Consider the following 230,686-nt stretch of genomic DNA (forward strand, 5'->3'; position numbering starts at 1 on the left):
GATCAGAGCGGTAGGTTCTTCTGCAAACTGTGCAGAGTCTATGACTGTAATGAACACGATTGCAGCTAAACAGCTTAATGATTTCAAGAAAGAAGTGGATGCTTTAATTGAAACCGGTCTTAAGAAAGACGAAGCGATCTTTAATGTATTGAGAGAATACATCAAGCAGTGTAAAAACATTATGTTTGAAGGTGACGGATATTCTGATGACTGGGCGAAAGAGGCTAAGAAAAGAGGATTGAACAACCTTAAGACGACTCCTGAAGCTTTAAAACAGGAAATGGACAAGAAATTCTTAGACCTTTATGAAGAGATGGGAATTTTCAACCACAGAGAAGTTGAAGCGAGAAACGAGATTAAATTAGAGAAATACTCTACTGTAATTGATATTGAGGCAAGAGTGTTAAGTGATATCGCCAGAAACCACATCATTCCATCTGCATTAAATTATCAGAACAGATTAATTGAAAACGTAAAAGGTCTTAAAGATATCTTTGGTGATAAAGAATTCAAAACGCTGGCAAAAGAGCAGATGAGTTTAATCACAAGCATTTCTGAAAATGTTTCTAAAATCAAGCTTGGTGTTGAAGATCTTATCAAAGCCAGAGAGGCTGCAAAAACTATATCTGACAGCCAAAAACAGGCAGAAAACTATTGTAACAAAGTAAAACCATTATTTGATCCTATCAGAGAAGCTTCTGATGCTTTGGAAATGATGGTGGATGACGAGCTTTGGCCAATGACAAAATACAGAGAAATGTTGTTTACCAAATAACACCTGTAAAGTTCCATATTAGTTTAAATTCCCCGGAAAACCGGGGAATTTTTTTGTTTTTTTAACAGCACTGAAAATTAAGATTTGAATCACAAAACATGATATATAGAAGAAAATCGAAGAAGTTTGTTAAAGAATCTTAATAAAAAAAACCGCACACTTACCAAAAACAGGCTGTTGCGGTTTATTTTTCTTTAACATATGTAAATTATATGTTAAAATGTGTTAAAATAAGATCCTGACAATTATCATATCAGGGGTCTTTTGCTTGGAATCTCTACTTTTGTAATGCTTTTGAAAATAAATATTCCTTTTTAACACGGATAATCAAATATATATGAAGAAAAGAGTTTTGTTTTATTTAGTTGCTTTAGTCTCTACAGTTTCATTGCAATCGTGTGCTACAAATTATGTGGTTTCAAAACCAGCAACTTACACAAAAGAATACAAAACAGATGCCAAACTAGCTTCTATAGATAACAAAAAAATGGAGCAGGATAAGCAAAAACTTATCGACTCATTCCTTGCAGAAAAGGCGGCATCTATCGCTAGTGCTAAAAAAGCAGTTAAGAATTCTGAGATTGCAAAAGCAATCAAACATAATAAAACCATTGACGGTATCCTTGAAGAAGCTGAAACATACCTTGGAACTCCTTACAGATATGGAGGAACAACCAGAAACGGTATAGATTGTTCAGCTTTTGTTCTTTCTGTATTCGGAGCAGCAGCAGGTCTTAGCTTACCAAGAGTAGCGGCGTCTCAGGCTCAGGAAGGTGAAAGAGTAGAAAGAGGAGAACTACAGAAGGGAGATTTGATTTTCTTTTCTCATGGAAGAAGAATTTCTCACGTTGGTATTGTAGAAAGTGTTTCTGAAGATGGTGAGATTAAATTTATCCACGCAGCAACATCAAAAGGAGTAATGATTTCTTCACTGAATGATTCCTATTGGGGACCTAAATTCAGATTCGCAAAAAGAGTGATCAACGAAGAAGGAGAAGCTTACAACAACTTAGCAGCAGCTACTCTTCCTACACCCGCAAATTTTTAATTTTATAAATAATTGATTTAAATAATGAAGCCATCAGAATCCTGATGGCTTTTTTATATACGCTATTTCGGCTAAATTCCGGCTAAGCCAGGTTAAATATTTCGAGAAGGAGAAAAACGGGCTAAAACCCACTCCTATTATTTTAATATTGATAATTTATAAGCAAACAGAACTTAACCAAAGATATCAGCTGTTCTTATCAATTTCAATATCCAGTTTATATAACAGTCCATGGATCTCAGAAATCGAAAATCTGGTCTTTTTAAGCCTGTTTAAAGCCGGATCTATCGAATAGTTAACAGAAGTCCTGAAATCTGCTTTTTCCAGGTTTGTGCCGTCAAAAACAGCGCCTGACAGATCGCAGTTACTGAAGACTGCATTGGACAGATTACACTCACTGAAATCTACCTCAATTAGTTTTGAATTTTTGAAAACAGTTTTTTTAACGGATGTCTGATAAAAAACGGAATTGTTCAATGAACTTCCATCAAAAGTAAAGGATAATCCGAATGCATTGCAGTCATCAAACTGAAGCCCGAACATTTTACATTCTTTAAAGACAACCCGGTGAAAAGCTGTTTTGATCAGTTTTACCATACTGAGATTGCATCCGATAAATTCACAGTCTGTAAAGCTGAAACCGGATAGATTTCCGTATTCAAAATTACAGTTTCTGAACGTACAGTTTTCGTACTCACTTTTTTCTAAAGGAAGTTGCGTGAAATCTTTGCTCTCGAAATCTTCGTCTGAGAAATAGCATTGTTTCATAAAAATTGTTGATGAAGTTAATTTTGAAGACGAATGATCAGCAGAACAATGATAAACTTCCATCATCCAGCTCCAACCTCCCTCTTTTAGACCAAACTGTTCTTATCAGAGTAATTAAGTTTAAAGAAAATAAAAGTCATCATAGAGAATGCCAGTAAAGAACTTCCTCCATAACTGAAATAAGGAAGCGGAATCCCAACTGTCGGGAAAAGCCCCATCACCATTCCCAGATTGATCGAAAAGTGCATCAACAGAATCGAGGCAAAGCAATATCCGAATACACGGTTAAAAGTTGATTTTTGCTGTTCAGAAAGATAATAGATCCTTCCTATGTACACCACATAAGCAAGCACCAGAATAGCACTTCCGATAAATCCCCACTCTTCCCCTACCGCGCAGAAAATATAGTCTGTCTGCTGCTCTGGTACAAATTTCCCCTGGGTTACAGATCCTTCACGGTACCCTTTTCCCCAAAGCCCGCCGGATCCGATCGCTGTTTTGGAATACAAAAGATTGTATCCGGAAGTATCTCTGAATGCTTTTTCACCTTTGTAAAGAACCTCAATTCTTTCTCTCTGGTGCTTAGGCAGTTTTTCTAAAATATAAGGAGACCCGAAAGCCAGCCCGCACAATAAAAGAACAGAGCCCGCAATTCCTGAAATAGAAATTACATCCCATGACATCCTATGATAATTCATTGCTATCAGAACACCGGCAATCACTAAAACAGCAATCACAACATAAACAGGAGGAATAGCCAGTGAGATCAGGAAAACTCCGGCAAAAATAAATCCTATACCGAATAAAAGCCCGCTTAGTCCCTCTCTATATAAAGCAATGAAAAATGCAATAAATACAAGCATGGAACCCACATCCGGAATAGCAAGAACCACTACTGCCGGAATACCAACGATGGCTAAAGTAGTCCATAAAGACTTTTTGTTTTTAAGATTAAAATCAGGTCCTGAAACATAATTAGCCAGCATTAAAGCGGTTCCGATCTTAGCAAACTCCACGGGCTGCATGGTAAAACTTCCGAATTTATACCAGTTCTTCTGGCCAAGGATTTCTTTACCAAACGGAAAAAGCCCTATCAGCAGCAGCACACCGCCAATGTAAATAATTCCTGCCATATTCTCGAAGAATTTACTTCTGCTGACAAAGATGATAAGCCCCACAAATAATGAGATACAGAAAAAGATCAACTGTTTCTCACCCAGTTTCTGGTCCACACTGTAAATATTTGCAATCGCGAAAATGCAAAGCAGGAAATACAGCCCAAGGCCAAGTTTATCTATTCCTTCTGTCCATTTCATTGCTTCGCAGTTTTTTTAGCAGTGTTATTTTTTTTAGTCTCTTCGTTTATTTTCTTTTGCAGCTTAGCCTTTTGCTGTTTTACCTGTTCCAGGCTATCTTTTATTCTTTTCTGTCTGATTGAGTCAGGTTTAGGATCAATATATAAACCTTTACGTTTCAAATCAGCAATCCACTGCCTTTTGTATTCAGGCATGAAACTCGAGGTAATCATTTTTTTGTAAAGATGTTCTCTTTTCAGATCACCTGTAATATATTTTTCAGCAATCACGGTACAGGCTGGTCCTGCCCATGTAGCTCCAAATCCTGCATGTTCCATTACCGCTACTACTACAATTTTAGGCTTATCAGCAGGAGCAATCAATACAAAGATGGAATTATCTTTTCCTTGCGGAACCTGTGCGGTACCTGTTTTTGCCAGTTGGGTAAAATCATTGGATTTCAGTCCTCTTGCAGTTCCTCTTAAAACTACAGCTTCCATTCCTTTTAAAACAGGCTCAAAATGTTTTGGATCAACCAGAGTTTTGTGTTTCACTTTAAATCTTGGGTCAGGATTTGGCTTTCCATCAATTGCTTTTACGATATGAGGAGTATAATACCATCCTCTGTTAGCAATCGCCGCTACATAATTGGCCAGCTGAATAGGAGTTACCAGAACATCTCCCTGTCCCATTCCGTTATAAATGGCACCCGTAGACATTTCATCCCAGTTTTTAAAATCAGTTCTCTGGGAACCGCTTGCCTTCATGATCGCTTTAAATCTTCTCTCGTAAAAATCTCCTGAAGGTATTCTCCCCTTTGCCCCAACAGCAAAGTCATTATTCAAGAATTCTCCAACTCCGAAACTGCTCATGATTTTTTTCCACTCATCAACACCTTTTGAAGGGTTTCCCGGATATTTTTTGATAATGGCAATAAATGCATAGGTGAAAAAACAGTTACTCGAAACCTGAATGGAAGGGATAAGCGGATCTGCTCCACCATGGCCTTTAATTCTTTTTCCTTTGTAGAAAAATCCGCCGCCACAAGGGAAGATCGTTTTCTCATCCATCACGCCCATCTGCATGGCCGCTAAAGCAGTCAGCAGTTTGAAAGTTGATCCCGGAGGATATCCTGCTTGTAACGCACGGTCAAAAGTAGGTTTATTTTCATAAAGCGTATCTTTTGATAGGGCATATAGGTTTTTTGATTTATTAGGGCCTGTAAAAAGGTTCGGGTCAATGTCCGGTCCGGTTGCAGCGACTAAAACTTCTCCGTTATTAGGATCTAACGCTACAATTGCACCATGTTTGTTGACCAGCATTTCTTCAGCTGTTCTCTGAAGATCATAATCAATGGTTAACGTAATATCTTTACCGGTAATCACATCTTTATCTAAAGAACCGTTCTTATAGGAACCAATATTTCGAAGCTTGATATCTTTCTGGATATATTTCACACCTTTTACTCCGCGAAGTTCTTTTTCGTAGGATTTTTCAACCCCTGTTTTTCCAATGAAATCTCCCGGTAAATAGTAGAGTGAATCTTTTTTAATATCTCTTTCATTTACCTCACTGGTATACCCCAGAAGGTTCCCGGATGTGGAAACTTCGTACTGACGCTGAGGTCTGGATACAATGTTGAATGCTGGATACTTAAAAATAATTTCCTGAACTCTGGCAATATCTTCTCTACTGAGGTCCTTAATGAAAGTCATCGGGGTCAGCTTTGAGTAATATTTTTCTTTTTTGATCACATTGATTTTATTGATAAAATCCTGTTTTGTAATTTTCATTAAACTACAAAACGCCAGTGTATCAAAGTCAGGTTTCATCAAAGCCTGGGTAAACGAAATTTCATAAGCAGGCTGATTACCCACCATGATTTTACCATTTCTGTCAAAAATTACCCCACGCTGTGGAATTACATATTCTGTTTTGATGGAGGTGTTAGCCGCATTCAGCGCATAACGGTCTGTAAACAGCTGTAAATAAGCAAGTCTCGCCACAAAAATAAGGGCGATGACAACAAGAATGGAAAAAATTTTTAAATAACGTGTGTTCAAACTTTTTGTTTGATTTTAAATATTAATGCGTAGATGACTATAAAGATAAATGAAATTACACTTGTTACCAACACATTAAATAATATTTCAAAAAACCTGCTGAACTTAAAGAACTCGATATATTGTACTAAAAGCTGATGCAGGAAAATACTTGAAAATAAAAACAGCAAAAACTGCGCCCATTGAAGGGACTGAAATGAGAAAAAGTCTGTAGACGTATCTGTGGAAGTCCTGAAGATCAACGTTCTGAAATAGGCAATTAACGTTGTTGCAAATGCATTGATTCCCCACGAATAAAGAAAACCGTCAATAGACAATCCTATTAAAAAGCTCAATGCCAGGAATTGAAATTTGTTTCTGAAAAACGGATAGAACATGACAAATACAGGATATAATACCGGAGTATATTTCCCGAAAAGAGTAATCCTGTTCAATACAAATATCTGTAATGCAACAAGAAAGATCATGATCAATATATCGGTAAATAAAGTCCTGCTAATCATTTTCCTTTTTTATTACAGCCTGCATAGTGTCCTGAATCTTCTGCACTTCTGCTTTCTTAAGATTCTTCACTACATACACTTTATTCAACGCTCCCATTTTTTCACTCAGCTCTACGGAAATATCCCAGAAGCCGGTTTTATTATCTACAGAGTATCCTGCAATGGTACCAATGGTAACTCCCTTAGGGAAAATAGCAGATTTACCGTCTGTAACAACAGTATCGCCTACTTTCAGGGCCACATATTTTGGAATATCCGCCAGGTGCATTACCCTTGAGTTATCTCCATTCCATGTTAAAGTACCAAAATACCCCGAGTTTTTAAGTGCTGCATTAATTCTGATCTTGTTAACACTTAACACGGATTGAACCAATGCATAACTATCTGTAGAATTGATTACAATTCCCGCGATACCTCTCGGCGCCATTACTCCCATTTGAGGAAAGACCCCGTCTCTGCGTCCACGGTTGATTGTAAAATAGTTGTTTCTTCTGTTGATACTGTTGAAAACAATCTCTCCATCAACAAAGGTATAGATCTGCCCTCCACCAATGGTATCATGAACTCTTTTGAAAACCGGATTCTTTGACCCGTCTTTTCCATAGAGCTCAGTCATAAGGGCTTTATTCTGAACCACAAGATCTTCATTGATCTGTTTTAGCTTCAGATAAGAAACTCCTTCGTCAATATATCCGGACACCCATGAGTTGAACGCAGCCGTCTGGCCCGCAATCCAGGATCTCTGCATGGCATTTCTTGAGAATATCAAAACCAGAGCAATAATTTGCAGGAATATAAAGAAGACGAAAAGAGTATTCTTCGAAAATAATCTCAGCAAAAATCCCATTCAGATATAAAGTCGTAAAAAGTTAAAATTATTTAATTAAGAAATTGAACTTATCCATATTCTTAAGGGCAATACCTGTTCCGCGAACTACAGCTCTCAACGGATCTTCAGCTACAAATACAGGAAGACCTGTTTTCTTGTGAATTCTGTCCGCAAGACCTCTTAATAACGCTCCTCCTCCTGCAAGATAAATACCTGTTTTGTAAATATCTGCAGCCAATTCCGGTGGAGTAAGAGATAATGTTTCCATTACAGCATCTTCGATTCTGATGATCGATTTGTCTAATGCTCGTGCAATCTCTTTGTATCCAACCATAATTTCTTTAGGCTTACCTGTAATAAGGTCTCTACCCTGTACCGGGATGTCTTCGATGTCTACATCAAGATCTTCTACTGCAGAACCTACTTCAATTTTGATTCTTTCAGCTGTTCTTTCCCCGATATAAAGGTTATGGTGAGTTCTTAAATAATAAGCAATATCATTGGTAAATACGTCTCCTGCAATCTTCACAGATTTATCACATACGATACCTCCTAAAGCAACAACCGCAATTTCCGTAGTACCACCACCTATATCGATAATCATGTTACCTTCAGGTTTCTGTACGTCGATCCCAACCCCAATTGCAGCAGCCATTGGTTCATAGATCAATCTTACTTCTTTTGCATTTACTTTCTGAGCAGAGTCTCTTACCGCTCTTTTTTCAACTTCAGTAATACCAGAAGGGATACAGATTACAATTCGTAATGCCGGTTGAATGAATTTACCTTTGATTCCAGGAATTTTCTTGATGAATTCCTTGATCATGTGTTCAGAAGCGTGGAAATCAGCAATAACCCCGTCTTTCAAAGGACGGATGGTTTTGATATCCTCATGAGTTTTACCCTGCATATGCTTGGCCTGCTCTCCGACGGCAATCGGCTTACCCGATGAACGTTCAATTGCAACAATTGAAGGTTGATCAATAACAATTTTATTATTATGGATGATTAGGGTATTAGCAGTTCCAAGGTCTATCGCAATTTCTTGCGTAAACATATCAAATAAACTCATATTTTTCTTCTGATTTTAAGATTACAAAGATATAAATTTAACACTAGTAAAGAAATTTCCCACCAACTTAATTTGGTTAAAATTTTATTAAAATTTATAATTCTTTATTAAGTTTTAGTTTAGACATTTACAGAGTTTGATTTCAACTAAAATTCATGGGATGTTAAAAGGGCTGAAAAGCGAATTAGCAAAAGGGTAAAAAGCCTGAGAAGGCACCACAAAAAAGGCATCAATAAAACTTAAAAAGTGTAACAGCTTTTATACAACATGCCATTTTTGACTTTTTTACAGTTTCGCCTTTTGCAGCATTCCCTTTTATAGTTTTTTACGATAATTATCATATACACTATCTGAGAAAGGTTAATGAAAAAAATCGTAAATTTGCCACTGCTTATGTTACAGTATTCCAACATTCATCGAACGTCAAATTTTGCCGTGCTTTCAATAAGCTACGAGAAAGCCGACGTAGAAACGAGAGGAAAGTTTGCATTCTTTGATGAGAACATCAAAAACTTTGTTTCCAGAGTCCATCAGGAAGATCTGGGTGATGCATTTGTGGTTTCCACTTGTAACAGGACCGAAATTTATACCACTTCTCCCAATTATCTTTTAGTAGCGGAAGAGTATTGCAAAACGATTGGAGTACAACTTACCGATTTTCTTCAGTTTGCGAATATTCTTACCAAAGAGGAAGCTTTGATTCATCTTTTCAGAGTAGCGGCAGGCCTTGAAAGCCAGATTATCGGAGATTTTGAAATTATCGGGCAGATTAAAAAAGCATACAGCCGTTTCAAAAAAGAAAGACAAAATTCGAATCCTTATCTGGAAAGAGCCATCAATGCTGCGATTCAGATTTCGAAAAGAATAAAAAATGAAACCGGCATTTCGAATGGTGCAGCTTCGGTTTCTTATGCTGCCGTTCATTATATTTTAAACAACCAGAAAAGGATTACTGAAAAAAACATCCTTCTTTTGGGGGTAGGTGAAATAGGACAGAATACAGTTGAAAACCTGGTAAAGCATGTCTACCAGCCGAAAATTAAAATTGCCAACAGAACTCAGGAGAAAGCCGAAAAGATTTCCCAGAAATATAATATTCCTCACGTTGATTATTCTGATTTTGACCAGGAATTAAAAAATACAGATATTCTTATTGTGGCAACAGGAGCCAAACATCCTATTGTCAACCGGTCTCATTTCCCTAATGGAAAAGAAACACTGATCATTGACCTTTCCATTCCTCATAACGTTGAAAAGAATGTTACTGAAAATAAAAACGTAACTCTGATTGATGTGGATGAGCTTTCAAAACAGATTCAGGAAACGATTCAACAGCGCGAAAGAGAAATCCCGAAAGCTGAAAAAATCATTAAGGAACTGATGAAAGACTTTATTGAATGGGAGAAAAAGAGAAAGCTTGCCCCTAATATTCATCATTTCAAAGCCGTTCTAAAGAACATGGAACGTAATGAAATGCATAATTTCTACAAAAAAAATAAATACATAAACATCACGGACATGGAACTTTCTGATAAAATGATCCAGAAAATCACCAACCGTTTTGCAAAATATATCATCGATAATCCTTTAAAAGCCGAAGAAATTAGTAAATTAATGCACGAAATATTAGTTGAACAACCAAACAACGAATTCAATGAAAAGCATTAAAATCGGAACGAGAAATTCCGCACTTGCACTTTGGCAGGCTAGAGAGGTTGCGAGGCACCTTCAGAACAACAATTATTTAACGGAAATTGTTCCTATCGTTTCTTCTGGCGATAAGAACCTTAATCAGCCGCTTTATTCTTTAGGAATTACCGGGGTTTTCACAAGAGACCTTGATATTGCCCTGTTGAATGATGAAATTGATATTGCCGTACATTCTTTAAAAGATGTTCCCACTCAATTGCCTCAAAATATTGAGATGATCGCTTATCTTGAAAGAGATTATCCACAGGATATCCTGATCAGAAAAGAATCTTCAAGGAATAAAGAATTCCATGAGCTTAAACTTGCCACCAGCAGTTTGAGAAGAAGAGCTTTCTGGCTGAGAAATTATCCTACCGCTGAGTTTTCGGATATCAGGGGAAATATTCAAACCAGACTTCAAAAACTGGAAGAAGGAGATTTCGATGCTACGATTTTATCTTTGGCAGGCATCAAAAGAATGAAAATGGAAATTGATTATGAAATGCTTCCATTAATGATCTCTGCCCCATCACAAGGCGTAATCTCTGTAGCCGGACATACTGACAAGCCGGAGGTCAATGAAATTGTGCGCCAGATCAATCACCAACAGACACAAATCTGTGTGGAGATTGAAAGAAACTTCCTGAGCACTTTAGAAGGAGGCTGTACTGCTCCTATCGGGGCATTTGCAGAAATTATCGGCGACCAGATCCGCTTCAAAGCAGCACTTTGCTCTCTGGACGGTAAAAACTGTATTGCTGTAGATGAAAACTTTGTCCATACTCCAAATGAGAATTTTGGAGAAAAGTTTGCAAAAGTTGTTCTTGAGAACGGAGGAAAAGAATTAATGGCAGAAATCAAAAGCCAGATCTGATAGTTCAGATTTACATACATTCCTTTAGCCACACTTTTTCATTTTCTTAATTTTACAGACATGAAAATCTTATTTACCAAAAATATAGACCCATCTATTATATCCAAAGAATTAGGAGAGGATATTTTGGTTGACTGTGTTGAGGTAATTAAGACCAGCCCTATTATGATCAATCCTTTTGATCTGAAAAACTACTCTCTGATTTTTACCAGCGTCAATGGAGTGGCTTCTTTTTTTAAAAACAGATTCAAACCCAATGAAGATTTTACCGCAAAAAACTACAACAAAATCTATTGTGTAGGTGAAAAGACTAAAAGAGAGCTGAGAAAGCATGGTTTTGGAACATTTAAGGTACTGAAAAATGCTGAAACTCTTTCGCGATTCATTATCGGAAAATGCCAGCACGAGCAGTTCCTGCACTTCTGTGGCAATCTTGCCATCAATGTTCTGGACAAAGACCTTCCGTTACAAAACATTAAGTACAAAAAAGTTACAATTTATAATACTGAGGAAACTCATCCTGTAATAACTGAAAAATATCATGCTGCAGTATTTTTTAGTCCGAGCGGAGTTCGTAGTTTTGCAAGGCGAAATTCTCTGGAAGGCATGAAGCTTTTTTCAATTGGCGAAACCACTTCCGGTGAACTGAGAAATTATACGCAGGAAGAAATTTTTACTTCGGAAGAAAATACTCTGACATCGATATTTGCATTGATCAGAAAAGAAATCGGAAGTAGGATTTAGAATCTGTTACCGGATGCCGGTAATATTAGTTACAATAGATTATGATAAAAAACGACCTATATTTAAAAGCACTTCGCGGAGAAACCGTTGAAAGACCTCCTGTCTGGATGATGAGGCAGGCTGGAAGATATCTGCCGGAATTCATTGCTTTAAGAGATCAGTATGATTTCTTTACAAGATGTCAGACTCCTGAACTTGCCGCTGAGATTACTCTGCAGCCTATCCGCAGATTTCCTCTGGATGCCGCGATTCTGTTTTCTGATATCCTGGTAGTTCCTCAGGCAATGGGAATTGATTTCAAAATGAAAGAATCTGTTGGCCCTTGGCTGGATACTCCCATCAGAACGATGGAACAGGTTCAGAATATTGAAATTCCGGATGTGAATGACACTTTAGGTTACGTTTTTGATGCTATTGAACTTACCCTTCAGAAGTTGGACAATGATATTCCATTGATCGGTTTTGCCGGTTCTCCATGGACTATTCTTTGCTACTGTGTAGAAGGAAAAGGAAGCAAAGCTTTTGATATTGCAAAATCTTTCTGTTTCCAACAGCCTGAAGCAGCACATTTATTATTACAGAAAATCACAGATACTACAATCGCTTATTTAAAGAGAAAAGTAGAAAAAGGAGTTTCTGCCGTACAGGTTTTCGATTCCTGGGGAGGAATGCTTTCTCCTACGGATTATCAGGAGTTCTCATGGCAGTACATCAATCAGATTGTTGAAGCATTAAGCCCGCTTACTCACGTTGTCGTATTTGGGAAAGGATGCTGGTTCGCACTGGAAGATATGACAATGTCTAAGGCTTCGGCTCTTGGTGTAGACTGGACTATTAAGCCGGAATTCGCAAGAACTTTAACAAACCATACGATGACTCTACAGGGAAATTTTGATCCTGCAAGACTTCACTCAACACCTGAAACGATTAAGAAGATGGTGAATGAGATGATCAACCGTTTTGGAAAAGACAGATACATCGCCAATTTAGGTCACGGAATTCTACCGAATGTTCCTGTGGAAAATGCGGAAGCATTCATCAGAGCAGTGGTTGACTGGAAACCGAATGTATAAGATTATTTCTTTTGAAAATATACAAAACCCTTATAGGCATTCTATAAGGGTTTTTTGTTAGAATTACTTTTTTAATGACTATTCCTTCATCACTTTCTTTTTAACAACTTTTCCATCAGGACTACTGATCATTATAATATAGACTCCTTTTGGCAGATCTGATAAGTCATAGGAATCAGATGCTTTATTAAATGTTTTCACAAGTTTTCCTGACTCGTCAATCACAGAAATCTTTTCAAACTTACTTTGAGAGCTTTGTTTAATATAAAAATCCCCCTTAACCGGATTCGGATAGACATCTATATGATCTGTATACGAAACTTCTGACGTTGCTAGGAGGCCGCTTGTAATCTTTACATTATCTATTACAACACCGTAAGAATAATCTCCGGCATCATCATAAACAAATCTTAATTTAAAAGCTGCGTTAGCATAGGGTGTCAGATCTATATTGACGGCAGTATCATAACTGGTTACTACAAATGTAAAGGTATTAAAATCAAGGTCCCATATTCCTGCGTCACCTGAAAAAGTAAAAACCTGAATCCAGGAAGTTCCATTGAAAACCTCAACTTTTAAAGTAGAATCAAGATTATCAATCATATTGGCATAATTAAACGAGAGCTTTGGATTTACTACTCCGGTCAGATTAATTACAGGAGAAATCAGTCTGGCATTCGTATTAACTACGGATGGTCCTGCATCATCATCATCAAAAAAAGCTGCTCCATCGGGAAAGCCAGCGAAACCATTCTGGGCACCCACATTCCAGTTAAATGAATTATCTGGATTCTCTACCGTCCACCCGGCCGGCAAAGCATTTCCGTTGAAATTTTCAGAAAAGACTTGTGCATCACACAGACCACAAATCGACAATAATAGAATAAAGAATTTTTTCATAATAAAATATTTGATGTTTATATAAAATTAGCGAAATATTTTTCATAAAACATTAATAATTATATATAAAATCAATACATTACATAAAATTATTAGAAAATATCAGAATTTTATGTTTAACCATTAAATCACATCATATGAAAAAACTAAACAAAGAAAAGATGAAAAGCATCATGGCAGGAGGAGAAATCTGCCTTGAGTGCGCAATCGGTTATTACCAGGTTATTATTGATGGCAGATGCTATTGTGTTCCAATAGACTAATAAAAAAAGCAGCTCAACAGCTGCTTTTAATTTTATATGATTGACATCCAATATTGATTAGCTCAACATTCTCTGTGCTTTTTTAACGCCTTCTACCAGAGCATCAATTTCTTCGAAAGTATTATAAACAGCAAAACTTGCTCTCACTGTTCCGGCAATATTAAAGAAGTTCATAATAGGCTGTGTACAGTGGTGTCCTGTCCTTACAGCGATCCCCATTTTATCAAGAATCATTCCTACATCGGAGGCAATTCCTACTCCTTCCAGATTAAAAGAAACAACCCCGGTTCTCTTCGCTTTTTCACCATAAATTTTAATACCATCAATTTCCAAAAGCTGCCTTTGCGCATATTCCAATAAAGCATTTTCATGATTCTGAATATGGGTATGACCTACTCTATTCATGAAATCAACAGCAGCACCTAAAGCAATATTCCCGCCTACATTCGGTGTTCCCGCTTCATATTTGAATGGAAGACCTGCATAGGTGGTACCATCGAAAGAACAGGTTGCAATCATCTCTCCTCCTCCATGAAAAGGTGGTAAAGCTTCTAATATTTCTTGTTTTCCATATAAAATACCTGTTCCCATCGGAGCATACATTTTATGACCTGAGAATACAAAGAAATCACAATCCAGCTTCTGCACATCAATATTGAAGTGCGGAGCAGACTGAGCTCCGTCTATCACAACATAGGCATCCGTATTTTTTCTTGTTTTGGCAATAATTTCTTCAATCGGATTCACAATACCTAATGCATTGGAAACCTGGTTTACAGAAACAACCTTCGTTTTTTCACTCAAAAACTGATCAAAATAATCCATCTGAAGGATTCCGTTTTCATCAATAGGAATCACGCGTAGTTTCGCTCCGGTTCTTTCACACAGCATCTGCCATGGAACAATATTGGAATGGTGCTCCAGATATGAAATAATGATTTCATCATCTTTCTGCAGTTTCTGTGTTAAAATATAAGCGATGAGGTTCAACCCTTCTGTTGTTCCCTTGGTAAAAATCACCTCAAAGTCATGTTCAGCATTGATGAATTTCTGAATTTTTCTTCTTGAAAGCTCCATTTCTTCTGTTGCCAGCTGGCTCAATGTATGAATCCCTCTGTGAACATTAGCATTAAGTTCTGTATAATATGCGTGACAGACTTCCAAAACTGAATTTGGTTTTTGGGATGTAGCTGCATTATCCAGATAAACCAAAGGCTTACCGTTCACTTCTCTGTCCAATATAGAAAACTGGTTTCTTATTTCCTGAATGTCAAACATTTATTTATTTTTTAAATTAAAACGTCCTTATTTAGAACTCTTCAAATTTACGGCTTTTTTTCCGAAAGGAAGCATGGGGTTGGGTACTGATCGCTATCTGTTGATAGAAATATTCAATAGGGTAAGGTGAAGAAAGCCAATAAAACAAAAGATGAAATTACTAAAGGGCAAAAAGACAAAATTGAAAGCAGCCTACCAGATTGTTCAGGTATCCTGCTTACTCGTTATCAAATAAAAAACCCGCCATAACTGACGGGTTCTTATATTGTTTAAATAAGCAATTCTTATTCTGCTGCAGTTTCAGCTGCTGCTTCAGGAGCTGCACCTTCTTCAGTTGCAACTTCTTCATCCTCATCATCATCCTGCATTGCTGCACCTCCTTTCATTGCATTTCTAGACATCTTAACAGCAACTACTACTGCATTGTCAGGGTGCATGAAAGAATATCCTTCTGTTTTGATACCACCGATGTAAAGTTTGTTACCAATTCTTAATGGAGTAACATCAACTACTACTTCGTCAGGTAGGTTAGCAGGGATAGCTTTTACTTTTAGTTTTCTGAAAGACTGACGTAAAACACCACCAGCTACAACACCTTTTGAACGTCCTGTAATTCTTACCGGAACTTCCATGATCACTGGCTTATCATCAGATAACTGATAGAAGTCAACGTGAAGAATTTTGTCAGTAATCGGGTGGAACTGAATATCCTGAAGAACAGCTGGAATTGTTTTTCCGTCAACCTCAATAGATACCGTGTGTGCTTCAGGAGTGTATACTAATCCTTTGAAAGCTCTCTCTTCAGCAGAGAAGTTCAAAGGTGCTTCACCTCCATAAACAACACAAGGAACTAATTCAGCATCACGTAAAGCTTTTGTAGACTTTTTGCCCACGCTTTCTCTTTTTGTACCTTGAATTGTAATAGATTTCATTTATAAAAAATTTAAAAAATTGTTCTAATTTTAATTTGCAATTTATTTAAAATCAATTAAATAACAAATTTACTACTAATTGATTTATGTTCATGAACCATTGTCATAACGTCTGCAAATAACGGGGCGCAAGATAGCACTTTTATTTTAGATGACAAATTATTTTTAACAGGAATTGAGTCAGTTACAATAACTTCCAGCAATTTTGAGTTCTCAATATTCTCGTAAGCCTTTCCAGAAAGCACTCCGTGAGTAGCCATAGCTCTTACTGTTTTTGCTCCTTTTTCAATTAAGATATCTGCAGCTTTGCAAAGTGTACCTGCAGTATCAATCATATCATCAATAAGGATTACGTTTTTACCTGTAACATCACCAATAAGGAACATTTCTTCTACAACGTTTGCTTTTTTTCTTTCCTTATAAGCAATTACTACTTCAGCACCCAGGTGACCGGCATAGTTTTTCGCTCTTTTCGCACCTCCCATATCCGGAGAAGCAATGGTAAGATTATCAAGATTCAAAGACCTGATATGGTCTACGAAAATAGTAGAGGCATACAGGTGATCTACCGGAATTTCGAAGAATCCCTGGATTTGATCTGCATGAAGGTCCATTGTCATGATTCTTGTTGCTCCTGCTGCAGTAAGAAGGTTGGCAACTAATTTTGCACCGATCGGCGCTCTTGGTTTGTCTTTTCTGTCCTGTCTGGCAAGACCAAAGTAAGGAATTACTACGGTGATGCTCTTTGCAGAAGCTCTTTTTGCTGCATCAATCATTAGAAGAAGTTCCAAAAGATTGTCTGCAGGAGGGAATGTAGATCCAATCAGGAAAACTCTTCCTCCTCTTACAGATTCGTCCAAAACAGGCTCAAATTCCCCATCGCTGAACTCCTGAAAGTTGATTTTTCCTAATTCTTTCCCATAATTCTGGGCAATTTTCTCTGCCAAGTCCCTGCTGGTTCTTGTACAAAATAGATAACTTAACTGATCGGCCATTTTTACTTTTTAAAAGATTTTGCAAATTTAAAAAAAAACCACAAGATTTACTCCTGTGGTTTCTAAGTTTTTATTTTATCAATTATTAAGGGAATTTAACTCCTGAATATTTGTTCGGATCTACCTGTGGAAGTGTAGAATTGTATTTAGCATTGATAGATTTAATAAATTCATTAGCAACAATACCATATCCGCGTCCTGTCAGGTGAACTCCGTCTAAAGAGAACGCTCCGCCAGTTACAAATGTCGCCGTATATTTTACTCCATCCCAAATAATTCCTGATTTAGAATTCAATTCCATCATTTTTGCATCCATATCCACATAGGCAAGACCTTTGTCCGTTGCGGCTTTTTTTATCGCTGTGTTATACCCTGCAGTAGCAGCAAGAACTTTTGCAGTCTCAGCTTCAGTAAGGACAAGCTTATCTTCTAATGGTACTGAAGTACCTCCTCCAGCCTGTGGAGTTAGCACTTTACTAGCTGGTAAAAGAATTAAATCCTTGGCTGTTGTTTGTCTGTATTTTGGAAGTCCTGGAACAGTTGACAGATCTTTATCTACAATTACAGCTCCGTTGACTGCTGCTCCGGCAGTAAATTTAATTAACCTTCTCTGATATTCCGCATCGCTGATCGCTCCTAAGGTTTTAGCCTGAAGCAATCCTGCGTTATACTGAGCATATCCTGTATTCAGCTGAGTCACCTGAGCATCTGTCAAACCCGTAAGAGGCATAGCAGGAATTCTCGTAAAGTAAGGGACATTGGTAACTGTAGGAATATTAGCAATAACACCTTTTCTTTTTGTACCGGCAGGGAATAGTTTATCTACTAAATAAGCATAGGTATTACTGAACCCTACCCCTACAGCACCATCTACTGGCGTAATCGGAACATTTGGATCAGCTCCTCCTGAAGTTGCATATAATAAAACATCATTATTTCCTATCCATAAAGAAATGAAGGTTGGGTCTTGTTTTAGGGCATCTTCTACTACTGAAGTTGTTGTTGATGACGCAAACCTTACGAAATATGGATTTGCAGTAGCAGGCGTAGAGATTAATCCGGCTGGATTCCCATATCCCGGAGCCAGTAAATGCGCTACTCTTGCTCCCGGAACTCCCATATTCTGGTAAGGACCACCAGCAGAAACATTATCTAATGCTGCTCCTGGAGCTGTTGGACCGGGAGTTAATGCTCCGTTTACCACACTTAACACATATTTACCTGCAAAATCTCCTGTTGCTGGGTTAAATAAATTGGTAAACCCTCCTGTGTCATTAGGCATCATTGGCTGTTTAAAAGCTCCTCCACCTGCTAATTGCATTTGCGCTGCAATCATGCTTGGATAAGATTCATTCTGTCCACTGCTGTAAAGTGCTCCATCTCTATAACCAGCAGTTAATGAGTTTCCTAACGATATATATTTTGAAAAGTCTGCGTCTCCTTTTGTTACCGGGATATCTTTCACATCCGTATCGAAATCCGTATTACAGCTTACTGTAAAAAGAAGTGCAGAAACTGCCATTGTCGATATTATAATTTTTTTCATAGTTCTTCTAAAATTAAAATGGATTATAAGAGAAACCTAGACCAAAGTAGAAAGCAGTTGCTTTTGACTGTCCGTTAAGCCCTATATTAACATTATTCACCTTTCTGTACTGAGGCATTGCATATCCTCCGGCAACATCAATTCCGAACTGCTTCAGCTTGAAGCCTACCCCACCTGTAACCACATAGGTATCGTATGAAGGAGTTTCCGGGATAAAGTTATCCGTAGTATAAGGTGCTTCATCATAATAAGCTCCCAAACGTCCGTAGATCATATTGGTGAATGCATACTGGGTTCCCAGTCTGAAAGTTTTGGAGTTTTTGAAGTTCTTAGGATTGGTAAGAATCGTTGGGTCTGACGGATTGTTTCCGATAGGCGCATTCTCGAAATCCAATGTAAGTTTGCTGTATCTTTCCCATCCGTGATAGTTAAAGTCTGCAGAAACCTGCCACTTCGGTGTTATCTTATAAGTCAGACCAATGGTATATTCTTCAACCAATGGCAACGTTGCTGAGAAACCATCTTGTCCTGCAGCATTCAGTTTTAGCTGATTATAAACAGATTGAGAAGGGAACTGGAATGTAGCAGTTCCTGATTTAGCTTTCATATCGATTGCTGAACGGTATGCAATACTCACATCTAATTTCGGGTCAGGCCTGAAATAGAAACCGAATCCATATCCGTGGCCGGTTGCATTATCGTCATTAATATTAACCTTTCCGTCAAATTGAGTCACAGCCTTGTCCCAATCTACTTTTCCTCTTGCGTAGATATAGCTGGCACCAAAAGATACCCATGGAGCCAATTTTACAGAGACCATTGGCTGGAAATAGAAACTTTTCAGCTCCATTTTCTGTACCAATTCCTTACCTTCCCAGTTATCAGGCCATTTGATTGTACTTCCAAAAGGCGTTGAAAAACTGAACCCTACGGTAAGTTTCTCTATGGGTCTATAAGTAATTGCAGCATATATAGGTGTTCCTATAGGGTTATCTGTTTCTGCACTTTGTAAAGTATTGAAGTTTTGAAAAGTAACTTTATTACTTGCACCAAACCCTCCTGCCACTACACTCAGCTTGGAAGGGATAAATGACATACCCGCCGGGTTAAAGAATGTCACACTCGCGTCTTCGGCATGAGCACTAGTATGCGCCATTGCCAATTGTTTTACCCCCTGCAGGGAAACTCTGAAGCCTCCTGCATAAGATAGAACTCCCGCCAATAAAGCAGTTGATACTAATATTTTTTTCATAGACTATTATTATATATATAAGCCAAATATAAAATTATTTTGAATACGTCTGTTAATATTTCCTAATATTTTAAACAATATTGCAAAAGAAAACTATGTTTAAAATAACACCTCGAAGAAAATAAAATACAAAATAATCATTATTAACTATTTAAAGCAGTTGATAAACCAAGTCATATTCATTGTTTAGTTTTAAACGGTTGTTTAAAACTAAACAATAATGCTATAAAAAAGCAATACAGAAAAGTAAAAAGATAATAAATGTTAAAGGAAACAAAATAGAATAAATATTAGCATCTGGTTAAGTCTACAGTCATCATTCTTAGTCAAAATGTGAAAATGTTTTATGCCGAATTCAGCTTATTTAAGTATTTTAGAATCGCATAAAGATAAAAATACATAAATTTGCAGATTATAAATAATAGAAAATATGAGTTGTGGATGTAAAACATCCGGCGATTCTGCACATTCTTGCGGCCCTAAAAAAACCGCAAATGGCTGTGAAAATGTAAATACCTGCGGGAATAGTTATAAATTAAGTGTTTTTGACTGGCTTTCTAACATCAACAATCCGGCACCGAACAGGTGTGATTTTGTAGAAGTTAGGTTTAAAAATGACAGAAAATCGTTTTATAAAAATGTAAATAATATTCCTTTACATATAGGTAGCGTAATTACAGTAGAATCAAGTCCGGGACACGATGTAGGCGTAGTAAGCCTTACGGGAGAATTAGTAAAGATTCAGATGAAAAAGAAAAAGTTTTCTGAAGAATCGGCACTCAAAATATACAGACAGGCCAACCAAAAAGACCTTGAGGTATGGCAGGAAGCAAGAAAAAAAGAAGATGGCGTAAAGCTTGAAGCAAGAAAAATTGCACAAAGATTAGGCCTTGAAATGAAAGTTACTGATGTGGAATATCAGGGGGATGCTTCAAAAATCACCTTTTATTACACCGCTGATAACCGAGTGGATTTCAGACAATTAATCAAAGATTACGCCGGAGCTTTCCGTACCAAGATCGATATGAAACAAATCGGTTTTAGACAGGAAGCCGCCAAAGTGGGCGGAATCGGGTCTTGCGGACGTGAACTTTGCTGCTCAACATGGCTTACAGATTTCAGGTCTGTAAACACCAATGTTGCAAGATATCAACAGCTGAGCATCAACCCTCAGAAACTTGCAGGACAGTGCGGTAAGCTTAAGTGCTGTCTTAACTATGAGCTTGACAGCTATCTGGATGCGTTAAGCAATTTCCCTTCTTCTTCAACTACTTTGGAAACAGAGAAAGGAAAAGCATTCTGTATCAAAATTGATGTTTTCAAAAAGAAAATGTGGTTTGCTTACGTGGATAGTTCAATCGCATGGTATGATTTCGATATTGATCTTGTTAAAAAACTGATTTCAAAAAACAAAAGAGGTGAAAAAACGCTTCCTCTTGAAGATTTGAAACAGCCGGAAGCCTCTACTCATACTATTGACCTGATCCAGGAAAATAATGTGGACAGATTTGAGAAGAAAAACAGAGGAAACAGAAACAGGAATAAGCAGAATAACGGACAACAGGGATCACAAAACCAAGGTCAGGGACAAGGACAAAAAAGAAACAGACCGGAGAAAAACGACAGGCCGGAAAGATCTGAAAAAACCGAAAACCCAAATGCCCAGTCTGCCAATCAGCCAAAACCTCAAAAGCAGCACCCACAGCAAAAAGCACCTGTGGAAAAAGCAGTGAATAATTCTGATGCTGATAAGAAGCCACAGAGCAATCCAAACAAGAAGAAGTTCAAAAAGAGATATCCTCCAAAAAAAGATAATAATGCATAAAATTTTAGGATTACTGTCACTTATCCTTTTCTTTAGCTGTAACTCTTCCTCAGGAGGAGACATCATCATGAATTCCGTTGATAACAAATGGAATAAGAAAAGTGAACAAAAATTTAATCTTGAAATTTCAGATCCGCAGAATCCTAAAAATATTATATTTGTTGTAAGAAATAACAACAATTATCCTTACAGCAATATAAGGTTTATAGTGAATTTCACCAATCTCCAGAACAAAAAAAAGGAAACAGACACCTTGAATTATGTTCTGGCAAAACCCAACGGAGAATGGCTTGGTACAGGGTTTGGTGATACGAAGGAAACTTTATTTCAGTATAAAGTAAATTACCAGTTTCCGGGAAAAGGAAAATATGAAATCGGCCTTACCCAGGCGATGAGAAACGACAACCTTCCGGGAATTGAGGACATTGGGGTAAAAATAGAAACGGCTAAACCGTAACCATAAATGGAAGAAAACAAAAAAAATGCAGGAAATAAGGGGAAAACATTTCCTCTGCCTCCCAAGAAAAAGAAAGATACCTCCTGGAGAAAATGGGTTTCATTTATTTGGATAGGACTCATTGCGGTAGTTCTTGGAATTTCAGGACTTTTCTTTTCGGTTTCCCAGGGATTCCTTGGTGAAATGCCTGATGTAAAAGAACTTGAAAACCCGGACATCTTTGTTGCTTCTGAGATCATTTCTTCAGACGGAGTAACCTTGGGTAAATTCGAAAAAGAAAAAACTCAGCCAATTGTTTATAAGGACCTTCCTCCTTATCTTATTTATGCTCTACAGGCTAAAGAAGATGAGCGTTTCAAAGAACACTCAGGAATCGATTTATATTCCGTTGCCAGAGCCGTAGCTTATGGTGGTGGACGTGGTGGAGGTTCTACCATCACCCAGCAGCTTGCCAAACTTCTTTTCACAGGAAATGCTTCTCAGAATAAAGTTCAAAGAGCATTCCAGAAGCTGAAAGAATGGGTTGTAGCAGTAAGCCTTGAAAAAAGATACACCAAAGAAGAGATCATCACTCTTTATTTCAATAAATTCGATTTTCTTTTCAATGCCAATGGTATTGAAATGGCTTCCAGAGTTTACTTTAACAAGAAAACTTCCGAGCTTACATTACCTGAAGCTGCAACCTTTGTAGCCATGCTTGAGAACCCAAGAAAAAATAACCCTTACAGGTATCCTGAAAAGGCTAAAGAAAGAAGGAATGTAGTATTGGATCAAATGCAGAAGACCGGATATATTGATGCGGCAACCTATGAAAAAGCAGCCAATACACCAATAGAAGTGGATTTCCACCCTATTAAAAGTATCACTGACGGATATTCTGCTTATTACAAATTTTATCTGAGAAAAGAGATTGATAAATATCTTGAGGCTCATGAAAAAGAAACCGGTAAAAAACTTAACCTTTATAAAGACGGTTTAAAAATATATGTAACCCTTGATTCTAAAATGCAGAAATACGCAGAAGAATCAATTAAGGAACATTTAACAGATCTTCAAAAAAGATTTGATGCAGAACAGCGAGGAAGAAAGAACAGACCTTTCTACTATCTGAACGACAAACAAATCAATGATGTGATGGTTCAGGCTATGAAAAGAACCGGCCGTTACAAATTGCTGAAAGCTGACGGAATGCCTGAAGATTCTATTATGATGGAGTTCAAGAAACCAATCAAAACTTCACGATTCACATGGGCCGGAGAAGAAGAGGTTGAAATGTCTCCATGGGATTCTATCAGATATCACAAACAAATTGCACAGGCAGGTTTGATGTCTATGGTTCCGGGAACCGGGGAGATCAAAGCCTGGGTAGGAGGTATAGACTGGCAGCACTTCCAATATGACCACATCAAGCAAGGTAAAAGACAGGTGGGATCTACATTCAAGCCTTTCGTATATGCCACTGCGATTATGAAACTGGGAATGACCCCTTGTTCGGCTGTTTCTAACGGAACTTACGATCATAACGGATGGCATGTACCGGGAAGAGGCGGAATGCTAACTTTAAAAGATGCATTGGCACATTCTCAAAACCCTGTTGCCGCAAGACTTATTGAAATGACAGGAGTAGATGCTGTAATCCAGACGGCAAGAGATCTGGGAGTAACAGAAGATATTCCGAGAAACAATACCATCGCCTTAGGTTCATCAGACATTACAATTTATGAAATGCTTGGTGCTTACAGTACTTTTGCCAACTATGGTAACTATAACAAACCAGAAATGATCTGGAGAATTGAAGATGCCAATGGTAGAGTTATCAAGGAAGTAAACGTGGAGCCTAAGGAAGTAATGAACCCAATGTATGCTTACACCATGATTGAACTGATGAAAGGTGTTGCACAATACGGAACCGCTTCCGGAGAGCTGGGAAGAAGAGGAATCTCAAAAGCAGTAGAAATTGCTGCCAAAACAGGAACAACTCAGAACAACTCTGATGGATGGTTTATGGGAATTACTCCAAAACTGGCAACCGGAGCATGGGTTGGATGGGAAGACAGAGCAACCCACTTCTTTGGAACAGGAGAAGGTCAGGGGGCAAGAATGGCATTACCGATCTGGGCAATTTTCATGAAGAAAGTATGGGCAGATAAGAGCCTGGGAGTTACTCCTGATGACAAGTTCGTAAAACCTTCAGACTGGAAAGACGGATGTTCAAACCTTAAAGGATTAAGCGGAGGATATGGAGATGAAGGAAGCCTTCAAACCATTGATGAGATCAAAAATCCAAGGCCAGTAGATCCAACGCCTAAAAAACCAACAGAAAAGAAAGAGGATAATATCAATGAAAACCTTCATTCTAATGATGAAGTAGATTTCAATAAATAATTTCTCTTTTAGAAATATACAAGACCTTTCAATAATCTGGAAGGTCTTTTCTTTTATAATTAATACCTTTGAAGCATGAATATCGAACGCATCAGACAGCCATTTATTGAAACTTTTCCCGGTGATTTTTCCAACAACCCTATGCAGAGAAACACTCCAAAGGTTTTATTTGCCACCATTAAACCTGCAGGCTTTGATAAACCTGAACTGATAGCTTTTAACGAAGCACTATCAGAGGAAATAGGCTTGGGAAAATATGAAGATAAAGACCTGGACTTTCTGGTGGGAAATAACCTTCCGGAAAACGTTCGAACCTATGCCACGGCTTATGCAGGACATCAGTTCGGAAACTGGGCAGGACAGCTTGGAGACGGAAGAGCCATTCTTGCCGGTGAAATTATCAATGAGGCAGGAAAAAAGACCGAGATTCAATGGAAAGGAGCCGGAGCAACACCCTACTCCAGACATGCCGATGGAAGAGCCGTATTAAGATCGTCTGTACGTGAATACCTGATGAGTGAAGCCATGTATCATATGGGTATTCCTACAACCAGAGCGCTTAGCCTGGCTTTCACAGGTGAAGATGTAATGCGTGACATCATGTATAACGGAAATCCAAAACTGGAAAAAGGTGCAGTGGTTATCAGAACTGCTGAAAGCTTTTTACGTTTCGGGCATTTTGAACTCATGTCTGCCCAAAGAGAATACAACAATCTTCAGGAGCTTGCCGACTTTACCATTGAAAACTATTATCCGGAAATTACATCAACTGACAACAAAAAATACAGAGACTTCTTTGAAAATATATGTACCCGGACTGCCGACTTGTTGGTTGAATGGTTCAGAGTAGGCTTTGTACACGGAGTGATGAATACAGACAACATGTCTGTTCTCGGATTAACGATTGATTACGGCCCCTATTCCATGATGGATGAATATGATTTGAATTTTACTCCCAACACTACAGATCTTCCAGGAAGAAGATATGCTTTCGGAAAACAGGGACAGATCGCTCAGTGGAATCTTTGGCAGCTGGCCAATGCTATTCATCCATTAATCAAAGATGAAAAGTTTTTGGAAGATACTTTAAATAATTTTGGCACCTATTTTTGGGAAGCCCACGACCAGATGCTTTGCAGAAAGTTCGGATTTGATCAGCTGCGAAAAGAAGATGAGGATTTCTTCACCAACTGGCAAGGTCTTATGCAAGAGCTTCAGCTGGATTATACCCTGTTTTTCAATCAACTGGTAAAAACAACACAAGAAACCAATATATCAGAGCATTTTAAAGAGGTCTCTTATATTATTTTGGACGAAGGAAAGGTGGCAAAACTTAATAATTTCATCAAAAGTTACAGATCAAGATTAGAATTAAACTCTATTTCGAAAGAAGAATCTTTAGCCATGATGGAAAAATCAAATCCAAAATTCATCCTTCGAAATTATCTTCTTTACGAATGTATTGAAGAGATCAGCAACGGTAAAAAAGAAATGCTGGAAAAGCTTACCAAAGCTCTTGAAAATCCATATCAGGAAATCTACCCTGAATTCTCCGTCAAAAGACCGTCGGGATATGATGATACAGCGGGATGTTCCACACTTTCATGTAGTTCATAATTGATTATTATTCATAAAAAATTAAAAAACATGTAATTATTTTCATTTTTTTATTACTTTTACTGTCAACTTTAAACGTAAACCAAATGAAAACAAAATTACTATTCATCTTCTTAGTCTCTTCTATATTGGGAAATGCGCAGATTCTCTCAGAGACTTTTCAGGGCACGACATTTCCTCCAACAGGATGGACAACGGGAACAAATGTGGCTTCAAGACCTTGGGGATTCACTACCACAATCTTCAACGCAACCGGACAAGCAACATTTAATATCACAGGTGGAAAATCTGCAGGTATTGGATGGATTGCCCAGGCACAGGATGCTCACTTAACAAGTCCTTCTTTCAGTTTAGTGGGAACAACAAACCCGGTCCTGAAGTTTAACGCAAAAATAGGATACGAATACATGGTTGATCCTAATCCTAACGGAGATTTAAAAGTAGAAGTGTCCACTGACGGAGGAACCACATGGAACCAGGTATGGGTTGAAGAAAACTATGGATTATTTATCGATTATGAAACACTCGCGATTACGGTGAGCTTAGCTTCCTATGCAGGACAGGCCAATGTTAAATTCAGATTCCATTATGTAGCTAATGACGCAGATAGCCTTTCAATAGATGATGTACAGGTATTGGCAAATGGCACATTATCTACTCAGGAAACCAATGCCAAAGTAAAAGACATTACTAATATCTATCCGAATCCGACAAAAGGAGAAATCAACATCAGAGCAGATAAAAAAATAAAATCTGCCACAGTGATTGATGCGAGCGGAAAATCCGTGCTTAACAATTCTTCTGACAAATTAGATATTTCGTCACTTCCAAAAGGAACTTACTTACTAAAAGTAGACTTCTCTGATGGAACATCCAAAACCGAGAAAGTAATCAAACAGTAAGAACGTTTATACAAACTTTTACAACCACCAATTTTGGTGGTTTTTTTATTTTACTTTTGCAAAAAATTTGACACGTGTCTTATATCAAAACAAAATTTATCCATTTTTTAAAACTGGTTTTCCCATCCACCTATACCGAACTGGCAGTATTTCTGTTTTTCATGATCTGTTATGGAATATTAGGATCTTATATAGCCCTGCATTACAGAATTATTTTTGACAGCAGAATTCCATGGGACGCTTATTTCAGTTTTGATAATAAATCGATCCTTATGACAGGAGGCAGTTTTGAAAGACATCCTCTGTCCTACTATTTTTTTAACTGGGTAAGAGAATTTTCATTATTTGTTTCAGGAGGAAAAATGGATGCCAGCTTCAGACTCACGCTGGCATGGTTCAGCAATATCATCATCACATTGAATATTGTTCAGGTATTTAAATATGTAAAGAACATCATTTGCCTTCCTTTATGGTTAAGCCTTTTAATCATATTATTCTTTGGAGTTTTTTCCACTAATATCATCTTGTCATTCACTCCGGAAAATTTCACCTACACGTTATTTTTACTCTCATTATACAACCACTATGCAGCAATAAAACTAAAGAAGGAAGAGAAAATACCTGCAACCGCCTTATCACTGGCTGGGATTACTATCGGAGGGCTTACCATTACAAACATTGTAAAAGTTTTCATCCCACTTTTATTTGAAAAAGGACTTTTCAGAAACTGGAAAAAATTCGGAAATGCAGCGCTTAGAGTGACAGTCTCTATGATCTGTTTTGTACTTCTTTATTTGAACAGAATTGATTTTAAATATCAGACTATTTTTTCAAAAACCAATCAGCAATATGAAAAGTTCTCCAATGTAAAGTCGATGCCGACATGGGATATGATTCTTTCGTTCTTTTTCGGAGGTAATATTCTTTTCCCCGGATTTATTATGTCAGACAAGCATAATATGAAAGGCTTTAATTTCAAGGGCCTTTACATGGACCTTTATTCATCAGTGTTTCCTTACTTTTTTGTAATCCTGCTGTTGATTCTGATCATTTGGAGTTATTGTAAAAATTTCAAAAATAAATGGGTTCAGGTGATTGCCATTTCATTTTTCATTGACATTGCGATCCATTGTGTGATGAGGTTTGGTCTTCATACTTCCTACATTTACGGAGGACATTTTGTTTTTGTATATCCTTTGCTTTTAGGATGGCTCTTTTTTGCTTACAGATCATCACCTAAAATCATGTCATTGCTAACATTAACGGTTGTAGTGTTATTCACTTATCTGCTCGCCACTAATATTTTCAGAATGACAGAATTTTTCTGGTTTATGGAACATTATTACCAATAAAAAAGCTGAGAAACATTCTCAGCTTTTTGTTTTTTTATGTTGAAATAAATTCTTCTTATTTTGCTTCGGCACAGAAAATTCTATACTGTACTGCTACTGCAGATTTAAAGTATTCTCTGATTCTGGAAAGATCACTGGCAGCACTTTGTTTTGTGAAATAACTTCCGGCCAAAATCTTATAATTGGGTCTTAAAGATGCATCTGTTTCCACTTTCAGGTTGGGAAATCGTTTTCTGAAATAAGACTTCACCTCATTGGCTTCTTCATTACTTTTCACTGTTGTAATCTGAATTTTAAACCCTAAAATTCTAGGATTTTTCTTACAGATTTCAGCATTGGTAAGTTCTCTGCTTGGCACAAAGATCTTAGGTGGTTTTGTAGTTATTCCTGTAGAAATTCCACTATCATTATTACTGAAATCTCTGGAAGAATTTGTTGGCGCAGCTTTAGCACATTTCCCTTCAATTCCTTCCAAAGCAGCATTTATTTTGGAATCCATTGTCATTACAAGCTCTGTTCCTGACAGGGTATCCTTTTTAACAACTTGCTGTGCTTCAATATTATAAAATCCGAATAATGATAATATCGAAAATATTTTGATTAGATTTCTCATTTAAACTTGTTTCCGCAAATTTATACAAATTAAAAAACTATACCAAACTGGTTATTTAGAATCAATACAAATTAAACGTAAATGATATTTTCCCTTTTCGATATACCGTTAAATTCCTGTTAAAAATATTATTTTTGCGGAATTGATTGAATGTTCAATAATTTACTAACATAAGATAATTTAAATGATTAGTTGGAGAAAGCATTATAAAAAAACGTTGATCGCGATAGGCTTATTGCTATCAACCAGTGCTTCATTTTACGGGCAAGACGGCGATCCTAAAAACGGAGAGAAACTTTTCAAAGCGAATTGTACTGCATGTCACGCGCTGGACAAACAAGTTGTAGGACCACCATTAAAAGGGGTTGTAGAACGAGTAAAGACAGAAGGTGGTGTAGACAAAGATTGGCTTCACAAGTGGATCAAAGACAACAAAGCTCTGAGAGCTTCTGGGGATAAATACGCTAATGAGATTTTTGAAAAGTTTAATAAGACTGAAATGCAGGTCTTTCCGAATCTTACAGATAAGGATATTGACGACATTTTAGCTTTCACAACTAACCCTCCTGCTCCGGAGGAGAAAAAGCCGGAAGCAACTCCTGCAACTGACGCTACTGCGGCAGCACCTGCAGACAAAACTACAACAAACGTTGTCATCATTTCACTTTTAGCGATCGCAGGTTTACTGGTTTGGATCTTGGTAAAACTAAGACAATTGGTAAAACTAGGTCAGTCTGAAGATTTAGCCGGACTTAATGAAACAAGAGTTCGTTCTTTCAGTGAAATGTATGAGAAGTTCCACTTCATTGGTAAAGGTTTATTGGCAATCCTTGCTATTTTGGCCGCTTACGGAGTATGGAACTGGCTAATGTGGATCGGGGTTTACAAAGGGTACAAACCTGAACAGCCTATCTACTTCTCTCACAAAATCCACGCCGGAGAACAGAAAATTGACTGTCAGTTATGTCACTCCAGTGCTAAATACGGAAAAGTATCTGAAATTCCTTCTATGAACGTTTGTATGAACTGTCACAGAACAATTTCTGAATACAACGCAGATCACTACATGGAGCCTGGAAAAGACAAGGCATTCTATGACGGTGAAATCCAGAAGATCTACGCAGCAACAGGTTGGGATCCTGCAAAACAACAGTACACAGGAAAAACACAGCCGGTTGAATGGACAAGAATCCACAACATGCCAGACTTCGTTTACTTCAACCACTCTCAGCACGTAATTGCTGGAGAACAGGCGATCATCAATTCTTTCAACAAAAAGAATCCTAACAACAAAATTGATGTTGTATGTAAAGCTTGTCACGGTAAAATTGATACAATGAATGTTGTTCAGATGGCTAACGACTTTACTATGGGATGGTGTATCGAGTGCCACAGAACGACTGAAGTTGATATGAACAACGGTTATAATAAAGAGTACTTCAAAAATCTACATGACAAGTTGAAAAAACAATATCCACAAGATGGAGGTAAGATCACTGTAGATGCAATTGGAGGTCTTGAGTGTGGTAAATGTCATTATTAATAACTAAAAAATTAGAAGTATAAATGGCTTCAAACAAAATACAATTCAGAAGTATTCATGAACTTAAAGATCCGGCTTTGAATAATAAGCTGGCTCAGAAAGAGTTTCAGGAAGAAATTCCGGTAGAAGATTTCCTTGGAGATGCTGAGAAAAACGGATCAAGTACTTCAAGAAGAGATTTCCTTAAATTACTAGGATTCTCTACAGCAGCAGTTACCTTAGCTGCCTGCGAAGCTCCGGTAATCAAAACGATTCCTTACGTGGTAAAACCGCATGATATTATTCCGGGAATCCCTAATTATTACGCTTCAACCTATTTTGACGGTTTCGACTTTGCTAGTGTTTTAGTAAAAACCCGTGAAGGTAGACCTATCAAAATTGAACCAAACCCAGCTGGCGGCGATTTAGGTAAAACTAACGCAAGAGCTCAGGCAAGTGTACTTTCTCTTTATGATAATGATAAAGTAAAGCAGCCTAAACTGGATGGTAAAGATGAAACTTTCGATAAAGTAGACAGTTTTGTTATTAAAGGTTTGGAAGAAGCTAAAGCGTCTGGCAAAAAGATTGTGGTTTTATCACACTCTTTTGCTTCACCAACTTTCAAAAAGTTATTCGCTGAATTCAAAGCTAAATATCCTACAGCTGAATTAGTAACATATGATGCTTTCCCTTACTCTGCAGGATTAGATGCAGCTCAGGAAGTATTCGGACAAAGAGCATTACCTGTTTATGACCTTAAAGGTTCTGAATTGGTAGTTTCTTTCCAGGCTGATTTCTTAGGAGACTATAACGCTTCAAGCTTAGAAACTTCTTATGCAGCAGCTAGAAAGCCAGGACCAAACATGTTGAGACACATTCAGGTGGAATCTAACATGTCTTTAACCGGTGCTAATGCTGACTCAAGATACAGATTAAAACCAAGTGCTGTAAACAAAACTTTAGTTGAAGTTTACAACGCAATCGTAGGTGGCGGTACTTCTGATAAGACTGCAACTGAAATTGCTAACGAATTGAAAGCAAAAGGCAGCAAAGCTGTTGTTTTTGCTGACGGTTCTAAAGGAGCTCAGGTTTTAGCACACTTAATCAACCAGAAATTAGGTTCAGTAGCTTTCACAGGTAAAGCAAACTTCCTTAAAGAATTTGACGGAGCAAGATACCAGGAATTCCTAGGATGGGTAAACGGTGGACAAGTTGGTGTATTGGTTACCAACAACGTAGACCCTATTTATTCTCATCCAAAAGGAGAAGATTTCAAAAAATCTTTATCTAAAGTTCCTTACGTAATTGCTGTAGCAGATAAGAAAAATGAAATGTACAAAGCAGCGAAAGCTGTAATTCCTGTAGCTAACTGGCTGGAGTCTTGGGGAGATATCGAACCACAGACAGGAGTATATTCATTAATGCAGCCTACAATCCAGAAAATCTACAAATCAAGACAGATCGAAGAATCTCTATTGGTATGGAAGAATGGAAAAAACAATGCAGCAAACAATTACTACGATTATTTAAAAGCAAACTCTGCTTCTCTTCTAGGTGGTACTTCTTTCAACAAAGCATTGTATAACGGTATCAACGCTTCTACCAACGCAACTACTTTAGCTTATGCAGGTGGAAACGCTGCTCAGGCTGTTGCTGAACTTGGAAACTTTAAAGCTTCTGAATTAGAATTAGTATTATACACTAAGACTTCAATGGGAGATGGTACTCAGGCAAACAACCCTTGGTTACAAGAATTACCTGATCCAATCACAAGAATGTCTTGGGATAACTATCTGACAATTTCTCCAAAAGACGCAGAAAAGTTCGGAATTGATAACGATCTTAACGCTAGAATGCAGCTGGATGGTTCTATCGTAAACCTTACTGTAAACGGAGTTACAATAAAAGATGTTCCTGTATTCGTACAACCTGGACAAGCTGAAGGATCTGTAGGTCTTGCACTTGGTTATGGTAAGAAAAACTCAGGAGCAACTGCTGATACCGGTGTAAATGCTTATCCTTTATTTGACGGTTCTAACCTTGTGCTTTCAGGTGTTAAAATTGAGAAAACAGGAGAAGATCACGAATTCGCAGGTATCCAGCTTCAAAATACATTGATGGGTCGTTATGAAATCGCGAAGGAAGTTCCTTTGGCAGATTTCATCAACGTAGCTTTCGATGATGAACACAAAGGATGGAACAAACCTTTGGAATACCACACGATCAGCGGAGCACTTCCAGCGAGAAAAATCGACCTTTGGGATGCTTTTGATGATACAGATGGTCCTCACTTCAACTTATCTATCGACCTGAATTCTTGTACTGGTTGTGGAGCATGTATCATTGCTTGCCAGGCAGAAAACAACGTTCCTGTAGTAGGGAAAGAAGAAGTAAGAATGTCCAGAGATATGTACTGGTTAAGAATTGACCGTTACTATTCTTCAAGACAAACGGTAGAAGTATACGAAGGATTGAAAGAAGGAATGGCTGTACCAGAATTATACGGTACTGCATTCAACAAAGAAGGAGGTGCATTGAACCACCCTGCTGATAATCCGGATGTGATCTTCCAGCCTGTAATGTGTCAGCACTGTAACCACGCTCCATGTGAAACTGTATGTCCGGTAGCGGCTACTTCACACGGTAAGCAAGGTCAAAACCATATGGCTTACAACAGATGTATCGGTACAAGATATTGTGCAAACAACTGTCCATACAAAGTAAGACGTTTCAACTGGTTTACTTATAACCTAAATGACAAGTTCGATTTCAACATGAACAATGATTTAGGAAGAATGGTACTTAACCCGGACGTAGTTGTAAGAACTAGAGGGGTAATGGAGAAATGTTCAATGTGTATCCAAATGACTCAGAATACAATTCTTGAGGCTAAGAAAGAAGGAAGAAGAGTGAAGGATGGAGAATTCCAGACTGCTTGTTCTAAAGCTTGTTCTACTGGAGCAATGACATTTGGAGACATGAATGATAAAGATTCTTCGATCAGAGAGCAATATGCATCTAACAGAAGATATTATTTACTAGAGGAGATCGGAACAAAACCAAACGTGTTCTATCACACTAAAGTAAGAAACAGAGTAGAAAAATAAAGTTTAAATAATAAATAGGTAAAAAATGTCAGGACATTACGAAGCTCCGATAAGGGAACCTCTAATTATTGGTCACAAAACTTATCACGATATTACAGAAGATATCGCACGACCTATCGAAGAAAGAGCAGGTAAATTATGGTGGATCTCATTATATGCTGCGCTAGTTCTATTCCTCTATGGATTCGGCTGTATCGCTTACACTATCGGGACAGGTATTGGAGCATGGGGGCTTAACAGAACTATTAACTGGGGTTGGGATATTACCAACTTCGTATGGTGGGTAGGTATCGGTCACGCCGGGACCCTAATCTCCGCAGTATTATTATTATTTAGACAGAGATGGAGAATGTCTGTAAACAGATCTGCAGAGGCGATGACGATCTTTGCGGTTGTACAGGCAGCAATCTTCCCTGTAATCCACATGGGTAGAGTTTGGGTTGGATACTGGGTATTCCCTTTACCAAACCAATTCGGTTCTCTTTGGGGGAACTTCAACTCTCCTCTACTTTGGGACGTATTTGCGATCTCTACGTATTTCTCAGTATCAACTGTATTCTGGTTCATGGGACTAATCCCTGACTTTGCAATGATCAGAGATAGAGCGAAAACTCCTTGGACTAAGAAAATTTATACATTCCTTGCATTCGGTTGGGGTGGTAAAGCAAAACACTGGCAAAGATTCGAAGAGCTTTCTTTGGTTCTTGCAGGTTTGGCAACTCCACTTGTATTCTCAGTACACACTACCGTATCTTTTGACTTCGCAACTTCGGTAATTAAAGGATGGCACTCAACAATCTATCCTCCTTATTTCGTTGCCGGTGCGATCTTCTCAGGATTTGCAATGGTACAGACCCTATTGTTGGTTGCAAGAAAAGTATGTCACTTAGAAGAATATATTACAATGTATCATATCGAAATTATGAACATCGTAATCATCTTAACAGGTGGTATGGTAACTGTAGCTTACGCAACTGAATATTTCATCGGATGGTACTCAGGATCCAGATTTGAAGATTTCACATATCTTTCTCCGGGTGCTGCTGTGGGACCTTACTGGTGGGCATTCTGGTCATTGATCATCTGTAACCTTGTTATTCCTGCTTCTTTCTGGTTCAAGAGACTAAGAACGAACATTATCTGGACATTCATTGTTGCATTGATCATCAACATCGGTATGTGGTTCGAGCGTTTTGATATCATCGTTATCAACCTTTCAAGAGACTACTTACCAGGATCATGGACTATGTTTAAACCAACGATCATTGATGTGGGTGTATACTTAGGAACAATCGGATTCTTCTCTGTATTATTCTTATTATACGCAAGAACATTCCCTGTAATTGCACAGGCTGAATTAAAATCGATTTTGAAAATCTCAGGTGAAACTTATAAAGCAAAAGAAGGAGATGAGCACCACTAAAATTGTATACGGACTTTATGCTGACGACGACGATTTAATGAACGGCGTTAAAGCATTCAACGATAAAGGAATCGCAATCAACGAAGTTTATACTCCGTTTCCGGTTCACGGACTAGACAAAGCTTTAGGTCTAAAGAAAACCAGAATTTCTGATGCTGCTTTCATCTATGCTTGTTATGGTGTAACGATCGGTGCTACTCTTACCTGGTATGTGATGAATCACGACTGGCCTCAGAATATCGGTGGTAAACCAGCTTTTGACTGGGGGCACAACATGCCTGCATTCGTAGTTCCAATGTTCGAATTAATGGTATTCTGTGCAGCTCACATGATGTCTTTAACTTTCCTGGTTAGAAACAAAATGTATCCAGGAGCTCCTGCTCAGAACCCGGACCCAAGAACTACTGATGATAAATTCATGATGGAATTCGTAACTGAAGATGTAGAATCTGTAAAACAGTTGCTTATTGAAACTGGAGTTGAAGAAATAACTGTTAAAGACGCTTAAAATGAAAAAGAATGTATTAAAAATTACAGCGGTTTTAGGTTTAACAACAGTTTTACTTAACTCTTGCGGACCAAAGGAGAATACTCCGTTGGTATATTTCCCGGACATGTATTTTCCGGTAGCTTATGATCCGTTGATGAAAGCTCAGGATGCTTATTCAGATCATGAAAATGAAATTCCTGCTTTTGTTAAAAATAATGGTGCAACAGGTCTTTCTCCGGTAGAAGGATCAGTTGCTCAGAATAAAGATGGAGTTTTTGAAGAAAGCTTATTACCTAAAAATGTTGACGAGTACAACGCAGGGTATGAAGCCTCTAAAAAACTTACAGTATCTCCTTTGAACCCAGCTAATGCAGCGAAGGATCTTGAAAGAGGTAAAATATTGTTTGATCACACTTGTGCTGCATGCCACGGAACAGGAGGTGACGGACAAGGACCTATCGTACAAAGTGGAGCATTCTCCGGAGTGCCAAACTATGCTGACAGAGAACTTACTGTAGGATCTGTTCATTATGTATTAACAAACGGTAGAAATGCCATGGGATCTTATGCGGGACAATTGAACGCAGGAGACAGATGGAGAGTAGCAATGTATGTGATGAGTGCTTTCAAAAAAGGAGCAGCAGCACCGGCAGCAGCTACAGCGGCGGCACCAGCAACAACTGAAACGACTACCGAAACTAAAAAATAAGAAAAGAAATGTATAGTTTTTCACCAAAATTAAAATCAACTTCTATAATACTTCTTGTTGTAGGTTTAGTTCTTTTCGGTATTGGTTTCTTTTTGAACAAAGGAATTTCTACTGAGAAAATAGAACAAATGATGGAAGCTGTTCATGCTTCAGGTCATACTGCTCCTACACACTCAAGTGAAATGGTTGGACCTCAGGATCACGCGGCTCACCTTGAGCATGCTACATTGCAGGTACACAACCAGCCTTTAGCAGCAATACATTTTGTAGCTGTATTTTTCTTTGGAGTAAGCTGCTGCGTATTATTCTTCTATTCTATTCAGCACGCTGCACACGCAGGATGGCCGATCATCATTACAAGAGTAATGGAAGCTATTGCTTCTTATATCCCTTACGGTGGTGCAATCCTGGTAATCCTTATGATCTTAAACATCACTCATAATGGTCATTTATTCCACTGGATGGACCCTGAATTGACAAACCCGGATTCTCCGCATTTTGATGTGATCTTATTCGAAAAGAAAAAATTCTTAAATATTCCTTTCTACGCAGTAAGAACTTTAATCTATGTGATTGGTGCTTCTTTCTTCGCTTGGAAATTAAAAGCTCAGTCTAAGAAAGTAGATGAAACGAAGTCTAAAGTAGAGTACCAAATGCTTTACAGATGGGCCGTAGGATATATCGCATTCTTCGGATTTGCTTCTGCAGCTTGGGCTTGGGACTGGTTGATGTCTATTGACCCTCACTGGTATTCTACAATGTATATCTGGTATTCAATGGTTAGCTGCCTTTCAAGTGGTATCGCTGTAATCATTCTATTAAGTGTTTATCTTAAGAAAAATGGTTTCTTACCACAGTTCAATGACAACCACTTACACGATTTAGGAGTTTTCCTTTTCGCTACAAGTATGCTTTGGACATATACATGGTTTGCTCAGTTCATGTTGTACTGGTACGCCAACGTTCCGGAAGAGGTTAACTATTTCTTCGGTAGATTCCAGCACTACTCTCCTACTTTCTTACCGATGTTGATCATCAACTTCTTATTACCATTATTGGTATTAGTAAGCAGCAGCATCAAGAGAAACTACAAAGTAGTTACTACAATGGCAGTAGTTGTGATCTTAGGACACATCTTAGATTACTTCAACATGGTAATGCCTGGAACAGTAGGACCATACTGGAACACTCCTGAAGTATTCCTGTTAATCCTTGGAGCAATCTTATTCGTAGCCGGATTATTTATGTTTACTGTACTTTCAGCTTTATCTAAACTGAAGTTGATTCCTACAGGAAACCCATTCTTACACGAATCTGAAATTTATGAGTATCCTTTCTAAGGACTTGTAACAAAATAAAATGATAAAAGACTGATTGTTAAAACGATCAGTCTTTTTTTATGCACATCAATCAACAAACTTACTATGAAAACAAAACTTTGCCTTTACACATTCTTCCTTTTGCTATGTAATTTTATTCAGGCTCAGACCATCACCTTTGTTTCTGAAAAAAATAACAACCCTCTTCCAAGAGTTTCTGTATTTGGAAAAGACGGAACTATTGTAGCCTATTCTGATATTGAAGGTAAGATAGACAAACAATCCCTCTCGCCTTCCCAGGAGAAATTTCAGCTTGTTTACAACAATTTTCCGGTGGCCACATTATCTTACTCAGACTTTGATCAATCCGTTATAAAAATCAATGATCAGGTAAAGGAAATTGAAACGGTGGTTATCAGAAATAACAAACCGGCAAAGTATATTTCCATTAAGGGAAATTTTAATGCTTATGTTACGGTAAACAATAAGCTTAACAGCTATGCCGATGGAATTATAACTTACATTTTTGACAATAAAACAAAAAAACTGAAAAGCTCCAATGTAGAACAATACAGAGTTTTCAGACTGGCAGACTCTAAAAACGAGAAAAAAGAAACTTCATCATGGGATTATGGGAACTCTCTGCAAATCCCCAAACTTAAAAATGTAGGAAATCCTGAAGAGTATAAAACCAAAAGAAATATCATCAGAGAATTGAAAGGCGACCGTAAAGATCAGATTGAAGTGACAGGCGGCGCACTTCAGGAAAAAGAATTTTCATTCTTCGGATACAGATTTTATGATATCAGAACCATTTTGAATATGTCCTTTGAAAAGGGATCAGAAAAAACACTAAAAGATTTTCTGGAATATAACGAGCTGGTTTTTATTAAACTTAAACATAAAAGTGAACCCGAATACAATCAGATTGCACTTTACACTAATTTCTATCCTGCGGAACTTAGCTTTACTAATGACAACGATATTGAAAAGGTAAAATTCAATAAAGATAACAGCAGTTATCAAGCGTCTTACTGGCAGGATCCTTCATTCCCGAATATGCAGACCATCTTCAGTAATTTTTTTAAAGGAGACTTAAAAGAACAACCCAATAAAAAGTAAAAATAAAAGATTATGGCTCCTGTGATAAAGAAATAAAATAAGTCATAAAACATAAAGTGAAAATAAAATCCAGTATTAATAAAGGTTTTATTAAATTTGCAACAAACCAAATAAAAATGAAAAAGTTTTCTTTTCTACTTGTTTTCAGTCTGTTGCTTTTTACAGCATGCAAGAAAGATCATGTAGATGCTACGAATACTAAAACACTGCAGTCAAGTATCAATGATATGACTTCCAGTTTACCAACCATTAAACAGATTAAGTTTAATGAAGCTCTTTACATCCTTAAAACATTTGGAGTAGAAGCTGATGGTGATATCAATGAGCTAAAAGCCCTTGGAAAACTGATCAACGGGAAGAAAGTTCCTGAAATCATGTCCCTGGCTGACGAAGTTGCACAGAAAAACGGAATTGAATGGGCCAGTACTGCCCCACCATCACTGGGAGAAATGAATATCTTCGGGGATGATAAAGCAAAAGAAAGTGATCCTAATGACGTAAAAGCAGGATCATTAAGCCTTGTGACAAGGCCTACAGGAGATGACGGAACCGGAGCGCCTACGGCCATTCAGATTGTTCCAAGACTTGTAGATGCAGCCGGAAACCCGGTATCTTTCACAGGAGCCGGCCTGGAAGCCACTCTTGAAGTGTTCAGCAATGGTGTAAGACTGGCTACAGCTAAAAACCTGATGCAGGATAATAACTTCAAAGGATTCAACTTAAAGTTCTCATCTATTCCTGCTTCAAAAGTGGTAGATAATAAAATTGACATCACAGTTTCCGTAAAAACTACGGCAAAAACTTTCAAAATGTCAAAAATCGGACTTGATGTGAATGCTGCAGCCTTAAAAGTGCCTGCCATTCCAAAAACCGATTCTACAGCGGTGACAGAACAGCCAAGTGCAGTGGTGGATCCAAACAACCCTACAGCTCCTTCCGGAACAACTACAGATCCGTCAACAGCGGCTCCAACGACACCAGCAGCTCCAAAGCAGCCCACAACAGATCCTAAGAATACGGTAAGCAAGTTTCTGAACAATGTAAGTTCCCAGAATTTAAAAGCAGCTTACGAAACGGCAAGCAATCCAAGCTGGGGAAGCTATGAGTCCTTCTCAAATCCTACTTCAGGTTTTGGATCGGTGAAGAATGTAAGTGTAAAAAATATTACAACTAACGGTACCACTGCCAACAGTGCAAGTGTAAACGCCACTTATGATGTGACGGATAAAAGCGGGAAGACAACTTCTTTAAAAGTAACTTTCGGGCTTAAAAATGTAAACGGTGACTGGAAAATTTCCAGCTATAAAATCAATTAATAAATGGCTTCAGCAGAACTGATCAAGAAATTAGAAGAAACAATTGAAAACATTCCTGATTTTCCGATTCCGGGAATACAGTTTAAGGATATTTCACCCATCTTTTTAAATCCAAAACTTTATGAAGACGTTATTGCAGATCTTGTAGCCTTCAGTAAAGGGAAAATCGATGCAGTCTGCGGAATTGAAAGCCGCGGTTACCTTTTTGGAATCGCTATCGCTGTGGCATTGGAAGTTCCATTCATCTTAATCAGAAAAGCGGGAAAACTTCCTCCTCCTGTCATTTCAGAAACATATGACCTGGAATATGGAAGCGCTATTATAGAAACCCGTGAAGGGCAGATAAAACCCGGACAAAGAGTTTTGATTCATGATGATCTTCTGGCAACCGGAGGAACTACTGAAGCTGCGGCCAAATTAGTAGAAAAGCAAGGCGCAACAGTTTCACAGTTCAGTTTCCTTATCGGTTTACAAGGTCTGAATGGTGATGAAAAATTGAAGAAATTCGGTGCAGAGATCTACCATATTTTAAGTTATTAAGATTGATCCTAACAAGATAAATGCTTCGGCTCCGCTCAGCATGACAATGGCTAATAATTTACTGTGAGATTAAAACAGATAGTATTAGAAGTGTCATGCCGGGCAAGGTCGAAGCATCTTTTTTTAATAAATTCACCATCCACGATTAACAATTCACAAAATTTCATTAATAATACCAACAAAGTATTTTGTAAATCTCTCAGAAACAATTAAATTTGCATTTCAATTTTTAAAAACTTATGGCAAAATTGGGAAAGAGTGCTCAGAACGAGCAAGAAGGTAAAGAAACGGTTGAGTTCTTTAAAGACCTTGACAGAGAGGCTTTAAACACTGAAAGATTTGTTGAAAAATATTCAAAACCTCTGGGTTTTGTATTCGGAGCATTGATTTTGGGAGTTTTAGGATTCTTTGCTTATAAGCAATTTGTGATTGCTCCAAAGAACACTGAAGCTGTAAAAAGTTTCCTTGCTGCTCAAAAAAATCTTACGGAAGGTAAAGATAAAGATGCCTTAGGTGGAAAATCTGCAGCTAATCCTGGTTTTATAGGTACAGCTAATGAATATTCTTCTACTGAAATTGGTAAACTTTCTGCTTACAATGCTGGTTTATTAAAATTCAAAGAAGGAAAATTCCAGGAAGCATATGATCTTTTGGATAAATTCTCTTCCAAAAACAAAACCTTGATGGCAATGAAGTACGGAGCTATGGCTGATGCAAAATCAGGTCTTAACAAAAACGATGAAGCTCTCTCTTTATTAGATCAGGCTGCTACAGCATCTGATGATCCTTATACAACGTATTATTTTACAAGAAAAGCAGGTATTGTTGCTTTAGGATTAAAGAAAAATGCAGAAGCTAAAAAATACTTCTCTGCAATTGACGAGAAATATCAGGACTACGACAACGGAATGTCTGATTCTTATATCGAAATGACTAAATATTATTAAAAAATGGCAACAGTTAATCTATCCGATTACAAGCCACTTCATATAACTAATGCCGAAGATTTTTCTATCGGCATTGTTTTTTCTGAGTGGAATGATTTTGTAACTTACAATCTTCGTGATGCAGCTTTGGAAATCCTTGAAAAAGAAGGGGTAAAACCTGAAAATATCAAACTTTTCCCTGTACCAGGAGCTTTCGAATTAAGCTATGCTAGCATGCAGCTTTGCAAAGAGAGAAAATATGATGCAGTAATTTCTATCGGATGTGTAATCCGTGGAGAAACGCCTCACTTCGACTATGTGTGTTCTGCAGTAGCACAGGGAATCAAAGACTGTAATATCATGACGGATACTCCTACAATCTTCTGTGTATTAACAGATGATACCAAAGAACAATCTATCGCAAGAAGCGGCGGTGACCTTGGAAACAAAGGGGTGGAAGCAGCAGTTACAGCGCTAAGAATGATTGATTTCAAAAAGAAATTATCTGATAAAAAGGGGAATATAGGTTTCGGACACTCTTAACTTTTTATTCACTTTAATAATATAAAGGGACTATTTTTTAATAGTCCCTTTTTTATTAGTATATAAATAATTCATAAATCTTATTAATAAAAAGGATGTTTTTCTTTTTTTCCGTCAAAAGTTCCCTACAAAAACTATCTTTGTGAAAATTAATAAAGACAGTCAATACATGTTTTTAAAGAAAATAAAACCTTTCCTGTATTTAGGAATTTTCTATCTTATTATTTCGTTGATAATAAGGACAGTATTCTTTTTCCATCCCATTACTACCGCTAGTTTCGGATTTTTTGAAGTCGTAAAAGTTTTGTTGATCGGTCTGGTGAATGACATTTTTGTGTTCATATTGGCCAGCTCCATTCTCGCCCTTTACTTCCTCTTTCTTTCCAATTCAAAATATAAAAAGCCTTACGGTTATAGTATTTTGGGAGCATTAGTTCTGTTCTTCCTCTATATCTGGCTTGTTCCCGACAATATTTTCAAGCAGTACGGAGGCTCTATTATGGAGATTGCTCTTGTTTTCGTAGGAATTAAGACCCTTTTCTTCGGATTGATGCTGTTCCTTCCCGCACAGAGAATCAAGATCCGTAATATATTATATTTCATCACATTACTATTATATGTTCTTCTGATCATTTTCAACGGGGTAAGTGAATATTTCTTCTATAATGAATTTGGAGTTCGTTATAATTTTATTGCAGTAGATTATCTTATCTATACCAATGAGGTGATTGGGAATATCATGGAAAGTTATCCGGTTGTGCCGCTATTTTCAGCCATCATGATCGTTACCCTGTCCATCACATGGTTTATTTATAAGAAAACAAAAGATGAACTGCTGGAACTTCCTGATTTTAAACAAAAAATGGTGCTGCTGGGCAGTTTTATGGTACTTTGTGCGTTGAGTGCACTGGCCATACCTTCTTTGATGCAAATCAGATCAGACAATGTTTTCGCAGACGAAATTGAAGCCAACGGAATTCCTAAGTTCTACTGGGCGTTTACCCATAATGAACTGGATTATTTCCAGTTTTATTCACAGATTAACCAACAGCAGGCCGAAAAGAATTTTTTGAGCCAGTACCCACAGCATACGTTATCAAGAGCTGTCGTTGCGGAGCAGCCTGAAGTGAAGAAAAACGTAGTATTGATCTCCATTGAAAGCCTTTCTGCAGATTTCATGGAACATTATGGCAATACCCAAAAAATTACTCCTTTTCTGGACAGTCTTGCTGATAAATCACTCATGTTTACCAATCTGTATGCAACCGGAAACAGAACGGTACGCGGACTGGAAGCTTTAACATTGTGTATTCCCCCAACTGCAGGGGAAAGTGTCATCAAGAGAGATGATAATAAAAATAAATTCACAACCGGAAGTGTTTTTAAATCCAAAGGATATGATGTTAAATTTTTATACGGCGGATACAGCTATTTTGATAATATGCAGGATTTCTTCGGAGGAAACGGCTATGGTATCGTAGACAGAAATAACTTTAAACCTGAAGAAATTACTTTTGCCAATGTTTGGGGCGTTGCTGATGAAGATATGGCCAGAAAAGCTATTCAGGTAATGAATGCTGAAGCCAAGTCAGGAAAACCGTTTTTCAATCACTGGATGACGGTTTCCAACCACAGACCTTTTACTTATCCTGACGGAAGAATTGATATTCCGGGAACGGCAAAATCCCGTGAAGGCGGTGTAAAATATACGGATTACTCTCTTAAGCTGTTCTTTGATATGGCTAAGAAACAGGATTGGTATAAAAATACAGTTTTTGTGATCATCGCAGACCACTGTGCATCCAGTGCGGGAAAAACGGAACTTCCGATGGATAAATACAGAATTCCTGCGATGGTATTTTCTGAAGGATTTATTCAGCCTCAGAAATTTGATGCGCTGATGTCGCAGATCGATATAATGCCGACCGTTTTGGGCTTATTAAATTTCAGCTATCACTCTAAATTCCTGGGTCAGGATGTTTTCAAACCGGAATTCCAGCCTAAAGCGTATGTGGCAACCTATCAGGATCTTGGATTTATCAAAGGTGAACGTTTGACCATTATTTCGCCGGTAAAAAAGGTAAAACAATATTCTTTGGAACTGGAAAAAAGCGATTTGAAACCGGAATTTAAACTGTATTACAACGAGAAATTATTAAAAAATCCAGATCAGAAACTGGTGGATGATGCTGTATCAGCTTATCAGTCTACCTCTTACTGGCTAAAAACAAAACAACTCAACAGATAAATATCTAAATATTTTCGCTTATAATCTGGCGTAAAATATTTAAATTAACCCATAAATTTATTAGTATGAAATGGACAGACGACAGAGGCGGAAACGTTGATGACCGCCGTGGTTCAGGAGGCGGAAGTGGCGGTATGATTGTAGGAGGCGGACTCGGAACTTTAATTATAGCAGCCATCGTATTCTTTTTGGGAGGTGACCCATCCGGTATCTTGAATTCCGGAGGCATGCAGCCTTCAGGAAATTCCGGGGAACAGAGAGAGCTTACTGCCGATGAAAAACAAGTTGGAGAAATGGTTGATATGATGGCCAAATGGAATATTCTTACCTGGGATCAGATTTTTAAGGAAAATGGAATGACTTACAGTGCTCCTCAGGTAGTTCTTTTCGAAAATACAACATCTTCAGCATGTGGTACTGCTCAATCTGCCATGGGACCATTCTATTGCCCGGCAGATCAGAAAGTCTATATGGATATGAGTTTTTTTGGTGAACTTCAGCAAAAATTCGGAGCTAAAGTAACAGAATTTACGGTAGCTTATGTTCTTGCGCATGAAGTAGGACACCATGTTCAGACTCTTTTAGGAACTACGCAGAAAGTGGATGCGCTAAGAAGAAGCGGAAGATATTCCGAAGAACAGATGAACAGAGTATCCGTTGCTACAGAATTACAGGCTGATTTCTATGCCGGAGTATGGGCAAAAAGAACCAATGACAGCAAACATATTCTGGAACCGGGAGATATTGAGTCTGCCATAGATGCTGCCGAAGCGGTTGGCGATGATAATATTCAGAAAAGAGCACAGGGATATGTGAATCAGGAAAGTTTTACCCATGGATCTTCTGCTCAGCGTAAAGAATGGTTTATGAAAGGGTACAACACCGGAGATATCAGACAGGGTGATACTTTCAACCAGTTGTTGAAATAGTTTTATCAAAATTAAATGATACAAAAAGCGGTCTTAAGTCAAGACCGCTTTTTTATTTATTGCAATTCGATCGGATTTGAATTTTTCTTAGCCTCTTCTTTCACCCTTTCTTCCATTCTTTTTCTCATATCAGCAGGATTTTGGTTTCCGCCGCCAGAGCCTCTTCCACCGCCACCTACTCTCATCGGAGCACTGATACCTCCTGTACCCTGACTCATGAATGACATCGGATCAGCTTTAAATTTTTGCTGCTGTTTGATATAATCTGTTCTTTTTACTTTCAAAGTATTTCCAAACTGATTCAAAGTTGGAAACTCAGCAATTTTATAGTTTTTCATGAGATCAAAAGAATAATCTCCTTTATCATCTTCCACTTTTACAATCAACCCCGGAAGTCCTCCGAATTTATAAGGTCCGTCCTGATAAGGAAGATCTGTTGTAAACCATGCTGTCCATTTTCTTCCTCCAAAATCGGTTTCAGCTTTCTGAACTTTATACTCGCCGATTTTTCTCGTTTCTGGCTCTATTTTCCAGTTCAGAGGTCTGTCTTCTTCGTACGAATAGATATCACGCCCAATTCTGTCTTTGAAATAGGTCTTTTGATTGGTTTTATCTTTTTCAATGGAATAGCTGATATTCGTTCTCAATCCTTCCATCTGATCTCTGTTGATGCTTACTCTTCCGCCTCCGCTCTGAAATGCTTTTTGCATAATAGAATCTCTTTTGATTCTGTTTTCAGAATAAAACACAGATTTTTCCGGAGAAATATCCAGATAAGCATTTTCAGTCTTGATATCTGCTTTATTTTCAGCATCAGGCTTCATCGTCACCTGATATACAAATCTGTTGGTTTGTGCAGAAACATTTTGTATGAAGAGCGCCAATGCGATAATACCTATTTTTTTCATTTATATTTTTATTTATTGAGCATTATTAAAAGAAAGATTTATTGTACCTTATTTTTGACAAGTTTTCTCCCTTATTGCTTGATTATATGTCTTCCTTATAGATTTAAAATACGATTCAAGGTTAAAATTATGAATAAAACCTTAACAGAAAACGGCTCAATTTATCTTTTTTTAACATCATTTATCCTTTGATAAATTGCTATTAATATCATAATCATTAAAATAGACATCTTCGATTTGAGATTGCGGAAATTAGTTTGTATTTTTGCATCATTAAATCATTCTAAATAAATACAATGATAAAAGTATCAGACCATGCAAAGGAGAAAGCCATCCAGTTAATGACGGAAGATGGTTTTAACCCTGCTGAAGATTATATAAGAGTAGGGGTAAAAAGCGGCGGATGCTCTGGTTTAGAGTATGTTTTAAAGTTTGACAACGAAAAAACAGACACAGATCAGATTTTTGAAGATAATAACATTAAAATTATTATAGATAAAAAATCCATCCTTTATTTAGCAGGAACAACTCTTGAGTATTCAGGAGGATTGAACGGAAAAGGGTTTGTTTTTAACAACCCGAATGCATCCAGAACATGTGGATGCGGGGAATCATTTAGTCTTTAGAGAAAAGACATTAGATCCTAGATTTCAGACCTCAGAGTTATTCTGACTTCTGAAATCTAATCTGAAACCTAAAAAAAAATAATGAGTAAATATACAGAAGACGATTTAAGAGTCGATCTAGAAAATAAAAAATATGAATTCGGCTGGGAGACGAAGATTGATTATGAAGACTTCCCGACTGGTTTAAACGAGGATATCATCCGTGCCATCTCTGCTAAAAAAGAAGAGCCGGAATGGATGACTGAATGGCGATTGGAATCTTTCAAAATCTGGCAGAAAATGGTAGAGCCTGAGTGGGCTAATATCAAATATGAAAAACCAGATTTTCAGGCAATCCGTTACTATGCTGCTCCAAAAGTAAAGCCTGAACTGGCAAGCCTTGACGAAGTAGATCCTGAACTATTGAAAACATTCGAAAAGCTAGGGATTAATATCGAAGAGCAAAAAAGACTTTCAGGAGTTGCTGTAGATATCGTAATGGACTCAGTTTCTGTGAAAACCACTTTCCAAGATACACTGGCAGAAAAAGGAATTATTTTCTGCTCGATCTCTGAGGCTATTAAAAACCACCCTGATCTGGTAAGAAAATATCTTGGAAAAGTAGTTCCGAGAGGAGATAACTTCTATGCAGCATTGAATTCCGCAGTATTTTCTGACGGAAGTTTCTGTTATATTCCTAAAGGAGTAAAATGCCCGATGGAACTTTCTACTTATTTCCGTATCAATCAGGCAGGAACAGGACAGTTTGAAAGAACGCTTCTTGTAGCTGATGAAGGAAGTTATGTTTCTTATCTTGAGGGATGTACAGCACCGTCAAGAGATGAAAACCAGCTTCACGCAGCGGTTGTAGAGCTTATCGCTTTAGACAATGCTGAAATTAAATATTCAACAGTACAGAACTGGTATCCTGGTAATGAAGAAGGAAAAGGAGGTGTATTCAACTTTGTAACGAAGAGAGGACTTTGCGAAAGAAATGCAAAAATCTCCTGGACACAGGTTGAAACAGGTTCAGCTGTAACATGGAAATATCCTTCTTGTATCTTAAAAGGAGACAATTCTATCGGAGAGTTCTACTCTATTGCGGTAACCAACAACCACCAATATGCAGATACAGGAACAAAAATGATCCACATTGGTAAAAACACCAAATCAACGATTATTTCCAAAGGTATTTCTGCAGGAAAATCCCAGAACTCGTACAGAGGACAGGTGAAAGTAATGCCTTCTGCAAAAGGAGCCAGAAACTTTTCACAATGTGACTCTTTGCTGATGGGTAATGAATGTGGAGCCCACACTTTCCCTTATATTGAAATTAAAGATCCTACGGCACAGTTAGAACACGAGGCTACGACTTCAAAAATCGGGGAAGACCAGATTTTCTACTGTAACCAGAGAGGTATTGACACAGAAAGAGCTATTGCTCTGATTGTAAATGGTTTCAGTAAAGAAGTTTTAAATAAGCTTCCAATGGAATTTGCTATTGAAGCACAGAAACTACTTGAAATTTCATTAGAAGGTTCGGTAGGTTAATCTTTTAAAAGGATTTTCAGATAAAAACCAACTGATTTAAAGGCAAGGTTTTCAGAGTTTTTATCAGATGACCAACCGTTATCAACGGGAAATAAATTATAATCTTCTCAGAAGATTACTAGTAAAATAAAATATAAAAAGCTTCTATCTGTCCGCTGAGGAAATACTTCAGTTAAAGACAATGTGAATACACAATGAGAAGCTCACACAATTATAAAGCAAAAGTTAGCAAGAATGTTACAAATTAAAGACCTTCACGCCAAAATTGAAGATGGCGCAGAAATATTAAAAGGGATTAATCTTGAAATAAAGCCGGGCGAAGTTCACGCTATCATGGGGCCGAACGGAGCCGGTAAATCTACCCTTTCCTCTGTAATTGCGGGAAAAGAAGATTACGAAGTGACTGGTGGAGAGATCCTTTTTGACGGACAAGACATCAGCGAAGATGCTCCTGAAGACAGAGCTCACAAAGGAATTTTCCTTTCTTTCCAGTATCCTGTAGAAATTCCGGGAGTTTCTGTAACGAACTTTATCAAAGCCGCTTTAAACGAAACAAGAAAAGCAAACGGACTGGAAGAAATGCCGGCAAAAGAAATGCTTGCACTAATCCGTGAAAAATCTGAAAAACTGGGAATCAAAAAAGATTTTCTTTCAAGATCATTGAACGAAGGATTCTCCGGAGGTGAAAAGAAAAGAAACGAGATCTTCCAGATGATGATGCTTAATCCGAAATTGGCTATTCTTGATGAAACCGATTCAGGACTTGACATTGATGCTTTAAGAATCGTTGCAGATGGAGTAAACTACTTTAAAAATGAAGGAAATGCAGTTCTTCTGATTACCCACTATCAAAGATTGCTTAATTATATTCAGCCTGACTTCGTTCACGTGTTAGCAGACGGGAAAATCATCAAAACCGGTGATAAATCTTTAGCATTGGAGCTTGAAGAAAAAGGTTACGACTGGCTTTTAAATTAATTTGAAATTTACTATTTGAGATTTGAATTTATTGCAACATTCATGAAGTGCAGCAAACATGAATCTCTAAAGTAAAAATTGGATTCCTATTCCTCGGAATAACAATATTTTAGTTCAAAAAAAAGAAAAAATGGTGCGAACCACAGATATACCAGTAATGGCATTAAAAGAACAAATTATAGAGAACCATAGTGAATTTTTGGAGAGTCTTCGTCACAGATTTCTGGATGAGGAAAGAAAAACAGCGCTTCAGAAATTTACAAACCTTGGTTTTCCTACTAAAAAAGACGAAGAATATAAATATACCAATCTAAAGGAGATCACGGAAAAAAGCTACAACTTCTTCCCGAAAGAGCACCACAATATCACTAAAGAGCAGTTTGATGAACTGCATCTTGGTGAAGAGAATTTTGATTGGATTGTTTTTGTAAACGGTAAACTTCACAAAGAACTTTCTAAAGTTTCTATTGAAAATGTGGAGTTCCTTTCATTCAATTATGCATTGAATGATGAGAAACATAAGGAGGTTTTTGAAAAATATTTCAATACCATTGCTTCTAAAGAACAGGCTTTTACGAACCTGAACCTTGCTTACTGCAAATATGGCTTCTTCCTTAAAGTTCCTAAAAATGTAGTGATTGAAAAGCCAATCCACGTTTTTTATATTTCTCAGAATCAGGAAGAAAACACATTCTACAATACCAGAAACCTTTTGATCGTAGAAGAAGGAGCAAAAGTAGAAGTGATTGAAAGCCACCATAATTTTGACAGTACTTATGTATTGACCAACTCTGTAACAGAGATCTTTACATACCCGAATGCGAAAGCTGACTGGCACAAACTTCAGAACGATAACAACACAACCTATCTTATCGATAATACTTTCGCAAAACAGGAGAAGGACAGCTTAACTACGGTAAACACATTCTCTTTCGGAGGTAAACTGGTAAGAAACAACCTTGATTTTATTCATAACGGATCCAATATCAATTCATTCATGAACGGGATCACCATCATCGGAAAAGATCAGCTGGTAGATCACCATACAGCGGTTCACCATAACTTCCCGAACTGTGAAAGTTATCAGAACTACAAAGGAATCTTTGATGGGAATGCTCACGGAGTGTTCAACGGAAAAGTTTTTGTGGACAAAATTGCTCAGAAGACAAATGCTTATCAACAAAACAACAATGTATTGCTAAGCGAAGGAGCAAGTATTGATACAAAACCTCAGTTAGAAATTTTTGCAGACGATGTTAAATGTTCTCACGGATGTACAGTAGGACAATTGAATGAAGATGCTTTATTCTATCTGAGAGCCAGAGGAATTTCGAAAAAAGAAGCTCAGGCATTACTTTTATATGCTTTTGCTAATGATGCTATGCAGAATATTGATATTGAGCCTCTAAAAGAGAAAATTTCAAAGCTGCTGGCTGAGAAATTAGAAGTTGATATAGAATTTTAAAACTTATATATATTGATAAAAAAGCACTTCAAATGAAGTGCTTTTTTATTGTATTTACAGATTGTGTGTCTCTTATTTTTTCAACCAGCTTTGGTTATCTTTATTTTCTGAACGTTTCTTACCGTTATCAAAATTATAAGCCAATCCTACGCCTAATGTCTGCTTCAGCTGGGTCTTCCATATCTGATTATGGTCATACAAAAGGTCAAGGGTAACGTTGGTAGAAATATATTTATTGATTTTCATGCTCAAAACTCCGCTATATCCAAGGACAAGCCTGTCCGGGTGATCAAGGTAGTTTGAGAATACAGAAGCCGTATTCAGTAAGGTTATATTCTCCATAATCTTCAGTTTGTACATTGCCGTTCCCAGAAAACCGAATTGGAAAAGAGAAGAATCTCCATCGTTTTTAAGACCGTAAGTTCCTGCTTTCTGAAGATCTTCGTCTAAAACAAAAGTCCATCTGGCATTCGCAGGCCGTAAAGTAACTGTAAGATTATCATTGGGACGGTATGTAACCCCTGCTCCTACACTCAGATATCCGGGAGCCATAAAATTGGAAATCTTTTTTGCATCAGGATTATTTCCATCTTCATAACCCGGAGCAAACTGAGTCTGAAGCCCCGCCCCTGCAGATAAATACCAATGTTTTGCAAATTCTCTACCATAGTTTGTAGAAAGATTAATGACATCCTGCGTTTTTCTAACTCCTGTTCCTTGTGTGTTATTTTGTCCGTACCCCAGAATAATAATATTTTCCCAAAGATCTTTCCCTTTTTCATAGGTCAGGTTGTAATTAACGCCGGCAAGCCAACCTACGTTGTTGGCTCCTCCACCTACCCAGTTTGAAAAGGCAGCCTGATTAAGCATTAATGTATTTTGTCCCTGAATAGACCATGCTTTAGCTGTGTCTGATACCGGAGCTTCCGTCTTAGCCTCCTGAGCGAGTGCTGCAGCCCCAAAAGAGATAGAACTGATCAATAAAAGTTTTTTCATAATGTTGATTTATTACAAATGTATAAATAATAATTTATGCCGACATAAAATTCACTTTAAAATGAATTTAACATAATTAAAAAATACATCATTATCAACTGAAAACAAACGACTTAAAAAACAAAATTACGACTCACAAACTTAAGTCAACTTAAAATTCAGGCATTTAAAAAACAATAAAACACCTCATTTCTGAAGTGTTTTAATTAAAATATAAATATTCTGACTATTTTTTGATCCACCACTGGCTGTCTTTGCGATCAGAACGTTTTACACCATTTGCCAGCGTATAGGCAAATCCGATTCCAAGAGTTTGTTTCAGCTGTGTTTTCTCTATCTGATTATGATCGTATAGCAAATCTACGGTCACATTGGAGGATATGTATTTATTTACCTTTAAATTCAGCAAAGCTCCATAGGCAAGAACTAATCTGTCCGGGTGGTCAAGGTAATTCGAGAAGACAGACGCTGTATTGGTTAAATAAATATCTTCCATTATTTTCAATTTATACATTGCTGTACCCAGAAAACCGAATTGTAATAAAGAAGTATCTCCATCATTTTTTAGACCATAGCTCCCTGCTGTCTGAAGGTCTTTATCCAGTACAAATGTCCATCTGGCGTTGGTAGGACGTAACGTTACCGTGAGATCATCATTGGGCCTGTATGTGATACCCATCCCGACGTTCAGGTAGCCTGGCGCCATAAAATTGGATATCTTTTTTGCGTCAGGATTATTTCCATCTTCATATCCTGCAGCAAACTGTGATTGAAATCCTGCACCCATAGAGAAATACCAGCTTTTTGAAAATTTTCGCCCATAATTGGTAGAAACATTAATAACGTCCTGTGTTTTTCTGATTCCCTGGCCTTTTGTATCATTCTGCCCATATCCAAGAATAATGATATTTTCCCAAAGGTCTTTATCTTTTTCATACGTCAGATTATAATTCATTCCGGCAAGCCATCCCACGTTATTGGCCCCACCTCCTACCCAGTTTGAAAAGGCAGCCTGATTAATCATTAATGTGTTTTTTCCTAAAACCGACCAGTATTTTATGGTGTCTACCACTGCGGAATCTTTTTTCAATTCTTCTTGTGCACTTGCATACATTCCCATAAAACAGGAAAGAATCAATAAAAACTTCTTCATTACTCTAAATAATTTTCAATGCAAAAATATTAATATAATTTTTTTAAAAGCTAAATTCAGCTTTAAAAGAACCAATTTCTATAAAGTTTAATTACCTCATAACAAGATATTTCTATAAAATCAATGCCAAATAATGAGTTCAAAAGTTAAATTTAATACCTTTTGTCTTAAAATCAGGCCGGTAGAAACTTATTCATCGACAAATTTTCCGAAATTTATCATTGGCTTTTGATTTGACGTAAAATCCACATGTTCAAAAATGTAATTTCCAAAAGAGCGGTTATCTATCCATTGCTGATGCTTTCAGCAATGTGGTTCGGGTACTTTTTACAAATGCAGGGCTTCTTTCAAAGCTGTTTTGGAGCCATTATTCCCCTCTTACCCGAGGGATTGCTTGGCATTATTACCTCTCCCCTTTTACATGGAAATATCGATCATATTATAGGAAACTCTATTCCGATAGCAGCCCTTATGTTTTTGCTGTATCAGTTTTATCCGGTAGTCGCCAACAAAGTCTTTATCATCGGCTGGCTGGCAACAGGACTATTAGTGTGGCTTCTTCCTCCTATTGATATTCTTACCGGTGAATATATGTACACCTGCACCATTGGGGCCAGCGGTGTGGTATATGTGCTTGCCTTTTTCCTTTTCTTCAGCGGCGTTTTTAAATGGAATACAAAACTTCTTACGATTTCAATGCTTGTTGTGCTTTATTATGGCAGTCTGGTTTGGGGAATGCTTCCTGAGGAACTGTTCTACAACATGCAGGAACCGAGTAAAATTTCATGGCAGGCCCACCTTTCCGGAGCTGTGGTAGGCAGTATCATTGCATTTGCTTTTAAAAATGTGGGAGAAAAGAAGAAAAAATTTATCTGGGAGTTTCCGAATTATTACAGCGAAAAGGATGATAAATTATGGCAGGAATACAGGGAAAACCATCCTGAAGATTTTATGGAGCTTCCCTACAAGAAAAAAGATGACATCTGGGATCATTTGGATGAATTAAGAAAAAGATAAAACTTATTTCATTACATTTGAAAAAAAACACACATGAATTCCGAAGAATACTTCTATGCCATCGCCCTCCGCGAGTGCAGCCAGATTGGTGATATCCATTTTCATAAGCTTGTCCATACTTTCGGAAGCGCCCAGGAGGTCTGGAAAAGAGCAAAAAAAGAGTATAAACAACTTGATGGAATAGGACAGAAAACAGTTTCAGATATTGGAAATACATCTCATTTGGAATTTGCAGAAGATGAATTAAATTTTTGCAAAAAAAATAATATTCAAATCAGGCTGAAACACCTTAAAGAAACGCCCTCCCTGCTTAACGAATGTAATGACGCACCGGCTATCCTTTATCAAAAAGGGAATATTGAAAATATACAACCTAAGGTAAGTATTGTAGGAACCCGGAATATGACAGCGTATGGGAAACAATTCCTTGACGATTTTTTCGAAGCGACACAATCTTCAAAATATGTAACGGTGAGCGGCCTCGCTTTGGGAATCGACAAAGAGGTTCACGAACAGTCTATTCGTCATCAAAAACCTACGGTGGCTGTTCTTGCCCATGGTTTTAAATATTTATATCCTGCCAAAAACAGAAAACTATCTGAAAAAATTTTACTGGAAGGTGGTGCATTAATCACGGAGTTTAGTTCATCCAGAAAACCGGATCGGGAAAACTTCATCCAGAGAAACAGAATTGTGGCAGGAATATCTCCGGCAACGATTGTAGTGGAAACCGGTTTTGGAGGAGGTTCTGTAAGCACCGCAGCTTTTGCTAATGATTATAACCGTGATGTTTTTGCCCTGCCCGGAAAAATTACGGACAGCTCCAGCCAGGGTTGTAATCAGCTGATTTTCCATAATAAAGCGACAGCCATTTCGACCCTGAAAGATCTTATCGGACTCCTTGGATTAAATGAACCCAAAGAAAAAATGGAAGAGTTATTTCCTTATAGCGAGACTATTCCCCAATTATCTGACAATCAGAATTTAATATATCAATCTATTAAAGACCAGCCTCAGATTTCTTTAGATGATCTGGCACAGAAAATTGATCTTCCTACCCACAAAATCTTACCAATAATTTTGGAATTGGAACTTTTAGGGAAAGTAAAATCATTTTCCGGGAGGCAATTCATCGCAATTTAAGATTTAACGATTTCTTAATACTGCATTATTTCACACATAACATTTCATTTTTAATAAAATTTGAACATAAATTATTAATTTAATAATATTACGAAACATTATTATTTAATTTTTAACAATGTTAAAATATAGTGTTGTGAATCTTGAAAAAAAAATTAAATTTGTTGACAATAATATTCAACCTTAATATATGGAACAATATAATATTGACCAGAAAATCCAAGAGTTTATTGCAAAAATTGAAGCAAAAAATCCTAACGAACCGGAATTTTTACAGGCTGTAAAAGAAGTTGCCGTAACCGTAATTCCATTCATTGCTACTAAAAAAGAATATACCGGAATGAAGCTGCTTGAAAGAATGGCTGAAGCTGAAAGAATTATTATTTTCAGAGTTCCATGGGTTGATGATAAAGGAGAAATTCAGGTTAACAGAGGTTTCAGAATTCAAATGAACTCTGCTATTGGACCATACAAAGGAGGAATCCGTTTCCACCCTACTGTAAACCTATCCGTTCTTAAATTCCTAGCTTTCGAGCAGGTATTCAAAAACTCTTTGACAACTCTTCCAATGGGAGGTGGAAAAGGAGGTTCTGATTTTGATCCACAAGGAAAATCTGATATGGAAGTAATGCGTTTCTGCCAGGCTTTCATGACAGAATTATGCAAGCACATCGGTCCTGAAACAGACGTACCTGCAGGAGATATCGGTGTTGGAGCAAGAGAAATCGGATATTTATTCGGACAATACAAGAAAATCAGAAACGAGTTTACAGGAGTCCTTACAGGAAAAGGCCTTGCTTATGGAGGTTCATTAATCCGTCCTGAAGCTACAGGATACGGTGTAGTATACTTTGCTGAGCAGATGCTTAAAACAATCGGACAGGATTTCAAAGATAAAATCGTAACGGTATCAGGTTTCGGAAACGTAGCGTGGGGAGTTATCAAAAAAGCAACAGAATTAGGTGCTAAAGTTGTAACAATCTCTGGTCCTGACGGATATATCTACGATAAAGATGGTATCAGCGGAGAAAAGATCGATTATTTATTGGAACTTAGATCTTCAGGAAACAACAGAGCTGAAGACTATGCTAAAAAATATCCATCTGCTGAGTTCCATGCCGGAAAACGTCCTTGGGATGTGAAGTGTGATGTTGCCTTCCCTTCTGCAACTCAAAACGAATTAGATTTAGATGATGCAAGAAAATTAGTTGAAAACGGATGTATCTGTGTAACTGAAGCAGCTAACATGCCTTCTACACTAGATGCAATCAACTATTTCTTAGACAATAAAGTATTATTCTCTCCTGGTAAGGCTTCCAATGCCGGAGGTGTTGCGACTTCAGGATTAGAAATGACTCAGAACTCTATCCGTCTTAACTGGACTTCTGAAGAAGTTGATGCAAGATTAAAGGAAATCATGATCGGTATCCACAAAGCTTGCAGAGACTACGGAAAAGACGAAGACGGTTATGTGAACTACGTAAAAGGTGCAAATATTGCAGGCTTCGTAAAAGTAGCAGAAGCAATGTTGGCTCAAGGAGTTGTGTAACAAAAAAACAAAGGTTGGGAAAAAATCCCGACCTTTTTTGATATAGCCTGTTCCCGGGATAATGGGAAAAAAGTAAAAAGTGAAAGGAGAAAGCGCTGCTATATGCAGTGCTTTTTTTATTTTTATATTATGCAAAACACCTTTACCAATATTGATGAATATATTCTTCTGTTTCCGGTAGAAGTACAGAAGAAACTTCAAGAACTTAGAAAAGTTATTCATGTACAGGTTCCGGATATTGAAGAATATATTGGGTATCAGATGCCCGCCTTCCGGTACGAAGGAAAACCTTTGATTTATTTTGCCGGATATAAAAAACATATCGGATTCTATCCGGGAGCTGAAGGCATCCGTACTTTTGAGACAGATTTTAAAGATAGAAAATATAAATTCTCTAAAGGAGCCGTACAGTTTCCAATTCATGAAAGTCTTCCGCTCGATCTGATCATTAAGATCATCCTGTTCAGAGCACAAGAAATTGAACAAAAAAAATCCTGAAATACAAGATTTCAGGATTCCGACTAGTGTTTGCTAAAGTGCTTACTTTTTCTTCTTTTTGTCTTTCTTTTCCTCTTTAGGAGTATCTGCAGGCTTAGTGGCATCAGTAGGTGTTGTACTTACTGACGGGTCAGTTGCCGGTGCAGTTTCCATTGTAGTGGCAGGTGATTTGTCCTGTTGATTCTTTGGATCCGCAGGACTTGTAGTCTGCGTATTCGGTTGTTGGGTTTGAGTTGTCGTAGGGTTATTAGTAGAAGTATCGGCTGGCTTTTGTGGTGTTGACTGTGCTGATACTGCGATTACTCCGACTAATGTAAACGCTGCCGTTAAAAATAACTTTTTCATAATGTAATATTTAAATGATTGTTTAACTTAAACGAAGCATCATTTAGAAAATTATGTGTAAAAAGTTTATTTAACGTACTTTATAATTATTTAAGAGGAATTTGCAAAAACGAGCCCGGTTGAATTGGCTGGAAGAGGGATGTTGGAAGTTGGAAGTTTATTAGAGTAGAAATAACAGGTTTTATGATCAACGATAAGAGCTTCCTGCTTCCATCATCCGGCTCCCCGCCTTAGGCTTACTTTGTCACATTCTTCATCATTTTTTCTACAAATTCAAATGCCGCCGGGCAGATTACCGTATTTTTCAGCATCAGGTTATTGATCTGATAAATCTTCTTACGGTCCGTATGAGGATATTCACGACAGGCTTTCGGTCTTACGTCGTAGATAGAGCATGTATTATCGCTGTTCAGAAAAGAGCAGGGAAGATTTTGCAGAACTTTGTCATTATCTTCATCCACCCTTAAAAACTTTGCTTCAAAGTCTGCAGACTTCATTCGGAGATGCTTGGCAATTCGCTCAATATCTTTTTCGGTATAAAGCGGGCCTGTTGTTTTGCAGCAATTGGCACACTGCAGGCAGTCAATTTCCTCAAAAACTTCATCATGGGTCTCCTGCACTATATAATCGAGATTTTTGGGAGGTTTCTTTTTTAGCCCGTCCAGAAATTTCTTGTGCTCTTTCTGCTTTTGTATCGCCTGTTTTTTATAAAAATCTAAATCCATTATTCTTTATTTCTCACTGATTCCGGAAGCTCCTCTTTCCTATATTCATTGATTTTATCCAGATCCAGTACTGTTGAAAGGTTTTCCTTATTTGGATAGTACATCGGAACAAATTTGGCTCCATACACAATTTCTCCCGTAGTATATGAAGATCTTTGAACCACAGTGTTTGAAAACACTTCATCAAATGCGCGAACCTGCACAATAAGCTCAATATCCGTATTTTTAAAATCCTCTTCAGAAAAGCCATAAAACGGAGAGTTTTCATCAATTTTATGCACTACAGTCCAGTTGAGGGCCAGTGTATTGATCTTGCTCATCTGTGTTGTAAGCCGGTAAAAATTGCTTTTGGCAACTCCGTTTTCCACAACTTCGATAGCCACTGATACAATTACATCTGCATCCGTCAATGCATTGTTTTTATAGGGAGCAAGCCTGAACATTAATGCTGAAGATTCCTGAAAAGGAGCAATAACTGCTATATCAGAAAATCTAAGATATGCCCGGGGTCTTGAAAATCTTCCGTAGAAAAGCCCTGTTGCAATGGCAAAGGTAAGCAATCCCAGAAAAGCTTCAAATGTGGCTACAAGACTTGCCAAAAAGCCTACAGGAGCTATTCTTCCATATCCAACCGTAGTAAATGTCTGGGAACTGAAGAAAAAGACATCGATAAATTCATTGAGCGGATCACTCTTATCAATTCCGGTAAGATGCTCTACCCCAATCAGATAATAGATCATTGCAAACAAAAGATTAATGATAATATAAGCAATAACCAGATAAGATATAAAACGGAATGAGGAGAGATTCAGCATGGTGTGGTACCAGCTTAGCCTGTTAAAAACATTCACTCCCCTTCTCTGAACATTCGGGAGGCCGTCTTTATTGATAAATCTTCCGGATGCATTGGTTCCGAAACCACTGTTTTCCGCATTTTTCTGACGGATTTTTTTTCTGAATCCTCCTGTCATTTTTTAATCATTTTGACTTTGTTATATTATGATTTTTCCTCTACAATAAGCCAGTTGATGATTAGCTCTTTCTTTCAGCATACAGATATTTTAAAAGGCAAAGTTAAGCATAGAACGCATTATGATGCTTAATTTTTTAAGTAATCATTTTTTTAAATTACTCCCTTCAGATGATAGATAATCTTACCACGGATTTTCTATAAAGCTGTTTACTCAAAATGAATAAAAAAACAGCAGAAATTCAAAGTTTTCTGCTGTTTATATCATTTATTAAACCCCATTTACACAATAGCGTTTTATGCGGGGACAATTGGGTAATCTCAAATTCCGGCAAATTAATTACCTATATTATTCTTTAATAATCTTAGATTGATATTTATTGGTTCCATTATTTATGGAAATAACATAAATTCCAGCTTTAAAATCTTTTATTTTATCGTTAATTTCCTTATTGATATCACTTAAAGAGCCTTTTGCTGAAATCAATAATGTCCCAGCCATATCATATAATTCTGTGTTCAGATTTTCTCGTGAATTTTTAATATGAATAATCAGTTTTTGTCCATTTTTTAAAGGATTCGGATAAACAATAAAGTCATTATTATTTGTCTTGCTATCCTTAACAGCTAAAGTATTTGCCGGATAAACAAGAATTTTTTGCCCGTTATATCCTACCGCATACACTTTCAAAGCATTGGAAGGGAAATCAACATAGGTATTAGCCAATGTCGTATCTCCTGTTCCTACAATAGAAACGCTGATGAGCTGATCACCTGCATCATAAGTTTCAAATGCAACAGCATTATTCCACTTAGAATTATTTACCAATAAAAATTGACCTTGTGCATTGTTCACAATCTGGGCCCCAATTCCTGTAATCCCTGAAACAGGCAGAAGATTTTTAAATGCATTCACACTATTTGCCGAAAGATAATTAATTACAGGAGATACTGGTTTTGCATATCCCTTCATTAAGACATAGGCTTTCACATCATCAATCATACTTTGTGTAATCGTAAGCTGACCGTTTGAGTAATCTGAAATTGTAGCATTAATAGGTTTTAAAAAACCTGTATTGGTAAAGAAATCTGTAAGGTCTTCCTGCACAGCGTCACAGGTATTTTTCACAAAATTCATGACCATTTGTCCCTGGGTAAGCTGGGTTTCGTTTGTATTTCTTACTTTCTCAGCTACTGTAGCAAACCAATGTGCATAATCTATTCCCGGAACAGCAGGTACAACCGGAGGTGTATCTTCATCTGACATATCCGAATCAAATGCAAGCGTAGAAGCACTTTTTGAAGCACCCGCCAATTGATAATACAATTCTAATTGCCAAAACGGAATAAGGCTTCTGAAATTTGCATCTGCAGGATTCACATAATCTGTTCTGAACTGATCCATAATACTCTTCCCGTTAATTTGGGTTTGAATAATAATTTCTCCAAATCTGTTTCCTGCCACTTTAGGGAAAGCCGTTTTATCAGCAATTTCACCTTCCAGTCTTGTAAATCTGTTAGCTCCTGTTGGTGAATACAAATTGTAATATGCCCAAAGCGAGTACATATTATTTGTAATTTCTGTCGTTCCGGTCCATCTTAGTCCAGGCCTAATCTGATTGACATGCCCTAATTCATGAGCTACTCCCCAAAAGTCCAGGCCAGTTGCTGAAGCAGAATTTGAAAGCCCCCAAGTGAGATCTAGATGAGCACCCAGGCCTCCTGCATACCAGCCTCCAGAAGATTCTGTGTAAACAAGCTGTCTGTTTTTAAGATTTTTATTAAACTTAAAAAAGCCCATCATTTCTCTTTCAGATTTAACAATTGCATCGTATTTATCAATTAAAGGCTGAGCGGTGGTGAAATGGAAATTGCTTACGGCAGACTTATCAATCAGCAGTTTTGTGTAATACCCTTCAATATCAATTTTTGGATATACATCATTAGTTAGCATTTCAATCCATTCTGCAGGCGTTGTACCCTTTTTATATATACCATTTACAATCCCTGCTGTGATATTTACTGATATAGGTAGTGCATTTACATCATCAGTGTAATATGAAATATATCCAAGTCCGCCATTTGTAATATTAAGAATATTCAGTCCATTTTTCAATTCATAAGATTTTTCAGGAGAAGCACCTTCAGTAGCAAAATCTCGTACTTTTAAATACACTTTGTTTGCCGCCGTAATATCTTTGGCAAAAACAATAGCAGTAGTATTAGCCTGAAATGCTAACCCTGTCGGATTTTCATAGCCATTATAATTCCCTACCTTATACTGGTTGTTTATGGACTCAATTGTTTTATATGCAGTAAAAGTCTGAACTCTGTATTTTCTATTGTAGGTATTATTAAATAAACACTGCGCTAACCCTTTAATGAAAGGTGAGGAAATTGCATCAATATCCTGCTGGGTTACTGTTGGTTTTAAAGTACTGAAAGTAGTATCATTAAAAATATTTGAATAAGCTGAAGGATTAAAACTATTAGGGCTGTTCTGAAAAAATTCCATTTCAGCACAGCTGGCAAAATTATTTTTACCATCAAGAACCTCTATTTTTATATTTAAAGGAGTAATAGCAGAAGGAAAAACTACCGTTTTAATAGTACTCGTTTGTCCAAAATTTTGAGTAGCAATATCAACATAAGCAGGGTTAGAAATGGTATTATAGCTTATTTTTATATTTCCGAAAAGACCATTTGGCCCACCATCTTGTCTTGGGGTGTACCTTAAATAATTCATAGATGTCTGCCCGTCAAACTTATAAATCAGAGAAATGGGAAAAGTGGCTGCCGTTGCATTCCAGCTGCAATGATAAAGTGTATTGACGTCACCATCAAAGGATTTTTCTATATTTTCTCCTGATTGGAAACTTGTAGCCGAAGATCCTGCCACCTGGGGCAACACAGGAATATCCGCATAAGCTGAAAACTCATTGGTGGGAAGTATACATTCTGTCTGTACAGGATCCATCTGTTCTTCAGAATAAAACTCCATCTCTGCACAACTTGAAAAATTATTTTGAGCAGTTAGAACATCAACCCTAATAACATCGGGATGAACAATTGCTATTGGCAAATCTATTGTTTTTGCCGTATTGTCTGATGCCCAGGAAATAATTCCGGTTGCTGTAATAAAAACAGAAGGATCGGATTGCGTAGAATAGGAAACCTTCACACTGGTCCAGATTCCATTAGGACCCGTTGTTCTGGGCTTGTATACCAACCTTTTTACACTTTTTACCCGACTGGAAAATTTGAAATTTAACTGATCCGGAAGTGCTGTACTTAAATTATACCGGGAATGATAAAGTGTATTCACATTATTATCATTACACATTCCTGCTTCCTGTCCGGGTTGTGGTGGTTGTAACGAACTTGCATAAGCTACAGGCATTTTATACTGCTGAGCAAAAACTATCTGTAAAAAGAACAGAAATAAAAGAATAAAATAATTTTTTTTCATCTTGTTGTAATTTTTGATTAATAAAATTTATTCAGAGCTATTGCTATAAAAGCGATATAATTGAAAGATTTTCAGCTAAAAACTGTTTTGCCAAAAAATGATTAATAAAGAAGAAAAGCTTTCAAATTATGTAATTTCCTTTCTAAATTAAGAATTAAAAATAACTGAAAGAATCAATACCTACCTGTTTTCAAAAATACACTACCAGTTGAATTATCTTATCTGATATATCCTACATTAAACTGTTGAAAATGACAAAAATCAAGGCCAATATCATGCGGAACTATTGCTATTGAATTATTACATCTATTTCTGAAATTTGGAATCACCCATTTATAATTGGGTGATTCCAAATTTCAGCATCGCACTTGAACTTTTATGGTAAGTGCAGCTTATATCTTTTGTGCGGGCGACTCCATTACCGTAACACTTACATTGCTGACAGATTTTACGATCCCTGACTCTCCGTGTATATTGGTCAGAAAATCAGGGAAGTTTTCAATGGGAAAAGCCCAATAGTAATGTCCATCTACGGGAGAAGGAAAGTTCGCCTGTAATCTTCCTTTTAATTTCATCGGTACAAAGTATTCAACGGATGATCCTTTCAATTTTGTCAGGACAGAAATTGTTTTTTTAGAATGAGCAGGTACAATGGTCTTGTAGCTGCTGGTTTCGGTAATTTCTTCAGAATTTTCCGTACCTTCCGTTGTATCTCCACCCACCACGACTTTTGTGCTTGCTGAAGCTTTTGCAACCAGCGGAATATCAACAGAAACCGATGCGGCCACCTCAAATGACCCCGATACAGTACGTTTCCAGGACGTAGAGTATCCCTTTTTATAAGAATAGGTTACCGTAATTTCACTTTCTCTGTCTCCATTGTTAATTGCCTCCGTAGTATAGGCATTGTCCGGTAGATCTGCACCGTCTGTTTTTATGGTTACCTCAGGAGTTCCCAAAACAATGGAAACATTAGGGTTTGGAGCTGTATTCCGGGCATCTCCATCTACAGAAAGGTCTGGATTAAATATAATTCCATCCGGAACCTGGCCGGAATAAGCAAAAACGTTTTTCAACCGTGTTCTTTCTCCGGAATAACTTACATCATATCCCATATCCTTCAGGTGATTTGCCTTGAAAGGGATTTCGCGTTCTTCATCAGGCGAAGTAGAGTTCGCACCCAAACTATTGCTACCTGGCAATTTAAACTCGTCTACAATTTTCCAGCCTTGCTGAAGCATCTCTGCCTCCGTCATTTGTGATTTGTTTACTTGAGAATAGTTTACTTTTTCTGAATCATCATTAATAGCACTCACTTCATCCCTTGAACATGATACCGAAAACATCAATAAGAGAATACAGATAGAATTGATTTTTTTGATCATTTTAATAATTTTTTTAGTGTTTAATAATTAAATTTACAAAAAACGAATTCTTTTAAAGTCTTTTTTTGAGAATTAATCAAATTTTAATCTTTCCTAATTTTTCTTCTTATCGTTTCTTGTTTTACTCTAAAACACTGTTAATATGAAATTTATCAATTTCGGGAATGGAATTTTTAATACGAATTATACTAAATTTGAACTATGAAAAAGCTTGAATCAAGAGAAGACATTGAGCACCTTGTCAATTCATTTTACAACAAAGTTGTTAAAGATGAAACCATCGGTTTCTTTTTTAACGATATCGCTAAGGTAGACTGGGATCAGCATCTTCCTAAAATGTATTCTTTCTGGGAGTCTATCCTTTTCGGACAGATGACTTATAAAGGAAACCCAATGGGCGTACACTTCCCGATTAACGAGATACAGGCTATGGAACAGAAACATTTTGACCGATGGCTGCTGCTTTGGCGTACTACTATTGAAGAAAATTTCGTAGGAGAAAATGCAGATATGGCGGTCTATAAATCCGAGAATATAGCCAAACTCATGGCCTTTAAGATGGAGCTGGCGAGAAGGTTATAGTGATACGGGATTCGGGGTACGGGATATAGATATCAAGGTAAAATTCCTGGATTGATTTCACAGATAGACAGATATGTAATTTTGTACTTTTTCTTTTTATGGAACAATCACTGTAAAGATATAGGCTGCCAGATTCACCAGCAGAACAGTTCCGTAAAGGATGTTTGTCTTACCCCGGCTCAATGAAAGCATTACAATAAATACGGATAAAGAAAGCAGAATAATGTCTTTTTTGTCCAATCCCAATACAAGTGGAATATTGTACATGATGCACACTACTGAAACCGCAGGAATAGTAAGACCGATACTTGCCAGTGCAGAACCCAATGCCAGATTTAAGCTGGACTGGATTTGATTGGCTCTTGCCGCACGGATCGCTGCCACCCCTTCTGGAAGAAGAACCACGGCAGCAATAATGACTCCCACCAGAGATTTCGGAGCTCCAAGGCTTTGTACCATTGCTTCTATGGTATCGGATAACCCTTTCGCCATCAGCACGACAATAACAAGACAAATTACCAGAAAAATAAAGCTGATAAGAGTTTTTGATAACGAAGGTATATAATGTTCTTCAGGATGCTCATCAGGAACAATAAAATAGCTTCTGTGGCGAACGGTCTGTACCATCAGGAAAACCCCGTAAATGGCAAGACATGCTATGGATATAAAAATAAGCTGTGCTTCGTTATAGAATGGTCCGTTGACACTTGATGTAAAATTGGGAAGAACAAGGGTAAGTACCAGAATAGAAACAATACTCACCAGATAAGTGGTTGCTGAAGTTCTTGCAAAGAACTGTTCATGATATTTAACGCCACCTACCAAAATACATATTCCAAGAATTCCGTTGAGAATAAGCATTACGGCAGCAAAAACGGTATCTCTGGCCAGCGTGATCGCTTGATCTCCGCCGGCAACCATCAGCGAGATGATAAGCGCGACTTCAATAATGGTGATACAAAGAGCCAGAATGATGGTTCCGAAAGGCTCCCCTACTTTATGAGCTACCACTTCAGCATGATGCACTGCAGATAAAACACTTCCGATTAATAAAATGCCGGCAAGCACATCATAAAGAACACCACTTCCCATCAAACCGGAAAAGTAGTATCCTGCTGCCAGAATAGGAAAAATATAGGTATAATGTAAAAGTTCTTTTAGTCTCATATCGTGACTACAAAATACAAAAAATCTATAATAATTTCAATATTAAAAGAAAATATTAATAATATTTTAATGAGGCCAGAAGTTAAAATCCTGATAATCTGTTAACATATGAAACAGAAGCCCGATTCCTATTATCCTGATATTTCCTTTAAAGAACAACAGCAAAAAATACACCGCAATGGCATAATAAGAATGTAAGAAATGAAAACCTATGCTTCCTCTTGAAGGATCAAAAATTGGATTGGCAAAAAGATGGTCAAGATCTACCAGCATGGTAGCAAGAAGAATAAAATATGCCCTTTTCCAGTTTTTACGATAAAAAATCAATGCAATAAAGACCGGAAAAACAAGATGCAAAAAATAATGGGTAAAAGTTTTGAGCAGTGCGATATCTGATGGAGCCATTTAAGAAAGTTTTATTCGGGTTCTGTGCTTACCACCGTAAAAGTAAGGGTAATTCTCCTTTCTTCGCTTTTATTTTTACCCAATAATTCTGAGCCTTGTTCCCATACAATACGTAATCAATGTCAGAAATGATCTTTTTTTCACTGTCACTCAGCATTTTCAAAGAAGAATACAGCAAAGCATTATTTCTGATCATAATATAGTTTTGCTTTAACCGGCTGGATAATGATATCGGATTCCGGGTTGATTTTATCGTAACACCTTTATTATTTTGCGTGATTTTATTAGGTTGAAAGGGAATTGCAGTAAATTGATTTTCGTTGTTGATCCATTTTTCAGACTGGAAATATTGCCAGGTTTTCTCAGGATCATTACTCAGAATATCGATCATATAGCTGGGCTGGGTGATCTTTTGAACCGTCTTTTTTTCAACTTCATTAAAATTATCATCATATTCATACGTGACGATGGTATCATTGATCTGTTTAAGATCTGCAGCAGCCTTTAAAGATGTTATCTGTGAAGAATCTGCTATACTTTTTTTGAAAAAACGGGTAAAATTCCTGATGTTTTCTCTGTCTAATTCAAGTTCCAGAAAATGATTTCCTTTCTCAAATTTTGAAGCAATTGTATTAAAAATCTCCGGATTTGAATTATTCTTGATTTCAATTTCGTCCTCATTTAGCTCAATGGAAAAGTTTCGGATTTTCTGCCCTGAAATGAATGAAATGCTTCCCACTGTATTTTGAATAAAACGGCCTGCCTCCCAAACAGAATGTCCGGATTGGTGGAGAAGTTTTTTCTGAATGGTTCCAAAAGCAAGGTCAGAAGTTCCTGCAATGCAATGGTTCCCGTTGATCATAAAGAAAAACTGATCTTTCTGAAAAACGTTATTTCCTTTGGCCACAAAGTCTTGTTTCTTTAAACAGGTAATGAATTTTTGCGAATCTTTAAGCTCTAAAACACTGTACCATTCTGAAAATTTAGTGTCTTTAATATGAAATATCTGTAGAAAATCCGGAATTCTGATTCCTGAATCTTTCAGTGAACCGGAGGTTTTACTGTTTGCTTTGCTTCCGGACCATTTTGAAGGATGGGTTACTAAACTGAAGAGGTATTGTCCCGTTAATTTCTTCGTGTCGATTAAGACGACTGCATCTGCGTTATCAGGAATATATTGAAGGCTTTTATCTTTGTAAAAAGCTATAAAATATACTGCAACAGCCAGCAATAAAAATAACGGGACAATAATCTTCTTTTTGTTCATCTATAAAATTTGAGGCTTCTTTTCTGTTTCTTTTGTTTTAAAAACCTGATCGAATATATCAAAGAAATACATTAAGCTGTTTTCTGAAGAATCTTTGATGTTATAATTCATCTCAGTCTGGATGCTTTCTCCTTTTACTTCTGTTTTATAATACAGCTCACCCACATTTTTTTTGATCGCCTCTAATGTTTTTCTTTCTTTCGGAGTTTTGAATTCTTTGTCTAATCCTGTTAAAAGCTTCTGGATATCCAGTCTGCCGGACAATGGATATTTAGCGGAGTCTTTTGCCCATTTTCTGGAAATATCAGATTGGCTTACCGGTAAATTATTATCTGCTGAACTCATAAGATACACTACTCCATCTTTCACAGTAAAGAATAACTGATCAACATAGCCGCCGTTTTTTTCTTCCTTAAAGGTGTATACATTTCCTTTTTTAGAGAATCTTTCAGACAACTTTTTATTGGTGGTCAGCATATCAAAAATACGATTCCAATAGCCTTCATTCTCTGTTGCAAAAGCGAAAGTGAAATTAGGAACAGCAATTTCTTTGGTTTTCTTTACTTCTTTTTCATTGAAATCTGCATCATATTCATAATCGGTATATTCTACTTTTTTGGATTTCAGCTCGTTTAAAACAAAGATTCCGTTTCCAGGTGCAATTTTGGCAATGGCTTCTTCATCCAGCACTATCTTCATAGTTTCCATGATCAGTTCCATTTCTTTTTTGTACTCATTTTCCCCGGAGTTCTGAAGAAGGCTGTACATCATGTCAAAGCATTTTGCTCCATTCACATTCATGGCATAGTAACCGACACTTTTTTCATTGATCAGCTCCAGCAGTTTTTTGTTTTTCTTCCCTTTATAAATGGCAGAAATATTCTTTTGAATCTCAGCATTTTTGTGCTGATAATTATTGACAAGTCTTACTTTATCTTTATCGAAATACAGATTGTATACATAATTGGAGTTGTACATGTTTTTGAAAAACTGTCCGTAGCCATAATACTTCGTCATTTTTCCATAAATTCCTTCATTTACAATTCTTCCATAGTCTGTATACACAAAAACATCAGAATTGGCATCTCTGAAAGCCAGCATTTCTTTTGGAACGTCAATCTCTAAGTTTGAACTGAAATATTGGTCGAAACGATCTTCAGCGTTCTTTTTAACAACCTTGAAGTTTTCTCTCCTGATAGAGTCCTGCTCTTTCTGATAGGCTTTATCTTCTTCCTCATCATATTCCGCATCAGGCATTTCCTCTCCATTTTCAGAATTCTCAGCACTTTCTTTCTCTGCAGGATATTTATGATGTTTTTCCAGGTATTTGATATCTTTCTGGATTCTTGCAATCTCGTTGTTGTTTTCTTTAATACTTTCTTTCAGGTATTTGATATCTTCCTTCAGGTTTTTAATTTCTTCTTTATAATCGAAAGGTTTTTCCGGTTCTTCGGTATACACTGTATCTCCCGGTTCTGCGTAAGCGGAGTCTACCACTGCAACAGCAGTACTGTCTGTAACTGCTTCCTCTGCCCAAAGGTCCTTATAAGGTTTTGTATAGCTGATCATACTGAGAACAGCACGGCTCCCGTTCCACGCTACAAAAATATCATCATTGATATCTACATAAGAATAATTCTTTCTGCCGGAAACTTCCTGTCCTTTTTTCTTTACAGAATTAATGAATTCCTGAAACTTTTCCTTATTATCAATGATAAAATGAGTATTGTAGGTCTTAATAGAATCATTAAAACTTGCGTAATGGTATTGAACAGCGTCATATTTAATTCCTGTTTTGGAATAATCTGTCCACGAAAGCTTTTCTTTACTCTTTTTGCTGAGCTCATGCAGCAAAGGATTTAGTTTATTCCAGTTGATTTTATTATTAAGCTGCTTTCCGTTGACTTCCATATAAAATACAGCATCGGAAGGGATTTTCATACTGTTTTGGCCGAAAACCAATGTAAAGCCAAAGAGAACGAAAATAATGGTTTGCGTTTTTAATAAGATAGATTTCATGACTATAGTTTAGAAATTTATTGAAAAAGAATGGTATTTTGAATTTGCTTTTTTTGAAGGATGAGGTCCAGAATATCAGCTTCCAGTTTAAGAGCTTTTTTGTTGGGAGAAAGCACATAAGTAGTATTCGATTGTGATTTCACTGGAGTTTCAAACTGCATGATGGAAGTATATTTCGCATCAGTAAAAACCTCTTTGTCTGCCTTACTCATCTCGTCATAATCAGCCTTGAAAGTATTGACTTTATTCCTTATCAATGTCTTTTTTTCAAGATTCTGACTGTAAACCTGAGTCGGAACCATTTTACCCAATATTTTCTGGGCTTTCAGTTTTTCCAGACCTGCATTAATGTTTTCAATCTTTTTGAAATTACAGCTCAGCTTGATGATGTAATTATCAAAATCCATGGAGGTTTTCACATTGCTGATTCCGGGAGTTCCTTTAAAAATTCTGGCAGCCTCATTGATTTTAGTTTCAATTTCTGACTTTTTAGGAACTTTTTTTCCGTTGATGGTCTCCATTTTAGAAATTGAAGCAAGTCTTGTTTTGCTCTTGCTTGCGTTAAGAATAATGGTATATTCTCCTGTACCATCAGCTTTTAAGTTCACCTTATCCAGGATATCGAAGCAGCTTGTTAAAAAAAACAGGGGAAGCAGAAGAAGAAATAGTTTTAATATTTTTTTCATGATCAGGTTAAAAGCACAAAATTACTTAATTCTGGCCTTACATCCTTATAATCTTTGATTTTTTGGGCATAAATAGCTGTTTCCCGGTACTTTTTCAGGGGAAAATACGGTATTGCTTCCGTATATTATTTTTTAAACACGCCCTTTAAGATAATCCTGGCGAAGATCTTCATCCAGCTTTTCAATAGCATACCGAAGGCAGGTTCTGGGCATTTCTTTGTAGTACAGATTCAGATAGCTGATCAGTTCTCCTTCATTTTTATTTCCCATTTCTCTTAGCAGCCATCCGTTTGCTTTGTGCATCAGGTCATGGGAGTGTTTAAGATTTCTGGTAACAAATTCTTTGGTCAGATCAAATGAACCTTTTTTTATATAATGCATTGTTCCGACAACAGCAATCCTTTTATGCCACATCTCATCAGATTCCGAGAGTTGCTTAAGAAGGCTTTCTTTCTGATTTTCAAAAGCATATCTGCCTAAAATTTTATAGCAGGTAGAATCTACAAGATCCCAGTTGTTCACATAAGGAAGATGATCCAGATAAAAAGCGACCACTTCTTCTTTTACTGCCTTATCTTTTGTTTTCTCAAATTTTAAAATAAGCATAAAAAGAGCTGTCAGCCTATGTTCATGATATGTTGAAGAAAGTAATGTGCTGAGTTCTTTTAAGCTTATTTTTGAGTAATATTCTTTTGCAACAGAGCGCTGATCCGGAACTTTTACGCCCAGAAACAAATCACCTTCGCCATATTCTCCTTTTCCTGTTTTGAAAAATCTCGGAAAGAATTCAGCCTTTTCAGGAATGGATAAAACAGCAAGCGCTTCCTGTATTTCTTTAACAATGCTCATATGATTTTAAGCGTTTTCTTCTACAGCAATATTTTCCTGCTCCTCTTCTTCTTTGGCAATCTTATTCGGATTGGCCACTTTAGCAATGGTAAGTCCCTGAACAATGATTGAGAATACGACAACACAGTAGGTAATACTTAAAATAATTTCACTGTATTCACTTTTAGGGATAGACATCGCCAATGCAATGGAAACTCCGCCACGAATTCCTCCCCAAACAAGCACTTTCACCGTTTGTGGGCTGAAACTTCTTCTCAGGGAAGTAAATTTTGTAGGTCCCCAGATCGAAATAAATCTTGCCAGCAAAACCACCACAATGGCCACTAAGCCCGGAATCATAAAATGTCTCAGATCTTTAATCATCAAAAGTTCAAAGCCGATGAACAGAAATAGTACCGCGTTCAGAATTTCATCAATCAATTCCCAGAATTTGATCAGATAATCCTGAGTAACGGACTTCATTTTGAAACTTCTGTTGAAATTTCCCATAAACAATCCTGCTGCAACCATCGTCAATGGTCCGGAAATATGCATCTGACGGGCAATCAGATACCCTCCCATTACAACAGAAAGTGTTACTAATACGGAAATAATATAATCATCCACTTCACGCATCAACCTTGAAGTAACCCATCCTAAAAGCACCCCGAGTAAAAGACCTCCGCCCGCTTCCTTAAGGAGAAGCAATCCTATCGTTTCAACACTCAGATCCACTTCTTTTCCGATCGCCAGCTGCAAAATCACTGTAAAGACCACAACTGCCATACCGTCATTGAAAAGAGACTCTCCGGCCACTTTTGTTTCCAGTGATTTGGATACATTGGCTTGCTTAAGGACACTCAGAACCGCTACCGGATCGGTAGGAGAAATCAAGGCACCGAAAACAAGACAGTAGATAAAAGGAAGTTTAACACCCACATAAGGAAGCAGATAAAACATTCCAAATCCTACTACAAAAGTAGAAATCACAACCCCTACTGTGGAAAATATTACTACAGGTCTGAACTGTTCTTTCAGGTCATTAATATTAATATGAATTCCTCCTGCAAAGAGCAGAAAATTAAGCATGGCACCCATCAGAACTTCTGTAAAATCTATTCCGTTCATCAGGTTATGAAGATGTCCGAAAGTTCTGGGAAGAACCGTTTCTCCGAACAGGACCAGAAAAATAGAAACCACAATGGCAATGACCATAATTCCGATGGTACTCGGAAGTTTTAAAAACCTATAGTTAAGATAGGCAAATATTGATGCTAATACGATTAATGCTGAAAATGAATAATATAATTCCACTAAGTGTTTTTATTTTAAGATTAATTGGTGAGTTCCAAATAGAGTATTTTGATATAAATCTGCTTCGCGTCCTTTTCCCATATATCAAACATCGCATCTTTAGAAGCTTTTGAACTCCTGGTATAATCCTGTCCTATATTCAGAATGTTGAGCAGAATATACTCATCTCCTACCGAATTGACGATATAGGCTGTTTTCTCGGATTTTCCGTCTCCGGAACTTCTTATTCCTTCGGTAAGGGTACGGAACTGATTCAGATGGTGTACAAAGTTATTTCCATCTTTTACCGAGTCGTAAGCCCTAAGAAGGATCAACAGAATATCCAGATTGGTAGGATCTTTACCATACAAAGCTTTTCCCTGCTTGATACAGTCTGCAAAATTATTTTGCTTAAAGGCTTCTACAAGACTTTTAAAGCTGTCTCCCGATGTGTTTATTTTATCGCTCCTAAAATTTCTTCCGTAATACAGATATTGAGCTTCTATACTATCCAGAGACTTTGGGTATCCTTTAAATTTGAAAATAAGCTTCTCGTAATTGTACGGCGAATCGGAAGTCCTGAGACTTTTCTCAATAGCTTTTAAATCAATTTTTGATTTCTGGCTGAACCCAAAAACCGAAAACATGATGAATAAAAGGAAAAAGTGATACTTCATTAATTGTTGCTTTCTTCTTCGTCGTTGTCGAAATATTCGAAAAGAAAATCGTTGTATGGGAATCTGGAAATATGAATCTTCATGACCTCATCATAGATCATTTTCTTCATTTCCGGGAAGTTTTCTTTCGTTAATGCAGAGATGAAAACCGTCGGATATTTTGACTTTGCCATCCACGTCTTTTTCCATTCCTCAAGAGAAATATTTTTACGGGTTGAAGGCGTAAGATCATCTTCATCCTTTTTCTCATAGCTGAAATCGTCAATTTTATTGAAAACCATGATCATTGGCTTCTGATGAGCGTTGATTTCCATCAGGATATGATTAACAGATTCTATATGATCTTCAAAGCTTTCGTGAGAAATATCCACCACATGGATCAAAAGATCGGCTTCACGAACCTCGTCCAATGTAGATTTAAAAGATTCTACCAGCTGAGTAGGAAGTTTTCTGATAAACCCTACGGTGTCTGTCAACAGAAACGGTAAATTTCCAATTACCACTTTTCTTACCGTGGTATCCAGCGTAGCGAATAATTTATTTTCAGCAAAAACTTCAGATTTTGAAATGGAATTCATCAGGGTAGATTTCCCTACGTTGGTATATCCTACCAAAGCTGCACGAACCACTTTCCCACGGTTGTTACGCTGGGTAGCCATCTGCTTGTCTATCGTTTTCAGTTTCTCTTTCAGCAATGTAATTCTGTCACGGATAATACGACGGTCAGTTTCAATCTCCGTTTCTCCGGGACCTCTCATCCCGATTCCCCCTTTCTGACGCTCAAGGTGGGTCCACATTCTTGTCAGTCGTGGTAAAAGATACTGGTATTGTGCCAGTTCAACCTGAGTTCTCGCATATGAAGTCTGTGCTCTCTGGGCAAAAATATCAAGGATAAGATTGGTACGGTCCAGGATTTTAACCTCCATTTCCCTTTCCAGGTTTTTAAGCTGTGAAGGAGAGAGTTCATCATCGAAAATTACGGTTCCGATCTCGTTTTCTTTTACATATTCTTTTATCTCGATGGCTTTTCCGCTACCGATAAAGGTTTTGGAATCAGGCTGAGTTAATTTTTGGGTAAAGCGCTTTTGTACGGTTGCTCCTGCTGTGAAAGCTAAAAACTCAAGTTCATCCAAATACTCCGTCAGTTTTTCTTCATCCTGATTCTGGGTAATAACACCCACCAGGACAGCTTTCTCATAGTTATGTTCTTTCTTTTCTAACATTAAGTTCTGTCTATGTTTATGATTTTTACAAGTTAATATTTTTCAGAAAAAAAACAAAATCAATTTTTATTTAATAACATATTTTAATATAAATTTAAGTTTACTGATGAATGATTTATAAAAAATCAATAACTTTATATAATAAATTTCTGATTTTTAATTATTTAAATCAAAAACTAATCTCCGGAATATCATGGTTACCCATATCAAATGTATGATTATTGATGATGATGAACTGGACAGGCTGGTTCTTCAGCATTATATCAGGCAATATCAAAACATTGAAATTGTTGCCACTTTCGATACTGCAGAAAAAGCAGTTCCCTATCTTGACATTCCTGTTGATCTCCTGATTACCGAAACCAATTTAAGGGGGATGAACGGTCTTGAGTTCAGGAAGCTGGCCCATAAGATCCCTGCCTGTATTTTCGTAAGCTCTCATCCCGAACTGGCAGCCGGAGCTTTTGAGATTAATACTTTAGATTTTATTACCAAACCTCTTACCGCAGAACGCTTTCATTATTCCATGGAAAAGCTTTTTGATTTTTTTGAAGTAAAAGAAAAATGTGAATGCTATGATGCCATGGTGGGAGAAAACTGCATCAAAATAAAAGAAGGTGGACATATTTTTCAGATTAAAATGAAAGATATTCTTTACCTGGAAGCTCTGAAAGATTACACCAGAATCATCACACTTGAAAAAAATCATTGTATTTTAAATTCGCTGGGAAATCTTCTGCAAAAAAGTTTTTTTAATTCTTTTGTCAGAATACACAGAAGCTATGCTGTCCCACGTCATCTTATCCGCGGAAAAAACTGTCACGAAATAGAACTTCCGCATCGTATAAAACTTCCTATTGGCCGAACTTACAAGGACAATCTTTCCTTTTTTAATCCTTAAAAATACATCATAACAATTCACCAGTGCCATTGGTCGATTATTTCTGCCGTTGGTCTATTTTCCTGTCATTCAATGGAGATAGGTGGTAATTTAGTCTTCCCAAATTCCCCGACAAAACACATCTATTAATCACCAAAACTGTTATCCATGGAAAGAATATCTATTTACTGTATTATTCTGTCTGTCTTTTCCATCCCCATACTGCACGCACAATCTGTAGTTTTGGCAACCGGGCTGGATGCATCAGCAGCTAATGGTTTTGTTTCTTACAGTGTAGGCCAGACAACCTACCTGGAAAAAGGAACAGGACAGGTTCTCGAAGGTGTTCAACAGCCTTACGAAATCATCACACTTACCACTCTGGAAAATTCCTCTGAACTCAAAGACATTTTGCTATATCCTAACCCTTTTAAAGATTATCTGTATTTGGATTTTACTTCAAATAATTTTAAAGGGTCAGAATATCAGCTATTTGATGCTCAAGGCAAGCTAGTAAAAAAAGATAAGATTTCACAATCAAAATCTGAGCTTAATTTCTCCTCACTTCCTTCTGCTATGTACATTATCAGAATTACCCAAAATGGGGAAAATATCAAAACTTTTAAAATCATTAAAAAATAAAATGCCATGAAAAAAATATTATCACTGTTTTGGATTCTGATAGGTTTCTTTATGGGACTTTCTCAGGCTCCGGAAAAAATGAGCTACCAGGCTGTCATGAGAAACGGATCCGGACAACTATTAGTCAATCAAGCTATTGCTGTAAAAGTAAGCATACTACAGGGATCTCCTGCCGGAGCCGCAGTCTACTCTGAAAGACTCACCGGAAATACGAATGCCAACGGACTTATCAGCCTTGAAATAGGAACCGGAACTGTACTTACAGGAACATTCGCTACCATCAACTGGCCTGCAGGAAGCTATTACCTAAAAACAGAAACAGATCCTGCCGGAGGAACCAGCTATACCATAGTAGGAACCAGCCAGCTGTTAAGTGTTCCTTATGCAATGTATGCCAAATCTGCAGGCGGCGGCGGAAGCTTTGCCATTCCTTACAGCACAACTGTTAATAATGCTTCGACTCTGTTTTCATTGATCAACGATGGAGATGGTACTTCTCTTGAGGGAGTAAGTAATGCTACCACATCCAATATTTCTGCAGTAAGAGGAATTGTAAACAGTGCTTCTCCCGGTGGATTTTCCAGTGCTGTACGTGGTATTAACAATGGTACAGGAGGACTTGGAGTCGGGGTTTACGGAAGCCAGGCCGGAAGCGGCTGGGGAGTATATGGTGTTACTCCGAACGGACTGGGTGTATATGGTAATGCCAGCGCCAACGGAACCGGGGTTTACGCCAACAGTAATACAGGCACAGGTCTTACCGCTACCAGTAATAACGGGATTCCCGCAAGTATTTCAATCTTTAATAATGCGAATAATAATGTTGCCCTTAGTGCATCCAGTGTAGGAAACGGCACGGTTATCAATGTTACCACTTCAGGAAACGGAGCCGGAGTCAGAAGTTCTACAGGAGCCGGATTTGGGCTGCATGGAATAACTTCCTCACAGACTTCCGCCGGTGTTGTAGGTGATAACAACGGTGGTGGTGAAGCAATAGTGGGCAGAACCACCAGTGATATTGCCGGAGCAGTCGTAGGCCGTAATGACGGAGGCGGATATGGAGTAAGAGGATTTGTAGCGACCAATACATCCGGAACGGGTATCGGGGTTTACGGTCAGGTAGGTTTAAATAACAGTACCGGACGTGCGGGAAGATTTGAAAATTTCAACAATACAAATACTGATGCCAATACTTTTGAAGTAGCATCTAACGGAAATGGAAACATCCCTGATAATACCAAAGGCAATGCTGCTTCTTTTGTACTCAATAATACCAATAGTGTTGGAGCTGCTGTAAGAGGGGAAGTCAATACTATTTTTGGAAATTTTGGTGCTGCCGCTATTTTTGGTGTTTCATCCGGAACCGGAGGACGAGCCGGACTATTCTACGCTTCCAATCCTGCCGGAAACGGATCATCACTGATCGCTTTGACAGACGGTAACGGTAACGCCATTACAGCTAATGCGGGTAAAGACGGCAATGGGGTTGAAACCAATATTGATGGTGCCGGAAATGCGCTTTATGCATGGGTTCCTACTTTTGCTACAGGACGTGCAGGAAGATTTAATATTTTCAATGAATCAAACACCAGCGATGTTATCACTGTAACCACTGTTGGAAACGGTATTGCAGGTAATTTCAAGGTAGATAAAGTGACCGGAACCTCTCCTGCAGTAAGAGGAGAAGTCAATTCTCAGTTTGCCAACTTCGGCACAGCAGGAATTTATGGAGTATCTTCCGGTACGGGAGGATATGCCGGGTTATTTTACGCCAGTAATCCTGCAGGAAATGGCCCTGCACTGATTGCCATTGCAGAAGGAAACGGTAATGGTATCACCGCCAATGCCTCAAATTCCGGAGACGGTGTGGAAGCAACAGTAGATGGCACAGGAAATGCAATTTATGGCTGGGTTCCCAATTTCGGTACGGGAAAAGCAGGTAGATTTTCCAATTTTAATACCAGTAACAGCCAACCTGTATTGTATGTAACCAATTCAGGTACAGGATCTGCCTTGTCTGTTAACCATACTGGTTCTTCAGGGGATCTTGCGATTTTACAAAGCGGCGGAGTAAATGTTGCCAGAATCAATAAAACAGGAAAAGGATTTTTTAACGGCGGAACACAAAACAGCGGTGCTGACGTTGCTGAAGCGTTTGATGTAAACGGAAGTATTGCCCAGTATGAACCCGGGGATATTCTGGTCATCTCAACCAGCACAGACAGAACCGTTGAAAAATCATCAACACCTTATTCTGGTCTTGTGGCAGGTGTATATGCTACCAAACCTGGTGTACTTCTCACAGAAGAACATATTGACACTGATATTTCTGATAAAGTTCCAATGGGCGTCATTGGTGTTATTCCAACCAAAGTATGCCTTGAAAACGGAAAAATAAAAAGAGGAGACCTTTTGGTAACTTCATCTAAAGCAGGTGTTGCCATGAAAGCAGATATCAAAAAGGTAAAAATAGGACAGGTAATCGGAAAAGCGCTTCAGGATTATGACCAAAAAGAGATTGGAAAAATTCAAGTATTAGTCAACATAAAATAAACCGTCATGAAAATAGCATACATTATCCCGTTATTATTTTTAAGCACTATTATCTATGCTCAGGAAAATAAAAAGGTCGCTACGACAGAGGAAGATCAAACATTGGTTGTAAAACAGGCACAGGAACAGCAGGCTAAACTGATGCAGGAAGCTAAGGAAAATAATGAAAAGAAAACCGTAAACTCAGGTCTTGCCTCTGATCAAAGCCTTGAAGTAAAAAAACAGGAATCCAAAACCAAAGCAGCTGCAGACAATTCAGGCAAGCTCCTCCCCAACACAGCTAGTCTTGAAGACCTCAAAAAAACAATTCCCAACAGACAGGCATATCACAATATTACAAATTCTAGGAACACAAAAATGAATGTTACCGGGCTGCCTAACACAGCAACTCTGGAAGAAATAAAAAAAACGATTCCCAAAAACTAATAACCCTAAAGGCTAATAACCTCAAAAAGCTGATAACCAAACTAGATTTTTCAAACAAAGAAGTCCGCTGCAAGGCGGACTTTTGTATGGTAAGGGAGCATCATTAATCCCAGTCAGCAGCTACAAATTTCATTGAATTTCCATGATCATCGGATAAAGTAAGAAAATGCCCTTCAATAGAATAATGAGTCATCGTTTCTATTTTCTTCTGAAAAGACATTTCAAGATTCATATCCTGACAGGCTTTCATGGTACTCACTCCTTTTGAGATTTTCACTTTTCCTCCTGTTTTAAATTCAGTCATAAAAGACATCCGGTTACATCCCATATAAGAGCTCGCCTGAATTTTACCCTTTACCTTATTGGCTGTCAGATTGAATTCGGCTTTATTAGCTATTAATTGGTCTTTTGAAAAACCATCAAAAGAAACCAGCATCCATTGCCTTTGAAGAAAGGGATCTTTGGCGGGTACTGAAGAACAGTTCAAAACAACTCCTAAAAGTAAAACTGTAAAAAGTGGTAATAGTATCTTTTTCATGTGAATTATCATCCCATTTTCATACCATTCCAGGACAGAATCTCGTAAAAATTAGTAAATTAGCGACACAAAAATTATTTTATAAAATGAAAAGACTATTTCTACTATTCACTTTCTTACTGGGCTTTGCTCAGATGAGGGCGGATGAGGGGATGTGGCTGCTAATGCTCATCAAAAGACTTAACGGTGTTGATATGCAAAAAGAGGGTCTGCATCTTACGCCTGAAGAAATTTATTCAGTGAACAATTCAAGCTTAAAAGATGCTATCGTAAGTTTCGGTGGTTTCTGTACAGGGGAGATTGTTTCTGATAAAGGACTTATATTTACCAACCACCACTGTGGTTACGGTGCTGTTGCTGCGGCTTCTACACCAGAAAAAGATTATTTGAAGAACGGTTTCTGGGCAATGAAACAGAAAGACGAATTCAATGCAAAGGATCTTTATGTAAGATTTTTAGTAAGAATGGATGATGCTACGCAAAGAATCAATTCTAAGCTAAACAACAATATGACCGGAGCAGAGAGAAAAGCTGTTATCGATGCTGAAACTAAGGCTATCCAGACAGAAAACTCTGAAAACGGAAAATATACGGTAGTCGTAAAAGATTTCTTCAACGGAAATGAATTCTACTATTTCGTATACCAGGATTATAAAGATATCAGATTGGTAGGTGCTCCGCCTTCATCATTAGGAAAATTCGGAGGAGATACAGATAACTGGGAATGGCCAAGACACACTGCAGACTTCACCGTTTTCAGAGTGTATGCTGATGCTGCAGGAAATCCTGCTGAATATTCTCCAAGCAACACTCCGCTGAAGCCTAAGCATTTCCTTCCGGTTTCTCTTAAAGGAATTAAGCCTGGTGACTTCTCAATGATCTTAGGATACCCTGGAAGAACAAACCGTTACCTGACTTCTTACGGAATTCAGCAGATGGTAACTAAAGATTATCCGGCATGGGTTGAAGCTTCTAAACTGGCTATGGATGTTATGAAAAAATACATGGACAAGGATAAGGCGACTCAGCTTAACTATGCTTCTCAATATGCTTCTGTAGCTAACTACTGGAAAAACAGACAGGGAACTATCGATGCTGTAGAGAAAAACGGAACTATTTCTGACAAACAAAAGATTGAGGAAACTTACAATAAGTGGGCTGCAATGCCAGGAAATGATCAATACAATGGCGTTTTAGAAGATATTGGTATCTACTACAAGCAAGTATCTGATAGAAATGTTGAAAGAAACTATGCGACTCAGTTTACAAGAAATGCAAAATATATTACCCTTGCTGCTCAGCTAGGATCTGCTCTTAAAGCGTATGCTGCTCAGGATATGCAGGGAAGATTAGCGATGAAAGCTAAAACAGAAGCTGCTATCAAAGCTGCTTATGAAAACTTCAATCCAGCTTTGGAAGGAGAAATGCTTGCCGCTATGACCAGCCTTTATCAGGCAAGAGTTAAAAACCCGGAAGTTGCTTCTGCTACTATTTTAGGGTTGGATGCTAAAACGGTTTCTAATTTGGCGTATTCTTCAATCTTTGCTAATAAGACTTCTGCAACGAACTTCTTATTGAATCCGGATGCATTGAAGCTTGATGCTGACCCACTTTGGAAGGCAGCTAACGGAATTGTTGCTGATCAAAAGATAAGCACAGACAGATTTGTAAAAATAGATGACAACTTTGCAAAAAACAACCGTCTGTTCTTAGCTGGTTTAATGAAGGCTATGCCTGAGAAGAAATTCTACCCGGATGCTAACTCTACAATGAGATTAACTTACGGTACTGTAGATAAATTACCTATCAGAAATGACAGAAACTATTTCGGAATTACTGATAACTACTATACAGATATGACTGGTCTTGTTGGAAAATACAAGAAAGGGGATGAAGAATTTGATCTTCCTCAAAGAGTGATTGATCTTTACAACCTTAAAGATTTCGGTCAGTATGCTGATGCTGCAGGTTATATGCCTGTAAACTTCCTTTCAAACAACGATATTACAGGTGGTAACTCAGGTTCTCCAGTAATTGACGGAGATGGTAACCTTATCGGTATCGCTTTTGACGGAAACAGCGAAGCATTAAGCGGTGATATCGTATTCGAGCCTGAATGGCAGAAAACCATCAACGTAGACGTTCGTTTTGTTCTTTGGACAATCGATAAGTTTGCAGGGGCAAGAAGATTAGTTGACGAGCTGAAGCTTGTAAGAGATGCCAATACTCCGGCGGATACAAAAACTAAAAATTCAGGTACTACAACAATGCCTAAGAAAGTTAAAAAATAATCATCTTATCTGATATATTTTTGAAACCGTGAAATTTACTTTCACGGTTTTTTTATTTTTGATTATTAAAATATTTATCATGAATCCTGAACGTATCGAATTTACAGCCATTATTCAGCAGAACGGAGCAATGAATGCTGCGTTTGTAGAATTTCCATTCTCTACAGAGGAATTGTTTCACAAAAAAGGACAGGTAAAGATAAAAGCCCTGTTTGATGATAAAGTTGAATACCGCGGAAGTCTTGCCAAAATGAAATCCGACTGTCATATTTTAGGTTTGACTCAGGAGATCAGAAAGCAACTTGGTAAAACCTTCGGAGATGAGGTTTCCGTATCCCTTATTGAAGACAAGGAGGAAAGAGTGGTTGAAATTGCAGATGATATTGCCCTTGTTTTTAAAGAAAATCCGGGAGCAAAAGCCTTATTTGATGCCATGAGCTACACCCACAGAAAGGAATACATCCGCTGGATTGAGGAAGCCAGGAAACCTGAAACCAGAGAAAACCGAAAGATGAAAATGATCCGGATGATTCTGGAGGGGAAAAAGGGAATATAATTGATTTTATTTTTCATTCTAAAAAACTATACCTGAAAAAAAGCTGAATTAAGAAAATATTTTTTGTCAGGATCTGAAAAAGTAGCCGACTATAGTTACAGATATCAATTATAACTATAAAAATTTACTTTTATGAACAGGTTTATTTTCAGAACATCAGTTTTAGCAGCAGCTACTCTAGCTGCATTCACTCTTTCTTCATGCCGTGATTCGGATAATGCCATGATAACGGATATGGCTTTTCAAAGAACCATCACTTTTGAAAACGTTGTAACTCCCAAAGATTTTGTGCAAAGCGGAAGTTTTCAGGGAACAGGAACCCCTCCTGTGATTATGCCCGGGCAATCGGTTTCTGTTACATTCAGTGCAGGAAAAGCTCAGGCTTTAATGTTTGCCACCATGTATGGAGCTTCAAAAGACTGGTTTTTTGCTTCCCAGCAGCCAGGGATCAAACTGTTTGATGCCAATGGAAATGCTATTACCGGAGATGTTTCTTCAAGTGTCCGGTTATGGGATAACGGAACCAAAAATGATACCACCGGACAAGCTGAAAGCAAGCCTGTCATGCAGGTTCCTAATGTCAATGCTTCCCAGCTTATGAAGCTCAATCTCTCTTACAATGATGTAAGTTCGGAGTTTACGCTCACCATTACCAATACATCCGGCGGAACGGCCAACGAAACTCCTTTTTCTCCAGGTGTATGGGCGGTCTCCAACTATGATGGCTCTCAGCTGTTGAACAGCGCTCCGTTTTTTACTCCTAACGCTTTATCGAATCCTGAGATTACAGATATTGCTCAAATGGGAAATATCAGTAAAATGATGACAAAACTGAACGCCAACACAGGAATTATGACGGGGCTTTCTCCTGCCCTGGTGGTGGTTTACCGCGGGGATAAAAATCCAATTTATGAATTAGGAAAATCAGACAGCGGAATAGGTTTGAAAGACATTGCACAGTTCGGAAACGTAACCAAGCTTCAAAATAGTCTGAAATCTCTATCTGATGTGAAAGGTGTATATGTTGCGGGGAGTGCTCCTGTAGTACCGGGAAGCAAAGTAACAACAAGTTTTAATGCTGAGCCGGGCGATAAAATTGCCTACGTAACAATGTTCGGATTTTCCAATGACTGGTTCTATTCCAATGAACAAAATATTGATGCGAATACTAAAGGTGACCTTAGTTCAAAAACTTCACTATTTGATTCCGGGACGGGCATAGACCAATATCCGGGAGCTGGAAATCATCAGGCTCTGTTTGGCGGAACTCCACAAAGTGAAAACATGAGTATTTCCAAAGTAGGAACCCAATATCCTGTTCCTGCTGTACAGCATGTGATTAAAGTAGCCATCAACTAATCTTCAGATAAGAAAAGGTCAGACAATATTGTTTGACCTTTTTTATTATGCTGTTCGGAAAATAAAAGTATATCCGTTTTATTATTGTTTCAGTGCTCCTTCCAGATATTGTTTTCCTCCTCCATTGGTAACGGTTATAAAGCCTTCATAATGGCTTACCTTCACTCCCAGGTCATTATTTATTTCTTTAAAATATCCAGCATTTTCTCTGTTATAGAACGTATCTCCCTGCCAGAGAAATTGTGCAGACTGTCCTGTTTTGTTTTGAATTGTAAGAACTCCCAATGGATTTACCAATCCCCGGGATTTAATATCCACCACTGCACTTTCATTAGCAGCGAAATCTTTTGACAATACAATAACGTCATTCATCTATCCTGTTTGGTTTTCAGTTAATTAAGAAAATGAAATAAGATTTTTTCATTACTCTGATACAAATATCCTGGTCCACTGCGACAAAACCTGACGTATTTGCCGAATAAAAATTAAAAGCCCAAACATATTCTGTCTGGGCTTTTTCAATGATTTAATACTATTCAACCGGAATTCCGAGATATTTTAAGTAGGAGTCCAGCATTTTTTTATCAAATACCGGTTCCTGAATGCCTGATCCCTCCAGATACTGAATAACATTGGAACAATCCCATATATAAGTATTCTGATAAAGTTCTACAGTGGATAAGCCTTCATGAATATTGTCCCTGAAAAGACTTGTTAATGGATACAATCGGTTTTTACTGTCATCTTCCCACTGCTTTCTCCATTCTTTATAAGGAAGATTTTCTAGTGTGAAAGGATAATATTTTTTCAGAAGTTCGAAGAATTCTTCTAAAGTGAGATCGGTTTCCGGACGGGCAATCAGATTGAATTTTTTGCCTATCGCATCTTTATTTTTTGTGATATGAGCCATGGCTTTGGTCATATAATCTACGGTGATAAGACCTTCTCTAAGCTCTGTAAGTGCCGGGTAAGATTTGAACTCTATACAGTTTTTCACCAATCCGGACCACCATTGGTAAGAAGCACTTGCTCCTGTTTCGCTGTGGCACATGGCATATCCGAGACGGTAAGTAATCAATGGCAGTCCTTCTTTTGCTGCTAAATCGGCAACCGCTTCCATCACCCATTTACTTCTTACGTATCCGATATCTTTACTTACAGACATCAGGTTTTGTTCAATATCATCAGATTCAAGCACTACCTTTTTTCCGGTAAAAATGTGTCCCCAGCTGTATACGGAAATGGTTGACAGCAAGGCGAGGCATTTTGTTCTTTCTGCTCCCGCCAGTTTTATGACTTCCCTTAGTCCTTCTACATTGGGAGCTTTCATATAGGAATAGGGTTCGATAAAGTTGACGGAACTTCCGGAATGATAAATCAGATCGGTTTGCCTGGCAAGCTTTGTAAATGTTTCCTGAGACAATCCTAAGGATGGCAGGGTCAGGTCTCCGATAACAGGAATGATCCGTGATTTCTGTTCCGGATTCTGTGGAATATGGTATTGTTTAAAGCATTTGTCAATCTTTTCCATCGCATAGAACTCATCCTGAGCTCTTACAAGGCAGTAAATATCAGCATTTGTAGTATCCAGAAGTTCCTGCAGCAGGTGAATTCCTACAAATCCTGTAGCCCCCGTTAAAAATATAGCGGCAGGATTTTCCACCTGCTCAGGATCAAATCCGCCGGCAAAAACAGTTCCGGGGGCGAGATAAACATCTTTCTGAAGTTCTACATAGGGCTCCACGTCTTCCGTGGGGATGGCTTCTCGGGTTTCTCCGGATCTCTCAATAAGAACTTCCGACAGTTGCTGCAGTACCGGATACTGATAGATATCCCGAAGATACACTTTCACATCCAGCTTTCTTTGTAAAGCTACAGCAACAACTGCGACCAGCAGTGAGTTTCCTCCGATATCAAAAAAATTATCTGTAATATTAATAACAGGCCGCTCCAATGCAGAAGACCAGACTTCTGTAATAATTCTTTCTGTCTCGTTGGTTGGCGGTTCAGATGAAACCAGTTCTTTTACTTCTTTATCGGCCAGATCTATTAATACCTGAGTATCTGTTTTACCATTTGCCGTTAATGGGATTTTATCTATAAAAATAATCTGTGCAGGAACCATATACCCTGGAAGTTCATCTTTCAATGCATTCCGGATTGATGAAATATCTGTTGCGGCTCCGGGATCTAAAACAACAAAGGCAATCAGGTATTTGTTGCTTCCTTCAGTCTCTTTACCAATCACCACAGCTTCTTTAATATTTTCCTGCTGAATCAGTGAACGTTCTATCTCCCCAAGTTCCACCCTGAATCCCCGGATTTTTACCTGATTATCAATTCTTCCTAAGAATTCAATCTCACCATCCGGTTTCCATCTGGCCAGGTCTCCCGTACGGTAGATTTTCTCTGCTTCATTGAATGGATTCGTAATAAATTTAGCATCCGTAAGTTCTTTATTATTAAGGTATCCATTGGCTAAAATACTACCTCCGATGCATAATTCTCCTACAGCTCCCACCGGCAGCAATTCTTTATTTTCCCCAAGAATATAAGCTTTCGCATTGGCAATGGGTCTGCCTATTGAGGAAACATATTTTCCATTGGCATCTTTCACTTTTTTATAAGTAGCGTATACGGTACATTCTGTGGGACCATAATAATCCACCAGCTCATAGCTTAATTCTGAAGTAAGTACCGGCTTTAGCTTCTCACCTGCTGTAAAGAGATATTTGAGCTTCAGGTCATTATAATTGCGGGTAATATCCACTACAGAAGGAGCCAGAACAGTAGGCACAAAGCCATGGGTAATATGATTTTTTCTGTAGTAATCTACCAATGCCTGAGCTTCTGTTCTATCCTCATTGTCTGCAATAAAAACCGTTGCACCTGAAGTAAGAGCCGACCACGTTTCCCACACAGAAATGTCAAATGCCAATCCCGCCACAAGAGTCAGTTTTGAACTGTGATCCACATGAAAATGATGGTTGTGCCATGTTACCAGATGTTGTATGGCCTGATGGCTAACCATCACCCCTTTGGGTTTTCCGGTTGAGCCTGAAGTATAAATGGTGTATGCCAGAGCGTTCTGATGGATGTTAATCTCTGGATATTCTGAAGGTAAATCATTAAGATTTTCCCTGTTGCTCAGATCGAATATTTTTGTATTTCCGGTTTCTGATAAAAGCTCTTTAAGAATTTGATTAGTAATGATAAGATCGGCAGAAGTATCGGAAAGGATATATTCTACTCTCCTCGCAGGATAGGCAGGGTCTATTGGAACATACGCCGCACCTGTTTTGATAACTCCAAGTACAGCAATGATCCATTCTAAAGAGCGGTCCAGCCAGATGGGAACATATTTTCCTTCTTTGATACCATGGCTCAGTAATAAGTTGGCTACCTGATTGCTTCTCTGATCCAACTCTCCATACGTAATCTTCTGATTCTGATAAACCGCAGCAGTCTTATCAGGATGAAGGATTGCCTGTTTCCGGAAAAGAGATTCCAGGGTTTCTTCATGATGATAATCCCAACCGGTTTTATTAAATCCGTTGAGCAATTTTTCTCTGTCTTCAGAAGACAGTAATACCGCTGAACCTATCGATAAGGTTCCTGATGAGGGAATTGTGTTTGACATAATAATTTGATTTGGATTAAAAATTTGTAATTAGCAGCTTAGTGCTTCGATGTTCATTTTAAACTCCTTGAAATGAGAAAAAAGGATGTAAAGCATAACCACAGCTTATTTTACTCAATGTGTTTTCATAATAGTTTTAAAAACCGAATGATACAGAGTTTCACACGATCCTCTCAGTGAGCAGACCGGTAAACAGTGTTCAAACGATGTTTATTGCAGTCGGGAAGAAGAAAGAATACATTGCAGATATTCTTCAGGAATTAGAGACAAGACTCTATTCAGAATTTAAAGATTTAATTTTCATAATGTAATATTTTTAAAAATTTGGTAATCAAACTTATCATAATATTTTAAACCATGTGTTACATAATTACGATCATCTACCACATCCCGAAATAGATATTGTGGAAGAGATACTGGATTACAATACATTACGCAGCCTAAAGCAAAACTTTTCTATATCTAAATTTAACAGGATCAATGTGTGGGAATATTCTCTACATTTGTAAAACAAAATAAAATACACTTCATTCTAGTATGGATCAAAAACTGAAGAGAGACCATGGATTTATACACATTCCATGCAATGAACTGGATATTTTTATACTTTCTGACGGATATTTTGGTATTGGATATCACCAGCCTATCTTAGCACCAGGCATCCCTCAAAACCTTGTAAAAGATGAACTCCGTAATCTTTATCTATCTGAATCTTATTATGAAGCACCTATTAATGTTATGCTTATTAAAAAAGGTGACCGCAACATTTTAGTGGACACAGGAGAAGGGTTTTATGATGAAGAAAACGCGGGGAAATTAGTATACAGCCTTACTGCAGCAGGGTTTACATCAGAGTCTGTTACTGATATTCTGATTACACACGCTCACCGGGATCATATCGGAGGAATTCTTTCTAAAAACGGTGATTTCGTATTTCCGAATGCCCATTATTATATTTCCAGTCAGGAATTTGAATTCTGGACAAGTGATGAACCGGATTTTCAGAAAAGTAAAAACCCGGAAGGAGGAAAGCCAAGCATACCTTTGGTTAGAAAAGTTCTTTCTGCTATAAACAGCCGGCTTACGAAGTTTGAAATGGGCGATCAATTATTCTCATGCATTCAAACAGAAGCTGCTCCGGGGCATACTCCGGGACATATTATTTATACAGTGAATGATGGGGATTTATCAATAACCAATGTAGTAGATCTTTTTCACTCTCCCCTGCTTATTGCAAAACCGGATTGGGGAACACAATGGGATATTGACTTTGAAACCGGTGTTGATACCCGCAAGAAAGTTCTTGAAAACTGCTATCAAAACAGAACACTTATCTGCTCTGCCCATCTTCCCTGGCCGGGAATAGGATATATTAATAAAGTGAATGATCAGTTTCAATGGATTCCTAAAGTATATAACAACCCTTTTTCGATCAATCTTAAAATTGACCAGAAGGCAGGTATAGTATAAATTTTTCTAAGAAAAAGAGGTCGGATCGTTTATCCATTCCAGAATTCACGATCCAGACTTCTGTATTGTATCGCTTCAGAAATATGATGTGACAGTATATTTTCAGATCCTTCAAGATCGGCTATTGTTCTGGCAACTTTAAGAATCCTGTCATAAGCCCTTGCCGAAAGATTGAGTTTTTCCATAGCTAATTTGATAAGACCGAAAGAGGTTTCATCCAGTTCACAATACGCTTCAATTTCCTTAGGCCCTATTTGCGCATTACTGCTGATATTGAGGTTTTGATATCTTTTATTCTGAATATCTCTTGCTTTGAGTACACGGTCTCTGATATCTTTACTCTTTTCACCTTTTCTTTTTTCGGAAAGCTGTTCAAATTCTACTTTCTGAACTTCAATATGAATGTCTATTCTATCTAAAAGAGGCCCTGAGAGTTTGTTCATATACCGCTGCATTTCATAAACAGATGAGGTATTATTAGGATCATCGGGAAAAAACCCGCTTGGGCTGGGATTCATAGAAGCTACCAGCATAAAACTTGCAGGATAGTTGACCGTAAACCGGGCTCTTGAAATCGTTACTTCACGATCTTCCAGAGGCTGCCTCATTACTTCCAGCACCGTTCTTTTAAATTCAGGCATTTCGTCGAGAAATAAAACTCCGTTATGAGCAAGGGAAATTTCTCCGGGCTGAGGGTAACTTCCTCCTCCCACCAGGGCAACATCAGAAATAGTATGATGCGGAGATCTGAAGGGACGAACAGTCATCAATGAGGTTTCTGTTCCTATTTTCCCGGCTACAGAGTGAATTTTTGTTGTTTCCAGCGCTTCTTTCAATGTCAGAGGAGGTAAAATACTGGGAACTCTTTTGGCCAGCATTGTTTTCCCACTTCCCGGCGGCCCGATCAGAATAATATTATGTCCGCCTGCTGCAGCTACTTCCATCGCTCTTTTGGCTGTTTCCTGGCCTTTAACTTCAGAGAAATCGAAAGGAAAATCATTGATCTTTTCATGAAATTCTTTTCTGGTATCCAATGTCACTTTTTCAAGCGCTTTTCCTTCGTTGAAAAAATCGATAACCTCTCTGATATTTTCTACTCCGTACACATCAAGGTCATTTACAATGGCTGCTTCTCTGGCATTTTGTTTTGGAAGAATGATTCCTTTAAACCCTTCTTCCCTGGCCTGTATCGCAATGGGCAAAACACCTTTAATCGGCTGTAAACTTCCATCAAGGGAAAGTTCCCCCATAATAATAAAGTCTTTAACATTCTCTGCCAATATCTGATCTGAGGCGGTTAGGATGCCAATAGCAATACTGAGATCATAAGCAGAACCTTCTTTTCTAAGATCTGCGGGAGCCATATTAATCGTAATTTTCTTTCCGGGAATTTTAAATCCTACATTTTTCAATGCTGCAGAAATTCTGTAACTGCTTTCTTTAATAGCATTATCAGGAAGTCCCACAAGATGGTATCCTACTCCTCCGGTATCTACATTTACTTCAATAGTAATTGTCTGTGCGGCCACTCCATGAATGGCACTTCCATAAATTTTGATCAGCATGGTGTGTTTTTGAAGTAAAAGTAATGAATATACTATTTTGAAAATCCGGGTTTTATATTAACAGTATTCTAGCCAGACAGATATTTAAAAAAAGATTTTAAGAAAACAGATCCTCAGATATTTTTGTAGAAGCACGATGATGATAATAAAAAACCGGTACAAATTTCTTTGTACCGACTCAACCATTATTAAAAACTAACGAAAAAGATTATGCCATCTGAATTACTGAACACTAAGTGTAAGTCAGGAAGCGGATGCCGGAAAGAGGAAATTCCTTTTTGGGGTAATTATGATCGTCATTAGATTAACAAGGATGAAAATGTATCTATGAGCGTAAAGTATTAAAATAAATCACTTCAGTTCTTCTTCAATACAAGGAACATCCCTCCTCAGACATCCAATCTTCCTTCCCACAATCAATATTATAGCATCTTCAGATTTTATAATCCTATTATTTTTTTATAAATCTGTTTTTATATTCTGTTCCGTCTGTGCTTCTGGAAACAATGATATAATTTCCGGGTACCAGACTGCTTACATCAATCGGCTGATTATATCTGTGGTCATTTTTCTTCAGAACAAGTTTCCCGGACATATCTATAATGATAACTTCTTTATAGATTTTATCAGATTCTTTCCCGATATAAAGGTGCTGCGCGGTAGGATTAGGATAAATTCTCAGATTATTATCTTTAACTTTTGTCTCTCCAGTTCCCAGATTGCTGCAGAATTCCCAATCTCCGAAAGTCACTTCAACAAAAGCAAACGGATCTAACATCTGGCACTGATCCGGACAATATTCCGTACATGCATAAAATCCGTATTTCCCCGAGCTTGTTGCAACATAAGTATCACCTACCACGCCAGCGATGATACAAGGATCTCCTGCTACCGGCGGATTGCTCCCTGGCACACATTTGAACCAGGTATGCTTGCCATACACTAAAGGAAATATATTGTCAAACTGTACAGAAGCTCCGTTGCAGACCTTCACTGTTCCCATATTTTCTTCATAGGTGCCCGGTGTATAAGTAGTCATCATTGCCGGCAGCCCATATACAAAGCCATCTGCAAATGCTGTAGGACTTTCCGCTGTACAGTCGCCTTGGGAAACAACTACCTTAAAATAATTCAGCTGGTCATTGCCACTAATGGTTAACTGTTGTGATGTCGCTCCCGGAATGGCTACCCATGGGTTGTTATTAGGGGTTTGCCAGGTCCATTCCTGTTTATACCACTGATAACTTGCGTAAGTCTGTGTCGTGGAAAGAACTTCATCTTCCGTATCACAGAATAAAATCGTTCCCGGATATTTTTGTCCGAGTCTCGCACTGGTAATTGTAGGCGTGCACTGTGCTTTTATATCCAAAATGGAGAATAATAAAACCACAAAAAAGATTAGTTTTGTTTTCATATATCAATTATTAAGTTTGGTATTTTAAATGGGCTGCATTAATCCAGCAGCACTCTGATTCCGAATTTCATATTAAAATGAAGGGGCTTTTCTTTATAAATGGTATTCGGAGCATTCTCTTCTTTAAAATGATATCCTATACCCGGTTCTGCATAAATTCCAACCTTGTCAATGAGCTTCACCTGCAGGCCTGCTGCCGCATTAACAGAAAACTGGAAAGGTTTTGGCTCCAGACGTTCTTTTGAGGATTCCTTTATTTCATCATTCACAACATACGTTGTTGTAATATTTCCTGCTATCGGTTTTTCTACCAGGGCCCCGCCTGTAACATATCCTGTGAATCTTCCTTTTTGAATGACATTATAATTAACCTGTACCGGAATTCCCAGATAATGAACCGTCTGATCTCCTTTAATATAATTGTTGTCACTTCCGGAATGCAGTTCAGAAGACAGCTTGGTATAATTCAGTCCTGTTCCTATTCCCCATCTTTTCCCCAAATTATAGTATACAGAAAGACCAAATGTAACCGGCACTTTATGTCTGATTCTTGCTTCTACCGGCTGACTTTGATTGGCCAGTAATATAGCCGTAAGAGGATCATCATGATATTCGGAAGTCGTCCATACCTGCTCAACGTTCATCGCTTTTCCTGTGATTGAAGCATAGCCCGGAAACTGCTGTTCTGCAGAATTGGAAGCCATATTGCCTGTAAGCATACCCAGCATCCATGATTTTTTGTCTCTGGATTTTCTGATATGATGGGTTGCATTTCCTGCATATACTTCTTTTATTTTTTCCTGCTTAAAAAGAACCTCATCATTTTTATTTTCCACAACCTGCTCTTTTGCTGTATCATCAACAGGAGATAATTTCTGAGCGATCTTACTTTCCTGCTGAAAAGATTCTGAAGCCGTTGGCAGTTTAATTATATCCTTCAACTCATTTTTCCCTACGGGTTCAAAATATTTTCGGGTCTGTTCTTTCAACCAAGGTCCGGTATTCACTATATTTTCAGCTAATGGAGCTTCTGGCACCGATGTCATTTCTTCTGCTGAAGCATGTTCGGCCCGTACAGGTTTTAAAGAATTTTTCTCTTTCTGCACGTTTGTCTGTATCTGAGACAGCATTGTCTCTGTATCATTCTGTGGCCATAATTTTGTCAGCAAAAGCAGCAATGCAATAGCAGCAGCAATTCCTCCGATACGATAAAACAGGGATTTTTGCCCTCTGCCGGCTATCTTTTCTGCCTTTTCCGCTCCACCTTCATTCATTTCAGGAATAAATCCGGGAATACTGGTATTGTCTTCTCCCGAGAATAATTCATCTCTGATGTCATCCCACAACCCTTCCGGAACGTCCTCTTCATGGTCATCCATTCTGCTTCGCAGATTATTTAGCCATTCGTTATTCATATTGTGCTTTTTTTGACATTTTAAATTCTTTTATTTTCTGGACAAGCAATCCTTTTGCCCGGTGAAACTGCGATGCAGAAGAATTCTCTGCAATTCCCAGCAGCCCGGCAATTTCTTTATGGCTTTTTTTCTCAAATACAAACAGGTTAAAAACAGTCCGGTACCCATCAGGAAGAGCTCTGATCATCATCATAATATCATCGCGGGGGATTTCTTCAAAATCCGGGTCTTCTTCATTAGGGATATCCGGAAGATCATTTACTTCAATTGCTGATTTAAAGTCATCTTTCTGTTTAATATGCTTTAAAGATTCATTGACTGTGATACGGGTCATCCAGGCTTTTAAAGAACCACTACCTCTGTACTCAAAAGATTCTATCGAACGGAACATTTTGATAAAACTGTTTTGAAGCACATCATGAACATCTTCTTTTTCTGCCAGATAACGGGAGCATACATAGGACAGATTTCCGGAATAAGCTCCAAAAAGCTCTTTCCAGGCAGCCTCTTCCTTTTTCAGAAGGTGCTTTACCAAAATCTGTTCTTTACTTTCTTCCATATGATGCAACTGCCTCCGTATCCACCGGGATGTTATAAAACTGTCAGGCAAAAATAGATTGCATCTTTTTAATAAAGTGCAATCCATTGATGATACTATTTATTAATTTTTTATACAGAACGGGAAATTATAATCGATCACGTCATAAGGAGTAACCACTGTTCCGTCTACTGTAATTTTTTCTGCTGTGAGCGCATATCTAAGCGTTCTATCCATCCCTACATAATATCCTTTTTGCTTAGAAACGAATTCCACAACCGTTTTTTTGTTGACTCCGTCTACCGGAATCTGAAGCTCCATTGTTTTTGGAGTAAGAGTAAGCTCTATCACATTATTTGCGGTATTGATCACTGCTGCATATTTAATATCATAGTTCACTTTTCCAAGTGATTTTATGGCAGTTTCAGCTTTTGCAGGATCCTTTACTACAGTTTTTACGATTTCACCTATTGGAAATTCGGCAAAAGAGATCGTATCTTTCTTTACTTTGAATTCTTTTATTCCTTCTCTTTTGGTAGTTCCTTGTACAATAATCATTTTTCCTTTATAGTTTCCTGGTAATTCTTCCATTTTTACAGGCGGAATGTCCGGTCCTTCATTATCATTACATGAGAATAGGGTCAATCCTGCCAAAACCATTAAAACTGTCATAAAAAATCGGGGTACTGTCAATTTTTTCATTGCATTACATTTTCGTTAAACATTAATTATTTTCGAGTACTCATCTATATAAATCCTGTTTTCTGAAAATCTTGCATCCTTTTTTAGAAAAAAGAATAAAAAAATTTATAACCAATTGATTTTGTGCACATAAAATTTCATCTCTTCATTGCAAATTCCGTACCTGTTATATAATAGAGTTGTATTGATACGTCAAAACAGCAAAAAGGAAACTACATATATAGCTTCCTTTATTATTTTTTTAAGAAATATTCTACTGTACACCTCCGCCAAGTGCTCTGTAAAGATCAACCTCAGCATTTAATTTTTCAAGGGTAACATTGATGGTTTCCAGATCATTCTGAAGTTTATTATTCTGGGCAGTGATGACTTCCAGATAGGTTGCCATACCACTTTTATACAGCTTCAACGCATCATTGATTCCCTTGTCCAGAATTGCTGTTCTCTGTTCTAAAAGCTGTAATCTTTCTGAAGAACCTTTAGACTTTGCCATAGCATCGGAAACCTCTCCCACAGCAGTCATTACAGATTGTTTAAAATTGATGGCTGCTTTTTCCTGTTCAATCAAAGCTGTTTCATACGCTGTTTTCAATTCTTTTTTCTGAAAAACAGGCGCAGCAAGATTAGCAGCAACCGCTTTGGTAATAGATCCGGGAATATCAAACCATGAACTGAACTTATTGGAATTGACTCCTATTTGCGGGCTTAAACTGATACTCGGATACATGGCTGCTTTTGCCAGTCCGGTTTTGGAATTTAAACTGATAACGTTGAACTCTGCCATCTTCAGATCCGGTCTACGGCTCAGCAGTTGTGCCGGTAATCCTTCAGACAGTTTGTTTTCGGGAATCATTGTTTTAAGGGTTCCTTCTCTTTCTATCTTCGCCGGATATTCTCCGCAAAGGATGCTCAAAGCATTTTCCTGAATCGAAATATTCTGTTTTGCCAAAGGAATCAGCAGCTCAGCGGTTTTCTTGTGTGCTTCCGATTGCTGAACCGCCAATGAATTGATCTGTCCCGCTGTAAACTGAAGATTCATCATCCTGAGCGTGTTGTCGCTCAGCTCAATATTCTGTTCAGCAATTTTCAGCTGTTCATCAAGACTGATAAGGTTGTAATATGCCTGCGCAACCTGAACGACAATCCTGCTTTTGATGGCATTTAAATTTTCCTTTTGTCCAAAATATTCTGCTGCTGCAGATTCTTTCTGCATTTTAGCTTTTCCCCAAATGTCTACTTCCCAGGAAAGCCTCAGTGCAGCACTGAAATCATCCATGTATTTTGTACCGACAAACTGTTCGTTCAGGGAGCCGTTAAGGGTATTTTTGGAAGCCCAGCTTCTGTTTGCTCCTGCAGTGAAATCCAGTGTTGGCATCAAACTAAGCTTAGCTTGCTTGTAGATCAGATCCAACTGTTCTATATTTTTCAGGGCTACATTTACTTCATTGTTTCTTGAAAGCGCTTTATCTATTAAACCAATCAATTTTGGATCTTTGAAGAAAGTCTTCCATGGCAGGAGTACAGTATCTCCCGTTACCTGCACAGATTCTTTGTAGGTTTCAGGAATCTGAAGGTCTGTTCTTGTATATTTCTTCCCTACGGCACAAGACATCAGCAGTGATGCCATTGCGCCTGAAATAAGGAAATTCTTTATATTAAATAGTGTCATTTGTCAATTGATTTTCTATCGTATTGTACTTCTTTTTGGCAGAAAATTTCTCATCCAGATACTGAAAGAACATGTAGAGTACAGGAATGACGAAAACTCCTAAAACCACTCCGCTCAACATTCCCATGGCAGCACTTGTACTGATGGATTTGTTTCCGGAAGCCATTCCTCCTGAAGAAATCATCAGCGGAACCATTCCTACAATAAAGGCTAATGATGTCATGATAATCGGACGTAACCTCGCTTTTGCCCCTTCCAGTGCTGAATCCAGAATGGAAAGACCTGCTTTTCGCCTTTGTATGGCAAATTCTACAATAAGGATGGCATTTTTGGCCAATAAACCAATAAGCATGATGAGTCCTACCTGTACATAGATGTTGTTATCCAGTCCGATGGCTTTTATTCCTAAAAATGCGCCTACGATTCCTGTTGGAATGGAAAGCATTACCGCCAGAGGAAGGATATAACTTTCATATTGAGCGGCCAATAGCAGGTACACAAAAAGCAAGCACAATCCAAAAATAGCAATGGTTTGATTTCCTGCTGATTTTTCTTCCAAACTCAGTCCTGTCCATTCGTAGCTGTAGTCAGATGGCAGTTTGCTTAAAGTCTGTTCCAGTTTACCCATCAATTCTCCATTACTTACGCCTGGTTTTGGAGATACGTTGATATTTAATGAATTATAAAGGTTATAACGCTGAACGGATTCCGGACCGTAGACTTTTTTCAAAGTAATCAATGTATTCACCGGAACCATATCTCCTTTTTCATTCTTTACGAAAATATCGTTGAACGCCTGCTCATCCATTCTGAAAACACCATCCGCTTTAATATTCACTCTGTAAAACTTCCCGAATCTTGAAAAATTCTGAGACTGATCTCCCGAGAAATAGGTCTGAACAGTTCCCAACAGATTGGAAATGCTTACTCCCAGCTGTTTTGCTTTATCTTCGTTCACTTCCAGCTCCATCTGAGGATAATCTGCCCTGAACATCGTGTAGGCAAATGCTACTTCCGGAACCTGCATCAGCTGGCCGATAAGCTCATCTGCTTTCGCTTTAAGAACCTGAGGATCTCTTCCCATACGGTCCTGAAGTACAATTTCTGCATCATTCGTCATTCCGTATCCTTCTACAGGAGGCATTCTGAAGGTCATTACACTTCCTTCTTTGATTACTCCCAGTTTTGCATTCGCCATATCTACCACTTCCTGGATATCCTGAACTTCACCTCTTTCTTTTTTAGGCTTAAGTTTAACAAATCCCATTGCGTAAGCAGGTCCTGCACTGTTGCTGAGCAGGTTGTATCCCGTAATGGAAGTATTTTCCTGCACAGCCTCTACTCCTTTTAAGATATCATTGATCTTGTTGGAAACCTCTGTCGTTTTGGTCAATGCTGTTCCCGGAGGCATACTTAAAGTGTACATAAAGAATCCGTCGTCTTCCATTGGTACAAAACTTTTTGGTGTACTTGACATCAACCATCCTGCAACCCCGATAACGGCTATGATTAATCCTCCTGCAATCCATTTTCTTCCTATTAAAAATCTAACGCCTTTCGCATAACGATTGGTCATATTATTAAATCCTGCATTAAATGCCACAGCAAATCTTTGCCCGAATCCTTTTGGTTTACCTCCTTCTCCCGCATGGTTATTTTTCAGAAACACAGCACATAAAGCAGGAGTTAAAGTCAATGCGTTAACTGCTGAAATAATGATCGCTATGGCCAATGTATAGGCAAACTGCTTATAAAACAATCCTGCTGAACCGGACATAAATCCGATTGGGATAAATACCGCCGACATCACCAGTGTAATGGAAATAACCGCTCCTGTGATCTCACTCATCGCCTTGTGGGTAGCTTCTCTTCCTGAAAGGTCTGTTCCTTCCATATTACTGTGAACGGCTTCCACCACTACAATGGCATCATCCACCACAATACCGATGGCCAGTACAAGGGCAAAAAGCGTCAGTACATTGATGGTAAATCCCAGGACCAGAAGGAAGAAGAAGGTACCGATAATCGCCACCGGAACCGCCACTGCCGGAATAATGGTAGATCTGAAATCCTGCAGGAATATAAATACCACGATAAATACAAGGATAAAAGCTTCTATAAGTGTTGATTTTACCTGTCCTGTAGCCTCATCCAATCTTTCTTTGGTACTCATTACCTTCGTATATTTGATACCAGGAGGGAATGATTTTGATAATTGGTCAAGGGCTTTGTTCACCCCAATTTCAATCTGGTTGGCGTTGGATCCTGTAGTCTGCATAATCGCTACAGTAACCGCATTTTTTCCATTGGAAAGATTATCTCCGGTATTTGAAATCGCTCCGAATTCCACACGGGCAACATCTTTAAGCCTGATGATCTGGCTTCCGGTATTTTTAACAATAATATTTTCATATTGTTCCGGCTTGTTCTTTTTTCCTTTGTATCTGATGACATATTCTAAAGCGGCATCCGATTCTTCTCCCAGTTTACCCGGAGCTGATTCCAAACTGTGGTCTGCAATCGCTCTGGAAATATCTGCCGGCTCGAGTCCGTAAGAGGACATTTTCTGAGGATTAAGCCATATTCTCATGGAATAATCCTTAAGCCCGAAAACCATGGCCTGCCCAACCCCTTTTACTCTTTTAACCTGTGGAATAAGGTTGATATTCGCATAGTTCTGAAGGAAGGTTTCATCATATTGTTTATTATCTTCCGTATAAATATTGAAAATCAACACCATACTGTTCTGCTGCTTGGAGGTGGTCAATCCCATTCTAACGACCTCCTGCGGAAGTATCGGGGTAGCCTGCTGCACTCTGTTTTGCACGTTTACGGCTGCCTGATCAGCATTCACTCCCTGCTTGAATATAATGGAGATCGAGAATGTACCGTCATTACTCGCCGTAGATTTCATGTATTCCATATCTTCCACTCCATTGATCTGCTCTTCCAGCGGTGTTACCACAGAACGGATCACGGTTTCACTGTTTCCTCCGGGATATGATCCTGAAACGGTAATCGTGGGTGGAGAAATATCCGGGAATCTGGTCACCGCCAGCTGGTTTAATCCTATAATCCCTAAAATAACAATGATAAGGGATATTACCGTCGCCAGTACAGGACGGTCTATTATCTTTTTTAACATTTTTGAATTTTCTACGAAAGGTTATACAACTATTTCAAAGGAACAGTGTGTGCCACCACCTGTGCTCCGTCTGTAAGAGCATCAATTCTGTTAATGGCAATCTTATCTCCTGCATTCACGCCTTCTTTGATGAAGTAATCCTGGGAGGTACTTCCTGAAACGGTAATCTGTGTCATTTTCACTTTATCCTTACCATTCAGTTTATAAACAAAGAATTTGTCCTGAATATCTTTTACAGAGGTTTTCGGAAGTTTAATCACACCATTCAGGGCATTATGAATCATCACTCTGGCTGTTCCTCCGGCTCTTAATAATTTATCCGGATTCTGGAAAACAGCTTTCATCTGAATGCTTCCGGTATTTCTGTCGAAGTTTCCGCTGGCATTTTCCAGTTTTCCTTTAAGAGAATAAGTGGAACCGTCTGCCAGGATAAGTTCTACATCTTCTGCTGTATTTCCTGATGCCGCAGCCCTGCTGTGTGCAATAAAATCAGCTTCGTTCATTGAGAAGTACACATTCACGCTGTTGATGCTTGAAAGCGTGGTTAGTGGTGATGGATCAGACGGGCTGATAAGATTTCCTACTCTGTTCGGAATTCTGCCTATGTATCCGCTCACCGGTGCTTTGATATATGTAAAATTGGCGTTAATCTTTGAGGATCCCAATGATGACTGTGCCTGTGCAACTTGTGCTGATGCCGCTTTATAACTCGCCTGAGCGGTTTTCAGCTGCATATCGGAAACTACTTTTCCTTCTACAAGAGGTTTCAGCTTTTCTACTTCAAGTCTTGCGGTTTCCTGTGCCGCCAGCGCTGATTTCAAGGCTGCTTCATTGGTATTGACCTGCTCGTTGTACACCGATGGATTTATTCTGAAAAGGGTCTGCCCTTTATTTACATACTGCCCTTCTTTGATATATACTGCCTCCAGATATCCCGTTACCTGTGCTTTGATATCCACATTGTCCTGTCCTTCTATGCTTCCCGGATATCCTGTAGACACATCTGCATCTCCGGATTTTACCTGAATAAAATCTGTAGGCAATGCCTGCTGCATCTGCTGAGTATTTTCCTGGCCGCTCCCAGAACCACACGAGTACAATATGGCTGCAGCTGTAAGTGAAAGTACCAGATATCCTTTTCTGTAATTCATAACATTGGTTTTTAAATTTTACAGGAGCAAAATAACTTCATCTTATAGTGATATTCATTCAGAAGTTGGGTGAAGTGTCATTAATCGCAGATGAAACGTATGATAGGAAAAATGAAGGGAAAGCAGCTATTTTCGTTTATAAATGTGGTAAAAAAGAATATTTCGGATGAAAATATAAGTAAAATTGTCAAATACAAATTTGTGGACGATATAAGTGAAGCAAAAAAAAGACTGCTTTTATAGAAGCAGTCTTGTCTGTATTTTTCCAGGATTAATAATCCATCCAGGATTTGAAAACGGAAGCTTTCTCCCGGCTCACAATGACTTCCATATCAGGCTGTTTCCTTAGTTCGAGCTTTAGTTTTCCATTAAAATGATTTAAAATCTGCTTAACAGAATTGATATGAATGATAAATTGTCTGTTGGCACGGAAAAAGAATTTGGGATCCAATTGTTTTTCAAGTTCTTCCAGAGTTTGCGGAACATTCTCCACCACTCCGGTATTCAGCATGGCTTTGCTGATTCCCAATTCGGTATAAAAATAGAGGATATCTTCTGCCAGCACGGTCTTATATCCATCTCTATGGGCAATGAGAAAACGTTTTCTGTAATCTTTCGGCTGGATATAATTTAATAATCCTTCAATGGCTGTTCCTACTACCGGGACGGCTTCCATAAAGGTTTCATAACGTTTTAATGCAGCATCCAGCTCTTCTTCTTCAATAGGTTTCAGGAGGTAATCTACACTATTGTATTTGAATGCCTGTACAGCATATTCATCATATGCTGTTGTAAATATGACGGCACTTTTAACTTCATGCTTGTTAAATATTTCAAAGCTGAGGCCATCTGCAAGGCGCACATCCATCATAATAACATCCGGAACGACATTATTTTCCAGCCAGTGTACTGTTGAGGTGATAGAGTCTTCCACAGACAGAATTTCGATATGCGGTCTTAACTTTAACAACAGTCTTTTTAATCTGTCAGCATTCGGTCTTTCGTCTTCAACAATTAAAACTTTATTAATCTTCATATCAATGGGAGTTTTACAATAAATTTATCTTCAGTTTTTTCAATTACAGGTTTAGGATATCCTAAGATTTCATATCGTGCAACGATATTGGTAAGCCCTACTCCTGAGGAATCCGGTTTGTTGATTAAAGGCAGAAATGTGTTGGAGACTACCAGCTCTCCTTCAGGGTTTGTATAAACGTGAATTTCCAGAGGGTTTACTTTGGATGTCTGATTATGCTTGATAGCATTTTCAACCAGCAACTGTAAAGACAGCGGAAGGGTAAATCTGGATCTGTACTCTTCCTGAATATCTATTTTGAATATAACGCCTTCCCCAATTCTTTTTTCAATCAAAAAGATATAGGATTCTAAAAATTTGAGTTCCTCTTCTACGGCGATAATGTCTTTTTTGGAATTCACCAATAAGTATCTGTATACTCTCGCAAATTTCTCAGAATAATCATACCCCAACTGCTGATCTTCAAGGATAAGTTCTGACAACACACTTAAGTTATTGAAAATAAAATGCGGGTCTATCTGAAGCTTAAGTGCCTGAAGTTCTGCCGCCATTGCAGCCTGCTTGTGTTTTGATGCCCTCAGTTTGTGCTGGGCAGCTTCCACTGCTGTTTTTTTCCAGTTTTCCAATAAATAATCCACGGTATTAAAAGCACTGATAATCAATGATATGACAATATTAGTAGCGATCCATTGTCCCAGAAGTGTATATTCTTTGCGGGAATCCATTTCAGGTAATGTGACTGAAGTGCCATCCACGATTGCATTAATAATAATCACAATCAAAACACTTCCCACGATCTGAAGCAAACACTGAATAAATAATCGCTTTACGGTCCTGTTTCTCCAGGGAAGCCACTTATTGAGCGTCCTGTCTATAAATATACTTACCTCAGAAATGATGATGGAAAAAAAGACAATCCATGTGGCGTCTTCCATAATCATTTTTAAAGGAGCATCAAGGTAGCCTTTCCAAACGGGATCAAAGGGATCAATAAGATAGGAAAAAACACAGAAAGTGACCACTGCTAACGCCCAGATCACCAGCCTTCTTTTCATGGTGGAAAGAATCTTCTTATTCCGTACTATTTTTTTCCTGATGGCAGAAATCCTGTTCATATCCGGGACTTTATGAATGTAAATATAGAAATAGATTTTATATGAATATCTTCTATTTTGGACGAGACCGCCAAAACAATACCTGAAACGTAAAATAGCAGAGTTAAAATGAATGTGACGGTTCATCACCTGAAAAAGACATTTCATCATCATTTTATGCAACATCACAGTATTTTTATAATCAGGGAATAGCTGTCTATCATAGTTTTGTGGTATTAAATCCGGTACAATGAAAACAATAATTGTCTGCACAGATTTTTCCCACGAAGCTGAAAACGCTACTCATTATGCAGCATCTATGGCTAAAGAAAACAAATACAGGATTGTGCTTTTCAATCTTCAATCCGTTTCCATCCATGCCCTGAATGCCCAGGTTTCAGCTGATTTTTTCTACACTCAAACGCTTAAAAATCAGAAAAAAATGGAGGATAAGGCGGCGGAACTTAAAAGATTATATACTGTCGAAACCCAGCATCATCTGGCTTCCGGCAATTTTATTGAAGAGCTTGAAAACTGTATGCAGATTCACGATTGTGATTTTATTGTGATGGGAATGGCTGAAAAAACTCTGGAACAAAAGCTTTTGGGAAACAGGGTAACAAGAGCTATCCACAGAATTAAAAAACCGATACTCATTGTTCCCGCTCATATAGAATATACAGGAATCAGGAAAATTCTTTTTGCTTATGATACGCACAAAAGCATGACCTGGTCTGCCATGAATGATATTTACCACTTTATTAATGAATTCAATGCTGAGATTGAGGTATTCAATGTAAGTGAAAGATTAGAAGATTTTGCTGAGGTTATTCATGATATTGACCTGAATTCCGGGTACGATCTGGATGATATTAAGTACAGCTTTAAAATGATTCAGTCCATTGAAGTCATCAAGGCGATTGAGGAGGAAATAAAACTGACCAGTCCGGATCTTTTAACCATGATTCCTTATAAATACAATCTTGTAGAATCTCTTTTCCATCGAAGCAAAACAGCCATAATGGCCTATAAGAATAAATTACCATTACTATCAATTCCCTTAAACATAGATTAAGAATCAATAAAAATCTGTTCACATTTGAATTATCCTTTTTGCCTGTAAAGGCTGAATTTTACACTTAATCTTGTTTAACAGGACCGGGAATAGATTTCCGGTCCTGTTTTTATTTCAGAGGTTTACTATTACTTTTCCTGCAACGCGGCTGGTCTCAACCTCCAGGTGTGCCAGTGCTATGTCTTCAAACGGGAAAGTTTTATAAACAAATGGTTTCAATGCTTCCTGCTTCAATAAGCCCGCAATTGCTTCTGCAGTTTCTTTTTTAGACTGTACCATCATAAACTCAATATTCACCTTTTTCTGCTTGGCTCTCACTTCAATATCCTCAGGAATCTCAGGCGTCGGAAGTGTTATGATAATACCATTCTCTTTTACAATATCTACCGAATCCGACAAAGCTTTTCCCTGAAGGCTATCAATGATGATATCTGCATCCTGCACCTTTTCATAAAAGTTTTCCGTTGTATAATCAATATGTTCATCAGCCCCAAGCGACAAAACAAATTCTTTATTTTTACCGGATGATATGCCGATAACATACGCTCCGAAATGCTTCGCAATCTGAACAGCAAAATGGCCGACACCACCTGAAGCGGCATGGACCAGAACCTTGCTTCCTTTTTTAATTCCGGCAACATCCACCAATGCCTGATATGCCGTTGAAGCAGCCATTGAGGCCGCGGCAGCCTGCTGATGGGTAATGTTTTGAGGCTTTAATGCCAGATGAGCAGCCGGAGCAGCCACATATTCTGCATAGGCATTTCCTTTTCCAAAAAAATTGACCATTCCGAAGACTTCATCTCCAGATTTAAAATCAGTTACACTTTTCCCGGTTTCTACGACTTCTCCCGAGATATCCCATCCTAAAATAACGGGTCTTTTTTCTTCAAAAATCCAGTTCAGAACTCCTTCATATGCTCTGGACTTTACATCTACAGGATTAATGCTTACCGATACTACTTTTACCAATACTTCATCATTTCCTATGACAGGCTTATCTATTTCCATAAATTGAAGATTTTCAACGCCTCCTGCTTCGTTTACAATAACAGCTTTCATTTTTTTTGATTTTAATTATCGGACAAATGTAGTCTCATCATATCTTTGCAGCAAGTATGTACTTTTTGGTAATCTACATACTAAAAACATACTAATACTGATTATCAAACCATTGAAAAAATGTTAAAAATAAAAAAAGTTACCAATGAGCCATCCTGTCCTGTTGACTATGCCTTTAAACGGATTGGAGGAAAGTACAAAGGCCGTATTTTATGGTATCTCCATCTGAAGACAGTTATGCGGTATGGCGAACTTCGTAAAACCCTTTCTGATATTACCCCTAAAATGCTTACCCAGACTGTCCGGGAGCTGGAAGATGACGGGCTTATCCATAGGGAAGTGTATCACGAAGTTCCTCCTAAGGTAGAATATTCTCTAACGGAAACCGGCGCCGAGCTCATTCCTTTTATTGATTATCTGAGGCTATGGGGTGAAAAGCAGATTGAAAAAGAGAGAATAAAAAGGTAAACAGTTTCCTTTAAAACCATGAATGTTTATCATGGTTTTAATTTTATTACTGAAGGAATACCATTAGATATTTTTAATTAAAAGAACAAACCTCATAATTCCTATTCAACTGAATATCAAAAAGTCGTAAATTTAGTAAAGGATAAAAACAGTGTTTTCACCCTTTTTTATAGTTGTGCCGTTCGCTAATTTTGTTCCATAAAATTAAAACCATAAAAATGAAAACTTCCTTTTTTACTAAGATTTTAAGTCCCTTATGTGCAGCTCTTATTCTGGCATTTTGTCTGCTTAGCTGCACCGAACCTCCTAAAGAACCTGTAAGCAACAGTTATAAAAAGAAACTGATCAGCTACCGTGAAGGGCGAGTTCTTTTTGATGAATACACCAGAACCAATCATGAAATTCTCATGAAGTACAGAAACGGTGAACCTGATTCGAGATGGTACTGGTTTTCGCTTGAAGATATGGAAGGCTATATTAAATATGTAAAAGAAAATGCCAGAAAACAAAAATTAAAAAATCCGGGAATCAGGATCTACATGGGAAAATATCCAATGAATCATCCTAAAAACAGAATGGCAAAACCTGAATATGCAGGCTATCAAACTATATTTTTAGTACCTACTGCCCAAAAAAGAGAAAGAGAGAAGGCTATGGCCAGATCAGCCACCACCGAAGAAAACACAGACGTTACTTCAATAGAATCTATGAATATGACCAATCTGGCACCACCGCCAAAAACGTTATCGGAAACAATGCCTTAAAAAACACAGCATTATGAACTGGAATATTGAAACAGGGAAACAGATATCGATGGCCATTTCCATTGTAGTGATGATTCTAATGGTCATAAAATACAGAAAAACCGGAAAGGAGAATTTATTTTTTATCATAGGATATCTGTTGTTTTCCCTGATTGATATTTCCTGTTATTTCTATTTCAAGCTTACCAATCTGCCTACGGACATCTTCTATGTAATTGGTTTTTTAATGATTGTATTTTTTCTGTACTTACTGTATTATTACCAATTATTATATGTTCCGCTGCTCAAAAAGATACAGACCATCATCCTGATTCTTTTTGTTTTCAATATTGCTGTGATGTTTTATACAGAAGATGATCTGCTTCATCATTTTTCTTTTAATATGCTCTATGCAGATATTCTTCTGTTGCTGTTTTCAATCATTTTGTTCCTGTACCAAACCTTTAATTCTGATAAAGTATTGGAAATCAAAAATTACTTACCATTCTGGATATCAGTTGCTTTGCTAATATTCTTTATTGGAAGCATCCCCATATTCTTTTTCAGAACTACTGTATCAGAGACTATTTATTTCTTTATTTTATTTATGCTGAATCTGATCAGTAATGGTATACTCATATTGGGTTTACTCTGGAACAAACAGGAAAGAATAAGATAAAAGCTTTGCAGATATGGAAGAGAATAATCTGGTTATCATCTTTACTATTACTTTATTCATCGTTGTTTTGACAATGGTCTTCATCTATGCGGTTTTTATCAGGAAAAAAACAACCCTGCTGATTGAGCAGAAGGAAAAAGATTTACGGTTTGAAAAAGAACTGGCCTCCTCACAGGTAGAAATGAAAGAACAGACTCTCAATTATATCGGGCAGGAATTGCATGATGATCTGGGACAGAAATTATCCGTGGTCCGCTTACGTCAAAACCAGCTGATTACCAAACTCCGGAATTCAGAAAAAGAAGACCTCATCGAGCTCAATGAATTATTGGGAGAATGTATACAGGATATCAGAAACCTGTCTAAAACATTAATCACTGAACAGATCATTCATTTCGGACTGGCAGAATCCATTGAAAGAGAAGTGAAGAGAATTAAAAAACTGAAATTATTAAAAATAGAATTCATCACACAAAAGCAGGATATTGATATTTCGCCTAAACACGGACTGATCCTTTTCAGAATTATCCAGGAAAGTATCAATAATATTCTGAAACATTCCAAAGCCAAAAATGTTTCCATACACATGGAGGATGACTGTGAAAAATTACATATCAGTATCTCGGACAACGGAAGAGGCTTTGATATCAATAGTAATCAGGACGGCTCAGGATTAAAAAACATGGAACTGAGAGCCAAACTGATTCACGCTGAACTGTCTATACATTCAGAACTGAATAAAGGAACACAAACTTTGATAACCTATCATAAAAATTTATTATGAAAACTATTCCCATAGCGATCGTAGATGATCATACCTTAATCTCCAAAGCGCTGGAGAATATGATCACAGAAAACACTCAATATCGGGTCATTATGAATCATCCCAACGGAGAAGAATTTATTGCAGGCGTGGAAAAAGCTTCTGAATTACCCGCTGTAGTCCTGATGGATGTCAATATGCCTTATAAAAATGGTATAGAAACTACAGAATGGCTTACAGAGCATTATCCTGATATTAAAGTCATTGCCCTTACCATGGATGATGATGAAAGAATATTGATTAAAATGCTGAAAGCAGGCGCTAAAGGCTATCTGCTAAAAGACATGCAGCCTTCTATCCTTTTCCAGGCTATTGAAACGGTATTTGAAAAAGGCAGCTTTTATACTGATTTTGTAGCCCAAAAGTTATTGAAAGTAAAAACAGAGGAAGCGAAAAATGCCTCCCTGCTTTCTGAGCTGAGAGACCGGGAGAAAGAATTTATCAAATGGGCCTGCAGCGAACTTACTTATAAGGAGATTGCTGATAAAATGTGCCTCAGTCCTAAAACCATTGATGGCTACAGAGATTCGGTTTTTGTGAAACTGGATATAAAAAACAGAGCGGGTCTGGTACTTTTTGCTTTAAAGCATGATTTGTGCTGACTTAATTTTTAATCCTATTTATTCCCTGAAAAAATAAACATTTTTACATTCTATTGACGAATCCGGCAGCTTTTCAAGCTGCCGGATTTTTATTTCACAACTCATTCATTTGCAAACGAAAAGGTGTTTTTCCTTTTTCAAAATACGGTTTTCTCCTCTGTTTTTGCTCTTCTGAAAGATGGAATTTTGTCATAGAAAAAAACACAAAAAGGCAGCACCCGAAAAGCCGGAACAGAGTAGGGAATATTTTTAAAACTAATACAATGAAAAAAGCACTTATCGTAGGAATTAATGATTATGCACCCATCGGATACGGAGGTCCGGATCTTAACGGCTGTGTAAATGACGCGAGAGATATGGCCAATACATTGGTGATCTGTGGTTTTAGTCCGGCAAAGATTAAAATCCTGACCAATCAGAATGCTACAAGAGCGAATATATTGAACTATCTGAAATCCATGATCAGCACGAGTGTAAAAGGAGATTCTCTCGTTTTTTATTATTCAGGACACGGAACCAGAGTGGCCAATATCGGATCGGATCTGGAACTGGATGGTTTGGACGAGGCTATTTGTCCGCATGATTATGCCAATAACGGTGTCATTCGTGATGATGATTTTAAAACCGTTCTCAGCAAGCTAAAAGCCGGAGTAAATATGGAAGTCATTTTCGACTGCTGTTATTCGGGAACGGGAACCCGAAAAATGGATCTGGGGCTGGAAGCTGATCTTCTCAACGAAACAGCCCGCTATATCCCTCCAATGCTTGAGGATGAATTTTATCTCACTTACGCCAGTGAAATGGAAACCTCTAAAAATTCAAAAAAATCAACCGTTCTCACTAAAGCACTTGTACCTGTTACCGGAATGAATCATACGTTATGGGCTGCAGCAAAAGACAATCAGGTATCCATGGAAGGAAATATCAGCGGACAGATACGAGGCTATTTTACGTATCATTTCTGTAAAATATTACGTGCTACCAACGGTAATATTGTAAGAAAAACTCTTGATAAACAGGTTGCCATTGCCTTAGCGGCTATGGGAGCTGCCCAGATCAACCAGACAGAAAGCATCACTGGAGAATTTTCACAAAAAATATTCACTTAACTAATAACCATTACCGGCGGAATCCGAAAAGCCATCAAAAGAGTAGGAATATACCAGATTAAAATAATAATCATGTCAAAAACCGAAAACAACAACCCAATGACCGCTGAAGAAGTTCTAAGACTTAGAACTGTTAAAGCAAAATCAACTGAAAAACCAGAAGCAGTTGAAAAACTATTTAAGCAGGCTCCCGCTATGGAAACCATTAACGGAAGAACTTTTCCTAAAGGAATGAAAACAATAGGAATGCCTATGGACGAAAAAACAGCAGAAAACCGGGCACTGGAAACCGACCATTTCTATCCTACCCATGCTGATTTTGAGTACAATCCAAAGCTTGAACCGAAAAGAGACCGTAAACCTAAATTTATCGACAGGGATTCTTTCCTGACTCCTGAAAATGCAAGAACCATTTTTGGAGTCGATCAGAGAAAAGTATACAATTCTACAGCCTATCCGTGGAGATGTGTCGGCAGAGTAGAAAGTTCTCTGGGGTCTGGAAGCGGTGTGATGATCGGGCCTAGACACCTTCTTACCTGCTCTCACATTGTAGACTGGCAGCCTAATAATACAACAGGATGGCTGAAATTCACACCCATGTATTACAACGGAAGCGCTCCTTACGGAACTGCCTGGGGTACCTTAACGTATTACAAGTATAAAGTTGCAGGACCTTCTATTGATTCTACAGAGATACAATATGATTATGTGGTAATTGTATTGGACAGACCTATCGGAAACAGCACAGGCTGGTTAGGTTCAAAATCCTATTCAGATTCATGGGACGGTGGTGCCTACTGGACCCACGCAGGATATCCGGGAGACCTTACCGGAACGCAAAGACCTACCTACCAGACAGGTATCGCACTGGATGGAGATTTCTGGAGTGCTGATGACAACGAAAGCATGAGCCATAAAGCAGATATATGGCCTGGACAAAGCGGAGGTCCTTTCTGGGGATATTGGGACGGTTCTCCGTATGCTGTGGCTACTCAAAGCGCGCATAATCCAAGCGATAATTTTGCAAGTGGCGGCTCGGATTTAGTCAATCTGGTCATCAGAGCGAGAAATGAACATCCTTAATTTATTTTTTTAGTTTAATAACCCCGGCCGCCTTTGAAGGCGGCCGGGGTTTATTTCAGTTTAAAATGTTTCTAAAACTATTCCAAGTCATTATAAATTTGGCATTGGACTTGGCTTTGCCCCTTGATTTATTAATCGTGTTTTCATATCTCGGAAATATTTTATGTCTCCAAAAGTTCCATCTGAAAATTCTTCCTTATAATCTCCATTTCTTAATGTATCATGTAGAAACATTGGAAATACTTTATCCAAGTTTTGTTTATTTTTAGAAGAAACTCCCGGATCATTTTTATACAAACTAATACTATCTATACCTATCCAGTTATATAAAAAACGAATGTCTTCAAAATAGGGTCCGTCATCAATATATAATCGGTAGTTTGTAGGACGGTCAACTTTTCGAATAATATACATCCAATCATCCAGATTAAAATCTTTCCACAATTCGGGAATAATCGTAAAAAGACTTCTTATATCTGTATATCTAAAATCTTTTGTATCAAGCAGTTTAACAATTAAGTCTTTTGAATTATAAGTTAATAATTCATTTTTTAAAGGCTTATAAGAATCCCAGCCACTTTGTTTTATTCCATGATGTAATTTCTGTATAATCTGTTCCATTATTTTATATTTTGTATGTATATTATTTTATCCTTCCCAGTCCGCACTACCTCTCCTCTGCTATTTATACCTAAAGGAGTGATTTCATTACGTGCTCTTTTAACAGGTATTTCAAGCCCATTTAGTATTTCTCCTAATCTCTCAGCTTCTTCTGCTGTTGGTCTATAGTGACCAGACATATTATTAAATTCTACTATTTTACCATTTTTAAATCGAACACCTCCTGCAGCTAGAGCTTCATTTCGATTACCCAATAAATGATGCTTACTCCCTATTCTAAATTCACCAGATTTTGTAATTACAAAATCAAATTCTCTTGAAGGAAAAATATTTTCATTCAATTGTCTAAAAACTCCCTGAGAATCCATTTTATACCCGAGAACAAATCCATCTTTTGGCAACTCCTCTGTAGGATATTTATTTGCAATTTTCGGTATTCTTTTACAAAAAGCATTTATCCTATATTCCTCTAAAATCTTTCCGACCTTTTCAGTATCATAGCTTACTTTTCTTATATCCTGCAAAACTTTCTGATACGCTTTATCATAACGGCTTCCCTGAGCAATAATCTCACCTTTATACACCAAAGCAAATTTTCTGTTACTGCTTATTGAGCCTATAGCATCAGGATTAACACCTCCCTTTCTTCCAATACTCTCCATAATAGCAGCAGCATCAAGCTCCAGAAAGAACGCTCCATTTCGTATCAAAGCATCACATTCCGATGTTTTTGAAATGAAACCTGCGCTTGGGATTACCCATTCTGTTGGATTAAACATACGGAGATCTTTCCTTTGATAAACTCCGCTGTTCAAATCCAAAAATACGGAAATTGCACTTGCACGCAACCCCTGTCTCACATTTTCTGCCACATTCACAGATGCTTTCAATAAGCTTAAGCAACTTCTGTAAAAAGCGACAGTAAGCTGCGCTAAACCAACAGCAAGCTGCGGTACTGCTACAGCAGATCCCAATACATTATAAATAAGATCCCACTGCCTCAAAAATTCATCTCCTCCGGGAAGTTTGGCAATTTCCGCCCGGAACGCCTGTATGGTGAGATCCGGTAATGCCAAACTAAGATCTGCCGCCGCTGCTAATAAGAGATACGGGTTTCCGGATAATGCTAATGTTCCGATTCCAAAAACGACTCCTACCATATCGGCCACAATCCGGATCGTTTCATTAATATCTTCCCACTTTTCTGCATCAGCCAGCGCTTTTACATAAATAGCCGGAACCATCATGATAGTACCCCGCTGTTCCCCTTCTTCATTGGTTTCTGATGTATGCTGCTCGATGAAATAAACCATGTCGAGAGGATAAAATTCGGCTCCTTTATCCAGATCTTCTGTTACCTGCTCTGTTGCATTAGGATCTCCTTCTTTAGGTACAATGAAAACTCTTTTTGTCACTTCTTTCTGCTGCTGAAGAAAAAAAGTTTTTTCATTTGATTTTCCAAAACCCAATAGATCTCCCGCCAGCCCGAAAACTTCAGTATTAACTTTATACTCATTTCCTATCCTGAAAGTAGGAGCTGCTGCTTTTGGACGGTTATCAGAAAACAGGCAATACTCCATAAGAATAGTAGCAAAAATGATACGGTTGGATTTCATTTCTCCATTAAACTCACTTACCCCATCCAGGTTGAAATAAATCCTGTTGCAGAGTTCAGGACTTTTTTTGAACTTGTCCACTAAAAAAAAACGATCGGAAAATGCTTTTAAGACATTGACTAAAGCAGAACTTCCATCCTTCCATCCACTAAAAATTCCAGTATCATCAAGCTTTGTTAAGGCAAGCAGGTGCCCGAATAACGTTTCATTTTCAAGAGCCATTCCTCTCAAGACGAATTCAGGAGTATTGGTATAAAGAAATTTAAGTTCATCTGCGCTCTTTGCTTTAAGGAAACTTGATTTAAAGATTTCTGTGAAGTAGTTTTTGTACTCGGAATAATTTTCAAAATCATCAAATCCTACATGCATGACCAATCTCCTGAATTCCTCATAAGAAAAGGTTTCCAGTACAATTGCTTTTTTTCTCCTAAGCTCTTCCCGATCAGCATCTCTGTGATAAAAATAAATAAGCTGGCAGGAGATCTTCTCTTGTGCAGCATTAATCACAAATTTGATTTCACACTCTGGTTGTGCCAGGTCAACAATCTCAGCATTCTTATTGAGATATGTTTTTAAGTATATAATGTTCTCTTTATCATCCTTAATGTATTTTTCTTCGGCAGTTCCATCATAATCATTGATGTTATAATTCAGCATAAACCGCTGATTAAACTGATTACTGTATTTTAATTTATTACATAACAGCTGTTTTCTTATATAATCATCAGTACGCCATTCTTTACTGATAATTTCTCTAAGCTCAAGTGTTTCCATAATTTTTCTTTTTTGAAAAAGGCAGAGCTTTAAGGCCCTGCCAGTAAAATGGTTATTGAATTCATCTAAACAAACTCTTGGTATTTAAGACAGTTTATTTAGCTCATTGCTTTTCAACTCAACAAACTCCTGTAAATAACTTTTCAGAAGATCCAGAAAGCCTACTTTATTGTTCTTCACAAGCCAAAGCATATAATGATGGGTATTCACTTTGATGATAGAGGTCTTGGGATTTCCTTCCTCATCCAGTACAGGGTTCTGGGTTTCAACATCCACTACAGGGACCAATATTCTGTTAAAATTTTCATCTCTCAGGCTTGACCATTCTTCTTCCCCAATCAGCCATTCCGGGATCGGAAGGTTGGAAGGTTCAATTTCATTGGTTTCTTTATTCCTTAAAACCTGCTGATAAAAAAGATAGGTTCTTGGAAGCTCTGTGTCTACTACCATTTTATTGATCCGGATAAATCGGTTAAATGATGGAAGCATAGGATGTTCAGTGATCTGGATTTCCCCCAGGTTGAGATCTGTTGTATTGATTGCGTTTAAAAGCTGCTGTACCTGTTCAGGTATTAATAATTTTTCTTTCATTGTTTTAAAATTTTGTTGGTTACATATCAGTGTCTTCAATTCATAGACACTGATTGATGAAAAGGCAGAATTTTCAGGCTCTGCCTTTTTATAATGATTTTATCTCAAAGTTTGATAAAATTTATAGTTTATATAAATCAACGATATTGGCACTTACGCCTGTATTTCCGCCTGTATTCATGTTATACATTCCGAAGGCAACCGGACCTGTAAAGCCTGTTTTGGTATAGGTAATTGTTTTATTATTGAAATTGACAATAATAGTCCAGCTTCCTCCCCTTCTTATAAATGTTACATTAAGGGCATAAGTCGACTCCGCAGTTGTTACCATCTCTGCTGAATTGTCAGGAAACATTTTACACATAGGATACCAATAAGACTGAACCAGCCTTACATTTGCTACAGTTTGGTTTAACAGATCTACTCCATTAGCAGCATTTACTAATCCTACAAAATGGGTCATACTACCATTAGCACTATTAATTATTGCAGTTTTACCAGTAATTTCAACATTCAAGTAAAAATCTTCGTCTGCCCAAATCAGTTGATTCGTCTTTCTGGCTGCGATGAAAGTAGAATCATCGGCAGGTGCTTTTACGTTACTGTCAGAACTGTAGCTTACAGCAGTTCCTGCTTGTGTAATGGCGGGTGATACTGCATTATTGTATACTTTTTGTTCCCAAACAATATTATTCAGTGGGATACGCTGGATCTGGCTTACCACACGAATGGTAAAACTTGTCAGATACCAGGCTACCCCATTCCACAATCTGATTTTATATTCTCCTACCGGAATATTTTTGAAATTGTAGTAGAAGGTCAGATCAATTCCATTGGTATACAACTGAACCTGTGAACCAGGGATGGCCGCAACAACAGTAGCCGTATCAGCAGAAATGCTGTCCTGAGTACATAACTCGACTTTAAAGCTTGTGGAAGGAAGATTTAAGTTGGCTCCTTTCAGATTAATCCAGAACGGACGATCTGTTTTATCCACCACCGGAGGGGATATAACAGCCACACTCATTGTTCCTGTACTCCAGCCTCCATTCATTTTTGTTTTCCATGTGGCTCTCTCAGCATCTGTCATTTGACCGGGCATTTCCATCAGTAGATTTTTACTATCTACAATAGCATTTAAGCCACTGGTATTCTGAACTACAACTTTCTGAAAATTAGCCGTATCAGAATTCTTATTAGGTAATCCGGATAATATATAAGGGTTTCCTAAGGTATTGATCGAAAATGAGGCATTAAGGGTATGACTTCTTGCTGCACTGTTGGACAGATTTGCATTCATCATGTTCTTCCCCAGATCACCTGCAGGAAGTTTGGCAACACTTCCGTTATCATTCATTCCTATGATTTTAGGATAATCCTGCGCATTTCCATCTATCAGAGGAATTTCTAATTTTTTAGCTAATTTCTCTTGTGTCTTGATATTATATTGAGCCTGACTTGCCATTCCTTCTGCTAAAAAATCCGCATTTGAAATACTGACATGATTATCAGCTAATTCCAGGGGAATAGTTCCATCAACAACGGCATGCGTTTTTAAATCTCCGTTTTCATCAACAGCATAATCTGTGTAAGTGGGAGAACCTAATGCAGCTACCTGATAGATCGCATTCGCTTCCCTTTCCCCAATGGGAGGCAATTCATTGACACGTATAATTTTTCCTATAATTGGCATTTTTTTAATTTTTAAGGTTAATAATTATGTTATTTCCAGTCTCCCAAAATCACTTTCTGTCCTTCCAGCGATTCCACTCCAAGAAGATTGTCATTGGGTTCAAAATTGGTTCCGCAGATTTCTCCCAATTCATCATCAAACTTCACTCCCGGCTCACAGTTACAAGGCAAAGCTTTTTCAACTTTCAGTCCAATAGATCCTGCCTGAAGAATGGTAAGGGAAGTAGGAATTTTCTCTCTCCACGGCTCTCCTTCTTTTGTCGCTTTTGGTGAGCGTAATTCATCCACAATGGATAAGAATAAAGGATCATCAATGACAGGAACTTCACCTCCGTTCCAGATTTGTCCTGTAGCAAGGAAATGTCTCACGGCTTCCTCGAATCCTGGTCTTACCGTAACAATAACCCTTGCCATCCCTGACTGCATAAATGCTCTGAACGTAGGATCATTATCATCAAACTGATATAAATCTGCCCATGATTTTCTTTCACCCCAATAATAGGGGTAGAAATAATAACTCATGATTTCCCATTCAAACGCCTGCTCCATAAATTTGATAAATGCAGCATATTGATCCAGTTTTTCATCCACCTTAATGTCTGTATTCTGAAAAGTTTCTGTAGAAGCATTATCATTGGTATAATATCTTTTTTTACCGAAAGTGAGTAATGCATCAGGATTCTGATTCAGCATATAGGAAATACAGTTTCTTCTTAAAATGGTATTTTCAATTTTTCTGTAGAATCCCGGATTAGATCCTTTGATCTGAGCTCCTACAGCTTTTGCATCTGCCAAGGCAGCTTCATACTTGCTCAACTCCACTTTATAGGCTTCAATAATTTTATTGAATGCCTTCTGCAGCCAGCCATTTTTATATTCTTCCTGCAATACACATTTGATATTAACCGTTGCATGGAAATAATGGGCATTTGTTGTCGCAATAGTAATAGGAACCTCCCTTACAAATTTTAAGAATGCATTAGACGAACTATCTCCTCCTACCAATAAACTTACTCCACTTGCCCAGCCATTGTAGCCTGGGAATGAATTATTGCTTTTAACAACATAAGATTCAGTGATATAATGTTCCGGGATCGCAATAAGGTCAGATTTTGAAGAGGCTTGTTTTGATTCAGTGGATGAGTAATCGATGGATTTTCCTACATACACAACTGGTTCCAGTCTTTCATCAACTTCAACATTGTAATAACCCAGCCAATATTTTAGTTTTGTGGAATCTGCCAGAGCACTCCAGTCTTTGATCTGCATCCCGGCAGATTCTCTCGGATCAATAGGCTTTACCAATTGATTTTCAACAACATTACTTACCTTCATTCCTAATGAATGTAATTTGGCAGGTTCCGGAATCATAAACTCAAACATCATTCTCTTTCCATAGTTAAAGATCTGGTTTTTGACTACTTTATCCACCCAGCGATATACCCCTACGACATGGTTGCTGCCTTTGGTGTTATCAAAACCATGTTTGTTGTTTTCCTCATATTCCTCAAGGATTTTATCAATTCGTTCTTCTTTCACCTTGGTAACAATCCTTTCCAGGGCTCTGGCGGTAACATCTTTAGCCTCGGTAACGGCCTGTCTGTTACTTTCTTCTTTGGAACTATGAGTAGCATAGTTAGCAGCGGTATTTAACATATATCTTGGAGAAGCACTTCCTCCCCATGATGCATTAAACCCTGCCTGTGCTGCAAAATCCTTAGATTCCTGAAGGACTTTAGAAATTTCGCTTTGCATCTCATTTCTTTCCGTGGAAGTAGTATCCGTCAATTTTTCTTTTTCAGATTCTGTAGATTTGGTAGTTTGGGATTCACTTCTTTTTAATCTTCGCGAAGATTTTTCTCTATATTCCCTTGCCATAATATTTTCGATGTGTGAAACATCTCCTTCTACATAACAGTAAGTACTTTGTTCTACCTTTCGGTAATCCGCAATACCAATATTTTTCATTCCAAACCCTGATGGGATGAATGGCTGATCATCCTCAGGTGTAGTCGGGGTATCTTTACTTTTCAGACAAACGCTTCCTTCACCTGTCAGATTATAGGTTTTTGTTACCGAATCTATTCCTCCTGCGGTATATATTGTCATAGGAATTTTGCAAGCATATACTTTTCCGTCGTCAAGGGTAAGCTCCGCTTCAAGCTGGCAGCCATTCTTTATAGCATCTGTAATTTGTAATTGAGGCAAAATTCCATCGCTAAACAGGGATAAGTAATCTCCCCCACCGGCAACCTGTAATTGATTTGAGGATTGAACTACATTCCCATTATTATCCAATATTTTGATGGTTCCTGAAGCTGATGAAAATAACGATGTAGTCTCTTTAGGTGTCATACTTAGCAACCATCTGTCCGAATAGTTCTGAAAAGATCTGGTTCTTAACAAAACAGGCAGACAGTTACTTGTTCCTCCATCACCTCCGGTACTTTTATTTTTTAATCTAAATGTTCCTGGTCCTTCAAATCTGTACATTCTGTTTGCCGTCCACAATAACTTCGCTTTCATCGTATAGGCAAGTCCATCATTAAGAGTAACTTCTCCTTCCAATAGTAAAACTTCATTTTTATCTATAATAGCAGCGGGAATTTTTTCCGGAGTATTGAATAAAGATGTTACATTGGGAGCATCAAATGTATAAGCCAGGGTTCCACCTGCTAAAAGTTGATCATCATATGACTTTATATTGTAATTTCCACTTACAATGTGCTTAGGAGCATTGATATCAGTTGTTAGAATCATGGTATGATCCCCCAATCCCATATTACCACTCATTGTTCTTGCAAAAAAAGGAATCTCCTGAGTATTTACAGATTGCGTTACAGGAATAACAACACCTCCTACTGTTGTAGAAACCTGTGGAGTAAGATTTGTATTATTTAATATCGTTTGCTGCAGCTGCTGGCTGTTTTGTTCAATGGTCTGAAAAAGCTCTGTAAAGGTTGAAACATCATTTAATGAGTTTGATGTCCCAAAAATTCGTTGTAAAGATTCGTTATTTTCTTGGCTTAATTTTCTTTGCAGATCATCTGCCTGAATTTCAGGACGAAAGTTAAATGTAAAAGTCTTTACTTCCGGAACCGGAATATATTTTAAACTTGATAGTCCTTCACGATTATCTGCTGCCAGGAAAATTTCCTTCTGATATTCCTGTTCTTTGACAAGAGCATCATATCTGGACTGCTCAGGTCTTACCTCTTCTTGATATTGTTTGTATGCAATATCATAAGCCGCTCCGTATTCTTTTTGATAATTCTTCTCAAGCTGTTCTAAAGTTCTTTTAAGCTCCTCATTTCCTTTTAAGTTTACTGTAGCTTCTGCAAACTTCAAGGCACTATCACTCAAAGGATAACTTTGCATACTCCCCTCTCTTGAAACAGCTGTATTTGAAGAAGCAGTCTTAGCACTAAAAAGCTCCTTAGGAAGAACAACTTTGGCTTTAATAACATCTTCATACTGCGTTTGAGTAGTTCCATCATAATTGGAAAGAATATGATCCAGATGTAAAAATTGCATTAAAGTTTCCTTTGCGTAAAAATCTTTTTGAGTGACCACCTGATAAATAAGATTATCCCAAATGTTAGAGTCAATTTCAACGATAGGTTTTGGAGTTTCTTTATAAGTTTTGATTTTAGCATCAAACTCCTCTTTGGTTGCTTTTGCTTTATTCTTTGCAACCCAAACTGACAATTCATAAAATTGTACACTTTTAGCTTTTAATGATGCTTCTGTTTCTATGGTTAACCCTGTGATCTTTTCACAGACGTTTTTCAAAGATTCCCCAGCTTCTACTCGTGGATCAATTACTCCCCTTTGTCTTAGATAGTTTCTGAAAATAAATCTTTTCTCCCTATTCTTTGGATCAGACAATTCTGCGCTGCGCATCGTCGCAAATCTGAATAAAGTTTGTGAGCTATTATTTTGATTAATTGCTTCCATTTTTTAATTTTGTTTTGGTTTTTATAAAGGTTGAGATCTGAAGCTCTTTTTAGTAGAATGTCTTCAGGTTTTAGCCTTATTTTTTTAGGTGGTTTCCGGCAAAAGATGTCCACCTGGAATTTTTAAGTCAAGTTTCATATTGTGTTTTTTTCTTGAAGCAAATATCACCCCCAGAAGCGACAGAACTTGACGTATAAAAAAAATTTATTTTTCTACTCTAAACCTTTGGAACAAAAACTATTGGTATTCTCAATATTTTAATACATTTGTTTAAAACATACTTCAGATGAATTTCGAGCAGATCCACTTACACCTTGAGGCTTACAAAGAACACAACCAGATTCTGGATGCAGCAAAATATCTGATCCATTCTTTTGAGCTGGAGCATGAAAACTTTGCAGGTTTCGGGTTCAGAGATGAACTTTCTCCCACTTCGATGCTTCTTACAGCAGAAGGAGATCTGGGAGGACCTCAAACCGTAATGATCCCACGAAATTTGTTTGACTTTGACCTGAACCTTGTTCTGAATATGGTTGCCCACGAAATGCTTCATGTAAGACAAAAAGCACCCGGACAAGTTATTGAAGACAAAAATGAAAGGGAATTTCAGGCGTATTATGAAATGCTTTTTCATAAAGTGTTTCCGCAGATCCCGGAAGTTTCGGATTTTCATAAAAAATTCTTTGGAGGAAAAGCATTGGAATACTACAAAAGAATGGGTGAGGGCTCAGTATTGCAGCAAAAATATGCAGAACAGAAAACAGAAGTAGAACATCTAATTAACGAATTACCATGACAGTAAAACCAGACATCACCTGGGCAGATTTTGAAAAAATAGACATCAGATGCGGAACTATAATCTCAGTGAATGATTTTGAAAAAGCAAGAAATCCATCGTACCAGCTCGAAATAGATTTTGGAGACTTGGGAATCAGAAAATCATCAGCCCAAATTACTTCTCTTTATAAAAAAGAAGAACTTGTAGGAAAACAAATTTTAGCGGTTGTCAATTTCCCTAAAAAGCAGATTGCCAATTTCTTCAGCGAATGTCTTGTGTTAGGCTTATATGGAGAGGACAAAAAAGATGTCACTCTTTTAACGCCATCATTACCCACAAAAAACGGAATGCAGGTAGGATAACCCGCCAATAAAACATAAAAAAACCTTAGGAAGTCTTTCACTAAGGTTTTTTTATTTGATACTATTATTTATTGATGGAGGGTTTTTACCCCAAGATTGGTAACCTGACCAAAACTTACTGATACATTGGGTGTATTTTCATCCATATATCCCGTGCTGTTTCCTGCATCGTAAGAAACGGTATAACTTCCTTGCGGAAGTCCTGAAAACATGAAAAATCCATCAGGGTTAGGGATTGCTGTAGAAATCGTATCTGAAGCCATAATGGCGTGAACAACTGCCTGCGCCGCCTGAGGCTGCACATATCCTTTAATCTGTCCGTTGGTAAGTTCAGAGAACGCCCGTATCACCGGTTTTAAAATATATGATCCATTCCCTGTCGTTACAATAGATCTTCCGGCATCAAAATCAATCCACACGGTATATGCTCCGTTTGCTGATAATGTCTGATTCCAGTTGAATTTCAGTCCGCTCTGTTGAGCCGATGGGGTTTGCAGCGGATAAGTTACTCCGTTTACAACCACACTATTATTAGGCCCCAGTACCATTCTCATCTGAGAAACATTTCCCTCAGGGAGCGTAGCCTGGCCTAAAACTACATCTGTTCCATTTTTAAAATTAAGAAGATTATAAACTCCCGGATTTGGAAAGTTTAATGCTGTCCATTCTCCATTGCTGTTAATTTCAATTTTTTGAATATCAATATTAACAGCATTATATGCAGCAGGGCCGTCTGTAAGCCTTACATTCACTGTAGCAGAACCTTTTTCATCGGAATCATTACATGATGCCAAGAATAATAAGCAGATACTGCTTCCTATAATGAATAAATTCTTCATAAGCTTTAAATTTATGTATAATAAAAACGTTTTGGATAATTGGTTTATTATGTCATATATTTCGGTTATAAAAAACAAAAAATGATCCAAAACATTCCTTTAGAAAGAATTTTATTTCTTGATATTGAAACGGTTCCGCAATCCGGCTCCTGGAACGAGTTATCAGAAACAGAACAATATCTGTGGGATAAAAAAACAAAATTTCAGAGAAAAGAAGATGTTACTGCTGAAGAATTTTATGACAGAGCCGGTATTATGGCCGAGTTTGGAAAAATCATCTGTATTACCATTGGAATGGTTGAAAAGAATGAAACGTTAAAAATAAAGAGTTTTTCCGGGCATGATGAAAAGAAAATGCTGCAGGAATTTGGAGAAATCTTCAACAGCCCAAGACTTTATAATGTGATTCTCTGTGCCCACAACGGAAAAGAATTTGATTTTCCGTGGATTGCCAGACGTTATCTCATCAATGGAATGCAGCCGCCGGCACCATTTCAGATGTTTGGGAAAAAGCCCTGGGAAATTCCTCATATAGATACTATGGAACTATGGAAGTTCGGGGATTATAAAAGTTTTGTCTCTCTTGAATTACTGGCTCATGTCTTTGGTATTCCTACTCCGAAGGATGATATTGACGGCTCAATGGTTTCATCAATTTACTACATAGAAAAAGACTTGCAGAGAATTGTTGACTATTGTGAAAAAGATGTCTTAACTTTGGCAAATATTTTCCGACGCATGCGTCAGGAAGATTTGTTGAAAAGGAATATCAATCTAGATTAAAAAATGAAATTTACAGACGATCAAATTGCTGACATTGGTGAGGAAATCATTGGTGTATTAAAAACCGTATATGACCCTGAAATTCCGGTAGATATTTACGAATTAGGGCTGATTTACGATGTCCAGATCTCCGATGATGCAGACGTAAAAATTATCATGACACTTACTACTCCCAACTGTCCTGTGGCAGAAACACTTCCTCAGGAAGTAAAAGATAAAGTGGCTGAAGTAGAGCATGTAAACAGTGTAGATTTAGAGCTTACTTTCGAACCGAGCTGGAATAAGGATATGATGAGCGAAGAGGCGAAGTTTGAGCTGGGAATGCTTTAATCACTCTTAACAAATATAAAACCCCGAAGAAGTATTTTCGGGGTTTTTATTTTTAAATATCTTTTGCGATTTCTTTGCCTTCTCTCCTGCTCCATTCGCTCCATGAACCTACATACAGGTCCGGAACGGGAAATCCTGCATAATCAAGGGCTAAAATTGTATGACACGCAGTAACTCCGGACCCACAATGAATAATCAGATGATCAGGCTTATCTTGTAATAACTTGCTGTATTTTTCTTTTAAGATTTCCGGGCTCAGAAAATTCCCGTTTTCATCAAGGTTTTCAGAAAAAGGAATATTGATCGCCCCCGGAATATGCCCCGCGACCAGATCAATCGGCTCAGATTCTCCTTTATACCGGTAGGCATCTCTTACATCAATAACTGTAGAAGAATCGTTTTCCAATTCATTTTCAACTACTTCCAGACTTGAAACCGGAAGATTCCAATGATCTTTTTTAATTAAAGAAGCTTTCTCAAAGATCTCTTCTCCTGAAGCAAATTCCAAACCTGCTTTTTCCGCTGCCTGCATTCCGCCATCAAGGACCTGAACATTTTCCAATCCGAAGGATCTCAGCATCCACCATGCTCTTGCTGCTGCATTGGAAGCATTTTTGTCATCGTAGACAACAATATGAGCATCTTCTGATATTCCAAGATTTGAGAGAGTTACAGCAAACTTGTCTACCGAAGGAAGAGGATGCCTTCCACCAAAAGCTGCATTTTCTCCAATTTCAGCCAGATCTCTGTCCAGATCAATAAACCTTGCTCCTTTAATGTGCTTGTCAAGGTAGCTTTGTTTTACATCCTTTCCTGTTCTTGCATCAAGAATAACAAGACTTTCTGTCGGAATATTTTTAAATTCGGTTGCTGAGATGATTGGAGACATTTTGTTGATTTTGATTAAAATTAATATGTTTTGGCTAAAACCTGTTGTATTTTAATATAGTGAAGCGGGCTAAAGCCCGCTCCTATTGATATTCTATTCTTCATGATATTAAAAATGAAAGATATCCTTCGCCTTGTTATAAGAACTTTCAAAGTTCAGAAGGTTCAGCTTATGTTCTGCTTTTTCAACGCTCATAAAGTTGATTACCTGTTCTGTAGGCATATTTCCTACAAGATCATCCTTAGCCATTGGACAGCCTCCGATTCCTTTGATGGCACTGTCAAATCTTCGGCAGCCTTGATCGTAAGCGGCTTTTAATTTCGAGTACGAATCTTCATAGCGGTTATGAAAATGACCTCCGAAGTTGATATCCGGATATTTTGAAGGTATTTTTTCAAACAAAAGGGCAATGGTTTCAGGAGTGGCCACTCCGGTAGTATCTGATAATAAGATATCTTTTACTCCGATATCTGAGAATTTTTGTGCCCACTGGTCAACATCTTCCCATTTCCACATTTCACCGTACGGATTTCCAAAAGCCATAGAGAAATAGATATTAAGCTGTTTCCCTTCACTTTTTACCAGTTCAAGCATTTTAATGATTTCATTAAAAGCTTCCTCCTGGCTTTTATTGGTATTTCTGTGCTGAAACGTTTCAGAAATAGAGAACGGAAAGCCCAGAATATCTACAGACTCATGTTTCAATGCTTTTTCGGCACCTCTGTAATTACCTATAATGGCAGAAACTTTAGTCTTTGACCGTGATTTGTCAATATTTTTTGCCACCTCATCAGAGTCAGCCATCTGCGGAATTGCTTTTGGAGAAACAAAACTCAGACAATCCAATACATCAAAACCAACATCCATCAAGGAGTTGATATAATCTATTTTTTTATCGGTAGGGATAAATTCTCCCCATCCCTGCATAGCATCTCTAGGACATTCGGTAAGAAACATTTTTACTTTTTGATTTTCTCAAATATAATAAAACTAAACTACTTGGTATACTGTACATACAAAGCTAACACTATTTTGATTTTCAAATATTTATATCTGATTCATAATTTCAATAACTGATATTAAATCGCAAATAATGTATTCTCAGCACCAAATTTGCTAACTTTGTTAAAATTTATGATATCTGATGAGTACAATAGAATTCAACCCTTTGTGGAAAGAAAAATTACTGAACCGTTTTCTTAGCTATGTAAAAATATATTCTACCAGTGATGCAGAAAGTGAAACAACACCTTCTACTGAACGTCAGTGGGATATTGCCAACTATATTACTGAAGAACTGAAGACCATCGGCCTGGAAGATGTTTCTATAGACAGCAACGGTTATATCATGGGATATGTTCCTTCTAACCTTGAAAATGATGACAGACCTACCATAGGGTTTATTTCCCATTATGATACTTCACCGGACTTCAGCGGAGAAAATGTAAGACCCCAGGTATGGGAAAACTATGATGGAAATGATCTTCTTTTGAACCAGGCAACAGGATTCACATTGTCTCCATCAAGATTTGAAAGCTTGAAAAAATATGTTGGTCAGACATTAATTACTACTGACGGAAACACGCTTCTTGGTGCTGATGATAAAGCCGGCTGTGCAGAGATTGTAACAGCAGCTGAATATCTTATCGCACATCCTGAAATCAAACATGGAAGAATTGCTATAGGATTTACTCCGGATGAAGAGATTGGAAGAGGAGCGCATAAATTTGATGTTGCTAAATTTGGTGCAGAATGGGCTTATACAATGGATGGCGGAGAAGTTGGAGAACTTGAATATGAAAACTTTAACGCTGCCGGAGCTGTGGTGAAAATCCACGGATTAAGTGTTCACCCCGGTTATGCTTACGGAAAAATGATCAATGCTGCTCTTTTAGCTGCTGAATTTGCTCAAATGCTTCCCGCGAACGAAACACCTGCAACGACAAAAGGTTTTGACGGATTCTACCATTTAATGGACATTACAGCGGATATTTCTGAAGCTAAACTTCAATATATCATCAGAGATCATGATGCAGATAAATTTGAAGCCAGAAAGAAATTCATGGAAGAAAAAGTAGCTGAGTTCAACCAAAAACATGGGGAAGGAACTGCTGAAGTAGAGATTAAAGAGCAGTACAGAAACATGAAGCAGCAGTTTGAAGGTAAAATGCATATTGTAGACCTTGCTGCAAAAGCAATGACTGAAGCAGGCATTGAGCCTAAAATCAAGGCAATCAGAGGAGGTACAGACGGCGCTCAGCTTTCCTATATGGGACTTCCCTGCCCGAATATCTTCGCGGGAGGAATCAACTTCCACGGACCATATGAGTATGTAGCTTTGGAAAGCATGGAAAAAGCAACTGAAGTCATTATTAACATTGTAAAAGCATAACAAATCATGAAAAAGGTCTTAGCATCAGCATTCATTTTCACTTTTATTTTCAGCAGTGCCCAGATTTCTGAATTTCAGAGGGCAGACTCACGCTATGAAAGAAAGAAAACGGCTCTGTATAATAAATATCCTAAGCCTAATGATTTAAGAACCAAGAAAGAATGGCTTTTGACAGAGGATAAAATAACAGCTTACAAGACTGCTTTGGATAAAGCTTCTCTTGAGGATCAGAAAATGATCTCGGCAGATCCTCCTACGAAAACAAAAGTGAGTAAGGAAGCAGAATACGATAAAGGGAAAGCTGGTTTTCAAAAACTTTTATATGAAGCTGTAGATCTTGACTTTTTGAACTTTTCTTCGGAAACCTACAAAGCAACAATAAGTTTTGTTGTAGATTCCAAAGGGAACGCCCTCAATCCCAATGTAAAAGGAAATAATGAAGATGTAAACGCATTCATCGAAGCCGCTTTTTACCGGATTAAAGATAAAGGCAAGTGGAAACCGGCAGAAGACAAAGGGAAACCCGTCTCTTCAAATGTTTCTGTTCCCTTAACAATGTCCTTTAAAAAATAATATACAGAACCCGCTATGATGATAGCGGGTTTTTATTTTTCATATAATAAAAACATAATTAAAGATCATTATGTTGTTGATATTAATTTAACACAATTCTTTTGTAAGTTTTAAATAATTCACCTAATTTTGATTAAACCTTAAAATCACTTTATATGAAAATGAAATCCAACCCTTTCAAAATCAACAGAAATTTTTATTTCTCTTTCCTTGTATCTATTTTCTGTTTGTTTATTTTAACGTCTTGTTCTCAGGATGATCCTGCCGATCTGCCTGCTGAAAAACCTGCAGAGCCTGCCCAAATGAAAACGTTGGGAAATCTGACTTTACAGAAGAATGTTATTATTCTGAATGATGAATCAGTGAATGCAATTTCTGCTCATAATAACGGAGAAATTACATTTAGCCGTACAACTCCACAAACAGATAGCATTTCCGTAGGAACTGTTATTGTTGGGACTAAGATAGAAGGTGATCAGGTGAATACCATTCTTTCAAAAGTAAATTCTGTTTCAAAACTGAATAACCAATTCACAGTACAGACTTCCAGTGCAAAGCTTGAAGAATTTATCTACAGCGGAACCTTGAGCGGCGTATATGATCCGTCAGGGAAAGCTCCCGTTAATATTGATGGAAGAATGGTTAATTATATTCCAGTAGAAGGAATGGTTTCTGAGCAGATCAATCAAAGAATACTTTCTATTGAAGCTAAAAACCTTCAAAATCAGAAATTAATTACGTTTAACCGTTATAATTTTAATAAAACCTTTTCGTTTCCTTTGACTTCAGCAGGAACATCCAGTGTTAACGTACAAGGAGGTTTTACTCCTAAAATTGATTATAATATCACCTTCTCATGGGGACATTTGTCCAACTTCTATGTTAACCTCATCATGGATGATATTAAACTTAAAAGTTCTGTAAGTATCACAGGAAGCCTGGGCTACACAGCAAGTACAACAGACTACCTGAATATTCCTATTGTTCCTATCGTTTTAGGACCTACAGGATTGATCTTAAGCCCTACTCTTTCTGCAGGTCCTTTCCTGGGAGTACAGGCTGCAGGAAAAGTCCAGGCCCAGCTTTTGGATCTTGAAGGAAATGCCAACTTTTTAGTAAGCAAAAATCCAGAGATTAACATTAATCTTCAAAAGAAATCAGAACCTGTTATCACCGTTGCGGAGGGGAATTTATCTGCCGAAGGAGGTTTAGAAGCAAAAGGAGCTGTAGGATTAATGTTCCTTACCATTCCTATTGCTAATTCAGGTGTAAAAGGAAGAGCTTCTGCCCTTTCATCTTTAGGATTAACACTTGTTCCTCAAAGAAAAGGCGTGATTTCTGTAAAAGGAAAAATTCAGGCTGATATGTTCTATGGTTTTGGAATTGCTCCTTTACGATATGAAGGAACTATTCCTCTTTTCAAAAAAGAACGTATGCTGTATCAGAAGGAATTCAGTTTTTAAGACATCTTTACTATGCAACATAAGAAAGCCACTTTTACAGTGGCTTTTCTTTATTAAAGTTCCACATAAAATTCATTTACAACACATTAAGTCAATTTTATTATATTTACAATCAACTACAATTGTAAACAATAACATTAAAACCAATTATCATGAAAACAATGAAAAAACTTTTGAGAAAAGATTTATCTGCCATTCTGGGCAGCGGAGGAAATGAGTGCCATATGGGTGGAGATTCCTATAACTGCCAGAGTGACTGTGAGTGTGCATGGGGAAAAGCCTGTGAAATGTATGAAGACGGAACCCCGGGGCAGTGCATCGCTGTTGGCGGTGGTGGAAATCCAGGTGGTGGAGGCACTGGCGGATGCATTCCTCCTTCTATTTGTGAAGAACAGCCTTATTAAATAAAAAAACCGGAAGTAGTATTACTTCCGGTTTTATATTATTATCATTTATATTCAAAATGATACCTCTTCTGTGGAATTTTGTCATTTATCTATGCAAAAATCTCAAAAAACACTCTTTATAGTCCAAAAAAATTCGCCAGTACTTCTTTTATTTTTAAATCTAACAGTCTAAAAATCAAAATATTTTTAACAAAAAAAATCCTTTATAAGTGAATTTACATCAAATTTGAATTTACTTTAATTTTCTCTCGATTCTAATCTTTTACCTTATTATTTTTAGCAAAAAAATTACACAAATGAGAGTATTAACATCTATTTTTTCATTAATTACATTATTTTTCACGGCCAATCTTATTTTGGCTTCAGGACCGGGCATTACCTGTAACGGAAACACTTACAAAATTCCTCTTGCAGGAAATGCCTTTATAACCCGCCCGGCAAGTAATGGAACGGAGGAGATTACCGATTACGGACTGACAAACTGGACAAGTTCTCAAGCGGTAGTGAGCACCTATTTTAAGGTAAGCAACAGTGGATTGTTAAACATTAAAGTAATCGCAAAGGTATTCTTTGATAAAAGCAGCACCATTAAGGTTACCGTTAATGGAGTTTCACACAAAATCTTTATGAAGGGAACCTCTTTTAATACTTATTCTGCAGGAGGCTTTTATGTACCCGCAGGATATGTAAAAGTAGATCTTCAGGGTGTGAGCAAAAACGGACTCTATTTCGGGCGCGTATCTGATCTGCTGATTGACGGACCTGCAGCATCAGGAAATACTGTTTTCTCTAATAATCCGGATTACTATTATTGGGCAAGAAGAGGCCCTTCATGCCACTTGGGCTATGTTATTCCCACTTCTGAGAATGTTTCTTACTACTACAATGAAGTAACGGTGCCTGTTGGCCAGGATAAGGTGGGATCTTATTTTATGGTGAACGGTTTTGGAGAAGGATATTTTGGAATGCAGGTAAATACTGCCCAGGAAAGGCGTATCTTATTTTCAGTATGGAGTCCATTCGAAACAGACAACCCTGATTCAATTCCTGATGATAAAAAGATAAAATTAAACTGTAAAGGGGAGAATGTTACCATTGGAGAATTCGGTAATGAAGGCTCAGGAGGGCAAAGCTATCTGAAATTTCCATGGAAAGCGGGCCTTACCTATAAATTTCTGCTGAAGGCAAATCCGGATGGAGCAGGCAGTACAGATTACACAGCCTGGTTTTTTGACCCGACAGCCGGAAGCTGGAAACTTATCGCAAGCTGGAAAAGACCTTATACCAATACTTACTTAAAAGGATTTTACAGTTTTGTAGAAAATTTTGAGCCTGAAAATGGTTATCTGGGCAGAAGGGCTGAATTCAGCAACCAGTGGATAAGAACCGCACAGGGACAATGGATGCCGGTTTCAAAAGCGAATTTTACTGTGGATGCTACTTACTCCGCCAATCAGAGGGTGGATGCTTCCGGAGGAACTGTGAATAATAAATTTTTCTTAAGAAACGGAGGATTTACCAATGAATATACTCCGGTAAATACGTTGCTGAGCGTTACTGCACCTGCTCAGGCTCCAAATATTAATCTATCAGCTTTGCCGTACTGCAATAATACCGGCACCATACAACAGCGTTCTGCAGCGGCTCCTGAGAATACAGATCCTATCAGATTGTTCCCGAATCCTGCTCATAGCTTCATTCAGGTAAAAGGACTGGAAGGTAAGCAGGCATCGTACAGCATCATGAATGTGCAGGGCAAAATAATTAATACCGGACATACAAACGGAGAGGAAATATCAATCTCACCATTGCCGGATGGTATATACATACTCAATATATATGATGGTACTACCATCAGAAAAAGTTTAAAGTTTATTAAAAATTAAATGGAAAGCGCCCAGCCTTTCCAATCAGAAACAAACACAGATATCACGTATTTAACCACGTAAACACCTTGTAAGAAAGGCTGCGTTATTAAATAATAAAAACCGGGAGTATGACAACTTCCGGTTTTATTTTTCACCTAAAAACAGATCTTTGTCAAAGCATCTCTGCCATTCATCAAATAAAATTTAATTCCATTCGTCATAGTTGTTGTTTTGCATCAGATTTTTAACAATAATAAAATTATGAAGCAGCAATTTTTTGCTTTAAGTGCATTGCTATTATGCATTTTTTGCAGTTTGGAAACTAAAGCACAGCAGACTCCGGCTTTTCACATTGGGGTAAAGGGAGGGGCAAACTTTACAAAAACCTCCACGGAATCATCTTTAGAGGGGAAATACGGATTCGGTTATCAGGCAGGTGTAATGGCAAGAATGGATATCGGAAAACTGTATTTGCAGGGAGAAGCTCTGTTCAACAAAAGAAAAACATCATACCAATCCCAAGACGGAAGCTCTTCAAAACTTTCATGGAACGCTATTGATATTCCAGTGGTAGTAGGATATAAACTGATTAAAGCAGATGACTTTAATGTAAGGGTATTTGCCGGAGGTGTTTACAGCTACGCTTTCAATAATAAAGTGTCTGCGCCTCAGGCCCTTCAGGAGGGATTTAAAAAGTTTGACAAATCCAATATTGGCATTACGGGAGGTGTAGGATTAGATTATAAGAACTTCACGGTAGATTTGAGATATGAAACTGGCCTTACCAGCATCAGTAAAGAATTTAAGTCCAAACCCCACAGTTTCTCCCTTGGGATAGGTTATTTCCTGTTCTAAAAAACTTAAATTATCTTTACCATTAGAAACTGTTTTCCCTGCAGTTTCTAATTTTTTTATCAACCTATTTCCAATTCCATGACAAAATCTTTTGTTGTAAAAGAATACATATTTACTTTTATTTTCTGGCTTGTATTAGCGATTGTATTGTGGTTTAATTTCCAGAGTACAACAGAAAGTTATCTTGCGATGACCCAGGCTGCAATCATTGCGGCATTCTCGTTTACATTTACTCATTTTTTAACCAATAAGCTTCTTCCGAAAGCACTTCGGGAAAAGAAAATGAAACTGTTTCTGGTACAGCTGGTCATGGTGATTTTCATGCTTAGTCTGGTTTTCTCCGTTATATTCACCTATCTTGAAGTGGAACCCAAAGATGAGCTTCCGGACAACTTCAGAGATCATTTACCTTTTTTGTGGAAAGGCTTTTATATGTCCCTGCCTGCCTCTTTTCTGATCAACGGAGCAGCGTGTGGTGTAAAATTTTATAATGAACATGGAAGAATAGAGCGTGATCATATTCTCCTTCAGCAGGCTCATCTGGAAAACCAGCTCAAGCTTCTGCAGGATCAGATCAACCCTCATGTGGTATTTAATATCCTGAATCATATTCATATTCTGATGAAAACTGATACCCAGCTTGCCGATTTTTTACTGATGAAATTTTCGGATATTCTCCGGTATCAGCTGTATCATTGCAATCAGCCACTGGTTCCTTTGGATAAAGAGATTGAGTATCTCCAAAACCTTGTTGAGGTAGAAAAACTAAGGTGGGGAAACGAGCTGGACGTAAAAGCCCAATGGCAGATCAATAACAGAAAAGCTTCTATTGCTCCGCTACTTTTGGTTCCTTTCATAGAAAATGCATTTAAATACGTTTGCAGGCTTCCGGGACATAAAGGTTATGTGAAAATCTCCTGTAAAGAAAAGAATAACAGTCTGTATTTTTATGTCGAAAATTCCTATTCGGATATGGCAACCTATAAAAAGAAGGACGGAACGGGCGGAATCGGTCTTCAAAATGTAAAAAAACGTTTAAAATTACAATATCCGGACTCCCATGATCTGAATATCGAATCCGATAATCACATCTTTAGAATAACATTAATACTAACATTATCTGACAGTTATGAGCTCTAATATTCCTAAAATGAAATGCCTTATTATTGATGATGAGCCTCTGGCGAGATTCCATCTTAAAGAACTGGCCGGTCAGATTGATTTTTTATCGGTTGAAGGAACATGCGCAACAGCATTGGAAGCCGACGCGAAGGTAAAGGAGAGTGAAATAGACCTTCTTTTCCTCGATATCAATATGCCTTATCTTACGGGCCTTGAATTTCTGGAACAGCTTGAGAATCCTCCTTTATGTATTCTCACTACCGCTTATTCCGAATATGCGCTGGAAGGATTTCGGCTGCAGGTGGTTGATTATCTTTTAAAACCCATTGCCTTCAACCGGTTTTACCAGGCGGTAAATAAGGCTCAGCAGCAATTTATCATCAGTGAAAAGCTGAAAAAAAACACTTCGCTGGATGATCCTTTCCTGTATGTGAGACAGTCTGATAGTTTCATAAAAGTTTCCTGGGTTGATATTCTGTACATTGAGAGTATGCAGAATTATACCAGGCTTCATTTTAAAGATAAATCATTGATTATTCATCAGACGATGAAAGCTATTGAAGAATCACTCCCTTCGGATCATTTTTTCAGGATTCATAAATCATACCTCATCAATATTACCCATATTGATATGATTTCCGGAGGACGTCTTTTTATTAATAAAATTGAGCTTCCCATTTCCCGGACCCGCAAAGAAGAATTGCTTAACCAAGTGGTTTATAAGAAATTAATCAGTAAGTAACTGAAAGAAGCCGGAAACGGGGAATGTAATAATTCCGGTTTCCGGCTTTTTTTAAGGCAGATTCCAGCGTAATGATACTGCAGCGTAAAATGTACTTGAAAATCTTGGATCAGCTATTTTTTTGTCTCTGAAAATGCTGCTGATTTTCCGGTCATTTTCACTAAAGCTTCTCAATATCGCTGTTCCTCCCGTGAGACGTACGGTGAGCCTGTCATTGATTTTTAATTCCGGCCTGAGCCCTGCAGTGATCTGCTGATACCCTAACAACATCGATTTTCCGTTTATACTTCTCTCTGCCGTCATTCCGTTCAGTTCTACAACGGCTTTTAAAGCAAATTTATCCGAGAAAAGATATCCGGCTTCCATTCCTTCCGGGAAGTTGATCTTGAATTTAATCTTTCCGTTGGTTTTCCAGTCGAAATAAATCCATGGTAAAATCATAGGGACCCCAAAAGCAGTAGTTAGCACCGGCCCGGCTCCTAACGAAAGGTTTGGATTAAAATGCCTGATAAACAAAATTCCGCCCTGCCCCAGTACATCATCGAAATCTATTTTCTCAAGGTCTGTATATACTCCTACGGATGCCGTCATCATCATACTCCACTTTTTACCTAAAGGTCTCATATGCTGTATTCCGACCTGTGCGTTCAGCATCTGATCCGGAAATAATGCTGTTTCGTAATTTTTGTGAGTCATCTTTGCGTATGATCCGCTCAGCAGCATAGACCATGCCCTTACTTTTCCATCATTATCTTTTTTTACAGACAAAGGAATGCTTAGATTCAAATCTACTCTTTTAAAATCGCTTTTGGAATTGGTCTTTGTACTGTCTTCCGGACGGATGTAATTGGATGCAGGAATGTATTCTGTTTTAAGCTCTGCAGAGAGCCCGGACTGTGCATTTATCCAGTATCCTAATGGTAATATACAGCATAAAGCTGTCGAAAGGGTTCTTTTCATATTTTAAATTTTATGCAAAGAGAACCCTTTGACCATTTTTTACAAAAATTACTTGATTAAGTGCCCGGATTGTATGACAACAGGATCAAATACGAGGATTAATTTCCAGGTTGGGCAACCAATGCTGCAGTCACTTTTTGAGTCTTAAAGATACGATACCCGAACCATACAGCAATCAACGCCATAGCAGAACGCGTTACCACCATTGGAATAATAGAATCCGCTTCCAAAAAGCCAAGTAAAGCTGACATTAAAAATGTAACCATCAGCTGCATAAAACCAAGTAATGCAGCAGCTGTTCCTCTTCCCTCTTTGAATGGCGATAAGGCATGAGCTGATGTGATGGGAAATAATATACCAATTGCCAGCAATGACAGATACAGCATTGCAATTTCCAATGCTACAGAAAGATTTTCAGCCGCAATCAATATGTGAAGTGTACATACCACCAGCAACACAATGGTAGCAGCGAATAAAAGGGTGGAATTGCTTATTCTTTTGATCAGTTTAGGCGTAATATAAGCTGCCGTTATCAATGCTAAAGAATTAAAAGCAAAAATAAAGCTGAATGTGCTGCTCGAAAACCCATGGATCTCCATGAATAAAAACGGGGCATTGGAGATGTAAATAATCAAAGAGGCAAACGCGATACTTCCCACGATGGTACTGTTGATAAAATCCCTGTTGGAGATAATCATTTTCAACTGATCCTTTAATCCTTTTTCATCCGGTATCTCATCATCGGAAAGCTTGATTCTGGTATTGGTTTCCGGTACATACTTATAGACCATGAAAAATGTGATCAGTCCCATGATGCATAAAAAAGCAAAAGAACTATTCCAGCCCCAGAATTTAAGGAATACACTTCCCAACAGAGGGGCCACAATGGGTGCGATTCCACTGATCTGCGACTGCTGCGAAAAGATGGTGACTGCTTTATGCTTATCATAGAGATCAATAATAATAGCCCTTCCGATTACAATCCCGGCGCTTCCACCAAATGCCTGCAGAAAACGCATGGCCCACAAAACATAAATATCTGAGGTAAAATAGATGGCGGTTGCTCCTATAATAAAAAGTAAAAGCCCGCAATACAGCATTGGTTTACGCCCTTTTTTATCAGATAAAGGCCCCCACAAAAGCTGCCCGAATGCAAATCCGGCAAAGAACACCGAAATAGAGATCTGAATATGCCCGATATCCGTTTTAAAGATTTCGGCCATACTTGGGAAAGCGGGAAGATAAAGATCTATACTTAACGACTCCAGCGTGTTGAGCAGTGCAAGAATAAACACTACAATACTTAAATTCTTCTTCATAAATAACAATAAGCCTTCGCAGGCGATTTTTTCAACTGCAAAATTGCTGTAAAAAGCATCGCTTTTCAATAAAAGAACTGAAGGAAGTATAGGACAAACTGAAGATTTAAACTGAACAACAAATGAAAAATATTAGTTTATCCCCATTATTGTGGTAAATATTGAGGATTATCTTTTTTCATTATTCTTAAAATTGTCGGGATTTTGCCCCGTATGTTTCTTGAAAAACCTTGAAAAATATGAAGCATCGTTAAATCCTAGTTTAAAAGCAATTTCCTTCACCGTGAGCGCTCCGAAGCTAAGCTCTCTTTTCGCCTCGAGGACAAGACGCTGAGAAATCATCTTTTTTACAGTCGTTCCTCTCAGATGGCGCACAATATCATTAAGATGATGGGTACTTATCTTTAACTGATCGGCATAAAAACCAGTCTCTTTGTGTACGATATAATGTTTGTCAATAAGTCCCACCAGCTCCTGAATACGCTGGCGGTCATTCAATAAAGGCTCCTGAGGGATAATCTGCTCCCCGATGATGATACAAAATGCTTTCAGATAAGCCTTTAAAAGTGCTGTTCTTGATTTTGTTATATACTCCTGCTCCATCAGAGATATGATTGTACTGCAGGTTTTTTCATTTTTCGGATGTAAAAAAAAGGGAAGCTCACCTCCGTTAAGTACTGATTCTATATCACATACTTCGCTGAAAATTTCCCTGCTTATTGCCATTGCATACCCTTCCTCTCCTTCCAGCTTCATATTAAAAGCCTGTCCTGGTGCAATGATACAGATCTGATTGTTCTGAAGCTGATAGCTTTCAAAATCCAGTTCCAAGCGGCTGTTTTCATACACCTCCCTGAACCAGATGATTTCAAAAAAGTTATGCCGGTGAACATCATGAAAATTCTCCGGGCCCGCTGCGCTCAGTGTACTCATCTGAAACTCTTCAGAGGTCAGATGGTGAACGGGAATTTCTTTTTCAGGCGTAATCATTATTATGGTGTAAAATAATTAACTGGAAACAAAAACCACAGCAAAAAAAGTGCTGCGGTTTTCTTACAATATTTAAAATTAAATATAATTTTTCAATTTTATTGATATGCTTTTCCAGCCTACCTTTCGTTCAGCTGAAAACAAAATAATAAATTAAGCTCCAGATGCTCACAAAAAATAAGACAAAAACGAAAGACTCTTTCAAGTTCTGATTTCGTTTTTTTATGTAATGTTTATATAAAGTAACTATTACAAACGTTATAATTACTAAACATGGTAGTACTGTAAAAGTATACATTTTATTGGTTTAAAAAAGCATCCCATCCCTGAGCAGTAAGGGCTACCAGTTGGTTGGATCCTCTTGCCACCATAAAGTTTCCATCTTCTTTTTCTACGGCATGTCCTATAATGGTAAAATCCGGATGGTTTTTAATTTTATCAAAATCATTTGGTGAAATCGTGAACAGAAGTTCATAATCTTCACCACCGCTTAAAGCAGTCATTACAGGGTTTAAGTTCATTTCATCTGCCGTAGAAATGGTAAGATTATCCAACGGAATTTTTTCCTCATACAATCTGAAACCTACTTTGGATTGGTCTGAAAGGTGAAGGATTTCGGAAGCCAGACCATCTGAAATATCAATCATAGAAGTTGGTTTAATATCCAGTTCTTCCAGGATTGTTTTAACGTCTGTTCTTGCTTCAGGCTTCAGTTGTCTTTCCAGGATATAATCATAGCCTTCCATTTCAGGCTGCATATTCGGGTCAGCAAGGTAAACCGCATGTTCTCTTTCCAGAATCTGTAACCCCATATAGGCTCCACCTAAATCTCCTGTTACAACAAGAAGATCATTTGGTTTTGCGCCGCTTCTTTTTACGATGTTTTCTTCATTTTCAATTCCTACAGCCGTAATGCTCATCACCAGCCCTGAGTTGGAGCTTGTTGTATCACCTCCAACCAGATCAACTTTGTACCTTCCGCAAGCAGCCTGAATTCCGGAATAGATTTCTTCTAAAGCTTCCACAGGAAAACGGTTGGATACCGCAAGGGAAACCAGTATCTGTGTAGGCGTCGCATTCATCGCAGCAATATCACTTAGGTTTACGACCACCGCTTTATACCCTAAATGCTTTAAAGGAACATAGCCCAGGTTAAAATGAACTCCTTCCGCCAATACATCTGTTGTTAGAACTACTTTTTTGCTACCTGGATTAATGACCGCCGCATCATCTCCTACTCCAAGTTCTGAAGATTCATTGGATAACGGAAAATACTCTGTCAAATGTTTAATAAGACCAAATTCTCCTAATTTTGAAATGGGCGTCAGCTCCTGTGATTTATCTTCAAACATGATTTTTTGTATTAATGCTTAATGTAAAAAGTATGAATGATGTAAAAAATTGCTTCTCAAACTTTAAACATCAAACCTTGAATTTTAAACTTTGAATTATCGAGTAAGTTCTGCCGGGTCAATATTGTGCGGGTGGAAAGGAAACTTCTTGAAGTCTTCCTTTGATAGTACAACAGTGTCCGGGGTTTTATATTTATTCATTGCTTCCACTACATCATCCGGCGGAGTGGTCATTTTTCTAAGCATCATATCAATCCATACGCCTGTAGCTTCTGCCGTGGCACAGTGCATTCCATCCGGTGTATAGAATTTGTGTACGAAACGGTAGATGGAAGAATCTTCTGCACATCCGTCTATTTCCACACTTACAATTACCGTCTGATCTGCATAGATCTCTTTGAAGAAAGAATATCTTTCATGTAGGATCACCGGGCCGATTCCCCATCTGCTCAGCTGGGTAACCCCCATTTTCTCTTTAGTCATAAAAGCCATTCTGGCCTGTGCACAATATTGCACATATGATGAATTGGCCAGGTGCTTGTTGGCATCAAGATCGCTCCATCTTACTTCAAATTTATGGTAGAAAATCATATGAAAATCGTTTTTGATATAATTAAAATTATAATCTTCAAAAATACTCAAATAAGATGGTTTATAAAAATTGTACTTTTGAAAAAATAATCTTCCGCATAGGATTACCCATACATGAAACAGATCATTATTATCGGAGGCGGTGCTGCAGGCTTTTTCTGTGCATCTAATCTTGACGAAAAGAAATATACTATTACGATTTTAGAACAGAACTCAGATGTCCTTCAGAAAGTTAAAATTTCCGGAGGCGGACGCTGTAATGTGACGCACGCATGCTTTGATCCAAGAGAACTGGTTCAATTTTATCCCCGTGGAAATAAAGAATTGCTAAGTGTCTTTACTAAATTTCAGCCTGGTGATACGATGGAATGGTTTGACCAGCGTAATGTTCCGTTAAAAATTGAAAATGATAACAGAACTTTTCCGGAAAGCAATTCTTCCCAGACTATCATCAATACTTTCCTGAATGAAACTCAAAAGAAAAATGTCACTGTGCAGACAAAATGTACGGTAAAAGAGATTGAAAAGCAGGACGAAAAGTATATTGTAAAGACCAATTCTGGAGATTTTGAAGCCGATTATATCGTTTATACAACCGGAAGTTCGCCAAAATCATTGAAAATCGTTGAAAATCTGGGTCATAAGATTGTGGATCTTGTTCCTTCGCTTTTTACCTTCAATATTAAAGATGAATTGCTGAAAGACCTTCCGGGAACAAGCTTTGAAAATGCAGGAATTTCTATTCCTAAGCTGAAAACCGATGAAAGCGGACCTTTGCTTATTACGCATTGGGGGCTTTCCGGGCCTGCTGTTCTGAAAATTTCTGCATGGGAAGCGATAAGCCTGGCAAAGTTGAAATACAACTTTGAAATTGAAGTGAATTTCGTTTCTGTTGAAATAGATGAAGCGGAAGAAATGTTCCAGAATTTCAAGCAAAGCAATCCTAAAAAAACGATCGGACAATCTAAGATCTTTGATATTACCAACCGGTTCTGGCAGAAAATTTTAGAGATCTCAAAGGTCGATCTCAACAAACAGGTAGCTAATATTTCCGGAAAAGAAATCAAGAAAATACTTGAAAACCTCTGCCAAAAGAAATTTCAGGTGACCGGAAAATCTACTTTCAAAGATGAGTTCGTAACAGCTGGAGGCGTTGATTTAAAGGAAATTAACTTTAAAAACATGTCTTCCAAATTACTTCCTAATTTCTATATCGCCGGAGAGGTTTTGAATATAGATGCCGTGACCGGAGGATTCAATTTCCAAGCATGCTGGAGCGAAGGATGGCTGATTGCACAGGATCTCAACAGCTTATAAAAAATGATTACTTTTAATAAAAACTAAATACATGAAAAAAAATTTCGGTTTCTTTCTTTTACTCTGGTTCTTTTTAGGATACAGCCAGGAAAAAACAATTGTCTCTGACTGGACATCATTCACGCAAGCTGTCAATATAGAGCGTAAACAGAATTGGAACTTCCGTATAACGGCAAAAATCAGAAAAGAGAATGAGGATAATGGCTCCAATTGTGGGTTATGGTGCAGAATAAATAATAAAGATGAGTCTACCAGTTTCTTTGAAAATCAATATTATGGAATCCAGGTAACCCGTGAATGGAAAACCTACGAAATAAAAGGAACCATCAATCCATCTGCGAAGACCATGACTATCGGAGCATTTGCTCAAAATAACGGGGATTTTTATTTTGACGATTTTAAGCTGGAAGTCAATGATGGAAAGTCAAAAAAGTGGATTGAAATCCCTTTGGAAAATTCAGGTTTTGAGAAAGATATTACATCAGGTGGCTGGTTTGAAGGAATCCATTCTCAGAAAATAAAGCACGTAAAGCATTTTACCATTGAAACTTCGGATTATCAACCATTCAGTGGCAGCAAATCTTTGTTGATCAAAGGTCGTGGCATTATAGGAACAATGCCGGAAGGAAAATTTATGGATGTTAACGGCATCAAATTATATTATGAAACCTATGGAGAGGGAGAACCGGTTCTTATGCTTCATGGTAATGGACAATCTATCAGTGCCTTTATGAACCAGAAGGACACCTTTGCTAAAAAATATAAAGTGATTATTGTCGATTGCCGTGAAAGGGGAAGATCTACTTATGACAAAACAAAAGAACTTACTTTTGATATTCAGACAGAGGATATTAAGCAGTTTTTAGAGAAGCTGAACATCAAAAAAACAAAGATTCTGGGCTGGAGTGACGGAGGAATTCTCGCACTGTCTATGGCCATGAAATACCCCGAAATGGTAGACAAAATTGCCTGTTCAGGAGCCAATATTTTTCCGGAAGGAGTCAAAGATCATGATTTAAAATCCATGAAAGAAATGCTTGTAAGCCTTACTAAAGAGAACAAAGACCATAAAAATGACATCTTTATTGATCTTCTGAATCTGGATTTGAAGTATCCTCAATGGAAGTATGAAGACCTGAATAAAATTCAGTGCCCATCATTGATCATTGCTGGTGATAATGATCTTATAAAAACAGAACATACGGTAAAAATCGCAGAATCTATCCCAAAAGGACAATTAGCTATTATCCCCAATGCCAATCATTATGTTCCTGAAGAAAAACCGGAATTATTCAATGAGTTAGTGATTGATTTCTTTGAAAATAAATAACCTGAATACGATAATATTAATCATGAAAAAAACACTAGCATTCATTTTATGTCTTGGATTTGGACTCGCATTTTCTCAGGTAAAGGAAACTGAAATTCTACCGGCTAAAGATCAGTCTGAAGAGCATGTTTTGTCGAAAGACTCAAAATCTGCAGAATATCCCGGAGGATGGATGGCACTTCGAAAAGATATTGCTGACAGAATAAGGACGAAAAAAATAAATGTGGGAGGAATAGAAGGAGCAATCACAGCGAGGGCAAAGTTTATAGTTAATATCAAAGGTAAAATAGAAGATATCACAGTAACTGGTGATAATGCCGATTTCAATAAAGAAATAGAAAGAGCTATAAAATCTCTGAAAGCCAAATGGAAACCAGCAGAATCCAAGGGTCGTATTGCTCGTAGCTATTATACTTTTCCTCTTACGATAAAACTTGATTAACAGCCGATGCTCTCTGCCAAAAGAAATACTGCCTTTTTCTTTAAAATCCTTTTGGTTTTAGGATTTGGGTATTTCTTTTGGCTGATGCTTAAGATTACATTAGAATATATTCCTTTTAATCCTGAAGTCAGCTTTCTGATGATTAAACAGACAGAAGTATCAGAAAGACCGGAATATCTTTCGTTTTTCTATACTCATGTTTACACGAGCATTTTTGTGCTTCTTTCAGGTTTTCTTGCCTTGCTCAGAAAGAATTTTGGATTCAAAAATTTCCACAGGAATATGGGAAAAGTATATATTTTTCTCATTCTGATTTTTGCAGCACCTTCAGGAATTTATATGGGAGTTTTTGCCAACGGAGGCCTTCTGTCAAAAATTTCTTTTATTATTTTAGGCTTTTTATGGTGGTTTTCAACGTTGAAAGCGTATCAGCTGGCAAGAAAAAAAAGGTTTAAAGAGCACAAACAGTGGATGTGGCGGAGTTTCGCGTTTACGTTATCTGCTGTTACCCTGAGAATGTGGAAGGTAATTATTGTATATTTATTTCATCCCAACCCAATGGATGTCTATCAGATCATTGCATGGCTGGGCTGGATTCCCAACATCCTTATTATTGAATATTTAATCACAAAAAAACTTATATGAAAATTCTAAATTACACACTGATTTCCCTGCTTACAGTTTCTCTGTTAAGCTGCAAAAAAGAGGGAAAGACTACTGAATCGGGAAAAGATTCTCTGACTGCAAAGAAAGACTCTGTGATAATCCCCGAGGTTCACAAAGAATATTACGGAATTTATACCGGTGAATTTGCCGGCATGGAAAAGGTTGTTGACCCAACAGACGGCTCAGAATATGATGTCAGCAACTACAAGAGGATTTCTTTAAAGATCAACAGAATCACCCAGGATAGCGTATATGGACAAAGTATCGTAAATGGGAATCAGCGCCCGTTCAGAGGTGTTTTCAATGAATCCACGGCATCTTTTGTGCTTGATGAACCGGGCAATGACAAAACAGACGGAAGATTTGAAGTAAAATTAAAGGGAGACAGCTTAACCGGAAAGTGGAATGCTTTTGATAAAACAATGGTTAAAGCACCTTCAAAAACGCTTAAACTGACCAAAAAAGAATTTGTCTATAACCCGAATTTTATGCTGGATAAGGATTCTGACCTCGTAGACTGGTCAAACCCGAAAGAGTTTACCGAAAAATACACCGATGAAGAAACAGGAAAAACAGAAAGCTATAAAACCTCTAAAAACCGTATAGCCTCTGAAGCAATTTTCAGGCTGAATGCATCCAAACAGAAACTCACAGAAAAAGACCTTAAAAATTTAAGAAAACTGGATCTCGAGATCATCAAAAATTCTGTATTTGCAAGACATGGATATTCTTTCAAAAAAGAAACCTACAGAAATTTCTTTGAGCAGACAGATTGGTATATCCCTGTTTCTAATAATGTAGACAATGATCTTTCTCCTCTGGAAAAAGAAAATGTGGCTTTACTGAACCGATTTACCAAATATGCAGAGGATAAATATGATAGTTTTGGAAGATAGAGAATAGGTGTCAGGTTGCAGGGATTAGGGATTAGGGGTTGAGGTTAAGCCATCACTGTTTGTAATCTTTACGAAAATATATAGCAGCAGACAGCCTATGGCATAGCAAAGGTTATCAATCCAGGAAAAAGAGTTTCCTATGACAATATACATCAGGCTTCCAGGACGGAAGCCTAGTTTTTCTGCAATATGGAAATACTGTGCAAATTCTACCGAAAAGGAAAAAATAAGAATTCCCGGAATCAGCTTCTGATCATTTACTTTTACAAAACTCTTTACAAACGTGTAAAGAAGCATGACCACAATCACATCTCCAAGATATGCTCTCACAAAGAAAATATCACTGAGTTTGGTGGCAATCAATACTTCTGTCAGAAAAATAAAAATTGTAAGAAGGATATATTTCAGGCTGAATCGGAATTTCATTTCAAATTGGGATTAGGCATAAAAAATCGGTATTCAGGGAACACCGATTTATTTTTATGGGAACAAATATATTATTTCTTTACTTTGATTGTACATCCGATGGCTACAGTTTTAGATGTTTTAACCGTTTCCCCCTTGATCAGAGCATTTACTGCATCCTGTGCATAATATTCCGATACATCATCCGGGTTATCATAATTATTGTCGATAGCACCAATGTATTTTACGATATTCTTTCCGTTTTCTTTTTTCAGTACAAAGACATGGGGCGTCTTAGTTGCTCCGTACTGCGGATAAATTTTCTGTCCCTCATCGACAAGATAAGGAAAAGTAAATCCTTTCTCCCTCGCTCTTTCAATCATCTGCTCATAACCGTCTTCCGGCTGTACGTTGGGATCATTCGGATTGATGGCAATGACCGGATATCCCAGAGCTTTATACTTTTTGTCCAGCTCAATAATCCTGTCTTCATATTTCTTTGCGTACGGGCAATGATTGCAGGTGAATATAACAATGAATCCCTTTGCGCTTTTGAAGTCACTTAACGAAACCATTTTCCCGTCAATATTTTTAAGCTTAAAATCAGTGGCTTCATCCCCTATTTCGTAGCCTTTTACAGATGAAACATTCACGCTCTTATCTGTAGTCTTATGATCATCTTTCGTTGTAAAGTTCAGTAATCCCAGCCCAACGACCAATGCGGTCATTACAATTTTCAGGTTTTTCATAATCGATTATTTATTACAGGTTTTCTTTAATTGTTTTTTCGAGATCTTCTTTGCTCATTTCACCGTCATTGAAATAGATTTTTGATCCGTTTTTATAGAACAGCGTTACCGGAATATTCCCGTCCCAGTCTTTTTCAAACCTTGGAATCCAGGTATTCATTCTCTTGATATCATCCAACAGAAGTACTTCTGCAGTAAGGTTTTTATTTTTAATGAATTTAATTACTCTTTCTTTATCAGCTGACCTGTCCAATGAAACCAGAATCATCTTATACATCTGATTACCTGCATATTTAGTATTTACTTCCATAAAATGAGGCAGCTCTTTTACACATGGGCCGCAGGTTGTAGACCAGAAGTTCACAACAAGCAATTTATCATGTTCCTGCTGAATACGCTTCTCCAGGTCTTCATATTTTACGACAGAAACTTCCGTCTGCTGGGCTTTGAAAACCGAGCAGCACACAAACAAGGCTAATATTTTTACTATATTTTTCATTTTTAAAATACAAACAACTACAAATCATCAATATACAAAAATAAAATTCACCTATTGGATCAATTTCTTATAAAAGAATAATTTATTTGTCCATTGATTCATTTTTTTGATATTTTTACGGCTTAAATTAAAACCATGAAAAAAGCTTATTTACTGCTGCCAGTTTTCTTTTTGGCATCCTGCTCAAGCAGCAATGATGATACAGATTCATCCAACAACAATCAAAATAATAATGATAACAGCCCGGTTTTAGTAACAAAAATGGTTGCTGACGGAGAGACCTCAACCTATACTTACAATGGCTCAAAAATCTCCCAGATTAAAAACATTACCAATGGTGAAGTGACCTCTTTCAGCTATTCAGGAGATCTGATTACCCAGCAGGTAACAACGGGTTCAAGTACCAGCTATAAAACAACATATGTTTATGATGGAAGCAGCAGATTGAGCAAAAAAACATACAGTGAGACTTACCTTACGTCCGGAACTATTTCTACGGTAGAAACCAATTATAACTATCTTTCCGGTAATAGTGTAAAAATCACGTATACAGCAAGCTTTACCGGATCTTCAGCCGTAAGAACAGGCAGCAAAACGGCCACATTAAATGCCGACGGTTCTCTTAGCAGCTGGACAGAAACAGCATCAGTACCCAGTAATACAGGCGGTTTTCACAGTGCAACAGGTGCTTTACAACCTATTGTGTATGATACCAAAAATGTCCCTTTTAAAAATATAACAGGGTTTTTAAAAATTATTGATACGGAAGATGAAAACGGATCCGTACACAATATACTAAGTTATAATCATGTTCTTAATTATAACAACGGAGCAGGAAGTGGGGAATGGGGAATCTTTAAATGCGTTTATGAGTATAATAGCAGCGGATATCCTACAAGGAATGTCAAAACATACTATAATAAAACAGGAACTGGGGTAACAAATAGTGAAATGAACACTTACGAATACAATCATTTATAATACAAGGGAGCGCTTAAGGCGCTCTTTTTGTTTTCATTAACACATATGTTAATTTTATCACAATTGATGGAATTATATGAATGGTTTTGTATATTTGGCTTGAATCAAAAACTAAATTACCATGAAAAAACAAAACATTCAGCCCAAAAAGCTTACAAAAAGTGAATTAAAAAGAATTAACGGAGGAGCATTTTCTCCAAGGTGTCTGCGCGGATTCTGCATGCTGCCTGACTCTGTCGAACCGGTACCGGGTCTTGTAGGAAAAGACGGTTTCTGCTGTTAATGCATACAAATTAAATAAAACAATAACCCTAATCAAATCATCATGAAAAAATCAAACGCTCAGAAAAGAAAATTAACAAAAAGCGAACTGAAAGAAATTAACGGAGGTAACGGACCTGTTGTATGCCCGGAAGGACTTTGCGACAGAGGGGACGGGGAATATGTAATCGGGCCCGTAGGAAGAAACGGATACTGCTGTTAATAACAAAAGCTTTGTTAGATACTAAGATTGAGGTGCGGCCTCAATCTTTTTTTGTGAAGGAGAAATCTTTTGCAAAAAGTTAACAATTTGAATCACAATATTTTGTAGCTATTAAAATAACTTGTAAATTAGCTTTTACCAAATTAAAATTATTATGAAAAATTCAAAAAATCAGAAAAGAAAGCTTAGCAAAAATGAGCTGAAAGAGATCAGCGGAGGAGCCAACAGACCGATCTGCCCAAGAGTAATAAGCTGCACAGATCCGAATACCGGAGAAGAGCGATACGGAGTTCCCGGCATGCAGGATGGATTTTGTTGTTAACCAGGTTTATACTATTTAAACAAGGAATATGAAAAATTCAAACCTGAAAACGAGGAAACTCAACAAAGCTGAGCTCAAGAAAATCAACGGCGGGGCAGCTGCCTGCGCTGAAGGTTTATGCAAACTAAGAGGAGTCAGCCACTTCCTTATTATCGGCCCGAGGGGCAGTGACGGTTACTGTTGCTAATCAGACTTTTAGCATTTAAAAAAAATGATTGGATTACCCTCCAATCATTTTTTTTATCGCATTCAGCTTCATTAAAGCTTCAATCGGTGTTAACGTATTGATATCTATTTTCGTCAGTTCTTCACGAATATTCTCCAGAACAGGATCATCGAGCTGGAAGAATGAAAGCTGCATATTTTCTTCTGTCACTCTTTTAATGCTTTCTGAAGTACTTCCACTTCCCTGAGTTCTGCTCGCTTCAAGTGTTTTAAGAATTTCATTGGCCCTGTTTACCACTTTAGCAGGCATCCCGGCCAGTTTTGCAACGTGGATACCGAAACTGTGTTCGCTTCCGCCCGGAACAAGCTTTCTCAGGAAAATGATATTTCCTTTGTTTTCCTGAATAGAAACGTGGAAATTTTTCACCCTTTCGAAATTGACGGTCATTTCGTTCAATTCGTGATAGTGCGTAGCAAATAATGTTTTTGCCTGCGTTGGATGCTGATGAAGATATTCTGCAATCGCCCATGCAATAGAAACTCCGTCATAAGTAGAAGTTCCACGGCCGATTTCATCTAATAAGATCAGGCTTCGTTCTGAAATATTGTTCAGAATATTGGCTGCCTCGTTCATTTCTACCATGAAAGTAGATTCTCCGGCAGAAATATTATCGGTAGCTCCTACCCTTGTAAAGATTTTATCCAGCATCCCGATCTCCGCATGTTTTGCAGGGACAAAACTTCCAATCTGTGCCAAAAGACATACAATAGCGGTCTGACGCAGAATTGCCGATTTACCGGCCATGTTCGGTCCGGTTACCATAATAATCTGCTGCGAATCCTTATCTAGGAAGATATCATTCGGGATATATTTTTCTCCTAACGGAAGTGCATTTTCAATGATCGGGTGTCTTGCTTCTTTTAAATCGATAGCATAACCGTCATTCAAAACGGGCTTTGTATAACTCTCAGATACAGCAAGTTCAGACAATCCCGCTGCCACATCAAGCTGGGCAATGATATTGGAATTCCCTTGAATCTGATCAATGTAAATCATTGTTTCTCCACATACATTTCTGTACAGTGATGTTTCCAGAACGCCTATTTTTTCTTCGGCACCAAGAATCTGGTTTTCATATTCCTTTAATTCTTCGGTAATATATCTTTCAGCATTTACTAAAGTCTGCTTCCTTACCCAGTCATCAGGAACTTTATCTTTATGAGTGTTCCGAACTTCAATATAGTATCCGAACACATTATTAAAATCAATTTTAAGGCTGGTAATTCCTGTTCTTTCAATCTCTCTCTGGCACATTTCATCTAAGAAACCCCGTCCTTTGCTCTGAAGGCTTCTCAGTCTGTCCAGCTCTTCAGAAACCCCTTCCTTAATGATATTTCCTTTGGCAATACTTACCGGAAGTTCTTCATTAAGATGATTCTGCAGGAATTTAATCAATTCTTCCAGATCAAATAAAGGCTCTAACCACGCCAGCACATCTGCATGAAGATGCAATAACGCTTTGATTTTATGGATATTAATTAAACTTTGGCGTAAATACCCAAGTTCTTTAGGTGAAATTTTCTCTGCGGCCAATTTTCCCATTAATCTGTCAAGATCTGAAATTGATTTCAGAAGCTGGCAGATTTCATATTTCAGAGGATCATTTTCGTTTAAGAAATCAATCAGGGAAAGTCTCCTCATAATCTCATCCACCGATTTTAAAGGAAGAATAATTCTTCTTCTCAACAATCTTCCTCCCATGGGAGTAGATGTTTTATCAATGATATCCAGCAGAGATTTCCCCTGCGGATTGCTTGGATAAACAATTTCAAGGTTTCTCAGGGTAAAATTATCCATCATCAGATAATCTTCCTGAGGAATGATCTGCAGTTTCGTAATATGGGCCAGCAGATTATGATGGGTATCTTCTACAAGATACGCAAAAATAGCTCCTGCTGCTGTAATGGCCAGCGGAAGACCTTCCACTCCAAAACCTTTTAAAGAATTGGTTTTAAAGTGATTGGTTAATTTTTCATAGGCAAAATTATATTGGAAAGCCCAGTCTTCAAGCTTAAAAGCATTTTTATTTTTGATCTGCTCCGGAATCTGTGTGCTTCTCTGGAAAATAATCTCACTCGGATCAAAAGTATTGATAATGTGCAAAAGCTTTTCCAGGTTTCCTTCGCTTACCAGAAACTCTCCTGTGGAGATATCCACTAAAGCAATTCCGTACTTCTCTTTTTCCTTGTGTAATGAAAGAAGGAAGTTGTTCTTTTTGGAATTCAAAACCTGATCATTGAAAGTAACGCCCGGTGTAACTAATTCAGTAACACCACGTTTTACAATTCCTTTCACCATTTTAGGGTCTTCCAGCTGATCACAGATTGCAACCCTCATCCCGGCTCTTACCAGCTTGGGAAGATAAGAATCTATTGAGTGATGCGGAAATCCTGCAAGCTCTACACTGCCTTCTCCATTGTTTCTTTTGGTAAGAACAATACCCAGAATCTGGGATGTTTTCACGGCATCCTGCCCAAAAGTTTCATAAAAGTCTCCCACTCTGAAAAGTAAAAGCGCATCCGGATACTTACCCTTGATGGTATTATACTGAGTCATTAATGGAGTTTCCTTCTTCGTTTTTGCCATAGTAAAAAATGAGCCCCAAATTTAAAAAAATAAATTCAGGGTAATAGAATTGTTTAAGGGTTAATCTTCCCGACTTTTCTTTATCAGTAATTAATCGTACTTTTCGCCTGTCAAATCACATTATTTATGGAATTTCCTGTCTTAGAGACTGAAAGGCTTACTTTGCGCCAGCTTACTTTTAATGATACCCAGGACCTGTTTGAATACTTTTCTCTGGATGAAGTTATGGAATATTATGACCTGGAAACCTTCAAAACCGAAGATGATTCCCGGCGCATTATCCAGCATTTTAACAGTGAATTCGAAAAAGGAAAAGGTTTCAGATGGGCTCTGGAACTGAAATCCAATGGAAAAGTTATTGGAACCTGCGGCTATCACAACTGGTACAAAGAACATTTCCGGGCTGAAATTGGTTATGAACTCAATCCTAAATTCTGGCAGCAATCCTATATGAAAGAAGCGATTCTTCCGATTCTGACCTATGGATTTGAAACCATGAGGCTTCACCGTGTGGACGCGTTCATAGATCCTTCGAATATTTCTTCCGAAAGGCTGTTATCTTCTTTAAATTTCAGTAAAGAAGGAACGTTGAAAGATTATTTCTTTGAAAAAGGGAAATTCGTAGACGCAACCATCTTCGGCCTTATTAATAAATAAGCTGGAAGCACGAAGCTGGGAGATGGAAGTTTCAATTGGTCATTTAGGTAATCATTATCTTTTAAATAAAAATGAAATCCATTAATACTAAGCTGTAAAGAGTCTTCCAGCTTCCAGCCTCCCTCTTCCAGCCCATTTTATTTTCCTGCTTTCATATATCCCTCCAAAGCCTCCGAACTTTTCTTATAGGCCCATTTCTGCTTGTAATTCACCCATTTAGCTTTGAAAAGTTTTCGCATCAGCTTATCTGTATACCTCATAATGAAGACATGGTACAGCATACTGGCAAAGACATTGGGTTTATTGGGAAGCGCTCTTAAAGAAAGGGAAAACCCAGGTTCAAGATATCTGTTGAAGTGCCAGAATGCCCCGGGAATAAAAAGAGCATCACCATGCTCCATGAAGATTTCGTATCCTTTGGCATATTTTAATGCCGGAAACTTCTCATAATCAGGATTTTCATAGTCAACCTCGTAAATGGTATGAACGGATAAAGGAACTTTATATAAAAAGGGTGACTGCTTCTGGTCAAATAATAAAATCCTTTTCTTTCCTTCAAAATGGATATGCATAAAATCACCTAAATCCACATCGTAATGCATTAAAACATGCGCCTCACTTCCACCGAAAAATAAAGTCGGCAGTCTTTTAAAGAACTTTATTCCAAGATCAGGATAGGTGAAATTTTTCAGTAACTCGGGAAGCCTGTCTGTAATGATATAGAAAAAAATTCGCAGATCTGAAGGTTTGCTTTTGATGGTATCAATATAGTCCTTCATTTTCATCCGGGTCACCGGAGCATCAGAACTTTTTGCAGCATCAGCCGGTTTGTTATCATACAGCGGAACTTCCTGATCTCCTGCCTTTTCTTTAATATAGGCAAGATTCCATTTGTCAAAAGCCTCCCATCGGCTGGCAAAATTCTTAATTAAAAGAGGTTTCTGCTTTTTAAAATAATTTTTCTGAAAATCTTCTTTACTGATATCATCTACAATATCTACGTTTTCGAGGATCATGTACTTTGTATTTAATGCGAAATAAAAATAGTGTTTTTTTGAAACCTGAGAAAATTTAGATTAAAAGCGAGGGAAGCTGAGGATGGATGCTGGAAGTTAATATTTGTCTGTAAACGCCTATACATCATTTCATAAAAACATTTTATCAAATGACATAGACCTCTCTTCGGCTTCAATAACTTCCCTCTTCCTGCTTCACACTTCCTTACTTTATTGGCAGAGCTCATATGAAAAATTTATATTTGTAGTAATAAGTGAATTTATGAGAGTCTACAATACCAAACATTTCATTAAAATCCTTTTCAGCTTACACAAAAGTGATACTTTAAAAATTCTTTTTCCGAGTATGGTTCTTGTAGGGCTGTATTCATGGGGAATTCAGTATCTGGAAGTTGAGTATCTGCACCTTACCACAAAATCAGGAGTGAGCAATGTAGGTATGATCCATTCTCTGCTGGGTTTTGTGCTTTCACTTTTGTTGGTTTTCAGAACGAATACGGCCTATGACAGATGGTGGGAAGGTCGAAAACTTTGGGGAAAACTGGTGAATGACACGAGAAACTTTGCGATAAAAATCAATACGATTCTTGGTGACAACCGCCAGGATGCTGAGCAGATTGCCAGATATTTAAAATATTTCCCGCACTTTTTAGCCAAACATCTTTCCAAGGAATCTACAAGGCTGGCTTTGGATGAAGATTATTCTGAAATTGAAAGCTCGTTGAAAAACCATGGACCAAGTGAAATTGTTATTCTGTTAAGCCATAAACTGAATCAATTAAAAAAAGAAGGAAAAGTTTCTGAAGTTGAAATGCTGTACTTAGACACCCAGCTTTCCGGATTTCTGGATGTATGCGGAGGTTGTGAAAGAATCAAAAATACTCCGATCCCTTACTCCTATTCTTCTTTCATCAAGAAGTTTATTATTCTGTATGTTTTTGCGCTGCCTATTGCTTACGTTATTACAATAGGGCTTTTTATGATTCCGCTTACTGTTTTTGTGTATTATGTTTTGATGAGTCTGGAGCTTATTGCAGAAGAAATTGAAGACCCGTTCAATAATGATGAAAATGATATTCCTATGGAAACCTTAGCACAGAATATTGAGAAAAATGTACAGCAGATTATGATCAGAAAATAAAAAATCAAGCTTTTAAAGCTTGATTTCTTTAAGTTCGCCGTCCTGTTTTATCTCTACAAATTTGCTTTCCCTGTTGGCAGCAGAATATCCGTAGAAAAATGTGCTGTATATAGGAGTGGAATACAGATAGGCTCCATAGCCGTTATAAGCATCTGAGGTTCCTGTCTGCTGCTGGTAACTTGCCGTTGCCGTAAAGTTGACAATGGTTTCAAGATAATATTTACCGGGTTTGAGTTTTTCAAATTTAAATCTCCCATGGTCATCGGTTAAAGCTTCCACTCTGTATTTAAAAGCCTCTTCTGACATATATACGGTGGTTTTTTTATTTTCATATTTCTTTCTCATGTTATAAAATTCCTCAAAATAAGGAGTAACAGGAAAAAGCATGACAACCGTACCTTTGGGAGCATAATGCTTTTCTCCAAGTAACGGTTTGATTCCCCAGTTGTTTTTTTGTTTGGTAGAAGCCACTCCTTCAATGGTAGAGTTTCCAAATCCAAGCATGTCTCTTGCGAGCTTTTTATCAAAAAAAGCTTGAGGATAATAAGTATTTTGTGCACTCAGGTAAATAAATCCCCATATTAATATGAATAATGTGAATAATTTTTTCATAGTATATTTTTGAGTCAAATATAAGTATTTTACTATTTTTGAATTAAAAATAGCTATGAAGCACCTATTTCTATTGTTTTTTTCCACTTCTGTCCTGATCACGGCACAGAAACCTTGTGGATATAAAGACGGATTACAGGAAGGGGCCTGTAAAGAATTTTATGACAATGGCCAGGTAAAAAATACCGTGGAATGGAAAAAAGGGAAACTGGATGGCGATGCTGTTTTTTATTATGATAACGGAAAAGTGCAGTCGAAAGGAGAATATAAAAAAGGATACAAAGTAAAAGAATGGTCGTATTTTGATAAAAATGGAGTTCTCACTTCCAAAGAAGTTTTCAGAAATGGGGAGAAGAATATTTATGATAACAGTCTTACCGCCACTTTTTATTCTCCTGCAGGTAAAATAACTGAAATTTCCAATTATAAATTCAATAAATTACAGGGTGAAAGCAAGACCTTTCATGAAGATGGAAAATCAATAAAAGATATTGGCCATTATGACAACGGGCTGGCTACCGGAAAGTGGAAAGTTTTTTATCCATCTGGAAAATTACAGCGTGAAACTGAACTTGCCAACGATAAAAGAAACGGCAACAGAGTTCATTACCGTGAAGACGGAAGCATAGAAAAAACAGAGGTCTATAAAGACGGAAAATTAATCTCAACAAAATAATACAATTGGTACAGAAACTAAAACTGGAAGAACTTAACAGAATAGATGTAGAAACATTTAAGAAGGTTGAAAAAATTCCGTTGGTCATCATTTTAGATAATATCAGAAGTATGCACAATGTAGGTGCAGCTTTCAGAACGGCAGATGCGTTTTTAATTGAAAAAATAATCCTTTGCGGAATTACACCGCAGCCGCCCCATCGGGAGATTCATAAAGCGGCATTGGGAGCCACGGAAAGTGTAGACTGGTCTCATGACGCAGATACCAATAACGCGATTGCTGATCTGAAAAGCAAAGGATACGAAATCATCGGGATTGAGCAGACTACAGGAAGCCGGCTTATTACTGATTTCACGATCGACAGATCGAAAAAATATGCTTTGATCTTAGGAAACGAAGTGGAAGGAATCAGTGATGAAGTACTTCCGAATATTGATGTATTTTTAGAAATTCCTCAGCTTGGAACAAAGCATTCTCTTAATGTAAGTGTATGTGCCGGAATTGTGATGTGGGAATTTGCAAAAGCATTAAAATAAAAAAACTGCATATGTCCTTAGTAGACAGTGCAGTTTGAAATAAATCTAATAAAAAGTAAAAATGAAAGGCGACAAAGGTACTTTATTTTTTTTTACAAACAAATTTTGACGGCACTTTTTTTGTTTCATCTTAAAAAAAGTCGTGTTTTCAGAAAAAGTTTCATTTAATTTTTTATAAATTAGCACAATGTTTATCAAGGACTATATCTCAAAAGACTTTCCGTGTTTTAGCCTGTCTGACTCTATAGAGTCGGCCAGAAATATGTTGGAAGACTTTGGATATTCCCATGTTTTCATCAAAAAATCCCATCACTTCTACGGAGCTCTTGCCATGGATTTCCTGTATGAGGAAGATGGCGGAACACTGAAGGATCTGGAACACCAGATTGAACGTTTTGCCATTCTGGAGGACAATAATATTATGGACAGTATCCGTCTGTTTTATACCTTCAGCAGCAATGTGATTCCGGTGATTAATAAAAATGAGAAATATCTTGGGTATATTACCTGTGAAGATGTTTTTCAGGACCTTTCCCGTTATCCTTTATTTTCAGAAACAGGGGCTATTCTTACCGTAGAAACTCCGGCCAGAAAATATTCTATGACGGAAATTACCAACATTGTGGAAAGCAACAATTCGAAGTTTTACGGAGGGTTTATAAGCTTTATGTCTGAAGAGGTAGTTCAGGTCACCATAAAGATCAGCAATGAAAATCTGGCCTCGATAGACGCTACTTTTGACCGGTATGACTACAGAATCGTTGAAAAATATTATTCTGATGAGAAAACCGATCTGTTTAAAGACCGTTATGGTTTTTTACAAAAATTCATAGAAATATAACATGAAGGCAGCCATATACTCTCAGAAAAAGGATCTTGATACTTTTCTATATTTAAGTAAGTTTATCTCTGAACTTGAAGCAAGAGATGTAAAATCTGTTCTGTATGATGAAATGGCTGAAGCACTTCAGTTTTCAAAAATATTCGAAACATTCAATTCCAAACAGGATCTTCTGGATAAGGAAGTGGATCTGTTTTTCACTTTTGGTGGAGACGGAACGATTGTAAATTCTTTAACCTTTATTGAGGATCTTGAAATTCCGGTGGTAGGAGTGAATACAGGAAGACTTGGATTTTTAGCTTTTTTCACAAAAGAAGAAGCCTTTAAGGAACTGGATTCCATCTTAAAAGGAAATGTAAAAACAAGCCGCCGTTCTGTCATTGAAGTGGTTTCTCCAAAACTGGAGGGAGTTTTTCCTTACGCATTAAACGACGTTACCGTTTCCCGAAAAGAAACAACATCCATGATTACCGTTGACTCATATATCAATGACGAATTTTTGAATGTATTCTGGGGTGACGGCGTGATCATTTCAACACCTACAGGTTCTACCGCCTACTCTCTGAGCTGCGGAGGCCCTATCATTTCTCCCAATAATGAAAATTTTGTCATTACTCCTATTGCTCCTCACAATCTGAATGTGAGGCCGTTGGTTGTGAATGATAAAGTAGAAATAAAATTCAGGGTGGAAAGCCGTGTACCACAATACTCTCTTTCTTTAGACTCCCGACTGATACATATAGAAACCGACAAGGAAATCATCATTAAAAAGGCAAAATTCCAGCTTCTTCTGGTGCAGCCCAACAGTTTGAGTTTCTATGAAACCATCCGTCAGAAGCTCCTTTGGGGCAGAGATAAAAGAAACTAGTAATTTCTTAAAAATGATTACCTTTACACGAAATTAAAACACCTAATAAAATTTATAATAAAAAGTAAAACATGAGCAGAATTTTTCCGGCAGGAGTTGCCACAGGTCAGTTAGTTACTGATATCTTTCAGTATGCTAAAGAAAACAAATTTGCATTACCTGCAGTAAACGTAATTGGATCAAGCAACGTAAACGCTACGATGGAAACTGCAGCGAAATTAAACGCTCCTGTAATTATTCAGTTTTCAAATGGAGGAGCTGCTTTCAATGCAGGGAAAGGATTAAGCAATGACGGACAAAAGTCTGCAATCTTAGGAGCAATTGCTGGAGCAAAACATATTCACACTCTTGCAGAAGCTTACGGAGCAACGGTAATTCTACACACAGACCACTGTGCAAAGAAATTACTTCCTTGGATTGATGGATTGATGGATGCTAACGAAGAATTCTTCAAGCAGACAGGAAAATCTCTTTACTCTTCTCACATGTTGGACCTTTCTGAAGAGTCTTTAGAAGAAAATCTTGAAATTTCTGCTAAATATTTCGAAAGAATGGCTAAGCTTCAGATGACTCTTGAAGTAGAAATCGGGGTAACAGGAGGTGAAGAAGATGGTGTTGACAACTCAGACGTTGATAACTCAAAATTATATACTCAGCCTGAAGACGTAGCTTATACTTATGAAAAATTAAAAGCTATTTCTGATAACTTCACAATCGCTGCTGCTTTCGGTAACGTACACGGAGTTTACAAACCAGGTAACGTAGTTCTTACGCCGAAAATCCTTGACAATTCTCAGAAATATGTTCAGGAAAAATTCGGAACAGCTGCAAAACCTATCAACTTTGTATTCCACGGAGGTTCAGGATCTACATTAGAAGAGATCAGAGAGGCTATCGACTACGGAGTTATCAAAATGAACATCGATACTGACCTTCAGTTTGCATACACAGAAGGTATCAGAGATTATATGGTAAACAATATTGATTATTTAAGAGCTCAGATCGGAAACCCTGAAGGAGAAGAAAAACCTAACAAAAAATTCTATGACCCAAGAGTTTGGGTAAGAAAAGGTGAGGACACATTCTCTGCAAGATTGGTGAAAGCATTTGAAGATTTAAATAACGTAGATACTTTAAAATAAGAACTGTACATTTGTACCAATGTAAAAAGTATTCATAGAAATGCATTTACATTGGTACTTTTTACATTTATACATTAATACAAGCAAAAATGGCATTCGACTGGTTTAAAAGAAAAGCAAAAAACATTACCACTTCTACTGATGAGAAAAAAGACGTTCCCAAAGGCCTTTGGCATCAGACTCCATCCGGAAAAGTAGTGGAACATGATGAACTAAAGAGAAATAACTATGTTTCTCCTGAAGACGGATTTCATGTAAGAATAGGAAGTGCAGAATTTTTTGACATCCTTTTTGACGGTGGTAAATTTACCGAACTGGATGCCAATGTTGAAAGTATTGATATCTTAAACTTCAAAGATACAAAGCCTTATAAAGACCGTTTGAAAGAAGTAAAAGCTAAAACAAAGCTTACAGACTCTATCAGAAACGCTGTAGGAACTGTAAAAGGAACTGAAATGGTAGTTTCATGTATGGATTTTGCTTTCATCGGTGGATCTTTGGGTTCTGTAATGGGAGAAAAGATCAGAAGAGCAGTAGATTACTGTATTGCACACAAACTTCCGTATATGATTATCTGTCAGTCCGGAGGAGCAAGAATGCAGGAAGCCACTTACTCTTTAATGCAGCTGGCAAAAGTTCAGGCTAAATTAGCTCAGCTTTCTGAAGCAGGACTTTTATACATCGCTTACCTTTGCGACCCTACATTCGGAGGAATCACTGCTTCTTTCGCAATGACCGCTGATATCATCATGGCAGAACCGGGAGCACTGATTGGTTTCGCAGGACCAAGAGTAATCCGTGAAACGATTGGTAGAGATCTACCGGAAGGATTCCAGACATCAGAATTCTTACAGGAAAAAGGATTTGTAGATTTCATCGTAAAAAGAACTGAAATTCAGGATACTGTTGCCAAAACAGTTAATTTATTAGCTGTAAAAGCATAGTATCTGTAACAAAAACAATACAATCTCTCTCTAATTAGGGAGAGATTTTTATTTATGAGGACTTTTAAGATATTTTTCAATACCATCAGAAGCATGAGTTTTAAAAAGATTATGCGTCTTTTATCACTGATCCTTCCCCATCCTCTTTTCGCTTTACTGAGTTTTTATGCAACAGTAAAAGCGTTTTCCATTGCACAGAAAAAATTCCCTGATACAGCCTCCAACAATGGAATTGGAAACGCCTTCAGACATGCGCTTTGGTGCTGCTTCATTATGATGTACTGTTGTAAAATTTCTTCTCCGAAAAAAGCACTTGATTTCTGCAAAAGAATAACAGATATGCATGAAGAGCTTTTCCCGAATGAGCCTTTGGAAACCAAAATGGATCTCCATAACAACAAAATCGGAATGGATTATTTCATGGAAATTTTACCGGGAATTCACCGCCAGTTTTTTGAAAAAAGCTTCTTTGTAGATGCATTAATCAAAAAAATGGATGATGCTAAAATTCTGAAAAATTTGGATGATGATTTTGAAGGTCATCTTGTTTACCTGAAGGAGTAAATAAATCATTTTATTTTAAACGCTAAAGATCGCAAGGAAAATTTAAAGACTTTATGCATTTCCGTCCGCTATGGCATTTCATTCAGCTATGTTCCATGAATGAAGTTCTCTTTGCTTAGTACTAACGCCTTTGCGTGCATTGCGTTAACAATAGATTTTAAGATTAGAAGCCATCATTAGTTCTCTTTGGCACCGGAATAACAAAAGACTTTAGTTATTTTTGTGGTTTAAAGTATTTTTGATAAGTTTAAACAATTAAATCAATCAGATGGTTCTCAGCAGAATTTGGTCGGCTTTCATTATCATTGCCATTGCCATTGCCAGTATAAAATACGTTTCGTCAGGTAACTACAAAACCATTTTCAATGATATGGTGGTGGGAAAAGGAGGTGATACAGTAAAGATTGCATCACAACCTATGAGCAGCCTCTCTCCTATTGTAAGAGACAGCCTGATGAAAAAGAATGATTTTGCAGACAGCAGAATTCATTATAAAACTGATTCTTTAAAACAAAATGTAAATGTTTATCGTGTTCAGGAAGCCGATGGAGTTATTGGAACTTCAGAAACAGCCGTAAAGATCTGTCTTGGTCTTATCGGAATCATGACTTTATTTATGGGATTCATGAGCATTGCTGAAAAAGCAGGCGGCATCAATCTTCTAAGCCGTTTGATTCAGCCCTTTTTCTCCAAATTATTTCCGGAAATTCCAAAAAACCATCCTGCATTTGGACACATGCTGATGAACTTCAGCGCGAATCTCTTGGGATTAGACAATGCTGCGACTCCTTTTGGTTTAAAAGCCATGGAAAGCCTTCAGACTTTAAATCCCAATAAAGATACTGCCAGTAATTCACAGATCATGTTTCTGTGCCTTCATGCCGGAGGTATGACCTTAATTCCCGTGTCAATTATTGCCATCCGAGCTTCTATGGGATCTAAAACCCCTACAGATATTTTCCTGCCATGTATGATTGCCACTTTTGCCGCTACACTGGCTGCGATGATTATTGTTTCTTTATACCAGAAAATCAATCTTCTCCGTCCGGTAGTGATCGCTTATGTAGGCGGAATTTCGGCTATTATTGCCCTTTTGGTACTGTATCTTGTACAATTGAGTAAAGATGAGCTGGATGATTTCAGTAAAGTATTAAGCAATGGTCTGATTCTCTTTATCTTCCTTGCGATTGTATTAGGAGCCGTTTATAAAAAGATCAACGTTTTTGATGCCTTTATTGAAGGCGCAAAAGAAGGGTTCACCACCTGTGTTAAGATTATTCCTTATCTCGTTGGGATGTTAATTGCAATTTCGTTATTAAGAACTTCCGGTGTATTTGATGTGATTATTGACGGGATGAAATGGGTTGCCAACGTTGCCAATATGGATCCTAGATTTGTGGATGGACTTCCAACTGCTTTAATTAAACCTTTATCCGGGTCAGGAGCCAGAGGAATGATGGTGGATACGATGACAACATTTGGAGCTGATAGTTTCCAGGGGAAATTGGCAGCTGTACTTCAGGGAAGCTCAGATACGACGTTCTACGTGATTGCAGTATATTTTGGCGCCGTAGCCGTTAAGAATACAAGATACACGGTAATTGCCATGCTTCTGGCCGATTTAGTCGGCGTTATCACAGCTATTGCGTTGGCCTATTTATTTTTCGCATAATGAAAAGATTCTGGTTGAACAATGCTATTAACTTTAAACATTAAACTTAAAACTTTAAATCCATTATGATCACAGATAAAGAATTCACATTAAGACTCATCCGCCAATTAACCCAGGCATTGGAAAAATTGATTCTGGACAAACCTGAAGAAAGTTTAATGCAGAAAGAACTGGATTTTGATACGTTGATGAGAGATATTTTCAAAATGAACTTCACAGAGGTTGCTTCTAAAACCAAGGAAGAAATGATTGCCATCGTCAATGAAAGGCAGGAAAGAGATCATAAAGATTATTATGAAATGCTGGGAAATCTATTCTACTTTAACAGCAGACACGATCATAACAAAGATTTTCAGGATAAAGCAAAAACATTCTACGAGCTTTATCTTCAGACCAGCGGTATTTTTGCCCTTCCGGTCATCAACAGAATAAATGAATTGAAAAAAGCACTTGAATAAAGTGCTTTTGTATTGTTAGAAAGTAATTTTATAAGTTCCTGTTGAAGATGTATTGGCTTTCTCAGCCTTTACATATTTCTTAACCCAGGCCACAGATGTGGATGAAACACAAGGATCTGAAATCCCGCCGGCTCTTCTTGCAGACACTACATTTCCTGCTTTATCTACGGTGTAAGCAATGGTAATCGATCCGCTTGCTGTACAACTGTGTGATGGCTGCGCTCCGCCTCTTCCCATTGTTCCCGGAATATAACCAACCAATTTTCTGTCGATTCCTACTTTACTGTCACCATTTCCATCACCACCTAAAGGATCTCCCGCATTTCCGATACCATCACCGGTTCCCTGGCTTCCGGCTTTAGTTCCTCTTCCTTTAATCAGGTTGCCTATGGCTGCGGTTCCTTTTCCGTCCCCATTTCCTGTTTTTGAATTGGCAGTGGTCGCTCCGGATTTTTTAGTATTTTTAGAAGCACTTGTGCTGGTTGCTTCTTTTTTCTCAGCTTTTTTAGATTCCTCTTTTTTAGGAACGGTTGTTTTTGAATTGTTTCCTGTAATAACCTTCTCTTTAACCTCTGTTTTCTTTGGCTCCGGAGTTGGTACTGGCTCTGGTTTTATAACTGTTTTTGTTTCCGGAACCGGAGTTTCTGCAGGCTCGGGTGTCACTTCTTCAGTTGCAGCGGCAAGGCTTCCCGGCTGTTCGGCAGGTTCTTCAATCCCTTTTCCGTTTCTGTTATCTCCAAAGTTTACCAGCATGGTAGTAACCACTTCAGGATCTTTATCCAGTTCAGGTTTTAATTTATATAAAAAAACAAAAAGCAGAATAGCAGCCCAGATCAGAATAGAAAGCAGTGCGCTCTTTACTCTGTCTTTATTTTCTTCGTTTCTGTTTGCTGTATAGCTTTTCATCTTAAAACGTAATTCTTTCCGGAAATCCGGATATGTTATTTGTCTTTAACGGTTGCAATAGCAATATTAAATTTATGTTTCTCAGCAATTTCCATCACAAAAACAACATCTTTATGCAATGTGTTTTCATCAGCTCTGATCGTAAATGATTTATTGGTCTGGCTGGCTAATTTATCTACAATAATTTGCTCTAGTTCTCCTTTATTCGCAGGATTATCATCTACAAAAAATGAACCGTCCGGCTTGATGCTTATCGTTAAAGGGTTGGGAATATTATCATCAACTGCTCCGGCTTTCGGAAGATTCACATCGATGGCGCTTTGATTCGCCGCCGAAGAGGTAATCATAAAGAAAATCAGCATCAACAGGATAACGTCTGTCATCGCTGCTAAACTGAATTCCGGATTCGCTTTATTTCTTCTTTGAATTTTCATCGTAAGAAAGATTTATAAAGGTTTGTTGATAAGGTCTAAAAATTCTCCTGACATATTCTGGGCTTTCAGGACAAATTTATCAATTCTTGTCAGTAGAATATTATAACAGAAGTTGGCAGGAATCGCTACAGCCAAACCTACAGCGGTCTGCCCTAAAGCGGTATAAATACCTTCTGAAAGTGTTTTTGGAGAGAATGATCCTGTTGCGTGTGATAGATTAAAGAAAGCAATAATCATCCCGATAACCGTACCTAAAAGTCCCAGCATTGGTGCGATACTCGGTACGACAGCCAAAAGGTTCAGGTTTTTTTCCATATTGGCAACCTCTACCTGCGCCTGTGATTCCATAGCACTTACAATATCAGAAACGGGACGTCCTAATCTTGAAATTCCTTTTTCTAAAATTCTTCCTTCCGGAGAGTTCTGGGTTTTGCAGTAATCTGCTGCTGCCTCTATTTTTCCGGCCTTGATGAAGTCTTCGATATTGTTCATGAAGTTGGAATCTGTTTTTGATGTCAGCCTTTTGATAAAGAAAAACCTTTCAAAAAACAGGTATAGAGAAAACACTCCCAATAGTAATACAGTGACCATCACTATTTTAGCGAAAGCTCCTCCATGGAACATGATTTTCCAGAATGAGAACTCCAAGTTGTCTGCAGCAACTGCAGGGGTAGCGATTTGTGCGAATAAAATCTGAGAAAGTTCCGTTAACAGCATTAAATGTAAATTTTATTAAATTTCAACGACAAATGTAGGAGAATATTATGAATTGAACTCTTAAAAATTGCTTAAAAACAACTTAAAATTTGTTACCATTTTACAAACAGCAAATTTCTTTCCAAAAATAATTTGAAAAGAAATGTACAGTTAAAAAGGCAGAAGTTCGGTTAATCTTCTTCTACCTCAATATCATCTTGTTTAAATTCGCATTTTAATCTAAAAGGGATCGGTGTATCTGATCCGGTATAGAAATCATCAATAGTTCCTTTCCAGATAACCTGAAGCTCCCCTTCTTCATTTTTTTCAAAAAGAAGCTCATTATCATAGATATAGGCATCTTCATCATCAAAAAGGTCTACTTCTGTATAGGTTTCTTCATCAGAGTCATTGATGATGATGGTCTTCCCTTCTATTTCCGCCGATTCGATAGGAAAATCAAAAACTTCAAGTGAAAGCTGCGGAAAGTTGTACTGTAATGAATCATCGTCCACGTGATCCAAACTGTCATCCGTAATCACTTCAACCTCTAAAAAATGTTGCTGGTTGCTGTAAACGGCCTTACAATAAGTATTTCTGATATTGTATTTTAGCGTTTCGTCCGGATGGTAAATTTTTAAAATCCCTTTCATTTTTTCTTAAAAAAGAACTGTAATAATATGATTGTTAAACGTTTTAGACAAAGATAAAAAATTGATTCAAAGTTAAAAGGATTTTGAAAATAATTTTTTAAAATCAATGCATTCAATAAGCATGAATATCCCAATAATACTTACTTTTGTTTTCATAAAGATTGTGAGATGAAAAACATTTTATCAAAAAGTATTCTGGGATTAGGGTTGATGATTGGTCTTGCTTCCTGCAAAAAATCGGATTCTCCCCTTACAAAAGTGACACCCAGCAACCTGGATTCTATCGCTTCGAACTATTATGAGCAATATCTTAAGTTATATCCTTTAGATGCTACAGCACAGGGAGATACAAGATATAACGACCAGCTTCCTATCAATATTGATAAAGATTTTATCTCAGGAGAGGTAGCGTTCTACAATTCTGTACAGAAACAGCTGGAACATGTAGATTACAAAAGTCTTTCTGATGAGGATAAAGTGGTATATGATGTGTTGGATTATACTTTAAAAGATAAAATTGAGGGCTATGCCTATCATCCGGAATATATTCCTTTCACTCAGTTCGGAGGGCTGCCGCTTACTTTCCCATTGTATGGAAGCGGACAGGGCAATCAGCCTTTTAAAACCGAAAAGGACTATAGTGACTGGCTGAAAAGAATGGAAAAATTTCCGGAGTGGATGAATGCTGCTGCGGACAACTTCCGTGAGGGAATCAACAATAAAATAGTGCTTCCAAAAAAACTGGTTATCAAAATGATTCCTCAAATGAAAGCTGAGGAAATCACTACTTCCGATATGGAAAAGAATATTTTCTACGGACCTATTAAAAATTTCCCTAAAAACTTTACAGAGGCTCAGAAAGAAAAATTCTCAGCACTTTACAAAGATGCTATTACGAAAAAAATCATCCCGGCTTATACTAAAATGGGAACATTTTTAGAAAAAGAATACCTGCCAAAAGCAAGAGATACGGATGGATATAACAGCCTTCCTAACGGCAATGAGATCTACAACTATTATGTAAAAAGCTGGACTACCACGAAGAAATCACCTGAAGAGATCAATAAGATCGGGCTTCAACAGGTCGCAATGCTTCGCGCAGAAATGGAGAAAGTAAAACAGCAGGTAGGTTTTACCGGATCTCTGGAAGAATTTATCACCTTTGTTAAGACGGATCCAAAGGCAATGACTTTTAAAACATCTAAGGAAGTTTTAAATGCATTCAACGGGATCTTAACGAAAATCACTCCGAAGCTGAAAACAATGTTTAATGTAACGCCAAAAACAAAGTTTGAGATCAGACAGACTGAGAAATTCAGAGAGGCAAGTGCCAGCGCAGAATATATGCCGGGAACTCCGGATGGAAAAAGAGCAGGTATATTTTATGTTCCGCTTCCTGACCCTACCCAATTTAATGTTACTTCGGGAATGGAATCTCTTTTCCTTCATGAGGCGATTCCGGGGCATCACTATCAGGTTTCTCTTCAGCAGGAAAATACAAGGCTTCCTAAATTCATGAGATTCGGATGGTTGGGAGCATATGGTGAAGGATGGGCTCATTATTGTGAAACATTAGGCCCTGAATTCGGTTTATATACTGATCCTTACCAGAAGATGGGATATTTAAGCGATCAGATGCTGAGAGCGGTAAGACTTGTAGTAGATACGGGACTTCATACCGGAAAAATGTCAAGAGAAGAAGCGATCAGATATTTCTTAAGCAACATTTCTTATGATGAAGCATCGGCCACTGCAGAAGTGGAAAGATATATGGCGATGCCAGGTCAGGCCTTAGGCTACAAAATAGGGTCTTTAAGAATCCGTGAGCTGAGAGAAAAATATCAGAAAGAATTGGGAAACAAATTCAATCTGGCAAGCTTCCATGATGAAGTTTTAAGCCAGGGATGTCTTCCGCTGGACGTTCTGAACAGAAAAATGGAGCTTTGGGCTCAAAAACAAAAATAGTTTCTTATGAAACTATTTTTGTTTTTTTCAGGTATTTTATTGATGGCTTTGAGTTGTCAAAAAGAGCAGAATTTTGGGAATTTAACTGTTGATAGTAGCTTACCTAACCATGATAGTATTCTAGTTCTCTCAAAATATCCGGAACTGAAGCTTTATAATAGTGAAGTTGTTGAAAGCAAAACAAGAACAGCATATATTGTTCAAACTGCAAGTTATTCGGATGGCTTTCGTAAGGGAACGTTTTTATTCAATGATTATAAATGTAAAGCTCAATACCTGAATGACACTCTTACTATCAAATTGAATAACAATAATGGATATTTTGGAAATGGCATTTTGATTAAAGTTTTTAATAATCAATTTTACATCAGAAATATTGATCCTAAAACCTTAAAAAAGGAAGAAAAATTCATAAAATCTGAAGTTTGTAGTCAAAAATTAATTCTTAACAGCCATAAATTCGCAACAAATGACAGCATTTATGGCTTTATAGATTACAAATGCAATATTGACAGTTTGGTTGACAAACACTTTAAAGGATATTTTAAAACCATAATACAATAATAACTGATATGATCACGGAAAGCCTAAGATCTCTTTACAACAGAGATTTAAATAAGTTAAAAACGGAACTGGAAGCCTATCAAAGCGAAGAAAATCTTTGGAAAACGGATAAAAACATTGCCAACTCTGCGGGTAACCTCGCCCTTCATCTGGTGGGAAATCTTAATCATTTTATCGGAACACACCTTGGAAACACAGGATACGTAAGACAGCGTGACCTTGAATTTTCGTCAAAGGATATTCCCAAAGCGGAACTTATTGAAAAGGTGAAAGCCACTGCGGCAATGATAGATTCAGTACTTTCCCAATTGTCCGATGAAGACCTGAAAAAAGAATATCCATTGGTTGTTTTTGAAAGTGCCATGACAACCGATTACTTCCTGATCCATCTGCTTGCTCATCTGGACTATCATCTGGGGCAGGTTAATTATCACAGAAGGTTGTTGGATAATTAATCTGATTTTTTTATTTTTATTAAAACTAATTTATCCTGAAAACCCAATCATCATGAAGAAAATATTTGTTTTATCTTCAAATCCTGAAAAATTTTCTGGTGCCCTAGAGCATTATGCAGAGAGAAATTTTACACCTGAATTTATTGTCACGGACGAGCATTTAAGTTTCACAGAAGGAATACAAAAGGTAATAAAAGAAAGTGATGATGAAGACTATATCATTATTTCAACCTCTCAACATCGGTTTTGTTCTAGTTTTTCACAAGATCATCTTGAAAAATGTATTGAAAAGGTAAAAAGACTTGACGGTAATTTATTGCTGGGAGGTCTCCTAAGCTTTGAAAAAGTGATCGAAGTTTCTGATCATATATTCTGGGTTGATGGTTTCAAGGGATCACAGTTCATGATTATTTTCAAAAAAACATATTCTCTTTTCCTGCAAAGGAATTTCAATGCTAAGCTGCCTCTAGATGTTTTTTTATCATCACATCTGGAAGATGTCTTTGTAATGCATCCATTCATTTCTCAGTTTGAAGATGACGGAAACCTTCAATCATTCGAAAACACCACTGATTTTCAATATATATATGACAATCCGGAAGTTTTTCTTGATGAACTTTCCCAAATAAAAAAATACTACAGCTATGAGCCATAACAGCTTTTCAGAAATTATGATCCCCACTTACATTATTAATCTGAAACATAGAGAAGACAGAAGGGAAAGTGTGTTAAAAGAGTTTGAAGGCAGACCGGAATTTGGTTGCCAAATTGTAGAGGCATGTATGCATGAGAAAGGGAATGTAGGCCTCTGGGAAAGCATAAAAAAAACGGTATCTCTTGCTATTGAAAACGAAGATGATGTGATCATCATTGTAGAAGATGACCATGTTTTTACAGAACATTATGACAGAGATGCGTTTATAAATAATATTATACAATCTAATGAGCAAGGTGCTGATATCCTGGCCGGTGGCATTGGAGGAGGCTTTAGATTTGTTGTTCCTATTACAGAAAACAGGTTTTGGATCAATCATTTCTGGTGTACCCAGTTTATGGTGGTATACAGTCGTTTTTATGATCATATACTCAATGCAGACTTTGGTCCGGAAGACACTGCAGATAACTTTTTATCACAACTGTCAGCTCATAAAATGGTATTATATCCTTTTGTCTCCGTTCAGAAAGATTTCGGATATTCTGATATTACTGCAGAGAATAATATTAATGGAAATATTGAGCATTATTTTAAAACAGCAGATCTTGCCCTTGGTATCTATCAAAAAAAGTACAAACAATTGGTTTTAAATAATAAAAAAGAGAGAACAATATAAGGTTCTCTCTTTTTCTTTTCATAAAAGATTAGCAACAGATCACTCCTGAAGGTCCACAATAAGCCTCCATACTCCCATGGACTAGACACATCACTGCCTGGCAGTTACATGATGTTGGGCCCGATCCTGCTTTAATAACTCTCATTTCCTTTCTGCTCATGTTATTTTTTATAACATTCATGCTCATTTTTTGTAATTTTTTCATGGTATTTTTTTTAATTAGTAGTACAGTAATTACCAATAAATTCTAGTGGGGCTTACATTATACCTGTTTGGGATTTTTGCAGGTACTTTTTCGGGGTTGTATACTTTTTTAAGCCAAAACATATGAAACATAATTGCCTCATATTTGTTTTTATAAATAACTTTTCCATTATCAAATTTTACTCTCCCCGTATAGCCTTCCATAAGAATAAAATCAAAATGAGTTCTGAGAATTCCTTCTCTTTCAGCATTTTTCATGATATGGGTAAAACTTTCAATTTCTGTTTCAATTTCGAAAATAGGAATACCTTCTGCTAGATCGTCCCAAACAAAATTACATTCATCAAAACAGAAATGATCCGGCATAGAAAAGACCTTTTTATAATCTTTACTTCTTTTAAAGAATGTATTCAGTAATTCATTATTCCTGTACAGACCAAAGCATCCGGTGGTATAATCATCTCTTACACTGATATAATCATAGCTATCGAGAAATTCATTGGTAAAAAAAGCTCTTATATCTCCGTAAATAAGATCGAGATCACAGTGCCCCCAGAAATCATATCCTTCTATAAGTTCCGGAAACATAAAAGCATACGCAGGCTTAAAATCACATAGCTTATAAGGATAATCTATGTTGATTGGAAATCCAAGTTTATCAGATGTATCGCAGATGATATCTTCCAGATTTTTATGGACTATTTTTACATTTGCAGGTACATTTTTTACCTCTTCTGTATTATCAGTTATAATCACAAAATCTACACTTGGATTAAAAGCACAAGAATGCAGGTAATATGGCATATACCAGGGATATTTGCCGTACCAGCATGTAATTAAAACTAAACTTGGTGTATTCATAGGTTAAAAAAATTCTGTAATTGCAGAATTGCAATTACAGAAAAAATAAGTTATTTTTGATTGATTAGCAGCATTTTGCTGGCCATCCACCGCCACATATAGCTCTCATACCATTCATATAGCAGTACTGTGAGTTACAGTTACAAGTTCCTGGCTCACCTCCTGAACCCGCTTTGATTACTCTCATTTCGTTTCTGCTCATTTCGTTTTTCATAGCATTTAAGCTCAACTTTTGTAATTTTTTCATAGAAATTTGTTTTAATTTGTTTGCCTACTCTTTAGATTTTCGGCTTCCTCTTTGTATAATTATTATAATAATTTTCTTCTTTTATCTGTATTCAACCTCCAATTCCTTTACAGAATCGAGCTGTTCATTCCATTCGTCCTCAATAAGATCCGGCATAAATATTTCCATATATTTTTTATTGAGTCTCACGGGATATGCATAATCATTGATAAAGTAATGCGGTGTGAAAAACAGGTTATTCTGTAAATTTTCATAAGAAACAGAAACCAGTTTATTCAGCAGAAAGGTTCTGTTATCAAGAGTTGTACTATATTTTTTCAACCATTTCTCTGCCTGTCTGTGACTATACCAGTCATGAAGAGCTTCAATAAATTTGCTTTCGCCTTTTGTTTGATAAATGTTCAGGAGCTGGATCAACATCTCTTCTACTTCAGCCGTTACTACACCTGTCATATTAAATCTGATTTTAATGTTGACCTGATTTTTATATTGGTTGTAAATTCTCTGCAAGAAATCATGCGCTTCTCTGCAGTATCCGCACAAAGGGCTTGTAATAAAAGTAATTGTAACAGGAGCATTTGGATTTCCCAGCAGGACTGGCTCAGCTTTTAAAACAAGGGGTTCTGTGCTTGTAAGAATATTTTTAAAGTAAGGATAATGTCTTATATATCTTGAGTCAAACTCCGCATCCTTTTTCAGCACTGCATAGGTTATCAAAGCTTTTTTAATAAAAATATAGGTTCCGGAAAAAGCGATCACTACTGATGACAAAAGCAAAACTGTTAGGAGGTCAAGATGTACATTATTCAGTATCTCCGTCATGTTAAATGACAAATAGATAAGCTGTGCATAAATTACTCCTATGATACTCAAACATATTGGACACCACTTCTTTTCTACTTTCATCTGGAAATAAACAGAATATAATGTAAATGGTATACATCCCAGCAGAGAAAGAGCAATTAAAAAATAATAATTATTGATAAGCTCCTTATTAAAAACAAGCAGTGAAAAAAGCTGAATCCCAAAAAGAAAAACACTAAGATCACTCAATTTGAACCCTGCAATTTTTCCTTTTTCAGAGTTTATAATCTGGCTGCAGCTTGACTTCTCATTTCCATCACAAAACTGCGCAGAAAAACCAGACTCCAGTCCCAGCTCAGTTTTTATAGCTTCAAAGGCTAAAAGCAGCCCCATCATTGTAATCGCACCGAAACCACTTAGAAACCAGCCTCCGATAAAATACAACACTACAAATACTGCACAAAAGATGAATGCTGGCAGTAGTTTATTGTAAAAGACATTAGAGGGTCTTATGATTTCTCCGTTATTCTCAGCGGCCAGTACCGCACCAGTCCACAAACTCTCCATTTCAGGAATGGAGATAGTCTTCTGCACACCCTCATGATCTGTATATAAAACCGATTGCGCCTTTTTTTCAATATATGATAAAATCAAATGCCCGTTTCCTATATCTAATATGGTAAGAAAAGTTTCCGGTAAATGATCAAAATCCTGAAAATCAATCGTAAAGGCACCATTTGGAATACCAAAAAAACCAAGAGCATCACTGAAAGCCAGAAGACTAGGTGTCTCCGGATGCGATTCTACCTGATAGATGTAATCATTCTTATCAATTTTTACATCAATCGATTTCAGATATAAAAAAACAGCGTTAATTTCTTTTCTTAATTCCATGGTTATAGTTGAATTGTTGGTACTATCTTTCGATGGTATTATCGTTTTCCCGGTGATATTTTTTTATTGCTTCGGCCTGTTGATTCATCTTATTCATGATTTCCAGACTTTTACTAACATCTGCCATACTTTGCATCAAAACAGGCAAGGGATCATTTATGAAGTTTTCTTTATTTTTAATGTAGGCTTCTTTTGACATCAAACTCTCATCCATTACTGATTCTGTTTGCAATGCAGACCGGACATTTTTTTTACTGCCTTTCAATTTCCATAGATATTCATTATCAGCATCTTTCAGCTCTATAATCAACCCTGGAAGCCCCATAAAAACATAGGGACCATCAAAAACCGGAATCTCCTGTGTAAACCATGCAATCCAATGCCTTCCTCCATAATCAGTTTCAGCCTTCTGCACCTGTAATGTTTCAATATTCCTTTTTTCCGGTAGAAGTTTCCAATGAAAATCGGCAGTTTCCTTATAGGAAATCACTCCTATGAACAAATCATCTTTCAGAATAACAGATGAATTACCAAGATCTTTTATTACCTTAAAATTCATTGTTCCTAATGATAAAACTGGGGATTGTGTTGTGAAAAGAGAATCAGATTCCCACTTTTCTTTTCGAATGAATACAGACCTTTTATCAAGACTGTCCAGATAAAATATGTCGGTCTTTATCGTCTTATTTTTGGTAGAGGGTTTATAGGTAAGTTCATAATAAAAACGATGAACCTGCCCTATACAGGTACAGGAAAATAAAACTACAAATAAAACGAAAAGATTAATTTTTTTCATTTTGGTCTTCATGGTACTGAGTCAAATATATCTCTTTTTATGGAAATACAATACTTCTGTAACAATTTACAGTAAAGAAAATTACGAAAAAGGAAACTATTGTCTCTAAATGATATTATAAATCAAGTAGATAAAATTTTCTTTATGAAATAAAAGAATTATGATGAAATTTTACAAATATCCTTTATTGGTGAAAAAAAAATTCAAAATTTAAATTATGAGATAAAAAAAAACACCATAAAATAGTGTTCTTTTTGTTCTATTTGTAACTGAAAATAGTTCTTAAAATCCTAAATAATGTTAAATTCTATTTCTCAAATAACATTTTCGTAATAAAATCTCTCTCTCCTTTTCCTCTTGCCGGAGAATATTCTCTTCCGTAGAAAATAATCTGAAGGTGAAGTTTATTCCATACTTCTTCAGGGAATAATTTCTTGGCATCGCGCTCTGTTTCCACCACGTTTTTTCCTGAAGTAAGTTTCCACTGTGTCATCAGACGATGAATGTGGGTATCTACCGGAAAAGCAGGAAATCCGAAACCCTGACTCATCACCACTGAAGCAGTTTTATGCCCTACGCCCGGAAGGGCTTCCAATTCTTCATAAGTTTGCGGAACGATACCATTATGACGTTCCAGCAGAAGTTCTGCCATTCTTTTAAGGTTTTTGGCTTTGGTATTGGAAAGTCCGATTTCTTTGATGAGTTCTTTGATTTCAAATTCTTCCAGCTTGGCCATTCTTTGTGGAGTTCCTGCCACGGCAAAAAGATCAGGCGTTACCTGGTTAACTTTTTTATCTGTGGTCTGCGCAGAAAGTGCTACGGCCACCATTAATGTATACGGATCGGTGTGATCTAACGGAATAGGTGTAGTCGGATATAATTTATCCAGTTCTATCTGAACGAGCTCAGCTCTTTGTTTTTTTGTCATGTAACCCTTAAATTTGAACAAAATTAAATCATTATGCTGAAAGTTGGAGATAAATTACCTGAATTTGAAGGATTCAATCAAGACGGAGAAACGGTAACCTCATCAAAGTTAATAGGAAAAAAACTGGTGGTTTTCTTCTACCCGCAAGCGAATACACCAACCTGTACAGTGGAAGCCTGCAACCTGAGCGATAATTATTCCAAGCTTGAAAAAGCAGGGTATCAGTTACTGGGAATAAGTGGTGACAGTGTAAAGAAACAGAAGAATTTCCACAGTAAATTTGCATTTCCTTATGATCTTATCGCGGATGAAAACCGTGATATCATTGAAAAATTCGGGGTATGGCAGGAGAAAAAAACGTTTGGAAAAACGTATATGGGAATTGTAAGAACCACTTTTATTTTTGATGAAAATGGTATTTGTACAAGAGTGATTGAAAAAGTAACGTCAAAGACTGCTGCTGAGCAGATTCTGGAAGGATAATTTTTTTTGAAACACAAATATCACAAATGCTTTCACAAATAACACGATTTATATCACTGTGTTATTTGTGAAAATATTTTTATAATTGATCTTATTCTGTTTCGTAATAGTTGAGTTCTTCGGTTTCGCCTGGAAGTATGACGTGTTTTTTAAACCTCAACCCTAATTTTTCGATCAGTTTTTGGGAAGAAATATTATCCTTTGAAATAATGGCTGATATTTTTGTTAATCCGAAATCATCCATTCCGATCGATTTAACCTTCTGAGCTGCTTCAAAAGCATATCCCTTACCTTCAAACTCTTCCAGCAGAGAATATCCTATATCCACGATATCAAGACCTTCTCTTTCGAAGATTCCTACTGCCCCTACTTTTTCATTGCCTTCTTTGGTTATTAAAAGATAGTTTCCAAATCCAAGTCTATCAATCTGGGGAGCAAATCTGTTGAGAATATAATTTTCGGCATCTTCAACAGAATTAACATTGCGGTTGCCGATATGTTGAATAAATTTTGGCCTGTTATAAAGGTCAAAGACGAAATCTTTGTCTTCACGGGACATGGGACGAAGGATTAATCGCTCAGTCTCATAGATATTATCTGCGTTTGGGTGTTTTTTTAGACTCATCTTTCTTGGGTTCTTCTTTTTTTTCGATTTTCAACAGTCTCGGGTTATTAGCACATTTTTTATTGTAAAGCTCAATATACGTTCCATTATCTTTTACATTGCTTATGGCACCGGTTGATTTATTTACCGTTACTGTATAATGTGTTTTCTGATAAGGACATTCTTTCGAGGTGAGTTTTCCAAGATCCAGATAGTAATTCGATTGATCTTCATGGTAATTGCCGGCAAGGTCTTTGAATTCCTCATCCACCATATATCCTTCAGCAGCTAATACAACCGCAGCCTCCTGAGCATTATCAATTCTGTCAACAAACCTCTTCAATCCCACGACATCTGTTACATAATTTACTTTACCTCCTTCTGAGTAAGCAATATAATAGAAGCTGTCTTCACTAGGGAAAAGATTGAATCCTGAGAACTGAGGAGTATAATTTACCTTACCCGAAGTCTTTATTTCCTCACCTTTCCCGTAGCTGTTGTATATCAGCACCCACGAGTCTACCCTGCTTCCTGGGTTGATCTGCTGCAAAACAGAAGGTATACTTGAAAACTTTTTCTTCTCCTGAGAATATCCTAATATCCCCAAAAGTAAAAATGTAAGAATTGTAAATCGGGTTGCGGTGTTACTCATAATTTAAAAATCAGCAGAAATATACCAAATATTACATGAACTTCTCGCCTTTCTTAAAGTTTTTCAGATCAAGAACATAGTCTTTAATGAGCTGGTCATTATCACGCGGACAGATCAGAAGTGCCTTATCTGTATCTACAACAATGTAGTTTTCAAGACCATCAATGATTACAGCCTTGTTATTATTCTTTAAACGGATGATATTCCCTTTTGAATTATAAGCAAGTAAATGTTTCAGTTTTACCGCGTTTCCGTCTTTATCTTTTTCCGTATTTTCATATACAGAAGTCCATGTTCCAAGATCGCTCCATCCCAAATCTGATGGAATCACATAAACATTCTTTGCTTTTTCCAAAATTCCGTTATCAATGGAAATTTTCTGAACCTTCGGATAAATGGTTTCAATACAACTGTTTTCTTTTTCTGAGTTGTACTCACAAGCCATAAAATGCTGCATCATTTCTGGAAGATAAAGATCAAAGGCATGATGAATACTTTTCACATTCCATACAAAAATTCCAGCATTCCAAAGGAAATCACCACTTTCCAAAAAGCTTTGGGCAATTTCAAGGATAGGCTTTTCTGTGAATGTTTTCACTTTAAAATATTCCGATCCCTTTTTTTCTACAAACTGAATATATCCGTATCCGGTATCAGGCCTTGTCGGGGTAATCCCTAATGTTACCAGATAATCATTTTTTGAAGCCACCTCAAATGCCAGCTCCACTTTCTCCAAAAATACATCTTCTTTAAGGATCAGATGATCTGCCGGCAATACAATCATCGTTGCATCCGGATTAATCTCAGCAATTTTGTTGGCCATATACAGATTACAAGCGGCTGTATTCTTCATCAACGGCTCGCCCACAATATTCTCTTCAGGAATCTCCGGAAGCTGCTGATGGGAAACAGGAACATACTCTTTATTCGTAATTACGAATATCTGCTCTTTAGGAATTACCTTGCTGATTCTGTCATAGGTCTGCTGAATCATAGTGCGTCCGGTTCCTAAAATATCCTGAAACTGTTTTGGAAATTTTTGCGTACTCATCGGCCAGAACCGGCTCCCGATTCCTCCCGCCATTATAACGCAATATCTATCTGATTTTAACATTATTAGCTACATTTTTCTACCCTCGCTAAAGGCTTGAAAGAATACTTCCTTCCAGTAGCCAGGTTCTTACAAAGATAGTTTTTTTTAACCAGACCTTCTAATAAATACTTTTCGTTGCGATACATAAAAAATTCTCCCTTTTTAAGCTCCTCGATAAAATGAAGACTATCATCCTGTTTCTCAGTATGGAAATATCTTACCAGATCTGGGCTAGCCATGAAATTGGCTTTAGGCGATTTTGAAAATTTTATGATGATAGGTTTGAGTTCTTCATCATAAACCTCAAGGCTTTCCAGAAGCATATTTCTGAAAGTTTGTTTCCATTCGTTGCCATGAGGTGAGATTCTCCGTCCATATTTTTCGAAAGCAATCAGATGTGCGAGCTCGTGAGTGAGCACAAAGAAAAAAAGCTGTGGGGTAAGGGTTGAATTTACCGTAATTTCATGCGAATTGTCCGGAAGTTTTCTATAATCTCCCAGTTTTGAATTTCTGTTTCTTGTAACTTTTATATGTATATAATAATCTGCAAACCAGATTCTTAAATATTTAAGTGTATTTTGAGGTAAGTATTTTTCTAATGATTGAATTGGCATTTTACAAACTTAATGGAATTCCTGCATAGAAATTCAATAGTTTAAGACTAAAAAGATAATTATATTTTGCCTGCGCTACTGATCCCTGTGCATTTGCATAATTATTTCTCGCCACATTGACGTCGTAGATGGTGGTTCTTCCGGCAGCATAACTTTTATCGGCAAAATCAAGAGCCAGTTTTGAGCTTTTTTCAGCTTCCACTGCAGCCAGATAGGTTTCATAATTGGCATCAGCATCAAACTGAGCTTTCTGAACATTTTGTCTTACCGTCTGTTTCTGTTGTTCTAATGTATTTCTGGCTATACTCTCATTGACCTTAGACTGTTCTACCTGAAGTTTTGTTTTTCCTTTATTGAAGATAGGAATATTCAATGATAACCCAACATTTTGCCCGAACTGATCTTTATATTGTTCAAAAAAGGTTCCCTGCACAGTACCTGGCATGGGATCAAACTGTCTGTTATAGAAAGTGTTAAGACCCGCACTTGCTGTTAACGTTGGCCAGAATGCTGTTTTGGTTACTTCAGTTTGTGCTTCGGCAGATCTTATCCTGCTTTCGGCTGCTTTGATCTGCGGTTGTATCTCATAGGCCGTTGTAAGCACTTCATCTACAGTATTAAGCTGTAAATCAAGTTTTTCCGGAACATTTACATCTTCCACGTCGAAACCCTTATAATCGGAAAGCTGTAATAGCTGGGCGATGGCAAATAAAGCACGTCCAACATTTACTTCTGCCGTTTTAAGGTTTTGCTTCTCTCTTGCCAGCGCAGCTTCTGCCTCAGCTAAAACCGTCTGGGCAGTTGTTCCAACCTGAGTTGTAATTTTTGCTCTGTCATATTGTTTCTGAGCATTATCCACAGCACTCTGAGAGATTTTAACAATCTCCTTATTCAACAAGGCAGTCAGATATTGTTGAGCAATCTGAAGAGAAATATCATTTTTAATGGTTTCAATGTCATATTGGCTTGCTTCTACATCAAACTGGGCTTTTCGTACATTTTTCTCTAATCTTCCATTATTATAGAGCAAAATATCGGCACCCAGGCCAACACTGTTATTGAATCTGTCGTTTCTAAAACTTCCCGCTCCTAATGACCCTTGCCCGAAACTCACCCCATTCGTCATACTCCCCGATACAGATGGTAAATATTCTTTTTGGGCTGCTTTAAGATTATATTCCTGGTTTTGTTTGTTATACTGATTTTGGATAACCTGAAGATTATGCTCCACTGCATAGCTTACACATTCTTTTAAGGACCATTTCTTCTGAGCACTTAAACCCAGATAACCTAATCCAAAAACGATGATCCAAACTTTTTTCATATGTATATGTTTATTTGTTTTTAATGGTCATATGGAACCGTGTTATCTTCATCAGTACTGTTATCTGTGAATCACAGCGATTTCATATTAAGATTTTTCAATATTAGACGAATTAAATATAAAAAAGTTACAGATTGAAAAATTATATTTTATTTTAAAAAAACTTTTGGGAATTTTGCACCATGACAAATGAACAATATCAGGAAGCTATCGACTGGCTTTTCGTACAGATGCCCAACTATCAGATAGATGGACAGAAGGCTTATAAACCTGGACTTGATAATATAACAAAGCTTTGTGCTTTCTTTGGAAATCCTCAGGATAAAATAAAGTGTATTCATATTGGCGGTACCAATGGAAAAGGTTCTTCAAGCAATATGCTGGCATCGGTTCTTCAGGAAGCCGGGTATAAAACAGGATTATACAATTCTCCCCATCTGATTGATTTTACGGAGCGTATTAAGGTCAACGGAAAAAACTGCAGTAAAGAATTTGTCTTTGATTTTATTCAAAAATTAAAGAAACTTCCTGAAGATATCCGTCCTTCATTTTTTGAGTTTACCACCATTATGGCTTTTGAATATTTTTATCAGCAGCAGGTAGATTTTGCTATTATTGAAGTTGGATTGGGAGGAAGACTTGATTCTACCAATATTATTAATCCTTTGATTTCGGCTATTACCAATGTACAGCTGGATCATCAGAATATTCTTGGAGATACCATCGAAGAAATTGCATCAGAGAAGGCCGGAATTATTAAACACAATACGCCTATTATTTCCGGTGACGAAAATGAAGCTGTAAAAAATATTATTAAGGAGAAAGCAGCGAAAGAAAATGCTCCTTTGATAGATGCCACTCTTGTTACTACAGATCTGAAATCTGATCTGAAAGGGAATTACCAGAAGAAAAATATCAGAGTCGTGTTAGCCGCTGTAGAAGAATTAAGAAAGCTTAAAGTAAATATTTCTGATGAAGCATTGGAAAAAGGACTTCTCCATGTTCACCAGAATACAGGATTTATTGGCCGTTGGTTTGAATTTTCACAACATCCGCTTACCATTTGTGATACGGGACACAATCAGGCAGGTTTGGAGTATGTTTTTTCACAATTAAATTCAATTGACAGGCACAAACATATTATTTTGGGGTTTGTGAACGACAAAAAAATAGATGATGTGATGAAATTACTTCCCGAAAATTCTGAGTTCTATTTTGCAAAACCATCCATCAACAGGGGAAGACACCCGGAAGATTATGAAAATCTGCTTCAGGAGGCGAAAATTTTTTATAAAATTTTTGATTCTGTACAGGAAGCGTATCTCTCTGCAAAAGAACGATGTACAAATGAAGAAATGATTTTTATCGGCGGAAGCAACTTTGTAGTGGGAGATTTTTTGGAAAAAAATTTGGAGATTAAAGAATAAGTCGTATATTTGCACCACTCTAAACAAGAGAACAAGTCTAGAGGGTTCTTAGCTCAGTTGGTTCAGAGCATCTGGTTTACACCCAGAGGGTCGGGGGTTCGAATCCCTCAGGACCCACAGAAAAGGAAACGAAACCTTTCAAAAAAATTCGGGTTCTTAGCTCAGTTGGTTCAGAGCATCTGGTTTACACCCAGAGGGTCGGGGGTTCGAATCCCTCAGGACCCACAAAAAATCTCTCAGATTTCTGGGAGATTTTTTTATTTTTATCCCTAAGCATTTAAATGTGTCCTGCAGTTTTCCTGATATTTATCTACCTTTGCCTACATCGAATAGCCGAACTTGAAGCAGCTCCATCTCATATCATTCAATTATCCCTACCCTCCTTCCTATGGTGGAATTATTGATGTGTATTATAAAGTTAAAGCATTATCTGATCTGGGAATAAAAATTCACCTACATTGTTTTGTAGATCAAATCCCTCATAAGATTGATCCGGAAGTCAAAGAGATGACAGAATATGTGTTTTTTTATCAAAAGAAAAAGAATCCACTTCTCTATTTCTCCGGAACACCTTTCGCTGTTGCCATCAGAGATTCTGAAACCCTACTTAAAAATCTGGAGAAGCACAAAGCTCCTATCTTGTTCGAAGGCTTGCAAACAACCCATATTATACGGTTTTTGAAGGATAACAGACACCAACTCTACCTCCGTCATCACAATAACGAATCAGAGTATTATAAAGGCCTCTCTGTGTCTGAGAAGAACCCATTTAAAAAGATTATTTACAAAATTGAATCTGTGAAGTATTCCGGATATCAGAAAAAACTTTTAACAAAATTTGACGCTGTATTCTGCCTGTCTGAGAAAGAATATCATGAAGTTGAATCCTATTCAAAAAATGCACACATGATTCATATCTTTCACGGTAACGAATCGGTAAAGGAACTGGATCAAAAAGGAAAGTATTTTCTATTTCATGGAGATCTCACCACTGCAGACAATAAAAGAGCATTAAATGAGACTATCGGTTTATTTAAAACGCTTCCGCAATATCAACTGGTTGTTGCTTCCGATCGTGCCAATGAAGAGATTAAAAACAAAATCTCAGCAGTTGAAAATATCAGCCTCACTCCTATTCAAACCACAGAGAACCTTTATCGTCTTCTGGAAGGTGCTCATGCCAATATTTTGATTTCTTACCAGAATTCAGGAACGAAAGTGAAGTTTTTCAACACGCTTTACAACAGCCGTTTCGTGATTATTAACGGGAATATTACAGATGATCCTGTTTTAACAAAATTATGCCTGTATGGCGATGACATGAACCAAATCCGCCAGCAGATTATCGCCTCGGCTGAAAAAGACTATGATGACAATGAAAAAAGAAAGAATATTTTAGAAGCAAGTCACTCTGACAAAGCTAAAGCCGAAGAAATAGTAAAGCTAATTTTTAAAAATTAACCCTTTCCACCACTTTCTGGATATTAAATTCTTCAAGACAGGCCCAGTCACCTCTGTAACATTCCTTATCTCCAAAGACAGAACATGGTCTGCAGCTCAGGTCTTTTACCTGAACAACATCTTCCTCACTTTGTCCAAATCCCAGAAATCCGGCGTAAGGATGAGTAGCTCCCCAGATAGAAATACATCGGGTTCCCACAAGACTTGCAAGGTGCATATTGGCAGAATCCATAGATATCATCAGTTCCAGCCCAGCAATATAATTGAGTTCTTCCGTAAGATTTAACTTTCCGGCAAGGTTTTTTGTATTAGGAATCTCTGCTGCCCACTTTTCAAGAGTTTCAGTTTCTTTTTTACCTCCTCCAAAGAAATACACCGTATGTTTCTGAGCAAGAATTCTTACCAGTTCATACGATTTCGCCAAAGGAAGCATTTTCCCTTTATGCTGGGCAAAAGGGGCAAAACCAATCCCGGATTTTTGCGCCGAAACCGGTCTTAATTGATGAGAGAGTTCAACTTTGAAGCCCATTTCACGGAAAACATCTGCATAACGTTCCACTGTTTTTTTCAGCTGTACCTTTTCCAGATTCCAGATATCCGTAAGATGTTCTTTTTCTTCCTTGCCTTTATCAATTTTAAAGACCTTGAGCCCTTTCCTCCTGTATATTCTGTCTAAAACCTTGGTTCGGATTACATCATGGAGGTTGGCAATACAATCCGGATTAAATTCACGGATCAGTTCGTTACTCAGTTTTCTCAATCCAAAAAGACCTTTGTAATCATCCAGGTCAATCCCTTTAAAAGTTACATTAGGAATTCCTGCAAACAGCGCCGCAAAATTTTTCCTGGAAACCATAATAATTTCCACGCCGGGATTCTGCTCCAGAAATTCTCTGAAAACAGGCACAGTCATCGCAACATCTCCGAATGCGGAAAAACGATATGCTAAAATTCTGCTCACGATTATGATTTCAGTTGATAAGCAACTGCATAAAACTTGATCTGCTTGGTCATTGCCATCAATCCGTTGGCTCTGGAAGGTGAAAGAAATTCCTGTAGTCCTATTTCTGCAATAAAATCAAAATCAGAATCCAGGATTTCCTGCGTGGAATGCCCACTGTAAATACTTACTAAAAGAGAAACGATCCCTTTGGGTAAAATACCATCAGAATCAGCATTAAAGAAAAGTTTCCCATCTTTGAATTCAGCATCAATCCAAACTTTGCTCTGACAGCCTTTAATCAGATTTTCTTCTGTTTTCTTATCTTCCGGTAAGCCTTTCAGTTCTTTTCCAAGATCAATGATGTACTCATACTTTTGCTCCCAATCGTCAAGAAAAGCGAATTCGTCTATTATTTCCTGCTGTTTTTCTTTAATGGTCATTTTAAATCAAATTTCTTTTGCAAAGATAACCAATTTTGTAAAATTTATTTACGTGACGCTTTTTCAAAAAGCTGAAGAATTTTTGTCTCTTCATTCTCCCAGCAAAAAACATCCGCAGCCTTATTTAATTCGCTCTGATAATACTGTCTTCCATTCTGAAGAACAAGATTAATTGCTTTTTCAATGGTTTCAGGCCGGTGATCCGGAATAATTTCTCCTACATCAAACTGATTTTTTATCCTTTGCATTTCCGGAAAATTAATCATGACCAGCGGTACTCTCGACTGAATATAATCACAAACTTTATTAGGAAGTGAATAATAGTAGCTTACTCCGTTATTTTCTTCAAGGCTGAATCCTGCATCAGCCGTTTTGGTGATTTCCCTGAGATTTTCAGGTTTCAGTTTTCCCAGGAAAAATACTTTATCCTGAAGTTTCTCCTGAATCACGAGTTCTTCGTAATCTTTTTTCTTCGGGCCGTCACCTGCAATTTTCAGAACAGCATCTTTAATATGATGCATGGCCACAATCATTTTTTCAATTCCCCTGGACTGATTAATCGCTCCCTGATACAAAATAATTTTAGGATGATTTTCAGGAATTTCCGGTGCAGAAAGAATTTTTCTGGGAATATTTCTGACCACTACCGGATTGACATTATATTGTTCATGGAACCATTCAGCATAGCTTTCACTTTCTGTCATCATCAGTTCCATATGAGGAATCAGCTTTCTTTCCAGCACTCTCCAGAATTTCTGAGAAAATCTGTTTTGAACCGATGGCATTTCCGTGAAAATTTCATGGCTGTCAAACACCAAAGGGATGTTCAGTTTTCTGGCAATGAGATAATTTGGCAGAAGTGCATCAATATCATTGGCATGGAGAATCGTATCTTTGTCCGCTTTTTTCTTCAGTTCTTTGTATAATTTCCAGTTGAATTCAAAATAAGCGGTCTTCAGGCTTTTAGACTTCAATCCTATTCTGGAAAAGGGATAAGGACGTTCCATTTTTTCATTTCCTTCCCAGTCGTTACCAATCAGGTCTATGGAATATCCGTTATCAAAAAGGGTTTTGCACACCTTCTCTATCCGTTGGTCAGTATACAGATTACTAAAAGCAGAAGTAATAATTTTTTTCCTCATCAATCTTTCTTGTCTAGTATTAAATAATAGATTTGAATGAAACAAATAAGCCCGTTTGGTATGATAACCGGCCAAAGCATTCCATTAAAGATACCATAAATGACAAAACAAATACAGCCAATCATGTTAACCACTCTGATTTTTTTTACATCTTTCAGTATGAAACTCAATACGATAAAAAGAGAAGCAGAATAGCCAATGTAAGTGGTAAGTTCAGGATTCATGGGGAAAATTTAAGGTTACAAACTTAATCATTTTCAATAAGATAATAAATTTTTTTCTGCCATAAAGTCATTAATTGATTTTTGGTAAAATATTTGTAATTTAGATAATGAATAAAAGGTAATGTTGCCTTTGTTCTAATGAGATATATTATGGATTATAAGTTTTCACAAGGTTTGAGCCAGGTGTTCAAACAAAGCAAAAGCGAAGCTAAAAGGCTGAAAAGTGAATTTCTTAATACAGAACATCTACTTTTAGGTATTATAAAAACGGAAAACTCTGCAAAAGAAATCCTTCAAAACCTTAATGCGGATTTAACACAAATCAGAAGAAAAATTGAAACTCTAAATACAGCAAGTCTTAATCCTATTTCTGAGGAGGTTACCAATATTTCTTTCACTAAGATGGCAGATCATGCGATCAAACGTGCAGAGTTAGAATGCCGACAGTATAAAAGCAATGAAATTAATACCGTTCACCTGCTTTTAGGTATTCTTTATAAATATGAGGACCCTACTTCAAATATTCTGGGAGCTTATGACATCGACTACGAAGGAGTTTCAAGAGAGTACCAGACTATGCTTAAAAATTCAGGCCAGTCTCCACAGATGAGTGCTTACGATGATGATGATGAGAGAGAGGAATTTGAGCAAATGAGAAAACCTACAGGAAATCTAGGTTCTGCAAAAAGTAAAACCCCTACATTGGACAACTTTGGTAGAGACCTTACTTCTTTGGCCAGAGACGGAAAACTGGACCCTGTGATCGGTCGTGAAAAAGAAATTGAGAGAGTTTCTCAGATCTTATCGCGTAGAAAGAAGAACAACCCGCTTCTTATCGGGGAACCGGGAGTTGGTAAATCTGCGATCGCTGAAGGTTTAGCATTAAGAATTCAACAGAAAAAAGTGTCGAGAGTTCTGTACGGAAAACGTGTGATCACTTTAGACCTGGCAAGTTTAGTTGCAGGAACGAAATATCGTGGTCAGTTTGAAGAAAGAATGAAGGCCATCATGACCGAACTGGAGAAAAACAGGGATGTCATCTTATTTATCGATGAGCTTCATACCATTGTGGGAGCTGGAAGTTCTACCGGAAGTTTAGATGCTTCCAATATGTTCAAACCGGCTTTGGCAAGAGGTGAAATTCAATGCATCGGAGCAACTACTCTGGATGAGTACCGTCAGTACATTGAAAAAGACGGAGCTTTAGAAAGAAGATTCCAGAAAGTAATGGTGGAACCGACTTCTATTGATGAAACCATTCAGATTCTGAACCAGATCAAAGATAAGTATGAAGAGCATCACAATGTCATTTATACACCTGAAGCGATTGCGGCGTGTGTCAATTTGACATCAAGATATATAACAGACCGTTTCTTACCGGACAAAGCAATTGATGCAATGGACGAAGCCGGATCCCGTGTTTATATCAAGAACATGAAAGTTCCTACTGAAATCATTGATTTTGAAAAGAAAATCGAAGATATCAAGGAACTGAAACAGAAGGCTGTAAAAGCGCAGGACTACCTTGAAGCAAGAAAGCTGAAAGATGAAGAGGAACGTCTTCAGATGGAACTTAACTCGGCTCAGGAAAAATGGGATAAGGATGTAAAAGAGAAAAAAGAAACCGTAACAGAAGAAAATGTAGCGGAAGTGGTTTCTATGATGAGCGGAGTTCCTGTAACGAAAGTTGGTAAGAACGAGCTTGATAAATTGGCCCAAATGGATGAGAAGCTTAACGGAAAAGTAATCGGCCAGGAAGACGCTGTGAAGAAAGTAGTGAAAGCTATTCAGAGAAACAGAGCTGGTCTTAAAGATCCTAACCGCCCTATCGGTACCTTCATTTTCCTTGGAACAACCGGGGTTGGTAAAACCGAATTGGCGAAGGTAATGGCAAGAGAACTATTCGAATCCGATGAATCTCTGATCAGAATTGACATGAGTGAATACATGGAGAAATTCGCGGTTTCGAGATTGGTTGGTGCGCCTCCGGGATACGTTGGATACGAAGAAGGTGGTCAGCTGACAGAAGCAGTAAGAAGAAAGCCTTACGCAGTGGTTCTTTTGGATGAGATTGAAAAAGCTCACCCTGATGTATTCAATATTCTGTTGCAGATTTTGGATGAAGGACACGTTACAGACAGCTTAGGAAGAAAAATTGATTTTAGAAATACCATCATTATTCTGACTTCAAACATCGGAACAAGAGATCTTAAAGATTTCGGAGATGGTGTAGGATTCGGAACTTCTGCGAAGAAAACCACTTCAGACTCTAGAGCGAGAAGTACCATTGAAAATGCCCTTAAGAAAGCATTTGCACCGGAATTCTTAAACAGAATTGATGATATTGTGATCTTCAACTCCCTTGTACAGGATGATATCAAGAAAATCATTGATATTGAACTGAATAAGCTTTATGGCAGACTTGAAAAATTAGGATATAAAGTGGATCTTACTGAAGAAGCAAAAGACTTTATTTCTGAAAAAGGATGGGATAAAGATTTCGGAGCAAGACCATTGAAACGTGCGATCCAGAAGTATATTGAAGACTTATTGGCAGAAATGCTGGTAAACAAGCAATTGAGTGAAGGAGAAACCGTAATTCTTGATCTTAATGAAGCAAAAGACGGACTGATCGGGAAAACGCAGAAAGCGAAAAAATCGGCTGAAAAGTCTTCTCAATCTTAATTAAATAAATAATTTAATTTCAAATAAAAAATCCCCGGGAAGTTTTCCGGGGATTTTTGTTTTATAAGCTTTGGCTGAAGCCGGATGAATTTTATTTTCTGACTAAACGGGCTAAAGCCCTTTCCTATTGATAAATGAACCCTTAAAGTCCCACCACAAAACCAATAGTTGGGATCAAACCGCTGGAAAATACACTGGAATTCTGTTTCCAAAGCACGTTATACATTAAACCCAGCTGCATAAAGGAGTTATTCCCGATCCGCTGCATATATCCTCCTCCAAGGTACAATGCATTTTCTTCTGTATTGTATTTATAATCGTAGTATTTATCTTTGTAATCAACAAAATAATGCTGATAGTTGGCTCCCACATAAAATGATCTGGCAAAATAGTAATTGACAAAAGGACCTACTCCAAACATAGTAGATTTATAGTAATCAGAAGTCTGCCACGAAACACTTCCTACCACACCTCCTTCAAAATCATCTGTAAACCTGTAACCTACTCTTGGTGAAGCAGATAGATTAAAAGCGCTGTTACTTCCAAATCCTAATCCAATGCCTCCTCCAAAAGTCCACTTGCTGTTTTCCTGTACGGGTGCACCTACTGAAATTTGGGAAAATGCTGATCCTGAGCTTATCAGCATCATAGAAATAATAAACTTTTTCATATATACTATTTTTGTTTTTAAAGTTATGTTCTCGTCTGTTTCCGTCTGCAGAGAGACTGATAAAAAGGTAATCAATATGCTATCGTTTTTATCAATGTTTAAAATTATGGTTTTTTTACGAATTTTTTAATTGTATTTTTGCCGCATCAAACTAAGAACTCCCGTTAAGAGTTTCGTAAAATTGAATACAATGAAAGTAGTAGTAGGCCTCTCCGGAGGTGTAGATTCTAGTGTTACAGCGTATTTGCTGCAGCAGCAAGGCCATGACGTAGTGGCTTTATTTATGAGAAACTGGAACGATGCTTCCGTAACATTAGAAGATGAATGTCCCTGGATTGAGGACAGTAATGATGCTCTGATGGTAGCACAAAAACTTGGAATTCCTTTCCAGGTGATAGACATGAGTGAACTTTACAAAGAGCGTATCGTTGACTATATGTTTGCCGAATATGAAAAAGGCAGAACTCCCAACCCTGACGTATTGTGTAACAGAGAAGTAAAATTCGATGTTTTTATGAAGACCGCCATGTCTTTGGGTGCCGATAAGGTAGCAACAGGACATTATGCAAGGGTAAATTCTACTTTTGATGAAAACGGAAAAGAAATTTTCCATCTTCTGGCAGGAAAAGACAACAATAAAGATCAGTCTTATTTCCTTTGCCAGCTAAGTCAGGATCAGCTTTCAAAAGCGTTATTCCCAATTGGAGAACTTACAAAGCCTCAGGTAAGAGAAATTGCAAAAGAAATCGGACTGGTAACGGCAGATAAAAAAGATTCTCAGGGATTATGTTTTATCGGAAAAGTAAGTCTTCCCCAGTTTTTACAGCAGCAATTGAAACCTAATGAAGGGGAAATCGTAGAAATTTTCAAAGATTCTCCTCTATTTTCGGAAGAAAAACTTGAATTCTCATCCAAAGAAGAAGAACTTGAATTTTTATCAAGAAAAATCCATTATAAAAAATCTGACGGAAAGGTAATCGGGAAACATCAGGGTGCCCAGTTTTTCACAATCGGACAAAGTAAAGGCCTTGGTATAGGCGGCCATAAAGAAAGCTGTTTTATCGTCTCCAGAGATATGGAAAACAACATCCTTTTCGTAGGAGAAGGAAGCCATTTCCCGGGTCTTCACAAAAAAGCTTTGAAAATAGACAATTCTGAGCTGCACTGGGTTCGTGAGGATTTGAGACTTCAGAACGGAGAATCTATGGAAGTAATGGCCAGATTCAGATACAGACAGCCTTTGCAGAAAGCAACCCTGTATCAGTTTGAAAATACTTTTTATATTGAATTTGACGAACTTCAGTCTGCTATTGCTGAAGGACAGTTTGCTTCATGGTATATTGATGAGGAGCTGATCGGCAGCGGTGTGATTTCGTAAGAGTTTCGGGGTTCGGGATTTCGGGATATAAGTTCCTGAATGTAGAGGTTTTAAGTATATTGGGATTGTTTTTTTTTAAAGAAAAGATTTTTTTGAAATTTTTCTGTAACGTTTTGTAAGTTGTCATACTTACTCAGTAAATAACAATAAAAAAACTACTATGAAAACATCTACAAAAAACCAGTATGCTTATGTCAATAATATTCTGATTGCTTTTGTCTCCGCTATTTTCGGTTATAATTTTTATCAGGCCATTGTACATCCGGAAAACTCCAATATTGCGATCAGTCTTATTTTGGTAGTCCTGACTTCCGTTATGGTTCGGAAATATGGCTATAAGCCCGCAAAAGAAGAAAAGAAAGATATTTAATATCAACAACACATAATAAAGCCCGGAACATTTTTGTTTCGGGTTTGTTTTTAATAATAAGTTTTACTTTATCTTTTCATTGACATGACCTGAGATAAAAATCAATGTAACAATACATTCTGCTATTAAGATTATAACAAGAAACCCAACAGGTTTTCCCAACAAGAACCCTCTGATAAGCTTGATAATACCCAACAATAAAATAAATCCCGCAAAATAAAGTGTTGTACTCGAAATAGCTATTTTCAAAGACTTTAGAATAAAAAGCGAAGCATAAAATCCGAGGATCAGGATGAAATAGAACCTCAGAAAGTCAGGTCCTTTAAGAATAATCGGATTAAATGTCTGATGAACTGCCATAAGCCACATAAAGCCTATCACAACCGGAACTGAATAAATGATGAGTTTTTTCATAATGATTAGTTTTATTATCCTCCGCATCCTCCGCAACCACCGCAGCCGCCTCCACAACCGCCGCCTCCGCTGCAGCTTGATCCGCCACAACTTCCTCCGTCATTGTTTTGCTTATCTTTTCGGCTAGGATCAGAAACCTCCTGATCTCCTATGATTGAAACGATAGTTCCCAGAATGAAAATAATCCCAAATACAACAGCAGTAACCATTAACCCCGAAAAGTTATCTCCTTCTGTACACGAAAATAAAAGCAATAACACCAATATTGGAGCAAAGAAGGCCGTTTTTCTAAGCCAGGATTGCAAGGTTGACTTTTTCTTACGCTCTCTCCAGATTTCTTCGGGTGCTTCTTGCCGGAATATCTGCCGATAGCCTGTTAAAGTATCTTCAAACCAGTTCTGATGTCTTTCTTTTTCCGCAGAACCTCCTTTGGATGGATGATGATGAAGTGGTCTTTTTAAAATATGAGGACAGAATTCTTCCCAATAATTTTGGGTGTAGATCAGATGCATATGCCAAACCTTGTCAACAATGTTACTGGGAGAAGCTCCATGCGGAAGAATACAGCAGAGATAAACGAACTTTTTGTATTCTTCAATTGCTTTTCTGGCAAAATCAAGACTCCAGCGTTCTTCTTTTGCGAGTTTTTTTGAGAAAGGGAACTCGACACCGGGAGCATCCAGAGAAAATTCCTGTATCCTGTTCCAAAGGGACTCATCTTGTAATAGCATTTTTGTTTCCATTGTTTTGATTTTTGTTTCTATTCAAATATCCATGGATTATACAATATAAAAGTCTTTCAAAAATCTTTTTTGGTTTGATAAAAATCTTAAATTAGTCTTATAAATAAACTCCATGAAAAAGGAAGATATCCTGCATCTTGAGAAACTGATGAATTTCTTAAGCTGGCAATTTTTAAAGAAAAACCATTGGGAAGATGTTACCAAAACCGAATGGTCTTATATAAGCGCAGAATTGAACGACCTGATTATCAACGATCATTCTGAAAAAGAGATCAAAAAAGAGCCAGATCTTCTGGGAACGAATTATCTGTATGAACATCTGATCATCAATAAACTGAAAAAATTTAAACAGAATGAAAATGCTGCTTTAAGCAGACCAAACCTTGCCAAACTGAGTTTAATTGTCAAAGTTTTGGGGTATTCCAATTACATAGATTTCATAAATTCAAATACGGAGGCATTCAATTTTAATGATCTGAGGATTGATATGAATAATGCCAATATGAATACCGCACTTTTAGACCGTTTAATAGGCTGCTGGTATTCTTACAACAGAAATCTACCTGATAATCCTTTGATGGCAAAAGAAGACCGTATATGGCGCTCTGCGATGGAAATTTACAAGTCTGAAACCACCGGAGAATATTTTATTGAAAGAAGCGGTGGTGATCATCACAAATATTTCGGAAAGGTGACAGCCTATTCTGATTATGTTTTCATCATCATGAACAGCAATACGTTTATCCGTCAGAGACATTTCATTTCTAGGATAAAGGATATTAAAGAAAAACTTAAGAACCCGGACTATAAACTCCACGAAATCCATTTCATAAGCACCTGCATTAGTTTCAATCAGGAGCCGATTGCTTTGTTTGAAATCTTCAGAAAAGCGGACAGAAAAACCTTTATTTCTGATTCCATAAGTTTTCCCATTGACAGTGACGAAATACCTGAATCAATTGTTAAACAACTTGAAGATACCGAATCTAACAGAATAGATTACAGATAGTTAAAAGAGATAAAAAAATTATCGGATACAAAAAACTCAATAATAAAACATCATCATCAATCTTTATATCATGGTCAGGGAATAAGACTGTTTCGTGTCTATTGTATTTCTCTTATGCCAGGAATATATTTAAACCTTAAAAATCAATTCATTACCGCAATAATTCTCTAACTTGATGGTTCTAAATATGAACCCCTCAATCGTCTTGCTATGGAATATTATGAATTGTATGAAGTTTTGAAAAATCATTTTGATTCCGGAAATGGCAGGGTTGAAATTAAAGAATTGAATGTAAGCATTGAATCAATTCCTTTTGAATCCAAGGTTTGTGACCTGCTTTATGGCTCAGAAAATCAGCATTGCAACAAACATAAGCAAACACTCGAAATCAACAAAAATGGTTATCTCTTGTACGACCAACCCGCTGTAGATATCAAAGATTTTGATATTGAATGCAATAAAAGATTTGAATATCATATCCTGAAGCGGGCAGATATAGAAACAGCCGAAGGAGCTTTGTTTTTTTTCCATGGTCTGAACGAAAAGAAATGGGATAAATACCTGCCATGGGCGTATGAACTGGCTCAAAGAACACAAAAGGCCATCATTTTATTTCCCATTGCATTTCATATGGATCGTGCAGAACCTATCTGGAGTGACCGCCATCATATGATGGAAGTGGTTAGTTTCAGGAAGAGAAATTACCCGGAAAACATGAATTACTCTTATGTGAATGCTGCCATAAGTTCCAGACTTGAAGCTCATCCGCAAAGAATTTTCTGGTCTGGCCTCCAGACCTATTCTGATATCACAGAAGTGGTAAAGGATATTAAAAAGGGTAAAATCAAGAGTATTTCCCCGGAAGCAGATCTGGATTTATTTGGGTATTCTATAGGATCATTTCTTTCTCTGATTATCAAAATGGCAGATCCCCATCATTATTTTACCCGATCAAAAGTGTTTTGCTTTTGTGGTGGAATGACGATCGACAGGATGTTTCCGATATCCAAATACATCATGGATACTCAGGCAACAGTTAAAATGCAGTCTGTTTTTACGGAACTGCTGAGCTCGGATTTTAAGTCAGATTCACGCCTGAAACATTATCAGAACGAAGCATTGCATCCACAGGAGAGCTGGTTTAAAAAAATGCTCCGCTACAATTATTTCCAGAAGGAAAGAGAGGAAAGAATTCAGGAAATCCAATCTCAGATCAAAGCCTATGTCTTGGAAAAAGACAGTGTAGCACCTCCGATAGAAGCTTTAAACACACTGCAGGGCGGTTACAGGAATATTAAAGTCGATATTGAAATCAAAGATTTCCCGTTTGAATACTCCCATATGGTTCCCTTTCCGCTTACCCACAAGCATTCAAAAGAAGTTACCAAAGCATTTCACCAGTTTGTACAATCCGCCAGTGATTTCTATAATGCCTGATGATCTATCTTTCAGGGATAAAATAGAGAAAGAAACAGTTTAAAAATAAATAGTATAAGATCCATGGTGTTTGTTTTTTAAGTTAGTCGTTATCAACTGACCAGCCAGTCTTTGAAGTCTTTCACGCGGTCTCTGCTGACCGTTATTTCCTCTTCAGGCTGAAACTCAAGGTCCACTTTATAGTAAGGCGAAGTATGGATATTTTTGATATAATCCGAACTGATAATAAACTGCCTGTTCACCCGGAAAAACTTTTTCGTATCCAATACATCTTCCAGCTCATCAAGTGTAAAATCTGACGGATAGGTACGGTCTTCCGTCTGAAGATAAACGATTTTATTCTCACTGAAAAAGCAGCTTATTTCGTGAGTCTGAATAATCTTAAGGTTGTATCCTATTTTCACCAGCACTCTGGAAAGGGTAGATTTTTCTTTTCTGATCAGCTGTTTGATATCCTGAGAACCATTGGTATCGCTGGCAGGAATGAAGGATTTAAATTTCTCTACGGCTCCTTCCAGGTCTTCATCAAGAATGGGTTTTAAAAGATAATCAATGCTGTTCAGCTTAAAGGCTTTCAGGGTATACTGATCAAATGCTGTTGTATAGATAATGAAACCTTTGGTAGGTGCTTTTTCGAAGATATCAAAAGACAGTCCGTCACCTAAAACAATATCGGAAAAGATCAGCTGCGGATGTTCATTTTCAGAAAACCAGGCAACACCTTCTTCTACTGATTCTATTTTGGCAACGATCTCTATTTCAGGAAAGTTATTCAGCATTCTCTCTAATTTCCTTGAAGCCGGTTTTTCATCTTCTATAATGACAGTTTTGATCATTGAGTTTAAGTTTTGGTTTTCAGATTTTAGGAAATAAATTTATATAAAAGTGGACAGATTTTAATAGTGTATCGTTTTTTTCTCTTTTCTGAGTTCTTTTTCAATCATATCTTTTTCCCATTCGGAATCAAAGAGAAATAGTTTTGCCGCTTTTACCAGAATAATAAATCCCCAGATTCCAAGAATAGTATATCGGTCAAACCAATGAAAGCTGATCATTTTTTCACCAAAAATATCATCAGGAATGATCAGAACGGCAAATAAGGCAAATATAAAAAGGCTTTTATAGAATTTTCTGATGTTGCGGGTTTTTGTTTGAGCAGTTTCGTAATCCATGATGGTAAGTTTTTAAATTATAATTGTTTATAGTGTTTTAATTTTCTGTTTTTCATCCTTCTCCATCAGTTCTCTGATTTTTCTTTCTTCCCAGCTTTTACCAATCCCGAATACGCTTATGGCATGAAATGCAATTCCTACTCCCCATCCCAGTGCAGGCCATAGAAACCATAAATATCCGGGAGCAGTTACAATGTTCAGTATTGCTAAAAAAGGAATAATGATACAGTAAGAGGTAAGGTTTCCATAAAATTCTTTCAGGTCTTTCACTCTTCTTGAAGCTTTTCTGTAAGCTATTGTTTCTTTGTCTGGTAAAATTTCCATAATGATTTGTTTTAAAAGGTTGGTTTGTTTTTTCTTGAATCAAAGTTAGCTCAGGAAAGTGCTACGAATCAATTTTATGTGACCGAATGGTAGATTATGCTGTCTGAACTGTAAAAACCTGTCATTAATAAATAAATGGGATCAATTTTTTGGTGCTTTTTCTGTATTCAATATATTCATCCCCAAACTGTTCTATCAGCGTCTGTTCTTCAATCTTAATCCTGTAGGCAAAGGCTAAAAAAGGAGGAATAAAAGCAAAAATCAATGAAAGCCAGTTATTTAAATACAAACCGAGGCCAAGAGAAGTCAGCAGAGAAAAAGCATAGGAAGGATGCCTCAGATACTTATAAAATCCTTCTTTTTTGATTTTATGATCCTGTCTGATGGTTACATCTACCGTAAAATATTTTCCCAATGACCTGATGATCATGTATCTGACAATAATCCCAGCAAGAATAAAAAGCTCGCCCAGATAAAGTATCCAGACGCCATCAGCCATTGGAAAATGAGTCTGATAAGACACAAATACTGCACTTGCAATGGAAAAAGGAATGGCCAGCCATAGGATATTCAGAGTTGATTTATCCTTGTTCTTTTGATCTTTTTTGCCGGACTTCAGCATGTTCTTGTAAAGGAATTCCGTGAGAAACCAAGCAGCCATTGAAATGTAGAACAGCGTTGATAAGGTATTCATTGTAAAGAATTTTTTTAGATTAAAATTTCCTATTTAGTGATCTTTCTGTTTATCCATCAGTTCCTTGATCTTCTTATCTTCCCATTTCCTGATAAAATTAACCTGCGGCAGAAAAACGGTCACCGCGTGAGCTGCAAGCCCTATTCCCCAGAAAGTTGCCGTAAAAAAGTTTTTAAACTGAAAATAGCTTTCACCAGGCTTCAGGTGCATATAATTATAGACAACGATCAGAGCATTCACAGCGATATAAGCGAATACATGTCCGTAAAATCCACGCAGTCTTTCTACCTGCCTTCTTGCCCGTTGATATTCAATATTGTTTTCGTCAAATCTTCCCATGGTGTTATTTTTTTTGTTTGTTCATAATTTCACGAATCTTCTTTTCCTGCCATGATTCTCCTACTCCAAACACCTGAAATGCATGGGAAGCAACGCCTATTCCCCATCCCAGTACGGGAAACCAGAACCAATGATTTCTGCTGCTTGTAAAAAGATTAATAAAGATTAAAAAGGCGCTTACGGTACAGTAAGAAATAAGGTTCATATAAAAACTCTTAATCTCTTTTACTCTCTTTTGTGCCCTTTGGTAAGCGGCAGAATCATCTTCAGGTTTTGATGTAGAAATATGCGGTTTAGCCATTAGCATCGGAAGTTTTACTTTAAAATGATCTTCGGATTTTTCAATGAAGACATTTCGCTCCGTAATAAGGGAATAACGCTGTACAATATTAGCAAGACCAATGCCTGAGCTTTCTTTGATCTGCTCCCTTACCTGAAGATTATTTTCAATACAAAGGGTATTTCCGTCCGAAAAAATTCTGATGACCAAAGGTTTTGATGACGTTGCAAAATTGTGTTTGATACAATTTTCCAGCAAGAGCTGCAAAGCCAGTGGAACTACATACTTTTGATAATCCTCTTTAGCGACATCAAAAGTAAAATCTACACTGTCTTCAAACCTTGTTTTTAAAAGTTCGCAATAAGTTCTGGCAAATTCTATTTCATCTTCCACCGTTACCAGCTCTTTATCTTTTTGTTCAAGTACATACCGGTAAATCTTTGACATTGAGGCGGTAAACTTTTGTGCCTGTCGGGGATTTTCATCAATCAGAGAGCTTAAAACATTCAGGGAATTGAAAAGAAAATGCGGATCCAGCTGGTTTTTTAAACTTTCAAACTGGGCATTGGCGGATTTGGCGATAAGCTTCTGTTCCACCACTTCTTTTTTGGAAGTTTTCTTCAGTTCTTCCATAAAACCTTTCGCGTGCAGGAAAGCAGAAATCAGAAGGGCAATATTGATCATAAACCAATTGGTTACCCCATATTTAGAGGAAAAGAACTCTTGTGTGGTTGCTGTTTTCTGAATCACCACATAGTTCATATAATTACAGAAATACACCAGAATAAAGTTTCCGATAATAATGGAAATGATACTTAAAATAGCTCTCGTTCGGGTAGCTTCGGACCATGGAAATTTTCTGTTGAGGAACTCATTGATAAATCCGTTTCCAAATCCCAGAACAAAAGAGTACATGGTTGAAAGGAGCAACGTGATCAGAAAGGTCTGCAAGGTTTTTTCATCATTAAAAAACAAAAAGAAAAACAATGTAGTTCCCAATGATGTCCAAAGTAAGGTTGTCAAATATTTACGCTTCATGATCTGTTTTCTTGACTCAAAATTAGTTTTTATTAAAGGTATCAAAAATTAATTGTTACCGAAGGGCTGATTTTTCTTTCCGAATGGTATAAAAAAACCTTCATGAATGAAGGTTGATTGATTGAAATATAGAGAAAACTACTTTGTTTTTTCTGCCGGTAAGCTTAGGAAATAATCGGCTTCTCCTCTTCCCCAGTTAGGATCTAAAGCTGTTTTAGGCTTATATGCTGTAAACTTGGCCTTGGCATCTTTAAATAGTTCCAATCCTTTGGTTTTACTTCCTCCGTACTGTTCGGGAGTAAAATAGACATCTTCTGCTTTGATCAATGCAATTCTTGGATTTGAAGGATCTAATTTTTCTGCAATATTAAGTTCATCAGCGGCTCTTACCCCATCTGTCATATAACGCTGGGCAGGATTCACCATCATTCTCAGGGAATAAGACATTTTTTTCAACAGATGAATTTCCGCATTATCTGCTCCTGCAAGATTCTGGGCCAATGAAAGACTTTTCTCTGCCTGATCCGCAATAACATCCAGTTCCTGCATTTTTCCGTCCCTCATCAGGGTTCTTCCTTTTTGGATATAAGAAAATGCTGCATAGTAAGCAGGTAACCACTTTGAGCTTTCCTTGCTTCCTATTCTCTGGAAATCATTGGCAAGAGCCTGGAAATCTTCCGGGGTTTTACAGGTTTCAATTTTCGCAATTTTTTCAGACATTATTTTGTCGTAATCTGCCTGTGCAAAAGCCGTTAAGCTCACCAAAGCTAAAGCAAAACTTAAAAGGTATTTTTTCATGATATTAAATTTTAAAAGTTAGTTTATTGTGTGTTCTAAGATATGTTTTTTATAAATTATTATTGATGGCATCATCTGTTTTATCTACTCCAAAGCTTATAAATGCTCCTATGAAAACAAAAGTATTGACTGGCGGAACAATAGCAGAGCTTCTGGAACCATTGGCTGAAAAATTATAGCCATATACATTCTTTGATCCTAAAATATTGCTGATGCTCAATACAAATACAGGAAAGGCTTTCGCATCTTTTTTACCGATATTCGGAAGATAATTAATACTGAAATTCAATGCGTTGTAATCCTTAAGTCTTCCTTCATTACGAATAAAATTTACGGCTTTTCCATCTTTAAATGTGGAGGCAATGTCATAATAAGGCCGTCCTTTCGCGTAAGTATATGATAAATTGACCCCAAGCTTCCATTCCGGAATAAATCTTTTTGCAACGGCTGAAAGGGTATGTTCTGCTGCAAAACTCGGCTGCAGGCTTACCGGATAATTCAGGAAATCCCTTTTTGAATCCAGATAAGAGTAGCTAATCCAATAATCGATATTTTCAAATGTCTTTTTATTATCTCTCCAGAAAAACTCCAGTCCTTTTGCATATCCATAGCCATCATTATTTAAAGCGGTCTGAATCTGCTGATTTTGCTCTTTGTCCTGGGTAATATTGAACGTCTTAATCAACTGGTCATATTTCTTGTAAAATGCCTCAAAACGTAAAGTTCTGCCTTCTGAAGCTCTCTGAACCTGGAAAATATAATGCTGTGATTTCTGAAAACCAAGATTGGCAGGTCCATTGATGTATTTACTTTCCGGATTCTGATAAAAAATCCCGTAAGCTAATGAAGTGGTCCAGTCTTTTGCAAGACGGTAGGCAATCGCAAAACGAGGCGCAATATTATCCTTTCCTAAAAAAGAAGAATGCTCTGCTCTCACCCCTATTTTTGCTGACAATGCATTGCTGAAGCCAAGATCTGTTTCCACGAAAGCAGAAGAGACCAGGTCTTTATAATGTTTCTGCACAGCTTCAAAATTCAGGTTTTCATCCGTATTATTCAGTTCAATTCCTCCTCTTACGGCACTGATTCTGTTTATCTTTCTTTCAAGAACTGCTTTGAAGTTCACATAGTTTCCATCAGTCAGAAGCTGGCTTCTGTTGGATTCAATATCATTGGTTTCCGTCGAAAAATGAAGATCCGATCTGTTGTAGGAATAAGAACCGCCCACATTAAGCAGATATTTTCCGAATTTTTGTTTAAAAGAAAGGTTGTGAAATGTATTTTTACCGTTAAGCTTTATCAGACTGAAATCGGATCCAGGTTCAAGGCTTTCCGACTTTACTCCCATTTTATTGGAATTGAACATTCCGTAATATTTGAAAAAGCCTCCTGATTTTGTTTTAAATCTGAAATTCAGATCTCCGTTGAGACCTTGCGGAGCTTCAACAAAATCTGTATTAAAATTAAAAACTTTCTGCATCAGGCTTAGCAGAGAATATCCTGCCGTAGCTCCGTAAGAATAGTTTTTATTATCTCCTAACTTCTGAAATCCGGCATTCAGGAAAATAGGTGAAATCCCAATATTATAAGAAGTTTCATCCGGAAGATCCACACTTTCCAGCATTAAAGCTCCCGAAAGGGCCTGGCCGTACAACGCCGAATAACCACCACTTGAGAAGATATTTCCTTTAAAAAGCGAAGTATTGAACTGATCTCTTCCCGCAATTCCCGGAACTGAATTGGAAAAATAATTGTTGATAAGACTTCCGTCCATAAAGATTTTAGATTCGGTTCCTGTTCCTCCACGGATGAACAAACCTTCCGTTCCTCCTACTTTTTGAACTCCAGGAAGATAAGTCAATGCCGAAGAAATCTGTCCGTCTGCTCCTGCTGTGGTATAAATATCAATGGGAGTGAGTAATGCTGTTGCTCTTTTCTTATCGCTGGCTTCAATAGATCCTGCAGAAACCACCACTGCATCAATCTCACTGATCTGTTCTTTAAGCTCAATATTCAAAGAAATATCCTGATTTTCAATAGAAACTGATCTTTCCACATTCTCATATTTCGGGTGGGTAAAAGTAATTGTATGTGCTCCTTTTTCTGAAGTTTCAAAGGTAAAACTACCTTGGGCATCTGTTGTAGTCCCATCATAGGTATCTTTCAGTGTTACATTTATTTCGGCGACTCCTTTGTTTTTGAAGGATACTTTCCCCGATATTTTCACCTGGGAATATCCCATAATGGAAGTGAGAAGAAGAATCAGAAACAGTATGTTTTGTCCTTGTGTTTTCATTTTTATTGTTTTCTGGAATCAAAAATAGCATGAGAAATGCCTTTCTGTAAAAAATATATTACTGAAAGGCATTCTTTTGCTCCCGAATGGTAATTAATGAACCGGAACACAAAAATCCACGATCATTTTTCCTTCCGGATGTTCTTTAAAATTGGAATGATAGATTTCATAAGGGAAGGTTCTTCTCATGGTGTAATTGTTTTCATTCATCCATAAGAACAAAGAAACCCAACATTGTTCAAAATCATCCAATGTCACCTCTCCGCTTCCTACAATGTACTTTCCGCCTTCTAACGTTTCTGAAAATACTTCTCCCTCCTGCTGCTGAAGTTTTTCATCCAAAAGCATGCAGGCGTGAATCCTGACTTTATCGGGAGGTGTGATTTTACAGCTGTCGTGATAAACAGAAATCATTTTAAGATGTTGCCGTGGAAACAGGTTTTTCTTTTTTGCCCAGTCTATCAGGACATTAAAAGAAGGTTCTACGTTGCCCATTCCAAGGCTCATAACGGAAGCCAGATTCATTTCCGGCATTTCTTTTACTTCGATTTTTAAATTCATTTTAGTCCAGTTTAACAGGTTTTCAATATTGCAAATGTATTGGCTGAAAACCGTATCAACTTGTCCGTTCTTGCTTTGTGTTTGTAAAATCCTGTGAAATTTTTCCGGTGCTGATCTGCGAAATTCTGTGGGCGCGAGACCATAATATTTTTTGAATGTTTTGCAGAAAACAGAATGATTGGAAAACCCAAGATCCCAATAGATCTCCTTGATGTCCATATTTTTATAAACCGCCAGATGAAGGGCACTTTTCTCTATTTTCTTTCTGATAATATAATTCTGAAGGGTTTCTCCCGTAACCAGCTTAAATATTCTGTGAAAATGATACGGAGAATAGGCGCTTACCTCTGAAACTTTTTCCAGAGAAAGATCTGCATCAATATGGTTATCAATATATTGAATTGTTTTTACAATCCGTTTTTTATACTCTTCCACTTCAAAATTATTAGTTTACAAAGATATTTTTCCGGAATGAAAGTCTGTTGTCTTTTATTGCTATTGTCTGGAGGTCGTTTCGCTTTTTTTGTCACGAGATATCTTCTTCGAAACGTTTAAATAAAAGAACATCTTCTTTAATTTTCTGATCTGAAGATGCAATATATCCCTGATACTCTTCATGAATAAAAATTTCTCTGGTAAAGAACTTTTCTTCTTCAATCCTGCATTCGTTATTGATCACTTCAAAAGAATCCAGCGGAAGCATCATCCCTGCTCCATGAGCCTTTATTACAGCTTCCTTTCTTGCCCAATAAGTGAAGAATTCTTCCGTTTTATCCTCAGCATCATGAATTTCCTGAAGCTCTTTGGCCGTCATCTGAAATATAAAATCCTGATAAGTGATCTTCGGATCTCTGAATTCAACATCTATTCCCAAAGGATATTCTGCAATAGCACAGACCGCAAGCTCTTTGGAATGCGATATATTAAAATGAAGATGATGGTCTTTTAAGTAAGGCTTTTTATTGGGAAGAACATCTGTTTTTACATCAGAAATATTATAATACGTTTTTAAACCATATTGTAAAAGCACCTTTCCCAGTAAAGAAAGCTGCACATCCTGCCATCTTCTGTATCGCAGGATATTCTGATTAACCTCCTGAGAAAAAGCAGGCAGGTATCGGTCTAAACGTGACTGATGTTTTTCTTCGCTAATGAATGTATACAGAATAATCATTTTTCTTTTCTTTCTCCAAGGATCAGATTATACACTGCTTCCCAGCTACTAAAATAAGCTTTTTTCTACCTCGTTTTAAATCAGTAAGCCTCAGAGCTAAGTTTCGGAATTTAAGGTTACAACAGCCTGTATTAAAGCAATCATTTAAACTAAGTTTTTCAAAAAAGAGTGAGATCATAAAGCGCTTTGGAAAATCTTTTTTAAATTTATCGTAAAATCACTATAAATCATTTAAAAAATGAAAGTACAAACATTAGCATTATTGGCGGGATTTGCAGTTTTTGCCGTTTCATGTGGAACCACAAAAACATACTCTGTAAATGCCAAAAGCGGAACACAGACAGGGGGAACGGCGAAGTTTACTCAAAATGGAAATGAAGTAACTATGAAGCTGGATATTACCAACCTTACTCCTGGAATCCATGCGGTACACATTCATGAAAAAGGAGACTGCTCTGCTGCAGACGGAACTTCTACTGGCGGCCACTGGAATCCTTCGAAGAATGATCATGGTAAATGGGGTGCTGAACATTTCCATATGGGAGATATAGGAAACCTGGTTGCTGATCAGAACGGAACAGCAACATTGACTTTCAAGACAGATAAATGGTGTCTGGGTTGTACAGATGAGTCTAAAAACATCATTGGAAAAGGTCTTATAGTACACGCTGCAGCAGATGATTTCCATACCCAGCCTACCGGAAATGCAGGAGGAAGAGTAGGATGTGTAGAAATTAAGTAATCTACTTTATTCAATAAAAAAACCGCTAACTACAAAGATTAGCGGTTTTTTATGTTTAGGATTTAGCTCCCATATCCGATACAATATTCATTGCTTCCTGCAGGTAAAGATCTTTTTTCAGATTCTTAATCCACATTTCAGATTTTTTCTTGAAAGCTTCGTCTTTTTTCTCTCTTTCAATTTCACTTGGATACATGATAAACTGAAGGCCGTTCTCAAATTTTGTCAAAGCTTTGAACTTTTCAATCTGAGATTTTCTGTTCTTCATCAGCTCATTAAACTTCGTAATATTCAAAGTAATATTTTCTTCTTTATCCAGTTTTTCTCTCCATTGAGCAGATTCTAATAACAACTGATAATTGCTGTTTTTAGCCATTCTGTCTGCACTTGCTTTTTCCAGCGCCTGAATGTTGAAATAGTTCAGTTTCTGGAATTTTGTAGGCGAAATTTTGTCCCAGGCCAATGCATAATCATCATATCGCTCTCCTACTTCAGCATAGGTAAAGAAGTCTTTCATCTGAATATCAGAAACGATACCTTTTCTCTGGGTAGATTCTCCTGTTATTCTATAGAATTTCTGGATCGTCAGTTTTAAAGATCCGAAATCATCTTCTGTGTTCAGGAATCTGTTCAGATCCACAAAAGTCTGAACGGTACCTTTTCCGAAAGACTGCGGAGATCCGATGATCATTGCTCTTCCATAATCCTGCATCACACCAGCAAGGATTTCTGAAGCGGAAGCGGAAAGTTCATTTTGCATAATGACAAGCGGACCGGTCCAGATAGGAGCTTCGTTTTTATTTTTAAGCGTCTGTATTTTTCCATTTCCATCTTTCACCTGAACATAAGGTCCGGCTTCCATGAAAAGTCCCATAATATCGCCTACTTCAGTTAACGACCCTCCTCCATTATTTCTAAGGTCTAGAATAATTCCTTCAATATTCTGGGCTTTAAGCTTAATAATCTCATTTTTGATGTCATCAGAAGCGTTTCTTCCTTTGGCATTTTCAAAGTCAGCATTAAAACTTGGCAGGTTGATGAAACCGTATTTTTTACCATTTGGAGCATTCACAACAATACTTCTTGCAAATGTATCTTCGATCGCAACTTCTTCACGGATCATGGTTACATCTTTAATGGTGCCGTCTTTTTTCTGAACCGTTAAGGTTACCGGAGTTCCTTTTTCACCTCTGATCAGTCTTACCGCTTCATCAGAAAGCATTCCTACCACATTTACAGCATCTTCTTTCGGTTTGGATCTTACTTTCAGGATTTTATCACCTTCTGAAAGCTGTTTCGACTTCCATGCCGGTGCTCCAATAGTAAGCGCTCCTAAGTAAAGGTTCCCTTTTTTCTCCTGGATCAGCGCTCCGATACCAATTACTTTTCCTGTGAACTGGGTATCAAAGTCTTCTTTATCTTTTGGAGAATAATAGTTGGTGTGCGGATCAAATACTTCTGTATACGCATTCATATACACGGTAAACCAATCCATTTTCTTTCTCTTTTTGAATCTTGTAAAGGTATCTTTTACGAGGTCTTTTACTTCATCAGTCGCTTTTTTGATCTTTTCGTCCTGAGTAAGAACCTTGAACTTGATCGTATCTTTCAGCTTATACTTCTGAACAGAGTCTTTCTTTTCTTTCTGAGCTTCCTCTTTGCTGTTCATCGACTCTACTTCCTGAAGGATATTGTATTTGATGAATTTTTTCCACTCATTATACTGTTCCTGTTTGTTGGCAGGTACTTTTTTAAGTTTTGGCTCAAGGGTAAGCGTTTCATCTTCCTGAAGATTGATCGGCTTACTGAAAATATCCTGCGTGATTTTATCAATCTCGTCTACTCTTTGGTACAGCCTGTCAATCGTAAGCTTATAAAAGGTAAGATCACCCTGGTTGATATAGTCATCAAGCTTTGTTTCATGCTTGCTGAATTCATCCATATCAGATTGCAGAAAATATCTTTTTGCCGGATCTACCAATTCGAAATAATGCTTATAAACGTCCTTCGAATAGGCATCATTGATAGATTTCGGGCTATAATGCAGATAAGAAAGTGTGTTTTTTACGCTCACCATTATCGTCTGCATCTTTTCATCGTCATTCTGTGGCGAGTTGAAACAAAACATTAGACTGGTTAATGGAATAAGGAGTAAAAATTTATTCAGTTTGAAATTTTTCCACATAAACTGTCTTTATTTATTAATTTTTTTAAAATAAGTATAATAATTAGTAGCAGTAAGTTTGGTACTGTTACAAATGATCAAATTTAATACCTTATTTACAAATATCGACAGTTTTACCCATTTTTATTTAAAGAGATTTCCAAATAATCAAAACAGTGTTAGCCATTTCCTATTAACAGGCAGTTTTACTGCAAACAATAATGATCAGCCTTTTTCAGGACATATCCGAAGTTTTATTTTTCAATCAAAAACGTCAAAAACATATACCACAAAATTAATTTTCAACCATAAAGGCATAAAATATGCAGAGAATTAAACATACAAATTCAAAATATTAAGTCATGAAAAGTTTATTATGGTTAGTAGCAGTCATCTGCATCGTTGTTTGGCTATTGGGAATGCTGGGAATAATTCCTGGAATTAGTACAGGTTATTTAATCCACATTCTATTGGTTATTGCCATTATTGTTATTCTTTATAATATCATTTCTGGCAGAAAACCTCTCGACTAGTTTATTATTTTGTAAAACTTACTAAATTAAAACAATCAGATCAAACGGGTGCTCTTCTGGCGGATGATAAGAAATTCCGTATGGAAAAGCATCTGTAATGATCCGATATGAACGATATTAAATTCAGCCTGTTAATTTCTTTCATTTCAGTTTTATTATCCTCCTGCTGCTATTTTCCCTATCCATGCTTAATTCGTGTTTCTATCGTCAGTATAGGAATTTTATTTCTTATTTCACAATAGCCAATCCCAATCTGGTATTTTATGGCGTCTGATTTTTACCTACATTTGATGTGTTGAAAATCTATTTGTTCAATTCTGAAAATGAACAAACTCACTCTATTTAAATAAAAAATTAAAGATAATTTATGGAAAGACCACTTATTCTGGTGACTAATGATGACGGAATTACAGCTCCTGGTATCAGAAATCTTGTCAGTTTTATGAATGAAATCGGAGAAGTAGTGGTTGTAGCCCCCAACTCTCCCCAAAGTGGAAAAGGCCACGCTATTACCATCAACTCTACTCTAAGTTACGAAGAAGTTACCCTGGACGGCCCACAAACTGATTTTTCCTGCAGCGGAACGCCTGTAGACTGTGTAAAAATGGCTCTTGATAAAATTCTGAAAAGAAGACCGGATATTGTGGTTTCAGGAATCAATCACGGGGCAAATTCTTCTATTAATGTAATCTATTCGGGGACCATGTCTGCTGCGGTAGAAGCTGGTGTGGAAGGAATTCCTGCCATTGGGTTCTCATTGCTGGATTTCAGCTGGGAAGCAGATTTTACCCAGGCTAAGGAATTTATTCAGAATATCGTAAGAAGAACATTGGAAAACCCAATGCCAAGAGGAATTGTACTGAATGTCAATATTCCAAAACTTCCGGCTGAAGAAATAAAAGGAGTAAAAGTCTGTAAGCAGGCTCATGCCAAATGGGAAGAAAGCTTTGATGAAAGAATAAATCCACATGGTAAAAAATACTACTGGCTGACCGGGTACTTCAATAATATGGATGATTCTGAAGATGCCGATGAAACGGCATTGGCTAACGGATATATTTCTATTGTTCCGGTAAAGTTTGATCTTACTGCGTATGAATACATGAAAACGCTGGAAGAAGTGATGACTTTTGAAGATGTAAAAGAAGTAAAATAACAAGGAAATTATAAAAGCGTGAAATTGGATTTCACGCTTTGTTTTTATATTGTTAAAATAATACTTTATCTTCTTTCCTGAGCTCTTCCAGATAAGCTTTTTTGTCATCCCTGTAAAAAAGGTTCATCGTTTCAAAAGGGATTAACTTCAGGTCTTTATTGACAATATGTACGCAAGACTTCTTCACCGCTCTTACATCAAAATCATGAGCATCCATAAAGTTCATGATAATTATTCTGAAAAGGTTATCATAGTCAAGATCCGGAGCACATACATCCGGAAGGCAGCACAGTAACTGATTGACCTTAGGCTGAACTTTATCTACGGAAATTCCGGTGCTGAAAATATCCAGCAACTGCATATGCAATCCTTTATCCTGTTCATAAACAATGGTATTCCTTGACTCATTATTCAGGAGATCTGCAGGATTGATATAGCGGGTTAAAGGAATTGTTTCTCCCTGCAGTTTCAAGATATAGCCCATAGCCAGCGCATCCGGATTACATGGAACGGGAATAATATCATCAGAATTTAATAACGGAAACTGATTGATAATTTCCTGTCTTACTTCAGTTAAGGTAATTTTTTCATGAGCAGAATCTTCCCGGTTTCTTCCGGCAATTTCAACCGGCTGGAAGGTGATTCCTCTTACGCATTTCTGTTTCAGGGCAAATTCTATAATTTTTCCTATTTCATCAATATTTTTATCTTTTTGAAGAACAACCACCAATGTCGTAGAAAGGTTAAGTTCATTGAGTTTTTCCAGTGCTTTCATTCTGACAGCGGTAAGATCTTTCCCTCTGAAATCTTCCAGGACATCAGGTTTAAATGAATCAAACTGAAGGTAAATTTCAAACTCGGGAGCATAGGTCGCCAATCGTTCAGCAAATCCCGGATCATTGGCTATTCTGATTCCGTTGGTGTTCAGCATCAGATGTTTGATCGGTTTTGATTTGGCAATATCCATAATTTTGAAAAATTCCGGATGAATGGTAGGTTCTCCTCCACTGATCTGCACCACGTCCGGTTCCCCTTCATTTTTTACAATAACATCAAACATAGCCTCAATTTCTTCCAGGCTTCTGTGACTTCCATAATGGGGTGAGGACATTGCATAGCAGGTTGGACAGGTCAGATTACAACGATCTGTAACTTCTACGATAGAAAGACAGCTATGCTGTTCATGATCTACACATAGTCCACAATCATAAGGACAGCCATATTCCACATCGGTTCCGAAATGAAGGGGCATTTCAGAGGCTTTATTATAGTTTCTTATATTTTTATAATAATGTACGTCAGAAGCTATTTTTGTTTTAAAAAATCCATGATCCGGACATCTTTTGGTCATAAAAACAGCTTCATCCTCAATAATGATTTTGGCACCTACCCTTTTAAGACATTCCGGGCAAAGACTGATTGTATAATCATAATAAGTATAATTTCTTACTGGCATAGCAAATTTTTTAAAGTCCTCCGCAAATATAACCGCTGATCAATCCACAGATCAGAAGAGATATCAGCATGGTCTGGATAAATTGTTTTCTGGTGAATTTCCTGTCTCCCTTTCTTTCGTAAATAAGTTTTGTGATAACAGTGACAATGAGGGAAAAAAACAGTGCAGCCAAAATAATTGCACCAATAATCATTATCACTACCCCAGCCAGATTGAGATTCCCTTCTAAAATAGTTAATGTTTTCATCTTGAATATTTTAAATATAAAGATCCGGTATTTTTTATTTTATAAATGTAGTAAATAATTACACAGATACACACCATTTGAATCGTACCTATATTTCCAATGATTTCTACCCTTGGTTTTATAAAATCCAAAAGGAATCTGAATGTAAAATAGCTGAGCATAAACAGCTGAAAAATAAAACCGGAGGCGTACTTCTTACGATTCTGAATATACTTTAATCCTATCCAAAGAAGAATTAAAAAGGCTATTTCATACAAGGCAACAGGATGTCTGAGATATTGGTCCCCCAAATGCATCCCAAAAACAGAATCAGTAGGAATACCATATGTCTCTTCACCAATACCTGTAAGAAAACATCCTATTCTGCCTATAATCATGGCCAATATCAGTGGGAAAACAATAAGATCTCCCGTACTTTCTTTATGATGTACAATCTTTTTTGCCAGCTCTACTCCCAATAAACCAAAAGCCAGTCCTCCTACAATAGTATTGTTTGACCAGAACTTTCTGACAGAAAAATTTTCAAATAATGCATAAGGGTTTTCAAGATTACCAATCAGTTTGGAACCTATCAAAGCACCGGCAGTGGCACCTATTAAAACTGCAGCAGAAGTATTGAAAGAAAGTTTTTCCTTAGACTTACGTTTCAGATAAAAATAATATCTCATGCCCAAAAACATTCCGGCAGCCTCAAAAAGTGGATGCGCAAGGATCGTTTTGCCGAAAATATGAAATGTTACAGGAAAATCCATTATTTCAAAAATACACTATTTCATATTATTCACTACCTTTATTCTGACAAATAATTACAAAATGCGTATAGAATATGACATAAAACTGGGGTTCAAGGATGTAATGTTCCGCCCTAAGCGTTCTACTTTGAAATCCCGTTCGGAAGTTGATTTACTGAGAGAATTTACCTTTAAACATACCAGGAAAAGATGGACAGGAGTCCCTGTAATTGCAGCCAATATGGATACAGTAGGAACTTTTGAAATGGCAGTGGAGCTGGCCAAGGAGAAAATTATTACCGCAGTTCATAAGCATTATACTCCTGAGGAATGGAGCAAGTTTCTCAACAGCCAGCCTGAAAGTATTCATCAGTATATTGCATTGAGTACCGGAACCGGAAAAGCTGATGAAGAGAAAATAAAACAGATCCTTGATAAGCACCCAAAAATTGAGTTTCTTTGTATAGATGTAGCCAATGGTTATTCTGAGCATTTCGTTGAATTTGTGAAGAAGGCAAGAGCCAATTTCCCGGATAAGATTATTATAGCAGGAAATGTGGTTACCGGAGAAATGGTGGAAGAACTTCTTCTGGTAGGTGCAGATATCATAAAAGTAGGTATTGGTCCTGGATCTGTGTGTACGACCAGAGTAAAAACAGGAGTGGGATATCCTCAACTTTCTGCGATTATAGAATGTGCAGATGCTGCGCACGGTTTGGGAGGACATATCATCGCTGACGGCGGATGTAAAGTTCCCGGTGATGTAGCAAAAGCTTTCGGCGGCGGTGCAGATTTCGTCATGCTGGGCGGAATGTTTGCCGGACATGATGAAAGTGGTGGCGAAATGATTGAAGAAAACGGTAAAAAATATCGCCTTTTCTATGGAATGAGCTCTAAAACAGCCATGGATAAGCATTCCGGAGGTGTGGCGGAATATCGTGCCTCAGAAGGAAAAACTGTGAAAGTAGCGTATAAAGGACCGGTAGCAGATACTGTAAAAGATATATTAGGAGGAGTAAGATCCACATGTACTTATGTAGGAGCCTCGAAGCTTAAAGAGCTTTCCAAAAGAACTACTTTTATAAGAGTTCAGGAGCAGGAAAATCAGGTTTTTAAAGACTAAAAATAAAATAAAAGGCTTTAGAATATTTATCTAAAGCCTTTATTCTTTTGTTCTGATGTATTTTTTATTGAAATATTTTTCAAGCTGATCATTTACATAGTTTTTTTCCTCTTTTACAGAAGCCATTTCATCCATATATAAAATTATGGGAACTTCTTTTATTTTATCTACCACAACAGAATCCTGAGACGAGTTTTTAATTATATCAACTCTCTGATTCATCTCTCTTTCATATTCCTTAAGATCTGTAGTCAGAAGCTCCATGACTATATTTTCACCATTGAAATCAATATTAAAATAAGAATACTTTTCGGGGAAAATTTTCAGTTCAGGTAGAAAAACAATGAAAAGAGAAACCCACCAGAACTTTTTAATTTTCTCAAATTTGAAAAAAACGATTAGTGAAAAACTGATTAAAAAATAAAAGATGATACTTTCAAACTGTCTTGCAATAGAGGTTAGAATATACCCTGTAAATAACAAAGGTACCAATGAAACCAACCAGAATAAAACAGCTTTTTTCAACAGTATCTGAGTAGTGATTTTCCTGAGTTCTTCTTCAAAAACTTTAATAAAAAGAGGTAATATTAAAAGTACTTTGACCGCAACATAGAGTGTATTGGCCCCAAAAAGGCCTATTCTTTTTACCCATTTTATTAATCCTGTTTCAGTCTCTCCCATTCTGTTGAAGTTACCTGGTGCAAGAAAGCTTACCCATATAAAGATACTTGCTGTTAATAGGAAAATCAGCGTTTTCTTATCGCGTTTAAGATAATAAGATACCAACAGAATTCCCCATACAATTAATGCCAGAATTTCATTGGAACCCATCAGCAGTATGATAAGCGGTAGAGAAAAATAAAACCAGATATTCTCTCCCGTATCTTTATTTTTTTTAATAAAATACAGTAAAATACCCGCTAAAATTACAGGAACGAAATAAATATTGGATCCTGTGATCCAGAAGTAATGTTCAGGCAGGCTTACCAGAAGTATGGTATAAAAGAAAAACAAAAGGAAGCCTTTTTTGAGAGATTCTTTCAGAGAATAATGGAAATATTCTTTCAGGTTTAATGTGGAAACTCCAATAAAGGAAAGCATCAAAAAGACAGGATAGATTTTCGGAACAATATTGTTACTGTCGTAAAAGACAGGATTAAACATATTGATAGAATACCCAAAATATCTTCCTCCCCATGTCGTATAGGTATTGACAAAACTTTGCAGCAGTCCCATTTTTCTGGTTGTATAGGACCAAAAATAATCATCGGTCTGATATACATTAAAGAAACTAATGTATGCCAGACCGATGAATAGTAAAACGGACAAGAATAAAACTATATTCTGTACTTTTTTCATTTTTTATGTTAACATTCCACCGTCAACGTTTAACGTCTGTCCGGTAATGTATGCAGACATTTCGCTGCCTAAGAATACACATGCATTGGCGATATCCGCAGGCTGTCCTCCTCTCTTCATTGGAATTTCTTCTCTCCATCCCTGAACGGTTTTTTCATCCAGAACAGCCGTCATTTCTGTTTCAATAAATCCGGGAGCAATCGCATTACATCTGATATTTCGTGATCCCAATTCCAGTGCAACAGATTTTGTAAACCCTATCACCCCGGCTTTAGAAGCTGCATAGTTGGCTTGTCCGGCATTACCCTTCACACCTACTACAGAAGTCATATTAATGATAGATCCTGATCTTGCCTTCATCATAGGCTTAATTACTGCCTTTGTAAGGTTGAAAACTGAATCTAAATTTACTTTGATTACTTGATCCCAATCTTCTTTGGACATTCTCAACAACAGGTTATCTTTTGTAATCCCTGCATTGTTTACCAAAATATCAATCTGCCCGAACTCTGCCATCACTTCCTCCACCAATTTCTGAGCAGCATCATAATCTGATGCGTCAGACTGATATCCTTTAATTTGGGTTACAGAACTTAAAGCTGCTTCTAATTCTTTTGCTTTGTCTACAGAGCCAGCGTAGGTAAATGCTACTTTTGCTCCCTGCTGAGCAAACATTTCAGCAATACCTTTACCGATTCCTCTTGTAGCTCCGGTAATTAGTGCTACTTTTCCTTCTAATATTTTCATATCTATTGACAATTATTTTTTTATAACTCGTTCAGCTAGTGACAGCTGCCTCTTCATGTTTCTACAATTCCTTTCTGGAATTAAACGGTTTGCAAAGATATTATAAAATGTTATTCAACCCATTTAAATTGTCAAAATACTAGCTTTTTTTTGATGAATATCAGGATTTTCATTAAAGTTGAACATAATTATTTTTAAATCTGGTGAAATAAATAAAGTCTGTTTTCTTACTTTTATCTAATCTCAATACCTCTTTCTGCCAAAAGTATTTATCATAAATAATGTCTTTCAAAGGCTCATTCTGAAAATTGGAAACCCCAAATTTTCCTTCTTTTTTAACGACAATTTCGTTTTCAGCATTTCCGAATGTGATAATATCTTCGTATACAAACGGTACAATTTCTGTTCCCTTCCCATCCAGGATTCCATAAAAGTTGTCTGTGTTTCTGCAGACCAAAGGTTTTGAATATTGATTAAGAGGATTAAAATAGTCAACATCTTCATTTTTAATCTCGCTGATATTTTTCAACTCAGATATAGAATGATCTTTTACAGAAAATCTATAATAGCGGTCCTGCTTTCCAATGATAAGATTGTCGGGATAAAACCCGAAAATCTGAACTCCGTCTCCTACAATATTTTTAAGATCTTTATCTAAGAATTGTTCTTCATTTTCTTTTTTAAGGTAAATAAAATCTTTTCCTGAAACAGTAAAACTTTTGATAAAATCGTATTCCTGAGGGAAAATGATATTACCCTGCAGGTCTATAATGCCGGATTTTTTTGCTTTATCATTATAAACACTGAATAAATTACCCAATAAAGGATTTACATATTTAAAAGTCTGTGCATACAGCTTTCCGTCTTTCTTACTGAAAACTGTTGTCCTTCCGTTTTTTGTAAGATAGATATATTCTTTTTTGCCAAAATATTCCGGGGTGATATCGTTAAAGATTTCTTCGGCAATCGTATTGTCTTCTGCATCAATCAAGCCATACTTTCCTGTACTTTTATTTTTAGTAATCAGATAAGGGTAAGCATTGATGTTTACAACCTGTTTAGAAAATTTGTGCAGGGTTTGCCCGTTATTTCCAATGATTTCACTTTCTCCATTTTCATTAACGATAAGTGCCCTGTCCCCTTCAAAGCTGTAGTCTTCTTTAAATTCCCGGGTGCTGAGCTGCTTTCCGTTAAAATCATACAGAAACCATTTTTTGTCTTTTAAAACAAAAAGCCTGTTCTTCCCTGAAAAACGGATCTTTTCCGAGTAAGGAATGATTTCCTTTCCGTTAAAATCATAAACGGCTTCTGAATTCTGTTTTGATGAAATAATACATTCTTCACTCCACCACGGAGTATTAAATTCCTGATCGCCAAGAGGAATAAGTTCTGTTCCCTTTTCGTCAATAACAGCTGATTTTCTGCCATTTCCTTCCTCAGAATAAAGAATAAACCGGTTTTTGAAAACATGAAGAATACTTCCTTTGTAAGGAGATTCAAATGTAATAGTGCCTAAAGAATCCACAATTCCCTGTTTCTTATAATCAGTATCGTAGAATGTTCCATATCCCTCAGAATAAGAACTGATTTCTTTCCCTGTCTTTTTCGACAGGATCACCTTCATATATTGGTTAGTTTGTGCTGTACAGACTACAGAACACAATACAAAAACTAATTTTTTCAAAGAAAATTAAATAGAATTATTGACAATAAGAACGATCTCTCCTTTTAAAGTTTTACTCTTGGAGAATTCAATTAATTCATTGATTGTTCCTCTTTTAGTTTCTTCAAATTTCTTAGAAATCTCACGGCTTAAGCTTACCCTGGTTTCTTCTCCGAAGAATTCTTTGATCTGTTCCAGAGTGGTATTAATCTTATGAGGACTTTCGTACAAAACGATGGTCTTTTTTTCTTCAGCAAGCTGCTTCAGTTTGGTTTGTCTTCCTTTTTTCTGTGGCAGAAATCCTGCGAAAAGAAATTCGTTATTAGGAAGACCAGAAACAACAAGTGCCGGAATGAGCGCTGTAGCTCCGGGTAGGCAGATCATATCAATATTGTTATCTGCTCCTGCTTTGGCCAGTAAATATCCGGGATCTGAAATGCCGGGAGTTCCTGCATCGGTAATAATAGCAATATTCTGCCCGTTTTTAAGGTCTGTAATCACTTTCTCCGTTGCCTGATGCTCATTATGTAAATGATAAGACTTTAATGGCTTGGAAATCTCAAAATGTTTTAAAAGTATTCCTGAAGTTCTGGTGTCTTCACATAAAATATAATCTACTTCTTTCAGAACATTTACCGCCCTGAATGTCATATCTTCCAGATTCCCAACGGGTGTGGGAACAAAATATAGGATTCCGCTCAAAATTATAAGAATTTATTTTCCACCAATATCCAAAGTCTCTGTGCATATTCATCCACCTTATTCCATTTTCTGTCATAGTACAGATCACTCAGGTATTCTTTGGCTTCTTCCAGTGTTCTGAATTGGTTCAGCTGATAAACAGTATCATTCAGATCTGCCTGGCTTCCTTCAAAAAGCATCTTCGTGAAGGCAAGTCTGTCATTCAGATCCAGCTTAAATTCAGGTTTCAGCTTATCTGCTTCCATGAATTGTGTTGGAATATTGGATTTCAGAATACTTCCTGTATCTTCTTTGGCAACAGGAGCTGTTTTTTCTTCCTTGGGAAGTTCCAGGTGGTCGTCATCAAAAAGTGACTGAACAGCCTTCATCCCTTTGATATTGGCTAATTTTATTTTTTTCTCCCGATGGTATTCTTCTAAATTTTCGAAGCTCTCATCGGAACGATGTTTATCTGTTTTTTCAGGAACAGGTTTGTCGATTTCAACAATCTTTCTGCGATCATAGACTTCAGCAAGAATGCTTTCTTCTTTTACAGGTTCTTCAGAGTGGTCATTTTTGATCTCACTCAGAATATTTTCTACATTGGAAGTTTCTGTAGCCATTTCTCCCTGTTCTATGGAAATGTTTGAAGCCACAAATTGTTCTTCGTTTTCTTCAATCAGTATTTCATCATCCAGCGTTTCTGTATCAAAAATGCTTGGAATGGTTTCTGTAACAGAAGATTTCACATCATTTGCTACCGCAGACTCAGGTTCTTTCTTCGATTCCTCTTCAGAAATCAACTCTTCCTGCTCTTCTATTTCATGAAGCTGATTATTGAAAACCGCTTCTTCTGCTGTTACTTCATTATAAAACAGATCTTCATTAAGATCTTCATCCGAATCCGGTGTAGAATCTGCAAGGATTTTATCCTCATCCACAAAGCTCAGAACAGCTCTTTGTTCTTCTGAAATTTCATTTTCATCAATTTCATTCAGCTGATTATTAAAAACTGCTTCTTCTTCCAGAGTTTCATTTCCAAAATCCTGTTCCTGATTTTCAGGTGAGTTTTCAATCTTATTTTCTTCTACAAAGCTTACGATATTTTCATGGAACTCGTTTTCAACAATTTCATTCAGCTGATTATTGAAAACAGCTTCTTCTTCAGATTCATCTGAAAAAACTTCATTTTCATCAATTTCGTTCAGTTCATTATTGAAAATAGCCTCCTCTTCCGTCACTTCATTTCCGGTATCATGATGTTCTGTTTCTCCGGAATCAAAAGAGACATAGTGATGGTCCGGATTCTGTGCCGGATTGTCTGCTACGAAGTATTCGATATTTTTTTCCAGCAGTTTCAAAAAAGAAATCCTGTTAGCAAGCTCATCCACAAGATCTTGCTTGGAAAGTAATTCGTCTATATTACTTATTTTGTCCAGATTATCAATGATATTCATGGATTCAAAAAAAATCTTTTCCTTTAAATCTTGGATATTCTGCATAATAAGATTCTTATTAAAATTGCTTACTTTTGATGTTAAAAATATACGGCTAATTTAACAAATGTTTTTAGAAAATACAATTAATCATTCCAAACAAAGTGGTTGGATGGAAGTAATTTGTGGCTCTATGTTTTCCGGTAAAACCGAGGAACTTATCCGCAGATTGCGAAGAGCGGAAATGGCAGGGCAGAATGTGGAAATTTTTAAACCAAAAATGGATGTACGGTATTCTGAAGAGGATGTAGTTTCCCATAATCAGAATAAAATCCGCAGTACAGCAGTAGAAAACCCTAATGAAATTCTTCTGCTGGCTTCCAATTGTGATGTAGTAGCTATTGATGAAGCTCAGTTTTTTGATGAAAGCATTGTTGATGTTGCCAACCAGCTCGCCAATAGCGGGATCAGAGTGGTTATTGCAGGATTGGATATGGACTTTTTAGGCCGTCCGTTCGGGCCAATGCCCAATTTGATGGCAACTGCAGAGTATGTTACAAAAGTGCATGCTATTTGTAAGAGAACCGGTAATCTTGCCAACTACTCGATGAGAACTTCACAGGGAGATAATCTTGTGGAACTGGGAGAAACAGAAAGTTATGAAGCAGTAAGCCGCCGTGTTTTTATTGACGAAGTACTTTCAAAAAGAAAATAATCGGATAAAGCAGACGACGAAATCACTAAATTGTAAAACTGTTTGCTATAAACCGTAAAATATATTCACTAATATAAAATGAAAAGCGAAAAAGCTACACTGTAAAATATTTAAAAAGGAAAAACCGGATGATGTCATAAATCTTAGCCCTTTTACTATTTTACCTTTTTGCCGTTTCGCTAAAAAAAGCAGAAAGGGTACCAATGAATTATACAGTACAACACATTGCAGGGATCACCAATTCACAGGTCATTGGTGACGGAAGTTTATTGATCAAAAATATAGCATACGACAGCAGGATTATTTATTCTATCAAGAATACGGCTTTCATTGCGATCAATACTCACAAAAATTCCGGTGAAAAATTTATTGAATCTGCAATGGACAGGGGAATCAATGTCATTATTTCTGAACATCATTATCCGGCGTTTGAAAATATAACCTGGATCATTGTTGAAAATTCTGTAGAGTTTCTTCAAAAGTTAGCAAAGTATCATTTCGAACATTCTCATCTACAATCCATCGGGATTACGGGAAGTAATGGTAAAACTATATTAAAAGAATGGCTCTATCAATGTCTGTGGAATGAATTTCCTACAGTGAAAAGCCCTAAAAGTTTTAATTCACAGATCGGTCTTCCGCTTTCTCTACTTCAAATCAACAATTCTCATCATCTGGGAATTTTTGAGGTGGGAATTTCAAAACCGGATGAAATGGAAAAACTTGAAAATATTTTCCACCCTCAGATCGGACTGCTCACGCATATCGGAACTGCTCACGCGGCCAACTTTTCTTCCGAGGAAGAATTAATTGATGAAAAAATTATTCTTTTCAAAAATTCTGAAGTCATCATTTATAATGGGGACAATGCTCTTGTTGATCAAAAAATTAAAAAATCCTATTCTGATAAAAAATTAATTGCTTACGGTTTTAAAAAAGAGAACCAGGTTTTCATCAAAAACAATATTTCCAAAGATGAAAACATCATTGTTGAATATTTGGGTGAAGAAATCAGTTTTCCGGTGCATCAGAGAGACGAAGCGACATTAACCAATGCTATGGCGCTTATCTCTGTGCTTAAGGAACTGAATATCGAAAATAAAAAGATCGTTGAAAAAATCAACCTTTTAAAAGCCGTTGAAATGAGGCTTGAAGCGATTGAAGGAATTAAAGGCAATATTATCATCAATGATTCTTTTAATCTGGACCTCGATTCTTTGAAGACTGCTCTCCAGTTTTTGAATGAATATAATAAATCTAAAAAATCTCTGGTCTTAACAGATATCGTTGGAGTGAATTCCAATGCCAAAGAATTATACGAGGAAGTTTCAGAATTGGTGAATGAACAGAATTTTGATTCTGTATTTCTGATCGGTGATGAAATTTCAAACTTCAGTGAATTATTTAAAGCTAAAACCTATACTTTTATTGATACTAAAGAGCTGATTGAAAGTAAGCATCTTAGTGACCTAGAAAATCAGATCATCTTACTCAAAGGAGCAAGGAAATTTGAGATTGAAAAACTGAAAGATATTCTTGAACTCAGAAAACATGATACAGTACTTGAAGTAAACCTTAATGCGATTCTTCACAATATCAACTATCATAAATCACTGCTGAAGCCGGGAACTAAAATGATGGCCATGGTAAAAGCCAATGCTTACGGTTTGGGAAGTTTTGAAGTATCAGAGTTCCTTCAGCACCATCATATAGATTACCTTGGAGTAGCCTATGCAGATGAAGGTGTAGAGCTCAGAAAAAAAGGGATCACTACTCCTATTATTGTGATGAATCCCGAGCAGCACAGTTATCAGACGATTATAGAATATAACCTGGAGCCGGAAATCTACAGTTTCAGAGTTCTGGAATTATTCTATGAAGCGGTTCAGAAATCCGGATATGATAAGAAATATCCAATCCATATCAAGCTGGAAACGGGAATGCACCGTCTTGGTTTTAAAGATTTTGAGCTGGATCAGTTAAGCGAAACTTTAAGCCAGAAAAATGTAAAGGTCCAAAGTATGTTCAGCCATTTATCATCTTCTGATATGCCTGAAGAAAAAGAATTTACTTTGAAACAGCTGGAGGTTTTCGAAAAAAATTCCGGCTATCTTATTGAAAAATTAGGTTACACTCCTATCCGCCACATCCTGAATTCAGCAGGAATCACGAGCTATAAAGATCATCAGCATGACATGGTAAGAATTGGTATTGGAATGCTGGGAGAATCAGCAGATGCTGAAATTCAGAAACAATTACGTTCTGTGGTAAGCTTTAAAACCGTAATTTCACAGATATCAACCGTTGAAAACGGGGAATCGGTAGGATACAGCAGAAGATATAAAGCAGATCATCCGACAAGAATTGCAACAATTCCTGTGGGATATGCGGATGGAATACCAAGACTGATCGGAAATCAGGTAGGAAATGTCGGAGTTAATAAAACACTGGCACCCATCGTTGGAAATATCTGTATGGATATGATGATGATCAATGTAGACCATATTCCCAGTGTAAAAGAAGGCGATACGGTAACTGTTTTCAACGCCCAACCAAGTTTAAAAGAATTCGCAGGCTACTGCAAAACGATAACCTATGAAGTATTAACCTCCATTTCACCTCGGGTGAAACGGATTTATATAAAAGATTAACTATGAGAAAACTCCTGATTCTGCTTTTCATATTCCCACTGTTATTGATCCATTCTCAGGTAAAAAAAAATCTGGTAATTCCGAAGAATCCAAAAATAGGCCTGTCGCTGGCCGGTGGTGGAGCCAAAGGATTTTCACATGTTGGAGTTCTTAAAGTATTGGATTCATTGGGAGTGAAAGTGGATTACATTTCCGGAACCAGTATGGGAGCCATTGTAGGCGGATTGTATGCCGCCGGCTATTCCGGAAAAGAAATAGAAAAAATAGTCATGGATACGGACTTCTATTCTCTGATTATGGATCCCAAGTCCCGGCAGGAAGCCAGCTTTTTCAACAAATCCGTAGACAAATATCTTTTATCCATTCCGCTTAAAAACGGAAAAATTACACTTCCCTCTTCCATCAGCACCGGCCAGAGAAACGTTTATCTTCTGAAAGAACTTTTCAAAAACGTTTCCAATATTGAAGACTTTTCTAAAATGCCTATTCCATTCCTATGTGTTGCTACCAATCTTGAAAGCGGAAATATGCAGATTTTTGAAAAAGGAGATCTTGTACAATCTATTATGGCAAGTTCTGCGTTTCCTTCTTTAATGGATCCAGTAAAAATTGGTGACAGCATTTATATAGACGGAGCAATGACGGTAAACTATCCGTCAAAGCCTCTAAAGGACAAAGGAATTGACATCGTCATTGGTGTGGACCTTAATCAGGATCTTTCGAAAAGAGAAGATTTAAACAATATTATAGCCATTCTGAACCAGGTCATAGATTTCGGTATCAAAAGAGATACCCGAAGACAATACAGATATACAGATATCAATATTAAACCCAATCTGAAAGGAATGTCTGCTACAAGCTACGATGATAAAAAGAAAATTCTGGACAGCGGATATGTGGAAGGGCTGAAATATTCCCAGGTATTAGACCAGTTGCCAAAGAGACCATTTGACCGTCTCAGACAACAGGTGAACCCTATATATTCCAATGTTTATAAAATAGACAGTATTTCCATTGAAGGAAGCAAAATTTATGGTAAAAACTACACGCTGGGAAAAATGGGATTACGCCTTCCCTCTTTGCAGACTTATGGAAGTATTAATAAAATGATAGATAAACTGGTTGCCACCAACAACTACAAATTTATCAATTATGATATCGTTCAGGAGAATGACGCAAACTATCTGAAGCTTTACGTGACTGAAGATGATGCCCGTCATTTTTTAAAATTCGGATTGCATTATGACGAAGTTTTTAAAACGGGACTTCTTTTGAATTATTCTGCAAAAAGGCTTTTATTCAAAAATTCAAACCTTTCAGTGGATCTCGTTGTAGGAGACCGTCTCAGATATTACCTTAATTATTTTGTAGATAACGGATACATTCCGGGAGTTGGACTCTATTCATCAGGAATGAGCTTTGATATAAAGAATGTAGATAATTATGTAGTAGACCGCTGGGAATGGATCAGAAATGAAGCTTATATACAGTCTACCTGGAAGGATAAATTTGCCATTGGCGGCGGTATCAGCCACGATTATTTTAAAGCAGAAAACAGCAATGGAGATAACAGGCGATACAGCCGTTTTCTGAACCCTTATGTTTTTATTAAGACCGACACTCAGGATGATAAGGAATTCCCTACAAAAGGGGTTTATTTTGCTGCAGAAGGAAAGGTTGTAGATCTTTTAAAGTCTGAAGTTGATAAAAGAATCATTCAGATCAAAGCGGACCTTAAACTTAATATTCCGCTTAGCAAACAATTCAGTTATCGTCTCAATCTGTTTGGAGGAGTTACTATCGGTGAAAACCTTCCTGCCTATTATCAATACAGATTAGGCGGAATTTTTGAGCAGAATCTCATCAATTTTAAAAGCTTTGGTGGATTTTATTTCGCCCAGTTGTATACAAACAATGTAATACTGGCGTCAAATGATGTTCAGTTTAAGTTTAATAAAAACTATTTTATCAGCGGAAACTTTACCTTTGCCAACTTATCAAACGATATTAAGTTTGAAGATGCAGTTAAAGTAAATTATAGCTCACTGGGAATTACAGCTGGTTACAAATCTCCTTTCGGACAGATAAAAGTAAACTTCAGCCACTCCCTAAAAAATAACCAAAAAGGTATATTCAGTGTTATTTTAGGACACTGGTTTTAAAAAAAATGATACAGTTCTTTTACGAAAACTTACCAGAGTCGGTAAGTACAGATTACAAAAAATGGCTGGAAGATCTTATTCTTTCAGAAGGAAAAAAACTAGGAGAAATCAATTACATTTTCTGTGATGACGAATATCTTCTTAAGATTAATCAGGATTATTTGCAGCATGATTATTATACAGATATCATCACTTTTGATTATGTAAAAGGTAAGACAATAAGCGCTGAGATTTTCGTATCTTTGCAGCGCATTTCTGATAACGCCTCTACCCTTTCCCGAGATTATGAAGAAGAATTAAGAAGGGTTTTAGCCCACGGTATTTTACATCTTGCAGGCTATAAAGATAAGACGGAAGAGGAAGAAAAAGAGATGCGGAGAATGGAAGATTTGTACCTGGATAAATACAGGGATTTAAAGTTTTAAAATTGAAGAATCACTTAAAGTCCCATATCTAAAGTACTCTATTCTAGTAACAATATAAGTTTACCTAGAGTGCATTCTCCAAAAATGTTTCACGTGAAACATTGGTTATAAAGATAAGGTTTAAAGCTTAAAACGAGCGAGATAAAAATGATTTCAGAAATATATGATGTAATAGTAGTAGGTGCAGGACACGCAGGTTGTGAGGCAGCAGCAGCAGCAGCTAACCTGGGTTCAAAAACACTGCTTATTACAATGAATATGCAGACCATCGGACAGATGAGTTGCAACCCGGCAATGGGCGGAATCGCAAAAGGACAGATCGTAAGAGAAATTGATGCAATGGGAGGATATTCCGGAATTGTGGCAGACAAATCTGCAATCCAATTCAAGATGCTTAATCTTTCAAAAGGTCCTGCGATGTGGTCTCCGAGAACCCAAAATGACAGAATGCTTTTTGCCGAAGAATGGCGCTTAGCATTAGAGAATACTCCCAATCTTGATTTCTTTCAGGATATGGTGAAACAACTGATTGTTGAAAATAATAAAGTAGCCGGAGTAGTTACTTCTTTAGGAATTGAGATTAAAGCAAAATCTGTAGTTCTTACAAACGGAACTTTTCTTAACGGATTAATCCACGTTGGAGATAAACAATTAGGAGGAGGAAGAATGGGTGAACCGAGAGCTTTTGGAATTACAGAACAACTGGTCACTTTAGGTTTCGAGGCAGGAAGAATGAAAACCGGTACTCCACCGAGAGTAGACGGAAGAAGTTTGGATTATTCAAAAATGGAAGAACAGAAAGGAGATGAAAATCCTCAAAAGTTCAGCTATCTTGATACACCAAAACTCACCAAACAATTAAGCTGTCATATCGTATATACTAATGAAACAGTACACGATATTTTAAGAGAAGGTTTTGACAGAAGTCCAATGTTTAATGGAACGATTCAAAGTTTAGGCCCAAGATACTGTCCAAGCATTGAAGATAAAATTAACCGTTTCGCAGAAAGAAACAGACACCAGCTTTTCGTAGAACCGGAAGGATGGAAAACTGTGGAAATCTATGTCAACGGATTCAGTTCTTCTCTCCCGGAAGATGTACAGATCAAAGCGATGAAACATATACCAGGATTTGAAAATGTAAAAGTTTTCCGTCCGGGTTACGCTATTGAATATGATTACTTCCCTCCTACCCAATTGAAACATACACTGGAAACTAAATTAATTGATAATTTATATTTCGCAGGACAGATTAACGGAACAACCGGATACGAAGAAGCAGCCGGCCAGGGATTAATTGCCGGAATCAATGCGCACAATAAAGTTCATGAGAAGGGAGATTTTATCTTAAACAGAGATGAAGCTTATATTGGAGTATTGATTGATGACCTAATTACAAAGGGAACTGAAGAACCTTACAGAATGTTTACTTCCCGTGCAGAATACAGACTTCTTTTAAGACAGGATAATGCCGATATCAGATTAACAGAGAAAGCATACCAGCTAGGCCTGGCAAAAGAAGACAGGTTAAGACGCGTCGAAACAAAAGTATCTGAAAGTCAATCACTTGAAGAGTTTCTTCGGGAAACTTCTTTAAAACCAGGCATTATCAACCCTGTCCTGGAATCTATTGAAAGCAGCCCAGTAGACCAAGCTTACAGAGCAGCTCAAATCCTAACCAGACCTAATATGACATTAGAAAAACTGGATGAAATTGATTTTATTAAAGAAGTTTCTACCCGATATAATGATGAAGTAAGAGAGCAGGCAGAGATCAATATTAAGTATAAAGGATATATTGAGAAAGAAAAAGAAAACGTTGCAAAGCTGAATCGTCTGGAAAATATTAAAATTCCTGAAGATTTCGATTATACAAAGCTTTCCAGTCTTTCTGCAGAAGCAAAACAGAAGATGTCTAATGTACGTCCGAAGACTATTGCACAAGCTGGAAGAATAAGCGGAGTTTCCCCTGCTGATATTAATGTTTTATTGGTTTACCTAGGGCGTTAAAAAAATGTTTCACGTGAAACATTAGAAAATAAAAACAAAAATTAAGGTATTTATAAGCGTAAAACACTTCTGAATATCTTAATTTTTTTATCATATAAAAGATATTTACTTCAATGAAAATAAAAGATCATTTTCTTTCACAGGAAATATTTGAAATTAAAGAAACAGAAACTAAAGGAGTTTTTAAAACTACTCCTATTCCATCCAATATTTCCAGATATTATGAAAGTGAAGATTATATTTCTCACCACCAGGATTCCGGAAGTTTAAAAGAGAAACTTTATAAATTTCTTCAGTCTTTTAATCTGCAGTATAAAAAAAATATACTGGTAGATAGAATAAAAAAAGGATCAAAAGTTTTGGACTATGGATGCGGCGCAGGAGAATTTGTAAAATATATTGAAAATGATTTTGAAACCTTTGGATTTGAACCGGATTCTGATGCCAGAAAAGCAGCACAGGGAAAAATAACCAAGGCTTCTATTTTAGATGATATTAACAAAATTGAGGAAAATACCTTAGATGCTATTACACTATGGCATGTATTTGAGCACATCGAGAATCAGGATGAAATGCTTGCTGTTTTTCATCAAAAATTAAAAGAAAAAGGAATACTTGTTATTGCAGTTCCTAACCCTACTTCCTATGATGCAAAACATTATAAAGAATATTGGGCCGCTTATGATGTTCCAAGACATATCTATCATTTTTCAAAGAAAGGTATGGAAAACCTGATTTCCAAAAATCCTGACTGGAAAATGAGAAAGATCAAACCTTTGGTTCTTGATTCATATTATATCTCTATGTTGAGCGAAAAATACAAAAAATCACCCTTATTTTGGCTAAAAGCAGTGATCTTTGGAACAATTTCCAACGTAAAGGCATTATTTTCGAACGAATTTTCAAGTTTGATATACATTATCGAAAAAAGATAGAAAATCGATTTTTGACCTATTTATGAAGGTCAATTTTCAGCAATTTTAAACTTAAAAACAAAAAACTCAGGATTTTTTCTTCTGAGTTTTATTTTTTTATATCTATTCAATTATTAATTTCTTTACCAACTTTAAATGCAATTTTTTAATCTGATTATCTTTATTAAAATTAACAGACCTATCCCCTACTCTATTTTTAAAATATTCAAAGAGAACAATCCAAAATCAATCTAAGTTGAAAATCATGTCAGAATATTATACAATCTTTCTACGGGCATTAAAAGAGAAAAAAATATAAAAAAACAAATTATGAAAATAAAATTCCCCCAAAAACAATAGTATTTCCTGCTAAAAATAAATCAGCATATAAATTCCCGAAAAAAAACAGAAAATCGATTTTAAAGGCATTTATGAAGGTCAATTTTTCAGCGTTTCAGGCAAAAATAAAAACCAGCAGTCAGACAAGACATTTATTTTTAAATTGATTCAAAAGATGTAGGAATTGAAAATAACAACTGCCCTACCCCACTCATCAAGAATAATGACAAAATATAAAAGTATCAGAAAACAATAAAGCGAGTTTGTAAAATTTTATCAGAAATTAATTCTTAAAAAATTTCAATGCTAAAAGTATTTCAAAAACTACCTAATTTTTTCTTACAATAATGTATCATACGAAAAGCGGGTAACTTGTTCATTTTATAATACTTAAGGAATAATCAAAGATAAATCAAACCATTTAAAAAACAAAATTAATAAGTTTATTTATTGAAATTCAATGAAATACAAAGTCTTCACACTTATATGAAATAAGTTAGATATAAAATATTGTTTTAAAATAACTATCAGATTGTTTTAATCAAGAAAGAAAAAGTAAATCTACCCTATTTCAAAAATAAAATCTATAAGTTCAGTAATTAGGTTATCTACACCTATGAAAAAACTACCTGGAAAAATAAATCTCAAAATAAAAAACGATCGAAACTGCTTTTAAAATAGAGATCTTCAACCAGGTAAAATTTACCAGAAAATTGATCAATAAAATTCATTAACCTTTCTACTATTTCAAAATTACAAAGCAAAAAAATGAGCCAATGATCTCCAAAAAGTCTGTTTAAAGAACAGAAAAAAACACTAAAATTACGGAGATATAAAGGAAGATTCTGATAAGAAAAAATACTTTAAAAGCTTAAACAGTTGAAAGAGAATTCAACATAATATCGTATAACTAAAAGTTATATCTAAAATACAATGGAAATACCGATCAATAAAGGATTTTCTATATATTTCAGAAATAAAAAAAGCCTGCTAATTAAATTAGCAAGCCTTACAATATCTTGTCTTTTCTATTAATTATTGATTGCTGCTACCCCTGGTAACTCAAGTCCTTCAAGACTTTCAAGCATTGCTCCACCGCCGGTAGAAACATAACTTACCTGATCAGCATATCCGAATTGCTTAACAAAAGCAACACTGTCACCTCCTCCAACTAAAGAGAAAGCACCAAGTCTTGTTGCTTCAGCAATACTCTCTCCTAAAGCAACTGTACCACCAGCAAAGTTTGACATTTCAAAAACCCCGATAGGACCGTTCCAAAGAATAGTTCTTGAATTCAACAATACATCATTAAACTGGTCTCTCGATTTGTGGCCGGCATCAAGTCCCATCCATCCTTCAGGGATTGCATAGATATCAGCCTCTTTTCTTTCCACATCATTACTAAAGCTTTCAGCAATGATAGCATCAGAAGGAAGATATACTTTTACTTTATGTTCTTTAGCTTTTCCTAAAATCTCAAGTGCTAAAGGAAGCTTATCTTCTTCTACAAGAGAATTACCAATTTTCCCTCCAAGTGCCTTAATAAAGGTAAATGCCATACCTCCACCAATGATCAGATTATCTACTGCAGGAAGTATATTTTCTATAATGGTAATTTTAGTTGAAACTTTAGAACCTCCTAAAATAGCTGTAACAGGTCTTTCACCACTTTTCAATACTTTATCGATAGCCTGAAGCTCTTTAGCCATTAGTAAACCGAAATATTTAGTTGATGGAAAATACTGAGCGATTACAGCTGTGGAAGCATGAGCTCTGTGTGCCGTACCAAATGCGTCATTTACATAAGCATCTCCTAACTTTGCAAGTTTCTCTGCAAATGCAGCATCTCCTTTTTCTTCTTCATTATGAAAACGTACATTTTCCAATAATAAGATTTCCCCCGGTTTTAGATCTGCAGCTGCCTGCTCTGCTTTCTCTCCGATACATTCATCCACAAACTTTACTTCCTGTCCTAAAACAGAAGAAACTTCGCCTACAATATGTTTAAGGGAAAATTCATCTTTAACCTCTCCCTTAGGTCTTCCAAGGTGTGTAATTAAGATGACAGAACCACCATCATTAAGGATTTTCTCCACTGTAGGTTTCACAGCAACAATTCTTGTATTGTCTGTCACTTTCAGTTGATCATCCTGCGGAACATTGAAGTCCACTCTTACCAGAGCCTTCTTATCTTTAAAATTAAGATCATTGATTGTTTTCATAAATAGATTTATTTTTTGCTAAGCCTTATGAGACCGTCCTGCAGAAATCCGTTTTAGCTTTTGGTAAAATCTCGCAAGAACAATTTCATAAATCTCATTGAATTTTTGTTTCACAAATGTAAGGTTTTAAACTTTTTCAACAGTTTGATTAAAATAAAAGTTTTCAAAAACTTTCCCCGAACCCAATCACCCATTAATCAACAATTTTTTCTCTTTTAAAAAAAGAATAATGTAGTTGTTGTTGAGTGTTGTGAATTTCGGGGATAAGTTTTATGATAATAATTGATAACATTCAACTTGTATCCAATTCATATTTAACTCACAATATAAATTCCTGTAAACCCGCTATTTCACACACTTATTAACAAATGTTGATAACTTTGAAATGAAGCCATTATTAGTTATTTTATTATGGAAAAATCTGGGGATAGCTGAAGAAAACATCTGGAAAGTTGTGGTAAAAATCTTCGGAAAGAATTTCTATTACGAAATAAATTGATCTTTAAAAATAGAAAGTTGAGAAAAGTTTTCCACAGTTATTCACATACCTTTTCACAATTAACTCAGGGTTTACTAACACGAATTGTTATTATTCTTACCTTTGTAAGGAAATAGAATCTAATAAAGCTTAATAAGAGTATTATGAAAAGAAAAATTGCGATCGCAGCGGACCATGCCGGCTATGAATATAAGGAGATTGTTAAGAACTACCTTTCAGAAAGGTTTGAAGTTCAGGATTTTGGAACGTTTTCCACAAACAGTGTGGATTATCCGGACTTTGTACACCCTGCTGCAACCTCTGTGGAAAACGGAGAAAATGAGCTGGGAATCCTGATCTGTGGAAGCGGAAACGGAGTTCAGATCACTGCGAACAAACACCAGAAAATAAGATGTGCTTTGTGCTGGATGCCGGAGATTGCAACACTGGCAAGACAGCATAATGATTCCAATATGATTTCACTGCCGGCAAGATTTATAGCTAAAGAACTGGCGCTGGAAATTGTAGATCAATTTCTTTCAACAGACTTCGAAGGTGGAAGACACCAGAACAGAGTTGACAAAATTGCATTTTGCTAAATAAATAAAATAAGGCTTGTAAATCACTTTGCAAGCCTTATTTATTTTTTATTCGTACATTTGCAGTGTCCGATAGAAATTTATACTCTATTTTTCTCCAAAGCCTTTCTTATATTTGAAATATATTAATAGAAGGTTTTTCTCTTTTCTTCTCCAGAATTGTATTAAATTTATACAAAACTAAAGCTCCCGTTGTAAGTAAACTGAAAGATAATTTCTGATGATTTACGAAAAGATTCTAATGATGAAATTGAATGACCTTATACAAAAGGAACGAATAAGGAAGATTTAGAAAATGGTCTTAGTTGAGAAAGATCAAAACAATTAAAAGAAAATTAAAATGCCAAAAAAAAGAAAATATATAAGTCATAAAAATGATTTAAAAATGATGGAGATCGGAAGAATGATCCTCCGTTTTATGAATGCAAATTCATCCAAAATTTATAATTATAAGCAGATCGCTGACGGAATAGATTACAAAAATCCAAGACAAAGAGAACTTGTGATCCAGGCACTGCACAAACTTCAGGGATCTGAAAAGATCAAAGAAGTAGAAAAAGGAAAGTATATCGTGAACCTGAAAATCGCAGGAACGCTTACCGGAACTATTGATTTCAACCAAAGTGGAAATGCTTATGTAAGTGTGGAAGGATTGGAAGATGATGTCTTCGTTCATTCCAAAAATGTGAAGGATGCGCTGCAGGGAGATAAGGTTCTTATTATAACTTATCATTATAAAGGAAAGAAGCTGGAAGGCTCTGTCCTGGAAGTTTTGGAGCGTACCAGAACGGAATTTGTAGGAACATTTCAGAAGGTTACCCACAAGGAATTTGGATTTGTGGTTTGTGATAAAAAAACAATCAACACAGATATCTTTATTCCGAAAGGAAAGTTCAACAATGCTGAAGATGGTGATAAGGTCATTGTAAAAATGACAGAATGGAGGCCGGGTGACAAAAATCCGGAAGGAGAGATCATTCAGGTGCTGGGTGCTCCGGGAGAACATGAAACAGAAATCCACTCTATTCTTGCAGAATATGGTCTTCCTTATGAGTTTCCACCGGAAGTAGAAGTAGACGCAGATAAAATCGACAGAAGCATCACAGATGAAGAAGTTGCAAAACGATGGGATATGCGTAGTATCTGTACGTTTACGATCGACCCTAAGGATGCGAAGGATTTTGATGATGCTTTATCCATAAGAAAGCTGGAAAACGGAAACTGGGAAATCGGGGTTCATATTGCAGACGTATCCCATTATGTAGTTCCGGGAACTATTCTGGATGATGAAGCTTATCAGAGAGCCACTTCGGTATATCTTGTTGACAGGGTTGTGCCGATGCTGCCGGAAGTATTGAGTAATGATGTCTGTTCACTTCGTCCACATGAAGATAAATATACTTTTTCTGCAGTTTTTGAACTGAATGATAATGCTGAAATTCAAAAGCAGTGGTTCGGAAGAACAGTAATCCACTCAGACAGAAGATTTACTTATGAGGAAGCGCAGGAGCGTATCGAAACCGGACAGGGAGATCTGGCTGAAGAGATCAATACACTTGATAAGCTGGCCAAAATAATGCGTCATGAACGTGTCAGAAAAGGAGCCATTACTTTTGACAGAAGTGAAGTAAGATTCAATCTTGATGAAAATAATGAGCCGGTTGGGGTTTACTTTAAAATCAGTAAAGATTCCAACCACCTGATCGAGGAATTCATGCTTTTAGCCAATAAAAAAGTATCAGAATTTGTATCCCTTTCAAGAAAAGGTGAGATCACCAATAATACATTTATTTACAGGGTACACGATGATCCGGATCCTGCAAAGCTGGAATCGTTGAGAGACTTCGTTGCTACTTTCGGATATAAAATGGATTTGGCCAATACCAAAAAAGTGGCTGCGTCTTTGAATAAACTTCTTCATGATGTAAAAGGAAAAGGGGAAGAAAATATGATTGAAACCCTTGCGATGAGAAGTATGAGTAAGGCGGTATACTCTACGGAACCAATCGGCCACTATGGTTTAGGTTTTGAGTATTACAGTCACTTCACCTCTCCTATCCGTCGTTATCCGGATTTGCTGGCACACCGTCTTCTTCAGCATTATCTGGACGGAGGAAAATCTCCAAACAGAGGTGAGCTTGAAGAAAAAGCAAAACACTGCAGTGCTATGGAAAGACTGGCAGCTGATGCGGAAAGAGATTCCATTAAGTACATGCAGGTGAAATTCATGGAAAAACATCTGGGAGAAACATTCAGAGGAGTGATTTCCGGAGTGGCAGAGTTTGGTTTCTGGGTTGAAATTCCTGAGAATGGTGCCGAAGGTTTGATCAAGTTAAGAGATCTTGTGGATGATTCCTATATGTATGATGCGAAAACCCATGCTGTATACGGAATAAGACATGGAAATAAATACCAGCTTGGAGATGAAGTTCAGATTAAAGTGGTGAAAGCCAATCTGATTCAGAAGCAGCTTGACTTCCAGATTGTGAAGTAATGACGAGAATAGATAAATACATTGTATTTAGTATTTTAAATGTAATATTATTGATAACAGTAATTTTTAACACTGTTATCAATTTTTATCTTTTTGTCCTTGCTATAATCGTCCTTGTATTCATATGTAATATTTTAATCAAAAGAAATATTATTAATATTGATAAACAAGGAAAAAAATACTTTTTTGCAGTTACATTTCCACAGATAGTCAATGCATTTTTTTTGATCAATTATATTACAGGAATGAATCCTACAAAAGAAACATATTGTTTCAGATGTATGGTTTCGGAGGTTGGGAGTGTACGCAGCCATCAGAAAGGTAAAACAACTTACGTTTATTTGAGTGGAAACGCCTATGAATATTCTTATATGACAAGGAGTTTTTTGATTGATTATAAAAGAATGCTGTTTAAGAATCAGATTATTTATACCTTTGAAAGAGGTATTTTTGGTCTTAAAATCAGAAAAGATTTCGAATTTGTTTTTAATGAAAACTGTTTGGAAAAATAAAAAAGATTGCTGAACACATTCAGTAAAACCGTAATATAAAAGAGGTTGTTCCAAATGGAATGACCTTTTATTTTTTTGTGATAAAATAAAATAAACAGTCCTCCCCTGCTCCGTCAAAAATTTAAGATTAAACTCTTATTAAAATCCGATTGATATATCACAACTTTATTGAATAATTAAATCATAAAGTCTAACTTTGTATTAAACGAAATGAATTTTATTCATTTTAAAACACTACTTAATGCTAGAACTTGTACTATCTGCCGTCATATTAGGATTTATGCTAAGCCTGGTTTTCATAGGACCTATTTTTTTCCTGCTTATTGAAACCAGCTTTTCCAGAGGCCCCAGACATGCCTTGTCACTGGATCTTGGCGTCATTACAGCAGATTTATTATGCATTGTAGCAGCCTATTATGCCAGTACAGATATTGTAACGTTAATAGATAAACATCCGGGATTCTACAGGATCACTTCTATTCTTATTTTTGTCTACGGGATTGTGATGCTGGTTACCAAAACCAAAATGCATATGCCCGGCGAAGAAAGGATTATTGGACAGAATTATATCAAGACATTTTTCAATGGTTTTTTCTTTAACCTTCTCAATGTGGGAGTCATTCTTTTCTGGCTGGTAACGGTAATTTCTGTAAGGAATCAATATCCGGACACCAGCAGTTTTGTTTTATACATAAGCATAGTTCTGGCCACTTACCTTTCTATAGATCTTGCCAAGATATTTCTTGCCAAGCAGTTTCATGATAAATTAACACAAAAACTGGCCAACCAGATCAGAAGAGTTGTTGGCTGTATTCTCATTATCTTCAGTTTCTTTATTTTCCTGCAGAGTTTCAAAAAATTCAATCAGTTTGAAAGACAACTGGAGGAAGCAGAAAAGAAAGAAGTAAAATATCAAAAAGCAAAATGAAAAAAATGATCTTTCCAAAGTCTCTTAAAAAAGGAGACAAAATAGCTGTTATTTCCCCTGCAGGAGCTGTAGATGCCACTCAACTGGAAAAGGGAATAGAAATGATTAAAAGCAGAGGTTTTGAACCCGTTCTCGGAGAACATCTCTACACCAAATTTTCAAACGGATATAATTATGCCGGAACAGAAAAGGAAAGAGCAAAAGATATCAACTGGGCTTTTAACGATAAGGAAATAAAAGCTGTATGGGCTTCCAGAGGAGGCTACGGTTGCCAGCATCTGATTCAGCATCTGAAGCTTAAAAATTTCTCAGAAAACCCGAAATGGTATATTGGATATTCCGATAATACAGTTATCCAAAGTTATCTGGTGAAAAAAGGTTTTGTTTCCATCCATGGACAAACCATCAAAACATCCAGCTTTGGAGTTACTGATGAAAGTTATGATCTTATTTTCGATATCCTGAAAGGGAAAAAGCCAAAATACAGCCTTAAATCTCACCCATTCAATAAAAAAGGGAATATTCAGGGAGAACTGGTTGGAGGGAATTTAGCCCTTATCTATGCCCTTCTTGGAACCAGATATTCATTTGACTTTAAAGACAAGATTCTGTTTATTGAAGATATCGGAGAAAACTTCTATGCACTGGACCGTATGATCATGAGTCTGGAGCTGGCAGGTGTTTTCAATAAAATCAAAGGATTAATCGTAGGCGGAATGACCAATATGGGTGATGAAAAGGAAAATCAAAGCTATGAAGATAGCTTTGATGAGTTCGTATATAAGCTTATTTCTGACAGAATTTCAAAGTATAAATTTCCAGTAGTATTTGCTTTCCCGAATGGACATATTAAGGACAACAGGCCCCTTTTAATCGGTGCCAACGTGAAAATGAAAGTGG

The 230,686-nt window shown here is 37.2% G+C and carries 215 protein-coding genes and 2 tRNA genes (2 of these 217 cut by a window edge); 113 read left to right on the forward strand and 104 right to left on the reverse strand.

Going from position 1 to position 230,686, the window contains the following annotated elements:
* Together LIV57_RS01815 and LIV57_RS01820 are read left to right on the forward strand one after the other, a co-directional pair.
* A protein-coding gene (locus tag LIV57_RS01815) for a glutamine synthetase III (protein ID WP_137904454.1) crosses the window boundary here: on the forward strand, positions 1-775 show its final stretch. 1,421 nt of this gene lie to the left of the window's left edge; only the last 775 of its 2,196 coding nucleotides appear in the window; the start codon falls outside the window, past its left edge; it ends in the stop codon at positions 773-775.
* Positions 776-1,112: 337 nt separating this feature from the next.
* Complete coding sequence (locus tag LIV57_RS01820; RefSeq protein WP_227941187.1) at positions 1,113-1,823, forward strand: C40 family peptidase; 711 nt, start codon at positions 1,113-1,115, stop codon at positions 1,821-1,823.
* Between the two features lie 186 nt (positions 1,824-2,009).
* On the opposite strand, the gene LIV57_RS01825 is transcribed toward LIV57_RS01820, so the two are convergent.
* The 6 genes from LIV57_RS01825 to LIV57_RS01850 all read right to left on the reverse strand — a co-directional run bounded on the left by LIV57_RS01825 (position 2,010) and on the right by LIV57_RS01850 (position 8,353).
* Complete coding sequence (locus LIV57_RS01825; protein ID WP_227941188.1) at positions 2,010-2,591, reverse strand: pentapeptide repeat-containing protein; 582 nt, start codon at positions 2,589-2,591, stop codon at positions 2,010-2,012.
* Positions 2,592-2,677: 86 nt separating this feature from the next.
* Positions 2,678-3,907: a rod shape-determining protein RodA gene (rodA, locus tag LIV57_RS01830; RefSeq protein WP_227941189.1), complete on the reverse strand. Its 1,230-nt coding sequence runs from the start codon at positions 3,905-3,907 to the stop codon at positions 2,678-2,680.
* On the reverse strand, positions 3,904-5,949 hold the full coding sequence (locus LIV57_RS01835) for a peptidoglycan D,D-transpeptidase FtsI family protein (protein WP_227941190.1): 2,046 nt from the start codon (positions 5,947-5,949) through the stop codon (positions 3,904-3,906). Before LIV57_RS01835 ends, rodA begins: the two co-directional genes overlap by 4 nt.
* Positions 5,946-6,452 carry a hypothetical protein gene (locus tag LIV57_RS01840; protein WP_002982456.1) on the reverse strand — a complete coding sequence of 169 codons (507 nt, stop codon included), beginning with the start codon at positions 6,450-6,452 and terminating at the stop codon, positions 5,946-5,948. Before LIV57_RS01840 ends, LIV57_RS01835 begins: the two co-directional genes overlap by 4 nt.
* On the reverse strand, positions 6,445-7,299 hold the full coding sequence (gene mreC / locus LIV57_RS01845) for a rod shape-determining protein MreC (RefSeq protein ID WP_202841879.1): 855 nt from the start codon (positions 7,297-7,299) through the stop codon (positions 6,445-6,447). Before mreC ends, LIV57_RS01840 begins: the two co-directional genes overlap by 8 nt.
* A gap of 28 nt (positions 7,300-7,327) precedes the next feature.
* Positions 7,328-8,353, reverse strand: coding sequence for a rod shape-determining protein (locus LIV57_RS01850; RefSeq protein ID WP_002982450.1), 1,026 nt, complete (start codon positions 8,351-8,353; stop codon positions 7,328-7,330).
* A 393-nt stretch (positions 8,354-8,746) separates the two neighbouring features.
* Between LIV57_RS01850 and hemA the strand changes: the two genes are divergently transcribed.
* From hemA to hemE, 4 genes are read left to right on the forward strand one after another with little or no spacing between them, the layout of a single operon-like run.
* Entirely contained in the window at positions 8,747-10,021 is a 1,275-nt protein-coding gene (gene hemA / locus LIV57_RS01855) for a glutamyl-tRNA reductase (protein ID WP_110009152.1), read from the forward strand.
* The gene (hemC, locus tag LIV57_RS01860) at positions 10,008-10,916 is read left to right on the forward strand and encodes a hydroxymethylbilane synthase (protein WP_227941191.1); all 909 of its coding nucleotides are present in this window, start codon (positions 10,008-10,010) and stop codon (positions 10,914-10,916) included. The genes hemA and hemC overlap by 14 nt, the downstream gene beginning before the upstream one ends.
* Positions 10,917-10,976: 60 nt before the next feature.
* Positions 10,977-11,660 carry a uroporphyrinogen-III synthase gene (locus LIV57_RS01865; RefSeq protein WP_202841884.1) on the forward strand — a complete coding sequence of 228 codons (684 nt, stop codon included), beginning with the start codon at positions 10,977-10,979 and terminating at the stop codon, positions 11,658-11,660.
* Positions 11,661-11,701: 41 nt separating this feature from the next.
* Complete coding sequence (gene hemE / locus LIV57_RS01870) at positions 11,702-12,733, forward strand: uroporphyrinogen decarboxylase (protein ID WP_227941192.1); 1,032 nt, start codon at positions 11,702-11,704, stop codon at positions 12,731-12,733.
* Positions 12,734-12,811: 78 nt separating this feature from the next.
* Here the strand turns inward: hemE and LIV57_RS01875 are convergent, their stop codons facing one another.
* Positions 12,812-13,633 (reverse strand): T9SS-dependent choice-of-anchor J family protein, encoded by an 822-nt coding sequence (locus tag LIV57_RS01875; protein WP_227941193.1) that lies wholly within the window; start codon positions 13,631-13,633, stop codon positions 12,812-12,814.
* A gap of 137 nt (positions 13,634-13,770) precedes the next feature.
* Here LIV57_RS01875 and LIV57_RS01880 point away from each other — a divergent pair, with 137 nt between their 5' ends.
* Entirely contained in the window at positions 13,771-13,896 is a 126-nt protein-coding gene (locus LIV57_RS01880) for a GNAT family acetyltransferase (protein WP_227941194.1), read from the forward strand.
* Between the two features lie 57 nt (positions 13,897-13,953).
* Here the strand turns inward: LIV57_RS01880 and LIV57_RS01885 are convergent, their stop codons facing one another.
* The 5 genes from LIV57_RS01885 to LIV57_RS01905 all read right to left on the reverse strand — a co-directional run bounded on the left by LIV57_RS01885 (position 13,954) and on the right by LIV57_RS01905 (position 19,899).
* Positions 13,954-15,174, reverse strand: a complete 1,221-nt coding sequence (locus LIV57_RS01885; protein ID WP_227941195.1) for an aminotransferase class V-fold PLP-dependent enzyme — start codon at positions 15,172-15,174, stop codon at positions 13,954-13,956.
* A 284-nt stretch (positions 15,175-15,458) separates the two neighbouring features.
* Entirely contained in the window at positions 15,459-16,106 is a 648-nt protein-coding gene (locus tag LIV57_RS01890) for a 50S ribosomal protein L25/general stress protein Ctc (RefSeq protein WP_110009121.1), read from the reverse strand.
* Between the two features lie 56 nt (positions 16,107-16,162).
* Positions 16,163-17,101, reverse strand: a complete 939-nt coding sequence (locus LIV57_RS01895; RefSeq protein ID WP_110009120.1) for a ribose-phosphate pyrophosphokinase — start codon at positions 17,099-17,101, stop codon at positions 16,163-16,165.
* Between the two features lie 85 nt (positions 17,102-17,186).
* Complete coding sequence (locus LIV57_RS01900; protein ID WP_227941196.1) at positions 17,187-18,647, reverse strand: G-D-S-L family lipolytic protein; 1,461 nt, start codon at positions 18,645-18,647, stop codon at positions 17,187-17,189.
* Positions 18,648-18,660: 13 nt separating this feature from the next.
* Positions 18,661-19,899: an OmpP1/FadL family transporter gene (locus LIV57_RS01905; RefSeq protein WP_110009118.1), complete on the reverse strand. Its 1,239-nt coding sequence runs from the start codon at positions 19,897-19,899 to the stop codon at positions 18,661-18,663.
* Positions 19,900-20,329: 430 nt separating this feature from the next.
* Here LIV57_RS01905 and LIV57_RS01910 point away from each other — a divergent pair, with 430 nt between their 5' ends.
* The 6 genes from LIV57_RS01910 (at position 20,330) to LIV57_RS01935 (ending at position 28,437) form a co-directional block, all read left to right on the forward strand.
* A complete protein-coding gene (locus tag LIV57_RS01910) occupies positions 20,330-21,724 on the forward strand; it encodes a stage 0 sporulation family protein (RefSeq protein WP_227941197.1) in 1,395 nt (464 codons plus the stop codon).
* Positions 21,717-22,181: a gliding motility lipoprotein GldH gene (locus LIV57_RS01915; RefSeq protein WP_047426948.1), complete on the forward strand. Its 465-nt coding sequence runs from the start codon at positions 21,717-21,719 to the stop codon at positions 22,179-22,181. The genes LIV57_RS01910 and LIV57_RS01915 overlap by 8 nt, the downstream gene beginning before the upstream one ends.
* 6 nt (positions 22,182-22,187) lie before the next feature.
* On the forward strand, positions 22,188-24,566 hold the full coding sequence (locus LIV57_RS01920; RefSeq protein ID WP_227941198.1) for a transglycosylase domain-containing protein: 2,379 nt from the start codon (positions 22,188-22,190) through the stop codon (positions 24,564-24,566).
* 75 nt (positions 24,567-24,641) lie between these two features.
* Positions 24,642-26,183, forward strand: coding sequence for a protein adenylyltransferase SelO (locus LIV57_RS01925; RefSeq protein WP_227941199.1), 1,542 nt, complete (start codon positions 24,642-24,644; stop codon positions 26,181-26,183).
* An 86-nt stretch (positions 26,184-26,269) separates the two neighbouring features.
* Positions 26,270-27,085 carry a T9SS-dependent choice-of-anchor J family protein gene (locus LIV57_RS01930; protein WP_227941200.1) on the forward strand — a complete coding sequence of 272 codons (816 nt, stop codon included), beginning with the start codon at positions 26,270-26,272 and terminating at the stop codon, positions 27,083-27,085.
* A 74-nt stretch (positions 27,086-27,159) separates the two neighbouring features.
* Positions 27,160-28,437, forward strand: coding sequence for a DUF6080 domain-containing protein (locus LIV57_RS01935; protein WP_227941201.1), 1,278 nt, complete (start codon positions 27,160-27,162; stop codon positions 28,435-28,437).
* Positions 28,438-28,492: 55 nt separating this feature from the next.
* On the opposite strand, the gene LIV57_RS01940 is transcribed toward LIV57_RS01935, so the two are convergent.
* Complete coding sequence (locus LIV57_RS01940) at positions 28,493-29,050, reverse strand: SPOR domain-containing protein (protein WP_227941202.1); 558 nt, start codon at positions 29,048-29,050, stop codon at positions 28,493-28,495.
* 184 nt (positions 29,051-29,234) lie between these two features.
* Here LIV57_RS01940 and LIV57_RS01945 point away from each other — a divergent pair, with 184 nt between their 5' ends.
* The 13 genes from LIV57_RS01945 (at position 29,235) to LIV57_RS02005 (ending at position 45,244) form a co-directional block, all read left to right on the forward strand.
* Complete coding sequence (locus tag LIV57_RS01945; protein WP_047426932.1) at positions 29,235-30,593, forward strand: c-type cytochrome; 1,359 nt, start codon at positions 29,235-29,237, stop codon at positions 30,591-30,593.
* Between the two features lie 23 nt (positions 30,594-30,616).
* Positions 30,617-33,679, forward strand: coding sequence for a TAT-variant-translocated molybdopterin oxidoreductase (locus LIV57_RS01950; RefSeq protein WP_137904465.1), 3,063 nt, complete (start codon positions 30,617-30,619; stop codon positions 33,677-33,679).
* A 25-nt stretch (positions 33,680-33,704) separates the two neighbouring features.
* The gene (gene nrfD / locus LIV57_RS01955) at positions 33,705-35,102 is read left to right on the forward strand and encodes an NrfD/PsrC family molybdoenzyme membrane anchor subunit (RefSeq protein WP_034691792.1); all 1,398 of its coding nucleotides are present in this window, start codon (positions 33,705-33,707) and stop codon (positions 35,100-35,102) included.
* Complete coding sequence (locus LIV57_RS01960; protein ID WP_027371993.1) at positions 35,089-35,610, forward strand: DUF3341 domain-containing protein; 522 nt, start codon at positions 35,089-35,091, stop codon at positions 35,608-35,610. The genes nrfD and LIV57_RS01960 overlap by 14 nt, the downstream gene beginning before the upstream one ends.
* 1 nt (position 35,611) lies before the next feature.
* A complete protein-coding gene (locus LIV57_RS01965) occupies positions 35,612-36,301 on the forward strand; it encodes a c-type cytochrome (protein ID WP_110009109.1) in 690 nt (229 codons plus the stop codon).
* A gap of 8 nt (positions 36,302-36,309) precedes the next feature.
* Positions 36,310-37,641 (forward strand): hypothetical protein, encoded by a 1,332-nt coding sequence (locus LIV57_RS01970; RefSeq protein WP_034691800.1) that lies wholly within the window; start codon positions 36,310-36,312, stop codon positions 37,639-37,641.
* Positions 37,642-37,725: 84 nt separating this feature from the next.
* Entirely contained in the window at positions 37,726-38,742 is a 1,017-nt protein-coding gene (locus LIV57_RS01975) for a hypothetical protein (protein ID WP_227941203.1), read from the forward strand.
* Between the two features lie 116 nt (positions 38,743-38,858).
* Positions 38,859-40,058 (forward strand): hypothetical protein, encoded by a 1,200-nt coding sequence (locus LIV57_RS01980; protein ID WP_227941204.1) that lies wholly within the window; start codon positions 38,859-38,861, stop codon positions 40,056-40,058.
* A 3-nt stretch (positions 40,059-40,061) separates the two neighbouring features.
* The gene (locus LIV57_RS01985; protein ID WP_227941205.1) at positions 40,062-40,598 is read left to right on the forward strand and encodes an adenine phosphoribosyltransferase; all 537 of its coding nucleotides are present in this window, start codon (positions 40,062-40,064) and stop codon (positions 40,596-40,598) included.
* Positions 40,599-40,837: 239 nt separating this feature from the next.
* On the forward strand, positions 40,838-41,545 hold the full coding sequence (locus LIV57_RS01990; protein WP_062673110.1) for a hypothetical protein: 708 nt from the start codon (positions 40,838-40,840) through the stop codon (positions 41,543-41,545).
* Positions 41,546-41,548: 3 nt separating this feature from the next.
* Positions 41,549-42,067: a 6,7-dimethyl-8-ribityllumazine synthase gene (ribH, locus tag LIV57_RS01995; RefSeq protein WP_065400059.1), complete on the forward strand. Its 519-nt coding sequence runs from the start codon at positions 41,549-41,551 to the stop codon at positions 42,065-42,067.
* Between the two features lie 169 nt (positions 42,068-42,236).
* Entirely contained in the window at positions 42,237-44,315 is a 2,079-nt protein-coding gene (locus LIV57_RS02000; protein ID WP_227941370.1) for an LTA synthase family protein, read from the forward strand.
* Positions 44,316-44,380: 65 nt separating this feature from the next.
* Entirely contained in the window at positions 44,381-45,244 is an 864-nt protein-coding gene (locus LIV57_RS02005) for a neutral zinc metallopeptidase (RefSeq protein WP_110009102.1), read from the forward strand.
* Between the two features lie 56 nt (positions 45,245-45,300).
* Here the strand turns inward: LIV57_RS02005 and LIV57_RS02010 are convergent, their stop codons facing one another.
* A complete protein-coding gene (locus tag LIV57_RS02010; protein ID WP_227941206.1) occupies positions 45,301-46,152 on the reverse strand; it encodes a GLPGLI family protein in 852 nt (283 codons plus the stop codon).
* 296 nt (positions 46,153-46,448) lie between these two features.
* Between LIV57_RS02010 and LIV57_RS02015 the strand changes: the two genes are divergently transcribed.
* The 4 genes from LIV57_RS02015 to sufD all read left to right on the forward strand — a co-directional run bounded on the left by LIV57_RS02015 (position 46,449) and on the right by sufD (position 50,751).
* Positions 46,449-46,778 carry a HesB/IscA family protein gene (locus tag LIV57_RS02015; protein ID WP_062673099.1) on the forward strand — a complete coding sequence of 110 codons (330 nt, stop codon included), beginning with the start codon at positions 46,449-46,451 and terminating at the stop codon, positions 46,776-46,778.
* 81 nt (positions 46,779-46,859) lie between these two features.
* The gene (sufB, locus tag LIV57_RS02020; protein ID WP_062673097.1) at positions 46,860-48,308 is read left to right on the forward strand and encodes a Fe-S cluster assembly protein SufB; all 1,449 of its coding nucleotides are present in this window, start codon (positions 46,860-46,862) and stop codon (positions 48,306-48,308) included.
* Positions 48,309-48,542: 234 nt separating this feature from the next.
* Positions 48,543-49,286 carry a Fe-S cluster assembly ATPase SufC gene (gene sufC / locus LIV57_RS02025; RefSeq protein WP_110009100.1) on the forward strand — a complete coding sequence of 248 codons (744 nt, stop codon included), beginning with the start codon at positions 48,543-48,545 and terminating at the stop codon, positions 49,284-49,286.
* Positions 49,287-49,443: 157 nt separating this feature from the next.
* Positions 49,444-50,751, forward strand: coding sequence for a Fe-S cluster assembly protein SufD (sufD, locus tag LIV57_RS02030; protein ID WP_227941371.1), 1,308 nt, complete (start codon positions 49,444-49,446; stop codon positions 50,749-50,751).
* Positions 50,752-50,823: 72 nt separating this feature from the next.
* Here sufD and LIV57_RS02035 read toward each other — a convergent pair whose 3' ends face one another.
* Both LIV57_RS02035 and LIV57_RS02040 read right to left on the reverse strand, forming a co-directional pair.
* Positions 50,824-51,747, reverse strand: a complete 924-nt coding sequence (locus LIV57_RS02035) for a DUF3078 domain-containing protein (RefSeq protein ID WP_202841914.1) — start codon at positions 51,745-51,747, stop codon at positions 50,824-50,826.
* Between the two features lie 226 nt (positions 51,748-51,973).
* Positions 51,974-52,900 carry a DUF3078 domain-containing protein gene (locus tag LIV57_RS02040; RefSeq protein WP_227941207.1) on the reverse strand — a complete coding sequence of 309 codons (927 nt, stop codon included), beginning with the start codon at positions 52,898-52,900 and terminating at the stop codon, positions 51,974-51,976.
* Positions 52,901-53,149: 249 nt separating this feature from the next.
* On the opposite strand from LIV57_RS02040, the gene LIV57_RS02045 reads away from it, so the two are divergent.
* From LIV57_RS02045 to LIV57_RS02060, 4 genes are all read left to right on the forward strand, one after another.
* Positions 53,150-53,917, forward strand: a complete 768-nt coding sequence (locus LIV57_RS02045) for a rhomboid family intramembrane serine protease (protein WP_227941208.1) — start codon at positions 53,150-53,152, stop codon at positions 53,915-53,917.
* Between the two features lie 33 nt (positions 53,918-53,950).
* Positions 53,951-55,060 (forward strand): DNA-processing protein DprA, encoded by a 1,110-nt coding sequence (gene dprA / locus LIV57_RS02050; protein WP_227941209.1) that lies wholly within the window; start codon positions 53,951-53,953, stop codon positions 55,058-55,060.
* Positions 55,061-55,250: 190 nt separating this feature from the next.
* Entirely contained in the window at positions 55,251-56,609 is a 1,359-nt protein-coding gene (gdhA, locus tag LIV57_RS02055; RefSeq protein ID WP_062673086.1) for an NADP-specific glutamate dehydrogenase, read from the forward strand.
* A 129-nt stretch (positions 56,610-56,738) separates the two neighbouring features.
* Positions 56,739-57,107 carry an iron chaperone gene (locus LIV57_RS02060; protein ID WP_227941210.1) on the forward strand — a complete coding sequence of 123 codons (369 nt, stop codon included), beginning with the start codon at positions 56,739-56,741 and terminating at the stop codon, positions 57,105-57,107.
* A gap of 42 nt (positions 57,108-57,149) precedes the next feature.
* Here LIV57_RS02060 and LIV57_RS02065 read toward each other — a convergent pair whose 3' ends face one another.
* The 5 genes from LIV57_RS02065 to LIV57_RS02085 all read right to left on the reverse strand — a co-directional run bounded on the left by LIV57_RS02065 (position 57,150) and on the right by LIV57_RS02085 (position 64,001).
* Positions 57,150-57,452 (reverse strand): hypothetical protein, encoded by a 303-nt coding sequence (locus LIV57_RS02065; protein WP_227941211.1) that lies wholly within the window; start codon positions 57,450-57,452, stop codon positions 57,150-57,152.
* 236 nt (positions 57,453-57,688) lie between these two features.
* Complete coding sequence (locus LIV57_RS02070; protein ID WP_227941212.1) at positions 57,689-58,177, reverse strand: YkgJ family cysteine cluster protein; 489 nt, start codon at positions 58,175-58,177, stop codon at positions 57,689-57,691.
* Positions 58,177-59,148, reverse strand: a complete 972-nt coding sequence (locus LIV57_RS02075; RefSeq protein WP_227941213.1) for an ion channel — start codon at positions 59,146-59,148, stop codon at positions 58,177-58,179. The genes LIV57_RS02070 and LIV57_RS02075 overlap by 1 nt, the downstream gene beginning before the upstream one ends.
* 348 nt (positions 59,149-59,496) lie before the next feature.
* Positions 59,497-62,616, reverse strand: coding sequence for a M60 family metallopeptidase (locus LIV57_RS02080; RefSeq protein ID WP_227941214.1), 3,120 nt, complete (start codon positions 62,614-62,616; stop codon positions 59,497-59,499).
* Between the two features lie 392 nt (positions 62,617-63,008).
* Positions 63,009-64,001 (reverse strand): hypothetical protein, encoded by a 993-nt coding sequence (locus LIV57_RS02085; RefSeq protein WP_227941215.1) that lies wholly within the window; start codon positions 63,999-64,001, stop codon positions 63,009-63,011.
* Positions 64,002-64,202: 201 nt separating this feature from the next.
* On the opposite strand from LIV57_RS02085, the gene LIV57_RS02090 reads away from it, so the two are divergent.
* Positions 64,203-64,583, forward strand: coding sequence for a group III truncated hemoglobin (locus LIV57_RS02090; RefSeq protein WP_227941216.1), 381 nt, complete (start codon positions 64,203-64,205; stop codon positions 64,581-64,583).
* A gap of 96 nt (positions 64,584-64,679) precedes the next feature.
* Here LIV57_RS02090 and LIV57_RS02095 read toward each other — a convergent pair whose 3' ends face one another.
* The 9 genes from LIV57_RS02095 to hflX form a co-directional block, all read right to left on the reverse strand.
* Positions 64,680-65,750, reverse strand: coding sequence for a calcium:proton antiporter (locus LIV57_RS02095; protein ID WP_227941217.1), 1,071 nt, complete (start codon positions 65,748-65,750; stop codon positions 64,680-64,682).
* Positions 65,751-65,816: 66 nt separating this feature from the next.
* Positions 65,817-66,155 carry a DUF6122 family protein gene (locus LIV57_RS02100; protein WP_227941218.1) on the reverse strand — a complete coding sequence of 113 codons (339 nt, stop codon included), beginning with the start codon at positions 66,153-66,155 and terminating at the stop codon, positions 65,817-65,819.
* A gap of 28 nt (positions 66,156-66,183) precedes the next feature.
* Entirely contained in the window at positions 66,184-67,422 is a 1,239-nt protein-coding gene (locus tag LIV57_RS02105; RefSeq protein WP_227941219.1) for a hypothetical protein, read from the reverse strand.
* Positions 67,423-69,441 carry a hypothetical protein gene (locus tag LIV57_RS02110; RefSeq protein WP_227941220.1) on the reverse strand — a complete coding sequence of 673 codons (2,019 nt, stop codon included), beginning with the start codon at positions 69,439-69,441 and terminating at the stop codon, positions 67,423-67,425. It abuts the gene before it with no gap.
* A gap of 17 nt (positions 69,442-69,458) precedes the next feature.
* Positions 69,459-70,127 carry a hypothetical protein gene (locus LIV57_RS02115; RefSeq protein WP_227941221.1) on the reverse strand — a complete coding sequence of 223 codons (669 nt, stop codon included), beginning with the start codon at positions 70,125-70,127 and terminating at the stop codon, positions 69,459-69,461.
* A gap of 132 nt (positions 70,128-70,259) precedes the next feature.
* Positions 70,260-70,976, reverse strand: a complete 717-nt coding sequence (locus LIV57_RS02120) for a DNA alkylation repair protein (protein WP_227941222.1) — start codon at positions 70,974-70,976, stop codon at positions 70,260-70,262.
* Positions 70,977-70,982: 6 nt separating this feature from the next.
* The gene (locus LIV57_RS02125) at positions 70,983-72,269 is read right to left on the reverse strand and encodes a cation:proton antiporter (RefSeq protein WP_227941223.1); all 1,287 of its coding nucleotides are present in this window, start codon (positions 72,267-72,269) and stop codon (positions 70,983-70,985) included.
* 20 nt (positions 72,270-72,289) lie between these two features.
* Positions 72,290-72,925 (reverse strand): DUF4919 domain-containing protein, encoded by a 636-nt coding sequence (locus tag LIV57_RS02130; protein ID WP_227941224.1) that lies wholly within the window; start codon positions 72,923-72,925, stop codon positions 72,290-72,292.
* Entirely contained in the window at positions 72,925-74,148 is a 1,224-nt protein-coding gene (gene hflX / locus LIV57_RS02135) for a GTPase HflX (RefSeq protein WP_062673053.1), read from the reverse strand. The genes LIV57_RS02130 and hflX overlap by 1 nt, the downstream gene beginning before the upstream one ends.
* 193 nt (positions 74,149-74,341) lie before the next feature.
* Between hflX and LIV57_RS02140 the strand changes: the two genes are divergently transcribed.
* From LIV57_RS02140 to LIV57_RS02155, 4 genes are all read left to right on the forward strand, one after another.
* The gene (locus LIV57_RS02140) at positions 74,342-75,049 is read left to right on the forward strand and encodes a LytR/AlgR family response regulator transcription factor (RefSeq protein WP_227941225.1); all 708 of its coding nucleotides are present in this window, start codon (positions 74,342-74,344) and stop codon (positions 75,047-75,049) included.
* Positions 75,050-75,196: 147 nt separating this feature from the next.
* Positions 75,197-75,670, forward strand: a complete 474-nt coding sequence (locus tag LIV57_RS02145; protein WP_227941226.1) for a T9SS type A sorting domain-containing protein — start codon at positions 75,197-75,199, stop codon at positions 75,668-75,670.
* Positions 75,671-75,676: 6 nt separating this feature from the next.
* Positions 75,677-78,223 (forward strand): beta strand repeat-containing protein, encoded by a 2,547-nt coding sequence (locus tag LIV57_RS02150; protein ID WP_227941227.1) that lies wholly within the window; start codon positions 75,677-75,679, stop codon positions 78,221-78,223.
* A 6-nt stretch (positions 78,224-78,229) separates the two neighbouring features.
* Complete coding sequence (locus tag LIV57_RS02155) at positions 78,230-78,649, forward strand: hypothetical protein (protein ID WP_227941228.1); 420 nt, start codon at positions 78,230-78,232, stop codon at positions 78,647-78,649.
* A 103-nt stretch (positions 78,650-78,752) separates the two neighbouring features.
* Here the strand turns inward: LIV57_RS02155 and LIV57_RS02160 are convergent, their stop codons facing one another.
* A complete protein-coding gene (locus LIV57_RS02160; protein WP_227941229.1) occupies positions 78,753-79,187 on the reverse strand; it encodes an META domain-containing protein in 435 nt (144 codons plus the stop codon).
* Positions 79,188-79,273: 86 nt separating this feature from the next.
* On the opposite strand from LIV57_RS02160, the gene LIV57_RS02165 reads away from it, so the two are divergent.
* The 3 genes from LIV57_RS02165 to LIV57_RS02175 all read left to right on the forward strand — a co-directional run bounded on the left by LIV57_RS02165 (position 79,274) and on the right by LIV57_RS02175 (position 83,393).
* Positions 79,274-81,478, forward strand: a complete 2,205-nt coding sequence (locus LIV57_RS02165; protein ID WP_227941230.1) for a S46 family peptidase — start codon at positions 79,274-79,276, stop codon at positions 81,476-81,478.
* Positions 81,479-81,557: 79 nt separating this feature from the next.
* Positions 81,558-82,034 (forward strand): YdeI/OmpD-associated family protein, encoded by a 477-nt coding sequence (locus LIV57_RS02170; protein ID WP_227941231.1) that lies wholly within the window; start codon positions 81,558-81,560, stop codon positions 82,032-82,034.
* 132 nt (positions 82,035-82,166) lie between these two features.
* Entirely contained in the window at positions 82,167-83,393 is a 1,227-nt protein-coding gene (locus LIV57_RS02175) for a spondin domain-containing protein (protein ID WP_227941232.1), read from the forward strand.
* An 81-nt stretch (positions 83,394-83,474) separates the two neighbouring features.
* Here LIV57_RS02175 and LIV57_RS02180 read toward each other — a convergent pair whose 3' ends face one another.
* The gene (locus LIV57_RS02180) at positions 83,475-83,765 is read right to left on the reverse strand and encodes a hypothetical protein (protein ID WP_202841972.1); all 291 of its coding nucleotides are present in this window, start codon (positions 83,763-83,765) and stop codon (positions 83,475-83,477) included.
* A 160-nt stretch (positions 83,766-83,925) separates the two neighbouring features.
* Positions 83,926-87,033: a non-ribosomal peptide synthetase gene (locus tag LIV57_RS02185; RefSeq protein WP_227941233.1), complete on the reverse strand. Its 3,108-nt coding sequence runs from the start codon at positions 87,031-87,033 to the stop codon at positions 83,926-83,928.
* A gap of 537 nt (positions 87,034-87,570) precedes the next feature.
* Between LIV57_RS02185 and LIV57_RS02190 the strand changes: the two genes are divergently transcribed.
* Positions 87,571-88,503 (forward strand): MBL fold metallo-hydrolase, encoded by a 933-nt coding sequence (locus LIV57_RS02190; RefSeq protein ID WP_227941234.1) that lies wholly within the window; start codon positions 87,571-87,573, stop codon positions 88,501-88,503.
* Positions 88,504-88,532: 29 nt separating this feature from the next.
* Here the strand turns inward: LIV57_RS02190 and LIV57_RS02195 are convergent, their stop codons facing one another.
* From LIV57_RS02195 to LIV57_RS02240, 10 genes are all read right to left on the reverse strand, one after another.
* Complete coding sequence (locus tag LIV57_RS02195) at positions 88,533-90,068, reverse strand: YifB family Mg chelatase-like AAA ATPase (RefSeq protein WP_110009073.1); 1,536 nt, start codon at positions 90,066-90,068, stop codon at positions 88,533-88,535.
* Positions 90,069-90,519: 451 nt separating this feature from the next.
* Entirely contained in the window at positions 90,520-91,482 is a 963-nt protein-coding gene (locus LIV57_RS02200; RefSeq protein WP_227941235.1) for a T9SS type A sorting domain-containing protein, read from the reverse strand.
* Between the two features lie 38 nt (positions 91,483-91,520).
* On the reverse strand, positions 91,521-92,897 hold the full coding sequence (locus LIV57_RS02205) for a porin family protein (protein ID WP_227941236.1): 1,377 nt from the start codon (positions 92,895-92,897) through the stop codon (positions 91,521-91,523).
* Positions 92,890-93,456 carry an RNA polymerase sigma factor gene (locus LIV57_RS02210; RefSeq protein WP_227941237.1) on the reverse strand — a complete coding sequence of 189 codons (567 nt, stop codon included), beginning with the start codon at positions 93,454-93,456 and terminating at the stop codon, positions 92,890-92,892. The genes LIV57_RS02205 and LIV57_RS02210 overlap by 8 nt, the downstream gene beginning before the upstream one ends.
* Positions 93,457-93,558: 102 nt before the next feature.
* A complete protein-coding gene (locus tag LIV57_RS02215) occupies positions 93,559-94,137 on the reverse strand; it encodes a DUF4840 domain-containing protein (protein WP_227941238.1) in 579 nt (192 codons plus the stop codon).
* 253 nt (positions 94,138-94,390) lie between these two features.
* Positions 94,391-95,806 (reverse strand): efflux transporter outer membrane subunit, encoded by a 1,416-nt coding sequence (locus LIV57_RS02220; RefSeq protein WP_227941239.1) that lies wholly within the window; start codon positions 95,804-95,806, stop codon positions 94,391-94,393.
* Positions 95,793-98,951, reverse strand: coding sequence for an efflux RND transporter permease subunit (locus tag LIV57_RS02225; protein WP_227941240.1), 3,159 nt, complete (start codon positions 98,949-98,951; stop codon positions 95,793-95,795). Before LIV57_RS02225 ends, LIV57_RS02220 begins: the two co-directional genes overlap by 14 nt.
* A 29-nt stretch (positions 98,952-98,980) precedes the next feature.
* Positions 98,981-100,102: an efflux RND transporter periplasmic adaptor subunit gene (locus tag LIV57_RS02230; RefSeq protein ID WP_227941241.1), complete on the reverse strand. Its 1,122-nt coding sequence runs from the start codon at positions 100,100-100,102 to the stop codon at positions 98,981-98,983.
* Between the two features lie 271 nt (positions 100,103-100,373).
* Entirely contained in the window at positions 100,374-101,138 is a 765-nt protein-coding gene (locus LIV57_RS02235) for a LytR/AlgR family response regulator transcription factor (RefSeq protein WP_110009065.1), read from the reverse strand.
* Entirely contained in the window at positions 101,135-102,253 is a 1,119-nt protein-coding gene (locus LIV57_RS02240) for a sensor histidine kinase (protein ID WP_202841995.1), read from the reverse strand. Before LIV57_RS02240 ends, LIV57_RS02235 begins: the two co-directional genes overlap by 4 nt.
* A 229-nt stretch (positions 102,254-102,482) precedes the next feature.
* On the opposite strand from LIV57_RS02240, the gene LIV57_RS02245 reads away from it, so the two are divergent.
* Positions 102,483-103,307, forward strand: coding sequence for a universal stress protein (locus tag LIV57_RS02245; RefSeq protein ID WP_227941242.1), 825 nt, complete (start codon positions 102,483-102,485; stop codon positions 103,305-103,307).
* Positions 103,308-103,421: 114 nt separating this feature from the next.
* Here the strand turns inward: LIV57_RS02245 and LIV57_RS02250 are convergent, their stop codons facing one another.
* Positions 103,422-104,369, reverse strand: a complete 948-nt coding sequence (locus LIV57_RS02250) for an NADP-dependent oxidoreductase (protein ID WP_227941243.1) — start codon at positions 104,367-104,369, stop codon at positions 103,422-103,424.
* A 120-nt stretch (positions 104,370-104,489) separates the two neighbouring features.
* Between LIV57_RS02250 and LIV57_RS02255 the strand changes: the two genes are divergently transcribed.
* The 7 genes from LIV57_RS02255 to LIV57_RS02285 all read left to right on the forward strand — a co-directional run bounded on the left by LIV57_RS02255 (position 104,490) and on the right by LIV57_RS02285 (position 109,876).
* Positions 104,490-104,837, forward strand: a complete 348-nt coding sequence (locus LIV57_RS02255; RefSeq protein WP_137904497.1) for a winged helix-turn-helix transcriptional regulator — start codon at positions 104,490-104,492, stop codon at positions 104,835-104,837.
* Positions 104,838-105,055: 218 nt separating this feature from the next.
* A complete protein-coding gene (locus LIV57_RS02260; RefSeq protein ID WP_137904498.1) occupies positions 105,056-105,601 on the forward strand; it encodes a hypothetical protein in 546 nt (181 codons plus the stop codon).
* Positions 105,602-105,614: 13 nt separating this feature from the next.
* Positions 105,615-106,259 (forward strand): hypothetical protein, encoded by a 645-nt coding sequence (locus LIV57_RS02265; RefSeq protein WP_227941244.1) that lies wholly within the window; start codon positions 105,615-105,617, stop codon positions 106,257-106,259.
* A 13-nt stretch (positions 106,260-106,272) separates the two neighbouring features.
* Entirely contained in the window at positions 106,273-107,043 is a 771-nt protein-coding gene (locus LIV57_RS02270) for a sensor histidine kinase (RefSeq protein ID WP_227941245.1), read from the forward strand.
* On the forward strand, positions 107,040-107,684 hold the full coding sequence (locus tag LIV57_RS02275; protein ID WP_062672986.1) for a response regulator transcription factor: 645 nt from the start codon (positions 107,040-107,042) through the stop codon (positions 107,682-107,684). The genes LIV57_RS02270 and LIV57_RS02275 overlap by 4 nt, the downstream gene beginning before the upstream one ends.
* Before the next feature lie 263 nt (positions 107,685-107,947).
* Positions 107,948-108,793, forward strand: a complete 846-nt coding sequence (locus LIV57_RS02280; protein ID WP_202842003.1) for a caspase domain-containing protein — start codon at positions 107,948-107,950, stop codon at positions 108,791-108,793.
* A gap of 72 nt (positions 108,794-108,865) precedes the next feature.
* Positions 108,866-109,876 carry a trypsin-like serine peptidase gene (locus tag LIV57_RS02285; protein WP_202842005.1) on the forward strand — a complete coding sequence of 337 codons (1,011 nt, stop codon included), beginning with the start codon at positions 108,866-108,868 and terminating at the stop codon, positions 109,874-109,876.
* A 90-nt stretch (positions 109,877-109,966) separates the two neighbouring features.
* Here LIV57_RS02285 and LIV57_RS02290 read toward each other — a convergent pair whose 3' ends face one another.
* The 5 genes from LIV57_RS02290 to LIV57_RS02310 all read right to left on the reverse strand — a co-directional run bounded on the left by LIV57_RS02290 (position 109,967) and on the right by LIV57_RS02310 (position 119,127).
* Complete coding sequence (locus LIV57_RS02290; protein ID WP_227941246.1) at positions 109,967-110,497, reverse strand: hypothetical protein; 531 nt, start codon at positions 110,495-110,497, stop codon at positions 109,967-109,969.
* Complete coding sequence (locus LIV57_RS02295) at positions 110,497-112,887, reverse strand: hypothetical protein (protein ID WP_227941247.1); 2,391 nt, start codon at positions 112,885-112,887, stop codon at positions 110,497-110,499. The genes LIV57_RS02290 and LIV57_RS02295 overlap by 1 nt, the downstream gene beginning before the upstream one ends.
* An 84-nt stretch (positions 112,888-112,971) precedes the next feature.
* On the reverse strand, positions 112,972-113,478 hold the full coding sequence (locus LIV57_RS02300) for a hypothetical protein (RefSeq protein ID WP_227941248.1): 507 nt from the start codon (positions 113,476-113,478) through the stop codon (positions 112,972-112,974).
* 121 nt (positions 113,479-113,599) lie between these two features.
* Positions 113,600-115,171, reverse strand: coding sequence for a hypothetical protein (locus LIV57_RS02305; protein ID WP_227941249.1), 1,572 nt, complete (start codon positions 115,169-115,171; stop codon positions 113,600-113,602).
* A gap of 29 nt (positions 115,172-115,200) precedes the next feature.
* The gene (locus LIV57_RS02310; RefSeq protein ID WP_227941250.1) at positions 115,201-119,127 is read right to left on the reverse strand and encodes a hypothetical protein; all 3,927 of its coding nucleotides are present in this window, start codon (positions 119,125-119,127) and stop codon (positions 115,201-115,203) included.
* Between the two features lie 286 nt (positions 119,128-119,413).
* Here LIV57_RS02310 and LIV57_RS02315 point away from each other — a divergent pair, with 286 nt between their 5' ends.
* Positions 119,414-119,923: a hypothetical protein gene (locus LIV57_RS02315; RefSeq protein ID WP_227941251.1), complete on the forward strand. Its 510-nt coding sequence runs from the start codon at positions 119,414-119,416 to the stop codon at positions 119,921-119,923.
* Entirely contained in the window at positions 119,920-120,267 is a 348-nt protein-coding gene (locus tag LIV57_RS02320; protein ID WP_227941252.1) for a tRNA-binding protein, read from the forward strand. Before LIV57_RS02315 ends, LIV57_RS02320 begins: the two co-directional genes overlap by 4 nt.
* 68 nt (positions 120,268-120,335) lie before the next feature.
* On the opposite strand, the gene LIV57_RS02325 is transcribed toward LIV57_RS02320, so the two are convergent.
* Complete coding sequence (locus LIV57_RS02325) at positions 120,336-121,106, reverse strand: DUF4382 domain-containing protein (RefSeq protein ID WP_227941253.1); 771 nt, start codon at positions 121,104-121,106, stop codon at positions 120,336-120,338.
* An 81-nt stretch (positions 121,107-121,187) separates the two neighbouring features.
* Here LIV57_RS02325 and LIV57_RS02330 point away from each other — a divergent pair, with 81 nt between their 5' ends.
* Both LIV57_RS02330 and LIV57_RS02335 read left to right on the forward strand, forming a co-directional pair.
* Complete coding sequence (locus tag LIV57_RS02330; RefSeq protein ID WP_227941254.1) at positions 121,188-121,889, forward strand: 3'-5' exonuclease; 702 nt, start codon at positions 121,188-121,190, stop codon at positions 121,887-121,889.
* Between the two features lie 3 nt (positions 121,890-121,892).
* Complete coding sequence (locus tag LIV57_RS02335) at positions 121,893-122,219, forward strand: SUF system Fe-S cluster assembly protein (RefSeq protein ID WP_047422116.1); 327 nt, start codon at positions 121,893-121,895, stop codon at positions 122,217-122,219.
* 52 nt (positions 122,220-122,271) lie between these two features.
* On the opposite strand, the gene LIV57_RS02340 is transcribed toward LIV57_RS02335, so the two are convergent.
* Positions 122,272-123,108 (reverse strand): sulfurtransferase, encoded by an 837-nt coding sequence (locus tag LIV57_RS02340; RefSeq protein WP_227941255.1) that lies wholly within the window; start codon positions 123,106-123,108, stop codon positions 122,272-122,274.
* A gap of 108 nt (positions 123,109-123,216) precedes the next feature.
* Positions 123,217-124,065, reverse strand: a complete 849-nt coding sequence (locus LIV57_RS02345) for a hydroxymethylglutaryl-CoA lyase (RefSeq protein WP_227941256.1) — start codon at positions 124,063-124,065, stop codon at positions 123,217-123,219.
* A gap of 187 nt (positions 124,066-124,252) precedes the next feature.
* Here LIV57_RS02345 and pepT point away from each other — a divergent pair, with 187 nt between their 5' ends.
* From pepT to LIV57_RS02385, 8 genes are all read left to right on the forward strand, one after another.
* Positions 124,253-125,500: a peptidase T gene (gene pepT / locus LIV57_RS02350; RefSeq protein WP_227941257.1), complete on the forward strand. Its 1,248-nt coding sequence runs from the start codon at positions 124,253-124,255 to the stop codon at positions 125,498-125,500.
* 6 nt (positions 125,501-125,506) lie between these two features.
* Entirely contained in the window at positions 125,507-126,073 is a 567-nt protein-coding gene (locus LIV57_RS02355; RefSeq protein ID WP_227941258.1) for an energy transducer TonB, read from the forward strand.
* A gap of 155 nt (positions 126,074-126,228) precedes the next feature.
* Positions 126,229-127,536, forward strand: a complete 1,308-nt coding sequence (locus LIV57_RS02360) for a hypothetical protein (protein ID WP_227941259.1) — start codon at positions 126,229-126,231, stop codon at positions 127,534-127,536.
* A gap of 152 nt (positions 127,537-127,688) precedes the next feature.
* Entirely contained in the window at positions 127,689-127,940 is a 252-nt protein-coding gene (locus tag LIV57_RS02365) for a hypothetical protein (protein ID WP_041461961.1), read from the forward strand.
* Positions 127,941-128,239: 299 nt separating this feature from the next.
* Positions 128,240-129,829 carry a DUF3472 domain-containing protein gene (locus tag LIV57_RS02370; RefSeq protein WP_227941260.1) on the forward strand — a complete coding sequence of 530 codons (1,590 nt, stop codon included), beginning with the start codon at positions 128,240-128,242 and terminating at the stop codon, positions 129,827-129,829.
* A gap of 243 nt (positions 129,830-130,072) precedes the next feature.
* The gene (locus LIV57_RS02375) at positions 130,073-130,666 is read left to right on the forward strand and encodes a porin family protein (RefSeq protein WP_227941261.1); all 594 of its coding nucleotides are present in this window, start codon (positions 130,073-130,075) and stop codon (positions 130,664-130,666) included.
* A 78-nt stretch (positions 130,667-130,744) separates the two neighbouring features.
* Positions 130,745-131,806: a sensor histidine kinase gene (locus LIV57_RS02380; protein WP_227941262.1), complete on the forward strand. Its 1,062-nt coding sequence runs from the start codon at positions 130,745-130,747 to the stop codon at positions 131,804-131,806.
* Positions 131,796-132,530 (forward strand): LytR/AlgR family response regulator transcription factor, encoded by a 735-nt coding sequence (locus LIV57_RS02385; protein WP_227941263.1) that lies wholly within the window; start codon positions 131,796-131,798, stop codon positions 132,528-132,530. The genes LIV57_RS02380 and LIV57_RS02385 overlap by 11 nt, the downstream gene beginning before the upstream one ends.
* Before the next feature lie 51 nt (positions 132,531-132,581).
* On the opposite strand, the gene LIV57_RS02390 is transcribed toward LIV57_RS02385, so the two are convergent.
* From LIV57_RS02390 to LIV57_RS02410, 5 genes are all read right to left on the reverse strand, one after another.
* Positions 132,582-133,490 (reverse strand): DUF6268 family outer membrane beta-barrel protein, encoded by a 909-nt coding sequence (locus tag LIV57_RS02390; protein WP_227941264.1) that lies wholly within the window; start codon positions 133,488-133,490, stop codon positions 132,582-132,584.
* A 98-nt stretch (positions 133,491-133,588) separates the two neighbouring features.
* Positions 133,589-134,809, reverse strand: coding sequence for a multidrug effflux MFS transporter (locus LIV57_RS02395; protein ID WP_227941265.1), 1,221 nt, complete (start codon positions 134,807-134,809; stop codon positions 133,589-133,591).
* 168 nt (positions 134,810-134,977) lie between these two features.
* On the reverse strand, positions 134,978-135,799 hold the full coding sequence (locus tag LIV57_RS02400) for a helix-turn-helix domain-containing protein (protein ID WP_227941266.1): 822 nt from the start codon (positions 135,797-135,799) through the stop codon (positions 134,978-134,980).
* Between the two features lie 299 nt (positions 135,800-136,098).
* On the reverse strand, positions 136,099-137,151 hold the full coding sequence (gene thiL, locus LIV57_RS02405) for a thiamine-phosphate kinase (RefSeq protein ID WP_227941267.1): 1,053 nt from the start codon (positions 137,149-137,151) through the stop codon (positions 136,099-136,101).
* A 96-nt stretch (positions 137,152-137,247) separates the two neighbouring features.
* The gene (locus tag LIV57_RS02410) at positions 137,248-137,742 is read right to left on the reverse strand and encodes an acyl-CoA thioesterase (RefSeq protein ID WP_227941268.1); all 495 of its coding nucleotides are present in this window, start codon (positions 137,740-137,742) and stop codon (positions 137,248-137,250) included.
* Between the two features lie 114 nt (positions 137,743-137,856).
* Here LIV57_RS02410 and LIV57_RS02415 point away from each other — a divergent pair, with 114 nt between their 5' ends.
* From LIV57_RS02415 to LIV57_RS02435, 5 genes are read left to right on the forward strand one after another with little or no spacing between them, the layout of a single operon-like run.
* Complete coding sequence (locus LIV57_RS02415) at positions 137,857-139,059, forward strand: NAD(P)/FAD-dependent oxidoreductase (protein ID WP_227941269.1); 1,203 nt, start codon at positions 137,857-137,859, stop codon at positions 139,057-139,059.
* Between the two features lie 31 nt (positions 139,060-139,090).
* Positions 139,091-140,389 (forward strand): alpha/beta fold hydrolase, encoded by a 1,299-nt coding sequence (locus tag LIV57_RS02420; RefSeq protein WP_227941270.1) that lies wholly within the window; start codon positions 139,091-139,093, stop codon positions 140,387-140,389.
* 22 nt (positions 140,390-140,411) lie between these two features.
* Positions 140,412-140,831: an energy transducer TonB gene (locus LIV57_RS02425; RefSeq protein WP_227941271.1), complete on the forward strand. Its 420-nt coding sequence runs from the start codon at positions 140,412-140,414 to the stop codon at positions 140,829-140,831.
* Between the two features lie 6 nt (positions 140,832-140,837).
* Positions 140,838-141,476 carry a DUF2306 domain-containing protein gene (locus tag LIV57_RS02430; RefSeq protein WP_227941272.1) on the forward strand — a complete coding sequence of 213 codons (639 nt, stop codon included), beginning with the start codon at positions 140,838-140,840 and terminating at the stop codon, positions 141,474-141,476.
* Positions 141,473-142,393 (forward strand): YARHG domain-containing protein, encoded by a 921-nt coding sequence (locus LIV57_RS02435; protein WP_227941273.1) that lies wholly within the window; start codon positions 141,473-141,475, stop codon positions 142,391-142,393. Before LIV57_RS02430 ends, LIV57_RS02435 begins: the two co-directional genes overlap by 4 nt.
* A gap of 24 nt (positions 142,394-142,417) precedes the next feature.
* Here LIV57_RS02435 and LIV57_RS02440 read toward each other — a convergent pair whose 3' ends face one another.
* The 3 genes from LIV57_RS02440 to LIV57_RS02450 form a co-directional block, all read right to left on the reverse strand.
* Positions 142,418-142,819 carry a DUF2809 domain-containing protein gene (locus LIV57_RS02440; RefSeq protein ID WP_227941274.1) on the reverse strand — a complete coding sequence of 134 codons (402 nt, stop codon included), beginning with the start codon at positions 142,817-142,819 and terminating at the stop codon, positions 142,418-142,420.
* Positions 142,820-142,890: 71 nt separating this feature from the next.
* Positions 142,891-143,547, reverse strand: coding sequence for a thioredoxin family protein (locus LIV57_RS02445; protein ID WP_227941275.1), 657 nt, complete (start codon positions 143,545-143,547; stop codon positions 142,891-142,893).
* 13 nt (positions 143,548-143,560) lie between these two features.
* On the reverse strand, positions 143,561-144,046 hold the full coding sequence (locus LIV57_RS02450; protein WP_227941276.1) for a TlpA family protein disulfide reductase: 486 nt from the start codon (positions 144,044-144,046) through the stop codon (positions 143,561-143,563).
* 135 nt (positions 144,047-144,181) lie between these two features.
* Here LIV57_RS02450 and LIV57_RS02455 point away from each other — a divergent pair, with 135 nt between their 5' ends.
* The 4 genes from LIV57_RS02455 to LIV57_RS02470 all read left to right on the forward strand — a co-directional run bounded on the left by LIV57_RS02455 (position 144,182) and on the right by LIV57_RS02470 (position 145,833).
* Positions 144,182-145,027 (forward strand): hypothetical protein, encoded by an 846-nt coding sequence (locus tag LIV57_RS02455; RefSeq protein ID WP_227941277.1) that lies wholly within the window; start codon positions 144,182-144,184, stop codon positions 145,025-145,027.
* 121 nt (positions 145,028-145,148) lie between these two features.
* Complete coding sequence (locus LIV57_RS02460; protein ID WP_171006249.1) at positions 145,149-145,310, forward strand: hypothetical protein; 162 nt, start codon at positions 145,149-145,151, stop codon at positions 145,308-145,310.
* 42 nt (positions 145,311-145,352) lie between these two features.
* A complete protein-coding gene (locus LIV57_RS02465) occupies positions 145,353-145,511 on the forward strand; it encodes a hypothetical protein (protein WP_162800871.1) in 159 nt (52 codons plus the stop codon).
* Between the two features lie 154 nt (positions 145,512-145,665).
* Entirely contained in the window at positions 145,666-145,833 is a 168-nt protein-coding gene (locus tag LIV57_RS02470; protein ID WP_202842062.1) for a bacteriocin, read from the forward strand.
* Positions 145,834-146,053: 220 nt separating this feature from the next.
* Here the strand turns inward: LIV57_RS02470 and mutS are convergent, their stop codons facing one another.
* Entirely contained in the window at positions 146,054-148,645 is a 2,592-nt protein-coding gene (gene mutS / locus LIV57_RS02475; RefSeq protein ID WP_227941278.1) for a DNA mismatch repair protein MutS, read from the reverse strand.
* A gap of 126 nt (positions 148,646-148,771) precedes the next feature.
* Here mutS and LIV57_RS02480 point away from each other — a divergent pair, with 126 nt between their 5' ends.
* Positions 148,772-149,302: a GNAT family N-acetyltransferase gene (locus LIV57_RS02480; protein ID WP_227941279.1), complete on the forward strand. Its 531-nt coding sequence runs from the start codon at positions 148,772-148,774 to the stop codon at positions 149,300-149,302.
* A gap of 137 nt (positions 149,303-149,439) precedes the next feature.
* Here LIV57_RS02480 and LIV57_RS02485 read toward each other — a convergent pair whose 3' ends face one another.
* Positions 149,440-150,318, reverse strand: a complete 879-nt coding sequence (locus LIV57_RS02485; RefSeq protein ID WP_227941280.1) for a cupin-like domain-containing protein — start codon at positions 150,316-150,318, stop codon at positions 149,440-149,442.
* Between the two features lie 262 nt (positions 150,319-150,580).
* On the opposite strand from LIV57_RS02485, the gene LIV57_RS02490 reads away from it, so the two are divergent.
* Positions 150,581-151,459 carry a bestrophin family protein gene (locus tag LIV57_RS02490; protein WP_110009020.1) on the forward strand — a complete coding sequence of 293 codons (879 nt, stop codon included), beginning with the start codon at positions 150,581-150,583 and terminating at the stop codon, positions 151,457-151,459.
* A gap of 12 nt (positions 151,460-151,471) precedes the next feature.
* Here the strand turns inward: LIV57_RS02490 and LIV57_RS02495 are convergent, their stop codons facing one another.
* Positions 151,472-152,071, reverse strand: coding sequence for a hypothetical protein (locus tag LIV57_RS02495; RefSeq protein WP_227941281.1), 600 nt, complete (start codon positions 152,069-152,071; stop codon positions 151,472-151,474).
* A gap of 55 nt (positions 152,072-152,126) precedes the next feature.
* Between LIV57_RS02495 and LIV57_RS02500 the strand changes: the two genes are divergently transcribed.
* From LIV57_RS02500 to LIV57_RS02540, 9 genes are all read left to right on the forward strand, one after another.
* Positions 152,127-152,747 carry a toxin-antitoxin system YwqK family antitoxin gene (locus tag LIV57_RS02500; RefSeq protein WP_227941282.1) on the forward strand — a complete coding sequence of 207 codons (621 nt, stop codon included), beginning with the start codon at positions 152,127-152,129 and terminating at the stop codon, positions 152,745-152,747.
* 5 nt (positions 152,748-152,752) lie between these two features.
* Positions 152,753-153,283 (forward strand): RNA methyltransferase, encoded by a 531-nt coding sequence (locus LIV57_RS02505; protein ID WP_110009018.1) that lies wholly within the window; start codon positions 152,753-152,755, stop codon positions 153,281-153,283.
* Between the two features lie 187 nt (positions 153,284-153,470).
* The gene (locus LIV57_RS02510) at positions 153,471-154,124 is read left to right on the forward strand and encodes a CBS domain-containing protein (RefSeq protein WP_110009017.1); all 654 of its coding nucleotides are present in this window, start codon (positions 153,471-153,473) and stop codon (positions 154,122-154,124) included.
* A 1-nt stretch (position 154,125) separates the two neighbouring features.
* Entirely contained in the window at positions 154,126-154,992 is an 867-nt protein-coding gene (locus LIV57_RS02515) for an NAD kinase (protein WP_110009016.1), read from the forward strand.
* 71 nt (positions 154,993-155,063) lie between these two features.
* Complete coding sequence (gene fbaA / locus LIV57_RS02520; RefSeq protein WP_137904522.1) at positions 155,064-156,134, forward strand: class II fructose-bisphosphate aldolase; 1,071 nt, start codon at positions 155,064-155,066, stop codon at positions 156,132-156,134.
* Between the two features lie 89 nt (positions 156,135-156,223).
* Positions 156,224-157,078 carry an acetyl-CoA carboxylase, carboxyltransferase subunit beta gene (gene accD, locus LIV57_RS02525; protein ID WP_002982142.1) on the forward strand — a complete coding sequence of 285 codons (855 nt, stop codon included), beginning with the start codon at positions 156,224-156,226 and terminating at the stop codon, positions 157,076-157,078.
* A 54-nt stretch (positions 157,079-157,132) separates the two neighbouring features.
* Positions 157,133-157,642 (forward strand): DUF6973 domain-containing protein, encoded by a 510-nt coding sequence (locus LIV57_RS02530; RefSeq protein ID WP_227941283.1) that lies wholly within the window; start codon positions 157,133-157,135, stop codon positions 157,640-157,642.
* Positions 157,643-157,910: 268 nt separating this feature from the next.
* Complete coding sequence (locus LIV57_RS02535) at positions 157,911-159,314, forward strand: nucleoside recognition domain-containing protein (RefSeq protein ID WP_227941284.1); 1,404 nt, start codon at positions 157,911-157,913, stop codon at positions 159,312-159,314.
* Between the two features lie 65 nt (positions 159,315-159,379).
* Entirely contained in the window at positions 159,380-159,772 is a 393-nt protein-coding gene (locus tag LIV57_RS02540; RefSeq protein WP_227941285.1) for a hypothetical protein, read from the forward strand.
* Positions 159,773-159,787: 15 nt separating this feature from the next.
* Here LIV57_RS02540 and LIV57_RS02545 read toward each other — a convergent pair whose 3' ends face one another.
* The 4 genes from LIV57_RS02545 to LIV57_RS02560 form a co-directional block, all read right to left on the reverse strand.
* On the reverse strand, positions 159,788-160,678 hold the full coding sequence (locus tag LIV57_RS02545) for a ferric siderophore ABC transporter substrate-binding protein (protein ID WP_227941286.1): 891 nt from the start codon (positions 160,676-160,678) through the stop codon (positions 159,788-159,790).
* Positions 160,679-160,713: 35 nt separating this feature from the next.
* Positions 160,714-161,112: an ExbD/TolR family protein gene (locus LIV57_RS02550; protein ID WP_227941287.1), complete on the reverse strand. Its 399-nt coding sequence runs from the start codon at positions 161,110-161,112 to the stop codon at positions 160,714-160,716.
* 12 nt (positions 161,113-161,124) lie between these two features.
* The gene (locus LIV57_RS02555; protein ID WP_047426580.1) at positions 161,125-161,829 is read right to left on the reverse strand and encodes a MotA/TolQ/ExbB proton channel family protein; all 705 of its coding nucleotides are present in this window, start codon (positions 161,827-161,829) and stop codon (positions 161,125-161,127) included.
* Positions 161,830-161,999: 170 nt separating this feature from the next.
* Positions 162,000-162,461: a hypothetical protein gene (locus LIV57_RS02560; protein ID WP_110009008.1), complete on the reverse strand. Its 462-nt coding sequence runs from the start codon at positions 162,459-162,461 to the stop codon at positions 162,000-162,002.
* 168 nt (positions 162,462-162,629) lie between these two features.
* Here LIV57_RS02560 and LIV57_RS02565 point away from each other — a divergent pair, with 168 nt between their 5' ends.
* From LIV57_RS02565 to LIV57_RS02585, 5 genes are read left to right on the forward strand one after another with little or no spacing between them, the layout of a single operon-like run.
* Positions 162,630-164,426 (forward strand): DUF885 domain-containing protein, encoded by a 1,797-nt coding sequence (locus LIV57_RS02565; protein ID WP_227941288.1) that lies wholly within the window; start codon positions 162,630-162,632, stop codon positions 164,424-164,426.
* 6 nt (positions 164,427-164,432) lie between these two features.
* Positions 164,433-164,990 (forward strand): hypothetical protein, encoded by a 558-nt coding sequence (locus LIV57_RS02570; RefSeq protein ID WP_227941289.1) that lies wholly within the window; start codon positions 164,433-164,435, stop codon positions 164,988-164,990.
* Positions 164,991-164,998: 8 nt separating this feature from the next.
* Positions 164,999-165,445 carry a DinB family protein gene (locus tag LIV57_RS02575; RefSeq protein WP_227941290.1) on the forward strand — a complete coding sequence of 149 codons (447 nt, stop codon included), beginning with the start codon at positions 164,999-165,001 and terminating at the stop codon, positions 165,443-165,445.
* 52 nt (positions 165,446-165,497) lie between these two features.
* Positions 165,498-166,100 (forward strand): hypothetical protein, encoded by a 603-nt coding sequence (locus tag LIV57_RS02580; RefSeq protein WP_227941291.1) that lies wholly within the window; start codon positions 165,498-165,500, stop codon positions 166,098-166,100.
* Positions 166,090-166,776 (forward strand): hypothetical protein, encoded by a 687-nt coding sequence (locus LIV57_RS02585; protein WP_227941292.1) that lies wholly within the window; start codon positions 166,090-166,092, stop codon positions 166,774-166,776. The genes LIV57_RS02580 and LIV57_RS02585 overlap by 11 nt, the downstream gene beginning before the upstream one ends.
* 234 nt (positions 166,777-167,010) lie before the next feature.
* Here LIV57_RS02585 and LIV57_RS02590 read toward each other — a convergent pair whose 3' ends face one another.
* The 5 genes from LIV57_RS02590 to LIV57_RS02610 form a co-directional block, all read right to left on the reverse strand.
* Entirely contained in the window at positions 167,011-167,841 is an 831-nt protein-coding gene (locus tag LIV57_RS02590; protein ID WP_227941293.1) for a DUF6625 family protein, read from the reverse strand.
* A 64-nt stretch (positions 167,842-167,905) separates the two neighbouring features.
* Positions 167,906-168,088 carry a TIGR04149 family rSAM-modified RiPP gene (locus LIV57_RS02595; RefSeq protein WP_110009001.1) on the reverse strand — a complete coding sequence of 61 codons (183 nt, stop codon included), beginning with the start codon at positions 168,086-168,088 and terminating at the stop codon, positions 167,906-167,908.
* An 81-nt stretch (positions 168,089-168,169) separates the two neighbouring features.
* Positions 168,170-169,786, reverse strand: coding sequence for a vitamin K epoxide reductase family protein (locus tag LIV57_RS02600; protein ID WP_227941294.1), 1,617 nt, complete (start codon positions 169,784-169,786; stop codon positions 168,170-168,172).
* A gap of 22 nt (positions 169,787-169,808) precedes the next feature.
* Positions 169,809-170,582, reverse strand: coding sequence for a GLPGLI family protein (locus LIV57_RS02605; RefSeq protein ID WP_227941295.1), 774 nt, complete (start codon positions 170,580-170,582; stop codon positions 169,809-169,811).
* 307 nt (positions 170,583-170,889) lie between these two features.
* Positions 170,890-171,510: an endonuclease III domain-containing protein gene (locus tag LIV57_RS02610; protein ID WP_227941296.1), complete on the reverse strand. Its 621-nt coding sequence runs from the start codon at positions 171,508-171,510 to the stop codon at positions 170,890-170,892.
* A gap of 33 nt (positions 171,511-171,543) precedes the next feature.
* Between LIV57_RS02610 and bcp the strand changes: the two genes are divergently transcribed.
* On the forward strand, positions 171,544-171,993 hold the full coding sequence (bcp, locus tag LIV57_RS02615) for a thioredoxin-dependent thiol peroxidase (protein ID WP_227941297.1): 450 nt from the start codon (positions 171,544-171,546) through the stop codon (positions 171,991-171,993).
* Between the two features lie 91 nt (positions 171,994-172,084).
* Here bcp and LIV57_RS02620 read toward each other — a convergent pair whose 3' ends face one another.
* Genes LIV57_RS02620 through LIV57_RS02640 form a run of 5 tightly spaced genes read right to left on the reverse strand, consistent with a single transcriptional unit; the run spans position 172,085 to position 176,280 of the window.
* Positions 172,085-172,618 (reverse strand): GNAT family N-acetyltransferase, encoded by a 534-nt coding sequence (locus LIV57_RS02620; RefSeq protein ID WP_227941298.1) that lies wholly within the window; start codon positions 172,616-172,618, stop codon positions 172,085-172,087.
* Entirely contained in the window at positions 172,587-173,249 is a 663-nt protein-coding gene (locus LIV57_RS02625) for a hypothetical protein (RefSeq protein WP_227941299.1), read from the reverse strand. Before LIV57_RS02625 ends, LIV57_RS02620 begins: the two co-directional genes overlap by 32 nt.
* A gap of 31 nt (positions 173,250-173,280) precedes the next feature.
* Positions 173,281-174,363: a mannose-1-phosphate guanylyltransferase gene (locus tag LIV57_RS02630; protein ID WP_227941300.1), complete on the reverse strand. Its 1,083-nt coding sequence runs from the start codon at positions 174,361-174,363 to the stop codon at positions 173,281-173,283.
* Positions 174,364-174,365: 2 nt separating this feature from the next.
* A complete protein-coding gene (locus tag LIV57_RS02635; RefSeq protein WP_227941301.1) occupies positions 174,366-174,956 on the reverse strand; it encodes a SprT-like domain-containing protein in 591 nt (196 codons plus the stop codon).
* A 1-nt stretch (position 174,957) separates the two neighbouring features.
* Complete coding sequence (locus LIV57_RS02640) at positions 174,958-176,280, reverse strand: TolC family protein (RefSeq protein ID WP_227941302.1); 1,323 nt, start codon at positions 176,278-176,280, stop codon at positions 174,958-174,960.
* 182 nt (positions 176,281-176,462) lie between these two features.
* Here LIV57_RS02640 and LIV57_RS02645 point away from each other — a divergent pair, with 182 nt between their 5' ends.
* The 4 genes from LIV57_RS02645 (at position 176,463) to LIV57_RS02660 (ending at position 179,168) form a co-directional block, all read left to right on the forward strand.
* Positions 176,463-177,707, forward strand: coding sequence for a bifunctional folylpolyglutamate synthase/dihydrofolate synthase (locus tag LIV57_RS02645; protein WP_227941303.1), 1,245 nt, complete (start codon positions 176,463-176,465; stop codon positions 177,705-177,707).
* A gap of 42 nt (positions 177,708-177,749) precedes the next feature.
* Positions 177,750-177,824: transfer RNA gene (locus LIV57_RS02650), tRNA-Val, on the forward strand.
* 33 nt (positions 177,825-177,857) lie between these two features.
* A tRNA-Val gene (locus LIV57_RS02655) sits at positions 177,858-177,932 on the forward strand.
* A 114-nt stretch (positions 177,933-178,046) separates the two neighbouring features.
* Positions 178,047-179,168 (forward strand): hypothetical protein, encoded by a 1,122-nt coding sequence (locus LIV57_RS02660; protein ID WP_227941304.1) that lies wholly within the window; start codon positions 178,047-178,049, stop codon positions 179,166-179,168.
* Here LIV57_RS02660 and LIV57_RS02665 read toward each other — a convergent pair.
* From LIV57_RS02665 to LIV57_RS02680, 4 genes are read right to left on the reverse strand one after another with little or no spacing between them, the layout of a single operon-like run.
* On the reverse strand, positions 179,158-180,129 hold the full coding sequence (locus LIV57_RS02665) for a glycosyltransferase family 9 protein (RefSeq protein ID WP_227941305.1): 972 nt from the start codon (positions 180,127-180,129) through the stop codon (positions 179,158-179,160). The two genes, LIV57_RS02660 and LIV57_RS02665, sit on opposite strands and share 11 nt — an antisense overlap.
* Before the next feature lie 2 nt (positions 180,130-180,131).
* On the reverse strand, positions 180,132-180,551 hold the full coding sequence (locus LIV57_RS02670; RefSeq protein ID WP_137904536.1) for a SufE family protein: 420 nt from the start codon (positions 180,549-180,551) through the stop codon (positions 180,132-180,134).
* A gap of 44 nt (positions 180,552-180,595) precedes the next feature.
* On the reverse strand, positions 180,596-181,693 hold the full coding sequence (locus LIV57_RS02675) for a glycosyltransferase (protein ID WP_227941306.1): 1,098 nt from the start codon (positions 181,691-181,693) through the stop codon (positions 180,596-180,598).
* Complete coding sequence (locus tag LIV57_RS02680) at positions 181,693-181,917, reverse strand: uroporphyrinogen decarboxylase (protein ID WP_110008987.1); 225 nt, start codon at positions 181,915-181,917, stop codon at positions 181,693-181,695. Before LIV57_RS02680 ends, LIV57_RS02675 begins: the two co-directional genes overlap by 1 nt.
* Before the next feature lie 150 nt (positions 181,918-182,067).
* Between LIV57_RS02680 and LIV57_RS02685 the strand changes: the two genes are divergently transcribed.
* Positions 182,068-184,602, forward strand: a complete 2,535-nt coding sequence (locus tag LIV57_RS02685; RefSeq protein WP_202842110.1) for an ATP-dependent Clp protease ATP-binding subunit — start codon at positions 182,068-182,070, stop codon at positions 184,600-184,602.
* A gap of 142 nt (positions 184,603-184,744) precedes the next feature.
* On the opposite strand, the gene LIV57_RS02690 is transcribed toward LIV57_RS02685, so the two are convergent.
* Positions 184,745-185,272, reverse strand: coding sequence for a hypothetical protein (locus tag LIV57_RS02690; RefSeq protein ID WP_202842112.1), 528 nt, complete (start codon positions 185,270-185,272; stop codon positions 184,745-184,747).
* A gap of 190 nt (positions 185,273-185,462) precedes the next feature.
* Here LIV57_RS02690 and mnmA point away from each other — a divergent pair, with 190 nt between their 5' ends.
* Both mnmA and LIV57_RS02700 read left to right on the forward strand, forming a co-directional pair.
* The gene (mnmA, locus tag LIV57_RS02695) at positions 185,463-186,650 is read left to right on the forward strand and encodes a tRNA 2-thiouridine(34) synthase MnmA (protein WP_227941307.1); all 1,188 of its coding nucleotides are present in this window, start codon (positions 185,463-185,465) and stop codon (positions 186,648-186,650) included.
* Positions 186,651-186,810: 160 nt separating this feature from the next.
* Positions 186,811-187,020 carry a hypothetical protein gene (locus LIV57_RS02700; RefSeq protein ID WP_227941308.1) on the forward strand — a complete coding sequence of 70 codons (210 nt, stop codon included), beginning with the start codon at positions 186,811-186,813 and terminating at the stop codon, positions 187,018-187,020.
* 63 nt (positions 187,021-187,083) lie between these two features.
* Here the strand turns inward: LIV57_RS02700 and LIV57_RS02705 are convergent, their stop codons facing one another.
* Together LIV57_RS02705 and LIV57_RS02710 are read right to left on the reverse strand one after the other, a co-directional pair.
* The gene (locus LIV57_RS02705; RefSeq protein WP_227941309.1) at positions 187,084-187,434 is read right to left on the reverse strand and encodes a hypothetical protein; all 351 of its coding nucleotides are present in this window, start codon (positions 187,432-187,434) and stop codon (positions 187,084-187,086) included.
* Between the two features lie 14 nt (positions 187,435-187,448).
* Positions 187,449-188,177 carry a glycine-rich domain-containing protein gene (locus LIV57_RS02710; RefSeq protein WP_227941310.1) on the reverse strand — a complete coding sequence of 243 codons (729 nt, stop codon included), beginning with the start codon at positions 188,175-188,177 and terminating at the stop codon, positions 187,449-187,451.
* Positions 188,178-188,289: 112 nt separating this feature from the next.
* Between LIV57_RS02710 and LIV57_RS02715 the strand changes: the two genes are divergently transcribed.
* The gene (locus LIV57_RS02715) at positions 188,290-189,186 is read left to right on the forward strand and encodes a hypothetical protein (RefSeq protein WP_227941311.1); all 897 of its coding nucleotides are present in this window, start codon (positions 188,290-188,292) and stop codon (positions 189,184-189,186) included.
* 210 nt (positions 189,187-189,396) lie between these two features.
* The gene (locus tag LIV57_RS02720) at positions 189,397-190,623 is read left to right on the forward strand and encodes a DUF6051 family protein (protein WP_227941312.1); all 1,227 of its coding nucleotides are present in this window, start codon (positions 189,397-189,399) and stop codon (positions 190,621-190,623) included.
* Positions 190,624-190,715: 92 nt separating this feature from the next.
* Here LIV57_RS02720 and LIV57_RS02725 read toward each other — a convergent pair whose 3' ends face one another.
* From LIV57_RS02725 to LIV57_RS02770, 10 genes are all read right to left on the reverse strand, one after another.
* Positions 190,716-191,459 carry a LytR/AlgR family response regulator transcription factor gene (locus LIV57_RS02725; RefSeq protein WP_227941313.1) on the reverse strand — a complete coding sequence of 248 codons (744 nt, stop codon included), beginning with the start codon at positions 191,457-191,459 and terminating at the stop codon, positions 190,716-190,718.
* Positions 191,460-191,519: 60 nt separating this feature from the next.
* Positions 191,520-191,795, reverse strand: a complete 276-nt coding sequence (locus LIV57_RS02730) for a 2TM domain-containing protein (RefSeq protein ID WP_227941314.1) — start codon at positions 191,793-191,795, stop codon at positions 191,520-191,522.
* 27 nt (positions 191,796-191,822) lie between these two features.
* The gene (locus LIV57_RS02735; protein ID WP_202842121.1) at positions 191,823-192,119 is read right to left on the reverse strand and encodes a 2TM domain-containing protein; all 297 of its coding nucleotides are present in this window, start codon (positions 192,117-192,119) and stop codon (positions 191,823-191,825) included.
* 124 nt (positions 192,120-192,243) lie between these two features.
* Positions 192,244-192,813 carry a methyltransferase family protein gene (locus LIV57_RS02740; protein ID WP_227941315.1) on the reverse strand — a complete coding sequence of 190 codons (570 nt, stop codon included), beginning with the start codon at positions 192,811-192,813 and terminating at the stop codon, positions 192,244-192,246.
* A gap of 33 nt (positions 192,814-192,846) precedes the next feature.
* A complete protein-coding gene (locus LIV57_RS02745; protein WP_227941316.1) occupies positions 192,847-193,152 on the reverse strand; it encodes a 2TM domain-containing protein in 306 nt (101 codons plus the stop codon).
* Between the two features lie 4 nt (positions 193,153-193,156).
* Positions 193,157-194,470, reverse strand: coding sequence for a 2TM domain-containing protein (locus LIV57_RS02750; RefSeq protein ID WP_227941317.1), 1,314 nt, complete (start codon positions 194,468-194,470; stop codon positions 193,157-193,159).
* A gap of 138 nt (positions 194,471-194,608) precedes the next feature.
* Positions 194,609-195,268 (reverse strand): hypothetical protein, encoded by a 660-nt coding sequence (locus tag LIV57_RS02755; RefSeq protein ID WP_227941318.1) that lies wholly within the window; start codon positions 195,266-195,268, stop codon positions 194,609-194,611.
* Positions 195,269-195,317: 49 nt separating this feature from the next.
* Positions 195,318-197,564 (reverse strand): TonB-dependent receptor, encoded by a 2,247-nt coding sequence (locus tag LIV57_RS02760; protein ID WP_227941319.1) that lies wholly within the window; start codon positions 197,562-197,564, stop codon positions 195,318-195,320.
* 93 nt (positions 197,565-197,657) lie between these two features.
* Entirely contained in the window at positions 197,658-198,560 is a 903-nt protein-coding gene (locus LIV57_RS22940) for a GyrI-like domain-containing protein (protein ID WP_227941320.1), read from the reverse strand.
* A 91-nt stretch (positions 198,561-198,651) separates the two neighbouring features.
* Positions 198,652-199,299 (reverse strand): 4'-phosphopantetheinyl transferase family protein, encoded by a 648-nt coding sequence (locus LIV57_RS02770; RefSeq protein WP_227941321.1) that lies wholly within the window; start codon positions 199,297-199,299, stop codon positions 198,652-198,654.
* Positions 199,300-199,537: 238 nt separating this feature from the next.
* Here LIV57_RS02770 and LIV57_RS02775 point away from each other — a divergent pair, with 238 nt between their 5' ends.
* Positions 199,538-200,041 carry a superoxide dismutase family protein gene (locus tag LIV57_RS02775; protein WP_062672846.1) on the forward strand — a complete coding sequence of 168 codons (504 nt, stop codon included), beginning with the start codon at positions 199,538-199,540 and terminating at the stop codon, positions 200,039-200,041.
* A 55-nt stretch (positions 200,042-200,096) separates the two neighbouring features.
* On the opposite strand, the gene LIV57_RS02780 is transcribed toward LIV57_RS02775, so the two are convergent.
* Entirely contained in the window at positions 200,097-202,226 is a 2,130-nt protein-coding gene (locus LIV57_RS02780; protein WP_227941322.1) for a carboxy terminal-processing peptidase, read from the reverse strand.
* 341 nt (positions 202,227-202,567) lie between these two features.
* Between LIV57_RS02780 and LIV57_RS02785 the strand changes: the two genes are divergently transcribed.
* Positions 202,568-202,738 carry a lmo0937 family membrane protein gene (locus tag LIV57_RS02785; protein ID WP_227941323.1) on the forward strand — a complete coding sequence of 57 codons (171 nt, stop codon included), beginning with the start codon at positions 202,568-202,570 and terminating at the stop codon, positions 202,736-202,738.
* A 367-nt stretch (positions 202,739-203,105) separates the two neighbouring features.
* Positions 203,106-203,894, forward strand: a complete 789-nt coding sequence (surE, locus tag LIV57_RS02790; protein WP_227941324.1) for a 5'/3'-nucleotidase SurE — start codon at positions 203,106-203,108, stop codon at positions 203,892-203,894.
* A gap of 52 nt (positions 203,895-203,946) precedes the next feature.
* On the opposite strand, the gene LIV57_RS02795 is transcribed toward surE, so the two are convergent.
* Genes LIV57_RS02795 through LIV57_RS02805 form a run of 3 tightly spaced genes read right to left on the reverse strand, consistent with a single transcriptional unit; the run spans position 203,947 to position 206,349 of the window.
* The gene (locus LIV57_RS02795) at positions 203,947-205,350 is read right to left on the reverse strand and encodes a radical SAM protein (protein ID WP_227941325.1); all 1,404 of its coding nucleotides are present in this window, start codon (positions 205,348-205,350) and stop codon (positions 203,947-203,949) included.
* A gap of 10 nt (positions 205,351-205,360) precedes the next feature.
* On the reverse strand, positions 205,361-205,597 hold the full coding sequence (locus LIV57_RS02800; RefSeq protein ID WP_227941326.1) for a hypothetical protein: 237 nt from the start codon (positions 205,595-205,597) through the stop codon (positions 205,361-205,363).
* Positions 205,594-206,349: a prolipoprotein diacylglyceryl transferase gene (locus tag LIV57_RS02805; RefSeq protein WP_227941327.1), complete on the reverse strand. Its 756-nt coding sequence runs from the start codon at positions 206,347-206,349 to the stop codon at positions 205,594-205,596. The genes LIV57_RS02800 and LIV57_RS02805 overlap by 4 nt, the downstream gene beginning before the upstream one ends.
* 61 nt (positions 206,350-206,410) lie before the next feature.
* On the opposite strand from LIV57_RS02805, the gene LIV57_RS02810 reads away from it, so the two are divergent.
* On the forward strand, positions 206,411-207,451 hold the full coding sequence (locus tag LIV57_RS02810; protein ID WP_227941328.1) for a GMP reductase: 1,041 nt from the start codon (positions 206,411-206,413) through the stop codon (positions 207,449-207,451).
* A 39-nt stretch (positions 207,452-207,490) separates the two neighbouring features.
* Here the strand turns inward: LIV57_RS02810 and LIV57_RS02815 are convergent, their stop codons facing one another.
* The 5 genes from LIV57_RS02815 to LIV57_RS02835 all read right to left on the reverse strand — a co-directional run bounded on the left by LIV57_RS02815 (position 207,491) and on the right by LIV57_RS02835 (position 213,403).
* Complete coding sequence (locus LIV57_RS02815) at positions 207,491-208,810, reverse strand: hypothetical protein (protein ID WP_227941329.1); 1,320 nt, start codon at positions 208,808-208,810, stop codon at positions 207,491-207,493.
* Positions 208,811-208,813: 3 nt separating this feature from the next.
* Positions 208,814-209,557 carry a 3-oxoacyl-[acyl-carrier-protein] reductase gene (gene fabG / locus LIV57_RS02820; RefSeq protein ID WP_137904546.1) on the reverse strand — a complete coding sequence of 248 codons (744 nt, stop codon included), beginning with the start codon at positions 209,555-209,557 and terminating at the stop codon, positions 208,814-208,816.
* Positions 209,558-209,729: 172 nt separating this feature from the next.
* Entirely contained in the window at positions 209,730-211,241 is a 1,512-nt protein-coding gene (locus LIV57_RS02825; protein WP_227941331.1) for a WG repeat-containing protein, read from the reverse strand.
* A 6-nt stretch (positions 211,242-211,247) separates the two neighbouring features.
* Positions 211,248-211,922, reverse strand: a complete 675-nt coding sequence (rsmI, locus tag LIV57_RS02830) for a 16S rRNA (cytidine(1402)-2'-O)-methyltransferase (RefSeq protein WP_227941332.1) — start codon at positions 211,920-211,922, stop codon at positions 211,248-211,250.
* 2 nt (positions 211,923-211,924) lie between these two features.
* Positions 211,925-213,403: a hypothetical protein gene (locus LIV57_RS02835; protein WP_227941333.1), complete on the reverse strand. Its 1,479-nt coding sequence runs from the start codon at positions 213,401-213,403 to the stop codon at positions 211,925-211,927.
* Positions 213,404-213,464: 61 nt separating this feature from the next.
* Between LIV57_RS02835 and LIV57_RS02840 the strand changes: the two genes are divergently transcribed.
* The 6 genes from LIV57_RS02840 to LIV57_RS02865 all read left to right on the forward strand — a co-directional run bounded on the left by LIV57_RS02840 (position 213,465) and on the right by LIV57_RS02865 (position 222,235).
* Positions 213,465-214,052: a thymidine kinase gene (locus LIV57_RS02840; RefSeq protein WP_062672824.1), complete on the forward strand. Its 588-nt coding sequence runs from the start codon at positions 213,465-213,467 to the stop codon at positions 214,050-214,052.
* A gap of 203 nt (positions 214,053-214,255) precedes the next feature.
* Complete coding sequence (locus LIV57_RS02845; protein WP_227941334.1) at positions 214,256-216,703, forward strand: bifunctional UDP-N-acetylmuramoyl-tripeptide:D-alanyl-D-alanine ligase/alanine racemase; 2,448 nt, start codon at positions 214,256-214,258, stop codon at positions 216,701-216,703.
* A gap of 2 nt (positions 216,704-216,705) precedes the next feature.
* Positions 216,706-218,865 carry a patatin-like phospholipase family protein gene (locus LIV57_RS02850; protein ID WP_227941335.1) on the forward strand — a complete coding sequence of 720 codons (2,160 nt, stop codon included), beginning with the start codon at positions 216,706-216,708 and terminating at the stop codon, positions 218,863-218,865.
* Positions 218,866-218,870: 5 nt separating this feature from the next.
* Positions 218,871-219,290 carry an rRNA maturation RNase YbeY gene (gene ybeY, locus LIV57_RS02855; RefSeq protein WP_034694045.1) on the forward strand — a complete coding sequence of 140 codons (420 nt, stop codon included), beginning with the start codon at positions 218,871-218,873 and terminating at the stop codon, positions 219,288-219,290.
* Between the two features lie 147 nt (positions 219,291-219,437).
* Complete coding sequence (mnmG, locus tag LIV57_RS02860) at positions 219,438-221,300, forward strand: tRNA uridine-5-carboxymethylaminomethyl(34) synthesis enzyme MnmG (RefSeq protein ID WP_227941336.1); 1,863 nt, start codon at positions 219,438-219,440, stop codon at positions 221,298-221,300.
* A 113-nt stretch (positions 221,301-221,413) separates the two neighbouring features.
* Positions 221,414-222,235, forward strand: a complete 822-nt coding sequence (locus LIV57_RS02865) for a class I SAM-dependent methyltransferase (protein WP_227941337.1) — start codon at positions 221,414-221,416, stop codon at positions 222,233-222,235.
* Positions 222,236-223,584: 1,349 nt separating this feature from the next.
* Here LIV57_RS02865 and LIV57_RS02870 read toward each other — a convergent pair.
* Entirely contained in the window at positions 223,585-224,775 is a 1,191-nt protein-coding gene (locus tag LIV57_RS02870; RefSeq protein ID WP_202842158.1) for a phosphoglycerate kinase, read from the reverse strand.
* Positions 224,776-225,417: 642 nt separating this feature from the next.
* Here LIV57_RS02870 and rpiB point away from each other — a divergent pair.
* The 5 genes from rpiB to LIV57_RS02895 form a co-directional block, all read left to right on the forward strand.
* On the forward strand, positions 225,418-225,852 hold the full coding sequence (gene rpiB / locus LIV57_RS02875) for a ribose 5-phosphate isomerase B (protein WP_227941338.1): 435 nt from the start codon (positions 225,418-225,420) through the stop codon (positions 225,850-225,852).
* 340 nt (positions 225,853-226,192) lie between these two features.
* The gene (rnr, locus tag LIV57_RS02880) at positions 226,193-228,346 is read left to right on the forward strand and encodes a ribonuclease R (protein ID WP_227941339.1); all 2,154 of its coding nucleotides are present in this window, start codon (positions 226,193-226,195) and stop codon (positions 228,344-228,346) included.
* A gap of 245 nt (positions 228,347-228,591) precedes the next feature.
* Positions 228,592-228,858, forward strand: coding sequence for a hypothetical protein (locus LIV57_RS02885; protein ID WP_227941340.1), 267 nt, complete (start codon positions 228,592-228,594; stop codon positions 228,856-228,858).
* A gap of 241 nt (positions 228,859-229,099) precedes the next feature.
* On the forward strand, positions 229,100-229,786 hold the full coding sequence (locus LIV57_RS02890) for a LysE family translocator (protein WP_202842164.1): 687 nt from the start codon (positions 229,100-229,102) through the stop codon (positions 229,784-229,786).
* Positions 229,783-230,686, forward strand: the 5' portion of a protein-coding gene (locus LIV57_RS02895; protein ID WP_227941341.1) for an LD-carboxypeptidase. It continues 26 nt past the right edge of the window; only the first 904 of its 930 coding nucleotides appear in the window; the start codon lies at positions 229,783-229,785; its stop codon lies off the right edge, out of view. Before LIV57_RS02890 ends, LIV57_RS02895 begins: the two co-directional genes overlap by 4 nt.

It is taken from the genome of Chryseobacterium sp. X308 (assembly GCF_020733145.1).
Classification (GTDB): Bacteria; Bacteroidota; Bacteroidia; order Flavobacteriales; family Weeksellaceae; genus Chryseobacterium; species Chryseobacterium cupriresistens.

Bases quoted from the DNA above. Each gene is read 5' to 3' on its own strand.
- LIV57_RS01820 (WP_227941187.1), top strand. From the start codon at position 1,113: ATGAAGAAAAGAGTTTTGTTTTATTTAGTTGCTTTAGTCTCTACAGTT.
- LIV57_RS01825 (WP_227941188.1), bottom strand. From the start codon at position 2,591: ATGAAACAATGCTATTTCTCAGACGAAGATTTCGAGAGCAAAGATTTC.
- rodA (WP_227941189.1), bottom strand. From the start codon at position 3,907: ATGAAATGGACAGAAGGAATAGATAAACTTGGCCTTGGGCTGTATTTC.
- LIV57_RS01840 (WP_002982456.1), bottom strand. From the start codon at position 6,452: ATGATTAGCAGGACTTTATTTACCGATATATTGATCATGATCTTTCTT.
- mreC (WP_202841879.1), bottom strand. From the start codon at position 7,299: ATGGGATTTTTGCTGAGATTATTTTCGAAGAATACTCTTTTCGTCTTC.
- LIV57_RS01850 (WP_002982450.1), bottom strand. From the start codon at position 8,353: ATGAGTTTATTTGATATGTTTACGCAAGAAATTGCGATAGACCTTGGA.
- hemA (WP_110009152.1), top strand. From the start codon at position 8,747: ATGTTACAGTATTCCAACATTCATCGAACGTCAAATTTTGCCGTGCTT.
- hemC (WP_227941191.1), top strand. From the start codon at position 10,008: ATGAAAAGCATTAAAATCGGAACGAGAAATTCCGCACTTGCACTTTGG.
- LIV57_RS01865 (WP_202841884.1), top strand. From the start codon at position 10,977: ATGAAAATCTTATTTACCAAAAATATAGACCCATCTATTATATCCAAA.
- hemE (WP_227941192.1), top strand. From the start codon at position 11,702: ATGATAAAAAACGACCTATATTTAAAAGCACTTCGCGGAGAAACCGTT.
- LIV57_RS01875 (WP_227941193.1), bottom strand. From the start codon at position 13,633: ATGAAAAAATTCTTTATTCTATTATTGTCGATTTGTGGTCTGTGTGAT.
- LIV57_RS01880 (WP_227941194.1), top strand. From the start codon at position 13,771: ATGAAAAAACTAAACAAAGAAAAGATGAAAAGCATCATGGCAGGAGGA.
- LIV57_RS01885 (WP_227941195.1), bottom strand. From the start codon at position 15,174: ATGTTTGACATTCAGGAAATAAGAAACCAGTTTTCTATATTGGACAGA.
- LIV57_RS01890 (WP_110009121.1), bottom strand. From the start codon at position 16,106: ATGAAATCTATTACAATTCAAGGTACAAAAAGAGAAAGCGTGGGCAAA.
- LIV57_RS01895 (WP_110009120.1), bottom strand. From the start codon at position 17,101: ATGGCCGATCAGTTAAGTTATCTATTTTGTACAAGAACCAGCAGGGAC.
- LIV57_RS01900 (WP_227941196.1), bottom strand. From the start codon at position 18,647: ATGAAAAAAATTATAATATCGACAATGGCAGTTTCTGCACTTCTTTTT.
- LIV57_RS01905 (WP_110009118.1), bottom strand. From the start codon at position 19,899: ATGAAAAAAATATTAGTATCAACTGCTTTATTGGCGGGAGTTCTATCT.
- LIV57_RS01910 (WP_227941197.1), top strand. From the start codon at position 20,330: ATGAGTTGTGGATGTAAAACATCCGGCGATTCTGCACATTCTTGCGGC.
- LIV57_RS01915 (WP_047426948.1), top strand. From the start codon at position 21,717: ATGCATAAAATTTTAGGATTACTGTCACTTATCCTTTTCTTTAGCTGT.
- LIV57_RS01920 (WP_227941198.1), top strand. From the start codon at position 22,188: ATGGAAGAAAACAAAAAAAATGCAGGAAATAAGGGGAAAACATTTCCT.
- LIV57_RS01925 (WP_227941199.1), top strand. From the start codon at position 24,642: ATGAATATCGAACGCATCAGACAGCCATTTATTGAAACTTTTCCCGGT.
- LIV57_RS01930 (WP_227941200.1), top strand. From the start codon at position 26,270: ATGAAAACAAAATTACTATTCATCTTCTTAGTCTCTTCTATATTGGGA.
- LIV57_RS01940 (WP_227941202.1), bottom strand. From the start codon at position 29,050: ATGAGAAATCTAATCAAAATATTTTCGATATTATCATTATTCGGATTT.
- LIV57_RS01945 (WP_047426932.1), top strand. From the start codon at position 29,235: ATGATTAGTTGGAGAAAGCATTATAAAAAAACGTTGATCGCGATAGGC.
- LIV57_RS01950 (WP_137904465.1), top strand. From the start codon at position 30,617: ATGGCTTCAAACAAAATACAATTCAGAAGTATTCATGAACTTAAAGAT.
- nrfD (WP_034691792.1), top strand. From the start codon at position 33,705: ATGTCAGGACATTACGAAGCTCCGATAAGGGAACCTCTAATTATTGGT.
- LIV57_RS01960 (WP_027371993.1), top strand. From the start codon at position 35,089: ATGAGCACCACTAAAATTGTATACGGACTTTATGCTGACGACGACGAT.
- LIV57_RS01965 (WP_110009109.1), top strand. From the start codon at position 35,612: ATGAAAAAGAATGTATTAAAAATTACAGCGGTTTTAGGTTTAACAACA.
- LIV57_RS01970 (WP_034691800.1), top strand. From the start codon at position 36,310: ATGTATAGTTTTTCACCAAAATTAAAATCAACTTCTATAATACTTCTT.
- LIV57_RS01975 (WP_227941203.1), top strand. From the start codon at position 37,726: ATGAAAACAAAACTTTGCCTTTACACATTCTTCCTTTTGCTATGTAAT.
- LIV57_RS01980 (WP_227941204.1), top strand. From the start codon at position 38,859: ATGAAAAAGTTTTCTTTTCTACTTGTTTTCAGTCTGTTGCTTTTTACA.
- LIV57_RS01985 (WP_227941205.1), top strand. From the start codon at position 40,062: ATGGCTTCAGCAGAACTGATCAAGAAATTAGAAGAAACAATTGAAAAC.
- LIV57_RS01990 (WP_062673110.1), top strand. From the start codon at position 40,838: ATGGCAAAATTGGGAAAGAGTGCTCAGAACGAGCAAGAAGGTAAAGAA.
- ribH (WP_065400059.1), top strand. From the start codon at position 41,549: ATGGCAACAGTTAATCTATCCGATTACAAGCCACTTCATATAACTAAT.
- LIV57_RS02000 (WP_227941370.1), top strand. From the start codon at position 42,237: ATGTTTTTAAAGAAAATAAAACCTTTCCTGTATTTAGGAATTTTCTAT.
- LIV57_RS02005 (WP_110009102.1), top strand. From the start codon at position 44,381: ATGAAATGGACAGACGACAGAGGCGGAAACGTTGATGACCGCCGTGGT.
- LIV57_RS02010 (WP_227941206.1), bottom strand. From the start codon at position 46,152: ATGAAAAAAATAGGTATTATCGCATTGGCGCTCTTCATACAAAATGTT.
- LIV57_RS02015 (WP_062673099.1), top strand. From the start codon at position 46,449: ATGATAAAAGTATCAGACCATGCAAAGGAGAAAGCCATCCAGTTAATG.
- sufB (WP_062673097.1), top strand. From the start codon at position 46,860: ATGAGTAAATATACAGAAGACGATTTAAGAGTCGATCTAGAAAATAAA.
- sufC (WP_110009100.1), top strand. From the start codon at position 48,543: ATGTTACAAATTAAAGACCTTCACGCCAAAATTGAAGATGGCGCAGAA.
- sufD (WP_227941371.1), top strand. From the start codon at position 49,444: ATGGCATTAAAAGAACAAATTATAGAGAACCATAGTGAATTTTTGGAG.
- LIV57_RS02035 (WP_202841914.1), bottom strand. From the start codon at position 51,747: ATGAAAAAACTTTTATTGATCAGTTCTATCTCTTTTGGGGCTGCAGCA.
- LIV57_RS02040 (WP_227941207.1), bottom strand. From the start codon at position 52,900: ATGAAGAAGTTTTTATTGATTCTTTCCTGTTTTATGGGAATGTATGCA.
- LIV57_RS02045 (WP_227941208.1), top strand. From the start codon at position 53,150: ATGTTCAAAAATGTAATTTCCAAAAGAGCGGTTATCTATCCATTGCTG.
- dprA (WP_227941209.1), top strand. From the start codon at position 53,951: ATGAATTCCGAAGAATACTTCTATGCCATCGCCCTCCGCGAGTGCAGC.
- gdhA (WP_062673086.1), top strand. From the start codon at position 55,251: ATGGAACAATATAATATTGACCAGAAAATCCAAGAGTTTATTGCAAAA.
- LIV57_RS02060 (WP_227941210.1), top strand. From the start codon at position 56,739: ATGCAAAACACCTTTACCAATATTGATGAATATATTCTTCTGTTTCCG.
- LIV57_RS02065 (WP_227941211.1), bottom strand. From the start codon at position 57,452: ATGAAAAAGTTATTTTTAACGGCAGCGTTTACATTAGTCGGAGTAATC.
- LIV57_RS02070 (WP_227941212.1), bottom strand. From the start codon at position 58,177: ATGGATTTAGATTTTTATAAAAAACAGGCGATACAAAAGCAGAAAGAG.
- LIV57_RS02075 (WP_227941213.1), bottom strand. From the start codon at position 59,148: ATGACAGGAGGATTCAGAAAAAAAATCCGTCAGAAAAATGCGGAAAAC.
- LIV57_RS02080 (WP_227941214.1), bottom strand. From the start codon at position 62,616: ATGAAAAAAAATTATTTTATTCTTTTATTTCTGTTCTTTTTACAGATA.
- LIV57_RS02085 (WP_227941215.1), bottom strand. From the start codon at position 64,001: ATGATCAAAAAAATCAATTCTATCTGTATTCTCTTATTGATGTTTTCG.
- LIV57_RS02090 (WP_227941216.1), top strand. From the start codon at position 64,203: ATGAAAAAGCTTGAATCAAGAGAAGACATTGAGCACCTTGTCAATTCA.
- LIV57_RS02095 (WP_227941217.1), bottom strand. From the start codon at position 65,750: ATGAGACTAAAAGAACTTTTACATTATACCTATATTTTTCCTATTCTG.
- LIV57_RS02100 (WP_227941218.1), bottom strand. From the start codon at position 66,155: ATGGCTCCATCAGATATCGCACTGCTCAAAACTTTTACCCATTATTTT.
- LIV57_RS02105 (WP_227941219.1), bottom strand. From the start codon at position 67,422: ATGAACAAAAAGAAGATTATTGTCCCGTTATTTTTATTGCTGGCTGTT.
- LIV57_RS02110 (WP_227941220.1), bottom strand. From the start codon at position 69,441: ATGAAATCTATCTTATTAAAAACGCAAACCATTATTTTCGTTCTCTTT.
- LIV57_RS02115 (WP_227941221.1), bottom strand. From the start codon at position 70,127: ATGAAAAAAATATTAAAACTATTTCTTCTTCTGCTTCCCCTGTTTTTT.
- LIV57_RS02120 (WP_227941222.1), bottom strand. From the start codon at position 70,976: ATGAGCATTGTTAAAGAAATACAGGAAGCGCTTGCTGTTTTATCCATT.
- LIV57_RS02130 (WP_227941224.1), bottom strand. From the start codon at position 72,925: ATGAAGTATCACTTTTTCCTTTTATTCATCATGTTTTCGGTTTTTGGG.
- hflX (WP_062673053.1), bottom strand. From the start codon at position 74,148: ATGTTAGAAAAGAAAGAACATAACTATGAGAAAGCTGTCCTGGTGGGT.
- LIV57_RS02140 (WP_227941225.1), top strand. From the start codon at position 74,342: ATGGTTACCCATATCAAATGTATGATTATTGATGATGATGAACTGGAC.
- LIV57_RS02145 (WP_227941226.1), top strand. From the start codon at position 75,197: ATGGAAAGAATATCTATTTACTGTATTATTCTGTCTGTCTTTTCCATC.
- LIV57_RS02150 (WP_227941227.1), top strand. From the start codon at position 75,677: ATGAAAAAAATATTATCACTGTTTTGGATTCTGATAGGTTTCTTTATG.
- LIV57_RS02155 (WP_227941228.1), top strand. From the start codon at position 78,230: ATGAAAATAGCATACATTATCCCGTTATTATTTTTAAGCACTATTATC.
- LIV57_RS02160 (WP_227941229.1), bottom strand. From the start codon at position 79,187: ATGAAAAAGATACTATTACCACTTTTTACAGTTTTACTTTTAGGAGTT.
- LIV57_RS02165 (WP_227941230.1), top strand. From the start codon at position 79,274: ATGAAAAGACTATTTCTACTATTCACTTTCTTACTGGGCTTTGCTCAG.
- LIV57_RS02170 (WP_227941231.1), top strand. From the start codon at position 81,558: ATGAATCCTGAACGTATCGAATTTACAGCCATTATTCAGCAGAACGGA.
- LIV57_RS02175 (WP_227941232.1), top strand. From the start codon at position 82,167: ATGAACAGGTTTATTTTCAGAACATCAGTTTTAGCAGCAGCTACTCTA.
- LIV57_RS02180 (WP_202841972.1), bottom strand. From the start codon at position 83,765: ATGAATGACGTTATTGTATTGTCAAAAGATTTCGCTGCTAATGAAAGT.
- LIV57_RS02185 (WP_227941233.1), bottom strand. From the start codon at position 87,033: ATGTCAAACACAATTCCCTCATCAGGAACCTTATCGATAGGTTCAGCG.
- LIV57_RS02190 (WP_227941234.1), top strand. From the start codon at position 87,571: ATGGATCAAAAACTGAAGAGAGACCATGGATTTATACACATTCCATGC.
- LIV57_RS02195 (WP_110009073.1), bottom strand. From the start codon at position 90,068: ATGCTGATCAAAATTTATGGAAGTGCCATTCATGGAGTGGCCGCACAG.
- LIV57_RS02200 (WP_227941235.1), bottom strand. From the start codon at position 91,482: ATGAAAACAAAACTAATCTTTTTTGTGGTTTTATTATTCTCCATTTTG.
- LIV57_RS02205 (WP_227941236.1), bottom strand. From the start codon at position 92,897: ATGAATAACGAATGGCTAAATAATCTGCGAAGCAGAATGGATGACCAT.
- LIV57_RS02210 (WP_227941237.1), bottom strand. From the start codon at position 93,456: ATGGAAGAAAGTAAAGAACAGATTTTGGTAAAGCACCTTCTGAAAAAG.
- LIV57_RS02215 (WP_227941238.1), bottom strand. From the start codon at position 94,137: ATGAAAAAATTGACAGTACCCCGATTTTTTATGACAGTTTTAATGGTT.
- LIV57_RS02220 (WP_227941239.1), bottom strand. From the start codon at position 95,806: ATGACACTATTTAATATAAAGAATTTCCTTATTTCAGGCGCAATGGCA.
- LIV57_RS02225 (WP_227941240.1), bottom strand. From the start codon at position 98,951: ATGTTAAAAAAGATAATAGACCGTCCTGTACTGGCGACGGTAATATCC.
- LIV57_RS02230 (WP_227941241.1), bottom strand. From the start codon at position 100,102: ATGAATTACAGAAAAGGATATCTGGTACTTTCACTTACAGCTGCAGCC.
- LIV57_RS02235 (WP_110009065.1), bottom strand. From the start codon at position 101,138: ATGAAGATTAATAAAGTTTTAATTGTTGAAGACGAAAGACCGAATGCT.
- LIV57_RS02240 (WP_202841995.1), bottom strand. From the start codon at position 102,253: ATGAACAGGATTTCTGCCATCAGGAAAAAAATAGTACGGAATAAGAAG.
- LIV57_RS02245 (WP_227941242.1), top strand. From the start codon at position 102,483: ATGAAAACAATAATTGTCTGCACAGATTTTTCCCACGAAGCTGAAAAC.
- LIV57_RS02250 (WP_227941243.1), bottom strand. From the start codon at position 104,369: ATGAAAGCTGTTATTGTAAACGAAGCAGGAGGCGTTGAAAATCTTCAA.
- LIV57_RS02255 (WP_137904497.1), top strand. From the start codon at position 104,490: ATGTTAAAAATAAAAAAAGTTACCAATGAGCCATCCTGTCCTGTTGAC.
- LIV57_RS02260 (WP_137904498.1), top strand. From the start codon at position 105,056: ATGAAAACTTCCTTTTTTACTAAGATTTTAAGTCCCTTATGTGCAGCT.
- LIV57_RS02265 (WP_227941244.1), top strand. From the start codon at position 105,615: ATGAACTGGAATATTGAAACAGGGAAACAGATATCGATGGCCATTTCC.
- LIV57_RS02270 (WP_227941245.1), top strand. From the start codon at position 106,273: ATGGAAGAGAATAATCTGGTTATCATCTTTACTATTACTTTATTCATC.
- LIV57_RS02275 (WP_062672986.1), top strand. From the start codon at position 107,040: ATGAAAACTATTCCCATAGCGATCGTAGATGATCATACCTTAATCTCC.
- LIV57_RS02280 (WP_202842003.1), top strand. From the start codon at position 107,948: ATGAAAAAAGCACTTATCGTAGGAATTAATGATTATGCACCCATCGGA.
- LIV57_RS02285 (WP_202842005.1), top strand. From the start codon at position 108,866: ATGTCAAAAACCGAAAACAACAACCCAATGACCGCTGAAGAAGTTCTA.
- LIV57_RS02290 (WP_227941246.1), bottom strand. From the start codon at position 110,497: ATGGAACAGATTATACAGAAATTACATCATGGAATAAAACAAAGTGGC.
- LIV57_RS02295 (WP_227941247.1), bottom strand. From the start codon at position 112,887: ATGGAAACACTTGAGCTTAGAGAAATTATCAGTAAAGAATGGCGTACT.
- LIV57_RS02300 (WP_227941248.1), bottom strand. From the start codon at position 113,478: ATGAAAGAAAAATTATTAATACCTGAACAGGTACAGCAGCTTTTAAAC.
- LIV57_RS02305 (WP_227941249.1), bottom strand. From the start codon at position 115,171: ATGCCAATTATAGGAAAAATTATACGTGTCAATGAATTGCCTCCCATT.
- LIV57_RS02310 (WP_227941250.1), bottom strand. From the start codon at position 119,127: ATGGAAGCAATTAATCAAAATAATAGCTCACAAACTTTATTCAGATTT.
- LIV57_RS02315 (WP_227941251.1), top strand. From the start codon at position 119,414: ATGAATTTCGAGCAGATCCACTTACACCTTGAGGCTTACAAAGAACAC.
- LIV57_RS02320 (WP_227941252.1), top strand. From the start codon at position 119,920: ATGACAGTAAAACCAGACATCACCTGGGCAGATTTTGAAAAAATAGAC.
- LIV57_RS02325 (WP_227941253.1), bottom strand. From the start codon at position 121,106: ATGAAGAATTTATTCATTATAGGAAGCAGTATCTGCTTATTATTCTTG.
- LIV57_RS02330 (WP_227941254.1), top strand. From the start codon at position 121,188: ATGATCCAAAACATTCCTTTAGAAAGAATTTTATTTCTTGATATTGAA.
- LIV57_RS02335 (WP_047422116.1), top strand. From the start codon at position 121,893: ATGAAATTTACAGACGATCAAATTGCTGACATTGGTGAGGAAATCATT.
- LIV57_RS02340 (WP_227941255.1), bottom strand. From the start codon at position 123,108: ATGTCTCCAATCATCTCAGCAACCGAATTTAAAAATATTCCGACAGAA.
- LIV57_RS02345 (WP_227941256.1), bottom strand. From the start codon at position 124,065: ATGTTTCTTACCGAATGTCCTAGAGATGCTATGCAGGGATGGGGAGAA.
- pepT (WP_227941257.1), top strand. From the start codon at position 124,253: ATGAGTACAATAGAATTCAACCCTTTGTGGAAAGAAAAATTACTGAAC.
- LIV57_RS02355 (WP_227941258.1), top strand. From the start codon at position 125,507: ATGAAAAAGGTCTTAGCATCAGCATTCATTTTCACTTTTATTTTCAGC.
- LIV57_RS02360 (WP_227941259.1), top strand. From the start codon at position 126,229: ATGAAAATGAAATCCAACCCTTTCAAAATCAACAGAAATTTTTATTTC.
- LIV57_RS02365 (WP_041461961.1), top strand. From the start codon at position 127,689: ATGAAAACAATGAAAAAACTTTTGAGAAAAGATTTATCTGCCATTCTG.
- LIV57_RS02370 (WP_227941260.1), top strand. From the start codon at position 128,240: ATGAGAGTATTAACATCTATTTTTTCATTAATTACATTATTTTTCACG.
- LIV57_RS02375 (WP_227941261.1), top strand. From the start codon at position 130,073: ATGAAGCAGCAATTTTTTGCTTTAAGTGCATTGCTATTATGCATTTTT.
- LIV57_RS02380 (WP_227941262.1), top strand. From the start codon at position 130,745: ATGACAAAATCTTTTGTTGTAAAAGAATACATATTTACTTTTATTTTC.
- LIV57_RS02385 (WP_227941263.1), top strand. From the start codon at position 131,796: ATGAGCTCTAATATTCCTAAAATGAAATGCCTTATTATTGATGATGAG.
- LIV57_RS02390 (WP_227941264.1), bottom strand. From the start codon at position 133,490: ATGAAAAGAACCCTTTCGACAGCTTTATGCTGTATATTACCATTAGGA.
- LIV57_RS02395 (WP_227941265.1), bottom strand. From the start codon at position 134,809: ATGAAGAAGAATTTAAGTATTGTAGTGTTTATTCTTGCACTGCTCAAC.
- LIV57_RS02400 (WP_227941266.1), bottom strand. From the start codon at position 135,799: ATGATTACGCCTGAAAAAGAAATTCCCGTTCACCATCTGACCTCTGAA.
- thiL (WP_227941267.1), bottom strand. From the start codon at position 137,151: ATGTTTGAAGATAAATCACAGGAGCTGACGCCCATTTCAAAATTAGGA.
- LIV57_RS02410 (WP_227941268.1), bottom strand. From the start codon at position 137,742: ATGATTTTCTACCATAAATTTGAAGTAAGATGGAGCGATCTTGATGCC.
- LIV57_RS02415 (WP_227941269.1), top strand. From the start codon at position 137,857: ATGAAACAGATCATTATTATCGGAGGCGGTGCTGCAGGCTTTTTCTGT.
- LIV57_RS02420 (WP_227941270.1), top strand. From the start codon at position 139,091: ATGAAAAAAAATTTCGGTTTCTTTCTTTTACTCTGGTTCTTTTTAGGA.
- LIV57_RS02425 (WP_227941271.1), top strand. From the start codon at position 140,412: ATGAAAAAAACACTAGCATTCATTTTATGTCTTGGATTTGGACTCGCA.
- LIV57_RS02430 (WP_227941272.1), top strand. From the start codon at position 140,838: ATGCTCTCTGCCAAAAGAAATACTGCCTTTTTCTTTAAAATCCTTTTG.
- LIV57_RS02435 (WP_227941273.1), top strand. From the start codon at position 141,473: ATGAAAATTCTAAATTACACACTGATTTCCCTGCTTACAGTTTCTCTG.
- LIV57_RS02440 (WP_227941274.1), bottom strand. From the start codon at position 142,819: ATGAAATTCCGATTCAGCCTGAAATATATCCTTCTTACAATTTTTATT.
- LIV57_RS02445 (WP_227941275.1), bottom strand. From the start codon at position 143,547: ATGAAAAACCTGAAAATTGTAATGACCGCATTGGTCGTTGGGCTGGGA.
- LIV57_RS02450 (WP_227941276.1), bottom strand. From the start codon at position 144,046: ATGAAAAATATAGTAAAAATATTAGCCTTGTTTGTGTGCTGCTCGGTT.
- LIV57_RS02455 (WP_227941277.1), top strand. From the start codon at position 144,182: ATGAAAAAAGCTTATTTACTGCTGCCAGTTTTCTTTTTGGCATCCTGC.
- LIV57_RS02460 (WP_171006249.1), top strand. From the start codon at position 145,149: ATGAAAAAACAAAACATTCAGCCCAAAAAGCTTACAAAAAGTGAATTA.
- LIV57_RS02465 (WP_162800871.1), top strand. From the start codon at position 145,353: ATGAAAAAATCAAACGCTCAGAAAAGAAAATTAACAAAAAGCGAACTG.
- LIV57_RS02470 (WP_202842062.1), top strand. From the start codon at position 145,666: ATGAAAAATTCAAAAAATCAGAAAAGAAAGCTTAGCAAAAATGAGCTG.
- mutS (WP_227941278.1), bottom strand. From the start codon at position 148,645: ATGGCAAAAACGAAGAAGGAAACTCCATTAATGACTCAGTATAATACC.
- LIV57_RS02480 (WP_227941279.1), top strand. From the start codon at position 148,772: ATGGAATTTCCTGTCTTAGAGACTGAAAGGCTTACTTTGCGCCAGCTT.
- LIV57_RS02485 (WP_227941280.1), bottom strand. From the start codon at position 150,318: ATGATCCTCGAAAACGTAGATATTGTAGATGATATCAGTAAAGAAGAT.
- LIV57_RS02490 (WP_110009020.1), top strand. From the start codon at position 150,581: ATGAGAGTCTACAATACCAAACATTTCATTAAAATCCTTTTCAGCTTA.
- LIV57_RS02495 (WP_227941281.1), bottom strand. From the start codon at position 152,071: ATGAAAAAATTATTCACATTATTCATATTAATATGGGGATTTATTTAC.
- LIV57_RS02500 (WP_227941282.1), top strand. From the start codon at position 152,127: ATGAAGCACCTATTTCTATTGTTTTTTTCCACTTCTGTCCTGATCACG.
- LIV57_RS02510 (WP_110009017.1), top strand. From the start codon at position 153,471: ATGTTTATCAAGGACTATATCTCAAAAGACTTTCCGTGTTTTAGCCTG.
- LIV57_RS02515 (WP_110009016.1), top strand. From the start codon at position 154,126: ATGAAGGCAGCCATATACTCTCAGAAAAAGGATCTTGATACTTTTCTA.
- fbaA (WP_137904522.1), top strand. From the start codon at position 155,064: ATGAGCAGAATTTTTCCGGCAGGAGTTGCCACAGGTCAGTTAGTTACT.
- accD (WP_002982142.1), top strand. From the start codon at position 156,224: ATGGCATTCGACTGGTTTAAAAGAAAAGCAAAAAACATTACCACTTCT.
- LIV57_RS02530 (WP_227941283.1), top strand. From the start codon at position 157,133: ATGAGGACTTTTAAGATATTTTTCAATACCATCAGAAGCATGAGTTTT.
- LIV57_RS02535 (WP_227941284.1), top strand. From the start codon at position 157,911: ATGGTTCTCAGCAGAATTTGGTCGGCTTTCATTATCATTGCCATTGCC.
- LIV57_RS02540 (WP_227941285.1), top strand. From the start codon at position 159,380: ATGATCACAGATAAAGAATTCACATTAAGACTCATCCGCCAATTAACC.
- LIV57_RS02545 (WP_227941286.1), bottom strand. From the start codon at position 160,678: ATGAAAAGCTATACAGCAAACAGAAACGAAGAAAATAAAGACAGAGTA.
- LIV57_RS02550 (WP_227941287.1), bottom strand. From the start codon at position 161,112: ATGAAAATTCAAAGAAGAAATAAAGCGAATCCGGAATTCAGTTTAGCA.
- LIV57_RS02555 (WP_047426580.1), bottom strand. From the start codon at position 161,829: ATGCTGTTAACGGAACTTTCTCAGATTTTATTCGCACAAATCGCTACC.
- LIV57_RS02560 (WP_110009008.1), bottom strand. From the start codon at position 162,461: ATGAAAGGGATTTTAAAAATTTACCATCCGGACGAAACGCTAAAATAC.
- LIV57_RS02565 (WP_227941288.1), top strand. From the start codon at position 162,630: ATGAAAAACATTTTATCAAAAAGTATTCTGGGATTAGGGTTGATGATT.
- LIV57_RS02570 (WP_227941289.1), top strand. From the start codon at position 164,433: ATGAAACTATTTTTGTTTTTTTCAGGTATTTTATTGATGGCTTTGAGT.
- LIV57_RS02575 (WP_227941290.1), top strand. From the start codon at position 164,999: ATGATCACGGAAAGCCTAAGATCTCTTTACAACAGAGATTTAAATAAG.
- LIV57_RS02580 (WP_227941291.1), top strand. From the start codon at position 165,498: ATGAAGAAAATATTTGTTTTATCTTCAAATCCTGAAAAATTTTCTGGT.
- LIV57_RS02585 (WP_227941292.1), top strand. From the start codon at position 166,090: ATGAGCCATAACAGCTTTTCAGAAATTATGATCCCCACTTACATTATT.
- LIV57_RS02590 (WP_227941293.1), bottom strand. From the start codon at position 167,841: ATGAATACACCAAGTTTAGTTTTAATTACATGCTGGTACGGCAAATAT.
- LIV57_RS02595 (WP_110009001.1), bottom strand. From the start codon at position 168,088: ATGAAAAAATTACAAAAGTTGAGCTTAAATGCTATGAAAAACGAAATG.
- LIV57_RS02600 (WP_227941294.1), bottom strand. From the start codon at position 169,786: ATGGAATTAAGAAAAGAAATTAACGCTGTTTTTTTATATCTGAAATCG.
- LIV57_RS02605 (WP_227941295.1), bottom strand. From the start codon at position 170,582: ATGAAAAAAATTAATCTTTTCGTTTTATTTGTAGTTTTATTTTCCTGT.
- LIV57_RS02610 (WP_227941296.1), bottom strand. From the start codon at position 171,510: ATGACAAAAAAACAAAGAGCTGAGCTCGTTCAGATAGAACTGGATAAA.
- bcp (WP_227941297.1), top strand. From the start codon at position 171,544: ATGCTGAAAGTTGGAGATAAATTACCTGAATTTGAAGGATTCAATCAA.
- LIV57_RS02620 (WP_227941298.1), bottom strand. From the start codon at position 172,618: ATGAGTCTAAAAAAACACCCAAACGCAGATAATATCTATGAGACTGAG.
- LIV57_RS02625 (WP_227941299.1), bottom strand. From the start codon at position 173,249: ATGAGTAACACCGCAACCCGATTTACAATTCTTACATTTTTACTTTTG.
- LIV57_RS02630 (WP_227941300.1), bottom strand. From the start codon at position 174,363: ATGTTAAAATCAGATAGATATTGCGTTATAATGGCGGGAGGAATCGGG.
- LIV57_RS02635 (WP_227941301.1), bottom strand. From the start codon at position 174,956: ATGCCAATTCAATCATTAGAAAAATACTTACCTCAAAATACACTTAAA.
- LIV57_RS02640 (WP_227941302.1), bottom strand. From the start codon at position 176,280: ATGAAAAAAGTTTGGATCATCGTTTTTGGATTAGGTTATCTGGGTTTA.
- LIV57_RS02645 (WP_227941303.1), top strand. From the start codon at position 176,463: ATGACAAATGAACAATATCAGGAAGCTATCGACTGGCTTTTCGTACAG.
- LIV57_RS02670 (WP_137904536.1), bottom strand. From the start codon at position 180,551: ATGACCATTAAAGAAAAACAGCAGGAAATAATAGACGAATTCGCTTTT.
- LIV57_RS02675 (WP_227941306.1), bottom strand. From the start codon at position 181,693: ATGAGGAAAAAAATTATTACTTCTGCTTTTAGTAATCTGTATACTGAC.
- LIV57_RS02680 (WP_110008987.1), bottom strand. From the start codon at position 181,917: ATGAATCCTGAACTTACCACTTACATTGGCTATTCTGCTTCTCTTTTT.
- LIV57_RS02685 (WP_202842110.1), top strand. From the start codon at position 182,068: ATGGATTATAAGTTTTCACAAGGTTTGAGCCAGGTGTTCAAACAAAGC.
- LIV57_RS02690 (WP_202842112.1), bottom strand. From the start codon at position 185,272: ATGAAAAAGTTTATTATTTCTATGATGCTGATAAGCTCAGGATCAGCA.
- mnmA (WP_227941307.1), top strand. From the start codon at position 185,463: ATGAAAGTAGTAGTAGGCCTCTCCGGAGGTGTAGATTCTAGTGTTACA.
- LIV57_RS02700 (WP_227941308.1), top strand. From the start codon at position 186,811: ATGAAAACATCTACAAAAAACCAGTATGCTTATGTCAATAATATTCTG.
- LIV57_RS02705 (WP_227941309.1), bottom strand. From the start codon at position 187,434: ATGAAAAAACTCATCATTTATTCAGTTCCGGTTGTGATAGGCTTTATG.
- LIV57_RS02710 (WP_227941310.1), bottom strand. From the start codon at position 188,177: ATGGAAACAAAAATGCTATTACAAGATGAGTCCCTTTGGAACAGGATA.
- LIV57_RS02715 (WP_227941311.1), top strand. From the start codon at position 188,290: ATGAAAAAGGAAGATATCCTGCATCTTGAGAAACTGATGAATTTCTTA.
- LIV57_RS02720 (WP_227941312.1), top strand. From the start codon at position 189,397: ATGGAATATTATGAATTGTATGAAGTTTTGAAAAATCATTTTGATTCC.
- LIV57_RS02725 (WP_227941313.1), bottom strand. From the start codon at position 191,459: ATGATCAAAACTGTCATTATAGAAGATGAAAAACCGGCTTCAAGGAAA.
- LIV57_RS02730 (WP_227941314.1), bottom strand. From the start codon at position 191,795: ATGGATTACGAAACTGCTCAAACAAAAACCCGCAACATCAGAAAATTC.
- LIV57_RS02735 (WP_202842121.1), bottom strand. From the start codon at position 192,119: ATGGAAATTTTACCAGACAAAGAAACAATAGCTTACAGAAAAGCTTCA.
- LIV57_RS02740 (WP_227941315.1), bottom strand. From the start codon at position 192,813: ATGAATACCTTATCAACGCTGTTCTACATTTCAATGGCTGCTTGGTTT.
- LIV57_RS02745 (WP_227941316.1), bottom strand. From the start codon at position 193,152: ATGGGAAGATTTGACGAAAACAATATTGAATATCAACGGGCAAGAAGG.
- LIV57_RS02750 (WP_227941317.1), bottom strand. From the start codon at position 194,470: ATGAAGCGTAAATATTTGACAACCTTACTTTGGACATCATTGGGAACT.
- LIV57_RS02755 (WP_227941318.1), bottom strand. From the start codon at position 195,268: ATGAAAAAATACCTTTTAAGTTTTGCTTTAGCTTTGGTGAGCTTAACG.
- LIV57_RS02760 (WP_227941319.1), bottom strand. From the start codon at position 197,564: ATGAAAACACAAGGACAAAACATACTGTTTCTGATTCTTCTTCTCACT.
- LIV57_RS02770 (WP_227941321.1), bottom strand. From the start codon at position 199,299: ATGATTATTCTGTATACATTCATTAGCGAAGAAAAACATCAGTCACGT.
- LIV57_RS02775 (WP_062672846.1), top strand. From the start codon at position 199,538: ATGAAAGTACAAACATTAGCATTATTGGCGGGATTTGCAGTTTTTGCC.
- LIV57_RS02780 (WP_227941322.1), bottom strand. From the start codon at position 202,226: ATGTGGAAAAATTTCAAACTGAATAAATTTTTACTCCTTATTCCATTA.
- LIV57_RS02785 (WP_227941323.1), top strand. From the start codon at position 202,568: ATGAAAAGTTTATTATGGTTAGTAGCAGTCATCTGCATCGTTGTTTGG.
- surE (WP_227941324.1), top strand. From the start codon at position 203,106: ATGGAAAGACCACTTATTCTGGTGACTAATGATGACGGAATTACAGCT.
- LIV57_RS02795 (WP_227941325.1), bottom strand. From the start codon at position 205,350: ATGCCAGTAAGAAATTATACTTATTATGATTATACAATCAGTCTTTGC.
- LIV57_RS02800 (WP_227941326.1), bottom strand. From the start codon at position 205,597: ATGAAAACATTAACTATTTTAGAAGGGAATCTCAATCTGGCTGGGGTA.
- LIV57_RS02805 (WP_227941327.1), bottom strand. From the start codon at position 206,349: ATGGATTTTCCTGTAACATTTCATATTTTCGGCAAAACGATCCTTGCG.
- LIV57_RS02810 (WP_227941328.1), top strand. From the start codon at position 206,411: ATGCGTATAGAATATGACATAAAACTGGGGTTCAAGGATGTAATGTTC.
- LIV57_RS02815 (WP_227941329.1), bottom strand. From the start codon at position 208,810: ATGAAAAAAGTACAGAATATAGTTTTATTCTTGTCCGTTTTACTATTC.
- fabG (WP_137904546.1), bottom strand. From the start codon at position 209,557: ATGAAAATATTAGAAGGAAAAGTAGCACTAATTACCGGAGCTACAAGA.
- LIV57_RS02835 (WP_227941333.1), bottom strand. From the start codon at position 213,403: ATGCAGAATATCCAAGATTTAAAGGAAAAGATTTTTTTTGAATCCATG.
- LIV57_RS02840 (WP_062672824.1), top strand. From the start codon at position 213,465: ATGTTTTTAGAAAATACAATTAATCATTCCAAACAAAGTGGTTGGATG.
- LIV57_RS02845 (WP_227941334.1), top strand. From the start codon at position 214,256: ATGAATTATACAGTACAACACATTGCAGGGATCACCAATTCACAGGTC.
- LIV57_RS02850 (WP_227941335.1), top strand. From the start codon at position 216,706: ATGAGAAAACTCCTGATTCTGCTTTTCATATTCCCACTGTTATTGATC.
- ybeY (WP_034694045.1), top strand. From the start codon at position 218,871: ATGATACAGTTCTTTTACGAAAACTTACCAGAGTCGGTAAGTACAGAT.
- mnmG (WP_227941336.1), top strand. From the start codon at position 219,438: ATGATTTCAGAAATATATGATGTAATAGTAGTAGGTGCAGGACACGCA.
- LIV57_RS02865 (WP_227941337.1), top strand. From the start codon at position 221,414: ATGAAAATAAAAGATCATTTTCTTTCACAGGAAATATTTGAAATTAAA.
- LIV57_RS02870 (WP_202842158.1), bottom strand. From the start codon at position 224,775: ATGAAAACAATCAATGATCTTAATTTTAAAGATAAGAAGGCTCTGGTA.
- rpiB (WP_227941338.1), top strand. From the start codon at position 225,418: ATGAAAAGAAAAATTGCGATCGCAGCGGACCATGCCGGCTATGAATAT.
- rnr (WP_227941339.1), top strand. From the start codon at position 226,193: ATGCCAAAAAAAAGAAAATATATAAGTCATAAAAATGATTTAAAAATG.
- LIV57_RS02885 (WP_227941340.1), top strand. From the start codon at position 228,592: ATGAATCCTACAAAAGAAACATATTGTTTCAGATGTATGGTTTCGGAG.
- LIV57_RS02890 (WP_202842164.1), top strand. From the start codon at position 229,100: ATGCTAGAACTTGTACTATCTGCCGTCATATTAGGATTTATGCTAAGC.